Annotated in this window: 210 protein-coding genes, 2 tRNA genes, 7 pseudogenes and 2 riboswitches (2 of these 221 running past the window's edge); of the genes and pseudogenes, 78 read left to right on the forward strand and 141 right to left on the reverse strand. The window is 59.6% G+C overall.

Annotation, left to right across the window (positions count from 1 at the left end):
* The 3 genes from rocF to ISN39_RS17650 form a co-directional block, all read left to right on the forward strand.
* Window positions 1-429, forward strand: the end of a protein-coding gene (rocF, locus tag ISN39_RS17640) for an arginase (protein ID WP_194728356.1). It extends 507 nt beyond the left edge of the window; the window shows 429 of its 936 coding nt (coding positions 508-936); its start codon lies beyond the left edge, outside the window; the stop codon is at window positions 427-429.
* A gap of 12 nt (window positions 430-441) precedes the next feature.
* Window positions 442-1,641, forward strand: a complete 1,200-nt coding sequence (gene rocD, locus ISN39_RS17645) for an ornithine--oxo-acid transaminase (protein ID WP_074069883.1) — start codon at window positions 442-444, stop codon at window positions 1,639-1,641.
* Between the two features lie 228 nt (window positions 1,642-1,869).
* Window positions 1,870-2,346, forward strand: a complete 477-nt coding sequence (locus ISN39_RS17650; RefSeq protein WP_027511677.1) for a chemotaxis protein CheW — start codon at window positions 1,870-1,872, stop codon at window positions 2,344-2,346.
* A 113-nt stretch (window positions 2,347-2,459) separates the two neighbouring features.
* Here the strand turns inward: ISN39_RS17650 and ISN39_RS17655 are convergent, their stop codons facing one another.
* The 9 genes from ISN39_RS17655 to ISN39_RS17695 form a co-directional block, all read right to left on the reverse strand.
* Window positions 2,460-4,118, reverse strand: a complete 1,659-nt coding sequence (locus ISN39_RS17655; RefSeq protein ID WP_194728357.1) for an OFA family MFS transporter — start codon at window positions 4,116-4,118, stop codon at window positions 2,460-2,462.
* Between the two features lie 91 nt (window positions 4,119-4,209).
* The gene (locus ISN39_RS17660; RefSeq protein WP_074069886.1) at window positions 4,210-4,455 is read right to left on the reverse strand and encodes a formate dehydrogenase subunit delta; all 246 of its coding nucleotides are present in this window, start codon (window positions 4,453-4,455) and stop codon (window positions 4,210-4,212) included.
* Window positions 4,445-5,272 carry a formate dehydrogenase accessory sulfurtransferase FdhD gene (fdhD, locus tag ISN39_RS17665; RefSeq protein WP_194728358.1) on the reverse strand — a complete coding sequence of 276 codons (828 nt, stop codon included), beginning with the start codon at window positions 5,270-5,272 and terminating at the stop codon, window positions 4,445-4,447. Before fdhD ends, ISN39_RS17660 begins: the two co-directional genes overlap by 11 nt.
* A complete protein-coding gene (fdhF, locus tag ISN39_RS17670; RefSeq protein ID WP_194728359.1) occupies window positions 5,272-8,151 on the reverse strand; it encodes a formate dehydrogenase subunit alpha in 2,880 nt (959 codons plus the stop codon). The genes fdhD and fdhF overlap by 1 nt, the downstream gene beginning before the upstream one ends.
* 6 nt (window positions 8,152-8,157) lie before the next feature.
* Window positions 8,158-9,714 carry an NADH-quinone oxidoreductase subunit NuoF gene (locus ISN39_RS17675; RefSeq protein ID WP_194728360.1) on the reverse strand — a complete coding sequence of 519 codons (1,557 nt, stop codon included), beginning with the start codon at window positions 9,712-9,714 and terminating at the stop codon, window positions 8,158-8,160.
* The gene (locus tag ISN39_RS17680) at window positions 9,711-10,190 is read right to left on the reverse strand and encodes a formate dehydrogenase subunit gamma (RefSeq protein WP_194728361.1); all 480 of its coding nucleotides are present in this window, start codon (window positions 10,188-10,190) and stop codon (window positions 9,711-9,713) included. The genes ISN39_RS17675 and ISN39_RS17680 overlap by 4 nt, the downstream gene beginning before the upstream one ends.
* Window positions 10,191-10,329: 139 nt before the next feature.
* Window positions 10,330-11,223, reverse strand: a complete 894-nt coding sequence (locus tag ISN39_RS17685; protein WP_039846333.1) for a LysR family transcriptional regulator — start codon at window positions 11,221-11,223, stop codon at window positions 10,330-10,332.
* Between the two features lie 69 nt (window positions 11,224-11,292).
* On the reverse strand, window positions 11,293-11,634 hold the full coding sequence (locus ISN39_RS17690) for a metalloregulator ArsR/SmtB family transcription factor (protein ID WP_074069891.1): 342 nt from the start codon (window positions 11,632-11,634) through the stop codon (window positions 11,293-11,295).
* Window positions 11,635-11,736: 102 nt separating this feature from the next.
* The gene (locus tag ISN39_RS17695) at window positions 11,737-12,507 is read right to left on the reverse strand and encodes an SDR family oxidoreductase (protein WP_194728362.1); all 771 of its coding nucleotides are present in this window, start codon (window positions 12,505-12,507) and stop codon (window positions 11,737-11,739) included.
* Between the two features lie 94 nt (window positions 12,508-12,601).
* On the opposite strand from ISN39_RS17695, the gene ISN39_RS17700 reads away from it, so the two are divergent.
* Both ISN39_RS17700 and ISN39_RS36470 read left to right on the forward strand, forming a co-directional pair.
* On the forward strand, window positions 12,602-13,378 hold the full coding sequence (locus ISN39_RS17700) for a DeoR/GlpR family DNA-binding transcription regulator (protein WP_194728363.1): 777 nt from the start codon (window positions 12,602-12,604) through the stop codon (window positions 13,376-13,378).
* Between the two features lie 133 nt (window positions 13,379-13,511).
* Complete coding sequence (locus ISN39_RS36470; protein ID WP_246763248.1) at window positions 13,512-13,673, forward strand: hypothetical protein; 162 nt, start codon at window positions 13,512-13,514, stop codon at window positions 13,671-13,673.
* 296 nt (window positions 13,674-13,969) lie between these two features.
* Here the strand turns inward: ISN39_RS36470 and ISN39_RS17710 are convergent, their stop codons facing one another.
* On the reverse strand, window positions 13,970-14,566 hold the full coding sequence (locus ISN39_RS17710) for a TetR/AcrR family transcriptional regulator (RefSeq protein WP_194728364.1): 597 nt from the start codon (window positions 14,564-14,566) through the stop codon (window positions 13,970-13,972).
* Between the two features lie 103 nt (window positions 14,567-14,669).
* On the opposite strand from ISN39_RS17710, the gene ISN39_RS17715 reads away from it, so the two are divergent.
* The gene (locus ISN39_RS17715) at window positions 14,670-15,713 is read left to right on the forward strand and encodes a saccharopine dehydrogenase NADP-binding domain-containing protein (protein ID WP_194728365.1); all 1,044 of its coding nucleotides are present in this window, start codon (window positions 14,670-14,672) and stop codon (window positions 15,711-15,713) included.
* 244 nt (window positions 15,714-15,957) lie between these two features.
* Here ISN39_RS17715 and soxR read toward each other — a convergent pair whose 3' ends face one another.
* Window positions 15,958-16,419: a redox-sensitive transcriptional activator SoxR gene (gene soxR / locus ISN39_RS17720; RefSeq protein WP_074069895.1), complete on the reverse strand. Its 462-nt coding sequence runs from the start codon at window positions 16,417-16,419 to the stop codon at window positions 15,958-15,960.
* A gap of 66 nt (window positions 16,420-16,485) precedes the next feature.
* Here soxR and ISN39_RS17725 point away from each other — a divergent pair.
* Together ISN39_RS17725 and ISN39_RS17730 are read left to right on the forward strand one after the other, a co-directional pair.
* A pseudogene (locus tag ISN39_RS17725) lies at window positions 16,486-17,059 on the forward strand (NAD(P)H-dependent oxidoreductase).
* A 221-nt stretch (window positions 17,060-17,280) separates the two neighbouring features.
* The gene (locus tag ISN39_RS17730; protein ID WP_194728366.1) at window positions 17,281-18,465 is read left to right on the forward strand and encodes an acyltransferase; all 1,185 of its coding nucleotides are present in this window, start codon (window positions 17,281-17,283) and stop codon (window positions 18,463-18,465) included.
* A gap of 68 nt (window positions 18,466-18,533) precedes the next feature.
* Here ISN39_RS17730 and ISN39_RS17735 read toward each other — a convergent pair whose 3' ends face one another.
* The 9 genes from ISN39_RS17735 to ISN39_RS17775 all read right to left on the reverse strand — a co-directional run bounded on the left by ISN39_RS17735 (window position 18,534) and on the right by ISN39_RS17775 (window position 28,065).
* Window positions 18,534-18,941, reverse strand: coding sequence for a F0F1 ATP synthase subunit epsilon (locus ISN39_RS17735; protein WP_074069898.1), 408 nt, complete (start codon window positions 18,939-18,941; stop codon window positions 18,534-18,536).
* Window positions 18,941-19,180 (reverse strand): hypothetical protein, encoded by a 240-nt coding sequence (locus tag ISN39_RS17740; protein ID WP_039846341.1) that lies wholly within the window; start codon window positions 19,178-19,180, stop codon window positions 18,941-18,943. The genes ISN39_RS17735 and ISN39_RS17740 overlap by 1 nt, the downstream gene beginning before the upstream one ends.
* The gene (atpD, locus tag ISN39_RS17745; protein WP_194728367.1) at window positions 19,180-20,652 is read right to left on the reverse strand and encodes a F0F1 ATP synthase subunit beta; all 1,473 of its coding nucleotides are present in this window, start codon (window positions 20,650-20,652) and stop codon (window positions 19,180-19,182) included. Before atpD ends, ISN39_RS17740 begins: the two co-directional genes overlap by 1 nt.
* Before the next feature lie 23 nt (window positions 20,653-20,675).
* Window positions 20,676-21,560 carry a F0F1 ATP synthase subunit gamma gene (locus ISN39_RS17750; RefSeq protein ID WP_194728368.1) on the reverse strand — a complete coding sequence of 295 codons (885 nt, stop codon included), beginning with the start codon at window positions 21,558-21,560 and terminating at the stop codon, window positions 20,676-20,678.
* Window positions 21,561-21,586: 26 nt separating this feature from the next.
* Window positions 21,587-23,116, reverse strand: coding sequence for a F0F1 ATP synthase subunit alpha (gene atpA / locus ISN39_RS17755; RefSeq protein ID WP_194728369.1), 1,530 nt, complete (start codon window positions 23,114-23,116; stop codon window positions 21,587-21,589).
* Entirely contained in the window at window positions 23,116-23,682 is a 567-nt protein-coding gene (locus tag ISN39_RS17760; protein WP_074069901.1) for a F0F1 ATP synthase subunit delta, read from the reverse strand. The genes atpA and ISN39_RS17760 overlap by 1 nt, the downstream gene beginning before the upstream one ends.
* Before the next feature lie 254 nt (window positions 23,683-23,936).
* Window positions 23,937-24,326: a DUF4345 domain-containing protein gene (locus ISN39_RS17765; protein ID WP_194728370.1), complete on the reverse strand. Its 390-nt coding sequence runs from the start codon at window positions 24,324-24,326 to the stop codon at window positions 23,937-23,939.
* A gap of 82 nt (window positions 24,327-24,408) precedes the next feature.
* Window positions 24,409-26,625: a primosomal protein N' gene (locus tag ISN39_RS17770; protein ID WP_194728371.1), complete on the reverse strand. Its 2,217-nt coding sequence runs from the start codon at window positions 26,623-26,625 to the stop codon at window positions 24,409-24,411.
* A gap of 492 nt (window positions 26,626-27,117) precedes the next feature.
* Window positions 27,118-28,065, reverse strand: a complete 948-nt coding sequence (locus tag ISN39_RS17775; RefSeq protein WP_194728372.1) for a 1-acyl-sn-glycerol-3-phosphate acyltransferase — start codon at window positions 28,063-28,065, stop codon at window positions 27,118-27,120.
* Between the two features lie 141 nt (window positions 28,066-28,206).
* Here ISN39_RS17775 and ISN39_RS17780 point away from each other — a divergent pair, with 141 nt between their 5' ends.
* Window positions 28,207-29,142 carry a tyrosine recombinase XerC gene (locus ISN39_RS17780; protein WP_194728373.1) on the forward strand — a complete coding sequence of 312 codons (936 nt, stop codon included), beginning with the start codon at window positions 28,207-28,209 and terminating at the stop codon, window positions 29,140-29,142.
* Window positions 29,143-29,228: 86 nt separating this feature from the next.
* Window positions 29,229-30,305: a TraB/GumN family protein gene (locus ISN39_RS17785; protein WP_194728374.1), complete on the forward strand. Its 1,077-nt coding sequence runs from the start codon at window positions 29,229-29,231 to the stop codon at window positions 30,303-30,305.
* A gap of 180 nt (window positions 30,306-30,485) precedes the next feature.
* Here ISN39_RS17785 and lpdA read toward each other — a convergent pair whose 3' ends face one another.
* The 17 genes and pseudogenes from lpdA to sdhC form a co-directional block, all read right to left on the reverse strand.
* Window positions 30,486-31,892: a dihydrolipoyl dehydrogenase gene (gene lpdA, locus ISN39_RS17790; protein ID WP_194728375.1), complete on the reverse strand. Its 1,407-nt coding sequence runs from the start codon at window positions 31,890-31,892 to the stop codon at window positions 30,486-30,488.
* Window positions 31,893-31,918: 26 nt separating this feature from the next.
* A pseudogene (locus ISN39_RS17795) lies at window positions 31,919-32,061 on the reverse strand (LysE family translocator); the annotation flags it as partial.
* Between the two features lie 24 nt (window positions 32,062-32,085).
* Window positions 32,086-32,838 carry an SDR family oxidoreductase gene (locus ISN39_RS17800; protein WP_194728376.1) on the reverse strand — a complete coding sequence of 251 codons (753 nt, stop codon included), beginning with the start codon at window positions 32,836-32,838 and terminating at the stop codon, window positions 32,086-32,088.
* Window positions 32,835-33,293 (reverse strand): hypothetical protein, encoded by a 459-nt coding sequence (locus tag ISN39_RS17805; protein ID WP_246763348.1) that lies wholly within the window; start codon window positions 33,291-33,293, stop codon window positions 32,835-32,837. Before ISN39_RS17805 ends, ISN39_RS17800 begins: the two co-directional genes overlap by 4 nt.
* Window positions 33,294-33,442: 149 nt before the next feature.
* Entirely contained in the window at window positions 33,443-34,705 is a 1,263-nt protein-coding gene (odhB, locus tag ISN39_RS17810) for a 2-oxoglutarate dehydrogenase complex dihydrolipoyllysine-residue succinyltransferase (protein ID WP_194728377.1), read from the reverse strand.
* A 29-nt stretch (window positions 34,706-34,734) separates the two neighbouring features.
* Window positions 34,735-35,052, reverse strand: coding sequence for a YciI family protein (locus ISN39_RS17815; RefSeq protein WP_022717415.1), 318 nt, complete (start codon window positions 35,050-35,052; stop codon window positions 34,735-34,737).
* A gap of 12 nt (window positions 35,053-35,064) precedes the next feature.
* Complete coding sequence (locus ISN39_RS17820) at window positions 35,065-38,049, reverse strand: 2-oxoglutarate dehydrogenase E1 component (RefSeq protein ID WP_074070457.1); 2,985 nt, start codon at window positions 38,047-38,049, stop codon at window positions 35,065-35,067.
* Window positions 38,050-38,217: 168 nt separating this feature from the next.
* Window positions 38,218-39,123, reverse strand: a complete 906-nt coding sequence (gene sucD, locus ISN39_RS17825) for a succinate--CoA ligase subunit alpha (RefSeq protein ID WP_074069912.1) — start codon at window positions 39,121-39,123, stop codon at window positions 38,218-38,220.
* Window positions 39,124-39,126: 3 nt separating this feature from the next.
* On the reverse strand, window positions 39,127-40,323 hold the full coding sequence (gene sucC / locus ISN39_RS17830) for an ADP-forming succinate--CoA ligase subunit beta (RefSeq protein WP_074069913.1): 1,197 nt from the start codon (window positions 40,321-40,323) through the stop codon (window positions 39,127-39,129).
* A 19-nt stretch (window positions 40,324-40,342) separates the two neighbouring features.
* Entirely contained in the window at window positions 40,343-41,305 is a 963-nt protein-coding gene (mdh, locus tag ISN39_RS17835) for a malate dehydrogenase (RefSeq protein ID WP_022717411.1), read from the reverse strand.
* Between the two features lie 178 nt (window positions 41,306-41,483).
* Window positions 41,484-42,647, reverse strand: a complete 1,164-nt coding sequence (zapE, locus tag ISN39_RS17840; protein ID WP_194728378.1) for a cell division protein ZapE — start codon at window positions 42,645-42,647, stop codon at window positions 41,484-41,486.
* Between the two features lie 48 nt (window positions 42,648-42,695).
* On the reverse strand, window positions 42,696-43,202 hold the full coding sequence (locus ISN39_RS17845) for a protease inhibitor Inh/omp19 family protein (RefSeq protein ID WP_074070458.1): 507 nt from the start codon (window positions 43,200-43,202) through the stop codon (window positions 42,696-42,698).
* Between the two features lie 297 nt (window positions 43,203-43,499).
* Entirely contained in the window at window positions 43,500-44,279 is a 780-nt protein-coding gene (locus ISN39_RS17850; protein WP_074069915.1) for a succinate dehydrogenase iron-sulfur subunit, read from the reverse strand.
* A gap of 9 nt (window positions 44,280-44,288) precedes the next feature.
* Window positions 44,289-44,531 carry a hypothetical protein gene (locus tag ISN39_RS17855; RefSeq protein ID WP_194730249.1) on the reverse strand — a complete coding sequence of 81 codons (243 nt, stop codon included), beginning with the start codon at window positions 44,529-44,531 and terminating at the stop codon, window positions 44,289-44,291.
* A 2-nt stretch (window positions 44,532-44,533) separates the two neighbouring features.
* Window positions 44,534-46,375 (reverse strand): succinate dehydrogenase flavoprotein subunit, encoded by a 1,842-nt coding sequence (gene sdhA / locus ISN39_RS17860; protein ID WP_194728379.1) that lies wholly within the window; start codon window positions 46,373-46,375, stop codon window positions 44,534-44,536.
* 7 nt (window positions 46,376-46,382) lie between these two features.
* The gene (sdhD, locus tag ISN39_RS17865; RefSeq protein WP_074069918.1) at window positions 46,383-46,763 is read right to left on the reverse strand and encodes a succinate dehydrogenase, hydrophobic membrane anchor protein; all 381 of its coding nucleotides are present in this window, start codon (window positions 46,761-46,763) and stop codon (window positions 46,383-46,385) included.
* 10 nt (window positions 46,764-46,773) lie between these two features.
* Window positions 46,774-47,169: a succinate dehydrogenase, cytochrome b556 subunit gene (gene sdhC, locus ISN39_RS17870; protein ID WP_074069919.1), complete on the reverse strand. Its 396-nt coding sequence runs from the start codon at window positions 47,167-47,169 to the stop codon at window positions 46,774-46,776.
* A 312-nt stretch (window positions 47,170-47,481) separates the two neighbouring features.
* Here sdhC and ISN39_RS17875 point away from each other — a divergent pair, with 312 nt between their 5' ends.
* A complete protein-coding gene (locus tag ISN39_RS17875) occupies window positions 47,482-47,967 on the forward strand; it encodes a hypothetical protein (protein WP_074069920.1) in 486 nt (161 codons plus the stop codon).
* Here the strand turns inward: ISN39_RS17875 and ISN39_RS17880 are convergent.
* The 5 genes from ISN39_RS17880 to tsaD are packed head-to-tail and all read right to left on the reverse strand — an operon-like array spanning window position 47,957 to window position 51,425.
* On the reverse strand, window positions 47,957-48,604 hold the full coding sequence (locus ISN39_RS17880) for a methyltransferase (RefSeq protein WP_194728380.1): 648 nt from the start codon (window positions 48,602-48,604) through the stop codon (window positions 47,957-47,959). The genes ISN39_RS17875 and ISN39_RS17880 overlap by 11 nt on opposite strands.
* Window positions 48,605-48,609: 5 nt before the next feature.
* Window positions 48,610-49,041, reverse strand: coding sequence for an EVE domain-containing protein (locus tag ISN39_RS17885; RefSeq protein ID WP_039846363.1), 432 nt, complete (start codon window positions 49,039-49,041; stop codon window positions 48,610-48,612).
* Window positions 49,042-49,044: 3 nt separating this feature from the next.
* Window positions 49,045-49,338 carry a YciI-like protein gene (locus ISN39_RS17890; protein ID WP_074069922.1) on the reverse strand — a complete coding sequence of 98 codons (294 nt, stop codon included), beginning with the start codon at window positions 49,336-49,338 and terminating at the stop codon, window positions 49,045-49,047.
* A 9-nt stretch (window positions 49,339-49,347) separates the two neighbouring features.
* Window positions 49,348-50,331 carry an NAD(P)H-dependent glycerol-3-phosphate dehydrogenase gene (locus tag ISN39_RS17895; RefSeq protein WP_194728381.1) on the reverse strand — a complete coding sequence of 328 codons (984 nt, stop codon included), beginning with the start codon at window positions 50,329-50,331 and terminating at the stop codon, window positions 49,348-49,350.
* Window positions 50,328-51,425 (reverse strand): tRNA (adenosine(37)-N6)-threonylcarbamoyltransferase complex transferase subunit TsaD, encoded by a 1,098-nt coding sequence (tsaD, locus tag ISN39_RS17900; protein WP_194728382.1) that lies wholly within the window; start codon window positions 51,423-51,425, stop codon window positions 50,328-50,330. Before tsaD ends, ISN39_RS17895 begins: the two co-directional genes overlap by 4 nt.
* 72 nt (window positions 51,426-51,497) lie before the next feature.
* Here tsaD and hemC point away from each other — a divergent pair, with 72 nt between their 5' ends.
* The 8 genes from hemC to ISN39_RS17940 all read left to right on the forward strand — a co-directional run bounded on the left by hemC (window position 51,498) and on the right by ISN39_RS17940 (window position 58,137).
* Window positions 51,498-52,427, forward strand: coding sequence for a hydroxymethylbilane synthase (gene hemC / locus ISN39_RS17905; RefSeq protein WP_194728383.1), 930 nt, complete (start codon window positions 51,498-51,500; stop codon window positions 52,425-52,427).
* Between the two features lie 6 nt (window positions 52,428-52,433).
* On the forward strand, window positions 52,434-53,138 hold the full coding sequence (locus tag ISN39_RS17910; protein ID WP_194728384.1) for a uroporphyrinogen-III synthase: 705 nt from the start codon (window positions 52,434-52,436) through the stop codon (window positions 53,136-53,138).
* Window positions 53,139-53,206: 68 nt separating this feature from the next.
* Entirely contained in the window at window positions 53,207-54,481 is a 1,275-nt protein-coding gene (locus ISN39_RS17915) for a mitofilin family membrane protein (protein ID WP_194728385.1), read from the forward strand.
* A gap of 3 nt (window positions 54,482-54,484) precedes the next feature.
* Window positions 54,485-56,095, forward strand: coding sequence for a heme biosynthesis protein HemY (locus ISN39_RS17920; RefSeq protein WP_194728386.1), 1,611 nt, complete (start codon window positions 54,485-54,487; stop codon window positions 56,093-56,095).
* Window positions 56,096-56,112: 17 nt separating this feature from the next.
* Window positions 56,113-56,598: a TerB family tellurite resistance protein gene (locus ISN39_RS17925; RefSeq protein WP_074069929.1), complete on the forward strand. Its 486-nt coding sequence runs from the start codon at window positions 56,113-56,115 to the stop codon at window positions 56,596-56,598.
* The gene (locus ISN39_RS17930; RefSeq protein WP_074069930.1) at window positions 56,588-57,346 is read left to right on the forward strand and encodes a glutamine amidotransferase; all 759 of its coding nucleotides are present in this window, start codon (window positions 56,588-56,590) and stop codon (window positions 57,344-57,346) included. The genes ISN39_RS17925 and ISN39_RS17930 overlap by 11 nt, the downstream gene beginning before the upstream one ends.
* Window positions 57,347-57,535: 189 nt before the next feature.
* Window positions 57,536-57,826, forward strand: a complete 291-nt coding sequence (locus tag ISN39_RS17935; RefSeq protein ID WP_028739981.1) for a YggT family protein — start codon at window positions 57,536-57,538, stop codon at window positions 57,824-57,826.
* Window positions 57,823-58,137: a DUF167 domain-containing protein gene (locus tag ISN39_RS17940; protein ID WP_194728387.1), complete on the forward strand. Its 315-nt coding sequence runs from the start codon at window positions 57,823-57,825 to the stop codon at window positions 58,135-58,137. Before ISN39_RS17935 ends, ISN39_RS17940 begins: the two co-directional genes overlap by 4 nt.
* A gap of 4 nt (window positions 58,138-58,141) precedes the next feature.
* Here ISN39_RS17940 and ppa read toward each other — a convergent pair whose 3' ends face one another.
* The 5 genes from ppa to ISN39_RS17965 form a co-directional block, all read right to left on the reverse strand.
* A complete protein-coding gene (gene ppa / locus ISN39_RS17945; RefSeq protein ID WP_194728388.1) occupies window positions 58,142-58,675 on the reverse strand; it encodes an inorganic diphosphatase in 534 nt (177 codons plus the stop codon).
* Between the two features lie 178 nt (window positions 58,676-58,853).
* Window positions 58,854-59,360 carry a GNAT family N-acetyltransferase gene (locus ISN39_RS17950; protein WP_074069934.1) on the reverse strand — a complete coding sequence of 169 codons (507 nt, stop codon included), beginning with the start codon at window positions 59,358-59,360 and terminating at the stop codon, window positions 58,854-58,856.
* A 199-nt stretch (window positions 59,361-59,559) separates the two neighbouring features.
* Window positions 59,560-61,380 (reverse strand): translational GTPase TypA, encoded by a 1,821-nt coding sequence (gene typA / locus ISN39_RS17955; RefSeq protein ID WP_022717387.1) that lies wholly within the window; start codon window positions 61,378-61,380, stop codon window positions 59,560-59,562.
* Between the two features lie 123 nt (window positions 61,381-61,503).
* The gene (locus tag ISN39_RS17960; RefSeq protein WP_194728389.1) at window positions 61,504-63,081 is read right to left on the reverse strand and encodes an alkaline phosphatase D family protein; all 1,578 of its coding nucleotides are present in this window, start codon (window positions 63,079-63,081) and stop codon (window positions 61,504-61,506) included.
* A 136-nt stretch (window positions 63,082-63,217) separates the two neighbouring features.
* Entirely contained in the window at window positions 63,218-65,305 is a 2,088-nt protein-coding gene (locus ISN39_RS17965; RefSeq protein WP_194728390.1) for a M3 family metallopeptidase, read from the reverse strand.
* A gap of 210 nt (window positions 65,306-65,515) precedes the next feature.
* Here ISN39_RS17965 and ISN39_RS17970 point away from each other — a divergent pair, with 210 nt between their 5' ends.
* Window positions 65,516-65,947 (forward strand): hypothetical protein, encoded by a 432-nt coding sequence (locus ISN39_RS17970; RefSeq protein WP_074069937.1) that lies wholly within the window; start codon window positions 65,516-65,518, stop codon window positions 65,945-65,947.
* Window positions 65,948-65,953: 6 nt separating this feature from the next.
* Here ISN39_RS17970 and ISN39_RS17975 read toward each other — a convergent pair whose 3' ends face one another.
* Together ISN39_RS17975 and ISN39_RS17980 are read right to left on the reverse strand one after the other, a co-directional pair.
* Window positions 65,954-66,595: a LysE family translocator gene (locus ISN39_RS17975; RefSeq protein WP_194728391.1), complete on the reverse strand. Its 642-nt coding sequence runs from the start codon at window positions 66,593-66,595 to the stop codon at window positions 65,954-65,956.
* A 122-nt stretch (window positions 66,596-66,717) separates the two neighbouring features.
* Window positions 66,718-67,941, reverse strand: a complete 1,224-nt coding sequence (locus ISN39_RS17980) for an argininosuccinate synthase (RefSeq protein WP_074070460.1) — start codon at window positions 67,939-67,941, stop codon at window positions 66,718-66,720.
* Window positions 67,942-68,119: 178 nt separating this feature from the next.
* On the opposite strand from ISN39_RS17980, the gene ISN39_RS17985 reads away from it, so the two are divergent.
* Together ISN39_RS17985 and ISN39_RS17990 are read left to right on the forward strand one after the other, a co-directional pair.
* The gene (locus ISN39_RS17985) at window positions 68,120-68,974 is read left to right on the forward strand and encodes an SDR family NAD(P)-dependent oxidoreductase (RefSeq protein ID WP_074070461.1); all 855 of its coding nucleotides are present in this window, start codon (window positions 68,120-68,122) and stop codon (window positions 68,972-68,974) included.
* Between the two features lie 79 nt (window positions 68,975-69,053).
* A complete protein-coding gene (locus tag ISN39_RS17990; protein WP_074069939.1) occupies window positions 69,054-69,695 on the forward strand; it encodes a LysE family translocator in 642 nt (213 codons plus the stop codon).
* A gap of 10 nt (window positions 69,696-69,705) precedes the next feature.
* On the opposite strand, the gene ISN39_RS17995 is transcribed toward ISN39_RS17990, so the two are convergent.
* The 7 genes from ISN39_RS17995 to ISN39_RS18025 form a co-directional block, all read right to left on the reverse strand.
* Window positions 69,706-70,500, reverse strand: coding sequence for an ABC transporter ATP-binding protein (locus tag ISN39_RS17995; protein WP_194728392.1), 795 nt, complete (start codon window positions 70,498-70,500; stop codon window positions 69,706-69,708).
* The gene (locus tag ISN39_RS18000; protein ID WP_074070462.1) at window positions 70,497-71,378 is read right to left on the reverse strand and encodes an ABC transporter permease; all 882 of its coding nucleotides are present in this window, start codon (window positions 71,376-71,378) and stop codon (window positions 70,497-70,499) included. Before ISN39_RS18000 ends, ISN39_RS17995 begins: the two co-directional genes overlap by 4 nt.
* A gap of 121 nt (window positions 71,379-71,499) precedes the next feature.
* Window positions 71,500-72,453, reverse strand: coding sequence for an ABC transporter substrate-binding protein (locus ISN39_RS18005; protein WP_194728393.1), 954 nt, complete (start codon window positions 72,451-72,453; stop codon window positions 71,500-71,502).
* A 90-nt stretch (window positions 72,454-72,543) separates the two neighbouring features.
* On the reverse strand, window positions 72,544-73,773 hold the full coding sequence (rlmN, locus tag ISN39_RS18010; RefSeq protein WP_194728394.1) for a 23S rRNA (adenine(2503)-C(2))-methyltransferase RlmN: 1,230 nt from the start codon (window positions 73,771-73,773) through the stop codon (window positions 72,544-72,546).
* Window positions 73,774-74,000: 227 nt separating this feature from the next.
* On the reverse strand, window positions 74,001-74,516 hold the full coding sequence (locus tag ISN39_RS18015) for an invasion associated locus B family protein (protein ID WP_074069943.1): 516 nt from the start codon (window positions 74,514-74,516) through the stop codon (window positions 74,001-74,003).
* 345 nt (window positions 74,517-74,861) lie between these two features.
* Window positions 74,862-75,251 (reverse strand): YkvA family protein, encoded by a 390-nt coding sequence (locus tag ISN39_RS18020; protein ID WP_194728395.1) that lies wholly within the window; start codon window positions 75,249-75,251, stop codon window positions 74,862-74,864.
* A 51-nt stretch (window positions 75,252-75,302) separates the two neighbouring features.
* Complete coding sequence (locus ISN39_RS18025; RefSeq protein WP_194728396.1) at window positions 75,303-75,605, reverse strand: 4a-hydroxytetrahydrobiopterin dehydratase; 303 nt, start codon at window positions 75,603-75,605, stop codon at window positions 75,303-75,305.
* 35 nt (window positions 75,606-75,640) lie between these two features.
* Between ISN39_RS18025 and ISN39_RS18030 the strand changes: the two are divergent.
* Window positions 75,641-76,142: pseudogene (locus ISN39_RS18030) on the forward strand (low molecular weight protein-tyrosine-phosphatase).
* On the opposite strand, the gene thpR reads toward ISN39_RS18030, so the two are convergent.
* Window positions 76,049-76,642, reverse strand: coding sequence for an RNA 2',3'-cyclic phosphodiesterase (gene thpR / locus ISN39_RS18035; RefSeq protein ID WP_074070463.1), 594 nt, complete (start codon window positions 76,640-76,642; stop codon window positions 76,049-76,051). The pseudogene ISN39_RS18030 and the gene thpR overlap by 94 nt on opposite strands.
* 68 nt (window positions 76,643-76,710) lie before the next feature.
* Entirely contained in the window at window positions 76,711-77,355 is a 645-nt protein-coding gene (locus ISN39_RS18040; protein ID WP_194728397.1) for an arylesterase, read from the reverse strand.
* 54 nt (window positions 77,356-77,409) lie between these two features.
* On the opposite strand from ISN39_RS18040, the gene ISN39_RS18045 reads away from it, so the two are divergent.
* The 4 genes from ISN39_RS18045 to ISN39_RS18060 all read left to right on the forward strand — a co-directional run bounded on the left by ISN39_RS18045 (window position 77,410) and on the right by ISN39_RS18060 (window position 82,224).
* Complete coding sequence (locus ISN39_RS18045; protein ID WP_194728398.1) at window positions 77,410-78,117, forward strand: ABC transporter ATP-binding protein; 708 nt, start codon at window positions 77,410-77,412, stop codon at window positions 78,115-78,117.
* Entirely contained in the window at window positions 78,114-80,657 is a 2,544-nt protein-coding gene (locus ISN39_RS18050) for an ABC transporter permease (protein ID WP_194728399.1), read from the forward strand. The genes ISN39_RS18045 and ISN39_RS18050 overlap by 4 nt, the downstream gene beginning before the upstream one ends.
* A gap of 179 nt (window positions 80,658-80,836) precedes the next feature.
* Window positions 80,837-81,565 (forward strand): Bax inhibitor-1/YccA family protein, encoded by a 729-nt coding sequence (locus tag ISN39_RS18055; RefSeq protein WP_022717367.1) that lies wholly within the window; start codon window positions 80,837-80,839, stop codon window positions 81,563-81,565.
* Between the two features lie 101 nt (window positions 81,566-81,666).
* Window positions 81,667-82,224, forward strand: coding sequence for a GNAT family N-acetyltransferase (locus tag ISN39_RS18060; protein ID WP_194728400.1), 558 nt, complete (start codon window positions 81,667-81,669; stop codon window positions 82,222-82,224).
* Window positions 82,225-82,229: 5 nt separating this feature from the next.
* Here ISN39_RS18060 and ISN39_RS18065 read toward each other — a convergent pair whose 3' ends face one another.
* From ISN39_RS18065 to acnA, 3 genes are all read right to left on the reverse strand, one after another.
* Window positions 82,230-82,631 (reverse strand): DUF2794 domain-containing protein, encoded by a 402-nt coding sequence (locus ISN39_RS18065; RefSeq protein ID WP_194728401.1) that lies wholly within the window; start codon window positions 82,629-82,631, stop codon window positions 82,230-82,232.
* Window positions 82,632-82,905: 274 nt separating this feature from the next.
* Window positions 82,906-83,646 (reverse strand): thioredoxin family protein, encoded by a 741-nt coding sequence (locus ISN39_RS18070; RefSeq protein ID WP_074069951.1) that lies wholly within the window; start codon window positions 83,644-83,646, stop codon window positions 82,906-82,908.
* A gap of 221 nt (window positions 83,647-83,867) precedes the next feature.
* Window positions 83,868-86,558, reverse strand: a complete 2,691-nt coding sequence (acnA, locus tag ISN39_RS18075) for an aconitate hydratase AcnA (protein ID WP_074069952.1) — start codon at window positions 86,556-86,558, stop codon at window positions 83,868-83,870.
* Window positions 86,559-86,818: 260 nt separating this feature from the next.
* On the opposite strand from acnA, the gene ccmA reads away from it, so the two are divergent.
* From ccmA to ISN39_RS18100, 5 genes are all read left to right on the forward strand, one after another.
* The gene (ccmA, locus tag ISN39_RS18080; RefSeq protein WP_074069953.1) at window positions 86,819-87,466 is read left to right on the forward strand and encodes a heme ABC exporter ATP-binding protein CcmA; all 648 of its coding nucleotides are present in this window, start codon (window positions 86,819-86,821) and stop codon (window positions 87,464-87,466) included.
* Window positions 87,467-87,611: 145 nt separating this feature from the next.
* The gene (gene ccmB / locus ISN39_RS18085; protein WP_074069954.1) at window positions 87,612-88,271 is read left to right on the forward strand and encodes a heme exporter protein CcmB; all 660 of its coding nucleotides are present in this window, start codon (window positions 87,612-87,614) and stop codon (window positions 88,269-88,271) included.
* A gap of 58 nt (window positions 88,272-88,329) precedes the next feature.
* The gene (locus tag ISN39_RS18090) at window positions 88,330-89,091 is read left to right on the forward strand and encodes a heme ABC transporter permease (RefSeq protein ID WP_194728402.1); all 762 of its coding nucleotides are present in this window, start codon (window positions 88,330-88,332) and stop codon (window positions 89,089-89,091) included.
* Window positions 89,092-89,094: 3 nt separating this feature from the next.
* Window positions 89,095-89,262, forward strand: a complete 168-nt coding sequence (gene ccmD, locus ISN39_RS18095) for a heme exporter protein CcmD (protein WP_074069956.1) — start codon at window positions 89,095-89,097, stop codon at window positions 89,260-89,262.
* Window positions 89,259-89,864, forward strand: a complete 606-nt coding sequence (locus tag ISN39_RS18100) for a DsbE family thiol:disulfide interchange protein (protein ID WP_194728403.1) — start codon at window positions 89,259-89,261, stop codon at window positions 89,862-89,864. The genes ccmD and ISN39_RS18100 overlap by 4 nt, the downstream gene beginning before the upstream one ends.
* Here ISN39_RS18100 and ISN39_RS18105 read toward each other — a convergent pair.
* The 5 genes from ISN39_RS18105 to dapF all read right to left on the reverse strand — a co-directional run bounded on the left by ISN39_RS18105 (window position 89,861) and on the right by dapF (window position 94,909).
* A complete protein-coding gene (locus tag ISN39_RS18105; protein WP_194728404.1) occupies window positions 89,861-90,448 on the reverse strand; it encodes a DUF2585 domain-containing protein in 588 nt (195 codons plus the stop codon). The genes ISN39_RS18100 and ISN39_RS18105 overlap by 4 nt on opposite strands.
* A complete protein-coding gene (locus ISN39_RS18110; protein WP_194728405.1) occupies window positions 90,445-91,089 on the reverse strand; it encodes a septation protein A in 645 nt (214 codons plus the stop codon). The genes ISN39_RS18105 and ISN39_RS18110 overlap by 4 nt, the downstream gene beginning before the upstream one ends.
* Window positions 91,090-91,151: 62 nt before the next feature.
* Window positions 91,152-92,717 carry a signal recognition particle-docking protein FtsY gene (ftsY, locus tag ISN39_RS18115; RefSeq protein ID WP_194728406.1) on the reverse strand — a complete coding sequence of 522 codons (1,566 nt, stop codon included), beginning with the start codon at window positions 92,715-92,717 and terminating at the stop codon, window positions 91,152-91,154.
* A gap of 15 nt (window positions 92,718-92,732) precedes the next feature.
* The gene (gene mtaB / locus ISN39_RS18120; protein ID WP_194728407.1) at window positions 92,733-94,007 is read right to left on the reverse strand and encodes a tRNA (N(6)-L-threonylcarbamoyladenosine(37)-C(2))-methylthiotransferase MtaB; all 1,275 of its coding nucleotides are present in this window, start codon (window positions 94,005-94,007) and stop codon (window positions 92,733-92,735) included.
* Complete coding sequence (dapF, locus tag ISN39_RS18125; protein ID WP_194728408.1) at window positions 94,004-94,909, reverse strand: diaminopimelate epimerase; 906 nt, start codon at window positions 94,907-94,909, stop codon at window positions 94,004-94,006. Before dapF ends, mtaB begins: the two co-directional genes overlap by 4 nt.
* Before the next feature lie 286 nt (window positions 94,910-95,195).
* Here dapF and ISN39_RS18130 point away from each other — a divergent pair, with 286 nt between their 5' ends.
* From ISN39_RS18130 to ISN39_RS18180, 11 genes are all read left to right on the forward strand, one after another.
* Window positions 95,196-97,154, forward strand: a complete 1,959-nt coding sequence (locus ISN39_RS18130) for an elongation factor G (protein WP_194728409.1) — start codon at window positions 95,196-95,198, stop codon at window positions 97,152-97,154.
* Window positions 97,155-97,674: 520 nt separating this feature from the next.
* Window positions 97,675-99,258, forward strand: a complete 1,584-nt coding sequence (gene ffh / locus ISN39_RS18135) for a signal recognition particle protein (RefSeq protein WP_194728410.1) — start codon at window positions 97,675-97,677, stop codon at window positions 99,256-99,258.
* 16 nt (window positions 99,259-99,274) lie between these two features.
* Entirely contained in the window at window positions 99,275-99,595 is a 321-nt protein-coding gene (locus ISN39_RS18140) for a chorismate mutase (RefSeq protein WP_022717348.1), read from the forward strand.
* 50 nt (window positions 99,596-99,645) lie between these two features.
* Entirely contained in the window at window positions 99,646-100,014 is a 369-nt protein-coding gene (gene rpsP, locus ISN39_RS18145) for a 30S ribosomal protein S16 (RefSeq protein ID WP_022717347.1), read from the forward strand.
* A 118-nt stretch (window positions 100,015-100,132) separates the two neighbouring features.
* A complete protein-coding gene (gene rimM / locus ISN39_RS18150; protein WP_028739973.1) occupies window positions 100,133-100,702 on the forward strand; it encodes a ribosome maturation factor RimM in 570 nt (189 codons plus the stop codon).
* A gap of 7 nt (window positions 100,703-100,709) precedes the next feature.
* On the forward strand, window positions 100,710-101,390 hold the full coding sequence (gene trmD, locus ISN39_RS18155) for a tRNA (guanosine(37)-N1)-methyltransferase TrmD (protein WP_194728411.1): 681 nt from the start codon (window positions 100,710-100,712) through the stop codon (window positions 101,388-101,390).
* A 224-nt stretch (window positions 101,391-101,614) separates the two neighbouring features.
* A complete protein-coding gene (rplS, locus tag ISN39_RS18160) occupies window positions 101,615-102,154 on the forward strand; it encodes a 50S ribosomal protein L19 (protein ID WP_074069966.1) in 540 nt (179 codons plus the stop codon).
* A 148-nt stretch (window positions 102,155-102,302) separates the two neighbouring features.
* Entirely contained in the window at window positions 102,303-103,100 is a 798-nt protein-coding gene (locus tag ISN39_RS18165) for a basic amino acid ABC transporter substrate-binding protein (protein WP_194728412.1), read from the forward strand.
* A 16-nt stretch (window positions 103,101-103,116) separates the two neighbouring features.
* Window positions 103,117-103,938, forward strand: coding sequence for an amino acid ABC transporter permease (locus ISN39_RS18170; RefSeq protein WP_074069968.1), 822 nt, complete (start codon window positions 103,117-103,119; stop codon window positions 103,936-103,938).
* 239 nt (window positions 103,939-104,177) lie between these two features.
* Entirely contained in the window at window positions 104,178-105,587 is a 1,410-nt protein-coding gene (leuC, locus tag ISN39_RS18175; protein ID WP_074069969.1) for a 3-isopropylmalate dehydratase large subunit, read from the forward strand.
* Window positions 105,588-105,693: 106 nt separating this feature from the next.
* Window positions 105,694-106,236 (forward strand): histidine phosphatase family protein, encoded by a 543-nt coding sequence (locus tag ISN39_RS18180; RefSeq protein ID WP_194728413.1) that lies wholly within the window; start codon window positions 105,694-105,696, stop codon window positions 106,234-106,236.
* A gap of 54 nt (window positions 106,237-106,290) precedes the next feature.
* Here the strand turns inward: ISN39_RS18180 and ISN39_RS18185 are convergent, their stop codons facing one another.
* On the reverse strand, window positions 106,291-107,121 hold the full coding sequence (locus ISN39_RS18185; RefSeq protein WP_194728414.1) for an aldo/keto reductase: 831 nt from the start codon (window positions 107,119-107,121) through the stop codon (window positions 106,291-106,293).
* Window positions 107,122-107,258: 137 nt separating this feature from the next.
* Window positions 107,259-107,807, reverse strand: a complete 549-nt coding sequence (locus ISN39_RS18190) for a L,D-transpeptidase (protein ID WP_194728415.1) — start codon at window positions 107,805-107,807, stop codon at window positions 107,259-107,261.
* Window positions 107,808-107,951: 144 nt separating this feature from the next.
* Between ISN39_RS18190 and ISN39_RS18195 the strand changes: the two genes are divergently transcribed.
* The gene (locus tag ISN39_RS18195) at window positions 107,952-108,635 is read left to right on the forward strand and encodes a response regulator transcription factor (protein ID WP_039846414.1); all 684 of its coding nucleotides are present in this window, start codon (window positions 107,952-107,954) and stop codon (window positions 108,633-108,635) included.
* Window positions 108,636-108,648: 13 nt separating this feature from the next.
* Window positions 108,649-109,104, forward strand: a complete 456-nt coding sequence (locus ISN39_RS18200; RefSeq protein WP_074069973.1) for a cyclic nucleotide-binding domain-containing protein — start codon at window positions 108,649-108,651, stop codon at window positions 109,102-109,104.
* 3 nt (window positions 109,105-109,107) lie between these two features.
* Here ISN39_RS18200 and ISN39_RS18205 read toward each other — a convergent pair whose 3' ends face one another.
* The 6 genes from ISN39_RS18205 to tesB all read right to left on the reverse strand — a co-directional run bounded on the left by ISN39_RS18205 (window position 109,108) and on the right by tesB (window position 116,648).
* Window positions 109,108-109,911 (reverse strand): exodeoxyribonuclease III, encoded by an 804-nt coding sequence (locus ISN39_RS18205; RefSeq protein WP_194728416.1) that lies wholly within the window; start codon window positions 109,909-109,911, stop codon window positions 109,108-109,110.
* A 117-nt stretch (window positions 109,912-110,028) separates the two neighbouring features.
* Window positions 110,029-110,697, reverse strand: coding sequence for an outer membrane lipoprotein carrier protein LolA (locus ISN39_RS18210; RefSeq protein ID WP_194728417.1), 669 nt, complete (start codon window positions 110,695-110,697; stop codon window positions 110,029-110,031).
* A 137-nt stretch (window positions 110,698-110,834) separates the two neighbouring features.
* Complete coding sequence (locus ISN39_RS18215; protein ID WP_194728418.1) at window positions 110,835-113,501, reverse strand: DNA translocase FtsK; 2,667 nt, start codon at window positions 113,499-113,501, stop codon at window positions 110,835-110,837.
* Window positions 113,502-113,736: 235 nt separating this feature from the next.
* Window positions 113,737-115,173 (reverse strand): ammonium transporter, encoded by a 1,437-nt coding sequence (locus tag ISN39_RS18220; protein WP_074069976.1) that lies wholly within the window; start codon window positions 115,171-115,173, stop codon window positions 113,737-113,739.
* 28 nt (window positions 115,174-115,201) lie between these two features.
* Window positions 115,202-115,540 carry a P-II family nitrogen regulator gene (locus ISN39_RS18225; RefSeq protein WP_027511789.1) on the reverse strand — a complete coding sequence of 113 codons (339 nt, stop codon included), beginning with the start codon at window positions 115,538-115,540 and terminating at the stop codon, window positions 115,202-115,204.
* Window positions 115,541-115,763: 223 nt separating this feature from the next.
* Window positions 115,764-116,648 carry an acyl-CoA thioesterase II gene (gene tesB, locus ISN39_RS18230; RefSeq protein WP_194728419.1) on the reverse strand — a complete coding sequence of 295 codons (885 nt, stop codon included), beginning with the start codon at window positions 116,646-116,648 and terminating at the stop codon, window positions 115,764-115,766.
* Window positions 116,649-116,732: 84 nt separating this feature from the next.
* Here tesB and ISN39_RS18235 point away from each other — a divergent pair, with 84 nt between their 5' ends.
* Window positions 116,733-117,947 carry a ubiquinone biosynthesis hydroxylase gene (locus tag ISN39_RS18235; protein ID WP_194728420.1) on the forward strand — a complete coding sequence of 405 codons (1,215 nt, stop codon included), beginning with the start codon at window positions 116,733-116,735 and terminating at the stop codon, window positions 117,945-117,947.
* Here the strand turns inward: ISN39_RS18235 and ISN39_RS18240 are convergent.
* The 4 genes from ISN39_RS18240 to ISN39_RS18255 form a co-directional block, all read right to left on the reverse strand.
* Window positions 117,944-118,132 (reverse strand): Trm112 family protein, encoded by a 189-nt coding sequence (locus ISN39_RS18240; protein WP_074069979.1) that lies wholly within the window; start codon window positions 118,130-118,132, stop codon window positions 117,944-117,946. The two genes, ISN39_RS18235 and ISN39_RS18240, sit on opposite strands and share 4 nt — an antisense overlap.
* A gap of 10 nt (window positions 118,133-118,142) precedes the next feature.
* Window positions 118,143-118,826: an LON peptidase substrate-binding domain-containing protein gene (locus tag ISN39_RS18245; protein WP_074069980.1), complete on the reverse strand. Its 684-nt coding sequence runs from the start codon at window positions 118,824-118,826 to the stop codon at window positions 118,143-118,145.
* 105 nt (window positions 118,827-118,931) lie between these two features.
* Entirely contained in the window at window positions 118,932-119,903 is a 972-nt protein-coding gene (gene trxA, locus ISN39_RS18250; protein ID WP_074069981.1) for a thioredoxin, read from the reverse strand.
* 54 nt (window positions 119,904-119,957) lie between these two features.
* Window positions 119,958-120,467: a prolyl-tRNA synthetase associated domain-containing protein gene (locus tag ISN39_RS18255; protein WP_074069982.1), complete on the reverse strand. Its 510-nt coding sequence runs from the start codon at window positions 120,465-120,467 to the stop codon at window positions 119,958-119,960.
* A 254-nt stretch (window positions 120,468-120,721) separates the two neighbouring features.
* Here ISN39_RS18255 and ISN39_RS18260 point away from each other — a divergent pair.
* Together ISN39_RS18260 and ISN39_RS18265 are read left to right on the forward strand one after the other, a co-directional pair.
* A tRNA-Gly gene (locus ISN39_RS18260) sits at window positions 120,722-120,796 on the forward strand.
* A 264-nt stretch (window positions 120,797-121,060) separates the two neighbouring features.
* A pseudogene (locus ISN39_RS18265) lies at window positions 121,061-121,341 on the forward strand (transposase domain-containing protein); the annotation flags it as partial.
* Here the strand turns inward: ISN39_RS18265 and ISN39_RS18270 are convergent.
* Entirely contained in the window at window positions 121,338-121,919 is a 582-nt protein-coding gene (locus tag ISN39_RS18270) for an intradiol ring-cleavage dioxygenase (RefSeq protein WP_194728421.1), read from the reverse strand. The pseudogene ISN39_RS18265 and the gene ISN39_RS18270 overlap by 4 nt on opposite strands.
* A 517-nt stretch (window positions 121,920-122,436) precedes the next feature.
* Here ISN39_RS18270 and ISN39_RS18275 point away from each other — a divergent pair.
* Window positions 122,437-123,768: a glucoamylase family protein gene (locus ISN39_RS18275; RefSeq protein ID WP_194728422.1), complete on the forward strand. Its 1,332-nt coding sequence runs from the start codon at window positions 122,437-122,439 to the stop codon at window positions 123,766-123,768.
* Here ISN39_RS18275 and ISN39_RS18280 read toward each other — a convergent pair.
* Together ISN39_RS18280 and ISN39_RS18285 are read right to left on the reverse strand one after the other, a co-directional pair.
* The gene (locus ISN39_RS18280; protein ID WP_194728423.1) at window positions 123,765-124,805 is read right to left on the reverse strand and encodes an ABC transporter ATP-binding protein; all 1,041 of its coding nucleotides are present in this window, start codon (window positions 124,803-124,805) and stop codon (window positions 123,765-123,767) included. The two genes, ISN39_RS18275 and ISN39_RS18280, sit on opposite strands and share 4 nt — an antisense overlap.
* Window positions 124,802-126,316 carry an iron ABC transporter permease gene (locus tag ISN39_RS18285; protein WP_237361743.1) on the reverse strand — a complete coding sequence of 505 codons (1,515 nt, stop codon included), beginning with the start codon at window positions 126,314-126,316 and terminating at the stop codon, window positions 124,802-124,804. Before ISN39_RS18285 ends, ISN39_RS18280 begins: the two co-directional genes overlap by 4 nt.
* On the opposite strand from ISN39_RS18285, the gene ISN39_RS36475 reads away from it, so the two are divergent.
* On the forward strand, window positions 126,315-126,482 hold the full coding sequence (locus ISN39_RS36475) for a hypothetical protein (protein WP_237361744.1): 168 nt from the start codon (window positions 126,315-126,317) through the stop codon (window positions 126,480-126,482). The two genes, ISN39_RS18285 and ISN39_RS36475, sit on opposite strands and share 2 nt — an antisense overlap.
* A gap of 58 nt (window positions 126,483-126,540) precedes the next feature.
* On the opposite strand, the gene ISN39_RS18290 is transcribed toward ISN39_RS36475, so the two are convergent.
* From ISN39_RS18290 to ISN39_RS18305, 4 genes are all read right to left on the reverse strand, one after another.
* Window positions 126,541-127,557: an iron ABC transporter substrate-binding protein gene (locus ISN39_RS18290; RefSeq protein WP_194728424.1), complete on the reverse strand. Its 1,017-nt coding sequence runs from the start codon at window positions 127,555-127,557 to the stop codon at window positions 126,541-126,543.
* A gap of 140 nt (window positions 127,558-127,697) precedes the next feature.
* Window positions 127,698-128,687 (reverse strand): Ldh family oxidoreductase, encoded by a 990-nt coding sequence (locus ISN39_RS18295; RefSeq protein ID WP_194728425.1) that lies wholly within the window; start codon window positions 128,685-128,687, stop codon window positions 127,698-127,700.
* An 81-nt stretch (window positions 128,688-128,768) separates the two neighbouring features.
* Complete coding sequence (locus ISN39_RS18300; RefSeq protein ID WP_194728426.1) at window positions 128,769-130,307, reverse strand: aldehyde dehydrogenase family protein; 1,539 nt, start codon at window positions 130,305-130,307, stop codon at window positions 128,769-128,771.
* A gap of 40 nt (window positions 130,308-130,347) precedes the next feature.
* Window positions 130,348-131,631 (reverse strand): FAD-binding oxidoreductase, encoded by a 1,284-nt coding sequence (locus ISN39_RS18305; RefSeq protein ID WP_194728427.1) that lies wholly within the window; start codon window positions 131,629-131,631, stop codon window positions 130,348-130,350.
* A 292-nt stretch (window positions 131,632-131,923) separates the two neighbouring features.
* On the opposite strand from ISN39_RS18305, the gene ISN39_RS18310 reads away from it, so the two are divergent.
* The 3 genes from ISN39_RS18310 (at window position 131,924) to ISN39_RS18320 (ending at window position 134,413) form a co-directional block, all read left to right on the forward strand.
* Window positions 131,924-132,817 carry a LysR family transcriptional regulator gene (locus tag ISN39_RS18310; protein WP_194728428.1) on the forward strand — a complete coding sequence of 298 codons (894 nt, stop codon included), beginning with the start codon at window positions 131,924-131,926 and terminating at the stop codon, window positions 132,815-132,817.
* 72 nt (window positions 132,818-132,889) lie between these two features.
* Window positions 132,890-133,126, forward strand: coding sequence for an Lrp/AsnC ligand binding domain-containing protein (locus ISN39_RS18315; protein WP_016556708.1), 237 nt, complete (start codon window positions 132,890-132,892; stop codon window positions 133,124-133,126).
* Window positions 133,127-133,246: 120 nt separating this feature from the next.
* The gene (locus ISN39_RS18320; protein WP_194728429.1) at window positions 133,247-134,413 is read left to right on the forward strand and encodes a glycosyltransferase family 4 protein; all 1,167 of its coding nucleotides are present in this window, start codon (window positions 133,247-133,249) and stop codon (window positions 134,411-134,413) included.
* Here ISN39_RS18320 and ISN39_RS18325 read toward each other — a convergent pair.
* Window positions 134,389-135,267: a glycosyltransferase family A protein gene (locus tag ISN39_RS18325; protein WP_194728430.1), complete on the reverse strand. Its 879-nt coding sequence runs from the start codon at window positions 135,265-135,267 to the stop codon at window positions 134,389-134,391. The two genes, ISN39_RS18320 and ISN39_RS18325, sit on opposite strands and share 25 nt — an antisense overlap.
* Before the next feature lie 160 nt (window positions 135,268-135,427).
* Here ISN39_RS18325 and ISN39_RS18330 point away from each other — a divergent pair, with 160 nt between their 5' ends.
* Both ISN39_RS18330 and ISN39_RS18335 read left to right on the forward strand, forming a co-directional pair.
* Window positions 135,428-136,942: a polysaccharide biosynthesis C-terminal domain-containing protein gene (locus tag ISN39_RS18330; RefSeq protein ID WP_194728431.1), complete on the forward strand. Its 1,515-nt coding sequence runs from the start codon at window positions 135,428-135,430 to the stop codon at window positions 136,940-136,942.
* 12 nt (window positions 136,943-136,954) lie between these two features.
* A complete protein-coding gene (locus ISN39_RS18335; protein ID WP_194728432.1) occupies window positions 136,955-138,814 on the forward strand; it encodes an alpha/beta hydrolase in 1,860 nt (619 codons plus the stop codon).
* Here the strand turns inward: ISN39_RS18335 and ISN39_RS18340 are convergent.
* The 7 genes from ISN39_RS18340 to epmA form a co-directional block, all read right to left on the reverse strand.
* Window positions 138,777-141,245: a glycoside hydrolase family 2 protein gene (locus ISN39_RS18340; protein ID WP_194728433.1), complete on the reverse strand. Its 2,469-nt coding sequence runs from the start codon at window positions 141,243-141,245 to the stop codon at window positions 138,777-138,779. The genes ISN39_RS18335 and ISN39_RS18340 overlap by 38 nt on opposite strands.
* A gap of 16 nt (window positions 141,246-141,261) precedes the next feature.
* Entirely contained in the window at window positions 141,262-142,224 is a 963-nt protein-coding gene (locus ISN39_RS18345; RefSeq protein ID WP_194728434.1) for a DUF1839 family protein, read from the reverse strand.
* A gap of 8 nt (window positions 142,225-142,232) precedes the next feature.
* Window positions 142,233-143,141: an amino acid--[acyl-carrier-protein] ligase gene (locus ISN39_RS18350; RefSeq protein WP_194728435.1), complete on the reverse strand. Its 909-nt coding sequence runs from the start codon at window positions 143,139-143,141 to the stop codon at window positions 142,233-142,235.
* A 5-nt stretch (window positions 143,142-143,146) separates the two neighbouring features.
* On the reverse strand, window positions 143,147-144,328 hold the full coding sequence (locus tag ISN39_RS18355; protein WP_194730250.1) for an acyl-CoA dehydrogenase family protein: 1,182 nt from the start codon (window positions 144,326-144,328) through the stop codon (window positions 143,147-143,149).
* Window positions 144,328-144,579 (reverse strand): acyl carrier protein, encoded by a 252-nt coding sequence (locus tag ISN39_RS18360; RefSeq protein ID WP_194728436.1) that lies wholly within the window; start codon window positions 144,577-144,579, stop codon window positions 144,328-144,330. The genes ISN39_RS18355 and ISN39_RS18360 overlap by 1 nt, the downstream gene beginning before the upstream one ends.
* 265 nt (window positions 144,580-144,844) lie before the next feature.
* Entirely contained in the window at window positions 144,845-145,897 is a 1,053-nt protein-coding gene (locus ISN39_RS18365) for a lysine-2,3-aminomutase-like protein (RefSeq protein ID WP_194728437.1), read from the reverse strand.
* Complete coding sequence (gene epmA / locus ISN39_RS18370) at window positions 145,897-146,958, reverse strand: EF-P lysine aminoacylase EpmA (protein ID WP_194728438.1); 1,062 nt, start codon at window positions 146,956-146,958, stop codon at window positions 145,897-145,899. The genes ISN39_RS18365 and epmA overlap by 1 nt, the downstream gene beginning before the upstream one ends.
* Before the next feature lie 151 nt (window positions 146,959-147,109).
* Here epmA and efp point away from each other — a divergent pair, with 151 nt between their 5' ends.
* Entirely contained in the window at window positions 147,110-147,679 is a 570-nt protein-coding gene (gene efp, locus ISN39_RS18375; RefSeq protein ID WP_039846444.1) for an elongation factor P, read from the forward strand.
* Window positions 147,680-147,734: 55 nt separating this feature from the next.
* Here efp and ISN39_RS18380 read toward each other — a convergent pair whose 3' ends face one another.
* From ISN39_RS18380 to metA, 6 genes are all read right to left on the reverse strand, one after another.
* The gene (locus ISN39_RS18380; RefSeq protein WP_194728439.1) at window positions 147,735-148,463 is read right to left on the reverse strand and encodes an SIS domain-containing protein; all 729 of its coding nucleotides are present in this window, start codon (window positions 148,461-148,463) and stop codon (window positions 147,735-147,737) included.
* Window positions 148,464-148,478: 15 nt separating this feature from the next.
* Entirely contained in the window at window positions 148,479-149,630 is a 1,152-nt protein-coding gene (gene nagA, locus ISN39_RS18385) for an N-acetylglucosamine-6-phosphate deacetylase (RefSeq protein ID WP_194730251.1), read from the reverse strand.
* On the reverse strand, window positions 149,630-150,661 hold the full coding sequence (locus ISN39_RS18390; protein WP_074070002.1) for an SIS domain-containing protein: 1,032 nt from the start codon (window positions 150,659-150,661) through the stop codon (window positions 149,630-149,632). Before ISN39_RS18390 ends, nagA begins: the two co-directional genes overlap by 1 nt.
* Window positions 150,658-151,431, reverse strand: coding sequence for a GntR family transcriptional regulator (locus tag ISN39_RS18395; protein WP_074070003.1), 774 nt, complete (start codon window positions 151,429-151,431; stop codon window positions 150,658-150,660). Before ISN39_RS18395 ends, ISN39_RS18390 begins: the two co-directional genes overlap by 4 nt.
* Window positions 151,432-151,543: 112 nt before the next feature.
* Window positions 151,544-152,566 carry an aldose epimerase family protein gene (locus ISN39_RS18400; RefSeq protein ID WP_194728440.1) on the reverse strand — a complete coding sequence of 341 codons (1,023 nt, stop codon included), beginning with the start codon at window positions 152,564-152,566 and terminating at the stop codon, window positions 151,544-151,546.
* A 122-nt stretch (window positions 152,567-152,688) separates the two neighbouring features.
* The gene (metA, locus tag ISN39_RS18405) at window positions 152,689-153,612 is read right to left on the reverse strand and encodes a homoserine O-succinyltransferase (RefSeq protein WP_039846449.1); all 924 of its coding nucleotides are present in this window, start codon (window positions 153,610-153,612) and stop codon (window positions 152,689-152,691) included.
* Window positions 153,613-153,674: 62 nt separating this feature from the next.
* Window positions 153,675-153,752: riboswitch (SAM riboswitch) on the reverse strand.
* A 154-nt stretch (window positions 153,753-153,906) separates the two neighbouring features.
* Here metA and ISN39_RS18410 point away from each other — a divergent pair.
* Window positions 153,907-155,742, forward strand: coding sequence for an ABC transporter ATP-binding protein/permease (locus ISN39_RS18410; RefSeq protein ID WP_194728441.1), 1,836 nt, complete (start codon window positions 153,907-153,909; stop codon window positions 155,740-155,742).
* Between the two features lie 88 nt (window positions 155,743-155,830).
* On the opposite strand, the gene ISN39_RS18415 is transcribed toward ISN39_RS18410, so the two are convergent.
* On the reverse strand, window positions 155,831-157,657 hold the full coding sequence (locus tag ISN39_RS18415; protein WP_194728442.1) for an ABC-F family ATP-binding cassette domain-containing protein: 1,827 nt from the start codon (window positions 157,655-157,657) through the stop codon (window positions 155,831-155,833).
* A 3-nt stretch (window positions 157,658-157,660) separates the two neighbouring features.
* Window positions 157,661-158,311 carry a thiamine diphosphokinase gene (locus tag ISN39_RS18420; protein ID WP_194728443.1) on the reverse strand — a complete coding sequence of 217 codons (651 nt, stop codon included), beginning with the start codon at window positions 158,309-158,311 and terminating at the stop codon, window positions 157,661-157,663.
* Between the two features lie 96 nt (window positions 158,312-158,407).
* Window positions 158,408-158,521: riboswitch (TPP riboswitch) on the forward strand.
* Between the two features lie 48 nt (window positions 158,522-158,569).
* On the opposite strand from ISN39_RS18420, the gene thiB reads away from it, so the two are divergent.
* From thiB to ISN39_RS18440, 4 genes are all read left to right on the forward strand, one after another.
* Window positions 158,570-159,592, forward strand: coding sequence for a thiamine ABC transporter substrate binding subunit (thiB, locus tag ISN39_RS18425; RefSeq protein WP_074070008.1), 1,023 nt, complete (start codon window positions 158,570-158,572; stop codon window positions 159,590-159,592).
* On the forward strand, window positions 159,592-161,229 hold the full coding sequence (thiP, locus tag ISN39_RS18430) for a thiamine/thiamine pyrophosphate ABC transporter permease ThiP (RefSeq protein WP_194728444.1): 1,638 nt from the start codon (window positions 159,592-159,594) through the stop codon (window positions 161,227-161,229). Before thiB ends, thiP begins: the two co-directional genes overlap by 1 nt.
* On the forward strand, window positions 161,216-161,935 hold the full coding sequence (locus tag ISN39_RS18435) for an ATP-binding cassette domain-containing protein (RefSeq protein ID WP_194728445.1): 720 nt from the start codon (window positions 161,216-161,218) through the stop codon (window positions 161,933-161,935). Before thiP ends, ISN39_RS18435 begins: the two co-directional genes overlap by 14 nt.
* 252 nt (window positions 161,936-162,187) lie before the next feature.
* Complete coding sequence (locus ISN39_RS18440; protein WP_092586641.1) at window positions 162,188-163,732, forward strand: M48 family metalloprotease; 1,545 nt, start codon at window positions 162,188-162,190, stop codon at window positions 163,730-163,732.
* A gap of 51 nt (window positions 163,733-163,783) precedes the next feature.
* On the opposite strand, the gene ISN39_RS18445 is transcribed toward ISN39_RS18440, so the two are convergent.
* From ISN39_RS18445 to ISN39_RS18470, 6 genes are all read right to left on the reverse strand, one after another.
* Window positions 163,784-164,647, reverse strand: a complete 864-nt coding sequence (locus ISN39_RS18445; protein WP_022717472.1) for an RNA polymerase factor sigma-32 — start codon at window positions 164,645-164,647, stop codon at window positions 163,784-163,786.
* A gap of 374 nt (window positions 164,648-165,021) precedes the next feature.
* The gene (locus ISN39_RS18450) at window positions 165,022-165,594 is read right to left on the reverse strand and encodes a CarD family transcriptional regulator (protein WP_022717473.1); all 573 of its coding nucleotides are present in this window, start codon (window positions 165,592-165,594) and stop codon (window positions 165,022-165,024) included.
* A 399-nt stretch (window positions 165,595-165,993) separates the two neighbouring features.
* Entirely contained in the window at window positions 165,994-166,332 is a 339-nt protein-coding gene (gene fdxA, locus ISN39_RS18455; protein ID WP_194728446.1) for a ferredoxin FdxA, read from the reverse strand.
* 194 nt (window positions 166,333-166,526) lie between these two features.
* Entirely contained in the window at window positions 166,527-166,931 is a 405-nt protein-coding gene (locus ISN39_RS18460; RefSeq protein WP_194728447.1) for an RNA-binding S4 domain-containing protein, read from the reverse strand.
* 3 nt (window positions 166,932-166,934) lie between these two features.
* A complete protein-coding gene (locus ISN39_RS18465) occupies window positions 166,935-169,997 on the reverse strand; it encodes a DEAD/DEAH box helicase (RefSeq protein WP_194728448.1) in 3,063 nt (1,020 codons plus the stop codon).
* Window positions 169,998-170,222: 225 nt separating this feature from the next.
* Window positions 170,223-170,519, reverse strand: a complete 297-nt coding sequence (locus tag ISN39_RS18470; protein WP_194728449.1) for a hypothetical protein — start codon at window positions 170,517-170,519, stop codon at window positions 170,223-170,225.
* A 263-nt stretch (window positions 170,520-170,782) separates the two neighbouring features.
* Between ISN39_RS18470 and ISN39_RS18475 the strand changes: the two genes are divergently transcribed.
* Window positions 170,783-170,938, forward strand: coding sequence for a DUF3309 family protein (locus tag ISN39_RS18475; RefSeq protein WP_022717477.1), 156 nt, complete (start codon window positions 170,783-170,785; stop codon window positions 170,936-170,938).
* A 26-nt stretch (window positions 170,939-170,964) separates the two neighbouring features.
* On the forward strand, window positions 170,965-171,231 hold the full coding sequence (locus ISN39_RS18480; RefSeq protein WP_194728450.1) for a YMGG-like glycine zipper-containing protein: 267 nt from the start codon (window positions 170,965-170,967) through the stop codon (window positions 171,229-171,231).
* A 314-nt stretch (window positions 171,232-171,545) separates the two neighbouring features.
* On the opposite strand, the gene phbB is transcribed toward ISN39_RS18480, so the two are convergent.
* On the reverse strand, window positions 171,546-172,271 hold the full coding sequence (phbB, locus tag ISN39_RS18485; protein WP_039846460.1) for an acetoacetyl-CoA reductase: 726 nt from the start codon (window positions 172,269-172,271) through the stop codon (window positions 171,546-171,548).
* 65 nt (window positions 172,272-172,336) lie between these two features.
* Window positions 172,337-173,518, reverse strand: a complete 1,182-nt coding sequence (locus ISN39_RS18490; protein WP_194728451.1) for an acetyl-CoA C-acetyltransferase — start codon at window positions 173,516-173,518, stop codon at window positions 172,337-172,339.
* A gap of 236 nt (window positions 173,519-173,754) precedes the next feature.
* Between ISN39_RS18490 and phaR the strand changes: the two genes are divergently transcribed.
* Complete coding sequence (gene phaR, locus ISN39_RS18495; protein ID WP_074070018.1) at window positions 173,755-174,327, forward strand: polyhydroxyalkanoate synthesis repressor PhaR; 573 nt, start codon at window positions 173,755-173,757, stop codon at window positions 174,325-174,327.
* Between the two features lie 3 nt (window positions 174,328-174,330).
* On the opposite strand, the gene ISN39_RS18500 is transcribed toward phaR, so the two are convergent.
* The 4 genes from ISN39_RS18500 to mtgA all read right to left on the reverse strand — a co-directional run bounded on the left by ISN39_RS18500 (window position 174,331) and on the right by mtgA (window position 176,695).
* The gene (locus ISN39_RS18500; RefSeq protein WP_039846462.1) at window positions 174,331-174,738 is read right to left on the reverse strand and encodes a hypothetical protein; all 408 of its coding nucleotides are present in this window, start codon (window positions 174,736-174,738) and stop codon (window positions 174,331-174,333) included.
* A 147-nt stretch (window positions 174,739-174,885) separates the two neighbouring features.
* Window positions 174,886-175,071: a 50S ribosomal protein L32 gene (rpmF, locus tag ISN39_RS18505; RefSeq protein WP_003543812.1), complete on the reverse strand. Its 186-nt coding sequence runs from the start codon at window positions 175,069-175,071 to the stop codon at window positions 174,886-174,888.
* 155 nt (window positions 175,072-175,226) lie between these two features.
* Entirely contained in the window at window positions 175,227-175,874 is a 648-nt protein-coding gene (locus ISN39_RS18510) for a glutathione S-transferase family protein (RefSeq protein WP_194728452.1), read from the reverse strand.
* 74 nt (window positions 175,875-175,948) lie between these two features.
* The gene (gene mtgA, locus ISN39_RS18515) at window positions 175,949-176,695 is read right to left on the reverse strand and encodes a monofunctional biosynthetic peptidoglycan transglycosylase (protein WP_194730252.1); all 747 of its coding nucleotides are present in this window, start codon (window positions 176,693-176,695) and stop codon (window positions 175,949-175,951) included.
* Window positions 176,696-176,831: 136 nt separating this feature from the next.
* On the opposite strand from mtgA, the gene ISN39_RS18520 reads away from it, so the two are divergent.
* Window positions 176,832-177,746: a polyprenyl synthetase family protein gene (locus tag ISN39_RS18520; protein WP_194728453.1), complete on the forward strand. Its 915-nt coding sequence runs from the start codon at window positions 176,832-176,834 to the stop codon at window positions 177,744-177,746.
* 49 nt (window positions 177,747-177,795) lie between these two features.
* Here the strand turns inward: ISN39_RS18520 and ispG are convergent, their stop codons facing one another.
* From ispG to ISN39_RS18535, 3 genes are all read right to left on the reverse strand, one after another.
* Complete coding sequence (gene ispG, locus ISN39_RS18525) at window positions 177,796-179,046, reverse strand: flavodoxin-dependent (E)-4-hydroxy-3-methylbut-2-enyl-diphosphate synthase (protein ID WP_194728454.1); 1,251 nt, start codon at window positions 179,044-179,046, stop codon at window positions 177,796-177,798.
* Between the two features lie 94 nt (window positions 179,047-179,140).
* Window positions 179,141-180,334 (reverse strand): MFS transporter, encoded by a 1,194-nt coding sequence (locus ISN39_RS18530; RefSeq protein ID WP_194728455.1) that lies wholly within the window; start codon window positions 180,332-180,334, stop codon window positions 179,141-179,143.
* Between the two features lie 55 nt (window positions 180,335-180,389).
* A complete protein-coding gene (locus ISN39_RS18535; protein WP_194728456.1) occupies window positions 180,390-181,172 on the reverse strand; it encodes a DeoR/GlpR family DNA-binding transcription regulator in 783 nt (260 codons plus the stop codon).
* A 239-nt stretch (window positions 181,173-181,411) separates the two neighbouring features.
* Here ISN39_RS18535 and ISN39_RS18540 point away from each other — a divergent pair, with 239 nt between their 5' ends.
* The 4 genes from ISN39_RS18540 (at window position 181,412) to ISN39_RS18555 (ending at window position 185,000) form a co-directional block, all read left to right on the forward strand.
* Window positions 181,412-182,185 carry an amino acid ABC transporter substrate-binding protein gene (locus ISN39_RS18540; protein ID WP_194728457.1) on the forward strand — a complete coding sequence of 258 codons (774 nt, stop codon included), beginning with the start codon at window positions 181,412-181,414 and terminating at the stop codon, window positions 182,183-182,185.
* A 104-nt stretch (window positions 182,186-182,289) separates the two neighbouring features.
* A complete protein-coding gene (locus tag ISN39_RS18545; RefSeq protein ID WP_074070024.1) occupies window positions 182,290-182,970 on the forward strand; it encodes an amino acid ABC transporter permease in 681 nt (226 codons plus the stop codon).
* A complete protein-coding gene (locus ISN39_RS18550) occupies window positions 182,967-183,728 on the forward strand; it encodes an amino acid ABC transporter ATP-binding protein (protein WP_183928966.1) in 762 nt (253 codons plus the stop codon). Before ISN39_RS18545 ends, ISN39_RS18550 begins: the two co-directional genes overlap by 4 nt.
* Before the next feature lie 465 nt (window positions 183,729-184,193).
* A complete protein-coding gene (locus ISN39_RS18555) occupies window positions 184,194-185,000 on the forward strand; it encodes a class I SAM-dependent methyltransferase (RefSeq protein WP_194728458.1) in 807 nt (268 codons plus the stop codon).
* A 181-nt stretch (window positions 185,001-185,181) separates the two neighbouring features.
* Here the strand turns inward: ISN39_RS18555 and ISN39_RS18560 are convergent, their stop codons facing one another.
* The 3 genes from ISN39_RS18560 to ISN39_RS18570 all read right to left on the reverse strand — a co-directional run bounded on the left by ISN39_RS18560 (window position 185,182) and on the right by ISN39_RS18570 (window position 190,145).
* Window positions 185,182-185,742, reverse strand: a complete 561-nt coding sequence (locus tag ISN39_RS18560; RefSeq protein ID WP_194728459.1) for an NAD(P)H-dependent oxidoreductase — start codon at window positions 185,740-185,742, stop codon at window positions 185,182-185,184.
* 69 nt (window positions 185,743-185,811) lie between these two features.
* Window positions 185,812-189,276 carry a pyruvate carboxylase gene (pyc, locus tag ISN39_RS18565; RefSeq protein WP_194728460.1) on the reverse strand — a complete coding sequence of 1,155 codons (3,465 nt, stop codon included), beginning with the start codon at window positions 189,274-189,276 and terminating at the stop codon, window positions 185,812-185,814.
* 128 nt (window positions 189,277-189,404) lie between these two features.
* Window positions 189,405-190,145, reverse strand: coding sequence for a LuxR family transcriptional regulator (locus tag ISN39_RS18570; RefSeq protein ID WP_194728461.1), 741 nt, complete (start codon window positions 190,143-190,145; stop codon window positions 189,405-189,407).
* Between the two features lie 304 nt (window positions 190,146-190,449).
* Here ISN39_RS18570 and ISN39_RS18575 point away from each other — a divergent pair, with 304 nt between their 5' ends.
* The gene (locus ISN39_RS18575; RefSeq protein ID WP_194728462.1) at window positions 190,450-192,213 is read left to right on the forward strand and encodes a glucan ABC transporter ATP-binding protein/ permease; all 1,764 of its coding nucleotides are present in this window, start codon (window positions 190,450-190,452) and stop codon (window positions 192,211-192,213) included.
* A 335-nt stretch (window positions 192,214-192,548) separates the two neighbouring features.
* Here the strand turns inward: ISN39_RS18575 and ISN39_RS18580 are convergent, their stop codons facing one another.
* From ISN39_RS18580 to ISN39_RS18640, 13 genes are all read right to left on the reverse strand, one after another.
* The gene (locus ISN39_RS18580) at window positions 192,549-192,821 is read right to left on the reverse strand and encodes a helix-turn-helix domain-containing protein (protein WP_194728463.1); all 273 of its coding nucleotides are present in this window, start codon (window positions 192,819-192,821) and stop codon (window positions 192,549-192,551) included.
* Window positions 192,822-193,099: 278 nt separating this feature from the next.
* A complete protein-coding gene (locus tag ISN39_RS18585) occupies window positions 193,100-193,525 on the reverse strand; it encodes a DUF6074 family protein (protein ID WP_335727759.1) in 426 nt (141 codons plus the stop codon).
* A gap of 50 nt (window positions 193,526-193,575) precedes the next feature.
* Complete coding sequence (locus ISN39_RS18590; RefSeq protein ID WP_194728464.1) at window positions 193,576-194,889, reverse strand: MFS transporter; 1,314 nt, start codon at window positions 194,887-194,889, stop codon at window positions 193,576-193,578.
* A gap of 156 nt (window positions 194,890-195,045) precedes the next feature.
* Window positions 195,046-196,275, reverse strand: a complete 1,230-nt coding sequence (gene opgC, locus ISN39_RS18595; protein WP_074070031.1) for an OpgC domain-containing protein — start codon at window positions 196,273-196,275, stop codon at window positions 195,046-195,048.
* A 98-nt stretch (window positions 196,276-196,373) separates the two neighbouring features.
* Window positions 196,374-204,890, reverse strand: coding sequence for a glucoamylase family protein (locus ISN39_RS18600; RefSeq protein WP_194728465.1), 8,517 nt, complete (start codon window positions 204,888-204,890; stop codon window positions 196,374-196,376).
* A gap of 461 nt (window positions 204,891-205,351) precedes the next feature.
* Complete coding sequence (locus tag ISN39_RS18605; protein WP_183928945.1) at window positions 205,352-205,516, reverse strand: hypothetical protein; 165 nt, start codon at window positions 205,514-205,516, stop codon at window positions 205,352-205,354.
* Between the two features lie 125 nt (window positions 205,517-205,641).
* On the reverse strand, window positions 205,642-205,830 hold the full coding sequence (locus ISN39_RS18610; RefSeq protein ID WP_074070033.1) for a hypothetical protein: 189 nt from the start codon (window positions 205,828-205,830) through the stop codon (window positions 205,642-205,644).
* A gap of 136 nt (window positions 205,831-205,966) precedes the next feature.
* Window positions 205,967-206,740 carry an ABC transporter ATP-binding protein gene (locus ISN39_RS18615; protein WP_194728466.1) on the reverse strand — a complete coding sequence of 258 codons (774 nt, stop codon included), beginning with the start codon at window positions 206,738-206,740 and terminating at the stop codon, window positions 205,967-205,969.
* The gene (locus ISN39_RS18620) at window positions 206,737-207,570 is read right to left on the reverse strand and encodes an ABC transporter ATP-binding protein (protein ID WP_194728467.1); all 834 of its coding nucleotides are present in this window, start codon (window positions 207,568-207,570) and stop codon (window positions 206,737-206,739) included. The genes ISN39_RS18615 and ISN39_RS18620 overlap by 4 nt, the downstream gene beginning before the upstream one ends.
* On the reverse strand, window positions 207,567-208,502 hold the full coding sequence (nikC, locus tag ISN39_RS18625; RefSeq protein WP_074070036.1) for a nickel transporter permease: 936 nt from the start codon (window positions 208,500-208,502) through the stop codon (window positions 207,567-207,569). The genes ISN39_RS18620 and nikC overlap by 4 nt, the downstream gene beginning before the upstream one ends.
* Entirely contained in the window at window positions 208,499-209,566 is a 1,068-nt protein-coding gene (locus ISN39_RS18630) for an ABC transporter permease (RefSeq protein WP_194728468.1), read from the reverse strand. The genes nikC and ISN39_RS18630 overlap by 4 nt, the downstream gene beginning before the upstream one ends.
* 18 nt (window positions 209,567-209,584) lie before the next feature.
* Window positions 209,585-211,228, reverse strand: coding sequence for an ABC transporter substrate-binding protein (locus ISN39_RS18635; protein ID WP_074070038.1), 1,644 nt, complete (start codon window positions 211,226-211,228; stop codon window positions 209,585-209,587).
* Between the two features lie 46 nt (window positions 211,229-211,274).
* Entirely contained in the window at window positions 211,275-212,333 is a 1,059-nt protein-coding gene (locus tag ISN39_RS18640) for a dipeptidase (RefSeq protein WP_194728469.1), read from the reverse strand.
* A 664-nt stretch (window positions 212,334-212,997) separates the two neighbouring features.
* Here ISN39_RS18640 and ISN39_RS18645 point away from each other — a divergent pair.
* Entirely contained in the window at window positions 212,998-213,507 is a 510-nt protein-coding gene (locus ISN39_RS18645) for a DUF1993 domain-containing protein (RefSeq protein ID WP_194728470.1), read from the forward strand.
* A 4-nt stretch (window positions 213,508-213,511) separates the two neighbouring features.
* Here ISN39_RS18645 and ISN39_RS18650 read toward each other — a convergent pair whose 3' ends face one another.
* From ISN39_RS18650 to ISN39_RS18660, 3 genes are all read right to left on the reverse strand, one after another.
* The gene (locus ISN39_RS18650) at window positions 213,512-215,029 is read right to left on the reverse strand and encodes an alkaline phosphatase family protein (RefSeq protein ID WP_246763249.1); all 1,518 of its coding nucleotides are present in this window, start codon (window positions 215,027-215,029) and stop codon (window positions 213,512-213,514) included.
* Window positions 215,030-215,039: 10 nt separating this feature from the next.
* Window positions 215,040-216,020 carry a UDP-glucose 4-epimerase GalE gene (gene galE / locus ISN39_RS18655; RefSeq protein WP_194728472.1) on the reverse strand — a complete coding sequence of 327 codons (981 nt, stop codon included), beginning with the start codon at window positions 216,018-216,020 and terminating at the stop codon, window positions 215,040-215,042.
* A 246-nt stretch (window positions 216,021-216,266) separates the two neighbouring features.
* Window positions 216,267-217,187, reverse strand: coding sequence for a nucleotidyltransferase and HEPN domain-containing protein (locus tag ISN39_RS18660; protein ID WP_194728473.1), 921 nt, complete (start codon window positions 217,185-217,187; stop codon window positions 216,267-216,269).
* 143 nt (window positions 217,188-217,330) lie between these two features.
* Between ISN39_RS18660 and ISN39_RS18665 the strand changes: the two genes are divergently transcribed.
* A complete protein-coding gene (locus ISN39_RS18665) occupies window positions 217,331-218,155 on the forward strand; it encodes an alpha/beta hydrolase (protein ID WP_194728474.1) in 825 nt (274 codons plus the stop codon).
* Window positions 218,156-218,203: 48 nt separating this feature from the next.
* On the opposite strand, the pseudogene ISN39_RS18670 reads toward ISN39_RS18665, so the two are convergent.
* From ISN39_RS18670 to ISN39_RS18685, 4 genes and pseudogenes are all read right to left on the reverse strand, one after another.
* Window positions 218,204-218,579 (reverse strand): annotated as a pseudogene (locus ISN39_RS18670) (NAD(P)-dependent oxidoreductase); the annotation flags it as partial.
* A gap of 89 nt (window positions 218,580-218,668) precedes the next feature.
* The gene (locus tag ISN39_RS18675; RefSeq protein WP_194728475.1) at window positions 218,669-219,613 is read right to left on the reverse strand and encodes a complex I NDUFA9 subunit family protein; all 945 of its coding nucleotides are present in this window, start codon (window positions 219,611-219,613) and stop codon (window positions 218,669-218,671) included.
* Between the two features lie 419 nt (window positions 219,614-220,032).
* Window positions 220,033-220,290, reverse strand: a pseudogene (locus ISN39_RS18680) (dihydrofolate reductase); the annotation flags it as partial.
* A gap of 240 nt (window positions 220,291-220,530) precedes the next feature.
* Entirely contained in the window at window positions 220,531-221,889 is a 1,359-nt protein-coding gene (locus ISN39_RS18685; RefSeq protein WP_194728476.1) for a GGDEF domain-containing protein, read from the reverse strand.
* Between the two features lie 411 nt (window positions 221,890-222,300).
* Here ISN39_RS18685 and ISN39_RS18690 point away from each other — a divergent pair, with 411 nt between their 5' ends.
* The gene (locus tag ISN39_RS18690; protein WP_194728477.1) at window positions 222,301-223,737 is read left to right on the forward strand and encodes a DUF6880 family protein; all 1,437 of its coding nucleotides are present in this window, start codon (window positions 222,301-222,303) and stop codon (window positions 223,735-223,737) included.
* Between the two features lie 243 nt (window positions 223,738-223,980).
* Here ISN39_RS18690 and ISN39_RS18695 read toward each other — a convergent pair whose 3' ends face one another.
* On the reverse strand, window positions 223,981-224,907 hold the full coding sequence (locus tag ISN39_RS18695; RefSeq protein ID WP_194728478.1) for an HD-GYP domain-containing protein: 927 nt from the start codon (window positions 224,905-224,907) through the stop codon (window positions 223,981-223,983).
* Between the two features lie 1,132 nt (window positions 224,908-226,039).
* On the opposite strand from ISN39_RS18695, the pseudogene ISN39_RS18700 reads away from it, so the two are divergent.
* A pseudogene (locus tag ISN39_RS18700) lies at window positions 226,040-227,226 on the forward strand (IS481 family transposase).
* Window positions 227,227-227,269: 43 nt separating this feature from the next.
* On the opposite strand, the gene ISN39_RS18705 reads toward ISN39_RS18700, so the two are convergent.
* Window positions 227,270-227,359 (reverse strand) — tRNA-Ser (locus tag ISN39_RS18705).
* Between the two features lie 303 nt (window positions 227,360-227,662).
* On the opposite strand from ISN39_RS18705, the gene rplU reads away from it, so the two are divergent.
* The 4 genes from rplU to ISN39_RS18725 all read left to right on the forward strand — a co-directional run.
* Entirely contained in the window at window positions 227,663-227,980 is a 318-nt protein-coding gene (rplU, locus tag ISN39_RS18710) for a 50S ribosomal protein L21 (protein ID WP_039846498.1), read from the forward strand.
* Between the two features lie 34 nt (window positions 227,981-228,014).
* On the forward strand, window positions 228,015-228,284 hold the full coding sequence (rpmA, locus tag ISN39_RS18715) for a 50S ribosomal protein L27 (RefSeq protein WP_022717527.1): 270 nt from the start codon (window positions 228,015-228,017) through the stop codon (window positions 228,282-228,284).
* Between the two features lie 124 nt (window positions 228,285-228,408).
* Window positions 228,409-229,041 carry a GNAT family protein gene (locus ISN39_RS18720; RefSeq protein ID WP_028740006.1) on the forward strand — a complete coding sequence of 211 codons (633 nt, stop codon included), beginning with the start codon at window positions 228,409-228,411 and terminating at the stop codon, window positions 229,039-229,041.
* Window positions 229,041-229,302, forward strand: partial view of a GNAT family N-acetyltransferase gene (locus tag ISN39_RS18725; RefSeq protein ID WP_074070049.1) — the 5' end (the start) only. The gene runs 326 nt beyond the window's last position; the window shows 262 of its 588 coding nt (coding positions 1-262); its start codon is at window positions 229,041-229,043; the stop codon falls past the right edge of the window. Before ISN39_RS18720 ends, ISN39_RS18725 begins: the two co-directional genes overlap by 1 nt.

Here is a 229,302-nt window from a genome sequence, read left to right on the forward strand (position 1 = left end):
GACCCGCGCAATGTGTTCCAGGTTGGCATCCGCTCCGTCGATCCGTCCGAACGCGTGGAAATCCAAAAGCACGGCGTCAACGTCTTCGACATGCGCTCGATCGATGAGCAGGGCATCGCAGCCACCATGCGCCATATCGTCAGCACAATCGAAAAAGCGAACGGCCTTCTGCATGTAAGCCTCGACGTCGATTTCCTCGACCCGGATATCGCACCTGGCGTCGGCACCACCGTCCCGGGCGGCGCGACATTTCGCGAAGCGCACCTCGTCATGGAAATGCTCTCCGATAGCGGGCTCGTTTCGTCGCTTGATCTCGTCGAGCTCAATCCGTTTCTGGACGATCGCGGCAAGAGTGCCCGCGTTCTCGTGGAACTGACGGCAAGCCTCTTCGGCCGCCGCATCTTCGATCGTCCGACACGCGCCGCATAAGGGGAAGCAGCCATGAGCACATCCGCAGATCTGATCGCCACCGAACACCAGCTTGGTGCGCATAACTACAAGCCGCTCGACGTCGTCCTGACCCGCGGCGAAGGGGTGTACGTCTGGGATACGGACGGCAAGCGGTATCTAGATTGCCTTTCCGCCTATTCGGCGGTCAATCAGGGACACTGCCATCCGAAGATCCTGGCGGCGATGGTCGAACAGGCCGGAAAGCTCACTCTTACCTCGCGCGCATTCCGCAACGACCAGCTCGCACATCTCTATGAGGAGCTGGCCACGCTCACCGGCTCTCACAAGATCCTGCCGATGAACTCCGGCGCCGAAGCCGTTGAGACGGCCATCAAGGCGGTTCGCAAATGGGGCTATGAAGTAAAGGGCGTTCCGGAAGGAAAGGCGGAGATCATCGTCTGCGCCGATAACTTCCATGGCCGGACGCTCACTATCGTCAGCTTTTCCACCGATCCGGACGCACGTGCCGGCTTCGGCCCCTATACGCCAGGCTTTCGCATGGTTCCCTTCGGCGATGCGGAAGCCTTCGCCGCCACCATCAACGAGAACACCGTTGCCGCCCTCATCGAGCCGATCCAGGGCGAAGCCGGTGTCATCATCCCGCCTGAGGGATATTTCAAGCGTGTCCGTGAGTTGTGCACTGCCAACAACGTCACGCTGATCCTCGACGAGATCCAGACAGGTCTCGGCCGGACGGGCAAATTCCTGGCGGAGGAGCATGAGGGCATTGAAGCCGACGTGACGCTGATCGGCAAGGCGCTTTCCGGTGGTTTCTATCCGGTATCGGCCGTCCTTTCCAACTCGGAAGTTCTCGGCGTGCTGAAACCCGGCCAGCATGGCTCGACGTTTGGAGGCAACCCTCTTGCTTGCGCCGTCGCGCGTGCGGCGCTGAAGGTGCTCACTGAGGAAGGCATGATCGAAAATGCCGAGAAGATGGGTGCATACTTCCTCGACGGCCTGAGGTCGATCCGCTCCAACATCGTCAAGGACGTGCGCGGCCGCGGCCTGATGATGGCGATCGAGCTGGAGCCGGAAGCAGGCGGCGCGCGGCAGTACTGCTATAATCTCAAGGAACGGGGCCTGCTGGCAAAGGATACGCATGAAAATACGATCCGCCTGGCGCCGCCGCTCGTCATCACCAAGGAACAGGTGGAATGGGCGATCTCTGAGATCGAGAAGACGATCGCATAAGGCAAGCACCTTCTCGTTTCTATTGTTGATGCAAGACCGCGAATGAACCCAAAAACCTTGTGGTCTCCTGTGACAATTTAGATTTGTGCAACACTCTTCCGGTAATGTCCCGGATAACCGTAACGAGGCCTCGAAGATCATTGCGAGGGCGTCGCGTGGTGTGAAGGCACGGGGTGTTCGCGCCAATGGTGGCGCAGCCGCTTCTGCCGGGCTTGGGAAGACTTTCTAATGACGACGATCAACTCAAATAACTTCAGCGGCGACACTCTCGAGATCATCGCATTCCGCCTGCATGATCAGGAGTTCTGCGTAAAGACGACCACCATCCGCGAAATCCGCGGCTGGGCGCCCTCGACGCCGATCCCGCATGCGCCCGCTGATGTCATCGGCGTCATGAACCTTCGCGGCTCAGTTATCCCGATCATCGATCTCGCCTATAAGCTCGGCATGAAGAGCACCGTCGCCAATGAGCGAAGCGCCATCGTTGTCGCCGAAGTGCACAGCATGGTCATCGGCATGCTTGTCGACCGCGTCTCCGACATTCTGACGATTGCCTCCAGCCAGGTTCAGCCCGTACCGGAAGTGACGGCATCCTTCGATCGCGCTTACTGCGAAGGCGTCATCGCCTCGGAGAACGGCATGATCTGCTTCCTGAACCTTGCCAAGATGTTCAAGGAAAACGAAACCGACGAACTGGCAGCGTAGCCACCGAAGCATGATTTCCGGAGAAGCCGCCGCAAGGCGGCTTTTTTAATGGTGGCGCACCATTAAAAAAGCACGCGCCGACGCGCGTGCCTTGATTTTCGAGAATGGTCAAATCAACCGAACAGTGCAAAGGTTGCCTTCAGCGTGACCCATACGCCCCAAAGCAGCGGGATGCCGACGACGGCCCAAGCAAGCAGAGCCTTCGCGTCGAAGCCGCCTTCGCCGATACCGAACGAGCCGGTCGGGCCTATGCTTGCGGCTGCGGATTTCGCCTGAAGTGCTGCGACCTCCTCATCGGACATGAACCACTTGCTGGCAAGCGGCCGGACGAGGGCGTTGGCAATCAGACCCAGCGCCAGCATGCCAGCCAGGATATACATGGTCCCTGTGTAGAGAGCCGGTCCCGGCGCAACACCGGCTGCTATCTGCGCTTCGCGAATATAGTTCACGACCACAGGACCAACGATGCCGGCGGTTGCCCACGCTGTCAGTAGGCGGCCGTGGATAGCGCCGACGAATTGCGTGCCGAAAATATCGGCAAGATAGGCCGGAATTGTCGAGAAACCGCCGCCATACATCGAGAGTATGATGGCGAAGGCGAGGACGAAGAGCGCCTTGTTGCCCATGCCCGCAAAGGTTGGCGCAAGTGCATAAAGCGCGATACCGAGGATGAAAAAGCAATAATAGGTGTTCTTGCGGCCGATTCTGTCGGAGAGCGAGGCCCAGAAGAAGCGGCCGCCAATGTTGAAGAGCGACAGAAGTCCGGCGAACCCGGCAGCGATCGTGGCGATGGATGCTTTCTGCGCCGCGTCAAGCTGCGCAAAGCCAACATCCGGCAAACCGATCAGCAAACCAGCAAAGATTTCCTGCAACATCGGCGAGGCCATGCCGATAACGCCGATACCTGCCGACACGTTGAGGCAGAGCACCGCCCAGATCAGCCAGAACTGCTTCGTCCTGTGCGCATCGCGCAGGTGAACGTGCTTGGTGGTGATCATCGCGCTCTTGGCTGCAGGGGCGGTCCAGCCTTCCGGACGCCAGCCGGCGGGTGGAATGCGATAACCGAACGCACCGCCCATCATGAAGCCGAAATAGATGATCGCCATAACGATGAAGGTTTGCCAGACGCCAACCGAGGTGTCGGTCTTGAAATAGTTCATCAGCAGGTTGGCGAGCGGTGCGCCGATCATCGCCCCGCCGCCAAACCCCATGATGGCCATGCCCGTCGCCATGCCGCGGCGGTCCGGAAACCACTTAATGAGCGTCGACACCGGCGAAATGTACCCGAGGCCGAGACCGATGCCGCCGATGACGCCGGCGCCGAGCCACATCAGCCACAGCTGATGCGTCATCACGCCCAAGGCAGCAACGAGAATGCCGCCGCACCAGCAGCAAGCGGATACAAAGCCCGCTTTGCGCGGTCCGGAACGCTCCAGCCAGCCGCCCCAGATGGCGGCGGAGCAACCGAGCAGAACGAAGAAGAGGGTATAGATCCAGCCGAGGTCGGCGACACGCCAATCACATATCGTCGTGAACAGCGCGGACGCGAGCGTCAGATCGGGGCATGCCGTCGATGCCGTGATCCCGAGCGATTTCGAAAGCGGCAGCCAGAAGACGCTGAAGCCGTAAGCCATGCCGATGCAAAGATGTATGGCGAGCGCTGCCGGCGGCACAAGCCAGCGATTGAAACCCGGCTTAGCAATGATCCTCTCCCGATCAAGCAGGCCAAGTTCGGCTAAATCACCTGTGGTATCTGTGTCCGCTGCAGTCATGAATAATTCCTCCTGATTAAAGACTTTTCTTGCAATAATTCATGCTTGAGCAGGCGAAATGCCTGTGCCCCCTCCAGCGTGAAATCGATATTTATTTCCGGATTGATTCGGCCGGTTCGGGCCTGCGGATCAGAGGTGCGGCTTGAATGACGAGCGCGTTCAAGCGGTTGTCGTCCCTTTCGAGAATTTCAAACAATTGCCGCCGCATGCGCGGCTCCCAGAATTTGTTGATATGCGTCGCAACACCTTGAGCTGCCTCGCTCTCAGGCTGGCTCTTGAAAAAGGTCGCAATTTGGTTGGCCATGTAGACGAGCTTTGAATGCGGATCATGCGACATCGGCAATGCTTTCAGGCAAAATACGGTGCGGGTGGGTGAAAATCTCGAAGTCATCGCCGCGCACAAGCGCAACGAGCGTCATGCCGGCTTGCTCGGCAGTTCGGATGGCAAGAGCCGTCGGCGCAGAAATCGCGATGAGGACAGAGCTTCCCAGGATCGCGGCTTTCTGCACCATCTCGACCGACAGCCGACTCGTGACGGCTACAGCCCCCTTTGAGCCGGTCGTTCCGGTGCCAATGACAGCTCCACAGAGCTTGTCGAGTGCATTGTGCCTGCCGACATCCTCGCGAACGGCGAGCAAACCTTTACCAGGAATGTAGAAGCCCGCTCCGTGGACCGCACGTGTTTCCCTGTGAAGCGGCTGGGCGGCATTAAGGAGCGAGACGGCTCGGACGATGTCGCCATGCGTCAGCTTGAGATCCGCAGAGGAAACATCGGGCACCGGACGGACAGCCTGATCGATCGATTCGATGCCGCAAAGCCCGCAACCAACCGGTCCAGCTATGCTGCGTCGGCGCGCACGCAACGCGTCGGCGACATCGTCTGTCAGCGTTACCTGGACATCGATACCCTGCGGCTCATCGACGATTTCGATTGCGGAGATCTGGCCCGCGTCCTGAATTATGCCTTCCGTCAGGCTGAATCCGATCGCAAAGTCTTCTATGTCCTCCGGCGTCGCCATCATTACCGCATGCGCCGTGCCGCCGTAGGAAAAGGCAACCGGTATCTCCTCCGGCACGACGCGCTCACCCGGCATCACGACCCCGCCCTTTCGGGCGATGCGTTTGACGGAAATGCGCGCCGCCCGCCTTTCCATTATTCGGCCGCTTCCAGCTTGCCGGCAATGCGACGGCTTTGACGTGCCTGCTCGTCATATTCGGTCTGCCACTGTGAAGGGCCGTTCGACGGCGAGACCTGTACCGCCGTCACCTTGTATTCCGGGCAGTTCGTCGCCCAGTCGGAAAAATCGGTGGTGATGACGTTTGCCTGCGTGTTCGGATGATGGAAGGTCGTGTAGACGACACCGGGTGCGACGCGATCGGTAATCAGCGCCCGCAGCGACGTATCGCCGGAGCGGCTGGCAAGCTTCACCCAGTCGCCATCGCGAATACCGCGCATTTCGGCATCATGCGCATGGATTTCCAGCCGGTCCTCGGCATGCCAGACGACGTTGTCGGTGCGCCGCGTCTGGGCGCCGACATTATACTGGCTGAGGACACGGCCGGTCGTCAGCAGAAGCGGGAAGCGCGGTCCGGTCCGTTCGTCAGTCGCGACATATTCCGTCCGGATGAACTTGCCCTTGCCGCGAACAAAGCCGTTCACATGCATGATCGGCGAACCTTGCGGGGACTTTTCGTTGCAGGGCCACTGAACCGATCCCATCTTTTCCAGGTAGTCGTATGAAACCAGCGCGAAGCTCGGTGTCGTTGCCGCGATCTCATCCATGATCTCGGACGGATGCTGGTAATTCCAGCTGAGCCCCATGGCTTGTGCCAGCTTCTGCGTCACCTCCCAATCGCCATAACCGTTGCGGGGCGTCATGACCTTGCGCACGCGGTTGATACGACGCTCGGCGTTGGTAAAAGTGCCGTCCTTTTCCAGGAAGGTCGAGCCCGGCAGGAAGACATGCGCGTAGTTTGCCGTCTCGTTCAGGAAGAGATCCTGAACCACGACGCATTCCATTGCAGCAAGACCGGCCGCCACATGCTTCGTATCCGGATCGGATTGGAGAATGTCCTCGCCTTGGACATACAAACCCTTGAACGTGCCATCCACGGCGGCGTCCAGCATGTTCGGGATGCGAAGTCCGGGTTCGTTGTTGAGTTTGACGCCCCACAGCTTTTCGAAGATATCGCGCGTCGCATCGTCCGAGATATGGCGGTAACCCGGCAGCTCGTGCGGGAAGGAACCCATGTCGCAGGAGCCCTGCACATTGTTCTGGCCGCGCAGCGGGTTAACGCCGACGCCCGGACGGCCGATATTGCCGGTCGCCATCGCCAGGTTTGCGATCGCCATAACGGTCGTGGAACCCTGGCTGTGCTCGGTGACGCCGAGGCCGTAGTAGATCGCCCCGTTTCCGCCGCGCGCATAAAGGCGCGCTGCGCCACGAACGGATTGCGCCGGAACGCCGGTGAACTTCTCGGTCTCTTCCGGGCTGTGATAGGGCTCCGAGACGAAAGCCGCCCAATCTTCGAATTCAGACCAATCGCAGCGCTCGCGAATGAAGGCTTCGTCATAGAGCCCTTCGGTCACGATTACATGCGCCAGCGACGTCATGACAGCGACATTTGTGCCGGGCTTCAGGGGCAGGTGATAGGCAGCCTCGACATGCGGTGTTTTGACGAGATCGATGCGCCGCGGGTCGATGACGATCAGCTTGGCGCCCTGACGCAGCCGTTTTTTCAGTCGCGAGGCAAAGACCGGATGGCCGTCCGTCGGATTGGCACCAATGACGATGACGACATCCGAATCCTCGACACTGTCGAAATTCTGGGTACCGGCAGAGGTGCCGAAGGCCTGGCCAAGGCCATAGCCCGTCGGCGAATGGCAGACGCGAGCACAGGTATCGACATTGTTGTTGCCGAAGCCCGCGCGCACGAGTTTCTGAACGAGGAACGTCTCCTCGTTCGTGCAACGCGACGACGTTATGCCGCCGATCGAATCGCGGCCATACTGATACTGGATGCGGCGGAATTCCGACGCCACGTGCGCAAAAGCCTCGTCCCAGGTCACTTCACGCCAAGGGTCGGTGACCTTCTCGCGGATCATCGGATTGAGGATCCGGTCCTTATGCGCCGAGTAGCCATAGGCAAAACGCCCCTTGACGCAGGAATGCCCGCGGTTGGCCTGGCCGTCCTTCCACGGCACCATGCGCACCAGCTCCTCACCGCGCATCTCCGCCTTGAACGAGCAGCCGACGCCGCAATAAGCACAGGTGGTCACCACCGAATGTTCCGGCTGGCCGATTTGGATGACCGATTTTTCGGTCAGCGTCGCCGTCGGGCAGGCCTGCACGCAGGCACCGCATGAAACGCATTCGGAATCGATGAAGTGCTCGTGCATGCCCGGCGAAACACGCGAGCCGAAACCGCGGCCCTCGATCGTCAGCGCAAAGGTTCCCTGCACTTCCTCGCAGGCACGCACGCAGCGGGAGCAGACAATGCACTTTGACGGATCATAGGTGAAATACGGGTTCGACTCGTCCTTCGGCATCCATTTGAGATTGCTGTCGCCGTTGTTGCGTGCCTTGACGTGATTGTCGCCTTCATAACCGTAGCGAACGTCGCGCAAGCCGACGGCGCCTGCCATATCCTGCAACTCGCAATCGCCGTTGGCAGCACAGGTCAGACAGTCGAGCGGGTGATCGGAAATGTAGAGCTCCATCACCCCGCGGCGAATATCCTTGAGGCGTCCGGTCTGCGTATGGACCACCATGCCCGCTGCAACCGGCGTCGTGCAGGATGCGGGCGTCCCATTACGGCCTTCGATCTCCACGAGACAGAGGCGGCAGGAGCCAAAGGCGTCGACCATATCGGTCGAACAAAGCTTCGGCACTTGAATTCCGGCCTCCATCGAGGCGCGCATGACGGACGTACCCTCCGGCACGCTGATCTGACGGCCATCGATGGTCAGCGTCACGCTTGTTTCGGATTTCGAAGCTGGGGTGCCGTAGTCGATTTCGTGAACGAGAGACATGGATCCTTACTCCGCCGCTTCGATGAGGGGTGTTGGCGCGAAATCGTCCGGGAAGTGCGTCATCGCGCTCGTCACCGGATAGGGCGTGAAACCACCAAGTGCGCAAAGCGAACCGAATTTCATGGTGTTGCAGAGATCGGCGAGTAATGCCCGGTTCTTCTCCGGCTCGATTCCTTGCGCGATCTTGTCTGCAGTTTCGACGCCGCGCGTGGAGCCGATGCGACAGGGCGTGCACTTGCCGCAGCTTTCGACCGCACAGAATTCCATGGCGAACCGCGCCTGTTTCAGCATGTCCACGGTGTCGTCGAATATGACGATGCCCGCATGGCCGATGAGGCCGTCCTTGGCAGCAAAGGCTTCGTAGTCAAAAGGCGTATCGAAGAGTGTCCTTGGGAAATAGGCACCAAGCGGACCGCCGACCTGCACCGCCTTCACCGGCCGGCCCGTTGCTGTCCCGCCGCCGATCCTGTCGACGATATCGCCGAGTGATAGCCCGAAGGCCGCCTCATAAAGACCGCCATGCTTGACGTTCCCGGCGATCTGCAGCGGGATTGTGCCGCGCGACCGGCCCATCCCGAAATCGCGGTAAAAAACAGCCCCTTTGTCCAGGATGACCGGAACGGAGGCCAGCGAGATCACGTTATTGATGACCGTGGGACAGGCAAAGAGTCCCTTGTGCGCCGGCAGCGGCGGCTTGGCGCGCACGACGCCGCGCTTGCCTTCCAGGCTGTTCAGCAGCGACGTTTCCTCGCCGCAGACATAAGCGCCCGCACCGGTTCTGACTTCAATATCGAACGCGCGGCCAGAACTGAGTACCGAAGCGCCGAGAATGCCGGCGCCGCCGGCGACCTCGACCGCTTCCGTCATTGTCGCGATCGCATGGGGATATTCCGAGCGGATATAGATGAAGCCCTTCGTCGCACCCGTCGCGAGCCCGGCAATTGCCATGCCTTCGATCAGCACGAAGGGATCACCCTCCATGATCATGCGGTCTGCGAAGGTGCCGCTGTCGCCTTCGTCTGCATTGCAGACGATGTATTTCCGCTCGCCCGCGGCATCGAGTACCGTCTTCCATTTGATGCCGGTTGGAAAACCAGCACCGCCGCGGCCGCGAAGACCGGAATCGGTCACCTCCTTGACCACGTCTGCGGGAGCCATGGCCGCCGCGCGGCGAAGGCCGGCAAGGCCGCCATGTGCCTCATAATCTTTCAAAGAAAGCGGATCGACGACGCCGCAGCGGGCGAAGGTCAGGCGGGTCTGTTCCTTGAGGAATGGGAGGCTTTCGACCTCCCCCAGACAGAGCGCGTGATCGCCACCGCGGACCAACCCCGCATCGAAAAGTGCAGCGACATCCTTCACTTTTACCGGCCCGTAGCCGATGCGCTTGCCGGATACCTCGACCTCCACCAGAGGTTCTAGCCAGAACATTCCGCGCGAGCCGTTGCGCACGATCTTCGCATCGATGCCGCGGGCTGCGATCTCCTGGGTAACCGCTTCAGCCACCTTCTCGGCACCGAGCGCTAGCGCTGCGGCGTCGCGCGGAACAAAAATCGTCACGCTCATCGCCGCACCTGCGCAACGAGGTCGGCAATTATCTCATCATCGACCCGCCCATAGAGCTCGCCGTCGAGCATGGCTGCGGGCGCGCAAGCGCAGAGCCCGAGACAGTAAACTGGCTCCAAGGTCACGCTGCCGTCGAGCGCGGTCTGATGGAAATCGACACCGAGCAGCGTTTTCATACGATCGGCGACAGCATCGCCGCCCATCGACTGACAGGCCTCGGCACGACAGAGCTTCAGGACATGGCGGCCGGCAGGATGATCGCGATAATCGTGATAGAACGTCATCACACCATGCACTTCGGCGCGCGAGAGATTGAGCTCGCTCGCAATAACCGGCAGCGCTTCGTGCGGCACATAGCCGAATTCATCCTGGACTTCGTGAAGGATTGGAAGGAGCGGGCCTTCAAGAGAGCGCAAGGCACCAACAATCGCGCGCGTGCGTTCGGCAATATCGCCATTGGCGACATGAGCATTCATTTCGGCAGGCCTCCCGAGGCTTTGCTGTGTCGCTCACCGCAACGGCCTCCCCATGCCGATCCGGTATCTCGAAGGGAGTCTTTCAGGGAAACATCGAGCGATCAATAAAGCTGTTCCGTCGACTGATAGGAAATTTCTATCAGAGACTTTCGCTCTCTGCGAGTATTCTCGCCTCGTGCAGCAATGCAGACACGAGAGGCGTAAAAGGCTCACGATGTGTGGCGACCAAGCCCACCGAATGATGGGCCGCCGGCTCGACAATCGGAATCATGCGTATTTCGGCCGGAAATCCAAAGGATTCAGCGACATTACGCGGCATGATGCTCGCCCAGCGCCCGGTTCTGACGTGAGAAAACAGCACGATCATCGAACCGGATTCCAAAGTGGGATGCGCGCTCGCGCCCGCTTCCGCGAGGTGCCGGTTGATAATGCGGCGGTTCTGCATGTCAGCCGTCAATAGGCAAAGCCGAAGGTCGCCCACTTCGCGCCAGGTCACGGTCTCGCGATCGGAAAGCGGACTTCCAGCGGCAGTGATCAGGTGATAGCGCTCGGCATAAAGCGGCACGGTCGTTACACGCCCAAGCGGCTCGTTTTCAAGATACGTCACCCCGGCGTCAATCTCGAGATTTTCGAGCATGCTCAACACCTGCAGCGAATTGCGCGAAACGATGGAGAAGGTGACGTCCGGGTGCCGCTCCTGAAAAGGTGTCGTAATACGCGGTAGCATCGCCAGAGCTGTCGGAATGGAAGCAAGGCGCAGATGGCCGGAAAGACCTTTGCGCGCCGCGCGCATCTCTTCGCGCATGGTGCGCGTGTCACCGACGATGCGCCTTGCCCATTCGAGGACACGTTGGCCTTCCGGCGTCAGACCCTGGAATCGTGAGCCCCGCTGCACCAGCATGACGCCCAGTTGATCTTCAAGTTGCCGAATTGCAGCCGACAGCGTGGGCTGCGAGATGCCGCACTCCTCGGCAGCACGGCCGAAGTGCTTTTCGTTGGCAAGGGCAATGAAGAATTCAAGTTTGTCGATCATCCGGCCTCCCGCCCGCTTCGGGGACAAGCCATCTTTGGCGCTAGCCGCCAATAATCGCAAGGGCAGGAATCAGTCGGGATCGGTCGCTTCGAACAAGCCGAAGAGAGAATCCAGGAAAATCGTCAGATTGGCATTGCCGATGCTGTAATAGACCAGCCGGCCTGCCCGGCGAGTGTTGACGAGGCCCTCCATGCGCAGCCGCGCAAGCTGCTGTGAAACCATCGCTTGCTGCATACCGAGCAATTCTTCGATTTGGCTGACCGTCTTTTCCTCGTTGGCGAGGATGCAGAGAATGAGAAGCCGGGTTTGATGCGCCATTGCTTTCAGCAGATCGCTTGCTTCGTGGGCTTTTACAGCAAGCTTCTGCAGTTCCTGGCCGGTTATTCCCGGTTCGGTCGTTGGCAAGGGCATTCTGAATCTCTGCTGGATGCACTTCAGGTAGCCGCAACGATAACATATCCACACGCCGGCATTGTACCCAATTGGCGAAATACCAAAAAAAGTCCAAACAAATCAGCAGATAAGCTGGCCACCGTTGATTTCGAGCACTTGGCCCGTGATGTAGCCGGAGAGCGATGGCGCAGCCAGAAAGAGATAGGCGGGCGCGCAATCCTCGGCAGTCCCGAGACGTTGCAGCGGTATGCCCTTGCGGGTCTGCTCCAGCTTCTCCGGCGAGGAATAACGCCCGTGGAAGTCGGTTTCGATCGTGCCGGGCGACACGCAATTGACCCGGATCGCATCCGGCGCCAACTCGCGTGCGAGCGCTTTAGAATAAGTGGCGACGAAAGCCTTGGCGGCGGAATAGATTGCCGAACCGGGACTGCCGCCGGTCAGCGCCGAGATGGAAACCGTATTGACGATCGCCGCCCCGTGGGCTGCCCGCAACGCCGGCAGCAGCGCACGCGTGAGTTCGACGACAGATGTCTGGTTGAGTCTGACGATCGTGTCGTATTCCCTATCGGTCAACGTGTCTGCCAAAAACCGGCCGACCATGGTGCCGGCATTGTTGACGAGTGCGTGTACGATGCCGAAAGTATCCAGAGCTTTCGCTGCGAAAGCGGCAGTGCCGTTCGGCGCGAGAAAATCGGCTGCAACGAGAACCGCACGCCGCTCCTGCTCTGCCGTCAGCAGGAAATCCGGCAAATCCCTTTCGCTGTTGCGGCCAGTGTGAACCAGGACGTGCGCGCCGCAATCCAGGAACTGCCGCGCGACTTCGAGGCCGATTCCACGTCCTGCTCCGGTCACCACAACATTGCGATTCTCAAAAAGCTTGGGATGAAACACGCTTGAACCCTCCCGGCTCCGGCCGCCAGTCGCCGATTGCGCAATTTTCGCTTTAACATATGATCCGGCCCAACGAAAGAAAGGGAGCGAAACCATGTTTCTGTCCGGACGGCAGGCGGAGATCCTCGATATCGCCAAAGCGGAAGGCCGCGTGCTGGTCGAAGATCTGGCATCGCGCTTCTCCGTGACGCCGCAGACCATCCGCAAGGATCTGAACGATCTTTGCGATGGGCATGTGCTGACGCGCATTCACGGCGGAGCGATTTTTCCTGGCGGGACGGAGAACGTGAAATACGAGGCGCGCCGCTCGATCGCCGCTAGCGAAAAACTCGCGATCGGCCGCGCGACCGCTGATCTCATTCCCGACAAAGCCTCGCTCTTTATCAATATCGGAACGACGACCGAGGCCGTCGGGGAAGCGCTCGTCGACCATCAGGAATTGATGGTGATCACCAATAACATCAACGTTGCCAGCCGCTTGCGCCTTTTTCCCTCGATCGAGGTCGTCATCGCGGGCGGCGTGGTGCGCCATTCGGATGGCGGCATCGTCGGCGAAGCAGCCGTCGATTTCATCCGGCAGTTCAAAGTCGATTACGCCGTCATCGGCGCTTCGGCGATCGATCCGGACGGTGCGCTTCTCGACTTCGATTTCCGCGAGGTGAAGGTCGCGCAGGCAATCATGGCGAATGCGCGCCACGTCGTCCTCGTTGCCGACTCCACCAAGTTCGAGCGCACAGCTCCGGTGCGCATCGGCCATCTGTCACAGGTCCACACCTTCGTCACCGACGACTGCAATGTCGAATCCCTCAGGAAGGTCTGCGCGGAAAGCGGCATCAATCTGATCGAAACCTCGGAAAAAGAATTGTCGTAGAGCGTTCGTTTGACATTCGGTTTTCTTCGTTTTAGGCGCTATATTGTTTCGTTTGATAGCCTGAGACTTGGAGAGCAATCGTGTGCAGCCAGATCTTCGACCTCTTCGTGATTGGCGGCGGGATCAACGAGCTATGGCAAGGAACGGGTTGCTGGTCGAGATCGCCAGCGCCTCGATCGAGGATCCGTCCGGGCGCATCTGCGATGTTATTTTCCCGATCGTCGGCAAGGACAAGCTGGCGGCGATCGTCAAGGAGAGCCACGCGGGGCGCTTGATCGGCGCATATATAAGGTGATGCGGTCATCCTGGGCCAATCATACCGACGCATCTGCCCAGCCTGCTGCTTTCGGTTCTGGAATTCCGGTCGAACAACACTGTGTGGCGTCCGATGCTAGTGGCGCTGGATTGGATCAGGAGCAAGGTGGATGATGGCTGCCGGTTCGTGCCGATGGAGGATGTGCCGATTGACGAGGTTATTGCGGCCAGATGGCGCAATTCCGTCATAGATGACGATGGCCGTGTGAACCGGATCAGCTATGAGCTTTGCGTCCTCACCCGGTAATCTGTGCTTCCAGTGGACGTCCAGTGTAATCAGCTACGGCTGGCGGCGACTAGGGCATGCGCTGCATCACGGAGCAATCCAGTTGCCTCGCCGGGTTCAAACAGCTGCATGCTGACAAAGGCGCCGTTGATCAGAACCGCCAGTTGGCCGGCGAGCCGATCGGGTGCGGCAACCGCCAGCCCCTCGGCGATGGTCTTCAGACGCCGCCGCATCTCGCGCATGTGGGCTTCGGCGACCTTGCGGGCGGGGTGATCCGCTTCGGGGAACTCGGCCGCGGTATTGATCTGCGGGCAGCCCCGGTAATTTTCCCGCCCGACCCGTTCGCCGATCCACTCGAAATGGGCGACAAGCTCGGCCCAGGCATCGTCCGGATGCCGTTCCCTCACTCGATCCCAGGTGCTCCAAAAGTCCAGGTCCTCACGCTTGAGGAAGGCCGCGATGAGGTCGTCCTTCGTGCCGAAATGGCGATAGAGGCTGGTTTTGGCCACACCGGACTTTTCGACCACAAGATCGACGCCGACGGCGCGCACGCCGCGCCGGTAAAAGAGTTCCGACGCTGCCTCGAGAATCCTGTCCCGCACCTCGTTGCCGCCTGAGGCAGGAGAGTTCGTTGTGCTTTTCGTCATTCGTGCACCTCCAATTCCGCGACCATAACAGCAAACGGATTGACACGCTACAGACCTGTATGTTTTGGTAGATACAGACAGGTCTGTAGCGAAGGAGAGAGCAATGACCATCGATAAAACTGACATCACGAAGACAACCCAATCCGTCGCGGTCTTGGGAGCGAACGGCCATACCGGTCGTTTTGTTGTGACCGAGCTGTTGCGGCGCGGTCTGAAACCGATCGCCATCGGACGGAATGCCGAGAGGCTGGCGGCTGCGGGCTTTCCGGAGCGCGGCATCCAATGCCGCGAAGCAGTTGTCGAGGATGATGGGGCTTTGGACAGGGCGCTCGCCGGCGCGGCGGCGGTTATCAACTGCGCAGGCCCGTTCATGGATACGGCCGACGCGGTGGCGCGTGCCGCGTTGCGGGCGGGGATTCATTATCTCGACGTGACGGCAGAGCAGCCGAGCGTACAAGCCACGTTCGAGCGCCACGAGGTCGCAGCCCGGAAAGCAGGCGTGGCCATCATCCCGGCCATGGGTTTCTATGGCGGCCTGGCCGACCTGCTCGTGGCGGCCGTCATGGACGAGTGGGAGCACGCCGACACCATCGAAATCCGAGTTGCGCTCGACAGCTGGCTCCCGACGAGAGGCACACGTGTGACCGGAGAAAAAAACACCGCGCGGCGCCTGGCCGTCAGCGGCGGGCAGCTGGAGCCGGTGCATCAACCGCCTGCCGAAAGGGTGTCGATCCTACCGGCCCCGTTCGGCCGGCAGACGTTTGTCGAACTTCCCTTTTCGGAGGTGCCGCTGATAGCCCGTCACGTCCGGACGAAGGAGCTGCACACCTTTCTCAGCACAATCGCCCTGCGGGATGTTCGTGATCCATCGACGCCTCCGCCGCAGGCGGTCGACGAAACCGGGCGTTCGGCGCAGCGCTTCGCGGTAGAGGTGATCGTCGCGCAGGGTGACATGCGCCGCCGGATCGTCGCGCAGGGGCAGGACATCTACGCCGTCTCGGCGCCGATTATCTGCGAAGCGGTCCAGCGTATCCTGTCGAGGGATATCCGCGATGTCGGCGCAAAGCCGCCGGCAGCCATTTTCAATGCCGCCAGCTTCCTGCAGGCGCTCGGCCCGGATCTGTCGGTCGAGATATCGGAAACTTAGTTCGGAAACCTCAGATTTTCAGAAAGTCCCTCACAATGGCGTGGGGGACTTTAATTCTCCCGCGTATCCGCAGCTTCGGGCCGACGGGGCCTTAAGGTAGCAAATCGCCCCCTCCCGCAAACGACCCCGAATAGGCCGTCATCGCTCAAGACATCCTGTGGCGAAGGACCAAGAACGGGCTATATCTGCAAATGGATGAGGCGGCTGCCCTGGACAGCTACATGCGGGCGATTGCAGCGGCCGCCTAAGCCTCCTCCAGCAGGCGCGCACCGGTTCCCTCTTTCCCAAGCTTGTCGCAGGGATTGCGCAACGGGCAGCTTTCGATCGACAGGCAACCACAGCCGATGCAACCGGTCAAACGATCGCGAAGCAACGTCAGCCGCTTGATCCGCGAATCCAGATCGTCCTTCCACATCTGCGAGAGCTTCTGCCAGTCACCCGCAGTTGGGGTGCGCCCCTGCGGCAGCGTATCGAAGGCCGCCTGAATTTCGGCCAGCGGTATGCCGACCCTCTGCGCCACCTTGATGATGCCGAGACGGCGCAGGACATCGCGCCCGTAACGCCGCTGGTTGCCGCGCGACCGCATGCTCGAAATCAGGCCTTTGGCCTCGTAGAAATGCAGCGCCGAGACGGCCAGTCCGCTACGCTCTGCCACTTCGCCTACAGTGAGAAGCCTGCTGAAATTGGTCGACGAACTTGTTTGCATATTGACCTCAATATTGGTTGAGGTTTTATAAGCCAAGCTCCTTGCAGCGTAAAGAAGGGGCAATATATGCAAACAGCCATCAAAATCGGCGTCATCTACGGAAGCATACGCGGGCCGGATCTGCGACCGGGTGGTGAAATGGCTGACCCGGCAGCTCACGCTCTACCCGCTGATCGACCTCGATATCATCGATCCGCTCGACTTCGATCTGCCTGCCCGGCATGATAGCGATCATCCGGAAATAGAGCGTCTCGCCTCTCGTCTGAATGCGGCAGATGCCTTCATCGTCGTCACGCCGGAATATAACCACAGCTTCACAGCGGCACTCAAATTCGTGCTCGATTCGTTCAACGAACCCTGGCACGGCAAACCTGTAGCCTTCGTATCCTATGGAGGCATCTCGGGCGGTCTGCGTGCTGTCGAACAGCTGCGGCTTGTCTTCGCCGAACTCCATGCCGTCACCATACGTGACACCGTGAGCATTGCGGCACCTTGGAACCGTTTCGATGAAGACGGCAACCTCGAGCGGCCCGAAGACGCGCTCAAGCTTCTCGCCAGGACGATGGCAAGGCTGCAATGGTGGGCGCATGCGTTGTCCGCCGCGCGCGCCGAGCGACCTTATCGAAACATCGCCGCCTGAACCACGCCTGTTTCCGTTCCCGGCAGGTACGGAAACGCCGGCGAGCACCCGGGCTGGCCTATGTCCGAGTGTTCGCCCGGTGCATATGTTAGCATTCCCGCCCGATGGCCGGCGAAGATGGATCGCGCGCTCGTCCACATGCCGGCGGTCCCAAAGCAGCGCCCTTGTCCTACGCGCCATCATGTCCTAGGCCTGAGGAAAAGCAGACAGGCGAGGCACGAATGGAGAGAGATCGGAGGCTGGCAGGTGCCGATGCCATGCGTGCGGCCGCGTGCCTGCTCGTGCTCATTCATCATCTTGTCCTGCGCATCGACATCAATCAGGTGGATCCCGCCGCGCAATCGGCCTTGGTCATTGCCCGCTTCGGCAATTTCGGCGTGGCGATCTTCTTTGTTCTAAGCGGCTATCTGCTTGCGCGGCCTTTCTGGCGAGCTCTCGATGAGCACCGCCCATTGCCGGGTATGAAAACTTACGCCATACATCGTGCGGCACGCATCCTGCCTGGCTACTGGGTGGCGCTGACCGCAGGCTTCGTTTTGAGCATCACGCTGCTCGGAGATCCACCAACGGCCGAGCTCGGCATGCGTTATGCCGCAGGCTTCCTTTTGATGAGCCAGTGGCATTGGCGCACTTTGTTTCCGGTCGAAGGGAACGGGCCGCTTTGGTCGATTCCATTCGAAGCGACCTGTTATGTTTTGCTGCCGGCGTTCATGCTCGCTCTTCATCACTTCAGCCGCCCGCTGCCGCGCTTGTCCACGCGTCTCCTTTGGCTTGGCGCCATAGCGACCGCTCTTGTCTTGCACTGGTTAATCGTCAACGCCTTGCAGCCGGACCACGTGCAGCGCGGCTGGCAGTTCGGCATGGCGGGCGGTGCGAAGGAATGGATGCCGCGTTACAATCCGATCGGCTTCTTTGCGATTTTCGCGCTCGGTATCCTTGCTTCCGGCGTCGAGACAATCCTGCCGAAGCGAAGGGTAGCCCTCTTCGATGTCCTCGCCTGTCTCGCCATAGCCGGTAGCGTCGCTGCCCTCGTCTCGTCCGCAGGCGGGCCTTGGGAGGCCTATGGCTGGCTCGGAATTCCTTATAGCTTTCCGCTCTTTCCGATCGCTATTGCAGTGGCGCTTGTCGCGCTGGCGCGCTCGCTATGGCTTGGGAACTGTCTCGATAGTCGAGCGGTCCGCTTCACCGCGAAAATTTCGTTCGGCATCTATATCTGGCAGGATCCGGTCATTTCAGCCGTGAAGGCGCTTTTTCCTTCCGCCTTCGGCCCGATCAGCGACGATCTTCTCTACGGCTGGCTGCTCTGGTCGCTCCTCGCAGCAGCCCTTGTGTTCGTCATCGGAAGCCTCAGCTATATTTTCGTCGAACGGCCGGTCTTAGTGAAAGTCCATGCCGTTCCACGTTAAGCCGGCCCCTGCCGCAAACAAAAAGCGGCCCGCTAAGGCCGCTTTAGGTCATTTCGTTGCAATCTCGATCAGTCCTGCTGGACGATGCCGTGCAGATGCGTCAGTTCCATGATGAAATGCTCGAGCTTGGACTTGTGCTCGTGATGCAGGGCATCCTCAAGCTCCTTCTTCGCAGCCTCGATACGACGGGTCAACTCGTCCTTGCTCAGGTCCTCGACCGCGACAGCGGATTCTGCAAGCAGCGTGCAACCGGTCGGCAGGATGTCGGCGAAGCCGCCGAAAACAACGTAGTCCTGCTTGGAGCCGCCGCTGGAGCGGACGCTGACGATGCCCGGCTTGATGGTCGTCATCGTCGGGGCGTGGTGCGCCATGACGGTCATCTCGCCCTCGGTTGCCGGAATGACAACTTCCGTCACCATCTCCGACAGGAGCAGGCGCTCCGGAGATACGAGTTCAAAATTGAAATTGTCAGCCATCAGTGACTTACCTTCTCGGCTATGGCCTTTGCATCTTGCAGTTTGGTCCCGCAGAACGGGCAGTGCATTATCGCCTGATCGAGATATCCCAGACCTTCCTCGGTCTGGACCAAACCCACTACCATCATCAGCACGCCGTTATCTGCTCTGTAAACGGTCGGCGCCGCCGGGGCGGGAAGTCCTGCCACGACTTCCTTCAGGGAGTCGCAGCAGAAAATCTCGTCACGAGCTTCGTTCATCAAGCAGCTGCGGAGAGCTTCTTGGCCTTCTCGATGGCTTCGTCCATCGAGCCGACCATGTAGAAGGCAGCTTCCGGCAGGTGGTCGTATTCGCCGTTGACGAGACCCTTGAAGCCCTTGATCGTGTCTTCGAGAGCAACCAGCTTGCCCGGCGAACCGGTGAAGACTTCGGCAACGAAGAACGGCTGCGACAGAAAACGCTCGATCTTGCGGGCACGGGCGACGGCGACCTTGTCCTCTTCGGACAGTTCGTCCATGCCAAGGATGGCGATGATGTCCTGCAGGGCCTTGTAGCGCTGCAGCGTCGACTGAACCTTGCGAGCAACTTCATAGTGCTCTTCGCCGACGACGATCGGGTCGAGCATGCGCGAGGTGGAGTCGAGCGGGTCGACGGCCGGGTAGATACCCTTTTCGGCAATCGAGCGCGATAGAACGGTCGTCGCGTCAAGGTGCGCGAACGAAGTTGCCGGAGCAGGGTCGGTCAAGTCGTCGGCCGGAACATAGATAGCCTGAACCGAGGTGATCGAGCCGGTCGTCGTCGTCGTGATACGTTCCTGCATCTGGCCCATGTCGGTTGCGAGCGTCGGCTGATAACCAACGGCCGAAGGAATACGGCCAAGCAGAGCCGACACTTCCGAACCTGCCTGCGTGAAGCGGAAGATGTTGTCGATGAAAAACAGAACGTCCTGGCCCTGGTCGCGGAAGTTTTCGGCAACCGTCAGACCGGTCAGAGCGACGCGAGCGCGCGCGCCCGGCGGTTCGTTCATCTGGCCGTAAACGAGGGCTGCCTTCGAGCCTTCACCGCCGCCATGCTTGTTGACACCCGATTCGATCATTTCGTGATAGAGGTCGTTACCTTCGCGGGTGCGCTCACCAACGCCTGCAAACACCGAGTAACCACCGTGCGCCTTGGCAACGTTGTTGATCAGTTCCATGATGAGAACCGTCTTGCCGACGCCCGCACCGCCGAAGAGGCCGATCTTGCCGCCCTTGGCGTAAGGAGCCAGAAGATCGACCACCTTGATGCCGGTGACGAGGATCTGTGCTTCCGTCGACTGCTCGACGTAAGACGGTGCGTCCTGGTGGATCGCACGCTTGGAAGCGGTAACCAGCGGACCGGCTTCATCAACCGGCTCGCCGATGACGTTCATGATGCGGCCGAGCGTTTCCGGGCCGACCGGAACCGAAATCGGAGCGCCGGTGTCCATAACTTCCTGGCCGCGGACCAGGCCTTCGGACGAGTCCATGGCGATCGTGCGGACTTCGTTTTCACCGAGATGCTGCGCGACTTCCAGAACCAGGCGGTTGCCCATGTTGGTGGTTTCGAGCGCGTTCAAAATCGCCGGCAGTTCGCCTTCGAAAGCAACGTCGACGACGGCGCCGATAACCTGTGTGACCCTGCCGACAGAGCCTGTGGCGGTCTTCTTAGCAGCGGTCTTCGCTGCCGCCCTCGGGGTAGCTGCCCTAGCCATTTTCATACCCTCTTTCTCTAACCTCAGAGCGCTTCCGCGCCCGAAATGATTTCAATGAGTTCCTTGGTGATCTGAGCCTGACGCTGCCGGTTGTAGCTGAGCGACAGCTTGTTGATCATCTCACCAGCGTTGCGCGTCGCACTGTCCATCGCGCTCATCTTCGCGCCCATTTCGCCGGCGACGTTCTCGAGGAGCGCGCGGAAAATCTGGACCGAAATGTTGCGCGGGATCAGATCGTTCAGGATCGATGCCGGATCCGGCTCGTATTCATAGACGGCACCTGCATGCACAACGTCTTCAGCAACAGCTTCCGGAGCCGAAGCCGGGATGAGTTGCTGAGCCGTCGGCACCTGCGAGATGACCGACTTGAACTCCGAGTAGAACAGCGTGCAAACGTCGAATTCGCCGGCTTCGAACATCTCGATAACGCGCCTGCCGATTTGGTCGGCATTCTCGAAGCCGATGCGCTTCACGTCGCGAAGCTCCTTGCGCTCGACGATGAGCGAAGCAAATTCGCGACGAAGAACGTCATAGCCCTTCTTGCCGACGGTGAAGATCTTGACGGTCTTGCCTTCGGCGATGAGCCTGCGGGTATGGTCGCGGGCAAAGCGCGCGATCTGTGAATTGAAGCCGCCGCAGAGGCCGCGCTCGGCGGTGCAGACAACGAGCAGGTGAACCTGAGCCTTGCCCGTACCCGTCATGAGCACTGGTGCGCTATCGGCATCCGTCATCGCTTTGGAGATGTTCGAAAGAACAGCCGCCATGCGCTCCGAGTAGGGCCGGGCGGCCTCGGCCGCCTCCTGCGCACGCCGAAGCTTCGCCGCGGCGACCATTTTCATCGCCTTGGTGATCTTCTGCGTCGCCTTGACGGAGGCGATCCGGTTTTTCAGATCCTTAAGTGAAGGCATCCGTTTTCCGTCCTAATTAGGTGCGATCAGGCGAAAGATTTCGCGAAGGTATCGAGAGCAGCCACAAGCTTGCCCTTGGTATCGTCGCTGATTGCCTTTTCCGTGCGGATCGTGTCGAGGATGGCCGAGCCTTCCGAGCGCAGGTACGAGAGCAATGCCTGCTCGAACTTGCCGATCTGAGCGACAGCGATCTTGTCCAGGTAGCCGTTGACACCCGCAAAGATGACCGCGACTTGCTCTTCCACCTTCAGCGGCGAGAACTGCGGCTGCTTCAGGAGTTCGGTCAGGCGGGCACCGCGGTTCAGCAGGCGCTGCGTCGCAGCGTCAAGATCCGAACCGAACTGGGCGAAGGCGGCCATTTCGCGATACTGGGCGAGCTCACCCTTGATCGAGCCCGCAACCTGCTTCATCGCCTTGATCTGTGCGGACGAGCCGACGCGCGAAACCGACAGACCGACGTTAACAGCCGGACGGATGCCCTGATAGAACAGGTCGGTTTCGAGGAAGATCTGGCCGTCGGTGATCGAGATCACGTTGGTCGGAATGAAAGCCGAAACGTCGTTGCCCTGCGTTTCGATGACCGGCAAAGCCGTCAGCGAACCGCCGCCCATTTCGTCGCTCATCTTTGCAGCGCGCTCGAGGAGACGCGAATGCAGGTAGAAGACGTCGCCCGGATAGGCTTCGCGGCCCGGCGGGCGGCGCAGCAGCAGCGACATCTGACGGTAGGAAACAGCCTGCTTGGACAGGTCGTCGTAACCGATCAGCGCATGCTGGCCGTTGTCGCGGAAATATTCGCCCATGGCGCAGCCGGCAAACGGAGCCAGGTACTGCATCGGAGCGGGATCGGAAGCCGTCGCGGCGACGATGATCGAATACTTCAGGGCGCCACGTTCTTCGAGAACCTTGACGAACTGCGCAACCGTGGAGCGCTTCTGGCCGATGGCGACGTAGACGCAGAAAAGCTTTTCAGCTTCCGGACCGGAGTCGTGAATGGCCTTCTGGTTCAGGATCGTGTCGAGAAGGATCGCGGTCTTGCCGGTCTGGCGGTCGCCGATGACAAGCTCGCGCTGGCCGCGGCCGACGGGGATGAGAGCGTCGATTGCCTTGAGGCCGGTCGACATCGGCTCATGAACCGACTTGCGCGGGATGATGCCGGGAGCCTTGACGTCGACACGCGCACGGCGCGTCGCGTTGATCGGGCCCTTGCCGTCGATCGGATTGCCGAGAGCGTCGACGACGCGGCCAAGCAGTTCCGGGCCAACCGGAACGTCAACGATGGCGCCGGTCCGCTTGACGGTGTCGCCTTCCTTGATGTCGCGGTCGTTGCCGAAGATAACGACACCGACGTTATCGGACTCAAGGTTCAGCGCCATGCCGCGGATGCCGCCGGGGAACTCGACCATTTCACCCGCCTGAACGTTATCCAGACCGTAAACGCGAGCAATACCGTCACCGACAGAAAGCACCTGACCGACTTCCGAGACTTCCGCCTCTTTGCCGAAATTTTTAATTTGATCTTTGAGAATTGCGGAAATTTCCGCGGCGCGGATATCCATCAGCCAACCTCTTTCAATGCAAGCTTGAGGGTAGAAAGTTTGGTACGAAGCGACGTATCAATCTGACGGGACCCGACCTTCACGATCAGACCACCAAGAATTGACGGATCAACCGTGACGGCAATCGTCACGTCTTTGCCGGTGACGCCCTTCAGCGCCGCCTTCAATTCGGTTTCCTGCGCTGCCGTCAGCGCATGGGCCGAGGCGACCTCGGCAGAAATTTCGCCACGCTGGCGAGCAGCAATGATGCGGAAGGCCTTGATCATGCCCGGAAGGGCAAAGAGGCGGCGGTTACGCGCCACAACCTTCAGGAAATTCGCAAAGAAGCCGCTGATGCCGGCCTTCTCGCTGATTGCAGCGACCGCCTTGAGCTGATCGTCTGCGGAGAATACCGGGCTTGCAACGAAGCGCTTCAGGTCGTCGCTCTCGTCCAGCATCGCCTGGAAACGATTGAGATCTGCAGTGACGCTCTCGACGGCGCCTTCTTCAAGAGCCAGTTCGAACAGCGAGGACGCATATCGTTCTGCAACACCAGAAGCAAGCTGGGACGTGTCTGCCACGGGCACAAATTTCCCTGATTTCAACCCAAGAATCCGGCCTTTGGCGGGCGCCTGACCTATGCTCTTGAATTCGTTTTGATTTCCCCCAGAAATCGCAAGAGAAGCCTCTTGCTTCTTCCGAAATTCGGGGTCCGTCTAACATAGGATGTCGGGACTCGCAACACGCGTAATGCCCGAATATGCCTTTCGAATGCTTTTCTATCGGCAAAATCGTGAAATGGCGCAAACCCCGGCGAGCGAGCGGCTCGCGGCGCTGTAATCTAGGTTGCGAAGAAGCCCAAGGAATAGGCGAGCGGGAGTGCCGCTAGAACGGCCTGCACAACCAGAAGTAAATAGTTGAGAATCGTGCTCCCCTTATCGGAAAGGAGCGAAACGATCCGGGCGAAAGCCGCCATTGCAAATGCCGCCCCAAGCGCCATGTAGATGAAATCCTGCGCCAGCATGATCGCCGCCAGTCCAAATCCGAGATAGAAACCGCCGACGGAGCGTTGCTCGGCGAAACCATCCCGGCGCTCTCCACGCGGCTGAAGGCCGAAAAGCTGCATCGCATATCCGGGCGCGAACATGATGACGAGACCCGCAAGAGCGGTGAACGCCGCCGAGCAGAATGCGAGCTGCTCGCCAAAGGTCTCGGGAAAATAAAATTCCATGGATCAACCCCAAATCACGCTGCGAATGCTTGCCCCTTATGGCATGATTGCACCGGGTGGAAAACGGCGGTCAATCGCCGATCTACAGGAAGCTTTGCGGGTCGATATCGAGCTGCACGTGCACCGAGCCACGCTCTTTCGGCGCCTGCGCAAGCATACTGCGCAGAAATGCCTGCATGTCGGAACTCCGCCGCCCGTGTACGAGGAGCCGGAAACGGTAGCGGCCGCGCACCAGCGCCAGCGGTGCTTCGGCGGGGCCGAGCACGGAAATGCCGGAAACCTGCGGCGCCGCGCTCCGCATGCCGCGGGCATGGTTTTCCGCGTCATGGCGCGTTTCGGCCGAGACGATAATCGACGCGAGGCGTCCGAAAGGCGGCAAACTTGCCCTCTCGCGCTCGGCGATTTCCCGCTCATAAAACGCGCTCGCGTCGCCTGAAACGATCGCCTGCATGACGGGATGCTGCGGCTGGTACGTCTGCAGCAGCCCATGGCTCTTCAGACCCGTTCGCCCCGCCCGGCCCGTCACCTGTGAAAGAAGCTGGAATGTTCTTTCCGCCGCGCGCGGATCGCCGTTGGCGAGACCGAGATCCGCATCGACGATGCCGACCAGTGTCATCAACGGAAAGTTATGCCCCTTGGCGACGAGCTGCGTGCCGATGACGATATCCGCTTCGCCCTTGGCGATCGCCTCGAGTTCCAGCCGCAGGCGTTTGACGCCGCCCATGATGTCCGAGGATAACACGATGGTCCGCGCGTCGGGGAAATGACGCTCAACTTCTTCCGCGATGCGCTCGACCCCCGGCCCACAGGCGACGAGGTGATCGAGCGTTCCGCATTCCGGACAAGCCTCCGGCGTCCGCTCCGTATGGCCGCATTGATGGCACTGCAGCTGGCTGCGGAAACGGTGCTCGACGAGCCAGCTCGAACATTGCGGGCACTGGAAGCGGTGGCCGCAGACACGGCAGAGCGTCAGCGGTGCGTAGCCGCGGCGATTGAGGAAGAGCAGCGCCTGCTCGCCCTTTTCGACCGTCTTGCCGATCGCCCGGATCAAGACCGGCGAGAGAAAACCTTCCCTTTTCGGCGCGTGCCGCCGCATATCGACGAGATGCAGATCGGGCAACGCCGCGTCGCCGTAGCGTGTCGGCAGATGGATGGTGCTGTAGCGTCCGTTCTGACCGTTCACCTGGCTTTCGACGGAAGGCGTCGCCGACACGAGAACAACCGGGAAATTGCCGATGCGACCGCGCACGACTGCCATGTCGCGGGCATTGTAATAGACGCGGTCTTCCTGCTTGTAGGCAGGATCATGCTCCTCATCGATGACGATGAGCCCCAGGTCTTCGAACGGCAGAAACAATGCCGACCGGGCACCGGCAACCACGCGAACCTCGCCGGTCACCGCCTGCCGCCAGACTTTCTCGCGCATGCGCGGCGCGAGATCGGAATGCCATTCGGCCGGCTTTGCGCCGAACCGGTCCTGGAAGCGCTCTAGGAAACTTGCGGTGAGCGCGATTTCCGGCAGGAGGATCAGCACCTGCTTGCCGCGGCGAAGCGTGTCGGCGATCGCCTCGAAATAGACCTCGGTCTTGCCAGATCCCGTCACGCCATCGATCAGCGAAACGGCAAACCCACCTTTTGTGACTTCGCTCAAAATCTCTTCGGCGGCATCCTTCTGCGGCCCCTGCAGCCGCGACGAGGCAAAGTCCGGATCGGGTTTTGCCACGACCGGAGGCGGAGGCAGGAAAACTGTCTCGAAAAGCCCTTGGCTGATGAGGCCATCGACAACGCTCGTGGAAACACCGGCGGCATGTGCAAGTCCGGTCCGTGTCCACGAGATACCGTCCGATGCCGTATCGAGCACTCGGGCACGCGCAGGCGTCATCCGCTCCGGTTCGCCGCCGACGAAGCGCAATCCTTCCACCATCGGCTCCGGTTCGAAGGCATTCGGTGCACGAAGCGCCATGCGGGCAACAAGACCGGGCGGCGACAGCGTGTACGCAGCCACCCAGTCGATGAACTCCCGCATTTCCTTGGAAAGCGGCGGGCAATCGAAAACATGCGTGATCGGTCTAAGCTTCTTCGGATCGACGCCATCTTCACCGCCGTCCCAGACAACGCCGATCACCTGTCTGGGGCCGAGCGGCACCTGCACGACCGAACCAGGCTCGGCCGCCATGCCATCCGGCACGGAATAGGAATAGGGTTTCGGTGCAGGCATGGGCACGAGAACCGGAACCGTGCGGGTTCCGGCTGGTGCCTCGAGTAACGCGCCAAAGAGATCGGAAGAATCTGTGCTCATCGGCCGTGACCATGCCCGCAATAAAGCAAAAAGAAAACCTGCGAGAACATCGCCTGCTCGTCCTCATCGATGACGCCGGTCAACCGCATCCCCTCGATCCATGTGAGCCGTCCTGCCGCACGCCGCATCACTCCTCGGCCGCGGCGGCAAGAAGCTCTCCGGCACAATCGGCCTGGCAGCGCCAAGTGCGGAAGCAATCGCGCGGTCGAGATCGACGGTATCCTCCCCTATGCACCAATGATGCCAAAACAGCCGCCAGATTGCTTCCGTCCTCGTCGAGCATCGGTGCCGTGACCGCCAGACATGGCGTGCGCAGGGCGACGATCGGTCGGAGCGCCAGCCATCGATAGCGCGCCGGAGCGTGCCTTTTCCCGCGCCGTTTTCGCCGACGAAAAGATTGATGCCCGAAAGATCCATGCGGATCGATCGCAGCGACCTTTCCTTCTGGGCAAACATCGAGCGGAGCAGCATGCCTCGCTTTAACCTGTCCGCTCAACGAAATGAATGGGCCGCCACTATCTCCGGCGCGGGCGGCTGCATAAGCGGCAGGAACCGTGCATCGCTGTCCGCACGCAGATCATGTAGCGTGTGTTTTTCAAGCGCCTTGGTCACTTCGTTTATGTCGCCGTCCAGATGCCCCACCGGAACGAGATTGCCGATGATGAAATCAAAACGATCGCCGCGCTTGTTGAGAAGTTCGTGAAACACCGTCATGTCGCGCAGTTCGGTCGACCACTTTGCAAACCAGTAGAAAAGACCGGAGTTGCGCGCGGTCATGTGCACTGGCAAGATCGGCAGATTGTATTTGCGGGCAAGGCCGACCGCAGAGTTTTTCCACGGCCTTTCATTCAGCCGGCCGTTCGCCCAATAGGCGATGCGGCCCGAGGGAAACAATACAGTTGCCTTTCCTTGCTTCACGGCGTGGTTCGTAAGCTGCAGCGTCTCACGGGTCTTGAGTTTGGTCTTGTATTCGTCCCGCCATTCCACAGGGATCACCATTTCCGCAAAGCGCGGATTGACGCGCACCGCGTCCCGGTTGGCAAAGAACATCATGTCCGGGCGGCGGTTCTTCAGGAGGTCGAAAACTGCAACACCATCGGCAATGCCGGTCGGATGATTGCTGACGAGTATGAAGCCGCCGGAAGCAGGGATACGCTCGGCATTTCTAACCGCGATGTCCAGCGTCAGCAGGTTGCTCATATATTCGAAGCACTGAAAGCCCGGCATGTTCGCTACGTCGTTGGCGAACTGAAGCGCCTTGTTATAGCGCAAAAGCGCATAGAGAAAGGGCCGCATCACCGGCCAAAGCGGGTTTCGGACGATGCGCTGGCCGCGCTCGGCGATCAGAGTATCAACGATGTGTCCGGGGTTGCCGTGGGAAACCAGAGCGATCGCTTCCGCGAGCTGTCCGAAAGCCGTCGTGGATTGGCGCCGTGCCATGCAAAGTCCTGTTTCGTTCGGAACAGCTATCGCAACCTATTATGATGGAAGCATGACAAGAGCTTGGCCGATATTAGCAATTCCCTAACGGTCCCTCCTTCAAACTTGGCAAAGGCAAGAACAAAATCAAGGCCCGCGCCAGTGAACGAACTTTTGATTATCGCCGACCCGCGCCTGATGGCGGAACGCAGCGCCTGGCTTGAAAATCTCGAGCGCGAGCGGCGCTTTTCCGAACACACGCTCGACGCCTACGAGCGTGATAGCCGCCAGTTCCTCACCTTCCTGACCGGCCATATCGGCGGCCCGGCGACGTTGAAGGACATTGAATCTCTTCGCCCGGCCGATTTCCGCGGCTTCCTGGCTGCCCGCCGGAAAGAAGGTTCCGGGGCGCGATCGCTTGGCCGCAATCTCGCCGGTCTTCGGTCGCTGCTGCGATATCTGGAAAAAAAAGGTTTGGTGAACGCCGCCGGAGCAGGAGCCGTTCGCTCACCGAAACAGCCGAAATCGCTGCCGAAACCACTCTCCGACAAGCAGGCGATCAATGTCGCCAGCGACGAGGCACAGCTTCACGAGGAACCATGGATCGCTGCGCGCGACGCCGCCGTTTTCACGCTCCTCTATGGCTGCGGTCTGCGCATTGCCGAGGCACTTGACCTGACTGCGGACAGCTTGCATGCAGGCGCCACGACACTGCGCATCACCGGCAAGGGCAACAAGACGCGCCTGGTTCCGCTGCTGCCCGTTGTTCTTGAAGCCGTTGAGAAATACCGCTCTCTCTGCCCGTACCATCTGGAGAAAGGAGAACCGCTCTTCCGCGGCGCTCGCGGCGGCAAGCTCCAGGCTGGGATCATCCAGCGCACGATGCAGCGGATGCGCAGCGCCTTCGGATTGCCGGAAACGGCAACACCGCATGCGCTGCGGCATTCTTTTGCAACCCATCTGCTGGCTGGCGGCGGCGATCTGAGGACGATCCAGGAACTGCTCGGTCACGCAAGCCTGTCCACGACCCAGGTCTATACCGGCGTCGATTCATCGCGTTTGCTGGAAGTTTACGATCGTGCCCATCCGAGGGCGTAATCTTTTGTTAACGCATTCTCTTAAGGCAATATGCGCATGCGAGGCGTAGAGCATGAGTTCTCATACATTGTGACCGGAACATCATCATGACGATCACCGTCGGCCACCGTAGTCTGCGCGTTGCGACACCGGGCAATATGTTGCTCGGGCTGATTGCAGCCTTCCATATGCTGCTTGCCGCCGCGCTTCTCGCCGTGCTCCTTGCGGTGTCTTCGGCGCAGGCTGCCGACGATACCTGCACCGGCAAGAACCTGATGACCGAGCTTCAGCAGAACGATCCTGCCCGCTATGCAGAGGTCGTCAAGGAAGCGGATGCGACGCCGAACGGCAAAGGCATTTTCTGGAAGATCGAAAAGCCCGGCCTGAAGACCTCGTGGCTGCTTGGCAGCATGCATGTTACGGATCCGCGCGTGCTGAACCTGCCGCTCTACGCCCAGGCCGCTCGTGATGGCGCCGATACGATCGTCATCGAATCCGATGAGATCCTGAGCGAAAAAAAGGCGGCCGCCGCTCTCCTCACCCGGCCGGATCTCACCATGTTCACCGATGGGACGACGATCGAAAAACTCCTGTCGCGCGAGGATTACGCCCGACTCGGTGCGGGCCTCCAGCGACGCGGCATTCCGCTCTCCGCCGTTTCGCGCATGCGCCCTTGGATGATTGCGAGCGCCGTCGCGCTCCCCGCCTGCGAGATTTCCCGCAAGGCCAAGGGTATCCCCTTCCTCGATCAGAAGATCGCAGCCGACGCAGCCGCCGAAGGCAAGCAGGTGCGCGGGCTCGAAACGCTTGCCGAACAACTGCAGGCAATGGCCGAACTTCCGGTCGAATTCCATCTGAAGTCACTGATCGAGACCCTGGAGCTCGGCTCCAAGATGAACGACGTCGTGGAAACGATGACCGATCTCTATCTCTCCGGCGACATCGGCATGACAATACCGATGCTGAAAACAGTTTCGCCGGACGGCAAGGACGAGGAGAGCGATTACGCCAGCTTCGAGCAGCGCATCATCCTCGACCGCAACAAAATAATGGCCGAGCGCGCAGCTCCGATTCTCGCCAGTGGTAATGTCTTCATGGCTGTCGGCGCCCTACATCTGCCGGGCGATGGCGGAGTCATCGAACTTCTGCGCAAACAGGGTTTCACCGTCACGCAAGTGAATTGAAGCTACGCGCAAAGCGCGGGTATTCCTTCATTTCAGTTTTATCCGGTTGCCCGTGCTCGCGGGACCGAAGCCATGACTTAATCGCGCTTCAGACCAGTAAGGTGAAGGCATTTGGCTAAAGCCCATTAAAAAAGCCGCGGTCCTTGCGAACCGCGGCGTCTGAGCTTCGGTCTTCGGGATTTACATATGGATCGGCTTGAAGAAGGCAGCGAGTGCCGCTTCCTTCACTGCTTCCGACATTGTCGGATGCGCATGGCAGGTGCGGCCGAGATCCTCGGCAGAACCGCCGAATTCCATGAGAACGGCAATCTCGTGGATCATCTCGCCGGCACCGAAGCCGACGATATGACCGCCGAGAACGCGGTCCGTTGCCTTGTCCGACAGGATCTTTACGAAGCCGTCTGTCGCGAGCATCGCGCGAGCGCGGCCATTTGCCGTAAACGGGAACTTGCCAGCCTTATAGGCGATGCCTGCAGCCTTCAGTTCTTCCTCGGTCTTGCCGACGGAAGCGACTTCCGGCTGTGTGTAGACGACGCTCGGGATGACGTCGTAATTCACATGACCGGCGTGGCCGGCAAGGATTTCGGCAAGCGCCGCGCCTTCGTCTTCCGCCTTGTGCGCCAACATAGGACCCTTCACGACGTCGCCGATTGCATAAATGCCGGCGACATTGGTCTTGAAATGGCCGTCGATCTCGACGCGGCCGCGATTGTCGAGCTTGACACCCGCCTCTTCAAGGCCGAGGCCTGCCGTATAGGGCAAGCGGCCCGTGGCGATGAGAACGACTTCCGCTTCGAGCGTCACCTTGTCGCCGCCCTTGACCGGTTCGAACGTCACCTTGGCACCCGTGCCGCCCTTCTCGACGCCGACGACCTTGGCGCCGAGGTTGAATTCGATGCCCTGCTTGGCGAGCATGCGCTGGAACTGCTTGGCTACATCGCCATCCATGCCGCCGAGGATCGTGTCGAGATATTCGACGACGGTCACCTTCGCACCGAGGCGCGACCAGACAGAGCCCAGTTCGAGACCGATGACGCCGCCACCGACGACGATCATCGTTTCCGGCACTTTCTCCAGCGCAATACCGCCGGTCGAGGAGATGATTACCTTTTCATCGAACTCGACTTGAACGCCTGGGATGCCGGCAACATCGGAGCCTGTGGCTATCACGATGTTCTTGCCTTCGATCTCCTGGATCTTGCCGTCGTCGGCGGTCACCGAAACTTTCCCGGCGGAAACGATCTTGCCGGTGCCTTGGAAGGCATCGATTTTGTTCTTCTTGAAGAGGAAGGCGACGCCGTCGACATTCGACTTCACCGTCGCATCCTTGTGCGCCAGCATCTTTTCGAGATTAAGCTTCGGAGCCGGTATTTCGATGCCGAGCGCATCCATGCCGTGACCGGCATGATGGAACATTTCGGAAGCATGCAGCAACGCCTTGGAGGGAATGCATCCGACATTAAGGCAGGTGCCGCCGAAGGTCGCGCTTTTTTCGACGACCGCAACCTTGAGGCCGAGCTGGGCCGCCTTGATCGCGGCGACATAGCCGCCGGGGCCGGTTCCGATAATGATCACATCATAGGACATTGTTTCGTTTCCTTTGCTTTAATCGTTTAGTCGGCCGCGCGGGTGAGTGCGAGGCGGAAGCCGAAGCCGACCAATGCGGCGCCGGTGATGCGGTTGAACCATTTGCCGCTGGCAATGAAGCGGTCGTGACGGGCTTGACGGTGAAGAAGATCGAGACGCCGGCGAAGAATTTGCATCGTTTACCCTTTGCGACCTACCGCCCACCGCTGACGTTGAGGATTGCACCGGTGACATAGGAGGCCGCAGGAGAAAGAAGATAGAGGACGGCATCGGCCACCTCTTCTGCCGTTCCCGGCCGCTGCATCGGAATGCTCGGCGCCATGTCGCGCGCACGGTCTGGCAGTCCGCCGGAGGCGTGAATATCGGTGTCGATAATTCCCGGGCGGATCGCATTCACCCGGATGCCATCCGCAGCGACTTCGCGGGCGAGCCCGATCGTGAAGGTATCGATCGCCGCCTTCGAAGCGGCGTAATCCACATATTGCGACGGCGATCCGATGATCGCCGCCATCGACGAGACGTTGACGATCGCTCCGCCCTTGCCACCATGCTTGCTCGACATGCGGCGAACGGCCTCCGCCGCGCAGAGAATGGAGCCGGTGACATTGACGCGCATCATCCGCTCGATGCGCTCGACGCTCATTTCGTCGACGCGCTGAGCCGTATCGATGATACCGGCATTGTTCACCAGCCCGTCAAGCCGCCCGAAATGGCGATCAACGGTTTCGAACATCAAGGTGATTTCAGCGGCGTTGCCGACATCGCCTTTGACGGCAATCGCCTCGCCGCCGTCCGCCGCGATCGCTTCAATGACGGCATCCGCGGCTGCCCTATTCGAGACATAATTCACGGCAACCCGCCAGCCTTGCTTGGCAGCAAGCCTTGAGACGGCAGCACCGATGCCGCGGCTTGCGCCGGTCACGAGCAGAACAGGCACATCACTCATTTCGCGCATTCCTTGAATGTCAGGACATCCCAGGGCGCGACCGTCGCCTTGCCTTCGCCCCAAATCGAGGACTCGCGGATCGCCGGACCGAGACCAGGTAGCACGATCCTGTCAGCAGCGCCCTGCGCCTCAGCCTGAAGATTATCCAGTTCGCCCGCGGCACGGACGCTGTAGAACGGCCCTTGCCAGATCGTGCAGGCATCGAGATCCGCACCCGTCACATCACCATCCGGGCACTTGAACATGACGATGCCGATAGCACGATCGGGATCCTCCGACGGCATCACATATCCGTCCAGAACGATCGAGGTCTTCAAGACATTGATCTTGAACTGATTGCTTGCCGCAGCGGCTTCGGAACCGAGCGGCGAAAAGCGGAGTTCATAAGCGCCGTCGCGATCGGCATAGACGGCATCAGATTGCTTGCACTCGGCCGAAAGCGCAGCTCCCGTCATTGCGCACAGGAAAAGTGGCGCCGCCAAGGCAGCCGCCAATTTCAGCCTAACGATTAGGAGCGAACTGCCGTCCGCTGCCGGAACTCCACGCGCCATAAGGCACTCCTTGCCGCGAAAGACAGGGCCGCTCGCGCGGTCCCATCATTCTCTTAGAGATCGAGAACCAGACGCTCCGGATCTTCCAGGCTTTCCTTGACGCGGACGAGGAAGGTCACGGCCTCCTTACCGTCGACGATGCGGTGATCGTAGGAGAGTGCCAGATACATCATCGGACGGATGACGATCTGGCCGCCGACAACGACCGGACGCTCCTGGATCTTGTGCATGCCGAGAATGCCCGACTGCGGCGCATTGAGGATCGGCGAGGACATCAGCGAGCCATAGACGCCGCCATTGGTGATCGTGAAGGTGCCGCCCTGCATGTCGGCCATCGAGAGCGTGCCGTCGCGCGCGGCCTTGGCAAGACGGCCAAGGTCTTTCTCGATCTCGGCGATCGACATCTGGTCGGCATCGCGGATGATCGGAACGACCAGGCCCTTGTCTGTGCCGACAGCCATGCCGATGTGGCAGTAGTTCTTGTAGATGATGTCGGTGCCATCGATCTCGGCGTTGACGGCCGGCAGTTCCTTCAGGGCGTGCGTCACAGCCTTGGTGAAGAAGCCCATGAAGCCGAGCTTCACGCCATGCTTCTTTTCGAAGACGTCTTTGTACTTGGCGCGCAGATCCATGACTGCCTTCATGTCCACCTCGTTGTACGTGGTGAGCATGGCTGCGGTGTTCTGCGCATCCTTGAGGCGCTTGGCAATCGTCTGGCGCAGGCGCGTCATCTTCACGCGCTCCTCGCGGCCGGCGTCCTCGACCGTCGAGGGGCCACGAACTGCAGCGGGAGCGGCAGGCGCAGCAGCCGGGGCGGAAAGACCCTTGGCGACGGCAGCGATCACATCGCCCTTCAGCACCTGGCCGCGCTTGCCACTGCCTTCGACTTGATCGGCCGAGAGATTGTTCTCAGCGAGCATCTTGGCGGCAGCCGGCGCCGCCGGCATGGTGGAAGCCGGGGCCGGGGCGGAAGCAACCGGTGCCGCAGCGGCAGCCGCCGGAGCAGCAGGCGTTGCCTGGGCGGGAGCAGCGACGGCCGGCTCGGCGGCCTTGGCGGGAGCGGCAGCCGGGGCTGCAGCGCCTGCGGCGATCTGGCCGAGCAGAGCGCCGAGGCCCACGGTTTCGCCGGCCTGGGCAACGATTTCGGACAGCGTGCCGGAGCTCGGTGCCGGGACTTCGATGGTCACCTTGTCGGTTTCAAGCTCGAGAATCGGCTCATCGGCCTTGATGGCGTCGCCAACCTTCTTGAACCAGGTGCCGACGGTTGCCTCGCTGACGGATTCACCGAGAGTTGGAACGCGGATTTCTGTGGCCATTGTTCAAATCCTGATTTGCTTGTTTTCGTTTATTCGTTTCCGGCAGCAGACGGCCGGAGAATGATCGAGGGCATTGGTAAAATTTCGAAGTGGAAACCGAAACTGGAGCGGACGATCGGATCGGCATCGGCGAGCGCCTTTGCGGCCTCCCGATCCTCGACTGAAACGACCGCCATACCCCAGGCGCCTTCGCCCTCGAAGACGGGGCCGACAGCAATTGCCGATCCCGCTTCTGCGTTGTGGCGCCAATATTCGGCATGCCGTTCCATCGCAGCCATTTCCTCCCCGGTCGCGTCGTTCGGAAAGCGGGAACGAGGCGGCACAAGTCTCAAGAAGAAATATGCCATCGCCCCAACTCCTCAGCCGCCCAGCGCATCCTCAAGGAATGCAGCGAGCTGCGACAGATGCTTGGACATCAGGCCCGTTGCCGGCGAAGCGGCAGCCGGACGTCCGGTGTAGCGGACGCGCTGATACTTCGCATCGATATGGGCAAGAACCCACTCGAGATACGGATCGATGAACGACCATGCGCCCATGTTCTTCGGCTCTTCCTGGCACCAGACCATTTCGGCATTGCGGAAGCGGGAGAGCTCGTTGATGAGCGCCTTGGCCGGGAACGGGTAGAGCTGTTCGACGCGCAGCAGATAGACATCGTCGATACCGCGCTTTTCGCGCTCCTCCAGAAGATCATAATAAACCTTGCCGGAGCACATGACGACGCGGCGGATCTTGTTGTCTTTCTGCAGCTTGATCGGTCCGTCCTTGATGACCTCTGCATCATCCCACAGAAGGCGGTGGAAAGAGGATTCGCCGGCCATCTCTGCGAGGCTCGAAACCGCCCGCTTGTGGCGCAGCAACGACTTCGGCGTCATCAGGATCAGCGGCTTGCGGAAGTCGCGCTTCAACTGACGGCGCAGGATATGGAAGTTGTTCGCCGGGGTCGTGACGTTGGCAACCTGCATGTTGTCTTCCGCACAAAGCTGCAGGAAGCGTTCCAGGCGCGCCGAAGAGTGTTCCGGACCCTGACCTTCGTAACCATGCGGCAGCAGGCAGACGAGACCCGACATGCGCAGCCACTTGCGTTCGCCCGACGAAATGAACTGGTCGAAGACGACCTGCGCACCGTTTGCGAAATCGCCGAACTGCGCTTCCCAGAGCGTGAGCGCGTTCGGGCGCGCCAGCGAATAGCCGTATTCGAAGCCGAGAACGGCCTCTTCGGAGAGCATCGAGTTGATGACCTCGTAGCGGGCCTGCGTCGGCGACAGGTTGGCGAGCGGGATATAACGCGCTTCGGTCTCCTGATCGTAAAGGACCGAATGGCGCTGCGAGAAAGTGCCGCGTTCGCAATCCTGACCCGAAAGGCGGATCTTATGGCCTTCGAGGCAGAGTGCGCCAAAAGCGAGCGCCTCGCCCATTGCCCAGTCGATGCCTTCGCCCGTCTGGATCATGTTGGCCCGGTTTTCCATGAAGCGCTGGATCGTGCGGTGCGCGTTGAAGCCCGCCGGCACTTCCGAGAGCTTGCGGCCGATCTCCTTCAATTGTTTCATCGGCACGGCCGTCTTGCCACGGCGCTGCTCATCGGCGTTGTCGGCCGTGCGCAGACCAGACCATTCGCCGTCCAGCCAGTCGGCCTTGTTCGGCTTGTAGGACTGCCCGGCCTCGAACTCCTGCTCGAGATGAGCGCGCCAGTCGGCCTTCATCTTCTCGACTTCGCCTTCGGTCAGCAGGCCTTGCGCAACAAGACGCTCGGCGTAAAGCTGGAACACCGTCTTGTGGCCACGGATGACCTTGTACATCTTCGGCTGGGTGAAGGACGGTTCGTCGCCTTCGTTGTGGCCGTAGCGGCGGTAGCAGAACATGTCTATCACGACCGGCTTGTGGAACTTCATGCGGAACTCGGTCGCGATTTTCGCGGCGTAGACCACAGCTTCCGGATCGTCGCCATTGACGTGGAAGATCGGGGCCTCGATCATCTTCGCAACGTCGGACGGATAGGGCGACGAACGGGAGAAGGCCGGGTTCGTCGTAAAGCCGATCTGGTTGTTGATGATGACATGCATCGTGCCGGCGACACGGTGGCCGCGAAGACCCGAAAGGCCGAGAATTTCAGCGATGACGCCCTGGCCCGCGAAAGCCGCATCGCCGTGGATCAGCAACGGCAGAATCTTGGCGCGCTCGGAGAGCGGAATGACATCGCCTTCCCAGACGGTAGCACTCATGTCCTGCTTGGCGCGCGCCTTGCCCATGACGACGGGGTCGACGATTTCAAGGTGCGAAGGGTTTGCCGTCAGCGAAACGTGAACCTTGTTGCCGTCGAATTCGCGGTCGGAAGATGCACCGAGATGGTACTTCACGTCGCCTGAACCTTCGACCTCGTCGGGCGCATAGGAACCACCCTTGAACTCATGGAAGATGGCGCGATGCGGCTTTCCCATGACTTGGCTGAGCACGTTCAAGCGGCCGCGATGCGCCATGCCGAACACGGCTTCCTTCAGGCCGAGGTGGCCGCCACGCTTCAGGATCTGCTCAAGAGCCGGGATCAGTGATTCACCGCCATCGAGGCCGAAGCGCTTGGTGCCCTTGAACTTGACGTCGAGGAACTGCTCATAGCCTTCCGCTTCGACGAGCTTGGCAAGGATCGCCTTCTTGCCTTCCGGCGTGAACGCAACGCCCTTGTCCGGCCCTTCGATGCGTTCCTGAACCCAGGCCTTCTCTTCCGGATTGGACATGTGCATGAACTCGACGCCGAGAGTCGAGCAATAGGTTCGCTCGAGGATCTCGATCATCTGCGGAATGGTCGCGTATTCGAGACCGAGCACGTTGTCGATGAAGATCTTGCGATCGTAGTCGGCCGCGCTGAAGCCGTACGCTTCCGGCGACAGTTCCTTGTAGTCTTCGACCGGTGCTGCGATGCCTAGCGGATCGAGCTTGGCATGCAGATGGCCGCGCATGCGATAGGCACGGATCATCATGATGGCACGCACGGAATCGCGCGTCGCCTGGAGGATGTCAGCGCCGTCGGTCGGCTTGCCGGCAGCTTCGGCCTTTGCCTTCACCTTGGTTTCGATGACCTTCTCGACCGCGCCCCAATCACCGTCGAGCGCAGATACAAGATCGCCGCCGGCCTGAATCGGCCAATTCTTCTTGCGCCAGGAAGCGCCCTTGGCCGCCTTCTTCACATCGTTCGGATCGTCTTCCAGCGCCTTGAAGAAAGTCCGCCACTGATCGTCGACCGATGATGGATCCTCTTCGTAGCGCGCATAGAGCTGCTCGATATAGGCAGCATTGGCGCCATCCAGAAACGAAGTGATCTGAAACTGCTCGTTGGCTTCTTGCCGTGCCATGGTTTTACGCGGACGCTTTCCGCCCGCCTCCTGACTTTTGATGAATTTGCCGGCTCTACCCGGCTGCCGCATTCGAATTTGCCGCCTGTCCGCGGCACACCTGCTGTCGAAAACCTGGGGCCGGGCGGAAGCGCAGGTGCTTTCTTCCGCCCGGATATATAAGTTGGCTTAGCCCTTGAGGACTTCAACCAACGTCTTGCCGAGACGAGCCGGAGACGGCGACACCGTGATGCCGGCCGCTTCCATAGCCGCGATCTTGTCTTCCGCGCCGCCCTTGCCGCCGGAAATCACGGCGCCGGCATGGCCCATGGTGCGGCCCGGAGGTGCCGTTCGCCCGGCGATGAAGCCGACCATCGGCTTCTTGCGTCCACGCTTGGCTTCGTCCTTGAGGAACTGAGCCGCGTCTTCTTCAGCCGATCCGCCGATTTCGCCGATCATGATGATCGACTTAGTTTCGTCGTCGGCAAGGAACATCTCGAGTACGTCGATGAACTCGGTGCCCTTGACCGGGTCGCCGCCGATGCCGACTGCCGTCGTTTGGCCGAGACCTTCATTCGAGGTCTGGAAGACGGCTTCATAGGTCAGCGTGCCGGAGCGCGAGAGAACGCCGACCGAACCCTTTTTGAAGATGGAGCCCGGCATGATGCCGATCTTGCATTCCTCAGGCGTCAAAACACCCGGGCAGTTCGGACCGATTAGGCGCGACTTCGACTTGTCGAGCTTGGACTTGACCTTGACCATGTCCTCGACCGGAATGCCTTCCGTGATGCAGATGATGAGCGAAATTTCCGCCTCGATCGCCTCGATGATCGCCTCGGCGGCGCCGGCCGGCGGCACATAGATCACCGATGCGTCGGCACCGGTCCTTTCCTTGCCCTCGGCAACGGAGGCGAAGATCGGCAGATGTGCTTCGCCTTCGAGCGACCCCCAGGTCTCGCCACCCTTCTTCGGATGGATGCCGCCGACCATCTTGGTGCCGTAATAGGCAAGCGCCTGCTCGGTGTGGAAAGTGCCGGTCTTGCCGGTCAGCCCCTGGACCAGGACCTTGGTGTCTTTATTGACGAGAATGGACATGCCTTAGTTCCCTTTCACAGCAGCGACGATCTTCTTCGCCGCGTCGTCAAGATCGTCGGCAGGGATCACGTTCAGCCCGCTCTCTCGTATGATTTTCTTGCCGAGTTCTACATTGGTGCCTTCGAGACGGACGACGAGCGGCACCTGGAGGCCTACTTCCTTCACCGCCGCGATCACGCCTTCGGCGATGACGTCGCAGCGCATGATGCCGCCGAAGATATTGACCAGGATGCCCTTCACGGCCGGATCGGCGGTGATGATCTTGAAAGCCGCGGTGACCTTTTCCTTCGACGCACCGCCGCCGACATCGAGGAAGTTCGCAGGCTCGGCGCCGTAGAGCTTGATGATGTCCATGGTCGCCATGGCAAGGCCCGCACCATTGACCATGCAGCCGATATTGCCGTCGAGGGCAACGTAGGCAAGGTCATATTTGGAGGCTTCGATTTCCTTCTCGTCTTCTTCCGTTTTGTCGCGCAGAGCGACGATGTCTTCGTGACGGAAGAGCGCATTGCCGTCGAAGGATACCTTGGCGTCGAGGACGCGCAGGCGACCGTTCTTCATGACGATCAGCGGATTGACTTCGAGCAGGCTCATGTCCTTTTCGACGAAAGCCTTGTAGAGGATCGGGAACAGCGTGTCGCCATCCTTGCGAGCTTCGCCTTGGAGATTCAGCGCATCCGCAAGCTTCTTGCTGTCTTCAGCCGTTACGCCCTTTGCGGGGTCGATAGCGACGGTGATAATCTTCTCGGGCGTGTCGTGTGCAACGGTCTCGATGTCCATGCCGCCTTCCGTCGAAACGACGAAGGCAACCTGGCCGACGGAACGGTCGACGAGAATTGAGAGATAGAGTTCGCGCTCGATATCGGCACCGTCTTCGATGTAGAGGCGGTTGACCTGCTTGCCGGCCGGGCCGGTCTGCTTGGTGACCAGCGTATTGCCGAGCATTTCCTTGGCATTGGCGACGACTTCGTCGATCGACTTCGCAAGGCGAACGCCACCTTTGGCTTCCGGCGAGAGTTCCTTGAATTTACCCTTGCCGCGGCCGCCGGCGTGTATCTGGCTTTTCACGACGTAGAGCGGACCCGGCAATTCTTTTGCCGCAGCCTCGGCTTCGTCGGCCTTGAAGATGGCCACACCTTCAGCGACCGGTGCGCCATAGCTCTTCAGCAGAGCCTTGGCCTGATATTCATGAATGTTCATGGGTTTATTCCTGTTTTGATTACTTCAGCGCGGGCGCGATGTTGATGCAGGCTTCGCACAGGCCGGCGACAGCGCCGACCGACTTGTCGAAGGCTTCCTTCTCGGCCTTGTTGAGGTCGATCTCGATGACGCGCTCGACGCCGCCGGCACCGATCACTGTCGGAACGCCGACATACATGTCCTTGACGCCGTACTGGCCGGAGAGATGCGCCGCGCAGGGCAAAACGCGCTTCTTGTCCTTGAGGTAGGCCTCGGCCATCTCGATTGCCGAGGCTGCCGGAGCGTAGTAGGCCGAACCGGTCTTCAGGAGGCCGACGATTTCGGCGCCGCCGTCACGGGTGCGCTGGATGATTTCCTCGAGCCGTTCCTTGGTGACCCAACCCATGGTGATGAGGTCGGTGAGCGGAATGCCGGCAACGGTGGAGTAGCGAGCAAGCGGCACCATCGTGTCGCCGTGGCCGCCGAGAACGAAAGCAGTGACGTCCTGAACGGAAACGTTGAATTCCTTGGCAAGGAAGAGGCGAAAGCGCGAGCTATCGAGAACGCCCGCCATGCCGACCACCTTGTTGGCCGGAAGGCCGGAAAACTTCTGCAGCGCCCAAACCATGGCGTCGAGCGGATTGGTGATGCAGATGACGAAAGCGTTCGGGGCATATTTCTTGATGCCGGCGCCGACCTGCTCCATGACCTTGAGGTTGATGCCGAGAAGGTCGTCGCGGCTCATGCCCGGCTTGCGCGGAACGCCGGCGGTGACGATGCAGACGTCTGCGCCTTCGATCGCAGAATAGTCGCTGGCACCCGTCAGATTGGCATCGAAGCCTTCGACCGGGGACGACTGGGCGATATCGAGGCCCTTGCCCTGTGGAATGCCGTCGGCGATGTCGAAGAGGACGATGTCGCCGAGCTCTTTCAGGCCGGCGAGATGCGCCAGCGTGCCACCAATCATGCCAGAACCGATAAGTGCGATCTTGTTACGCGCCATTTCGCTGTTTCCTTTGCGATCAAAATCAGTCGGGCGCCGCGTCCAGGGCGTCGTCCAATGACGCAATCGCATAGCCCTAAAGCCCAAAAATGGCAACGTGTTATTTTTGGATCAGCAATTTCAATCGTTTAGATACAAAATATCTTACGTAAACGTAAGATATTTTGTTGCGAAACTGTTACTCCGCGGCGTGCTTTTTATGGTGCATCGCAAGATATTCCGCGCTGCGCATCTCAAAAAGGCGCGATGCGGTACGATCGAATTCGAAGCCTTCCGTCCCGCGCCGTTCGATCAGCAAATCTTCCGGCATTGCCGCAGCCGACGCATGAAGGCGAACGCCGTGGTCGTAGAGCGTGTCGACAAGAATAATGAAACGCTTCGCCTGGTTCCGCTTGTCCGGACCGAGCATCGGGATGCGATCGACAAAGATCGTATCGAAACGCTTGGCGATTGCGAGAAAATCAGCAGCACCGAGCGGCTTCTCGCAAAGATCGGCAAAGGAAAAGCGCGCCATGCGATCGACTGCGAGTGGCACATGGATCGACCGACCTTTCATCGGGATATCGAAAGGCTGCGCCTTGCGCCCATCCAGCGCCTGCGCCCAGGACGCGTCCATGGCCATATCCGTCCGCTCATCGATCGGCGTCAGATAGACCGGCTGGCTGTTCAGCTTCTCCATCCGGTAATCCGTCGGGGAGTCGAGCGTCACGACCTCGACATTGTTCCTGAGGAGACCGATGAAAGGCAGGAAGAGACCGCGATTGAGGCCGTCCTTGTAGAGATTGTCGGGCTCGACATTCGAGGTCGCGATGAGCACGCAGCCACGCGCAAAAAGCTCGGAGAACAGCCGCGACAGGATCATCGCATCAGCGATGTCCGTCACCGTAAACTCATCGAAACACAGGAGTTCGGCCTCCTGGTAAAGTGCGGCCGCCACGGGCGGCACGGGATCGGCCTGCTTTATCTCACCGTTCTTCAGCTTGAGCCGGTGCGCGGCGATGCGGTTGTGGACATCGGCCATGAACTCGTGGAAGTGCGCACGGCGTTTCTTCGAACAGGGCGCCATGCGGTAGAAGATATCCATCAGCATCGTCTTGCCGCGCCCGACGCTGCCGTGAATATAGAGTCCCTTGATGCCTTCGCTCGCCTTTTTCTTCGAAGCGAAGAGCCAGCCGAGCGAGCTGGATTTAGCAGCCGGGCGGCGGCGCTTCAGTTCAAAAAGCACCCGATCGAGGCTTTTTGCCACATCCATCTGCGCTGAATCGATCTGGAGAGCGCCGGAGGCCGTCAGCGATTTCAAGTGTTCGCTGACGCTCGAAGTGTAGTCGGGGATAGGCTGCATGAGGAGGAGTCCGCCTACGCGTCGTCGGCGGGGTGGCCGCCGGTTGTTTTACCGGCTGAGGGTGATCGGTTGACCGGTGCTCGTCTGGCCGCTGAAGCTGTTGTCGGCGGTCTTGTAGACGCTGCCGATCTGGTTGCCGCTGCGATCCTTGAGAAGAACCTGCTTGCCGGAGACTTCCCAGGAGCCCATCGCCGTCAGCTCGCCGGCGCAGCCGCGCGTGCCGCCGCGTGAGCCGCTGCCGAGATTGGTCAGCGTCAGGAACATGTCGCACCTGCCGTTGACGCGCCAGCTGCCGACCATGGATTCCTTGGAGACGTCAAGCGCATTGGCCGCCATGGCACCCGGCTGGCCCGGAACCGCAGGCGCGGCCGTCGGAGCGGCGGGAAACTGCGAGGCGCCTGCCGGTGGTGGAAGCTGCCCGCCCTGGACGGAAGGAACAGGCTGCGCGGTTAGCGGTGCCGGCGAGCTGTAACTCGCATTGTCATATGCCGTGCGCTGGCAGCCCGCCAATGACAGAACAACCGCCACACCCGTCATCGCATATCGCAATTGCATCATCATGCTCCCGATTGTCCGCTCTTGCCGCACAGAATTGGTCATCAGACTGATTTTCGAATTAGCGTATTTCACTTTGGTTAATCAAGTCGGCACAGCCATAAATTGCTCGCGACAATGCTTATGCCAGAAATGGAGCAGTTCAACTTGCCTGTCGGAGTACTTCCTGCAGATAGAATTTGTCAGCAAGGTGATGATCTGCACAATCCTTCGCCGGATTCAGACCGATCCCAGCAAAAATTCGCAAGAACCCGGCGCAGCCTCTGTCAGCGCCGGGCATTTGGCGAGCATCGGCTATCAGACCCGGCGCTCAACCATCATCTTCTTGATCTCGGCAATGGCCTTTGCCGGATTGAGACCCTTAGGGCAGGTCTGCGCGCAGTTCATGATCGTGTGGCAGCGGTAAAGCCGGAAAGGATCTTCGAGGTCGTCAAGACGCTCGCCGGTCGCCTCGTCTCTGGAGTCGATCAGCCAGCGATAGGCCTGCAGCAGGACGGCCGGACCGAGATAGCGGTCGCCGTTCCACCAGTAGCTCGGACAGGAGGTCGAGCAGCAGGCGCAGAGAATGCACTCGTAGAGGCCGTCGAGCTTCTGGCGATCCTCGTGGCTCTGTTTCCATTCCTTGGCAGGTGCTGGAGATACGGTCTTCAGCCAGGGTTCGATCGAGCGGTGCTGCGCATAGAAATTCGTCAGGTCCGGAACGAGATCCTTCACCACCGGCAAATGCGGCAGTGGATAGATTTTAACCGTGCCCTTGATGTCATCCATGCCCTTGGTGCAGGCAAGCGTGTTCGTGCCGTCGATATTCATCGCGCAGGAACCGCAGATGCCTTCGCGACAGGAACGGCGCAGCGTCAACGTCGGATCGATCTTGTTCTTGATGTAGAGCAGGCCGTCGAGAACCATCGGGCCACAGTCGTCGACATCGATATAGAAGGTGTCGATCGACGGGTTCTGGTCGTCATCCGGGCTCCAGCGGTAGACGCGAAATTCACGGGTGTTCTTCGCACCCGCCGGCTTCGGCCAGACCTTGCCTTCGCGCATCTGAGAGTTCTTGGGGAGAGCGAGTTCAACCATGATAAAATCCTAGTTTGCCGACAGGGGTTCCGTTTTCACGCAACCCCTACAACCACCGAAAGCAGCGTTGCCGGCTGCGAGCGACGAGCGAGCACCCTGCGCGCCATTCGCTGTCTTCCACACACCGACCTCGTTGTTGACCGCGGCAGCCAAGCCGCCGGGAGCACGCAATTTGTAGCGCTCCGCCGCCATGACGGGCGAGACGGCCCGCACCGCGGCAATGAACGAAGCTAATCCGAGGTACTTTCCCATCGTCAATACACACGAGCCTTCGGCGCGATCTTGTTGGGATCGATGCCTTCAGAGATGAGCTCGGTGTGAACCGGACGGTAGTCGAGCTTGACCTCGCCGGCATTGCTGACCCAGGCCAGCGTGTGCTTGCGCCAGTTGACGTCGTCGCGGCCGGCGTATGCGCCTTCGGTGTAATCCTCGCGGGCATGCGAACCACGGCTTTCCTTGCGCGCCTCAGCGCCGTAGATCGTTGTGATCGCATTCGCCATCAGGTTTTGCAGCTCGAGCGTCTCAACGAGATCGGAATTCCAGATCATCGAACGGTCGGTGACCTTGATGTCCGACATTTCCTGCCAGATCGCGGAAATGCGCCTGCAGCCGGATTCCAGCGACTCCTGGGTGCGGAACACGGCGGCGTCTTCCTGCATGGCGCGCTGCATCTTCTCGCGCAGATGCGCCGTCGGCGTTGTGCCACTGGCGTGGCGAAGATCATCGAAGCGATCCATGATCTTGTCACAGGCAGCTATGTTCAGATGCGGGGTCGGCGCAGCGCGGTCAATGACCTCGCTGGCACGGATTGCCGCAGCACGGCCGAAAACGACGAGGTCGATCAGTGAGTTCGAGCCGAGGCGGTTCGCGCCATGCACCGAAGCACAGCCCGCTTCGCCGACGGCCATCAACCCGGGGATCACGCGTTCCGGATTGGCGCTATCGGCGTTGAGCACCTCACCCCAATAGTTCGTCGGAATGCCGCCCATGTTGTAATGGACGGTCGGTAGAACCGGGATCGGCTCGCGCGTCACATCGACGCCGGCAAAAATCTTCGCGCTCTCGGAAATGCCCGGCAGGCGTTCATGCAAAACAGCCGGGTCGAGATGGTCTAGATGGAGGAAGATATGATCCTTGTTCCTGCCGACGCCGCGGCCTTCGCGGATTTCCAACGTCATGCAGCGCGAAACCACGTCGCGCGAGGCAAGATCCTTGGCCGAGGGCGCGTAGCGTTCCATGAAGCGCTCACCCTCGGAATTGACGAGATAGCCGCCCTCCCCGCGCGCGCCTTCGGTAATCAGACAGCCGGAGCCGTAGATCCCGGTGGGATGGAACTGCACAAACTCCATGTCCTGCAGCGGAAGCCCCGCGCGCGCCACCATGCCGCCGCCGTCGCCGGTGCAGGTATGGGCGGAGGTCGCGGAGAAATAGGCACGGCCGTAGCCGCCGGTCGCCAGCACCACCATTTTCGCCGCGAAGCGATGGATCGAGCCGTCATCGAGGCACCAGGCAACAACGCCGGTACAACGGCTGCCGTCTTCCGACATGATGAGGTCGAGCGCGAAATATTCGACGAAGAACTCGGCGTTGTAGCGCAGCGACTGGCCGTAAAGCGTGTGCAGGATGGCGTGGCCGGTGCGGTCGGCAACCGCGCAGGTGCGCTGCACCGGCGGGCCCTCGCCGTAGTTCTGCATATGGCCGCCGAATGGGCGCTGATAGATCTTGCCTTCCTCATTACGCGAGAAGGGCACGCCGTAGTGCTCGAGCTCATAAACCGCCTTCGGCGCTTCCATGGCGAGATACTGCATGGCATCGACGTCGCCGAGCCAGTCGGACCCCTTGACCGTGTCGTAGAGGTGCCATTGCCAGCTGTCCGGCGTCATGTTCTGCAGCGAGGCGGCGATGCCGCCCTGGGCCGCGACCGTGTGCGAGCGGGTCGGGAATACTTTGGTGATGCAGGCCGTACGGAAACCCTGTTCTGCCATGCCGAGCGTTGCGCGAAGACCGGCGCCGCCGGCGCCGACAACGATCACGTCATAGGAGTGATCGACATATTTGTAGGCTTTCCCATTCTGAGCAGGTGAAGTCGGTGCCATGATACGGTTATCCTACGAAAGCAATTTTCAGAATGGCAAAGAGACAGAGCCCTGCGACCGCGATCGCGAAAAACGTGTTCAGCATCAGCAATACGAGCTTGCCGATTTCGCTGTGCACGTAGTCCTCAATGATGGCCTGCATGCCAAGACGCATGTGAATGATGCCTGAAATCACCATCAGTCCCATGATGACTGCCACGAAGGGGTTCGACAGCGCATGCACGACATCGACATAAGGCGCGCCGGCATAAACGATCATGAAGATGACGAAGAAGACGATGAGCGGGAGGTTGGCGACAGCCGTCAGGCGCTGACGCCAGAAGTGTTCAGTGCCTTCCTTGGCCGAGCCAAGGCCGCGAACTCTACCCAGAGGGGTACGCATATCCATATGAGCGACCTCAGAAGCGAATGATAAAGCCGATCACCCAGACCAGCACGGTAAGACAGAGCGATCCGATGATGTTGGCGATGGCGAGCTTGGTGGAGAATTCCTTCTCGAAACCATGGCCGAGATCCCACAGCAGGTGGCGCAGGCCGCCGAGCATGTGGTGAAGCAGTGCCCAGGTGTAACCAAGCAGGACGGCCTTGCCGATGATGCTGCCGAGCACCCAATTTACCCAGTCGTAATAAGCCTGACCGGTCGCAGCCGCGATCAGCCACCAGGCGATCAGTAGCGTGCCGAAATAAAGAGCAGCCCCTGTGATACGATGGACGATCGACATGACCATGGTCGGAATGAGTTTATAAATTTGCAAATGCGGCGACAGAGGCCGGTTATTTGTCACATTCGCCATCAGAACCTCGCGGCGTCTTGCGCTCCCCGATTTCGGAGCATTTCGAGGCAACCACAGGAATGACAAAATTTGTCTGTGTGCATTGCATCAACGGCGACGTTTAATCACCGAAGCCCCCGACGACAAGCACAATTGCTGTCTGTTTTTAATTTAATCGATTCGCGTTACCGGGAAGTTGCCGGAAATCGAAACTGGCCCTTTCGAATCAAATTTTATGCTGATTTTTCATCGCTCAAGTGGACACATAGGTAGTTTTGACGCAAGCTGGCGTTAACGATTTGTTAACGATCGGATTTCCGGAGGTTGCGTCTGATGTTCCAGCGTCTGTCGAAAGTCTTTGCGCTGGTGTTGTGTGCCCTGATTGCGCTTCCTGCCACGGCGGGCGAGCGTGCTGGGCATCATCGTGGCGTGACCCATTGGGCAAACAACGCCAAGTGGGCAAACAGCGCCAAACCCTGGTTCGGCGGTCATCATCGCCATCATCGCCATCATCGCCACCATGGCCACGGCCATAACCGTTATGTTCGCCTCAAGCATTTCTCGCCGTCATCGCACGGCTACCGCATCCGCAGCGCTATCGCCAGATCGCCACAGCGACTGCGCTATGATTACAATGGCACTTACGCCGGCTCCTATGCTTACGAAACGGAAGGCGGCACCTATTTCGGTGCGGACGGCTATGCACTTTACGCTGCGCCGCAGGCCGAGTCGCTCGCACCCGGGCCCAAAGTGATCGACGTTGCCGTGCAGGCCGATCCTTGCAGCTACGAGGCCAGCGTCTGCGTCATCAGGCCTTGAACCGCCAGACCGTCGTCTTCTTGTTCTCGCTATCTTCGAGCGCCCGCGTTACCGGCACTTCGTAGATGGCGCAAAACTCTAGCCGCTCCTTTGGCAAATAGGCCCGTCCCGGATCGCCGACCAGAACCTCCTTGCCTTCGCTGGCCAGCCGGTCGAACCACGGAACGAGGGCGTCCGCAAAGACGCGGTCATAGAACACGTCGCCCGCCAGGACAATATCGGCATTGACAGGCTTGCCGACGAAATCGGCGCCGCTAAAATCAACCGAGATCCCATTGGCAGCAGCATTGAGCCGCACGGCCGTTTCAGCCCATGGATCGATATCCGCCGCCTTTACCGCCACCGCACCCGCCATCTTCGCCGCGATCGCGACGATCCCCGAACCTGTTGCGAAATCGAAAACGCGCTTAGTTCGCACCGTTTCCGGATGATCGAGAATATAACGCGCAAGTCCCTGGCCACCCGCCCAGGCAAAGGCCCAGAACGGCGGCGGCAGGCCGATCTCCGCCAGCTCCTCCTCCGTCTTAAGCCAAAGCTCATGAGCTTCGTTCGCCAGATGCAACCGGATCTCCGGCACATGCGGCGGCGTGATCAGTTTCGTATTGGCGCGGATGAAGATTTCCGGGTCGGTCTTCAATGCGGTCAGCGTGGCGGATTGTCGAGGCCGCCCATGCGGCAGACTTCGAGCCACTCGTCATCTGTCACCGGCTGGACCGAAAGGCGCATCGAGGTCACCAGCGCCATCTTCGAAAGTTTCTCATTCGCCTTGACATCTTTCAGCGTCACGGGCTTGGGCAAATCGCGCACGGCGCGGATGTCGACGCAATCCCAGCGATCGTCGCCCTTCGCCGTCGAATCCGGATGCGACAATGCGCAGACCTCGACGATGCCGACGATCTCCAGGCCGTCATTCGAGTGGTAGAAGAAGCCTCTATCGCCGATCTGCATGGCGCGCATGTTATTGCGGGCGAGATAATTGCGAACCCCCGTCCACTCCGTACCTTTCTCGCCTGCGGCCTTCTGCTGCTCCCAAGACCAGGAGGAAGGCTCGGATTTATAGAGCCAATGGGCCATCCCTTATGCCTCCGGATTGTTGAAGACCCAGTTGAAGGACTTGATCTCGACACTCTCGAAAAGACCAGCCTTCGCATAGGGATCGGCATCGGCTAGTGCCTTGGCGGCTTCCGCCGTATCGGCCTTTACCATGACCAAGCTGCCGCAGGGCTTGCCTTCACCGTCGAGGAACGGTCCGGCCATGCTGAGCGTGCCTTCGGCATTCAGCTTGTTCAGATATTCCAAATGCGCCGCGCGTGTTTCCATGCGTGTGTTGAGGTGCCCCGGCTTGTCCTTGCAGAGAAGGGCAAATAGCATGTCAGTCTCCTATTCGGTCGTGATCGGACGTGTCATCAATTGTTCGATGGCCTCGGGGATGCTGAGTTTACCTTCGATGATCGCCGAGACGGCGTCGGTGATCGGCATCGCGATGCCGAGCTCTTCCGCCAGCCGCGAGGCGACGGCCGCGGCAAAGGCACCTTCCACCAATTCGCCTTGCAAAGGATCGGCCTTTTCGCCGCGGCCAAGCGCAATGCCGAAGCGCAGGTTGCGCGACTGATGGCTCGTTGCCGTCAGGACAAGATCGCCCAGCCCGGAAAGCCCGCGCACCGTATCCGCCTGCCCGCCCTTGGCAACGACGAGGCGCGACATTTCCGCCAGCCCGCGCGCGATCAGCGCCGCGCGCGCAGAATCGCCGATGCCGCAGCCTTCGACGATACCACAGGCGATCGCCAATACATTCTTCAGCGCACCACCAAGCTGCACGCCGATACGGTCGGACGACGGATAGAGCCGGAACGTCCTGCCCGAAATCGCCTGCGCCAGCCGCTCGGCAACGGCCACGTCCGATGCCGCAATTACCATAGCGGTCGGCAGTCCTTTGGCGATGTCGGATGCAAAACCCGGCCCCGAAAGCACCGCGACGCGATGCTGCGGCAATTCGCGCTCCAGCATGTCTGTCAACAAGTTGCCGGTCGCCCGCTCGATGCCCTTGGCACAGGTTACGACGATCGCGTCCTTGGCGAGATAAGGGCCATACTGCCGGGCCGCATCCGCCTGCGCCTGCGACGGCATGGCGAAAAGCACGATATCGGCATCGTCGATCGAATCGGGTTCTGCCGAGAATTCCAGTGCTTCCGGCAGCTCAATGCCGGGAAGAACCGCATCATGCAGCCGTTCGGCTTTCAGGTCGGCCATCAGCGCAGGGTCGCGGCCGACGAGAGCGACCTGGCTGCGGCCGGTGAGCGCAATGACTGCGGCAAGCGCCGTTCCGAAAGCGCCTGCGCCAACGACGGCAATCCGTTCGCTCATGCCTTTGCTCCCCGCTTTCCGTAGCTGATCAGCGCTTGCGCATTCGAATCCAACGGCCAGCGCGAGCGCGGCTGCACATCGAGATCATCCGGCGCAACACCCGTCGCCATGCGCTCGAGCCCCGCCCAGGCAATCATCACCGCATTGTCGGTGCACAATCTCAGCGGCGGCGCGATGAAGCGGAAGGCGTATTTATCACAGAGCGCCTGTAGCGTGGCGCGTACTTCGAGGTTGGCGGCGACGCCGCCCGCGACCACCAGGGCCGGCTGCTCGTCCAGATGCGCAAACTCCGCCCTGAACCGCTGTAATCCACGGCCGATGCGATCCTTCAGAGTCCTCGAAATCGCCCTCTGAAATGAAGCGCAGACATCGGCGACATCCTGCTCCGTCAGCGGCGCGATATCCGTCGCGGTCTGCCGGACCGCCGTCTTCAAGCCCGAAAAGGAAAAATCGAGCCGCGTTTCACCGACGAGCGGCCGCGGGAAATCGAAGCGGTCCGGGTTACCCGTCTTCGCTGCCTCCTCCACCTGGGGTCCGCCGGGATAAGGCAGCCCGAGCAGCTTCGCCGTCTTGTCGAACGCCTCGCCCAGCGCATCGTCGATCGTCGTTCCCCAGCGTTCGTATTGGCCAATGCCGCGCACGAGGATGAGCTGCGTATGACCACCCGACACAAGCAGCATCAGATAGGGAAAGGAAAGCCCGTCCGTCAGCCGCGCCGTCAGCGCATGGCCCTCGAGATGGTTCACGGCATAAAGCGGCTTGCCGGCGGCCTTGGCGATCGCCTTGCCGGTCATCAGTCCGACGAGCAGCCCGCCGATCAATCCAGGTCCGGAGGTCACAGCGATCGCATCGACTTCGCAGAGCGACACATCGGCGCGCTGCAACGCCTCGTTAATCAGCGTATCGAGTGCCTCGACATGGGCACGCGCGGCTATCTCTGGCACCACGCCACCATAGGCGCTATGCTCGTCCAATTGGCTCAAGACGACGTCGGAAAGCACATTCGAACGCCCGTGCGCATCGCGCTCGACCACAGCCGCGGCCGTCTCGTCGCAGCTTGTTTCGATGCCGAGGATGCGTAGAAAGGGAGCCATGAAGCCTGTCGTTGATTGCGATGGGTATAAAACCCGGTTACGAGAACTTCCGGTAACAACGGATCGAAGCGGATGCAAACAAAACCTTTCCGGATCGGAACGCGGGGCAGCCCGCTGGCCCTTGCTCAGGCTCACGAAGCGCGCGATCGGCTGATGGCGGCGCACGGAATGCCGGAGGAAATGTTCGAGATCGTTGTGCTGACCACGAAAGGTGACCGCATTACCGACCGTGCGCTTGCCGAGATCGGCGGCAAGGGTCTTTTCACCCAGGAACTGGAAGAAAAGCTTGCAAGCGGCGACCTCGATTTGGCCGTCCATTCCGCAAAGGACATGCCAACGGTGTTGCCGGAAGGGCTTCATCTCTCGGCCTATCTGCCGCGCGAAGACATCCGCGATGCGGTAATCGGCCGCACGGCGCCAAAACTGATCGAGCTGCCGCATGGCGCAACGGTCGGGTCGGCATCGCTGCGCCGACAGGCTCTGATCCGCCGCATGCGGCCGGATATCAAAGTGATAACCTTCCGGGGCGCTGTGGAAACCCGCCTGCGCAAGCTGGATGAAGGCCAGGTCGATGCGACGCTGTTGGCGCTCGCAGGCCTGAAGCGTCTTGGCAAGGTCGACGTGATTACCGACATCCTCGATCCCGACACCTTCCCGCCGGCTCCCGCGCAAGGCGCGATCTGCATCGAAAGCCGTATTGGCGATCAGCGCACCGATGATCTGCTGGCCGCCATCAACGACCCGGCGACCCACGACGCCGTCTCGTGTGAGCGCGCTTTCCTTGCGGCGCTCGACGGCTCCTGCCGCACGCCGATCGGCGGATATGCGATTTGCGAAGGCGATCGGATCAAGTTCTTTGGCCTGATCATCACGCCGGATGGTCGCAACCAGCACTCGGTCACCATCGATGGCAATCGGCGCGATGCCGCAGCGCTCGGCACGCGCGCCGGACAAGACATCCGCGCCCGTGCTGGCAGCAGCTTCTTCGACGACTGGAGCTGACGCCCGATGCGTGTGCTCGTCACCCGGCCGCTGCGTTCGGGGGAGCGAACCGCCAAAAGGTTGCGCGACAAGGGGCATGAGCCCGTATTGCTGCCGCTTTCGCAGCCCCTGCATGATGGCAAGACCGCTATGGATGCGCTGGCAAGGACCCACGGTCCTATCGCCATCACAAGCGCGGAAGCTGTCCGTGCGCTCTCGTCGTCAGGAACAGACGTCAAGCCTTATCGCCGCCGGCCGGTGTTCGCTGTTGGCGAAGCGAGCGCAAACGAAGCCAAAGCGGTGGGATTTGCTTCGGTCTTAGCCTCGGCGGGCGATGGCGCGCGACTGGCGGAGTTGATCGCGGAGCAGACGCGGGAATCTGTCACCTATCTCGCCGGTTCGCCGCGCGCCGAGACGTTCGAGCGCACCGCGCACGCGCTGGGACTGAAGGTCGATGTCGTCGAGTGTTATCGGATGCATCCGGCAGAACCTGATCCGGTGGCCCTGCGAGAAGCATTGACCCCGCCGCCGGAGGCCATACTCCTTTATTCCCGCCAGACCGCAGAGCGTTTTTTCCGTCTCGCCGAGGTCCAATCGGAACCCGCCTGGCTCAATCAGGCCATCATCCTTTGCCTCAGCACATCCGTTGCCGCGGCAGTCCCGGCTTCACTCGGCAGAAATCTTCGCATCGCAGCATTGCCGGATGAGGGAAGCCTTCTGTCGCTTCTTTGAAGGCCTTACGCGCCCAAATTTGATCTAACCTCTTTCCATAACTGGCATCACTGACTAGTTTCGTTGCAATGCAGGAAAATGAGGTACGCATGGTATCGGGAAATCCGCCACGTCATTCGAAAAACGCCGACGAGCCGGTCACGATCGATTTGGAAGCGCAGGAAATTGCGGCAGCAGCCGATACCGAGAAGAAATCCGAAGAAAACGCCGCTGACGCCGGCACTCCCGACGCAGACAATGTGACAGCCGGCCCAGAGGCATCCGTCGATCCGGAAAAAGAACCATCGGCTGAGGAGACGGCCGAGCACGCCGCTACCTCCGAGGAGCCCCGTCAGCCGGAAATGGCAACGGACCCCGAGCCGCTCCGGCAAAAGCCACGCGGCGCAACGACGTCGGGTCTGATCGCCGCCGGTATTTTCGGCGGCCTCGTTGCCCTTTTGGGTGCTGGCGTGATCCAATATGCCGGCTACCTTCCGACGTCTTCCGCACCTCAGACCGCGCTGGATGAAACGGCCAGCCTTTCGGCTGAAATCGACGGCCTCAAGCAATCGATCGCGAACCTCGCCGCAGCGCCGAACACCAGCGACGATGTGCTCGACAAGCGTGTCGCTGCTCTAGAGACGGCGGCAAAGACGCCTGCCGCGACGGGGCCAGTAGACACCCCGGAGATCGAGGCGCTGAACCAAAAGGTCGCGGATTTGGCCACTCAGCTGGAACAGTTGCGCACATCTCTCTCTCAAACCTCCGAAGAGCGGGCGTCGAGCGGCGCCGACATTATCAAGCGGCTGGAGGAAGCAGAGAAGAAGCTCAACGAACCACGCCAGGATGTAGCCGTTGCGCAGGCGATCGCCGCTGCGGCCCTCAAGGCAGCGATCGACCGCGGCGGACCTTTCATGGCCGAGCTCGATACTTTCGCCGGCGTTTCGCCGGACGACCCCGCCGTCGCCGACCTCCGTAATTTCGCCGAAACCGGCGTGCCCTCGCGCGCCGAACTGATCCGCCAGGTTCCCGACGTCGCGACCGCCATCATTCAATCCGTCAACCAAGCGGATCCGAACCAGAGCTGGTCGGACCGGCTGATGGCGAGTGCCAAGTCGCTCGTCACCGTGCGCCCTGTCGGCAACATCGAGGGCGAAAGTGTCGAGGCCATTGCGGCGCGTATGGAAGACAAGGTGAAGAACGGCGACCTGCCGGGCGCTGCCAACGAATGGAACGGCTTGCCCTCGAACGCAAAGCAGGCTTCCGCCGCCTTCAAACAATCATTGGAAGCCCGCATCCGCGTCGAGGAACTGGTGGGTGGTGCGCTCTCCAAGGCCATTTCTGGCGCCGGCAAGGAGGGTTGATCGATGATCCGCCTCGTCGTCTTCGTCATCCTCGTCGTCGTTCTCGGCTACGGCTTCTCCTGGCTTGCCGATCGCCCCGGCGATCTCTCGCTGGTGTGGGAAGGCCGGCTTTATCAGGCAAAGCTGATCGTCGCGGCAAGCGGCCTTATCGCACTGATTGCTGTTGTCATGATCGCCTGGTGGCTGGCCCGCACGGTCTGGACGTCGCCCCATTCCGTGACCCGCTATTTTCGCGCCCGCAAGCGTGATCGCGGCTATCAGTCCCTCTCGACCGGCCTTATCGCCGCCGGCGCCGGCAATGCCCTGCTTGCCCGCAAGATGGCAGCCCGGTCCCGCGGCCTCATCCGCGCTGATCAGGAGCCGCTGATCAACCTGCTCGAAGCACAGGCGGCCTTGATCGAGGGCCGGCATGACGAAGCCCGTGCCAAGTTCGAAGCGATGGCCAACGATCCGGAAACGCGTGAACTCGGCCTTCGCGGGCTCTATCTCGAGGCCAAGCGCCTCGGCGCCAACGAGGCCGCACGCCAATATGCCGAAAAGGCAGCCGACAACGCGCCCTATCTGCCCTGGGCAGCACAGGCGACGCTCGAATACCGCAGCCAGGCCGGCCGCTGGGACGACGCCATCCTGCTTCTTGAGCAACAGAAGGCCGCGCGTGTCGTCGAAAAGCAGGATGCGGAACGCTTGCGCGGTGTTCTGCTGACGGCTCGCGCCGGTGACAAGCTCGAAGGCGATCCGGCCGGTGCGCGCGACGACGCGATGCATGCGCTGAAGCTCATTGCCGATTTCGAACCGGCCGCGATCATTGCCGCCAAGGCGCTTTTCCGTGAGGACAAGCTGCGCAAGGCCGCCTCGATCCTCGAGCAGGCCTGGAAGGCAGGGCCACACCCCGAGATCGGCCGCACCTATGTGCTTGCCCGAAGCGGCGATTCCACCGTCGATCGCCTGAAGCGAGCCGAACGGCTGGAAGCCCTGCGCCCCAACAACGTCGAATCCCTGCTCGTGGTCGCACAGGCGGCTCTCGATGCGCAGGATTTCGCCAAGGCCCGGGCCAAGGCCGAAGCGGCAGCGCGCATGCAGCCGCGTGAAGCGGCCTTCCTGCTGCTTGCTGATATCGAGGAAGCCGAGAGTGGCGACCAAGGCCGTGTACGTCACTGGCTGGCGCAGGCGCTGAAGGCGCCGCGCGATCCGGCCTGGGTGGCCGACGGCTTCGTTTCCGACAAATGGCTTCCCGTCTCACCCGTCACCGGCCGTCTCGACGCCTTCGAATGGAAGGCGCCCTTCGGTCAGCTTGAAGGACCGATCGAGGACGGCTCCGCCGTCTCGATCGATACCGCGCTGAAGACCTTGCCGCCCGTTCGCGAGTCACGGCCAGAAAGCCCGGCCAACGATCACCGCATCATTGAACTGGAGCGCGCCGCGACGATTGCAGAGGCTGCTCGGCCGGCTCCTGCTGCCGCACCGAAGCCTGGCTTGCCCGCGACGGCCTCCAAACAGCCAGAGCCGGTTACCGCACAGCCAGAGCCGAAACCCTTTTATGGAATGCCGGACGACCCTGGCGTTCGCAACATGAAGGCGGAACCGGAACCCAAGACACGACTCCGCCTTTTCTGAAATGGAATGAAATCCGCATGTTCGAACGTTTTCAGGCATTCTTCCAAAATCTCACTGCAAACAACCCCAAGAAGGGTTTTAGTCCGGACGATCCCCGCATTGCCGTTGCCGCTCTCTGCATGCAAGTGATGGAAGCAGATGGTAAGATCAAGGACAGCGAAAAGAAGCGGCTCCGCAAGCTGCTCAAGGAGCAATACGGCCTTGACGGAAAGCCGCTGGAGGCAGTGATTGCGGCTGGCCAGGAAGCGGAGAGCAGTGCCGTCGACTATTACCGCTTCACCTCCGACCTGAAACGCCATCTCGATACCGAGCAGCGTCTGGAACTCATCGGCATTCTCTGGGACATCGTCTATGCCGACGGCGAACGCAGCGAGATGGAGGACCACGTCATTTGGCGGATCGCCGATCTCTTGGGTGTTTCCTCCCGCGAGCGCATCCAGAAACGTCAGGAGGCAGCCGCACGCGTGACCGATACGGTGGTGGTGCAAGACGATGCCGATTGACCGTCCCATCAAACGTGACAAGCGCCCCATACTGATCATCCTGCACCAGGAACGCTCCAGCCCCGGCCGCGTCGGCCAGCTCCTGGCCGACAAGGGCTATAACCTCGACATCCGCCGCCCGGTTCTGGGCGATAAGCTGCCCACTACGCTGGAGAACCATGCCGGTTCGGTCGTCTTCGGCGGACCGATGAGTGCAAACGATCCAGACGAATTCATAAAGAGCGAGATCAACTGGCTGGACATTCCACTCAAGGAAAACCGCCCGTTCCTCGGCATCTGCCTTGGAGCGCAGATGCTGGTGCGCCATCTTGGCGGCAAGGTGCAGTCGAATGCCGACGGCTCGACCGAAATCGGCTGGTATCCCCTCCGCCCGACCGAAAAGGGCCGGCTGCTGATGCACTGGCCGAAGATGGTCTACCATTTCCATCGCGAGGGCTTCGATCTGCCGCACGGCGCCCATTTGCTTGCGGAAGGCGATACCTATCCCAACCAGGCCTTTCGCTACAACGGCAACGCCTGGGCACTGCAATTCCACGCAGAGCTCACCCGCGTGATGATGCATCGCTGGGTCGTCCACGGCGCCCACCGCTTCATTCTGCCGAACGCGCAGCAGGGACGGGAACATCTGGAGGGCCGCATGCTCTTCGATGCACCGCTCAAGGCGTGGCTGACCGAATTTCTCGATATCGTCTTTGAAGGCAAGACGGCAAAGGCCGTGCCGGGCTCTATAGCTGCGCTGTCTGCATAGGCGCGCAGCAATCCACTTGAGACCAAGCGCTGCTGCTTCCCCATTGCGCTGCTCGTTATCTGCTGCGAAAAAGCCGGACGCATGAACGGGCGGGTTCGCCAAGCATGATTCGCCGCGGGTTTTCACGCGGCACTTGCCCGTTTAGCCGCCAATGGATACATGTCTGTCAGCAACGAACTGGAGACCAAGATGATTGCCCTCTTTCAAACCATTGATTTGGCTTTGAATCTTTATACTTGGGTGCTGATTGCGAGTGCCATTTTCTCCTGGCTTTACGCCTTCAACGTCATCAATTCCTCGAACCAGTTCGTCAATTCGGTCGGCATGTTCCTCTATAATGTCACCGAGCCGCTGCTGCGGCCGATTCGCCGGCTGCTGCCGAATCTCGGCGGCATCGACATTTCGCCGATCATTCTGCTGCTGATTATCTTCTTCCTGCGCTCCCTGATGTGGAACACCATTTTCCCGCTGGTGGCGTGAACTCCGCCTGGAAGATATTCGATAATCATATACGCCTCGCCGTTCGGTTGACCCCGAATGGCGGGCGCGACGCGATCGATGGTATCGAGGCCGATGCCGAAGGCGAGTGCCACATTAAGATCCGTGTCGCAGCGATTCCTGAGAAGGGAAAAGCCAACCAGGCGCTGATTGCGCTTCTGTCCAAAGCGCTCGGCATTCCGAAATCCTCGATACAATTGATGTCAGGCGATACATCGCGCAAAAAAGTCCTCCGGATCGATGGCGGTCCGGAGGACTTGATGGAAAGGCTCGAAAAGCTTCTGAAGCTATAGCGGCTTACGTCGCCTTCTTGGCGCGCTCAACGGCTTCGAGGATCAGCTGCCCGGCTTCCTTCGAATCGCCCCAGCCGAAAATCTTCACCCACTTGCCGGGCTCCAGGTCCTTGTAGTGCTCGAAGAAGTGTTCGATCTGCTTCAAGGTAATCTCAGGAAGGTCGGTGTAGTCCCTCACCTTCTCGTAGCGCAGCGTAAGTGCCGGCGACGGGACGGCGATGATCTTCTCGTCCTTGCCCGAATTGTCTTCCATCTTCAAAACACCGATCGGGCGGACATTGATGACGCAGCCCGGAACCAGCGGACGCGTGCTGGCGATTAGGACATCGATCGGATCGCCGTCTTCCGAAAGCGTATGCGGCACGAAGCCGTAGTTGCCCGGATAGGTCATCGGCGTGTAGAGGAAGCGGTCGACGACCAGCGTGCCGGCTTCCTTGTCCATTTCATACTTGATGGGGTGACCGCCGACCGGAACTTCAACGATGACGTTGACATCTTCCGGAGGATTCTTGCCGATGGAAATGGCGTCGATGCGCATACGAAAACTCCCACGAGGTGAATTGTTCGCAGCCAAATAGTCCGTTTCATCCCGCAACGCAACATTGCGTGTTCGGGATGTTCAAGATTCATCTGCAATATCGAGGAGCAGGGCGCCCATTTTCAGCAGGCGCTTCAAAGCGGTGCAGCGCTGTTTCAAAAGACGCAGGCTGGGCTTTTCAGTTCCAAATGAAGCCGATTTTCTTCAGCTGCCTGTGGTCGAAGCTTTCCATGCCTTCGCAGAAGTCAACGCCGCCATGGCCACGATAGAACTGGCTGGCATTTTCGTTTTCCTCCAGGCACCAGACCACCAGTCCCTTGCAGCCGAGTGATTTCAGGAGTCGCCGAGCCTCGCCGAACAGCATGCGCCCAAGACCAATGCCCTGGTACTCCGGACGAAGATAGAGCTCGTAGATCTCGCCTTCCTGCGGCAGCGCTCGGGCCCGATTGAGGCCAAGTGTGGCATAACCTGCGACCGTGCCGGCAACATCGAGAACGAGGAGGGTTGCCGGGCCGCGCGTCGCCTTGCGCCACCAGTTCTCTCCCCGGCGTTCGATCATCTGCGTCAGAGCGCGATGCGGAATGATCCCGGCATAAGTGTGCTGCCAGGCGAGGCGATGCACCTCGGAAATGGCTTGGGCATCATGCGGTTCTGCCCGCCGGACATCGATCGACAACGTCTTCATAACGCTTACTCTGGTCTTCCAGCAGGCAATTAACCATACGCGATGATGCGTTTCGGCCGTTTGCCCACAGACTTAACATGTGGACGATAAGCAAAATTTAACGCTTTTTTAACGATTGTCACAAGACGGAATCAGCGCGCCGCACAACAAAAAACCCCGGCACCAGGCCGGGGTTCGAAATGTCAGCAATTAGAATCGCTTAGGCGTAGCGTGCCTTTTCGAAACGCTTACGCTCGTTCGGGTCGAGATACATCTTGCGCAGACGGATCGACTTCGGCGTCACTTCGACCAGCTCGTCATCCTGGATCCAGGACAGCGCGCGGTCGAGCGTCATGCGGATCGGCGGCGTGAGCTTGACGGCTTCGTCCTTGCCGGCGGCGCGGATGTTCGTCAGCTTCTTGCCCTTCAGCACGTTCACTTCGAGGTCGTTGTCTCTGCTGTGAATGCCGATGATCATGCCGGCATAGACCTTTTCGCCGGCGTCGATGATCATCGGACCGCGGTCTTCCAGATTGAAGAGAGCATAGGCCACAGCTTCGCCGGAGTCGTTGGCAAGCAACACGCCGTTGACGCGGCCGCCGATCTCACCCTTGTACGGCTGATAGTCGTGGAAGAGGCGGTTCATCACGGCCGTGCCGCGCGTATCGGTGAGCAATTCTGACTGGTAGCCGATCAGGCCGCGGGTCGGTGCGAAGAAGACAAGACGGACGCGGTTGCCGCCCGACGGACGCAGCTCGACCATTTCGGCCTTGCGCTCCGACATCTTCTGCACCACGACGCCCGAATGCTCTTCATCGACGTCGATGACGACTTCTTCGATCGGCTCGAGCATCTCGCCCGTTGCTTCGTCCTTGTGCATGACGACGCGCGGACGCGAAACGGCCAGCTCGAAGCCTTCGCGGCGCATTGTCTCGATCAGAACCGCAAGCTGCAATTCGCCGCGGCCGGATACGAAGAACGAATCCTTTTCGGAGGATTCTTCGATCTTCAGCGCAACGTTGCCTTCAGCTTCCTTGAACAGACGGTCACGGATGACGCGCGAGGTGACCTTGTCGCCTTCTGTGCCGGCATAGGGGCTATCGTTGACGATGAAGGACATGGTGACCGTCGGCGGATCGATCGGCTGGGCCTGCAGCGGCTCGGTGATCGACGGGTCGCAGAAAGTATCGGCAACCGTGCCCTTAGAGAGGCCGGCGATCGCGATGATATCGCCTGCATGCGCCTCTTCGATCGGCTGACGCTCGATACCGCGGAAAGCGAGGATCTTGGAGATGCGGCCGGTCTCGATCGTCTTGCCGTCGGCATGCAGAACCTTGACCGGCTGGTTCGGCTTGATCGAACCGGAATTGATGCGGCCGGTGATGATACGGCCGAGGAAGGGGTTGGCTTCGAGGATCGTGCCGATCATCGTGAACGGACCTTCGTGAACGGTCGGCTCCGGAACATGCTCGAGCACGAGGTCGAGAAGCGGTGCGAGGCCCTGATCCTTCGGACCTTCCGGGTTGACGTTCATCCAGCCGTCACGGCCAGAACCGTAAAGGATCGGGAAGTCGAGCTGTTCGTCGGTCGCGTCGAGGTTTGCAAACAGGTCGAAGACTTCGTTGATCACTTCCTCGTGGCGGCCATCCGGACGGTCGATCTTGTTGATCGCGACGATGGGACGAAGACCGACCTTCAGCGCCTTGCCGACAACGAACTTCGTCTGCGGCATCGGACCTTCCGAAGCATCGACCAGCACGATCGCGCCGTCCACCATCGAGAGAATGCGCTCAACTTCGCCGCCGAAATCGGCGTGGCCCGGGGTGTCGACGATGTTGATGCGGACACCCTTCCACTCGACCGAGGTCGCCTTGGCGAGAATGGTGATGCCGCGCTCCTTTTCAAGGTCGTTCGAATCCATCACGCGTTCTGCAACGCGCTGGTTCTCACGAAACGAGCCGGACTGTTTCAGGAGCTCGTCCACCAGGGTCGTTTTGCCATGGTCAACGTGAGCGATAATCGCGATGTTGCGAAGTGCCATATGTTTCAAATCTCTGAGGCTGAGGCGCTACGTTCAAGGGAAAGCGCCAATTACGTTTGGCGGGCTCATACAGTGTTTTTCGCGTTTGCGAAAGGGGGGAGGGGCGATAGCGGCCATGTGGGCCTAGGTCACATGTTGGGGGTCGATGACCGTCCGCCAGAGTTCGGTATCGTTTCTGTCCATCAGCCGCACGGTCATCTGCTCGGTCTGCCCGTCGATTTCGACCAGTCCGAAGAACTGAAGGCCAGCAGACGGTGGCAGATTGGAGTCCGCACCGCCAGGCGCGGCCTTGATGAACCGCACGTCTGGGCCGAAGGTCATGTCGAGCTCCTGCGCTCCGTAGGTCCCGGAATGCAACGGCCCGGAGACGAATTCCCAGAACGGCAAGAACTCCCGGAATTTCGCCTTGGCCGGATTGTAATAATGCGCCGCAGTGTAGTGGACGTCAGCCGTCAGCCAGACGATGTTCGAAATCGCCGCGTCGCGGATGAAGCGCAGCAGATCAGCAAATTCTAACTCTCGCCCGAGCGGCGCTCCATTGTCGCCGTTAGAGAAGGACTCGCTGCCTTCCCGCTTTCCATAATCATCCCAGATGACGAGTCCGACCGGCATATCGCAGGCAATCACCTTCCATGTTGCCGTCGAGCGCACCAGTTCGCGCTTCAGCCATGCGACCTGCCCTTCGCCAAGGATGCGGGACTTCGCTGTCAGGACCTGATCCAGGCCATGGTCGTTCGGCCCCCGATAGGATCGCAGATCGACGAAGAAGATATCGAGCAGCGGACCATATGAGACTTTCCGGTAGATGCGCCCTGGGTCGGCGGCAACGTAGCGGATTGGCGTCATCTCATGGAAGGCGCGGCTTGCCCGAGTTGCCAGCGTCAAAACGGACTTTTCCTTGTAGCGATCATTACCGCGAAGGTCGGTCGAAGGCGACCAGTTGTTTAAAACCTCGTGGTCGTCCCATTGATAGAAGACCGGACAGACTGCATTCAGTTCCTTCACATGTTCGTCGAGCAGATTGTATTTCCACTGTCCGCGAAACTGATCGAGCGTTTGCGCGATGTCGCGCTTCTCCTCGGTCACGATCCTGTTCTTCCAGAGTCCGCCGTCACGCAACCGGATCTCGTCCGGCACTGGATTGTCGGCATAGATCGTATCGCCGGAATGGATCATGAAATCGGGGCGGTGATAGGCGATGGTCTGATAGGTACGCATACCCTCGTCGTCGATCCCCCATCCCTGCCCCGCCGTATCGCCTGACCATGCGAAGCGGATCGTCCGCCTGTTGGAAGGCGCGGTGCGGAACTGGCCGTGAATTCGTTCGGAGACGCTGTTGACGTCCTGCAGGTCGGCGGCCACAAACCTGTAGAAGATGTCATGGTCCGGCGGCAGATCCCGCAGCAGCAGCTTACCCGCAAGATCGGTCTCCGGTGTGACGTCGATCGGGGCCAACCTGACGGCATTCGCGAATTTGTCGCTCGTCGAATATTCGACGAAGAGCCGCGATGGCCGGTCGACACGCGTCCATATCATGCCCGACGTTGCGTCTACATCACCGGATTGAACGCCTGACGTGAAGATGGGGCGGCTCGAAGATCCTCGCGCGTAATATGGCATCACGAGGCTGGCTGCCGCAAAGCCGCCGACTGCGCCGATCGAGGAAAGGAAGCGGCGGCGCGTCGTGTCCGTCAGTTTCATGCCATGGCTCATTCGGCTTGCTTCGAGAGCGGGATCGAATCTCTCGCAACAAGCCTAGAGCGGCCGTCATGTCAGTCTCTTGAAGATGACATGACGGTTTTCCGAAACTTCGGCGACAATTTTGTTAAGGACCGCCTTACGCGTCGCTGCCCGAAAGCTCTTCGAATGTTGCAAGGCCCTTCTTGACGAGCATTGCCTCGGGGCTCGGCAACTTGCCGCGGAATCCCTTATAGGCGTCTTCCGGATCGATCGAGCCGCCGCTGGAATAGATGTTGTCCTTGAGCTTTTGCGCCATCTCACTGTTGAAGGCGTCGCCGGTTTCCTCGAAAGCGGCGAAAGCATCTGCATCGAGCACTTCCGACCACATATAGGAATAGTAGCCTGCCGAATAACCGCCGGAGAAGATGTGCTGGAAGTGCGGCGAGGCATGGCGCATCACGAGCGACTTCGGCATCCCGAGTTCGGCGAGCACCTGATTTTGCACCGCCATCGGGTCTTCCACAGCGCCGCGCGTGTGAAACTCCATATCGACAATCGCCGAGGAGGTGAACTCGACCGTGTTGAACCCGGCATTGAAGGTGCGGGCCGCAAGCACCTTGTCGAGCAGTTCCTGCGGCATAGGTCCGCCGGTTTCGAAATGCACGGCATATTGCTTGAGAATTGCGGGAACTGTCAGCCAGTGCTCGTAAAGCTGAGATGGCAGTTCCACGAAGTCGCGCGAAACGGCGGTGCCCGACACAGTGGGATAGGTCACGTTCGAAAGCATGCCATGCAGCGCATGGCCGAATTCGTGGAAGAGTGTGCGCGCATCGTCCAGCGAAAGCAGTGCCGGCCTGCCCTCGGCCGGTTTTGCGAAGTTGCACACGTTGTAGATGATCGGCAGTTCGCCCTGATGCCCATTCTTCATTGGGAGTTTATGCTGGGATTGGAACGCGCTCATCCAGGCGCCGGAGCGCTTGGAACTGCGGGCAAAATAATCCCCCAGGAAAAGCGCAACCAGCTTGTCTTCGCTATCGCGAATTTCAAAGACGCGCACATCCGGGTGATAGGCGGCAATCCCCTTCTTCTCGACGGCACGAATGCCGAAGAGTCGGCCGGCGACATCAAAGCAGGCATCGATGATTTTTTCGAGCTGCAGATAGGGCTTCAGTTCGGCTTCGGAAAAATTGAACCTCTGCGCCCTGATCTTTTCGGCATAGTAGCGCCAATCCCAGGGCATGACCTCATGGTTCTTGCCATCCTCGGCGATCAGCCTTGCGATATCCGCCTCTTCATCAAGCGCCCGTTTGACGGCTCTTGCCCAGACGGCGCGCAGCAGATGGTTTACCGCAGCTGGCGTCTTTGCCATCGTGTTGTCGAGTTTCAGTTCCGCAAAATTGCCATATCCGAGAAGCTTCGCGACTTCTCCGCGAAGGGTCAGCGTCTCGCGGATGATGCCGCGATTATCCGTCTCGCCCCCGTTCTCGCCGCGTGCGACCCATGCCTTGAAGGCCTGCTCGCGCAGATCGCGCCGTTCGGAAAAGGTCAGGAACGGTTCGATGATCGAGCGCGACAGAGTGACCGCAAACTTTCCCTCTTCGCCGCGCTCGCGCGCTGCCGCCGCCATGGCGTCCTTCAGGAAATCCGGAAGGCCTGCGAGCTCGGGTCCTTCGCAGAGGATCAGCGACCAGTTCTTTTCGTCGGCCAGCACGTTCTGTCCGAACTGCGTGCTCAAGCCTGCAAGCTTTTCGTTGATTGCCGCAAGCTTCTCCTGCTCGGCCTTCGCCAGCTTGGCGCCGGATTTTACAAAGCTCTTCCAGTGACGCTCCAGCACACGTGTCTGCTCAAGTGTCAGTCCGAGACTTTCCCTATCCTCCCAGAGCGTATCGATACGTGCAAAAAGCGCAGCGTTCATTCCGATCTTGGAATAGTGGCGCGACATTTTTGGCGATATATCGCGCTCCAGTGCCTGGATTGTATCGTTCGTGTGGGCCCCCGCCCGGTTCCAGAACAGCGCCGAAACACGCGAAAGCTCGTCGCCTGCAATCTCCAGGGCGACGATCGTATTCTCGAATGTGGGCTCTTCCACGTTTCCGGCGATCGCGTCGATCTCCACTTCATGAGATGCGAGAGCGGCATCGAAGGCAGCGGCGAAATCACCGTCGTTCAGCGCCTCGAAGCGAGGCAGGCCATGAAGCCCGTTCCAGTTGACAAGCGCCGGATTGAACTCTTGTGTGGAAGGCATGCTGACGTCCTTTATGCAGAGGCTGGAAACGGCAATATAGGCAAGGCATCACCGCATTGGTATGCCGCTTGCGAGATTCGCTTTTGCTTGCCCTCGCAAGTTTTGACGGGCAAGAATTGATACATAAAAATTAACCAATCGTTAACGATTGACGCGACTCGCGCGCTGACGCTAGTTTCGAGCCACTCTTTCCGTAAGGGGACATGCGCCATGGAAATTTTTTCTGTGCGGTCTTCTCAGAGTTTGCTTTTTAAAAACAGCCAGAACAACGCAAAAAGTTCGAAGACCGAAGATATTGGAATCGACGCCGGAGCGGCAGCTTCAGCGATATTCAAGGTCGAAGACAATCGTGTCGAAGGGCCGGATTTCGCTGCCATGAGCCCGAGCGAGCTGCGTAGCCATGCGCGCCAAAGCTACGACAACGGCGGGATCGACCAGGACACGTTTGCGGCGATTTCCGAGCCGTTGCCGATGCATGCCATCGATGTGCAGGGCAATGTCATCGATCTGACCGGGATCACCGACGGCACGCTATTCAATTTCCGCGACTATTATGAAAACCAGCTGCAGATCGCCATGTCGATCGGCGATTCCGATAGCGTAAAGACGCTGAAATCGATCGTGAATTTCCTGAACGCGTAGGCGCCGTCAGGCCTTGCGCCATCCAAGCAGGCCGGGCGTTGCGTGCCAGAGTGCTTGGGCTGCAAATCCCATGAAGAGCACGCCGGAGCAGCGGACGATCAGCCGCTCATGCGCGCGGTAGAAACGCCGCACGGCGCCTGCGCCTATAATGGCGACAAGAATGAGATCGGCAGTCACGAAGCCTAGGAAGGATACGCTGAGAAGCAGCGGCAAAGCCTCGAAATCGAGCGCACCGGCCGAACCGGCAACCAGTGCCGTGAAGGTCGCCAGCGCCACCGGGTAGCCTTTCGGATTGGTCACGCCGAAAATCAGCCCGCGGCGAAAGGGCCGCTTCACCGTCACCAGGGCCTGCCCGTCGCCTTTCGGCTTGGCCGTTACCGCGCTCCAGCCGATCCAAGCGAGATAGAAACCGCAGAGCAATCCGAGCAGATCGAAGACGAAGGTGCCTATCGTTCTCGCGCCGACAATCGCAACCAGCGCCAGCGCCGACCAGAGAATATCACCGACAAGATGCCCCATCATGAAGAAGGCGCCAGCCTTTCGCCCCTGCCCGGCGCCGATGCCGAGAAGCTGAAGGAACGCAGGGCCTGGAATGAGCACATAAAAGAGAGCCGCCAGAAAGGCGCCGACGAGCAGGGATTGCGTCATGGCAAAAGCTCCGAAGGATCAAAGCCGCAGACTATGCTAACCCGGCAATCCGTCAAGCGTCGCAACACCCCAAAGAAGAGGCCCGCACGGCTTGGCCGTGCGGGCCGCGTATTGTGACACGCTTAGCTCTTGAGGTTGCGCTTGGCGAGTGTGCGCAGGCGCAGTGCGTTCAGCTTGATGAAGCCCGCCGCATCCTTCTGGTCGTAGGCACCCTGGTCGTCCTCGAAGGTGACCAGCTTGTCGGAATAAAGCGACTTCGGGCTCTCGCGACCGATAACCATGACATTGCCCTTGTAGAGCTTCAGCGTCACTTCGCCTTCGACATGCTCCTGGCTCTTGTCGATCAGCGCCTGCAGCATTTCCCGCTCCGGCGAGAACCAGAAGCCATAATAGATCAGCTCTGCGTAACGCGGCATCATCTCATCCTTGAGATGTGCTGCACCGCGGTCGAGCGTGATCGATTCGATCGCGCGATGCGCCGAAAGCAGGATCGTGCCGCCGGGCGTCTCATAGACGCCGCGCGACTTCATGCCGACGAAACGGTTTTCGACGAGGTCCAGACGGCCGATGCCGTTGTCACGGCCATAGCTGTTGAGCGTGGCGAGCAGTGTCGCCGGGCTCATGCGAACGCCGTTGATCGAAACTGCGTCGCCCTTCTCGAAACCGACCTTGATGACGGTTGCCTTGTCGGGCGCGGTTTCCGGAGAGATCGTGCGCATATGCACGTATTCCGGGGCTTCCTGCGCCGGATCCTCAAGAACCTTGCCCTCGGAGGACGAGTGCAGCAGGTTGGCGTCGACGGAGAACGGCGCTTCACCCTTCTTGTCCTTGGCAACCGGGATCTGGTGCTGTTCGGCAAATGCCAGCAGCTCGGTGCGGCTCTTGAACGCCCAGTCGCGCCACGGCGCGATGATCTTGATATCCGGGTTCAGCGCGTAGGCGGAAAGCTCGAAGCGGACCTGGTCGTTGCCCTTGCCGGTCGCGCCATGGGCGATCGCGTCGGCGCCGGTCTTGCGGGCGATATCGATCAGGTGCTTGGAAATCAGCGGTCGGGCGATCGACGTGCCAAGCAGATAGACGCCCTCATAGACAGCATTGGCGCGGAACATCGGGAAGACGAAGTCCTTTACGAACTCTTCGCGCACGTCCTCGACGTAGATTTCCTTGATGCCGAGCATCTCGGCCTTCTTGCGCGCCGGTTCGAGCTCTTCACCCTGCCCAAGGTCGGCCGTGAAAGTCACGACTTCGGCGCCGAGCTCGGTCTGCAGCCACTTCAGGATGATTGAGGTATCGAGACCGCCGGAATAGGCGAGCACGACTTTTTTCACGTCTTTCTTAGATGCCATGATGATGAGGTCCGTTGCATAATGGGCGGCAAAGCCCGGTGTCGCGGGCACTTTTAGCGAGATTGTCGCGTGACGCAAGGGCAAGGATTTTTGGGGCAGAGCACGCTTGACGTTTGACAGCCCGAAACGCGCACCCATATCTGGCTGCGTCCGAATAATGATTGAGGAGGCCGGTCCCGTGACGAATATTCAGGAGATTCTCAAGAAGCCCAATGTTGCGGTGATCACCGGCGGCGCATCCGGCATCGGCCTTGCGGCGGCAAAGCGCTTTGCCAAGGCAGGTATGAGCGTCGTCATCGCCGACCTCGATGGCGACCGGCTGGCGACGGCTCGTGGCGAACTCGAAGCCATTGCCGGCCAGGAGCGTGTGATGGCAGTCGAGACGGACGTTTCCGACAAGTCTTCGCTGGAGGCGTTCGAACAAGCTGTCGTTCAGCGCTTCGGCCGCGTCCATGTGCTGATGAACAACGCCGGCATCGGTCCGGAAACCTCGATCTTCAGCGCTCAGGCAAACTGGGACAGCATCCTCGGCGTCAATCTCCTCGGCGTCATCAATGGCACGCGGGTCTTCGGAGCAAAGATGCTGGCACATGGTGAGCCCGGGCTCATCATCAACACCGGCTCCAAGCAGGGCATCACGACTCCTCCGGGCAATCCTGCCTACAATGTGTCGAAAGCAGGCGTGAAGGTTTTCACCGAAGCCCTCGAGCACGAACTGCGCAATACCGAAGGCTCGAAGATATCTGCCCACCTTCTGATCCCGGGCTTTGTCTTCACCGGCCTTACAAAGGGTGACCGCACCGAAAAGCCCGCGGCCGCCTGGACACCGGAACAGACCGTCGATTTCATGATCGAAAGCCTGGAGCGCGGCGATTTCTATATCCTCTGCCCGGACAACGACGTCGCCCGCCCCCTTGACGAGCGCCGCATGGCCTGGGCGATCGGCGACATCATCGAAAACCGCCCGCCGCTTTCGCGCTGGCACAAGGATTATGCCGACCGGTTCAAGGCCTTCCTTGAAGAAAAGCGATAGGCGGATCATCAGGATTGATTGGTAATTTTCTGAAACTTGGATAAGAAAGACTAACTCTTATCAGCTTTCAGAGAGTGCCATGGATTTCCTGCCGAGCATTGCGACCCTTCTCGCCTTTTCCGCGGCCAGCCTGCTTCTTGCGGCCACGCCCGGACCGGACATGACGCTCTCGATCAGCCGCGCTCTATCTCAGGGCAAGAAGCCGGCACTCTACGTCGTCTTGGGCACCAGCCTCGGCATCGTGGTTCATACGATGCTGGTTGCTTTCGGCATCTCGGCGCTGATCACCGCCTCGCCGACCGCCTTCCTGGTTCTCAAAACCGGAGGTGCTGCCTATCTTCTTTGGCTGGCTCTTCAAGCGATCCGTTTCGGTTCGAAGCTTTCCGTCGAGCAGGTCAGCGAAGCCAAGGGCACGCCGCTTTCCAATATTTCCGTCGGCTTTTGGGTCAATCTTCTGAACCCGAAAGTCATCATCTTCTTCATGACCTTCCTGCCGCAATTCGTAAGCGCGGGCGATCCGGCGGTCACGCACAAGCTGCTCTTCCTCGGCTTTTTCTTCATCCTCATCGGCATGCCGGTGAACGCCCTTGTGGTTCTCGCTTCCGACTGGCTTGCGGGCTGGCTGCAGAAGAACAGGAAGATCCTGCGCGGAATGGACTACACTTTCGCGGGGGTCTTCTCGATCTTCGCCGTAAAGATATTTCTCACGCAGGCACGCTGATCGCGCCCGCTCAGCCGATCAGCAGTGCATCATCGTCGAGCGTCTGTCCGCGCATCTTGCGGAACATCGCGATCAGGTCTTCGACTTGCAGATCCTTGCGACTGTCGCCGCTGACGTCCAGCACGATTTCGCCGCCATGCAGCATGACCGTGCGGTGTCCGTAGTCCAGCGCTTGGCGCATGGAATGGGTCACCATCAGCGTGGTCAGCTTGCGATCTGAGACGATCTTGTCCGTGAGGCTCATGACAAATTCCGCCATGCCTGGATCAAGTGCGGCCGTATGTTCGTCGAGCAGCAAGACCTCCGAGCCTGCCAGCGTCGCCATGACCAGGGAAACCGCCTGCCGCTGGCCGCCGGAAAGCAGATCCATGCGATCAGCCATACGATTTTCGAGACCGAGGTTCAGTTCGCTGATCCGGTCGCGGAAAAGATCGCGGCGTTTGGAGCCGAGGGCCGCCACCAATCCGCGCCGCTCGCCGCGCCGAGCGGCAAGAGCAAGATTCTCCTCAATCGACAGGGAGCCGCAGCTTCCCGTCAGCGGATCCTGAAAGACGCGTGCGACGAGCCCCGCCCGCGCAGCCGTCTGCTTGCGCGTCACGTCGATATCGCCGATCAGCACCTTCCCCTCGCTTGCCAGAACGTCGCCGGCGAGAACGCCGAGCAGCGTCGATTTGCCCGCACCGTTGGAGCCGATGACGGTCACGAAGGAGCCCTGCTCGATGGCCAGGCTGACGCCGTTTAGCGCCCGCTTCTCCAGCGGCGTGCCCTTCCCGAAAACGACCTTGATATCCTTAATGCTGATCATGATGGGGCTCCTCCGCGGCGAAGTCGGGGAAGAATGAGCGCGATGGTCACGAGAACCGCCGTCACGAAATTGAGGTCCGAGGCCTGGAGACCGATCATGTCGGTGGAAAGCGCCAGTTGAATGGCTATGCGGTAAATGATCGAGCCGAAGACACAGCCGATGAGCGCAATCAACAACCCGCGGCGGCCCAGCAGCGTTTCACCGATGATCACGGCGGCAAGGCCGACCACGATGGTACCGACGCCGGACGTCACATCGGCAAAACCGTTCGTCTGCGCAAAGAGCGCGCCGCCGAGCGCGACGAGAGCATTCGACATCGCCATGCCAAGGTAGATCTGTCTGCTGGTGTCGACGCCCTGCGCCCGCGCCATCCGCGCATTTGCACCCGTTGCCCGCATCGCAAGCCCGGCATCGCTTTCGAGGAAGCGCCAGACCACGATCAACGCGATGACGACGAGAACGCCGACAAAGAGCGGCCGGACGTAGAAGTCGCGAAGGCCATGACCGAAGAACGGACTGATCATCGTATCGGCATTGATCAACGCGACATTGGGTTTGCCCATGACGCGCAGATTGACCGAGAAGAGCGCAATCATGGTGAGGATCGAGGCAAGCAGGTTGAGAATCCGAAAGCGCACATTGAGGAGCGCCGTCACGACGCCGGCTGCAGCACCGGCGATCATCGCAACCAGCGCTGCCAGCCAAGGATTGACGCCGGCAATGATCAGAACCGCTGTCACCGCCGCGCCGAGGGGAAAGGAGCCATCCACCGTCAGATCGGGGAAATCGAGGACGCGGAAGGCGAGATAAACGCCAAGAGCAACGAAGGCGTAGACAAGCCCAAGCTCCACGGCACCCCAAAATGCGATCTCACTCAAGGCGGTCGACCCTCTTTTCTTCGTTTTGCCCGTCCATCGTAAGGGCATGAATATCATCAGCCGCTCCCGTTTAGAAACAGGAGCGGCCGAGCGCAATATCGATAATGGCGAAAGCTGGTGGTTATTCGATGACGCGATTGGCGCGTTTGAGAACGCTTTCCGGTAGCTTAACGCCCATCTTCTGAGCCGCGGCGCTGTTGATGATGAGATCGCTGCCGGCGGCAACCTTAACCGGAATATCACCCGGATTTTCGCCCTTCAGGACACGAACCACGACATCGCCGGTCTGCTTGCCAACGTCGTAATAGTTGAAACCGAGCGCTGCGATCGAGCCGCGTGAGACGGAATCCGTATCCGCCGTAAAGAGCGGCAGCTTGCTTTCTTCGGCAACGGCTACGGCACCCTCCAACGCCGAGATGATCGTGTTGTCGGTCGGGACGTAGATCGCATCGGCACGGCCGACCAGCGCGCGCGCAGCACCCTGGACTTCCGCAGACTTCGTCGCTGCGGACTCAACAACGCCCATACCGGCCTTCTCCGCCTCAGCCTTCAGGGCCGCAAGCAACGACACGGAATTGGCTTCCCCGGAATTGTAAAGGTAACCGATCGTCTTGGCGGCAGGCAGGATCTCCTTGATCAGCGCAACATGTTCGGCAACCGGCGACATATCGGAAAGGCCGGTGACGTTGCCGCCGGGCTTGTCCATATCCTTGACGAGCTGGGCGCCGAGCGGATCGGAAACGGCAGTGAAGACCACTGGAATGTCGCGGGTCGCGGAAACCACAGCCTGCGCCGACGGCGTGGAGATCGGCACGATGACGTTCGGATCCTCGCCTGCGAACTGGCGGGCGATCTGCGCTGCGGTGGCAGGATTTCCCTGTGCGGATTCAAAGAGGAACGTGAGATTCTCACCTTCCTTATAGCCTGCCGCGGCAAGTGTATCCTGGACGCCCTTGCGCACGGCATCGAGCGCCGGGTGCTCGACGATGGCCGTCACAGCGACCGTGACGCCGTCAGCCTTGGCAGGCAAGGTAAGGGCAAGAACCGCCGCGACGGCGAGCGAGATCAAACGCATGAGAGTCCTCCATCGGTAATGAGGGGCTTCTAGGAAAACCCCGCGCCGCAATCAATCGCAAAGAACTGCTGCAAGGATCAAACTTGCTGATCAGTCGTCCACGCCGTGATTGGCGATCATCATCGCCTCGAATGCCAGGCGTTCGGTCTTGCGCATGCGCTCGGATTCCGATTTCAGCTGGCCGCAAGCGGCGAGAATGTCGCGGCCGCGCGGCGTACGGATTGGCGAGGCGTAACCTGCCGAATTGATGAAATCGGCAAACTTCTCGATCTGCGCCCAGTCAGAGCACTGGTAGTTCGTGCCCGGCCAGGGATTGAACGGGATCAGGTTGATCTTGGCAGGCACGCCTTTCAGGAGCTGGATCAGCCCCTTGGCATCTTCCAAACTGTCGTTGACGTCCTTCAGCATCACATATTCGAAGGTGATGCGGCGTGCATTCGAAAGCCCTGGATAGGCCCGGCAGGCCTCGATCAGCTCCTTCAGCGGATACTTCTTGTTGATCGGTACGAGAATGTCGCGCAGGTCGTCGCGCACGGCATGCAGCGAGATCGCCAGCATGACGCCGATCTCGTCTCCAGTGCGGAAAATCTCGGGCACGACGCCGGAGGTGGAAAGCGTGACGCGGCGCTTCGACAGCGAAAGCCCGTCGCCATCCGTGGCGATCAGCAGTGCCTGCTTGACCGCATCGAAATTGTAGAGCGGCTCGCCCATTCCCATCATGACGATGTTGCTGACCTTGCGGCCTTCCGACGGTACCATGGCGCCGACCGGAATATCGCGGTCCGGGAAATCGCCAAGCCGGTCGCGGGCCAGCAGGAGCTGCGAGAGGATTTCTTCCGCTGTCAGGTTACGCACCAGCCGCTGCGTACCGGTATGGCAGAAGGAACAGGTCAGGGAACAGCCGACCTGGCTGGAGATGCAGAGCGTGCCACGACCTTCTTCCGGGATATAGACGGTTTCAACTTCGACGGGACGGCCGGCGCCGCGCGGCGGAAAGCGCAGCAGCCACTTGCGGGTGCCGTCATTGGAAACCTGCTCTTCGACAATCTCCGGGCGCGCAATGGTGAAATGCTGCTTCAGCATCTCTCGCATGTCCTTGGCGATATTCACCATCTGGTCGAAATCGGAGGTGCCGCGCACATAAATCCAGTTCCAGAGCTGGCTGACGCGCATCTTCACCTGTTTGTCGGCAACGCCCCTCTCGCGAAGAGCATTACCCATTTCCTCGCGGCTCAAGCCTATCAGCGAGGGCTTCGGCGAAAGCTCTGTGCGCGGCTGCCCGGCAGGCTTGGTGATGGTCACGGCATCCATGACGGACATGGTCTCTTATCCCGAAATCAAACTGCGCTCATCCCGGTAAGCCGGAAGACTTGGCGGGCGGCATCGGCAGTTGGCAGAAAATTGAATGACGGAGCAGCAGCATATGCCGCGATCTTTCCGCAGTTGCGCGCGGCTTTATCATCATTTTCGCCGCGCGTCACTATAGATGGAAACGCCAAAGGCCGGCGCAAGGCCGGCCCTTGAACTTCGAGACAGAGCAAGGTGGCTTACTTGCAGGCTTCGATCTGCTTCAGCGAAGCGGAGATACCGGAGAGCGAGTAGCTGTAGGATGTGGCAGTGCCTCGGCGAGACGTCGCATTGACCGTCATCGACTTGCCGCCCTTCATGGCTGCCACAAGCGCAGGTTCCTGCGCCGCGTTCTCGACCCAGCCGGCTTTATCCTTGGTGAACATGACGAAGGTCTTGTTGTCGATGACGACTTCGATCTTCGAACCGTCCTTGACCGTGTAGCCCATCATCGCTTGCGGCTCATAGGAGATGTTCTGGCCAGGACGCTGCGAGACGATGAAGAAGTTGTCGCCGTGGTCAATGCCAGCCGGCTTCTTTTCGGTCGGCACGGACAGCACATAGCAAACATTGCCGGTGCCCTGCTTATAGGAATAGGCGCCCCAGGCCTGGAATTGCTGGATGCGTGTCGGCGCAGCAGCAGTCTGCTGTGCTCCTGCAGCTCCGGCCGTGATGAGAACGAGTGCGAGAGCGGATACGATACTTTTTACAAACATGGATTTCCTGCCGGTTCTTGCGATTCAGCGCCCTGTCGGAGCGAGCGGCGTCTTCGTCACGATCTGCTTTATTTTGACTTAATTCAGGTTACCAAAGCGTCAACGGAGCCTGCGAATTGTCTCCACGTGTGTCATTCCGGCCTGAGCCTGAGTGTTAACCTATGACGCGATTGCGCTCCGCGACGATATTCTGCCCTGATGGCGTGATGCCATCCCTTCGAGGAGATTTAAGACATAAAGATTCAGGCAAGAGTTTGACCTTCCAAAATTCCGTTGCAGGGTCATTAAGACACTGGAAATCCGTCAAAGAATTGCCTGCGCAAACGTGCTGGAAGCCGAAACGGCCTAGATCGTTTTCATGCCTTCCGGCTGATCGGCAAGCGCGCGATCCGCCGCCTCGTAGTGCTTCGCTTTCATATGGCTGCTGACCATTGCGAAAGCCGCGGAGAGTACCGCAATATCGTCCGAGAAGCCGATCAGCATAAAGAGGTCCGGGACCATGTCGAAAGGCAGGATGAAATAGGCGAGAGCCGCAAGCAGAATGCCGCGCACGCGCGTCGGCGTTTCCGGATCGAGCGCGCAATAGAAGCCTGCGACAAGATCCCGTGAAAACGGAATCTGCCGCACTGCCCGCTTGAAGGTCGGCCAGAACTTTTTCCGCACAGCCTTCTCCCGCCGGCTCTGGGTATCTTCGTCCCCGGGCAGCAGGATTTCACCGAATTTGACCTCGTCCATTCCCGTTTTCCCTTTGGTGCATGCGAAGATATGGTGATGGCTTTAACAGATTCAATCAATCTGCCCGGCGGCCTTGTCCATCGCCTTGGCAAGCTTGAAGTCGAGTTCGGTCAATCCACCTGCATCATGCGTGTTCAGCTTCACCTCGACCCTGGAATAGACATTGAACCATTCCGGATGGTGGTTGAGCTTTTCTGCCGCAAGCGCCGCCTTCGTCATGAAGCCGAAGGCTTCGACGAAGCTTGCGAATTTGAAGGTTTTCGAGATCGATGCCCAACCATCATCCAAAGACCAACCCGCCAATCCGGCAAGCTGGCTGTCGACCGCGCTCCGTTCCAGTTTCTCCTGTTTCATGTCATCGTGCTCCATCTCTTCAATCAGGTCTCTTCATGAAACGCGTCAGCATTCTCTTTGTTTGCATGGGCAATATCTGCCGCTCTCCGCTCGCCGAAGGCGTTTTCGCTCATACTGCAAGGGAGAGCGGTCTTGCCGATCGGTTCAAGATTGACTCAGCAGGTACCGGCGGCTGGCATCAAGGCAAACAGCCCGATAGACGCTCGATCGCAATCGCACGCGCCCACGGCATTGACATTACAGGGCAACGTGCCCGCCGTGTCCGCCTTGAGGATTTCGAAGAGTTCGATCTTGTCCTCGCAATGGACCGCGCCAATATTGCCGAGCTTCGCGCGATGGCGCCGGGCGCAGGCAACATAATGCTTTTCGGCGATACCGCGCTTCAGACTGGCGAAGATATTCCGGACCCCTACTTTGGTGGCCCGGAAGGCTTCGAAATTGATCTATACGAGGCTTTTGACCGGCTGCATCGCATTGGTGGACAAGTTCGGCGCCGACCAAGCCTCGCTCAGCGGGAACACTTCTTCCGTCAGATAGGGCCCGCCGCCGACCGATTCGCGCGAAGAAAGCAGCACGAAGCGTGGAACGGTGAAGGATGACGTCTGGAAGTTGCCTCGGCTGGAAAGGTAGTGGACGACGTCATCGACGCGCGAGGACTTCATCCGCGCCAGCGTCACATGCGGGGTAAATTTTCGGGGATCCGGCGGCAGGCCGATCCGCTGGCAGATGCGCTCGATTTCAGCCTGTAGCGCATACATTTCCGGCGAGGGCGAAACGCCTGCCCAGACGGAATGCGGTTTCTTCGAGCCGAAAGAGCCGATGCCGTCAAGGCGGATCTGAAATTCGGGCCGATCGATCCGGTCCAGGCGCTCAACGATCTCGTCAGCAGTGCGTCCATCGACATCGCCGATGAAGCGCAGCGTGATGTGGTAGTTCTCCACATCGATCCATCTTGCACCGGGAAGACCACCGCGCAGCAATGAAAGGCTCATCGCCGCATTGCGCGGAATTTCGAGGGCGGTAAACAGTCTCGGCATGACGAGCACTCCCCGAATCTTTTGCAGGTGCTCACACGGAATCACGCATTCGACACCCGCGCAAGCCCCTATTTCTTCACAGTAGAAATCGTCCCGATGAATTCCGTGACAGCCGGTTCCATCTTCTGAACCATGACATCAATGCCCTTCGCGTTCGGATGCATTCCATCGTCCAGCTTCAGACTGGTGTCCATCACGACCCCGTCAAGGAAAAAAGGGTAAAGCGGAACCTGATGTTTTTCCGCGAGTTTTTGGTAGATTGGATTGAAACGCGCAGCATAGTCCCCACCCATGTTCGGCGGCGCCATCATGCCCACGAGCAGCACGGCGATGCCGCGATCCTTTAGCCGGGCAATCATCGCGTCCAAGTTCTTTTCGCTCTCTTCCGGGGCAATACCGCGCAACGCGTCGTTGGCGCCAAGCTCCAAGATGACGCCGTTGGTGCCATCGGGGACCGACCAATCGATTCGCGCCAGCCCACCGGTCGTCGTGTCCCCGGAAACGCCGGCATTGGCGATCGAAACATCGACGCCTTGGGCCTTCAAGGCCGCTTGCAGCTTCTCCGGAAAGCCGTCGCCGGGCGGCAATTGGTAGCCTGCCATCAGGCTGTCGCCGAAGCCGACAAGGTTGATCGTCGCAGCATTGGCACTCGTCCCGAAAATCAACGAAGCGGCAATGACAGCGATGTGAAGCGCGGCAACTTTAAATCTCATGCTGCTTTCCCTAGATTGGCAAGGTCTTTGCAATTCATATAGGGCGATTTTCTGTTGGCAAAAACCATCATCGAGCTCAAGCAGGCAGATTTGACGCTGGGCAACGCGGCAGCCTCCGTTCATGTCTTGAAGGGCATCGACCTTTCGGTCGCCGCCGGCGAGTCGGTCGGCATCGTCGGTCCGTCCGGCTCGGGAAAGTCCACGCTGCTGATGGTCCTCGCCGGCCTTGAGAGGCTCGATACCGGCGAGATCAATATAAACGACACGCCGTTGCACGCCCTCAGCGAAGATCAGGTCGCCGATTTCCGTGGCCGCAATATCGGCATCGTCTTCCAGTCGTTCCATCTGATCGCCAATATGACGGCACTTGAAAACGTCGCAGTCCCGCTTGAACTCGCAAACGTGCCGAACCCCTTCGACATCGCCCGTCGTGAGTTGAAATCGGTCGGGCTCGGCGAGCGGCTGAGCCACTACCCGGGCCAGCTTTCGGGCGGCGAACAGCAGCGCGTCGCCATCGCGCGCGCTCTTGCGCCTTCGCCAGCCCTTCTCATCGCCGACGAACCGACCGGTAATCTCGACACCGATACCGGCCGCCAGATCGCCGATCTGCTCTTTTCCAAGCAGGCCGAACGCGGCATGACACTGCTGCTCGTCACGCATGACGTCTCGCTTGCCAATCGCTGCTCGCGGCAGATCAAAGTCCGTTCCGGCAAGATCGAAGGCGATAGCGCGGCGCGCCATTCCGAAGCGGCCATCGCATGAAGCTTGTCGCCCCGCGCACCGCGCTTGCCTTCCGCCTTGCCCTTCGCGAACTCCGCGGCGGTTTCCGGGGCTTTTACATCTTCCTTGCCTGTATCGCACTCGGCACCGGCGCGATCGCCGCCGTCAATTCCATCTCGCAGTCGATCACCGACTCGATCGCCTCCCAGGGCCAGGAACTGCTCGCCGGTGACGTCCGCTTCGAGCTGAACAACCGTGAAGCAACCCAGCCGGAGATGAATTTCCTGCGGGGCCTCGGCCAGGTTTCCATCTCAACCGGTCTTCGTTCCATGGCACGAAAGCCAGACGGGTCGGATCAAGCGCTCGTCGAGGTCAAGTCGGTGGATGATACCTATCCGCTCTATGGCAAATTCACGGCCGAACCGGATTACCCCCTTTCGGCTCTGCTTTCCGATCAGAACGGAACCTATGGCGCCGTTGCGGCACCTCTCCTGCTGGAGCGGCTCGGTCTTGCAGTCGGCGACGAGATACTGCTCGGCAATGCCACCCTCAGCATCACAGGTCAGGTGAAGACCGAGCCGGACGCGCTTTCAGAAGGTTTCGGATTTGCGCCACGGCTGGTGGTCAGCCGCCAGGCCCTGGTTGCTTCCGGACTCATCCAGACCGGCAGCCTTGTCGAGCATGTCTACAAGATTAAGCTCGATGCCCCCTCCGAGCGCGGGAGCGTGCGCGACCGCGCCACCAGGGAGTTCCCATCGGCGGGCTGGTCGATCCGAACCAGCGACCGCGCGGCCCCGTCTCTCACCGAAAATATTACCCGCTTCTCGCAATTCCTGACGCTCGTCGGCCTGACCGCACTCATCGTCGGCGGTGTCGGCGTCGCCAACGCCGTGCGGGCCTTTCTGGATGCGAAGCGCACGACGATCGCGACGTTCAAATGCCTGGGGGCACCTGCTGGCGTCGTCGTCCTCGTTTATCTCTTCCAGATTGCGATCATCGCATTCGCCGGCATCCTGTTCGGCCTCGTCATCGGCGCCTTGTCGCCGATGCTTGCCGCGCAATTCCTGGCACAATTCCTGCCGGTTTCCACCGAACCGACGCTCTATCCGGACGCGCTGCTGCTCGCCGCACTCTTCGGCATCCTGACGACGCTCGCCTTCGCTATCATGCCGCTCGGCCATGCCCGGGAAGTGCCTGCAACTGCGCTCTTCCGCGAACAGGGTTTCGAGGCACGCCGCCTGCCCTCGTTGCCTTACATTTTGCTGGCCGCGCTCTTCATGGCTGGGCTTGCCGGTCTTGCGATCGTTACGGCCTACGACCGATACATCGCCGTCATCTTCGTCGGCGCGATTGTCTTTGCCTTCGTCATCTTGCGCGCCGTTGCAGCACTGATCGCCTGGCTCGCCAAGCGCAGCCCGCGTGTCAATTCACCAGCGCTCAGGCTTGCCATCGGCAACATCCATCGCCCCGGCGCGCTGACGCCGTCCGTCGTCCTCTCGCTCGGCCTCGGCCTCGCGCTATTGGTCACCTTGACGCTCATCGACGGCAACCTGCGCCGGCAATTGACCGGCCGCATGGCAAACGGCGCACCGAATTTCTTCTTCGTCGACATTCAGAGCGCCGAGGTCGAAAACTTCCGAAGCCTGATCAGCCGGCAGGCGCCGGAAGGCAAGCTCGTGGAAGTGCCGATGCTGCGGGGCCGCATTCTGGCGCTGAACGGCAAGGACGTAACCAAGATCCAGGTGCCGCCCGGCGGCCAATGGGTGCTGCGCGGCGACCGCGGCATCACCTATTCCCAGACGATACCGGAAAACGCCTCGCTGACAGAGGGAAGCTGGTGGCCGCAGGACTACAGCGGCGAACCGCTTGTCTCCTTCTCCTCGGAAGAAGCCAGGGAACTCGGCCTCAAAATCGGCGATACCGTCACCGTAAATGTGCTCGGCCGTAACCTGACGGCCAGGATCGCAAACCTGCGGAAAGTCGAGTGGGAATCGCTATCGATCAATTTCGTCATGGTCTTCTCGCCGAATACCTTCCGCGGCGCTCCGCATGCTTGGCTGGCAACGCTTACCGATCCCTCGGCGACACCGGCGATAGAAGCGGCTATCCTGAAATCCGTGACCAATACGTACCCGACGATCACCAGCGTGCGCGTCAAGGACGCAATCGATATTGTCAACACGCTGGTCGCGCAGCTCGCAACCGCGATCCGCGCCGCGGCCTCCGTTGCGCTTATCTCCTCCGTTCTGGTGCTTGCCGGCGCGCTTGCCGCCGGCAACCGGGCCCGAACACACGACGCCGTCGTCCTGAAGACGCTTGGCGCGACGCGGGCAATGCTCATCCGCGCCTTCAGCTACGAATATCTGATCCTGGGGGTTGCAACAGCGGTCTTTGCATTGATCGCCGGCGGCGCTGCGGCCTGGTTCATCGTCAGCCGCATCATGCGGATGCCTTCGACCTTCCTGCCGGATGTCGCCGGCCTCACGCTGGTCACCGCGCTGGTCCTGACAGTCGGCATCGGGCTCGTCGGCACCTGGCGCATTCTTGGCCAGAAGGCAGCACCCGTTTTGCGCGAACTATGAATCTGCGGCTGATAAAATCCCTTCACCTTACGGCGATTTAACCCGATCGCGGGTTGCAAGGGCCTTGTTTGCAAAAGGCGAAAGGCTCATATTACCGGTAGGCATGCTGGAGCTCCGCAGCGGCGCCCGGGTCGTATAGCCCGACACCGTATACCCATCGGAGCTTTTAAGAGGAAACTATGGCTGACCTTCGTAACTACCAAAGCCGCGCACAAACTGGCGAGATGATCGATCAGGGCCTGCGCTCCTATATGCTCAAGGTCTACAACCTGATGGCGCTGGGTCTGGCGATCACGGGTGTAGCGGCATTTCTGTCATTCCAGCTCGCTTTTGCCGATGGTCAATTGACCGCCTTCGGCCAGGCGATCTATGTGAGCCCGCTGAAGTGGGTCGTGATCTTCGCTCCGCTGGCTCTGGTGTTTTTCTTAAGCTTCCGGATCGGCCGCATGAGCGTTTCCGCAGCGCAGACGACCTTCTGGGTCTATGCCGCGCTGGTCGGATTGTCGCTCTCGTCGCTGCTGCTGATCTACACGGGCGAGAGCGTCGTTCAGACGTTCTTCATCACGGCAGCCTCCTTCGGCGCACTGTCGCTCTACGGCTACTCGACAAAGCGTGACCTGTCGGCGATGGGCTCGTTCCTGATCATGGGTCTCTTCGGCCTGATCATCGCTTCGCTCGTCAACATTTTCCTGGCCTCCTCTGCGATGCAGTTCGCGATCTCAGTGATCGGCGTCCTGATCTTCGCAGGCCTTACTGCCTACGATACGCAGCGAATCAAGGAAATGTACTTCGAAGCCGATGACGTTGCCGTCGCCGGCCGGAAGGCGATCATAGGGGCGCTGACGCTCTATCTCGACTTCATCAACCTCTTCATGTTCCTGTTGCAGTTCCTCGGCAACCGCAGGTAAGTGGACAGCATCACTGAAAAGGCGGCTCCGGCCGCCTTTTTTATTGCACGTCGAGCGATGGAGTGTTTTCTAAGGGCATTCATCAATGACCGGCCGATCCAATGCCTTTCTTTCTTCGTGACGCCACTCCTTCCGACCTTCCCGCAATCTCGGAAATCTATCGCGAATCAGTCCTCAACGGCGTCGCGAGCTACGAGATCATCCCGCCTTCGGAATCCGAAATGGCCTCTCGCTTCTCTGCAAATACCAGTCTTGGGTATCCCTATATCGCGGCGGTTGATGAGAATGGAGCCTTGCTCGGCTATGCTTATGCTTCCGCCTTCCGCACCCGGCCTGCCTATCGCTGGACTGTGGAGGATTCAATCTATCTCGCGCCTACAGCGCGCGGCCTTGGCATTGGCCGGGCACTGCTAACAGCGCTGATTTCACGCTGCACGGAACTCGGCTTCCGCCAGATGGTAGCCATCATCGGCGGCGCCCATCCGGCTTCGATCGCGCTTCACTGCGCATTGGGTTTCGAAGAGACCGGCCTGCTGAAGGGTACCGGCTACAAACACGGCCGCTGGCTCGACACGATGATCATGCAGCGGCCGCTCGGCGATGGCAAAGACAGCGATCCTAACCCGTCGGTCTATCCCGGCACGCTGTTTGAGGGCTGACGCCGTTACGTCTCGACGAGTTTGAGAACCTTGTTGAAGACCTTCAACACCTGCTGCAGGTCATGGCCGCGCTTGAGGATCATGCCGTTTGCATTGATCACGCAATAAGCGCCCTGCTTGGCGGCGAGCCTCGGATCTTTCTCGATGCGGAAAAGCGGCATCTCGCCTGAACGTTTAAACACGGCGAAGACCGCCTTATCCTTCAGATGGTCGATCGCGTAATCTTTCCACTCGCCTTCGCCAACCATCCTTCCGTAGATCCACAAAATCGCATCCAACTCGCGACGATGAAAGGTCACCGGCGGCGGGTCCTTGCTTTGCTTGTACTCTTTTAAATCGACGACGACCGAGGAACTACTACTGGCGGAACGGGCGTCGCCATGCCGCAAATCCGGCTGATCTGTCATCAGTCTCCCAAGCCTCCACTTATGACAGGAGAACGACAGTTTGCCCGAGCCACATCAAATTGCAAGTGCAGCTACCATCACATTAAACATATGCTATGCAATCTCCCAAGCGCCGCATTTCAGTCAAAACAGCGCCTCATTTCCGGAGGAAATTCGCTCACTGATTTGGCGCCAGCGCGCCAAAGGGCCCGGCTGAGCGTATCGACCTTAACCCCAGCCCCGAATACGATCAGCCGGGCCGCCTCGTTCCATCCGCCTCGAAGCGGTAAACCGATCAGATATTCTTGCCTGCCATGACGATTGTTGCGCCGACGATCGCAGCCGGATCGCCGTCTGTTGTCGTCGCCTGAAGCAGGATGGCGCAACCCTCCAGTCCTGGCTTCTGCAGGACGCTTGCGGGCAGCGTCAGGCTTGCCGCCTTGCCATCCCACATGCCGACTGTTTCGACATCGCTGACGCTGTTGAGATAGGAAATCTTCTTGCCGCTGTTTTCGCCCTTTTCGACGTCGATCGTCTTTTCCTTGTCGAAATAGACAAGCACGACATTGGCCTTACCTTCGCCGGCGCCGATCTTGATCTCGAGCTCGTCGCCGCGCAGCTGCGCGTCCACGGGCACGGTCAAGCCTTTGCCTTCCGTCGAAAATGTATCGATCTTGCCATAAATGGCGGAAAGGTCCGAGCCAGTCAGGTGATCGCGGCCGTTCACCACGACCTGCGGTGTGTAGACGTTGCTGCGGCCCATCATCCGCGCATAACCATATTGGCGCTCGGTGTTTTCCTTCGAACTGAGCGTGTCCGTCCACCCGAGATAATTCCAGTAGTCCACATGATAGGCGAGTGCGATCACATCGCCCTGGCCAACCAGCTTCCGGAAGGCTGCATCGGCGGGAGGACAGGACGAGCATCCCTGCGACGTGAAAAGTTCAACGACGCCTTTCAGTTTGCCATCTTCGGCATGAAGCGGCGCTGTAAGCACCATACCGGCGACCAGCGAAATCAAAAAACGCGGCGACATTCCAACCCCTTTTCCAGAGACGCGCAGCAGACCGAATACCGCAGGCCCTGACTTACGCCCGTAGAGATAATCCTTCCGGCTGCAAACGGGAAGTCACGAAGGGGTGAGACGCCGCCCGTCGGCATCGCTGCTAGAACACATCGGCGTGAGATGGAAACCCGCAAAGAAAAACCGCCGGAGATTGCTCTCCGGCGGCCATTATGTGCCCTGTTTCTTAACAATCAGGCAGCGAGATCGCGCAGAACCGTCTGCAGGATGCCGCCGTTGTTGAGGTAGATCACTTCGTCGAGCGTATCGACGCGCGACAGGAGGGGAACCTCCTTCACCGTGCCGTCGCTGTAGGTGATCTTGGCGATCTTCTTCTCGCGCGGCTTGATGTTTTCCAGGTCCTCGATGGTAACGGTCTCATCACCCTTGAGGCCAAGGCTCTGCCAGGTCGTGCCGTCTTCGAAGACGAAGGGGATGACACCCATTCCGACCAGGTTCGAGCGGTGGATACGCTCGAAGGACTGCGCGATAACGGCCTTGACGCCGAGCAGGTTGGTGCCTTTCGCCGCCCAGTCGCGCGACGAACCGTTGCCGTATTCGACACCGGCGAAAATGACGAGCGGAACGCCCTCTGCCTTGTACTTCATGGCGGCGTCGTAGATCGATTCCTCTTCCTTCGACGGATAGTGGATCGTGTAGCCGCCTTCCTTGCCGTTCGGGCCGAGCATGTGGTTGCGGATGCGGATGTTGGCGAAGGTGCCGCGCATCATCACTTCATGGTTACCGCGGCGCGTGCCGTACTGGTTGAAGTCCGCGACCCCGACATTGTGCTCGAGCAGATAAGAACCGGCCGGCGACGCAGCCTTGATCGAACCGGCCGGAGAAATGTGGTCGGTGGTGATCTTGTCGCCGAACAGGCCTAGGACGCGGGCACCCTTGATGTCCGAGGTGCCGCTGCCCTTCTTGCCCATGCCAACGAAGTAAGGCGGGTTCTGGACGTAGGTCGAGTCGTCGTCCCAGGCGTAGGTCTGCCCCGGAGGAACCTGGACAGCCTGCCAGTTTTCATCACCCTTGAAGACATCCGCATACTTCGTTTCGTAAAGTTCGCGGGTGACGTACTTGAGGATGAACTCCTGAACTTCCTTCGAGGTCGGCCAGATGTCCTTGAGATAGACCGGCTTGCCGTTCTGGTCTTCGCCGATCGGCTCTTTGGTCAGGTCCTTCTGGACCGTGCCGGCGAGCGCGTAGGCAACGACGAGCGGCGGGGATGCCAGATAGTTCGCCTGGACATCCGGCGAGATACGGCCTTCGAAGTTGCGGTTACCCGAAAGCACGCCCGAAACGATGAGGCCCTTGTCGTTGATCGTCTTCGAGACCGGCGCCGGCAGCGGGCCGGAATTGCCGATGCAGGTCGTGCAGCCGAAGCCGACGAGGTTGAAGCCGAGCTTGTCCAGGTCGGCCTGCAGGCCGGACTTGGCAAGATATTCGCCGACGACCTGCGATCCAGGCGCCAGCGAAGTCTTGACCCAGGGCTTGGTCTTCAGGCCCTTGGCAACGGCGTTGCGGGCGAGCAGGCCGGCAGCAATCAGTACCGACGGGTTGGAGGTATTGGTGCAGGACGTGATGGCGGCAATGGCAACGTCGCCATGGCCGAGATCGAAGTCCGTACCTTCGACCGCATAACGGTTCGAAAGCTGGCCGGGCTTCTTGTAGTCGGCGTCCATCGACGTGGCGAAACCGGACGCGATGTCTTCGAGCGCGATGCGGCCCTCAGGACGCTTCGGACCTGCCATCGACGGCACGACGTCGCCGAGGTCGAGCTCCAGCGTGTCGGTGAAGACGAGGTCGGAACCATCGCCTTCGCGCCACATGCCTTGCGCCTTCGAATAGGCTTCAACGAGCGCGATCCGGTCATGCGTGCGGCCGGACATGGTGAGGTAGTTGACGGTTTCGCCGTCGACGGGGAAGAAGCCACAGGTCGCGCCGTATTCCGGACCCATGTTGCCGATCGTCGCGCGATCGGCGAGCGGCATGTTGTCCATGCCGGGGCCGAAGAACTCGACGAACTTCGAAACGACGCCCTTCTTGCGCAGCATCTGCACGACGGTCAGAACGAGGTCCGTCGCCGTGACGCCTTCCTTGAGCTTGCCGGTGAGCTTGAAGCCGATGACTTCCGGCAGGAGCATCGACACCGGCTGGCCGAGCATGGCGGCTTCTGCTTCGATACCGCCGACGCCCCAGCCCAGAACGCCGAGGCCGTTGATCATCGTCGTGTGCGAGTCGGTACCGACGCAGGTGTCCGGATAGGCGATCGTCTCACCGTCCTCATCCTTCGTCCACACGGTCTGGCCGAGATATTCGAGATTGACCTGGTGACAGATGCCGGTGCCGGGAGGAACGACGCGGAAATTCTTGAATGCCTGCTGGCCCCACTTCAGGAAGCGGTAGCGCTCGCCGTTGCGCTGGTATTCAAGTTCGACGTTCTTGGCGAAGGCCTGCGGCGTACCGAATTCATCGACGATGACGGAATGGTCGATGACGAGGTCGACGGGCACGAGCGGGTTGATCTTTTCAGGATCGCCGCCGAGCGAGACCATTGCGTCGCGCATCGCAGCAAGGTCGACCACCGCCGGAACGCCAGTAAAGTCCTGCATCAGCACGCGCGCCGGGCGATAGGCGATTTCGTTTTCGACGGAGCCCTTGTTGTTCAGCCATTCGGCGACCGCGAGGATGTGCTCCTTGGTGACCGACTGGCCGTCTTCGAAGCGCAGCAGGTTCTCGAGTAGAACCTTCATCGAATAGGGAAGCTTCGACACGCCCTTAAGACCATTCGCTTCAGCCTTCGGTAGGCTGTAATAGACGTAGTCCTTTCCGTTCACGGAAAGCGTGGAGCGACAATTGAAGCTGTCAAGAGATTTAGACACGAGAGACCCCGTTTCTGATAGCCAACACAGTCGTGCGGACGCCTATGCACTAATGCACATCAGGATGCGGGTACGGCCATTTCCGCTGTCCGCACGTGGAGAGGTTTCTCCAAGTTCGGCGCAAGGATGAAATTCACGCCGGCCGCTGGCGTGGTTGCGGGTCTTATAGATAATTTCTAAGAAAGGTGCCAGAGAGGGCTCGGCCCATTTGGGACATTTTTTGCGTCGCGGTGACTAAAAACTTATTGAACGGAAAACCTATGCATCTCGACGCCTCCAATCTCGCTGCCAGGCGGGGCGAAGACCTGATTTTCGCAGACGTATCCTTTCGCCTCGACGCAGGCGAAGCGCTGGTTTTGACTGGGAAAAACGGATCGGGAAAGTCGACTTTGCTGCGCGTCGTGGCCGGTCTTTTAAGGCCTGAAAGGGGCACAGTTCAATTCACTGATTCGCGTGGTGAAACGGACCGGATTCCGCGCGAGGTCAGCCACTATCTCGGCCACCGCAACGCGATGAAAAGCGAGCTAACCGTTTCCGAAAATCTCGCCTTCTGGCAAAACTTTCTCGGCGACGTCCTCGGCGCCTCGGAACTGTCGATCGAAGACGCCGCCGAGGCCGTCGGCCTTTCGGACATTACGCATCTTCCCTTCGGTTATCTCTCCGCCGGCCAGCAACGCCGCTTTGCCTTCGCCAAGCTGCTCGTTGCCTACCGCCCGGTCTGGATTCTCGACGAACCGACCGCAGCACTCGATGCCAGCGCCGACCGCTTGTTTGCCGGTCTCATCGACGCCCACCGGAGAAAGGGCGGCATCGTTGTCGCCGCGACCCATCAGCCGCTCGGGCTTGAGAGTGCCCGGGCATTGAAGATGACGGGGTTTGCGGGCGTGGATCGAGGAGTTTGGGGTTGATGACGCTTGTGGCACACCAGGACAACGCTACAGCTTGCGGAACGGATATTTGTAGGCAGCAAACGGCGCCGCACGTTAGCCCCTTCCTCTTGTGGGGAGGGGTTGGGGAGGGGTCCTTGGTCATCCGCGAAGAGGGACACCTCAAATGACCGCCCTCTTCTTCCGCGATCTGAAGCTCTCCATCCGCGCCGGCGGCGGCGCTCTCATCGGCGTGTTGTTTTTCCTCACCGTCGTCGCTGTCATCCCGTTCGGCGTCGGGCCGGACCTGAACCTGCTTTCCAGAATCGGCCCCGCCATCGTCTGGATTGGCGCGCTGCTTGCGGCTTTGCTGGGTCTTGACCGACTTTTCCAAGCCGAACGTGACGACGGTTCGCTGGACTTGATGCTGATGCAGGAAACGCCTCTCGTGCTGACGGTTCTTGTCAAATGCTTCGCGCATTGGACGGCGACGAGCCTGCCATTGGTGATTGCCTCCCCGTTCCTTGGTCTCTTCATGAACATGGACGAGGTCGCGATCGGTGCGACGATGCTGACGCTCTTGGCCGGCTCGCCCGCCATCACCTTCATCGGCGCCGTCGGCGCGGCTGTCGCCGTCGCCCTTCCGCGCGGCGGGCTGCTGGTCTCGATCCTTGTTCTGCCATTGACCATTCCGGTGCTGATCTTCGGCGTCAGCGCCACCTATGCGGCAGTGGAAGATCCGGCACCTTTCATGCCGCCCTTCCTCATTCTGATCGCATTGACGATGTTCTTTGCCGTCATCGGTCCGGCAGCCGCAGCACTTGCGCTGCGAAACACATCGGATTGATTGGCTCTTTGAGAGCGATCAATTGCGGGATCACCGCGTTCAAGGTAAAGAACCGTACATGAGCGAAACAAGCCTTGCCATCAGCAAAATCAGCGATCTCGCCAATCCGACGCGGTTTCTGGCGCTGGCGCGGCGCACCATCCCGTGGATGGCGGCGGCAACGGCGCTCTGTCTCATCATCGGATTGTACCTCAGCTTCTCGACGAAAGGCGACTACCAGCAGGGCGAAACCGTCCGCATCATGTATCTCCATGTGCCTTCGGCCTGGCTTTCGATGATGTGCTACATCGTGATGAGCATTTCGGCGATCGGCACGCTCGTCTGGCGCCATCCGCTGGCCGATGTCTCCGCCAAGGCCGCCGCACCGCTCGGCGCCGCCTTCACGCTGCTTGCATTGGTCACCGGTTCTCTCTGGGGCAAGCCCATGTGGGGCACCTGGTGGGTCTGGGACGCGCGGCTGACGTCCGTCTTCATCCTCTTCCTGATGTATCTCGGCCTGATTGCGCTGAACCGCGCCATCGATGATCCGTCAAGGGCCGCGCGTGTCACCGCGGTTCTGATCCTCGTCGGATTCGTCAATATCCCGATCATCAAGTTCTCGGTCGACTGGTGGAATACGCTGCATCAGCCTGCGAGCGTCGTGCGCCTCGCCGGCCCGGCGATCGACCCGGAGTTCCTGCGCCCGCTTTTCGTGATGGCAATCGGCTTCACGCTGCTCTTCTTCACGCTGCACATCATGGCGATGCGCAACGAAATCTGGCGGCGCCGCGTTGCCGCCCAGCGCCGTCTTGCCGCGCGCATGGCAAGCCGTGAGGATTGACCGATGACGCACGCCTTTTATGTTTACTGTTCCTATGGGTTCGCCGCTTTCGTCACCATTGCCGTGACGCTGTGGATCTGGGTGGACGGGCGCGCGCGGCAGAAGGAACTGGCGGCCCTCGAAGCTTCCGGTATCCGCCGCCGTTCGGCGCGTCCGAAGGATAACGAATGAGCACGCCGCAAGCAGATCGGCCAGAACCACGCGGCTTTGCCCGTTATGCGCTGGCATTGATCCCGCTTGTCGTTTTCGGCGGCATTGCCGCGACGGCAGCAAAGATGCTTTACGATCAGGATTTCCACGGCAAGAACATTTCCGAGATCCCTTCAGCGCTGATCGGCACCAAAGCTCCGGAATTAAACCTGGCACCCCTCGAAGGGTCCAATCTGCCGCCGCTGACGGATAGCGCGATCAAGGGCAAGCTGACGCTGGTCAATGTCTTTGCCTCCTGGTGCCTTCCTTGCCGGGAAGAGCATCCAATCCTGACGGAACTGGCAAAGGACAACCGGCTCAACATCGTCGCAATCAACTACAAGGACAAGAACGAAAGCGCGCTGCGTTTCCTTGGCGAGCTCGGAAACCCCTATGCCGCAATCGGCGTCGATCCGAATGGCAAGGCGGCGATCGACTGGGGCGTCTATGGCATTCCGGAGAGTTACCTGGTCGCCACCGACGGCACGATCCTCTATAAACGCGTCGGCCCCTTCGACGATGTCAGCCTCAAGGAAGGCCTCTATCCGGCAATGGAAAAGGCGCTCGGGAAACCGGTTTCCTAAACCGCACTCTGCCAGGCCTTGACCGCCTCGACCGGCCAGATCAGCATCAGCACGTTGAGCGTCAGGTTGTCACGGATCATGTAGCCCGTGAAAATCTCGAAGAAGATCGCGATGGCGACTGTGAGCGCGATCGGAGCGCGGGCTGCGAAGAAGAAGCCGGCGACCATGAAGACGGTGTCCATGGCCGAGTTCAGGATACTATCGCCGTAATAATCGAGCGAGATCGTCGCCGCACGGTAGCGGTCGATGATGATCGGCGAGTTTTCGAGCAGTTCCCAGCCGGATTCGACCACGAGCGCCAGAAGCAGGCGGACGGCAATCGGTCTGTTACGCATTACGAGATGCGCCAGCCCATAGAACAGGAAGCCGTGAATGATGTGGGACGGCGTGTACCAGTCCGAAAGATGCTGGGAATTGCCGCTCGAGTTGACGACGCCTTCCCACAGCTTGACATAGCCGCAGGCGCAGATCGGCGTGCGGCCCATTAGGTACTCGGCAGCGATCTGGACGATCAAAACCGCCAGGCAGGCCGCGAACCAGAAATTCTGATGTCTCGCTCTTTCCGCTGCACTGAATGCCGTCACTTCTCGGTCTCTCCTGCAGGATTTATCGAATGCTTCAAGATGAGCGGCATCTGCGCCATGGTGAAGATGATGGTGATCGGCATCGTCCCCCAGACCTTGAAGGTCACCCAGAAGTCATCGGAAAAATTGCGCCAGACGACTTCGTTCAAAACGGCAAGGAACAGGAAGAAAACGCCCCAGCGGACCGTCAGCTTGCGCCAGCCTGCAGCGTCGAGCTGAAAGGCCGCGTTGAAGACGTAGCCGAGCAGCGACCTGCCAAAGGCAAGCCCGCCCAGCAGCGCGACACCGAACAGCGTATTGACAATCGTCGGCTTCATTTTGATGAAGGTTTCGTTCTGCAGGTAGATCGACAGCGAACCGAAGATCAAAACGACGATGCCAGACACGAAGGGCATGATCGGCAGATGGCCAAGGACGAGCTTGGAAACGACGAGCGAGACGATCGTCGCCGCCATGAAAAGCCCCGTCGCCACGAAGAGCGGCCCGCCGAGTTCGGACAATGCAGGGAATCTTTCGACCAGCCAGGCGCCGCGCAGATTGGCAAAGAAGAAGATCAGCAGCGGCCCGAGTTCCAGCGCCAGCTTCAGCATCGGATGGTGCCGGTCGGCGGCGCTGGGAGTAATATCGCTTTCAGTGGTCATGTATTCGTCAAACCTGTTCGTCGTTCGCGCGCCTTGCGCGCTGTTCCGGCTTATCTGTGGCATCATTGCCCAAGGCCGGCAATGGCTTGAGCGAAATCCTCGGCCTCGAACGGCTCCAGATCGTCTACGCCTTCGCCGACGCCGATGAAATAGACCGGTAGCTTGTGCTTGGCGGAGATCGCAACGAGGATGCCGCCCCTTGCCGTACCATCGAGCTTGGTCATGATCAGGCCGTTGACGCCCGCAACATTGCGGAAAATTTCGACCTGATTGAGAGCGTTCTGGCCGGTGGTCGCATCCAGCGTCTGCAGCACCGTATGCGGGGCGTCGGGATCGAGCTTGCCGAGCACGCGGACGATCTTTTCAAGCTCCGCCATCAGCTCCGCCTTGTTTTGCAAACGGCCGGCGGTATCGATGATCAGCACGTCGCATTTTTTCGCCTTCGCCTGCTCGAAGGCGTCGTAGGCGAGACCTGCGGCATCCGCACCAAGCTTGGTGCCGATGAATTCCGACTTCGTGCGATCGGCCCAGATCTTCAACTGCTCGATCGCCGCGGCGCGGAAAGTATCGCCCGCCGCCACCATGACCTTCAACCCGGCACCCGAAAGCTTCGACGCCAGCTTGCCGATCGTCGTCGTCTTGCCGGTGCCGTTGACGCCGACGACGAGAATGACATGCGGCTTGTGGGTGAGATCGAGCTGCAAGGGCTTTGCGACCGGCTTCAACACTTTGGCAATTTCCGACGCCATGATGCGGCTGACATCCTCGCCGGTCACATCCTTGCCGTAGCGCTCGGAAGCAAGCGTATCGGTGACACGCATGGCGGTCTCGACGCCGAGATCGGCTTGTATCAGCAGGTCTTCGAGATCCTGAAGGGTGTCGTCGTCCAGCTTGCGCTTGGTGAAGAGCGCGGAAATCTGGCCCGTGAGTTGCGACGAAGTACGCGCGAGACCGGCGCGCAGACGCTGGAACCAGCTGAGTTTCGGCGCAGGAGCAATCGGCTCCGGTTCGGTGATTTTCGGAGTGGTTGCAAAGCCCTTGGGAAGGACAGGTTCCGTCTTTGAAGCATGCTCGCCCTCCGTTTCAGGACGAGGAGCATCCCCCTCCACCCTGCCGGGCATCTCCCCTTCAAGGAGGGAGATTGGCTGAGCAGGAGCTCCCTCAGCCGTCCCGGAAATCTCCGGACGAATATCCGTGACTTCATCATGAGAAAGATCGGAAAGTGGCGCCTCGTCGGCCAACTGATCTTTCCCCTCGTGGGGGAGATGTCCCGAAGGGACTGAGGGGGGTGTCTCCGCCAAGGGCGCGTCTTGGGCTGACGTCTCTGGCTCGGCTTCAGCCTCGGCCTCCAGCAACGAGAGTGGTATCACTCCAAGATCGCCAATCTGGTAGGCGCCCGGAAGGATCGCCGACTCCTCGGCCTCTTCGGAAGGCTCGAGAGCGTCCGCAGCCGGACCGCCCGCGGCATCCATCTCCTCCGATAAAACGGGATCACTTGCGAGCGGCAAGTGTTCCTCGCGCGAATGTTCGGCTTCGAGAACTTTTGTCTCTGAAGCCTCTGGCGCCTGCTCTTCCGCCGGCTTTTCCTTGCCGAAGGTGAAGACCTTTTTGATGAAACTGAGCGCCATGGGAATTCCGTGAAATCAGGCCGCGTCGGCGGCTGTCAATTGCATGTCAAGATGTTTGCCATTATGGCCGGTGATGGTTGCCTCGACGAACGAACGCGGGCGAAGACCGGGGGCTGCGACAAGCGTGAAGTTCTCGGTATGTGCGAGCCCGTTGTTTTCCACCAGCAGCCATTGCCGCGTTCCGACCATCTGAGCCAGATGGGACTGATGAAGCCGATGTCCAGTAGCACGAAGCCGTACCGCACGATCCTTGACGATCGACCGGTCGAGCTGCGGCATGCGGGCTGCCGGCGTGCCTGGACGAGGGCTGTAAGGGAAGACGTGCAGGTGAGCGATCTTCGCTTCTTGCGCCAGGCTGGCGGCATTTTCGAACATCTCTTCGGTCTCGGTCGGGAAACCGGCGATCATGTCCGCGCCGAAGCACATCTCTGGACGCAGACGGCGGACCTGATCGACGAAGGCCAGCGCATCGGCGCGTGAATGCCGCCGTTTCATGCGCTTCAGGATCATGTCGTCGCCATGTTGCAGCGAAAGATGCAGGTGCGGCATGAAACGCGGCTCATCGGCGACCAGATCGAACAAATGCTTGTCCGCCTCGATGCTGTCGATCGATGACAGCCGCAGTCGGCGGATGTCAGGTATCTGCTTCAGAAGCGTCTTGGCAAGCAGCCCGAGCGTCGGTTCGCCGGGCAGGTCGGCGCCGTAACTGGTGGCATCGACGCCTGTCAACACGATCTCTCGGTAGCCGTTTTCAATGAGGTTGCGCGCCTGATCGACCACGGCGCCCATGGGCACGGAGCGGGAATTGCCGCGGCCATAGGGGATGATGCAGAAGGTACAGCGATGGTCGCAGCCGTTCTGCACCTGGATAAAGGCCCGCACATGCCCGTCGATGTGCTTCACCATCTGCGGCGCCGTCTGGCGCACACTCATGATGTCGTTGACGCGCAGCTTCTCTTCCGCGGCCACTCCGAAATCGGGCAGGGCGCGATATGAAGCGGTGATCAGCTTCTCCTCGTTGCCGAGAACGGCGTCGACCTCGGCCATTTCTGCGAAGGTCTGCTTTTCGGTCTGGGCTGCGCAGCCCGTCACGATGATACGCGCATGCGGATTCTCGCGTCGTGCGCGGCGGATGGCTTGCCGCGCCTGACGCACGGCCTCGCTTGTGACCGCGCAAGTATTCACCAAAATGGCGTTGTTGAGCCCGGCCTTTTCCGCCTCCGCCCGCATCACTTCGGATTCGTAGGTGTTGAGACGGCAGCCGAAGGTAATGACCTCAACGCCGCTCACCGCGCCTCGGCCCCCTGCGCCTGATCGCGCGCCCACGAACCGGTGGAGGGATCTAACGTACCGGACCATTCCCATTCGGCAGGGCCGGTCATGATCACGTGGTCGTCGCGGTCGCGCCATTCGATCGACAATATGCCGGGCGGCTTGGCGCTGGCGACATGAATTGCGACCTTGCGGCCCGTGCGGCCCGTGCGGGCAGCGCAAACCGCTGTTGCGCAGGCAGCCGAACCGCAGGCAAGCGTCAAACCCGCACTGCGCTCCCATGTCCGTGTCGTGATCGATGCCGGCGAGGTAATTTGCGCCAGCGTGATATTGGCGCGCTCGGGAAACATCGGATGGTTCTCAAGCAATGGTCCAAAGCGCGCCAGATCAAAGGACATCACGTCCCTGTCGACCCAGAAGACGGCATGCGGGTTGCCCATCGACACGGTGGAGGGCGAATGCAGGACCGGGCTGTCGATCGGACCGATTTGGAGTTCAATGCGGCTGGTATCGTGAAACTCTTCCGCAAGCGGGATCTTGTCCCAGTCGAAAACAGGCTTGCCCATGTCGACCGAGATCGTACCGTCGTCATGCTCGACGGCATTGAGGATGCCTGCCACCGTCTGGAAAGTGAAAACCTTGTTGCCGGTTTCCGCGGCAAGAGCCTGCACCACGCAACGCGTGCCATTGCCGCAGGCTTGCGCCTTTGATCCATCGGAATTCAGGATATCGATCCAGGCATCGGTGCCTTGAGCCCTCGGGTCGTGGATCGCCATGATCTGGTCGAAGGCCGTATCTGGATGGGCATTGAGCGCGATCGCCGCAGCAGGCGTCACCTTGTCGGCGCGGCCGCGCATGTCGACGACCAGGATCTTGTTGCCAAGCCCGTTCATCTTCGCGAATTCGACCGTTGCGCTCATAGGATCATCCCGTGTCCATTTCGGCTGTATATGGCGGAAACGCGCGGGAATTACCAGTGGGTGCGGGCAATGACTAGCCAGCGACGCTTCGCTGCTCCGCCCTTTTCGCCGATAGTCTCGTGGGGAGCCCGGCAAGGCAGACGCTATGCTGCCCAGGCAAAAATGTCTCATGAGGGGACAGCCGCCGCCTCATGCTTGAGAAAAGTCGCAATGGCCTAGCACTTTTCAACGGTTGAAGGCATTCTTGACAATCGGATGCGTGTTCTTGGCAAAGGGAGGATAGCCGATGCGCTGCTTCACGGTACTTGGACCCTCGCAGACGGGAAAGTCGACGCTCGTCGCAAAACTGGCTTCGCTCGAAGGGACACCGAGAAAGTCCGTCTCTCCATACGGATCGAGCCTGACGGAATTCGAATTCGGAAGCGAGGCATGGTGTGCGCTGGATACACCCGGCGCGAACGAGGCGCTGGCGCTTGCCCAGGATTCACTTTTGGCAAGCGATGCTTGCATCCTCTGCGTATCGCCGGCGCCGGACGAGGCGGTGCTGGCAGCACCCTATCTTCGCGCCATCGAAGCTTCGGGGACACCCTGCATTCTTTTTGTGAACCGCATGGACGAGCCGCAGGGGCGCCTGCGCGATGTCATCGCCGCCCTGCAGGCCTATTCCAGCCATCCTCTCGTCCTGCGGCAGATACCCATCCGCGACGGAGATGTTGTGGTCGGCAGCTGCGACCTGATTTCGGAGCGCGCCTGGCGCTATCGGGAGGGTCAGCCTTCGGCCCTCGTCGAACTTCCCGACAGTGCTGCTGCGCGCGAGCACGAGGCACGTTCCGAATTGCTGGAACAGCTTTCCGAGTACGATGACTGGCTTCTCGAGGAACTGATAGAAGACCGCGAACTACCAAGCGACGCACTCTTTGCCATCGCCTCGCGGATCCTGAAGGAAAACAAGGTCATTCCCGTGCTCTTCGGCGCAGCATCCCATAGCAATGGCATCAAGCGGCTGATGAAGGCGCTGCGCCACGAAGCGCCGCCTGTTGAAGCCCTGAAGAGCCGGCTGGCTGCCACCGGCAGCTTGGATGAAACGGCATTGGCTGCCGTGAGCTTCCACGCCTACCACCGGCCGAGCGTTGGAAAGACCATTCTCGTCCGTGCGCTTGCCGACGGACTGAAACAGGGCGCTGCGCTGGGCGGCGCTAATCTCGGGTCGGTTCAGGAGGGAGGAAACGGCCGCCCCCTTGCCGGCAACTCGGCACGCGGCAGGATTTTCGCCGCAGTCAAGTCAGATCACTTGCCCGCAACCGCCTTGCTGACAGCGGCCAACGCGTTGGCACCGCCCGCTTGGGCGGCCCCGCCGACGCCCATGCTCGAACGCATCCTTGTTCCGGGCACTGAGCGCGACGAAACGAAGCTCTCGGCGACGCTTGCAAAGCTGGCCGAGACCGATCGCGGCCTGAAGGTGATGCAGGAGGAGGGAACAGGCGCACAGCTGATCTGCGCTCAAGGACCGATGCACCTGCGCGATCTGCGCAAGACCCTGTCGGAGGTATTCCGCGTCGAAGTCACGGACCGATCGCCGAACCCGATCTATCGGGAAACGATCTCAAAGCCCTCGAACGTCCACTATCGTCACCGCAAGCAGACGGGTGGCGCAGGGCAGTTCGCAGACGTGCAGCTGAGTGTGCGTCCCAATGAACGGGGGCAGGGCTTCACCTTCGGCGAGACGGTCAAAGGCGGCACCGTTCCCCGGAACTACATTCCGGCGGTGGAGGCCGGCGCCCGTGAAGCCATGGAAAAAGGCCCGCTCGGCTTTCAGGTGATCGATGTCGACGTGACGCTCACGGACGGCCAGTACCACTCCGTCGACAGCTCCGACTTCGCCTTCCGGGCAGCGGCACGGATGGGGGTGCGGCAGGCATTGTCAGAGGCAGCGGCTGTGCTGATGCAGCCGGTGGTCCGGGTCGAAATCCACATACCATCCATCTTCTCTGGCAGCATGGTGGCGATCGTCTCGGCACTCAAGGGCCAGGTGCTTGGCTTCGATCGCGATGAGAGCGCCAAAGGATGGGATGTCTTTCGGGCACTCGTTCCCGGTGCGGCGCTCGACGAACTTGCCCGGACCTTGCGCTCCGCTACGCAAGGAATCGGATACTTCTCCAAAGCGTTCGATCACTTCGAGGAGATCTACGGCAAAGAGGCCGACGCAATCATCAACGCACACGGTTCGGGATCGCACCCGAACTAAAACTCGGCTGGGCGTCAGCCGGACTTCAAACCGCGCCGTATCCGCCTCCCGTCGGCGTTGTGACCCAAGAGCAGCCTATGGGCGGTCAAGGAGCCGTCCGGGCCACCCCGTGAAGGTGCTGCCGCAATCGATCCAGAAATCCCAACAGCCGCTCATGGCCGCCAGCTTTTTCACACAATGACATTCATGCGGAATTCATGGAGGCGGCACTTTTGATCTGTCACTTGGGATTACGCAAGCGGCACGCTGAAGGCTTCGCAAGCCGGCAATGCGGTCATTTGTCCGCATTCTCTTGACTTTGTCCGCACTTTCCTGTTTACCGCGGCTCATTCTGTGACGAGCTTCAAGACTCGAGCCGCCGACCGGGACCCGATAAGGTATAAAGAGATCCCGGAGGTCCACACCCGACAGCGCGATGCGCCCTCGGGTGCTTTTTGGCTTTGCGTCTTGTTTTCGTCAAGGAAAAGCACGACGTTTCCGGGCATACCAATCCTGCCCGAAACGTATCAAGGAAGAGCCGATGTTTGAAAACCTCCAGGACCGTCTTGGATCCATTCTGAATGGACTGACAGGCCGTGGCGCGCTTTCGGAAGCTGATGTTTCCGCAGCGCTGCGCGAGGTTCGCCGTGCATTGCTGGAAGCCGACGTTGCACTCGATGTCGTACGCTCCTTCACCGACCGTGTGCGCGAAAAGGCCGTCGGCGCAGAGATATTGAAGGCGATCAAGCCCGGCCAGATGGTCGTAAAGATCGTTCATGACGAGCTGATCGAGATGCTGGGCGGCGAAGGCGCCGGCGTCGATCTTCACGCTGCCGCCCCCGTCGTGATCATGATGGTCGGCCTGCAGGGCTCCGGCAAGACGACGACGACGGCGAAGATCGCCCTCCGCCTGACGACGCGCGAGAAGAAGAGGGTGCTGATGGCATCGCTCGACACACGCCGTCCGGCAGCGCAGGAGCAGCTTCGCCAGCTCGGCGCCCAGACCAATATCGACACGCTTCCGGTCATCGCCGGCCAGTCACCGACGGATATCGCCGCGCGCGCCGTGCAGGCAGCCAAGCTCGGCGGCCATGACGTCGTCATCCTCGATACCGCCGGCCGTACGCATATCGATGAGCCCTTGATGGTCGAAATGGCCGACATCAAGAAGAATTCGAACCCGCATGAAATCCTGCTGGTCGCGGACTCATTGACCGGTCAGGACGCCGTCAATCTGGCCCGCAATTTCGACGAGCGCGTCGGCATCACCGGCCTCGTGCTCACCCGTATGGACGGCGACGGCCGCGGCGGTGCGGCTCTCTCTATGCGCGCCGTCACCGGCAAGCCGATCAAGCTGATCGGCGTCGGCGAAAAGATGAGCGAGCTGGAAGAATTCCATCCCCGCCGCATCGCAGACCGTATTCTTGGCATGGGCGACATCATCTCGCTCGTCGAGCGCGCGGCGGAAAATATCGACGCCGAAAAGGCGGCCGCCATGGCCGCCAAGATGGCCAAGGGAAAATTCGACCTCAACGACCTTGCCGACCAGCTGCGCCAGATGCAGAAGATGGGTGGCATGGGCGGCATCATGAGCATGATGCCCGGCATGGCCGGTATGAAGGACAAGATGGCATCCGCCGGCCTGAATGACAGCCTCTTCGGCCGCCAGCTTGCGATCATCTCTTCGATGACGAAGGCTGAGCGCGCCAACCCGGACATCCTCAAGCATTCCCGCAAGAAGCGGATCGCCGCCGGCTCCGGCACCGACGCTGCCGACATCAACAAGTTGCTCAAGATGCACCGCCAGATGGCGGACATGATGAAGATGATGGGCGGCAAGGGCAAAGGCGGCATGATGAAGCAGCTGATGGGAGGTCTTGCCGGCAAGATGGGCCTTGGCGGCATGGGTGGGATGGGCTCCATGCCTGATCTTTCGAATATCGACCCCAAGCAGCTGGAAGCACTTCAAAAGCAGGCCGAAGCGGCGGGTCTTGGGAAGCCGGGTGGGGGCATGCCCGGTTTAGGTGGCGGTTTGCCGGGCGGCTTGCCAGGTCTTGGCGGGACAAAGCTGCCGGGTCTCGGCGGTGGTTTCCCGGGTCTGCCCGGATTGCCGAAGAAGAAGTGAAAGGATCGCCTGCCCCATGATTGATCCAGACGTCAAAGCCCAGCTTTCGAGCTACCGGCAGTCGATCGACAATATCGACGCTGCGCTCGTCCACATCCTGGCCGAACGCTTTCGCTGCACCAAAGAGGTCGGCGTTTTGAAGGCCAAGTACAAGTTGCCGCCGGCCGATCCGGCGCGCGAGGAATACCAGATCGCCCGACTTCGGCAGCTTGCCGAAGATGCGCATCTGGATCCGGATTTCGCCGAGAAGTTCTTGAACTTCGTCATCACGGAAGTCATCCGGCATCACGAGCAGATCGCTGCGGATCACGCTGAACAAGGCGCCGCAGCAAAATGAACCAATACCGCCTCACGAAGCGGTCAAGAAAAGCCTAAGGAGTAAATGACATGGCACTGAAAATTCGTCTCGCCCGCGGTGGTTCCAAGAAGCGCCCGTATTATCACGTTGTTGTTGCCGACGCCCGTTCGCCGCGCGATGGCCGCTTCCTCGAAAAGCTCGGTTCCTGGAATCCGATGCTGGCCAAGGACGACGCAAAGCGCGTTGAACTGAACGCCGAGCGCGTCAAGCACTGGCTCGACAACGGCGCGCAGCCGACCGACCGCGTTCTGCGCTTCCTCGACGAAGCCGGCGTTGCAAAGCGCGAGGCCAAGAACAACCCGGAAAAGGCAAAGCCGGGCAAGAAGGCCCAGGAACGCACTGCCGAGAGGGCTCAGAAAGCTGCCGACGCAGCTGAAGCCGCCGCTTCCGCAGAATAATCCCGGGATCATATCCCGATCGGACGGGCGGCATGGCGACATGCCGCCCGTTTTCATTTTCATTCCGGCAGACTTCGTTTATGAGAAGCCAGATTTCCGGCTTCACATGAAGGGCCCCATGACAAAGCTTGAAAACCCCGTACTGATGGCAACGATCGGCGGTGCGCAGGGCATCCGCGGCGAAGTGCGCGCCAAGGCTTATACGGCCGATCCGACCGCACTCGGCGACTATGGTCATTTGCACAGCATGGACGGGCGGACATTCGAGATCCTCGAAATCCGCGAGATGAAGAATGTCGTCGTCGTTCGCTTCCGTGGCATCAATGACCGCAATGCGGCCGAGGCGCTCAACGGCCTGGAGCTCTACATCGAACGCGGCAACCTGCCGGACGACGAACTGGAGGAAGACGAATTCTTCTATGCCGATCTGGAAGGGCTGGAGGCAGTGGACGACAAGGGCGTCAGCTACGGCACCATTACCGGCGTTTTCGACTTCGGCGCGGGCGACCTGCTGGAGCTTAAGGGGCCGGGCAAGCGCCCGGTGCTCATCCCCTTCTCCGAAGCGTCGGTTCTCGAAATTGATCTCGAAGACGGCACAATCCTGATCGATCCGCTGGCGGCGGGACTTGTCGATGATCCGCAAGAAATCTCCAAGCTCGCCTCCGGCAAGCCGAAGAAAAAGAAGTGAGATTGCGATGGGTTTCCGGGCGACCGTCCTGACACTCTACCCGGAAATGTTTCCGGGGCATCTGAGCTATTCGCTCGCCGGCAAGGCGATGGAGCGAGGGCAATGGTCGCTGGATAGCGTGCAGATCCGGGATTTTGCGACCGATAAACACCGCACCGTCGACGACACGCCGGCAGGCGGTGGCGCCGGCATGGTGCTGAAGCCTGACGTGTTGGCGCGTGCGATCGACAGCACTTGCGAAAATGATGCTCGTCCGCGGCTTTTGATGAGCCCGCGCGGCAAGCCGCTGACGCAGAAACGGGTGCGCGAGCTTGCGGCGGGCCAGGGCGTGATCATCGTCTGCGGCCGTTTCGAAGGTGTCGATCAGCGGGTGATCGATGCGCGGGAGCTTGAAGAAATTTCGATCGGCGATTACGTGCTTTCGGGCGGCGAGCCCGCCGCCTTAGTCGTTCTCGACACGATCGTGCGCATCCTGCCAGGCGTCATGGGCAATGATCTTTCCGGGCTGCATGAGAGTTTCGAAGGCGGGTTGCTGGAGCATCCCCACTACACCCGGCCGCAGGAATGGGAAGGCCGCGAAATTCCAGCGATCCTGACCTCCGGCAATCACGGCGCCATCGAAAAATGGCGACATGAGCAGGCGGTTGCCTTGACAAAGGAAAGGCGACCGGACCTTCTGAAGGACTGAAAGCCGGAAAATCCGTGCCTCCGCCTTACAAAAATGTCGTCCAAGGGATGACAAGGCCCAGGCTTTCGTGTAGTAGCGCACGCGGAAATGGGGCTAGCCCCGTCTGCCAGCAAACAAAGAATGGCGAATCCGCTCCCGCCCGCGAAGGGCAAAATCCCGAGGCAATCCCAAAGGATCATGTGTCGAGCGCTCTGGCTGTTTCAGAAGAACCAAAGGTTAAGACGATGAACATCATTCAGCAGCTCGAGGCCGAACAGGCCGCCAAGATCGAAGCCAAGCGCACGCTTCCGGAATTCTCCCCGGGCGACACGCTCCGCGTCAACGTCAAGGTTACGGAAGGCAACCGTACCCGCGTTCAGGCCTATGAAGGCGTCTGCATCGCCCGCTCCGGCGGCGGCCTGCAGGAAAACTTTACGGTCCGCAAGATTTCCTACGGCGAAGGCGTCGAGCGCGTATTCCCGATCTATTCTCCGATGATCGAAAGTGTCGAAGTCGTTCGCCGCGGTAAGGTCCGCCGTGCGAAGCTCTACTACCTGCGCGACCGTCGCGGCAAGTCCGCCCGTATCGTTGAGAACACCGGCACCCGCGCCCGCAAGCTCAACGACGCCGAGCGCGCTGCTGTTGCCGAGGAAAAGGCACGAATCGAAGCCGAAAAGGTTGCAGCAGCTCAGGCTCTCGCAGCCGAAAAGGCAGCAGCCGAAGCCGCAGAAGCAAAGGCAGCAGCTGAAGCTGCAGCAGCCGCTGCAGAGCCCACAGCAGAATAAGCTCTGGGAACGCAAAATTCTTTACACGAAAAGGCGGTCTTTGGGCCGCCTTTTCTGTTTTGGGCCTGCGGCATCGGGGCCGATGCTCTTGCCATCGGCTTCGCAACTATGACAATTTCCCCAAGCCACATTTCATTGGAGATTTCTGATGCCGTTCCGCCGCACCATTCTTGCAGGCCTCGCCGCTCTCGTTCTTTCGCCATTGGCGGCCCTTGGTGCCGATCTGCCGGATCTTGGCGGCAAGACGGTGGTCGTCGTTACCGAGAATGCCTATCCGCCGCTGCAGTTCGTCGACCCCAAGTCCGGCAAGCAGATCGGCTGGGAATATGACGCGATGAACGAGATCGCCAAGCGGCTGAACTTCAAGGTCGAATATCAGAACACGAGCTGGGACGCGATGATCCAGGCCGTCTCCGACGATCAGTACAACATCGGCATGACCGGCATCACCATTAAGGACGACCGCAAGCAGAAAGTGGATTTCTCCGATCCTTATATGCGCTCGCAGCAATTCATGCTGGTCCGGGGCGATGAGAGCCGCTTCACGGACGCGAAGACCTTCGGTGAGTTCAAGGACGGCCTGGTAGGCGCGCAGCCGGGCACCTCGCCTTTCTACACGGCCGTCTATGAAATCCTTGACGGCAACGAGCAGAATCCGCGTATCAAGCTCTTCGAAACCTTCGGCGCGACGGTCCAGGCGCTCAAAGCCGGAGATGTCGATGTGGTGCTGACCGACAGCGTTGCCGCGAAGGGGTATGTCGATGCCTCGAACGGCACGCTCAAGGTGATCGGCGGCCCGCTCGGCACCGAGGATTTCGGCTTCATCTTCCCCAAGGGCTCCGATCTCGTTGCCCCCGTCAACGCCGCGATCGCCGCATTGAAAGCCGACGGCACGCTCGACGCACTGAACAAGAAGTGGTTCCTCGACTACAAGATGGGCGAATGATGCAGGTCAGCCGCTGATGGCCCTGCAGCCTTCTCCTGCCGGAAATCTCAAGGGCGACTATCCGTGGTGGCTGGTCGCCCTTGCTGCGATCGGCGTCATCCTTGCTATCGTCATCGTCGCCAACGGCATCTATGCGCAGGTCTTCCGCACCGTCGTCAACGGCGTATGGGTTACCGTCTTCGTGACGTTGGTCGCCTTTGCGCTGGCGACATTGCTTGGCCTCGGCATCGCTCTTCTCGGGCTTTCCGATAGCGTCGCGCTGCGCCAAGCATCCCGCTTCTATATCGAGATCATCCGCGGCATCCCGATGCTCGTGCTGCTCTTTTACGTGGCCTTTGTCGGCGCTCCGGGCATTGTCGCCGCCTATAATTTCCTGATCACGCCATTTGTGAAAGCCGGATTGGCCGAACCGATTCTCGTGCGTGACCTATCACTGATGTGGCGTGCGATCATCGCCCTGATGATCGGGTATTCCTCTTTTATTGCCGAGATTTTCCGCGCCGGCATCCAATCGGTCGACCATGGACAGATCGAAGCGGCAAAGGCGCTGGGCCTGTCGCGCTACCACCGCTTCCGGCTGGTTGTCTTTCCGCAGGCGATCCGCGTCATCTTTCCGCCGCTGTCGAACGACTTCGTCTCGATGGTGAAGGACAGCTCCCTCGTTTCCGTGCTCGGCGTTTCCGACATCACGCAGATGGGCAAGGTCTATGCCTCCGGCTCCTTCCGCTTCTTCGAGACCTATTCGATCGTCACCTATATCTATCTGATCCTGACGATCGGTTTGTCGCTCGCGCTGCGGCAGATCGAGCAGCGGATGCGCAAAGCTCACAGCCGGTAGCGCTGACATGATTCGAATTGCCGTTTGCGAGAAAAATCGCTATATGCACGCCCATGGAAAGCAAGTTCAGGTGCATTGGCGCGCATATTTTTGTGCTGCAGGATCATTATCGCCTGCCGGCACGCTTCTTTGCGACCGTTTCCGGTGCGCTCAACAGCCGACTTCGCTGATCGAATGATGGCCGGCGGGCCTTCCGCCTATTCCTTTTCCCATTGCATCCAAAAACGGACTGAAATGCCATGAGCGCACCGCGTACCCTTTACGACAAGATCTGGGACGACCACCTGGTCGACGAACAGGCAGACGGCACCTGTCTTCTCTACATCGACCGCCATCTGGTCCACGAAGTGACCTCTCCGCAGGCGTTCGAAGGCCTGCGCATGACCGGCCGCAAGGTTCGTGCTCCCGAAAAGACGCTTGCCGTCGTCGATCATAACGTTCCGACCTCGCCTGATCGCCATCTCGGCATCAAGAACGAGGAGAGCCGCATCCAGGTCGAGCAGCTTGCCAAGAACGCTGCCGAGTTCAAAGTCGAATATTACTCCGAGAACGACAAGCGTCAGGGCATCGTGCACATCATCGGGCCGGAACAGGGCTTCACCCTTCCGGGCATGACGATCGTCTGCGGCGACAGCCATACGTCGACGCACGGCGCCTTCGGCTCGCTCGCCCACGGCATCGGCACGTCCGAGGTCGAGCACGTCCTGGCGACACAGACGTTGATCCAGAAGAAGGCGAAGAACATGCTGGTGCAGGTCGACGGAAAGCTTCCGGCCGGCGTCACCGCCAAGGACATCGTTCTCGCCATCATCGGCGAAATCGGCACGGCCGGCGGTACCGGCTACGTCATCGAATATGCCGGCGAAGCGATCCGTGCGCTGTCGATGGAAGGCCGCATGACGATCTGCAACATGTCGATCGAAGGCGGCGCCCGCGCCGGCCTGATTGCGCCCGACGATACGACCTTCGAATACATAAAGGGCAAGCCGCGCGCGCCGAAGGGCGAGGCCCTGGAACAGGCGATTGCCTACTGGAGGACGCTGAAGTCCGACGAAGGCGCACATTTCGACCGCATCGTGAAGCTCAACGCCGCCGAACTGCCGCCCATCGTCTCCTGGGGCTCTTCGCCGGAGGACGTCGTCTCGGTTCAAGGCGTCGTTCCGAACCCGGACGAGATCCAGGACGAAACCAAGCGAGGCTCCAAGTGGCGCGCACTTGACTACATGGGCTTGAGGCCAGGCACGCCGATCACCGAGATCAACATCGATCGCGTCTTCATCGGCTCCTGCACCAACGGCCGTATCGAAGACCTTCGAGCAGTTGCCAAGGTCGTCGAAGGCAGGACAGTTGCTTCGACCGTCAACGCGATGATCGTTCCCGGCTCCGGCCTCGTGAAGGAACAGGCCGAAGCCGAAGGCCTCGACAAGATCTTCAAGGCAGCCGGTTTCGACTGGCGTGAGCCGGGCTGCTCCATGTGTCTCGCCATGAACGACGACCGCCTGAAGCCGGGCGAGCGCTGCGCCTCGACGTCCAACCGCAACTTCGAAGGCCGTCAGGGCTTCAAGGGCCGCACGCACCTCGTTTCGCCGGCCATGGCTGCCGCTGCTGCAATCGCTGGCCATTTCGTCGATATCCGCGAGTGGAACTGAAGGATTCTGCCTCCCTCTCGGTCCGAGAGGGAGGCATGCCATCTTAAGAAGACAAGATGGGCATTCGGTGAGACAATAGTCTCCTGGCCTTTTTCAGGTGAGCGGCATGAATGCGTCAAAAAAGTCTTCGCCGAAGTCCCTTCGCCTTTTTCTTCTGCGCCACGCAAAATCCGCTTGGCCGGACGATGTCGCAGACCACGACCGCCCGCTTGCGAAGCGCGGGCGAAAGGCCGCGCCCTTGATCGGCGCCTATATGACGCGCGAAAAGCTCTTCCCGGATCTCGCCTTGGTGTCGACGGCGCGGCGCGCACAGGAAACATGGAAGCGTGTAGCGAAAAAACTTTCCGCCTCGACTGTGGAACGCGATGTGCCGGATTTATACGAAGCCTCGGCAACGCGCATTGTCGGCCTCCTCCACAAGATTGAGCCGTCGGTCCGAACGGTCATGCTTGTCGGACACAATCCCGGTTTTCAGGACCTCGCGAACAATCTCATCGGCAAGGGCGATCCGGAGGCTTGCGCCCGCTTGAAGGAGAAATTCGCCACTGCCGGCATGGCGATCATCGCGTTCGAGGAAAATAGCTGGGCGGATATATCGCCCGGAAGCGGACGTCTCGAGCGCTTCGTGACACCGCGTGAACTCACGTGAGCAAACGTCTCCTCCTCCCCGCAATGGAGGAGGAGGAGATGGAAGGTCTCTTGATCAGAACGTTGCCGTATAGGGCTCCGGTCCCATGCGGGCATTCCTGTCGTCAAGCTTGGCAATCGCTGCCATGTCCCCGGCATCGAGCTTGAAATCGAACACCTTGAAGTTTTCCTCGATGCGCGACGGTGTCACCGACTTGGGGATCACGACAAGACCGCTATCGATATGCCAGCGGATGATGACCTGCGCCGGTGTCTTGCTGTGCTTCTTGGCGATTTCACCGATAACCGGGTTGGCGATGAATTTTCCCTGACCGAGCGGACTCCAGGATTCGGTAACGATATTCAGTTTCCGGTGCGCGTCCTGCGCCGCCTTCTGCTGAAAATCCGGGTGGAGTTCGATCTGGTTGATGACCGGAACCACGCCGGTATCGCCAATGATGTGATCCAGATGATCCGGATAGAAGTTGGAGACGCCGATCGAACGAGCACGGCCTTCTTCCCTGATCTTGACGAAGGCCTTCCAGGTTTCGCGATAGAGTCCGCGGTGCGGCGACGGCCAGTGGATCAGGTAGAGATCGACATATTCGGTGCCAAGCTTCTTCAGGCTGCCCTCGAGGGCGCGCAGAGCGCTGTCGTAACCCTGGTCGGTGTTACGAAGCTTTGTCGTGATGAAAACATCCTTGCGGTCGAGACCGGAGGAACGCACGCCCTCGCCGACACCCTCTTCGTTGTCGTAGCCCGAAGCCGTGTCGATATGGCGGTAGCCGGCTTCGAGGGCCTTGCGGACTGTCGGAGCCGCGACCTCCTGTGGCGTCTGCCATACGCCGAGGCCGACCTGGGGAATGGAATGTCCGTCATGGAAAGTGATGATGGGTTGATTGGCCACAATATATCTCCGGAAGTTTGAAGGATTGGAGGGGCATGAAATTGAATCCGCGAACGGATTTCCCGGCATGCCATTCAGCCTGAGCGCCGGTCAAAACGGATATAGGAGACGGTGCGCAGATTATCACCCCTGATGCCTCAGAGAACGCGTACGACGGTCCCCTTGCGCATGTGCGGCAATAGCCGGCGCATGTCGCGCGGATGGACGGCGAGGCAACCTGCTGTCGGCTCATAGCCCGGCCTGATGAGATGGAAAAAGATAGCCGATCCCCGATTGCGGGCGCGGGATGTGATATTCCAATCCATGACGAGACATATGTCGTAGAGTCCGTCCTTGCGCTTCAACTCTTCATGGCTTGGACGGAAGGGCGCTCTGACGAGGCGATTGTAGTTCGGATCGCCGGGCTGGTCGCACCAGAGCATGTCCTGACGGATGCGGCGGAGCAAGAGCGGTGTTTCGAGGCGGCTCGGACGTTCGCCGCGGCAAAATCCGTAAAGCAGCTTCATTGAAGCAATCGGCGTTGCACCGTCGCCCTCGCGCTTCAAGATGGTGCGGCCGGAACGGCCGATTGCGGCGGGAAGGACGAAAGAACCGCATTGAACCAGTGCGCGGCTTTGCCTGCCGGGCGCGGGACGCACAATAATGGTGGATGATACCGTTCTTGCGCTTCGCCTTGTTTTCTCCATTTTTCTCACATGTTTTTGTTTTGCTTGGGACTTCGATTGAAATCACATCGGCCCTGGCCCGGCAACAGCACGTCTCCCGGTCTTTGCCAGCGATCGAAATATGGCGTAGGACTTGATGAGACGGAATCTGAGGAACAGAACCGCATGACCGCACGCACCATTCTACTGGTGGACGACGACAACGACCTTCGCGAAACCCTGACGGAGCAGCTTGCGCTCTATGATGAGTTCACGGTGCTGCAGGAGGCGACGGCCGGCAAGGGCATACAAGCTGCGCGCAACACGCCCGTCGATCTGCTGATCATGGATGTCGGGCTGCCGGATACGGACGGACGCGAAGCCGTGAAGCTGCTGCGCAAGGGCGGCTTCAAGGCGCCGATCATCATGCTGACCGGACACGATACGGATTCAGATACGATCCTCGGCTTGGAGGCCGGCGCCAACGACTATGTCACCAAGCCGTTCCGCTTCTCGGTGCTTCTGGCGCGCATCCGCGTCCAGCTTCGGCAGCACGAACAGAGCGAGGACGCGACCTTCACAGTCGGACCCTATCTCTTCAAGCCGAGCCAGAAGCTGTTGACCACCGAAAACGGCCAGAAGATTCGCCTCACGGAGAAGGAAGCGGCGATCATCCGCTATCTCTATCGCGCGGAACAGAAAGTAGTCACCCGGGACGTCCTTCTCGAAGAGGTGTGGGGCTACAATTCCGGCGTGACCACCCATACGCTTGAAACGCACGTCTACCGCCTGCGCCAGAAGATCGAGCGCGATCCCTCGAACGCCGAAATCCTGGTAACGGAAAACGGCGGCTACAAGATCGTACCGTAGGGCAAAGAGCCGCATGGCGCTGACAGACGATATCAACATGCTTTCGCAGCAGCCGCTCTTCAAAGGCATGTCCGCCGACCAGTTGCGGCTGGTCGCCTTCGGCGCCGACCGGCGTTTGATTTCCACCGGTCAGATGCTTTTCCGCGAAGGATCACCGGCGGAAAGCGCTTATGTCGTCGTCAGCGGCGCGCTGGAGCTCAGCACGACAGGCCCAGATGGCCATCCCAAGGTCGAGCGCATCGCGGGCCAGGGCACGTTACTGTCCGAACTCGCTCTGGTAACGCTGGTGGAGCGCAAATTCACCGCCGTGGCGCGGGAGGATTCCAGCGTCATCCGCATCACGCGAGCGCTCTTTTACAGGCTGATCGAGGAGTATCCAGATGCGGCCCGCCTCATAGAAAGCCGCATTCGCGACAACATCGCGGAATTGGCGGCACGGGCGAGCGCACAGCTTCACCGCTTTTCGTAGATCTCAGAGTTTGAAATGCGCGGTCACGGGCACGTGATCGGACGGACGGTCCCATCCGCGAGCCTCCTTCAGGATGTCGATGCGCTGGAGCAGCGGGCCGAGGTCCGATGACGACCAGATATGATCGAGGCGGCGGCCGCGATCGGCAGCCTCCCAGTCCTTGGCGCGGTAACTCCACCAGGTATAGAGCTTCTCGTGCGACGGCACGTGCTGGCGCATGAGATCAAGCCAGGCTCCGCGCTTGATCGCCTCCAGCAGACCCCCGGTTTCGACCGGCGTATGGCTGACGATCTTCAGCATCTGCTTGTGCGACCAGACGTCGTGCTCGAGCGGCGCAATGTTGAGATCACCGACGAGGATCGCCGAGGTATTGGCTTCGCCGTTGGCCTTGAGCAGTTTCATTTCCTCGACGAAATCCAGCTTATGGGCGAACTTCGGATTGATGGCCGGGTCCGGCTCGTCGCCGCCGGCGGGCACATAGAAATTATGCAGCCGGACGCGGCGCCCTCCACGCTCGAAGACCGCCGAGATATGGCGCGCGTGGCCGACATTTCCGTAATCCAGGCGATCATCCTCCTGGAGCGGGATGCGCGAGGCGATAGCGACGCCATGATAGCCCTTCTGGCCATGCACGATGATGTGCTCATAACCCATGGCGCGCAGAGGGGCCGCCGGAAAGAGCTCGTTTGGAACCTTGGTTTCCTGCAGGCAGAGGATATCCGGCCTATGCTTGAGGACGAACTTTTCGACGATCGGCATGCGCAGCCGCACCGAATTGATGTTCCAGGTGGTAATCGAGAAGCTCATGCCATTGCCTTTCAACGAGACTGGAAAGGCCTTAGAGCAAAGGGGCTGTGGATGGAACGTCCACAAGCAAAAACGCCCGGCTTTCACCGGGCGTTTTTCACAGAAAGTCATATGGCATCAGTCACGGGAAGCGGCAGTACCTGGAATGCTTTCGTACGGCACTCTGAAGACCTTCTGATCAAACTGAACGCCGGTCCTGACATTGAACACCATCACGGACGTGTCCTTGCCCTGATTATCGGTGATCGTCCACTGACGCAGATCGTAGGTCTTCGGATCGAACATCATCGTAATCGTCGAATTGCCGAAGATCGTCTTATTGCCAAGCGCGATCGTCGTCAGGTCCGATTCTTCCTTTACGCTCTTTACCGAACCGTCCGACAGGTTGATCCTCCGTGCAAGCAGCAGGCTGAGCGGCGTCTTGGAAAGCGGATAAAGGCTCCAGGTCTTCAGCTTCAGGTTACCGACCGCAACATTCCTACCGTCCGAGATCACCCGGATCGGCGACGGATCGTTATAGTTGAAGCGCAGCTTGCCGGGACGCTCGATGAAGAATTTGCCGCCCGTCTGCTCGCCGCGTGGTCCGAACTGCACGAATTCGCCTTGCATGGTGGCTACGTTGGAGAAATGGTTGGCAATCGCCTGTGCCGTCGAAGAACCGCCGGCCGCTGCCTGCGCGAAGGCGTCGAAAGGCGCTGCAGCCGAAACAGCCGCGAGAGCCATGGCGCCGAGAAGGTGACGGCGGTTCAGCAGCAAGCCACTGGAATGGAAATCGGAGTTGGTCATCTAGGTCTCCTATGATGCGACCTGCATGCTGCCGAAAGGCGGCGTCTTCATGGCGCAGAAGCATCGCTGCAGAAGGTAACGTTTCCGAGGCGATCAGGTTTCCGTGAAGTCATTGCCCCGGCAGATTTTTTCAGCCTCTAGCGATCGAGGATATCGCCTTCGGTCGGAACCAGGATTTCGCGCTTGCCTGCGTGGTTTGCAGGTCCGATGACGCCTTCCTGCTCCATGCGCTCGATCAATGATGCGGCGCGGTTGTAACCGATGCCGAGACGACGCTGGATGTAGGACGTCGAGGCCTTGCCGTCGCGAAGCACGATGGCGACCGCCTGGTCGTAGGGATCGTCGGAATCCGCCAGATTGGACGTCCCCGCCGGACCGCCGTAATCATCGTCCTCGTCGTCATCAGCGGTGATCGCATCGAGATATTGCGGTGCGCCCTGGGTCTTCAGATAGGAAACGATCTCCTCGACTTCCATATCAGCCACGAAGGGACCATGGACGCGCTGAATGCGCCCGCCGCCAGCCATATAGAGCATATCGCCCATGCCGAGCAGTTGCTCGGCGCCCTGTTCGCCAAGGATCGTGCGGCTGTCGATCTTCGACGTGACCTGGAAGGAGATGCGGGTCGGGAAATTAGCCTTGATCGTGCCGGTAATGACGTCGACGGACGGACGCTGGGTCGCCATGATGACGTGAATACCGGCGGCGCGCGCCATCTGCGCCAGACGCTGGACGGCGCCTTCAATATCCTTGCCGGCGACCATCATGAGGTCAGCCATTTCGTCGATGATGACGACGATGTAGGGCATCGGCTGCAGGTCGAATTCCTCGGTTTCGTACATCGCTTCGCCGGTGTGGCGGTCAAAGCCTGTCTGCACGGTTCGGGAGATGGCTTCACCCTTGGCCAGCGCCTGCTCAACGCGCGCATTGAAGCCATCGATGTTGCGGACGCCGATCTTCGACATCTTCTTGTAGCGCTCTTCCATCTCGCGGACGGTCCATTTGAGCGCGACGACAGCCTTCTTCGGATCGGTGACCACCGGCGACAGCAGATGCGGAATGCCATCATAGACCGAGAGTTCGAGCATCTTCGGGTCGATCATGATCAAGCGGCACTGTTCCGGCGTCAGACGGTAGAGCAGCGAGAGGATCATGGTGTTGATGGCAACCGACTTACCGGAGCCTGTCGTACCGGCAACCAGCAGGTGAGGCATCTTCGCGAGATCGGCGATGACGGCCTCGCCGCCGATCGTCTTGCCGAGTGCCATGGCGAGCTTCGCCTTCGAACCTTCGAAATCACGCGATGCGATCAGTTCGCGCAGGTAAACAGTCTCACGCGTTGAGTTTGGCAATTCGATGCCGATCGCGTTGCGGCCAGGGACCACAGCGACACGGGCGGCGATCGCGCTCATGGAGCGGGCAATGTCGTCGGCAAGGCCGATAACGCGTGAGGACTTGATGCCCGGGGCCGGCTCGAGCTCGTAAAGTGTGACGACTGGGCCAGGGCGGACATGGATGATTTCACCCTTGACGCCGAAGTCTTCCAGGACGCCTTCGAGCATGCGGGCATTCTGCTCCAGCGCATCGGCGGAAAGCGATGAGTCACGGATGACATTCTTTGGTTCGGCGAGCAGATGAATCGAGGGAAGCTGGAAGCCTTCCGGACGAATGAAGGAACCCTGCGATTCGCGTTCGATGCGGGCACCGGGCTTCGGACGCGAGATCTGCGGCACGACGCGCGGCTCGGGCTTGCCGCCGGCGGCCTTTGCCGGCGCACGTATCATCCAATCATCTTCGTCGTCATCCGGCAGAATATCGGCCGGACGCGGAGGCATGTCGCTATCGAATGGCACTTCGCCATCGTCGTCGTCGAGCGAAATCGAGGGCGCAGAGACGACCCGGCGCGGCGAACTGACGCGCGGTTCCATCGACGGCTCCAGGCGCTCGCTGCGGCCTGCCGGCGCCTTGGCGCGGACGGGCTCGTTCAGGGTACCGAATTCATCATCGTTGAAGTCATAGGGCGATTCGAAATCGCTCTGGCGGCGCTTGCGTGGCGCCATGCCGAGGATGCGGCGCATCCGCGCTTGGCTCATATACCAGGCATGCGTTAGCGCTCCGAACGCAAGCCAGCCGCCGCCTTCGTCGTCCTCGTCCTCGTCGGCATCACCAACCGAGCGGGCCTTGGAAGGTATAGCCATGAGTGCATCGCCCTCATCCTCTTCAGCTTCCGTGCGGCCGACGATGCCGGCAGCAAAGAGCATCATCCAGGCGGTGGGCAGCGCGAACACGCAGCCGACAGCCGTCGCGAACGCGCCACTCGGGTAGGCGCCGACGAAGAGAGCCGGAAAACGAAGGATCATATCGCCGATGACGCCGCCGATGCCGTTCGGGATCGGCCATGTCAGCGGCGGCGGGAAGCAGCCGATCACGGCAGACGAAAGGATCGAGCCGAGAGCCCAGGCGCCGGCCCGTTGAGGAATGCGGCTAAGGCGGCGGCCTGAAATCAATGCCAAGGCCCAGGCGACGACCGGCAACAGCGCCACGACGCTTGCAAGGCCGAAGAACTGCATCGCGATGTCAGCAAAGGCGGCACCGCCATATCCCAGGACATTTGCCGGCGGATTGCCGGTCGCGTAGGAATAGCTCGGATCTGTGACGTTCCATGTCGCGAGTGCCGCGACCGCGAGCGCCAATAGCAGGAAGATTGCAAAGCCCAGGAGAGCCTGCGCCTGCCGGAACACGAACCCTGAGAGGGAGAAACGGTCCGGCCGGCTATCCATCACCGGCGACGTGCTTCTTGCCATATACCCAACCCGTCCAATGCTGAGCGCGCGAATCGCCGAGGGCGTCGCCACGCAATATGCGTCCGCCCCACCTAATCAAAGGAGGGTTAAAGCGATGTTAACCATGAGAGACTGGACAAGCCGGACCGGCAAATAAAAAGGCCCGAACCTAAGGTCCGGGCCAAGATGCAGCCTATAGATAGGCCGCGACGGGCTGTTCAGCGGCGCCCTTTGCCGGGCGCCGCTGTCCCTGCGATCAAGAAGAGTGGTAGGCGGCTTCGCCATGGGTCGACAGGTCGAGACCTTCGCGTTCTGCCTCCGGGGTTACGCGCAGGCCGACGATGAGGTCGACGATCTTGTAGAGGATCGCAGAGCCGACGCCCGACCAGACGAGGGTCGTCAGGACGCCCTTTAGCTGAGCCCAGACCTGAGTTGCCGTACCGGCGTAGGATGCAGCAAAGTCCGGCGTCGAGTAGTCGACGATACCTGCGCCGCCGAGCGCCGGGTTGACGAGAATGCCGGTGCCGATGGCGCCGATGATGCCGCCAATGCAATGCACGCCGAAGACGTCAAGGCTGTCGTCGTAGTTGAACTTGTTCTTCACGACGTCGACGAAGAAATAGCAGGCCGGCGAAACGATCAGGCCGAGAACGATCGAGCCCATCGGACCTGCAAAGCCTGCTGCCGGCGTAACGGCTACGAGACCGGCGACAGCACCCGAAGCGGCACCCAGCATGGAAGCCTTACCGCGGGCGAAGGTTTCGACGATGCACCAGGAAACAGCGGCAGCAGCCGCTGCGACGAAGGTGTTGATCATCGCGAGCGAAGCATAGGAGTTGGCCTCGAGGTTGGAACCGGCGTTGAAGCCGAACCAGCCGACCCACAGAAGCGATGCGCCGACCATGGTGAGCGTCATCGAGTGCGGAGCCATGATTTCCTTCTTATAACCCGTGCGCTTGCCAAGCATGATGGCGCCGACAAGGCCGGCAATACCGGCATTGATGTGAACGACCGTGCCGCCGGCGAAGTCGATTGCACCATAGGAGAAGATCAGGCCGGACGGCGAGCTGTAGGAGCTCGGACCACCCCAGAACCAGACCATGTGCGCCATCGGGAAGTAGATGAAGGTGACCCACAGGACAACGAACAGCATGACGGCGGAGAACTTGATGCGCTCGGCAAACGCACCGACGATGAGGCCGGGCGTAATGCAGGCAAACGTCATCTGGAACACGATGAAGGTGTATTCCGGAATTGCGACGCCCTTCGAGAAGGTCTCGGCGAGCGACGACGTGTTGACGCCGGCAAGGAAGGCCTTGGAGAAACCGCCGATGAAGCTGTTCAGCGAACCGCCGTCGGTGAAGGCCAGCGAGTAGCCGTAGGTGACCCAGATCAGCGACACAACGGCGGTGATCATGAAGACCTGCATCAGCACGGAGAGCATGTTCTTGGCGCGTACGAGGCCGCCATAGAAGAGAGCCAGGCCGGGAATGGTCATCAACAGCACGAGCGCCGAGGAGACGAGCATCCAGGTATTGTCACCCTTGTCCATGGTGAAGGCCGGAGCCGCTGCAGCCGCGGCATCGGCAGCAGCCGGCGCGGTCTCCTGCGCAAAGGCGACGACCGGCGCCAAGAGCGCGGCAGACGCAGCCCCGAGCCGCGCAAATGTGGAAGAAAACTTCGAAATTGACATTGGAATAAAGCTCCTTGCTCAGCCGTTCTTACAGCGCTTCGGTATCGGTTTCGCCCGTGCGGATACGGACGGCATGGTCGATCGAGTAGACGAAAATCTTGCCGTCGCCGATCTGGCCGGTCTTGGCCGACGACGCGATGGCTTCGACGGCCTTGTCGACGATTTCTGATGCGACTGCGATTTCGATCTTGAGCTTCGGCAGGAAGCTGACCGCATATTCCGTACCGCGATAGATTTCGGTATGTCCCTTCTGGCGTCCGTAGCCCTTCACTTCGGTCACGGTCAGGCCCTGGATGCCGATCGCCGTGAGGGCTTCGCGGACCTCATCGAGCTTGAACGGCTTGATAATGGCCATCACAATTTTCATCTGGTTTTCCCATCCTTCGTTATCCTCGGCGCGGAGCCGACTCTCCTTGCCGCTGACGTTCACGAACAGCGACTGGGGATCTACATTCAAAGGGCGTGCCAGTTTCGAGGCAGATTATAAGTTATTGAAAAGTAAAGAGTATAATGAACGATGCTATTTAAGAGGCAAATGTCAGGGCAACAACCGCCCAAATAATGCCCAAATTTGCAAATTTGCACATTTTTTATTCATTTGCCTTTTTCCGAATCAAACCTTCCTGCGCGACTGACGCAATCAGAACACCCGACCGGGTAAAGAGGCTACCGCGCGTGAGACCGCGGGCACCAAAAGCCGATGGGCTATCTTGTGTGTAAAGCAGCCAATCCTCAAGTTTATCAGGCCGATGAAACCACATGGAATGGTCAAGGCTCGCAACCTGCAGGCTCTGGTCGAAGATCGACGTCCCATGAGCGTAGAGCGAGGTATCGAGCAGCGTCATGTCGGAGAGATAGGCAAGCACAGCAGCTTGATAGAGCCGGTTATCCGGGACCGGCCCTGTCGCGCGCACCCAGACATCCTGTCGGGGATCGAGCTTCTTGTCGGAAAAATAGTGTGTCAGCGAAACCGGCCGGATTTCGATCGGCCGTTCGCGCTCCCAGTATTTGCGCACAGCCGCCGGCGCATGCGCGAGATACTGCTCCTTGATCTGCTGTTCGCCGAGCAATCTTTCCGGCCTGGGGACATCGGGCATCACGATCTGATGATCGAAGCCCGGTTCCTCGACCTGGAAGGAGCACGAGAGTGCAAAAATCGCCTTGCCGTGCTGGATTGCCACCACCCGGCGCGTGTTGAAGCTCGATCCGTCACGGATGCGCTCCACCTGATAGACGATCGGTACGGAAGGATCGCCCGGCCGCATGAAATAAGCATGCAGCGAGTGAACGAAGCGCTCTGTCTCAATCGTCCGCTGGGCAGCCATCAATGCCTGACCGATCACCTGTCCGCCAAAGACGCGCTGCCAGCCGACCTGCGGACTGCGGCCGCGAAAGATATCGACTTCGATCGGCTCGAGATCGAGCGTCGCGAGCAGCGTTTCCATGGCAGTGGGTTTGGCCGCGTCTTCCATCATTTGTTCAGCTCCCAACGGTAGGAAGTGGGGATGCGATGATCTATATAGATCATCATTGTAATCACAAGGCGCGGAGAGCGGGCGATGCAGGACATGCTGGTTGTTGGCGGAGGTTACGTCGGCCTTTCCGCGGCGGTCGCCGTCAAGCAGGCTGCCCCCCACCTCGATATTGCGGTCGTTGAAGCAGCGCCTGAGAATGCCTGGCAGAAGGATATGCGCGCCTCGGCAATCATCGCCGCGGCAACGAAGATGCTGGAAGTCTTCGGCATCTGGGAGGAAATCAAGCCTGAAGCCCAGCCGATCACCAAGATGATCGTGACCGATTCGAGGACAGCCGACCCGGTCCGCCCGGTTTTCCTGACCTTCGATGGTGAAGTGGAAGATGGCCGCCCTTTTGCGCACATGATCCCGAACGCCGTCCTGGTCGGCGCGTTGCGCGGCGTCTGTGACCGGCTCGGCATCGAAATCCGGCATGGACTGAGCGCCACCGGCCTGAAGACGGAAGAAAACCGGATCTCCGTGACGTTGTCCGATGGCAGCGCACTGGAATCACGCTTGCTCGTCGCCTGCGATGGGGTGCGCTCGAAGCTCCGCGATCTTGCAGGCATAAAGACGGTCAGCTGGGATTACGGCCAGTCAGGCATCGTGGTAACCGTCGAGCACGAGCGGCCGCACAATGGCTGCGCCGAGGAGCATTTCCTGCCCTCCGGTCCCTTTGCGATCCTGCCGCTCACCAACAACCGGTCTTCCCTTGTCTGGACCGAGCAGGCCCACGATGCCGACCGGCTTGTTGCCGGCGACGACCTGATTTTCGAAGAGGAACTGGAGCGCCGTTTCGGCCACAAGCTCGGCGCGCTCAAGGTGATTGGCGAAAGGCGCGCCTTCCCGCTCGGCCTGACGCTCGCCCGGGCCTTCGTGGCGCCGCGCTTTGCACTTGCAGGCGATGCAGCCCACGGCATTCACCCGATTTCCGGCCAGGGCCTCAATCTCGGCTTCAAGGACGTGGCAGCATTGGCAGAAACCATCGTCGAGGCCGACCGGCTCGGGCTCGATATCGGCTCGATCAATATTCTCGAGCGCTACCAGACTTGGCGCCGCTTCGATACTTTCCGCATGGGGGTGACGACCGACGTGCTGAACCGGCTGTTCTCCAATGACGTGATGCCGGTGCGCATTGCCCGCGACGTCGGCCTGGGCATCGTCGACAGGATCCCGAGCCTCAAGTCCTTCTTCATCGGGCAGGCGGCCGGGACCGCGGCCAGGAACAATCCGCGGCTTTTGGCAGGCGAGACGATCTAATCGTCCAGCCCCCGCGCCTCTGACACCAGCATGATCGGGATGCCGTCACGAATCGGATAGGCAAGGCGCGCCTTTTCCGAGACGAGTTCGTTGTGCTCGCGGTCATAGCGGAGCGTGCCCTTGGTGAGCGGACAAACAAGGAGCTCAAGCAGTTTCGGATCAACACGGCTGAGTTTTTCGTCCATACCCGATGATTTACTGCAAAACCGTATCGGAGTCACCGAAGACCCGCGCGAGCACGATTTCTGTGATTGCGATCAGGGTTTCCGCCCTGGTTTTGAGATCGGGAGCCTCCAGCAGCGCCTGTTTCTCTGCAGGGCCAAAGGGCGACATCATCGCAAGCGAATTCACGAGCGTCAGATTGCTGGCGCGCTCGACGCTTTCCCAGTCGGCCTCCAGCTTGTTCGCATCGAGGTAGGCCCTGAAAGCGGAAAGCAAAGCGCCACGATCGACGGCATCTTCTTCATCGCGTGCGGAAAGATCGGAAATGAAGGGAGCGATGCGGAAGCTTCTGAACGGCTCATGCGTCATTTTCTCGCCAAGCAGGCGGAAACGGCAAACGCCCGTTAGCGAAACGATATAGCGCCCGTCGCCCGTCTCGGCGAAAGAGGTGATCCGCCCGATGCAGCCGACGGGAGCAAGATGAGGTTCGCCGCTTTTGTCGCCCGCCGTCGAATCATTGTCGCCAAGCGCCGGCTGGACCATGCCGATCAGCCGGTTGCCAGCCAGCGCTGCGTCAAACATCGCGAGATAACGCGGCTCGAAAATATTCAGCGGAAGCTGTCCCGTAGGCAGGAGAAGAGCGCCGGTCAGAGGAAAGACGGCGATCGAATCTGGCAGATCGCCGGGCTTTAAATATCTTGCATTCCCGACTTGCATCAAAACTTGTCCCACAACCAAGCGGCAGGAGCGAAACGATGCTCCCTGTCCTGCCTGTGAAATGTGGTGCCCTTGCCCAAAAACGCAAGGGCAAGGCTTTGAAAGTTACGAGAAGAGCATCGCCGAAAGCTTGCGCCGCGCGGACACCGTTGCCGGATCCTTGAAGCCCCAAACTTCGAAGAACTGCAGGAGTTGGCGGCGTGCGCCGTCGTCATCGAAGGTCCGGTCCTTGCGCATGATATGGAGCAGATGCTCGGCCGCCTCGTCGCGCTTTCCCTCGACGTTCAGGATCTTGGCAAGCTTCATGCGCGCATCGTGGTTATCCGGATCGACCGCAAGGTCCTGTTCCAGGGCGATTGGATCACCGAGCTTGCGGGCTTCTTCGATCTGATCGAGCTTCGTGATGACGGCCTGAATCCCGGCGTCCTTGGCAAGCTCTTCCGGCAGATCGGTCAGCGCTTCGCGAGCGCGCTGATGCTGGTTGGCGGCAATCATGCATTCGGCCATCCCGGCAAGCGCCTTGGCATTTTCCGGATCGGCTTGCATGATCGCGCCGTAGAGTTGCGCGGCACCATTAACGTCGCCCGCGGCCAGGAGCCCCGCAGCCTCCTCGAGCACCGCTTCGATCTCCGCAGCCTGATCTGCACCAGCAGGACCGGCGATGCGGTCGATGAACTGGCGAACCTGGCTTTCCGGCACGGCACCCATGAAGCCATCGGCCGGGCGGCCGCCGACGAAAGCGATCACGGCCGGGATCGACTGGATGCCAAGCTGGCCTGCGATCGACGGATGGTCGTCGATATTCATCTTCACGAGCTTCACGCGGCCTTGCGCTTCATTGACCACTTTCTCGAGCACTGGCGTCAATTGTTTGCACGGGCCGCACCAAGGCGCCCAGAAATCAACGAGCACGGGCTGGTTGCGCGATTCCTCGATGACGTCCTTCGTGAAAGTGGCGGTTGTCGTATCCTTGATATGTCCGCCGCCTGCCGCCGGCTGTGGCGCCGAACCGAAATTCGCCGTTGCCGACATCTGACTGCCGAAGGAATTGCTGTAGGAATTGTCGCTGCCGCTCATTGGTATCTCCCGCCATGCCGGTTGCCCGGCTTTTTCTAGCGCTAAAATCGTATGTCAGGCCGTCACTTTCAAGACAAGCGGCTTATGGCCGGTCGCTTCCATGAAGCGAATGAGATCTGCGCTTGCAATCGACGTCGTCGCATCGTTGGACAACGGATGGCAATTGACGACCTCCTCCTTCATCAAGTCCGCATCGAGCACGAAGGTCACATTGTTGCCCATGTCGTTGATGGCGCCAAAGGCGGTGACCGCGCCGGGGATCACGCCAAGATATTCCATCAGCTTTTCCGCCTTGCCGAACGAAACCTTGCTGGCGGCGCCGATCAGCCCATGCACGGTCTTGAGATCGACAACGGCATGTTCCTCGACCGTCAGCAGGAAGAACTGATCCTTCTTATCTTTCACGAAAAGGTTTTTTGTATGCCCGCCGGGAATAGCATCGCGCAGCGACACCGATTCGGCCACGGTGAAGACTGGAGCATGCTCATGCGTGCTGTGCGCGATGCCGAGCCCGTCGAGGAAGGCGAAAAGTTCGTTCTTGTTTTTCGGCTTGGCTTCAGTCATCGCGGCATCCGTGCGGAAAGAAGGAGATAAGGTGCCCCTGATTAAGTCGGAGGGACGTGTTTTGCAATGTTCGGGATCGACGCTTATCCCTGAATTTGCGGCAGTTTGCGAAAGCGCCTCTGAAATCGTGGAATTTTTCTTGGCCTTTGCGTGATTTCCCTGTTGCATTTAAAAATCGATTGGGCCATATAGCGCCCGTCGCCGCAAGGTGGCAGCCCACGGTCCACCAACTACCCCGGACCGATGCGGATTGAGCGGGTGTAGCTCAGGGGTAGAGCACAACCTTGCCAAGGTTGGGGTCGAGGGTTCAAATCCCTTCGCCCGCTCCAGTCTCCAAATTGTCCATACCGGAGACATAGGTAACAAAACGTACCTAACACATGGGTGACAACCTCGTGCCGAACGGGTTGTCGATGGTTTGCAAGGTCCTCTGCTCCAGGTCGATATATCCCAGATCATAATGCATGAAGCTGACGAGCCAAATGCCGTCGTCGACTTCCTTGAGCCCCAGTTTCTGGCCGGCCAGCACGGTCGGGATGTTGATCTTCTTGCGATAGATGCAGATGCGGCTCGCAATTGGTCACCAGCGCATCTCTGTCGTGGACAGGGGTAGTCGCCCAACCAGGCCACAAGCCATCGTCGGAAGAATTCTCTTTTTGCCGGCAGTGCCGGGGGCGGTCGCACCTGGGCCACCATCGCAACGCTCATTCAGATCCGCCAAGATGAACGACGTCGATCCGCTGGCATGGCTGACGCAGGCCCTCGAGCGCATCGCAGCGGGTGGCCAGCCAGCGAAATCGAAACTTTCATGCCGTGGAATTTTGCAACGTATCGGCCTTGGTTCATCGCTTGCTATGCAAGGCGACCGGTTTAGGCCACTATGAAATCGTAGCGGCCGAATTTTCCGTCGCTCGTCGCCCCGACATCGAGCAACAAGGCTGCGTTGAATATCCGGTCACGTTCATTGTCCGGCTCACCGGGAAAATAGAGCTGCGTCGTCAGCACTTTTCCGCCGGGCCGTTGGACTTTCAGGTGGTAATGCCGGGTGCGGCCAGGATAGACCCCTGGCACGATCGTCTCAAACCACCATTTGCCTTCAGCATCGGTGAATTGATGTCCGCGGAGTTTGTATCCGCTGTTGTCATAGCTGCCAATCTCATTGGCATGCCATAACTCGATCAACGCTTTTGCCACGGGCTGGCAGTTCTCGGTCAGCACGTAACCGGCAAGCGTCATCCTTTCACCGCCCGGTGCATCGCTCGCGAAGTCCTGTTTTTCAGGGCTCTCCCGGGTGAAATACGGGCCTTCGGTCTGCGCTGGCGTCAGATCGTCGTCATCATCGCAAGTTGGTGTAAGCGACAGCTGCGCAGGAGCGCCGGCTGCATGGCCGAGTCTCGGGAGCACAATCGGCGTGGCAACGAAGCCCATAAGGAAATGTCGCCGGGTCGGCATGGCGTTGTATCTCCCCTAACATGGAAACCAAGATCCTTGCGGCTCCATTGGGCAGAAGTGGGGCGGGTCGCTAGGAATTTGGGTACTCAATAGTTGTAGCGGCGCGCATGGCCCGAATGCCTTGCTGTTGCCTCCGGTAACAGTCACCGGATTTCGGCCAAGTGCAATCTATTTCCACGTATGCACTTCGCGTCACACTCATCGAGTGCTCCGCGCAAAAACCGCTCCTTCTAGAACTGGAGTGAATTTTGCAGTACGGGCACGATCCTACGACGTCGCAATTTTATGCTTGCCGGTTGGGGTCGAGGGTTCAAATTCCTTCGAGCTCTCGTTTTCATAGAAATATCAAATATTTATAATAATCATCGGTAAGACGATGTAGTGTTCTAAAGCCATGTCGCCACGTCAGCGCCAAAACGGCCGATCGCAGCCATTTGCCGCACTATCTGAAAAGAATTTGATTTGCGCGCAACGCATCGCCATGTTGAGCGAGGGCGGGCAACGGTTGGTTTGATGTATGCTGCAACGAATTGACGACACGGATGCCGCCCTGATCGACAGGCTGCAGGAATCCGCATTCGACTATTTTCTGAAATATTCCAATCCCGAAAACGGCCTGGTCGCGGATACGTCAGTGCCCGGGGTTCCTTGCAGCATCGCTGCCGTCGGCTTTGCGCTCTCCAGCTATGCGGTCGCCGCCGAACGCGGATGGATGACGCGCAAAGAAGCGGCAGGCAGGTCAGTCACGACGCTGCGTTTCTTTGCCAGGAGCCATCAGGGACGCGAACGCCACGCGACCGGCTATCGCGGCTTCTATTACCACTTCCTGCATATGGATAGCGGCCACCGGGCCTGGAACAGCGAGCTCTCGACAATCGACACGACCTTGCTCGTCGCCGGCATGCTGACGGCTGCGGCCTATTTCGATCGGACCGATGCGGTGGAGACGGAAATCCGCGAGCTTGCGAAATTCATCTATGAGCGCATCGACTGGCATTGGGCGTTGAACAAGGGGCAGACCGTCAGCATGGGCTGGAAGCCGGGCAGTGGCTTTCTGCGCTGGCGCTGGCAGGGATATGACGAAGCGATCCTGCTCTATATGCTGGCACTTGCTTCGCCGACCCATCCGATCGTGCCATCGAGCTACGATGCCTTCGTCTCAAGCTATTCCTGGATGTTCTTCGGCAAGCAGCCCTATCTCTATGCTGGACCGTTCTTCATTCACCTTTTCCCGCATGCCTGGATCGACTTCCGCGGGATTAAGGACAAAGAGATGGCCGCCCGCGACTGGGACTATTTCCGCAACACACAGGTTTCGATCGCCGTGCAGCGCGATTATGCCGAGCGCAACCCCGGACACTTCGTTGGCTACAATAGGGATGTCTGGGGACTTTCCGCCTCCGACGGCCCGCCGCCAACGCGCAACATGCGTGGCGGCCGGCGCCCGAAGGTGCTTGGTTACGCCGCCCGCGGTGCACCGCTTGGCCCGGATGACGGGACAATTGCACCCTGGGCGGCGGTTGCGGCATTGCCCTTTGACCGGCAGGCGTCGCTTGATGGCCTAAAGGCGCTGCTCGCCGCCTATCCTGATCTGCTCTGCGAAGGCCGCTTTCCAGGCGGCTTCAACCCGACGGTGAAGACTGCCCGGCCTGAAGGTTGGGTGGACGATCGATGCGTCGCGATCGACCAAGGGCTGCTGGTGATGACGATCGAAAACGACCGGTCGGAGTTCATATGGAACCTGATGCGGCAGTCGCCGGTCATCCGTCTCGGCCTTGAACGCGCCGGCTTTACGGGCGGCTGGCTGGAGCAGGCGGAAACGGAAAGGGTTTCGCGAAAGTCGGCTTAACGGCGGCCGAAGACATGCGCCTTGCCGGCGATGTCAAGGCGAACACGATCGCCGCGTGCGGGCAAGGCCACGCTGGATGTCTTGATGAAGATCGGCGGTAGCGCCACGCCTTCCAGCGACACTGCCACGGTGCAGGTTGCGCCGCCGAACTCGACCTCGACGACACGACCACCATAGGCGGGCTCGCCTTCATCGGCAACGACGCGAATCTGCTCCGGCCGCAGCATGATCTCGGCCTTGCCTTGATGGCTGCCTTCCACTGCAACGCGGCCGAGCGCGCAATCGGCAAAGCCATTGCGGATAATCGCCGGAAGCATCACCGCATCACCCAGGAAGAGTGCGGTCTCGCGGTCCTTCGGCTGCAGGTAGAGCGATTGCGGTGAACCCGCTTGGATCAGCTTGCCTTCCCTGAGCACCGCGACCTGGTCGGCAAAGGAGAGAGCCTCTGCCTGATCATGGGTTACGAGAATAGTCGTGATATCCGCCGTCTGCAGCACGCGTGCGACAGCCTTGCGCATGTGTTCGCGAAGGCCGGTATCGAGCGCCGAGAAGGGCTCGTCGAGCAGCATGAGGCGCGGCTTGCGGCCGAGGGCTCTCGCCAGTGCCACGCGCTGCTGCTGGCCGCCGGAAAGCTGGTGGGGACGGCGCGTCAGCATGTTGCGGTCGAGCTCGACCATATCCAGTAGTTCGACGATCCGCTTTTCGCGATCGGGACCGCCCCGCTCGAAACCGAAGCCGATATTGTCGGCAACGCTCAGATGCGGGAAGAGCGCACCGTCCTGCGAGACGATGCCGATGCCGCGCTTGTGCGCGGGAACGGCTGCCGAGCCATCCGCGAGCACTTCGCCGTTCAGGACGACCTGCCCTTCATCGGGCCGCTCGAAGCCGGCGACGATGCGCAGCAAAGTCGTTTTGCCGGAACCTGAGGGGCCGACGACGGCGGTGCGGCTGCCGGCGGCAACGTCCAGCGTCACCTTGTCCAGCGCTGTCACTGGGCCATAGCGCTTGCTGACAGACTGGATCGTAAGCAAGGTCATTGGCCGGCGGTCCGTTTCGATTGGGCATAGAGAAGAAGGGTCAGCGGCAGCGACAGCACTATCATCATCACCGCATAGGGAGCGGCCGACGCATAGTCGATTTCGCTGGTCAGCGACCAGAATTTCGTTGCCAGCGTTTCAACACCGTTCGGCGACAACATCAGCGTTGCCGTCAGCTCGTTGGTGATGCCAAGCGCCGACAGCGCGATGCTTGCAGCAAAGCCCGGGGCAGCAAGGCGCATGGTAATCTGGCGCACGGCCTGCGATGGCGTGCGTCCCAGGCACATGGCAGCCCGTTCCAGCTCCACAGGTGCTTGTGCGATGCTGGCACGAAGGCCGACCATCGCACGCGGCAGGAAGAGCAGGACATAGGCAACGATGAGGGTCGCAAAAGTCTGGTAGAGCGGCAGCGCCAGCCGCACGGTGATCGTCACCAATGCCAGCGCCACGACGACGCCCGGAAGCGAGCCGACATAATAATGGCAGGCTTCGAGCAAGCGCTGGAATCGCCCCGGGGCGCGGACCGACAGCCAGGCCATGGGCGCGGCCGCGATCGTCGTCAGCACGCCGCCTGCAACCGCAAGGACGATCGTTTGAACGAACGCATTTCCGACCGCATCCAGCCGCCAGATCTCGCCGCCGCCGAGATAGAGCCAGCGGCCGAGCGTCATGAGCGGTACGCCGAGCGTCAGCACCGCAAGCGTGCCCGGCAGCAGAATGGCAGGTACGACAAACCAGCCGAGACGGCGGCGATCGGCGGGACGTGCGGAACCGGATCCGACGCGGGCGTAGCGCTCGTTGCCGCGCAAAAGGATTTCGAGGCCAAGCAGGAAAAGGCAGCAGGCGACGAGCACACCGCCGAGCATATTGGCTGCGGGGCTGTTATAGGCCGACTGGAACTGATCGACGATCGCGGTCGAAAAGGTGTCGAAGCGGATCATCACGTAAAGCCCGTATTCCGACAGGAGATGCAGCCCGATCAAGAGCGAGCCTCCACAGATCGCAAGCCGCAACTGCGGCAGGACCGTACGGAAGAAGACACGCCAGGGATCGAGGCCAAGCGACGCCGCCGCATCCTCGATCGCCGGATCGAGGCGGCGAAGAGCAGCAGCGACCGGCAGGTAGAGAAAAGGATAATAGGCGAGCACGGAAACGAAGACACCGCTCTGCAGGCCGCGCATGCCGGGAACGAGGCTCACCCAGGCATAGCTGTGGACGAAGGCCGGAACGGCAAGCGGCGCAACGGCAAGCCAGGACCACAACCGCGGAAACGGAACATTGGTCCGCTCCGTCAGCCAGGCGAGCGTCACGGCAAGAACAATCGACAGGGGAATGGTGAGCGCCTCGAGGAGGATCGTGTTGACGAGCAGCTCGCCGACACGTGGCCGGAAGACCAGCTCCTTGACCGTCTGCCAGCCGACATTGATGGTAATCCAACCGATGAAGCCGAGCGGCACGAGGCTTATAAGTGCGACGAGCGTTGCAAAGACGACGACGGAGGCGTGCGGCATGCGCCCGCGCAGCAAACCTGTTCCGCTGACTGGCGCTCCATTGCCGGGCGCGAGCTCGGAAACAAGCGATCTGTTGTCTTGCAGCAAGGCCGACGCCTTTGATACGCTGAAAAAGGAAGGCAACCGCCTCTTTCTGAAGCGGTTGCCGGATTGGGTCATGCCCTAAGGTTTTCTTGAGCCAAAAGCAATAGTTTTTGACTCGATCCGGCCTGCGGCAGAGAGGCTTAGATCAGGCCCGCGGCCGTCATCAGCTCGACGACTTTCTTGCTGTCAAGCTCGGAAGCCTCAACCTTCGGCGCATTGAGATCGGCAAGCGGGACGAGCTTTTCGTTCGCATCGCCGCTGACCGCGTATTCATAGGACGTGCCGTTTTTCAGGATGTCCTGGCCGGCTTTGCCGGCGACGAACTTCAAGAACGCCTGGGCTTCCTTCATATGCTGCGTCGACTTCAAGATGCCGCCGCCCGATACGCTGACGAACGCGCCCGGATCCTGGTTCTTGAAGTAATGCAGGCCGACATTCTTGCTGTTTTCGCCAGTCTTCGCCTGATCGCCGAACCAATAGTAATGATAGATGACCGCGCCTTCAACTTCGCCGGCATTGACGGCCTTCATGGCAACACTGTTGCCCTTGTAAGGCGTTGCGTTTTCCTTCATCGCCTTCAACCATTGAGCCGTTGCTGCTTCGCCCTTCAGCTGCAGCAGTGCACCGACGATCGCTTGGAAATCGGCACCGGCAGGCGACGCGCCCCAACGGCCCTTCCAGGCCGGATCGGCGAGATCGAGCATCGACTTCGGCAGCTTGTCTTCGGTGAGCTTCGTCTTATCATACACAAACACCGTCGAGCGGGCGGCGATGCCGGTCCACATGCCATCGGCCGGACGGTACTGCGCCGGGACCAGATCAAGAGTTTCTTTGTCGACCGGGGCAAACAGGCCCGCGCCATCGACGAGCGCCATCGCCGGAGAGTTCTCGGTCAAGAACACGTCGGCCGGGGAAGCGTCGCCTTCCTGGATGATCTGGTTGGCGAACTGCATGTCGCTGCCTTGGCGCATAGTGACCTTGATGCCGGTCTCCTTGGTGAAGGCATCGATCCATTCGCGGCCGAGGCTTTCGTGCTGAGCGTTATAGACAACGATACCTTCGGATTCCTGCGCATTTGCGCTGGATGCCAGAGACGTCGCAGCAAGAAGCGAGGTGGCCAAAGCAAGCGCGGAAAAGCGCGTAAGAGAAATTTTCATGATGCCCTCCATGGCGGGTGTCACCCAAACTCCCCGGGTGATGCGCGCCCCGTATATTTTTCTTGATTTAGTTTTTCAAGTTTCGCCTTGCCGCCGGTCTTCACAAATACTTGAACCCACCCATCAACTTTAGAATAATTCTATATAGCCAGGATGGCGTCGATCACGTCATCCTCGATTTCGATGCCATGCTCCAGCGCGTATTTTCGCGCATTCTGACCGCGGCGACCGGGCAGGCGGACACCGGGATCGGAAGAAATTTCAGCGGCAAGTTCGCCTAGACGCGATGCCGCGAAGCTTCCACCGCTGGCTTCGGGATTGATAACGATCAGCATCTGCCCAAGGCCGGGCGCTGCTCCTTGGTCATCGAACAAGGAAGTGGATTCGAAGGAAAAATTGGCACCCGCGAGCGGTGCTGCGAGAATCTCGACCATCATGGCAAGCGCAGCACCCTTGGCCTCGCCGGATGGCACCATGGTGCCCTCCAGGGCGGCAACCGCATCGGTTGTCGGCTGGCCGTCACGATCAAAGGCCCAATCGGCCGGGATCGACGCGCCCTTTTGCCGGGCGGCCATGATCTTGCCACGCGCAACGCGCGACAACGCAAGGTCGATGACGATCGGATCATCTGCGGGAACGGGCGCTGCAAAAGCAATGGGATTGGTGCCGAAGACGGGCTTGCGTCCGCCCCAGGCAGCCATGGAAGCTGTGGCATTCGCAACCATCAGCGCCACGAGACCGGCTTCGGCAAAACGTTCGACGGTCAGCGCGAGCACACCCGCATGATGCGAACGGCGGATAGCGGCAAGCGCAATGCCCTGTTTGCGCGCCATCTCCGACAGCAACGGCACGGCGAGATCGAAAGCCGGATAAGCATAGCCGTGGCAGGCGTCGATCTGGATGATGGATGGAAAAGGCTGGAAGACGATCGGCTTGGCTATTCCGTCGACCTTTCCGGACTTTGCCTGGGCCGCATAGGCAACGACGCGGCGCAGCCCGTGGCCACCCTGTCCTGCGGCTTCTGCGGCGACCAGCGCACGCGCGACGGAGCGCGCATTTCCCTCCTCCACTCCGCTGCGCTTCAACGCGTCGATAACCAGCGCTTGGGCTGCGGCAAGTGTCAGATGCATGTAGAAAAACCTTGGGCAAAAACGAAGGGACGATGACGGTGTTACGTCATCGTCCCTTCGGATTCAATGCGGCTCTCTCGATCACTCGACGTCGAACTTGACACCCTGAGCGAGCGGCAGCGTCTTGCCGTAATTGATCGTGTTCGTCGTGCGGCGCATGTAGGCCTTCCAGGCATCCGAGCCGGATTCGCGGCCGCCCCCGGTTTCCTTTTCGCCACCGAAAGCACCGCCGATTTCGGCACCCGACGGGCCGAGATTGACGTTGGCGATGCCGCAATCGGAGCCACGGGCGGAAACAAAGGTTTCGGCTTCACGCATGTCATTGGTGAAGATCGAGGAAGATAGGCCCTGCGGCACGGCATTGTGCAGTTTCAGCACCTCGTCGAAATCCGTGTACTTCATGACATAGAGGATCGGTGCGAAGGTCTCGTGTTCGACAGGACCAGTCTGAGACGGCATCTCGACAAGCGCCGGGCGCACATAGAAGGCTTCGGCAGCGCCGTTTTCGACGCGCTCGCCACCCGTGACCTTGCCGCCAGCCGACTTTGCCTCGGATAGAGCCGACTGCATCTTCTCGAAGGACGATTTGTCGATCAGCGGACCGACAAGCGTCCCGTTTTCCAACGGATTGCCGATCTTGACCGATCCATAGGCTTTCTGCAGGCGAGGCACGAGTTTGTCGTAGATGCTCTCGTGCACGAAGAGACGGCGAAGCGTCGTGCAGCGCTGGCCGGCAGTTCCCATCGACGAAAAGGCAACGCCGCGCAGAGTGAGATCGAGATCGGCTGTCGGGCAGATGATGGCGGCATTGTTGCCGCCGAGTTCAAGGATCGCACGGGCAAAGCGCTGCGACAGCCGCGGGCCGACGGCGCGGCCCATAGCCGTGGAGCCGGTGGCGGAAACCAGCGGCACCTTCGGGTGATCGACGAGGACTTCACCGACATCGCGGCCGCCAATCAGCAGCGTCGAAAGGTTCGCCGGAGCCTGCCCGCCTTCGGCGACGAAGCGCTTCAGCGCCTTTTCGAACAGCGCCTGTACGGCAAGTGCCGTCAGCGGCGTCTTTTCCGACGGCTTCCAGACTGTGGAATTGCCGCAGACGAGCGCCAGCGCCGCATTCCACGACCAGACCGCGACCGGGAAGTTGAAGGCCGAAATGATGCCGACCACGCCGAGCGGATGCCAGCTTTCCATCATGCGGTGCTCGGAGCGCTCGGTTGCAATCGTTAGGCCGTAGAGCTGGCGCGAAAGGCCGACTGCGAAATCGCAGATGTCGATCATTTCCTGGACTTCGCCGAGACCTTCAGACGTGATCTTGCCGACTTCGATCGAAACGAGGCGGCCGAGCGCCGGCTTCGCCGCGCGAAGCTCTTCGCCAAGCAAACGGACGAGTTCGCCGCGCTTCGGCGCAGGGACTGCGCGCCATTCGGCAAATGCCTTGTGCGCTTCGTCGATCGCCTTTTTGGCATCCACGACGGAATGTTCCTTGAGTAGGCCGATTTCCTTGCCGGTGATCGGCGAGGCGACACGCAGCGAGCCGCCGGTATAGCGGGCCGCATCGACGCCGAGTTCGGAAAGCAGTTTCTTCGTCTCGGCTGCGAGATCGAGCGTAGCGATGGTCATCGTGTTTCCAACCTTCTTGTTCTTGATTGCGAGCTTTTACTCAAAAGCGCGCGTCGGCGAAGTGAGCGACCTGGGCGCCGGCTTCGTACCACATTTCCTTGAGCGCGCGGAAACCGGGCTCCCGCAGGTCCGTAACCGGCAAGGGCAGGTCCGCCTCCGCGATCTGGCCCAATATATGGTGTGCCAGCGTACGGCCGAATACCGTGCCAGGCGCAATGCCCCGGCCATTATAGCCGGAGAAGCCAACGGCATTCGGCGCGAACTTGTGAAAGCGTGGTAGCGCATTGTCGGTCATGCCGATCTTGCCGTACCATTCGTATTCGAATTCTACGTCGCCGATCTGCGGAAAGAGCCTCTTCAGCGAGCGTTTCGCCCAGCTTTTGTGAACTGCAGCGCCGGTGTTGCGCAACGCTCCGACACTGCCGAAAACGAGGCGCCCGGCACGATCCATCCGGAATGAGGAGAGGATCTCCTTCGTATCCCAACAGCCTTCGCGACCGGGCAGAATCGATTTGCGCAGATTATCGCTGAGCGGCGTGGTCGCGAAATTGAAATAGGGAAGATGCACCTGCTCGCAGCGGACCTGTTTCCATGGCCCGGTGCTATAGGCATCCGTCGCGACGATAATCCAGTCAGCGGTCACCCGGCCGCTCTCAGTCTTCACCGTCCATCGGCTGCCGTCTCGTTCGGTTGCGATAACAGAGCTCGATGTATGGATCGAAACGCCCGCCTTGATAGCCGCATGCGCCAAACCCCGAGCATAGGCGAGCGGCTGCAGTGTTCCCGCACGCATATCGAGCAGCGATCCGGCATAGGCGCTGGTGCCAACGCGACGTGCGGTCTCGGCGGCATCAAGCAGCGTCACTGGCGACCCGCGCGCGGACCACTGCGCAGCACGCGTCTCGATTTCCTTCAACCCATCCGCGCCGACGGCGCAATGCAGCGTACCGTTCTTTTCAAGCTCGCAGGCGATGTCGTGCTTTTCGATCAACTCCATGACAAGGCGAGGCGCCTCGCCGAGCATACCGAGCAGGCGATCGCCGTAGGTCTGCCCGAGAGCGCCAGGCAGATCGTCCGGCATCACCCACATGCCGGCATTGATCAGTCCGACATTGCGGCCAGCCCCACCGAAACCGATCTCCTTGGCCTCCAACAGCACGACCTTCGAACCGGCTTCGGCAAGATGAAGACCGGACGAAAGTCCGGTGTAGCCGCCGCCGACAATCACCACATCGGCCGACAGGGCGCCCTGAAGCGCCGATGTCGCCGGCGGCAGCGGCGCGGTCTTTTCCCAGAGTCCGTGGGAGCGGGGATCATTCAGCATCAGTCAGTCCATTCCAAGCAAACGCAGCAGCACTCTAGCGCCGTCCACAGCGTTGCGGAAGCAGCCTCAGTCAACGGTTTTCAACTCCAGGCCGACGATCCCCAGCGTCTTCACCACGGCGTCGGGAGAAGCCGACTGGCGCTCGGCAAAGAGTTTCAGCTCGTCCTCGACGGTGCTCGGCATCAAAGAACTCCGGGTCATTCCGATTTTGGAGGATAGACGTCTTTACAAAGGCTCCAGCGCCATGAATATCGACGTTTTGGAAACACATCATTCACAATTGGAATGAACCATGCTGCCTTCGCGACGTTTTCTGCCGTCGATTTCATTGCTCGCCGCCTTCGAGGCCGTCGCCCGAACCGGCAGCGTGACAGCGGCAGCACGCGAACTCGACCTCACCCAGAGCGCCGTCAGCCGCCAGATCAAGGCGCTGGAAGTACAGCTTGGCGCTGAACTTTTTCTTCGCGAACGCCAGACGGTGCGCCTCACGCTTGCGGGCGACAGCTACGCCCGCGAGATCCGCGAAGCACTTCGCCGAATTTCCAGCGCATCGCTGAACCTGCGCGCTAATCCGCATGGCGGAACGCTGAACCTCGCCATCCTGCCGACCTTCGGCACCCGCTGGCTGGCACCACGCCTCGGCCGGTTCCTGGACCAGAATCCGGGCGTTACGATCAATCTCGTCACCCGGCTCTCCTCCTTCGATTTCCGGCTCGATTCGATCGACGCCGCTATTCACTTCGGCCATCCGCATTGGCCGGGACCGGAATTGACCTTTCTGATGTCCGAAAAGACGGTTGCTGCCTGCAGCCCCGCCTTCCTGAGGCAGCACGGCATCACCAAAGCTGAAGACCTGCTGGATATTCCCCTATTGCATCTGACGACCCGCCCTGACGCCTGGGAGCGGTGGTTTGCCGATAACGGCGTCGCCTTCCAAAACGTACACGGCATGCTGTTCGACCAGTTTGCGACGGCGGCACAGGCAGCGATCACCGGCCTCGGCGTCGCGCTGCTGCCGACATTTCTCATTCAGGACGAGCTGAAGCGCGGTGATCTTGTCGCGGCGATCGGCCGGGAAGTGGAAAGCAGCGAAAGCTATTATCTCGCCTGTCCTCCCGAGCGGGCCGACTATGCGCCGCTTTCAGCCTTTCGCGGCTGGATCACCGCAGAAGCCAAAGCGGGATGACGGAACGGCTTGCATCGCAAGAGCGCTTTCGAGCATTATGCGCCCAATCAGAATATTTCGCAGGAAACTCCCATGAAACCCATTTTCGTCCAGCTCCAATGCGCGCCCGGCAAGACCTACGAGGTTGCCGACGCGATCTACCAGACCGAACGCGTTTCGGAGCTTTATTCGACGAGCGGCGATTACGACCTGCTTCTCAAGGTCTATATCGAGGAGGGTCAGGACATCGGCAAGTTCATCAACGACAACATCGCCAATATCCCCGGCATTGTTCGCTCGCTGACGACGCTGACCTTCAAGGCCTTCTGACAGATACGATTAACCTTCTTCCGCGACAATCGATCCGCCGGTCTCCCCGTAAACCCCGCTTTAACTCCATCCATTATCTGGTCAAAGCCGAGTTGCGGCCATGTGGCCGGTAGGTGAACGATGTCAGCAGTGGAAACAGAGACAGTCCCATCGGTGCCGCAGTCAGCTGCTGCACCACTGATCGTGCATGTCGTACGCCAATTTCTGCCCAATCGCGGCGGACTCGAAGATGTTGTCGCCAACCTTGCCTACCAGACGATCAAACACGGCTACCGCGTCCGCGTCATAACGCTCGATTCGCTCTTCACGTCGCGGGACAACAAACTGGCCGCCCATGAGACGATCGACGGTATCGAGGTCGTCCGCATCCCCTGGTCGGGCAGCCAGCGCTATCCGATTGCACCGCAAGTCTTTCGCCACCTGGGGGACGCCGCCGTCATTCACGTGCACGCGATCGACTTCTTCTTCGATGCATTGGCCCTGGGACGCTTCCTGCACGGAAAGCCGATGATCGTGACCACCCATGGCGGCTTCTTCCACACTCGAAAATACGCCACGATCAAGAAGCTTTGGTTCCAGACCCTGACACGCATGTCGGCAAGGGCGTACAAACGCATCGTCGGCTGCAGCGTCTCCGATCTGGAACAGTTTCGCAAAATCTCGCCAAGAACGAGCATCCTGATCGAGAACGGCGTGGACATCGGCAAATTCGCCGACAGCGCATCGCAAAAGCCACGACGCCGCATCATCACCATCGGCCGCTTTTCCCTCAACAAGCGGCTGGATCACCTGCTGGATGTCATGGCAATCCTGAAAGCACGCAATCTTGAATGGCACCTCGACATCGTCGGCTCTGAATCCGACCTCAAGGAAGCAGACGTGCGGCGAGAAATCCAGGCACGCGCGCTCGACACGACCGTGACGCTGACTGTTTCACCGGACAACGATTCGATCGCCCGCCTCATTCGCAGCGCGTCGCTTTTCGCTTCCGCCTCTGAATATGAAGGCTTCGGCCTCGTCGCCCTCGAAGCCATGAGTGCTGGCCTTGTGCCGGTACTCAACGGAAATGCGGCCTATTGCGGTCTGGCCGCAAAACACCCGTTGCTACGCCTTGCCGACTTTTCCGATCCGCAAGCCGCGGCTGATACCTTGGAGTCGGCTCACCTTGCGCTTCCAATTGATCCGGCAGGCATTCGCCTAACACTGATGCAGGAAGCCGGCCGGTATTCGTGGCAAACGGTGGCGGGACGCTATTTCAGCGTCTACGACTCGGTCCTAAGCGACTGATCAACGCCGTTCCATTTCGGCCAAGCCTTGTACCCTTCGACGATCCCTTTGAGCCATGCTCGCTTGAATGCCGCTTCATCCGCATTAAAGCGGAAGCGCGCAACAAGCCAGCCGATCGCCGGGCGTGCAATTCTGTAGGTCACGTACGGCAAGGAAAAATCGTGCTTGCGCAGCAGCGCACCGAAACCGCGGCCATATTTTCGAGCGCGTTCGATCTGCTGAGTACCGATCACGCTCACAACCTGATCGTGATGGACGATGAGTTCCGGGAAGTACATGAGTTTTTGGCCGGCACCAACGAAGCGCAGCAGGAGATCGGCCTCCTCTCCGCTTTGAAACGGCGACGCCGATCCAACGCCCAGATTCTCGTCGAAGCCGCCGATTGCACAAAGCGTTTCACGACGAACGAAGATGCCGTTCGAATTGCCGCAGCGAAGATAAGTCCGGCGGGATATCTCTACGCTGCGATCACCCGTCGGGCTAACGGAAGGCTTGCCATCCGCATCAAGCGTTCGTCCCGTTACGATCGAAAGCGCGGGATTTTCTCGAAAGAGCCGCGCGGCGATTTCCAAGGTAGCGGGCTCGTACCAGCAGTCGTCGTCCGGAAAGCACACATAGGTTCCCGATGCTTTCGCAATTCCGTTATTGCGCGCATGCGAAAGCCCGCGCCCCGAGCGTAGATGGTGAACGGGAAAGGAGGAAGCGAAGCGTTCCACCAGATCGAATAGCCGGTCATCTTCATTCTGATCAACCAGAATGATTTCAAAGGTCCTCAGCGTCTGCCTTGCCAAGGATCCAAAGAGACGCTCGAGTTGATCGAAACGATCAACGGTACAGACGATGAGGCTGAACAATCGATACCCCTGAAGGCAGAACCCGGCAAATTGCGGTGATTTTCATACCGACCACCGGTGCGACGTTTAACTGGACTTTAAGCGGCAAATATTAAGGTATCTGAAATAGACACTTCACAATGCGCTGTGGTCTCCGGGAAAAGGAAAAGCGGTAGTATTCATGGCGAAGAGCATAATGGCAAACTCGGCGCTCAATGCGGCAGCAGGCCTGACCCTGCTTGCGACGGGTTTTGCATGTTCGATCATTGCCGCGCGGCTGCTCGGCCCGGAAGCAAACGGGATTATCGCATTTTCCCTGTGGCTGGTAACGACCGGAGCGCTTGTCGCCGAACTCGGCACTGGCGTCATGCTTCTGCGCATCCTGCCGCAACTGCGGGCTAAGGGCAGATCCTACGAAGAACGCCGTAGCTTTGCCGCCTATCTCGTACGGCCAACGATCGTTGCGTCGCTGATAGTGCTCGCCGTTTATTCCCTGGTCTATTTCGAAGCCGAGCAGCTTCATTGGGCCGTCGGCGCCCCGGCCGTGATTGTCATCACCGGCGTCCTCTTCCTTTTCCAGTCGATCGGCGCTTACACGAAGAACTATCTCATCGGGGAACAGAATCTCGCGCCTTATTTTCTGCTGACGATCGCAAGCTCCGTCGTACAGGTCGTCATCGTGCTTGCAGGTGCGCTGCTGTACGGCGTTAGCGGTGCCTTGGCCGGTTATGCAGCCGGTCAGTTCCTGATGTTCCTCTTTACGCTCAGGATTGCCTCGGTGCGCGCAAGCTCGTGTGGTATCGGCGTGGGTTATCTTGCGAGCTCTTCGTTCATTCTGTCCTTGGAATACGCGAATACATCGATCTTCCTAAATCGCATCGAGCTTTTCTTCCTGCAGAAGGATTGGGGCGTGGAGGCTGTCGGCTATTATGCCGTCGGCTTGTCGCTGGCCAATCTCGCGCTGCAGCTTCCCGTCCAACTGAGCGGTAGCCTTATTCCCTATTATTCGGAAAAAATTCATTCCAGTCCCAACGGCAAACTCCCTGCAAGCATTTTTGAAGGCGTCGTTCGAAGCATTGCATACATCACGCTGCCAATGAGCTTCGGCCTTGCCGCTATCGCCAAGCCGCTCGTCGTTGCAATCTTCGGCCAGCCTTTCGCGCCGGCGGGCGGTACAGTCGCCATCTTGGCGCTGACGGCCATACCTTACGTCTTCACGCAGATTTGCACGCAATATCTGTATTCCGTCGATCGAATTCGCGAACGCCTGATGATCGGAGGCATAGCCAGCCTCGTACTCGCTGTGGGCTGTTTTGCCGCCGTGCCCTGGTACGGCGGAGAAGGTGCCGCGGCAATCCGTTTTCTGGCATTTACGGTCATGTGCATGTTGATGGTCGCGCGGATCGACCTCGACGGCTCGATCTACCAAATGTCGATCCCGATTCTCCGCATCGCCGCTGCCGCGGCCCTTTGCGGGGCGACAGCGTATGGAGCGATCCATTTTGTTCCAGGAATTGGCGGGCTTGTTGTTGCGGTTATCACAGCAGCAGGCGCCTATGGGATCGCCCTACGCCTGCTGAACGCCGTTCCGGCTGCTGATATTGCGGTGATGGAACAGATCGTCAATCGCCTGCCGAAGCTGGCGCATCCATTAGCATTTCATGCGCTGGCGCTGCTCACTCCGCGCAGAATATGACGAGGAATGAAAATGAGCACGGGGCTGGATACCAACAAAAGCAAGACAACGCAAAAAGCTGCCGCAGCAGCCGAGCCGGTGACATTTGCCGGCACAATCGGCCTTTACGCACCTGCCAGTCAAGCCGCGCGCAAATCCACGGCCGTTCTCTTTGTCAGCCCCTGGGGATTTGAGGAAATGTGCACCCGCAAGTTCTTCCGTATCCTGGCGGAAGAACTTGCCGAAGCGGGTGTGGCAAGCCTGCGCTTCGACTACGCAGGAACCGGCGACGCGCTGGAGGTAACGGACCATAGCCGCGGCCTAGCCGTCTGGCTCGAAACGGCGGAGCAGGCTGCAGCGCAGCTGAAATCGCTTTCCGGCTGTGACAACATCATACTTGTGAGCCAGAGTCTCGGCAGCACGATCGCTGTCGATCTGGCGCAAAGGCTCGGTGGTGTCGAGGGCATTGCATTGATGGCGCCCGCAATCTCCGGCCGGCTCTATCTGCGTGAACTCTCCGTTTGGTCGAAGATGATCGACGACGGAATGGGCGTTGCCGAAAGCCAGCGCGAAACACAGGGCGTATGGATCGCCGGCCTTCGTATGTCGGACGAAATCGCCGCGGAAGTTCGCAAAATCAACCTCATGAAGCTTTCGAAGCTCGACGCAAAAAACTGCTTGGTGCTGACGCGCCCGAACCGTTCGGCCGACGAAGATTTTGCCGCCCATGTCAAAGACCTGCATCCGGCCACGCGGGAAGCTGTCTATCGCGGCTATGACGAACTCGTCTTCAACCCGACGATCGCAACGATGCCGGTAGAGACCGGCAATCACATCGTCGAATGGGTGAAATCGATTTCCGGTTCTCAGAGAGGGACATCAACGCGAAGGCAACGCCCGACCGTGGCACCGCTTTCAACCGCCGAGTTCACCGAGACGCCGCTGCGGTTTGGAAAAGCTGGCGAACTCTACGGCATTCTTTGCGAGCCCACGGCTCCGCGTCGTGGTGCGACCGCGATCATCTTGACGACGGCTTACGACCGGAATGCGGGCTGGGGCCGCACATCCGTAAAAATGGCACGCGCGCTTGCCCGCGACGGTATTCCCTCGCTGCGCTTCGACAATGCGAATGTCGCAGATAGCCCGCCCACCCCGGGCGCGCCAGAGCAGGTGCTCTATTTCAAAGGACAGAACGATGAGATCACAGCGGCCCTCGATCTTCTGGAATCATCCAAGCTGCTGCCTGCCGTGCTTGTCGGCCGCTGCAGCGGCGGTTACCTCGCTTTCCAGGGCAGCCTCTGGGACGAACGCTCCAGCGGCTTGATTGCCGCCAATCCCTATGTCTTCCACTGGTCAGGTAGGCTCACGGTCGACGCATCGCTTCGCCATGTGCCGCGCTCGCTCGAAACATACCGCCTGAAGCTGCTGCAGTTCGAAACCCTAAAGCGGTTGTTGCGCGGTGAAATCGATGTCCCGCGGGCAATCAGAAATTTCATGACCTCTCTGGTGCGACGAGCGATCAGGCTAAGCCGTCCGATGCTGGATTTTCTGCCGGTCCGATCCGAGGAGCGGACCGCAATTCTTGATCTTTTCCAGTCCCTGAAAGCCCGCAAGGTTGACGTGTCGCTGATCTATACCGCCCATGATACCGGTCTTGAGCAGTTCAATGATCATTTTGGCAAGAATGGCTCATATCTGAAACGCTACGGCAACGTTAGGCTCAACATCATACCGGAAGCCGATCATAACCTTACACAGGCACATGCTCAGTCCTTCTACCTCCAGGAGGTCCGCTCCATATCGCTGAAGATCGGGACGCGCCAGGCAACACCGCATGAGGACCGCAGCCACGCCATCAGATCGCCAAAATACGCGAACCTCCCAACGTCCTGATTTCACCAGAGGGCGCCTCGCCCTTCGTCGCGCCCGCAAGGCCATGCAGTGGGACGCGTTTGACCGAACCTGGCGCCAGATGAAACCAATCGTCGGCTGCACGGTAATTCGGGACATCAACGTGTACGGACTGCGCAAAGCGATCGGCCTGCAGCTCAAGGGTCCAGTTCCCGCCATCTTCTACCGCCTTCACATCGATCGCGGCATCGTGAAACGCCTTCGACCGTCCGAGCGGGAAATGGAATGCTTCGGCAAGCAGGCCGCCATCGACCGAGCGCAGCCGCGCGACGGTTACGTCATGGGAAGGTGGACCGAAACGGAAAGCATAGGTCGTGTCGAAAAATGCGCCGAAGAGCTCGGTCGCGGCGAGCTTTTCGGTGGATCTTGGCGCAAGTATCAGTGCCTGGCTGCCGCTGACGGCTCTCTGCTTGCCGTCTCGCAGGCAGACGACTTCAAGCTCAACCGGCAAGCTTTCCCCGGTTTCGTTGATGACATGCACGTCAAGGCCGTTCGTGCCCTCGTCCGTCAGCAGCACTTGAACCGGGCGGAAGGCGCGGCGCATGGCAAACCAGACCGGTTTCGGCTCACCGGTGGAATCGACAACGCCCCAACCGGGACCAGGCAGAATATCCTGAAGCGTCCAGACAAGAGCACCGTTGCAGTTTGAACCCCTGCGCCGCCATTCGGCGAAGGTTTCCGTCAGAACCTCGCCCGTCACGGCGCGAGACAAATCGAGATAGCGCTCCGGATTTTCCCGGCGCAGCGCCGCTGGGTCGACGTTATAAAGTTCCTTCAGGTAGAAGTCGCGAACATCCTCGAAATCCCAGGAGGCGCCGCGATCCCGCGGAACGCGAGCTTTCCACAGCGGACTATGGACTGCCGGGACATCCAGATGCCGCTGCAATGTCTTTTGTTGCGGTGCATGGGCGAAGGCGAGGGTTTCTGCAGCAAACCGGACGTCGGCGCGGCGAGCATCCTCCAGCGGGCGCATATAGGCACCAATGCCGTAATAGTGCGTGACGCCGGTATTTGGCGAGAAAGGCATGGCCCCACCGTGAGGGGAGTTCGGCACGTAGGGCACGTCGGGGCGCATACGCTCTGCAATCGCCGGGATGACGTCCTCCGTCAGCGGTCCGCGCCAGAATTCCTGCGGCAACCCAAGCATCGCCGCCTGTTGATAAATCTCGCTTCCGCCGCAAAGAACCGCGAGCGACGGAGAAGCCTGCACTCCATGGATAAAACCCTCGACTTCGGCATGAACGTGGCCCGTGAAGGCCTTGTCGCTTCGCGGATAGTCGAAATTGGCGAACATGAAGTCCTGCCAGACAAGAATGCCGAGCTCGTTGCAAAGCTCGAAGAACTCTGGCGTTTCATATGCCATCGTGCCGCCGATGCGGATCATGTTCATACCGGCGCCGGCAGCAAGGCGCAGAAAGGGCTCGTAGTCCGCGCGAAAACCCGGCAGGCGAACGATATCGGCCGTCGTCCAGACAGCACCGCGGCAGAAGACGGGCTCGTTATTTACCCGAAGGCCGAACCCGTCGCCTTCGACGCCACGATCGATTTCAATCCGCCGGAAGCCGGTCTTTCCGAGCGAATATTCGGTGCCGTCCGAAACGAGCGTCAGTTCGTAAAGATGCGGGGTCCCGTGCGTATGCGGCCACCACGGCGTGACCTCCGGCAGCTTGAGGATCGCCGAATAATGATTTCCGCCGATCTTCTCAAAGCCTTGCTCCACCTCTCCGCAGCGAAGCAGCATCTCGGGATTTTCGGCATCCGCGTGCAACGAAACGCTGAGGCGGCCGACGCCATTTTCCAGCACAGCCCGGATCGAAACATTATCGATCGACATCACGCTGCGGCGAACAAGCGTAATCGGCCGCCACGGCCCGACAGCATGAATTTCCGGGCACCAGCCAGGCATGTGACCAAGCAGCGTCGTACGAAAGTTCTTGAGCCCCTGCGGCGCGATCATCTGAGGACGCCAGCGGGCGCGGGCTCCGGGCTCGCTCAGACGGGGACCGAGCGCACGGAAACAAAGGACCAGGTCATCGCCGCCCATAAGCGTGACCGGGATTTCATGCGCCGTGAACATGCTCTCGGAAGAGAGGATTTCCTGCCCGTTCAGAAAGACATGGCAGAGCGTCGCAAGCCCGCCGAAACGAAGGATAACATCGCCAGGCTGGGCGTCGAAGAGCCGGCAGACGTACCAGGCGTCTTTCGTATTCAGCGGCTCCGGATTTTCGCGATCGAAGAGACCGGCGCGCTCCAGAGCGTCAGCCACAGTGCCGGGAACAGGTGCTGCAATGAACCTCGAAGACGGCGGGATGTCATGCGGCGTCAAGCAAGCTCCCGGTTCCGTCAGAACCAGGTTCCAGCCTTCGGAAAGCAGGGTCTCTTCCGCACCGACGCTCGCCAACCGCCCCCCCATGCACAAGCTCCCGGTATCAAAGCCGATCGGAAATCGAAGTCATCATGGCATCCCATGCATCTGCCGCCGGATCAAGCGCCGCCTGCAATGGCTCGAACTTCCTGCGCGTGACGGCGCGGGCAAGCTGAAACTGCACCGACTTCGCCACTTCGGAGATCCGCCGGGCATACTCTTCAGCCTGCGCGAACCTGCCCGGAGAAAGCCACGCGAGGTGATCTGCGGCCAACTCGAAATTGGCGCCGAACTGGCGCAAGGTGTTGAAGGCATATTTGTGGAAGAAGCCGAAAGGGCGCTCGGCGACAACTTCCACCTGCTGCGGAAATTGCTTGGAAAAGGCGCGGATCGGGTTTTCGGCAGGCCGGCGCGAGAAATGGACCTTGAAAAGACGGTGCGCCACATCGCCGATATAGTTTTCGCCTGCAAACGCCTCCGGAAGTTTTGCAAATTCCGTATAGGGCAGGAAGGGCGAATCCTCGTCCGTCAGATGCATCTGGAAGAGACCGTCGAAGTCCTCGCCCTCAAGCTGGAAATAGCCGGCATTGTGAAAATACTCAACGCGCTTGGCAGCAACATCCAGCCGGTTGATGGCGACGGTCGTCTTGCCGTGTTCGGAACGATAGGCCGTACCGAGGGTATCCGGCATATAGAAGGAGTCCATTTCGATCAAGCAAAGTCGGCCGCGCCTGATCTGCGTTTCGACGTGATGCTCGACGCGGTCGAAGATCGCGAGTTCGGTGACACGGATGCCGTAAAGCGCCTCGAGGTCTTCGAGCGGCACCTTGAAGAAGGTGAATTGATCGCCCTCGAAATCCTGCGTCAGCGTAAAGCCGAGCATCGCTTCAGGCGGCAGCCCCAGCGTGTTCAGCACTTCGATCCAGAGGTCGATATAGCAGTTGGTTTCCGGCCACATGCGCTCGTTGGAATGCAGCGCATGCTGGCGGTAGCCATCTGGACGGATGGCCGGGAAAACGCAGGACATCGAACCGCTCAGCCCCACAGGGTCTTGCGCACATTCGCCGGCCATTCCGTCACGTCGAGCCCGTGATGATGGAACAGCGCAAGCGCGATGCGCTCGAGACCGAAGCCGACGCATGCAGTGTGCGCGACGCTGCCGTCCTCAAGGTTCAGGTCCCACTTCTGGCCGAAGGAGTCCTGATGATAGTTAAAGCTCATGCAGGCTGTCGGCTTGGCAGCCGACGTGATCGCGATCAGCAGCTCGAACTTCAGGTTCTGATCACGCTGGTTGTTGACCATCATCTTGCCGCCTCGGCCGAAAAATGGATCGTTGGCGACGTCGATGACGACTTCGAGGCCGAGCTGCTTCATCATCTCGACGCCGCGATCCATCCAGCGCTGACGGAAGTCGGTCACATGGCTTTCGGTGCCCATGCAGACATATTCGCGCATGCGGAAAAGCTGCTGGCGGGCGGGATCCTTCGACGGTTCATGACGAAAGCAATAGGACTGCAGGTCGAAGAGGCCGCCCTTCGCAGGCAGATTGCCCCGCTTGGCGATTGTCGGATAAAGCGGATAGCAGGCGGCCGGCGTCAGCACGATATCCGTTGCTTCCTGGCCCTTCGTCCAGTCGTCGCCGACTTCCATGCACTGCAGCAGGTTCATGTGATCGAGTTCACTGCCGCAGAAACTGTGGACGGTGCCCGCAAGCTGCGGGAAGCTTTTCATGTAGCCGCTCTTTTCGAAAAGCGCGCGGTTCATGCCCGGCGGGAAGCGCATGGCTTCTGCGCCATCCGCACCGCCGAACTTGTCGATCAGGCGCTCGAAGGCGGTGATCACGTCTTCGAACTGTCCGCTACGGCCATAAAGACCGTCGACGCCGGTATCGATCAGCAGACCGGATTCGAAGAGCCGGTCTAGAAACGAGGTCTGCATATCCATGACTGTCACCCCAGTAGGCTAGTGTCCTGCTTGTGGACGAGAAGCATGCTCGACGTGTTGCCGAGGATGCGGTCATTCGAGATCATGAGCTGTGCGGAATGAGCGTCGCGCAAATGCCGGCCAAGGCTGAAGGGCGTACCGTTCTTGTAGCCCACGATGCCGCAGATCAGCATGGCGTGGTTGACGATCTCCAGGATCGTTTCCGACGAAGCGATCTTCACGTTGTTCATGGCCACCGCAAAGCCCATCGAGGAAAGCTTGTCCGGATCGGACTTGGCATCTTCGTAAGCCTTGAGACCCGCCACGACGTTCGACTTCACCATCTGCAGCAGAGTGGAGACTTCGGCGAGCCGCAGCGCACCGGGGGGCGGAACACCAGGAGATTTACGGGCGGCGGCACGCACGAAGGCCTGAGCGCGGGAGACGGCGTCGACCGCAATGCCATACCAGACGCCGCTCCACAGCAGATGCGACGAAGCGAGCATCGACTGTGCGGCGATTTCGGCGAAAGGCTTCGGCAGGATCTGAACGGCAGGCGCTTGCCCCTTGAAGAGGAAGCCGTCGGAGCAGGTGCCGCGCATGCCCAGCGTGTTCCAGATATGCGTGCGCTCAAGTGTGTACTGGTCCTTGAGAAACGCCGTCAGGACCTGATCCGAGGGTGCTGCGTCCGGATGGCTGCGAGAGGTTATGAGGATCGCATCGGCATGCGAGCCGTAGGAGATCACGGTCGCGTCCTTTTCGAGACGGCAGCTGTCGCCGCTGACCTCGATGGCGCAGATGCTGTTGCGCAGATTGCCGCCGATCCCGCCTTCGGTCGTCGCCGATGCGATCAAAAGCTGCTCGGCGGCGATGCGCCGCATGAAGCCCGCATGCCATTCACTTTCGGTGCCGTGCTCGACCAAGCTTGAAAGCTTGATGTGGTGCATGGCGAAGACCATCGCACTTGCGGCGCAAGCCTGGCCAAGAAGGGAGCAGAGTTCGGCGACTTCGGTCGTCGAAGCCCCCTCGCCACCCAGGTGGCGCGGCACTTGAATGCTGAGCAGGCGCTCGGCTTTCATCGCATCGACGGCCTCGCATGGAAAGCGGCCTTCGGCGTCGACGGCGTCGGCATATTTCGCGGCGATCTCGGCAACGCGCGCCGTTCTGACGGTAAAACTCTGTTCCGTGATCTTGACCGGAAAGTTCATCACGCGACCTTCCGGTTGTCCTTGATGATATCGACGGTCTTTTCGATCGCGGAGATGCTGGCAAAGGACTTGCGATTGAGGAGATTGTCCGGGAATTCGATATCGAAGGCTTCTTCGATGCCAAGCATGAGCTGCACGGAAGCAAAGGATGTCAGGCCGGCCGCATAGAGATCGGCATCGTCGGCTAGCTGATCGATCGGAACAGGAAGCTTGCCAAATTTGGCGAGCAGTTCGCGGATAGTCTTGTTCATCCTTAGCAACCTCCAAGATTGTCATGATCCCGAGTGGCGATTTATCGCCTTCATCATGAGCGTTCTTTTAGGCCGGAAAACAAAACATTCCGCTAACTTGTCTGGTTAAATATGAGGAAGACTCGCAGTTAAAATTTTAGGGAGTACCTTGCCTCGATGGCCTTTATCTTTTTCTTGACAGACACTTAGGCGTTACTCCTGTCTCAGGCGCCAAGATTGGTGTCCAGGCTGAAAGTGCAGAAATGATACGCCACGTGTCTTCACGTCACTCGGAAGGCGGGTAGGAATGCTCTACGCCATGGTAATCCAATACGGAAAAACAACCATCCGCCGTCTTCCGGACAGAATTTTCGCCAATCACTGCCTTTCCGTGGCCACCTGGGATATCAAGGATATAGGCCGGCTGACAAAGGCCTGAGATGCGGCCGCGCAGCGAAGAAACGATCTTCTTGCCTTCTTCGATCGTCAGCCGGAAATGGCTGGTGCCGGGCGCCAGATCGGGATGATGCAAGTAGTAAGGCTTGATGCGCGTCTCGACGAAGGTCTTCATCAGGTCCGCCAGAACGCCGGCATCGTCGTTGACGCCCTTCAAGAGCACGGACTGACTGATCATGACGATCCCGGCATCGATGAGCCGGCCACAGGCTGCACGGGCTTCGATCGTCATTTCGCGCGGATGGTTGGCATGCAGCGCTATATAAGTCGTCTTGCCGCTCGCTTTCAACGCAGCGATCAACGTCGCATCGATCCTCTGCGGATCGACAACAGGCACGCGTGTATGGAACCGGACGATCTTCACGTGATCGATGGCCGCAAGCTCCCGCATGATCTCTTCCAGCCGTCGCGGCGAAAGGACGAGCGGATCGCCGCCTGTAAGGATCACCTCCCAAATCTCCGGATGGCTGCGGATATAGTCGAAAGCAGCCATCATCGCCGCCGGATCGAGCGTACCGAGACCTTGAGGACCGACCATCTCCCGCCTGAAGCAGAAGCGGCAATAGACCGGACAGACATGCACGGCCTTCAGCAGCACGCGATCCGGATAGCGATGCACAATGCCTTCAACCGGGCTGTGCGTATGATCACCGATCGGGTCGGCGCGCTCCTCAGGTGTTACGACAAGCTCGGCCGCATCCGGCACGAACTGACGCGCGATCGGATCGTCGACATCGGCTCGATCGATCAGCTTAGCGACGGTCGGCGTCAGGGCGATCGCATATCGTGCAGCGACCTCTTCCAGTGCCAGCCGGTCGCGATCGGCCAACAACCTGGCTTTCGACAGGTCAACGACACTTTTGATCGGCCGGACGATATTCATCAGCGATACTCCGCAACCGGCGCCCACAGCACCTGGTCGATGCGCGAGGCTCCTGTCGCCAACATGACCAGCCGGTCGAAGCCGAGCGCGATGCCGCTTGCCTCGGGCATGATCGAAAGCGCATCGAGGAAATCCTCGTCGATCGGGTAGCGTTCGCCATAGACGCGCGCTTTTTCTGCCATCTCGAGCTCAAAGCGGCGGCGTTGTTCTGTCGCATTGGTGAGTTCGCCGAAGCCGTTCGCCAGTTCAACGCCGCAGGCATAGAGCTCGAAACGCTCCGCAACCCGCGGATCGCGTGCCGAGGGACGGGCGAGTGCCGCTTCGGAAACCGGGTACTCATCCAGAATGGTCACGCGGCCGAAACCGAGGTGGGGTTCTATCTTTTCAACCAGGACGCGGCTGAAGAGGTCCGCCCAGCCGTCGTCGGCCGAGACGCGCATGCCGTTCCGGCGTAGTTCGGAAGCCAGATATTCCCGATCCGTCGAACCATCGGCGGCGACCGACGCCAACAGGTCGATGCCCGCATAGCGCTCGAACGCCTCTGCGACGCTGATGCGTTCAGGTCCGGCGAAGGGGTCGGTTTCAGCGCCCCGATAGGTCAGCTTTGGCGTCTTCACGGTTTCGGCGGCTAGCGCCAGAATCCGCACGCAGTCCATCATCAGCGTTTCATAGCTTTCGCCGGCGCGATACCATTCCAGCATCGTGAATTCGGGATGATGGAATGGGCCGCGTTCGCGGTTGCGATAGACATGCGCGAAGCAGGCGATGCGCTGCTCGCCGGCGGCGAGCAGCTTCTTGCAGGCAAATTCCGGTGAGGTGTGCAGGTAGAAGGATGTCGCCTGCCCGTCCGTCGTCAGCGCCTCGGTTGCAAAAGCGTGCAGATGTGCCTCGTTGCCGGGCGAAACCTGCAGCGTCGCAGTATCTACCTCGATGAAATCCTCGCGCGCGAAGTAGCCGCGCAGCGCCGCCTGGATCGCGTTCCGCCCAATCAGGAAGGGGCGGCGGTCCGCGTGGACGCTGGGGCTCCACCAAGGAGACGCTTTGGCGCTGGTAAGGTTCATTCTCAGCTTTCATCACCAGGCTCGCCAACGCGAGGGCTGGCGTTTTGCCGGATTTTAGGTTAGTTGCGCCCCAACGAAAAACAATTGGCGTCATCGGGACCATCCAGACAATCCCTCTACGACGCCAAAAGCCGAGTTACAAGGAAGTCTTATGGTCAAGGTCATCGCCTCTTCGGTCCGCAAGGGCAACGTTCTCGACGTAGACGGCAAACTTTACGTCGTTCTCACCGCGCAGAACTTTCACCCCGGCAAGGGTACGCCGGTCACCCAGGTCGACATGCGCCGCATCGTCGACGGCGTAAAGGTTTCCGAGCGCTGGCGCACGACCGAGCAGGTCGAGCGCGCCTTCGTTGAGGATGTGAACTTCCAGTATCTCTATGAAGACGGCGAAGGTTTCCACTTCATGAACCCGGCGACCTACGATCAGGTTGTCGTCGACAACGAAACAATGGGCGACCAGAAGGCCTACCTCCAGGAAGGCATGACCTGCATTCTGTCGATGCATGAAGGCATCCCGCTGGCACTCGAGCTGCCGCGTCACGTCACGCTCGAGATCACCGAGACGGAACCGGTCGTCAAGGGCCAGACGGCGTCGTCCTCCTATAAGCCAGCGATGCTTTCGAACGGCGTGCGCACCCTGGTGCCGCCGCATATCAACGCGGGCACGCGCGTCGTTATCGCAACGGAAGACAACTCCTACGTCGAACGCGCCAAGGATTGATCCTTCGGACATATCAGACAGAAAGGCCGGCCAAATGCCGGCCTTTCTGTTTTGATTACAGATGCGGGTTGCGCGGCCGGTATTTTCTCACCAGCCGCTGATTGACCTCCGCAGCTCCGGGCATGTTGGCGCTGAGATAGACTGGTGCGTCGCCGGACTTCGAAAGCACTGACGCAACTTCAGCGAAGATTGCGTTCAGCACTGTCGCTCCGACAGCCGTCGACACCGGGCCCACCTTGAGACTGCTTCCAGCCAGATCGAGCACGGCATCGCCGGGCGGCAAGCCGTTATCCAGCACGACATCGGCGATATCCACGAGCCGGCGGCGGCCATTGGCAATCGCGCTCGAATAGGCAACCGAGGTAACAGCGATCACCTTGGCGCCGATCTCGCGGCCATAGTCCGCGGCCTCGATTGGTGCGGCATTCACACCCGAGTTCGAAGCAATGATGATGACGTCGCCTGGCTGCATCCCGTAGCGCTCCAGCACCGGCCGAACGAGGCCTTGCGTGCGTTCATAGACCGAGCTGATGACCGCCCCCTCATGCAGCATCGCGGAGCCGATGAGAACTGGCACGGTGAACGCAAGACCGCCGGCGCGATAATGCACCTCCTCGGCCAGCATATGCGAATGGCCCGTGCCGAAGACGTAAACGCGCTTGTCATGACGCGCCGCATCGAGAATGACTGCTGCGGCCTTCGCCATGGGTTCGGCAAGGCTTTTCTTCAAAGCCTCGAGACGGCCGATCAGATTGGAGAAATAGGCATCCGTAACCGCCGTCATGGCATTTCCTTTGCTTCAGGCCGCCTCGCCGTCGATCCACGTGGCGGTGACTTCGATCGCATCCGTCAGATGCACGAGGTCGGCGCGCGCTCCCGGCGAAAGATGGCCATAACCATCGAGCCGGAGAAACCGGGCCGGATAGAGCGTTGCCATGCGCAGCGCCTCGGCAAGCGTCAGATCAAGATAGGTGACGCCATAGCGGATGGTCGACGCCATATCGACATCCGACCCGGCAAGTGTGCCGTCCGAAAGCACCAGCTTCGAGCAGAAGCCCCCCTTCTCACGCCGCACGGTGCGACCGTTCAGCATGAAGCTATCCTTTTCGGAGCCAACCAGCGACATGGCATCCGTCACGAAGAAGAGCTTGCCCTCCCCGCGCTTGGCGCGAAGTGCAGTGCGCAGCGCTTTTGGATCGACATGATGGCCGTCGGCGATGATGCCGCACCACGTCGACGGATGGTCGATTGCCGCGCCAACCAGACCGGGTGCGCGGTGACCCATCTGGCTCATGGCGTTGAAAAGATGGGTGACGCCGCGTACACCAGCATCGAAACGCTCTTCTGCAGCTTCGCTCGAACAATCCGAATGGCCGATGCTGACGATGATGCCAGCCTCGCTCAGTTCGCGAACTTGAGCGACCGTCACCTGTTCGACCGCCATCGTCACGAGCAGCGTACCGATCGCCTCACGGGCGCGGATGAAAGCCTTGACATCCTTGTCTTCGACTGGGCGCATCAGTTCGGCCAGGTGCGCGCCTTTGCGGGCGGGCGCCAGATGCGGACCTTCCAGATGAAGACCGGCCACGCCGCAATGGGTGTTAACCGCATCCTTCGCGGCCTCGATCGCAGCCGCCGTCGCATCTGCCGTATCGGTGATCAGCGTTGGAAGCAGCGCCGTCGTACCGTAGCGCCGGTGACCGTCAGCAATGATACACATCGAAGCTGCCGACGGCTCATCGTTCAGCATGCGCCCGCCACCGCCATTCACCTGCGCATCGACGAAACCTGCCGAAAGCACACCGCCGTCAAGCAAGATCGTCTCGCCTTCGGGCAACTCGTTGCACGAGGCAATGGCCTCGACCCGGCCATTGGCAACGATCAGCGCCTTTTCGTCGTGGAACCTCTCGCCGTCGAAGATCCGGGCACCGGTGAAGATCTTGCGGGGTATCATATCGTCTCCGTGACTTTGAGCAGGTTCGCCGGCTTGTCTGGATCGAAACCCTTGCGGCGCGTAACTGACTCGATCAGGCGATAGTAGACGAGAAGCGACACGAGCGGATCGAGTAAGCCGTTGCCCGTCGTCGGCACGAGCAGATTGACGCCGGAAAGCGGCTGCGCCGAGAACGGTACCGTCGTTGCGCCGAGCTTCTGTAATCGCTCGAGTGCCTGAACGTTGTTGGCATAGGCCGCATCGTCGGGCATGAAGGCGACGATCGGGAAACCCGGCTGAACGAGGCGCATCGGGCCATGCATCAGCTCTGCCAGCGAGAAGGCTTCCGCGTGAAGGCCGGACGTTTCCTTGGCTTTCAGCGCGGCCTCGAGCGCGATCGCCAAAGCTGGCCCGCGGCCTGCCGTATAAAGCGAGGTTGCATTGAAGAGCACGTCTTCTGCGGCAGCCGTATCGATACCAGCTGTCGCCGACAGAGCCTCTGGCAACCTCTCCAATGAGGCTTGCAGATCGGCCGTACCGCCAATCGCAGCCGTCACACCGGCGAGCGCGGCAACCGAGGCGATAAAGGACTTGGTCGCGGCAACACTCTTTTCCGCACCTGCATTGAGGTCCAGAACGATATCTGCCTGCTTTGCAAGCGGGCTGTCGGTGACGTTCACAACGGCGATCGTCGTCGCGCCGCCACGCTTGGCAGCATCCTGAAGGGCAACGATATCCGGGCTGGCGCCGGATTGCGAAACCGTGAAGTGAACACCATCCTTCAACTGTAGAGCCGCACCATAGACGGAAGCGATCGATGGGCCGACGGAAGCGACGGGAATACCGGCAGTGATCTCGAAGAGATATTTGAAGAAGGTTGCGGCATGGTCCGAAGAGCCACGCGCTGCCGTCGTCACCACGCTCGGGCGAACCGAGGAAAACAGCTTGGCGATTTCGGCGAAAACCGGCTTCTCCTTTTGAAGGAGCGTCGCGACCACGTCCGGCGACTGGCCCGCCTCCTGCAGCATCAGCGACTGGATCTCACTCATAGGTCATCTCCAATTTTCAGTTCGGCCACGAAATCATAGGCATCGCCGCGGTAGTGCGAACGGGTGTATTCAACGACGCGCTGGTCTTCCAGGCGCGAAATCCGTTCGATCAAGAGTGCTGGCGCACCGGTCTTTACATTCAGCATCGAGGCTGATGAAGGATCGAGCGTCACGGCGGTCAGCCGCTGCAGAGCACGCACCGGCTTGTGGCCGTTTGCGGCCAGCGCATCATAAAGCGATCCCTCGCCACCGGCATTGCCGCCGAGGAACTTGACCGGCACAACCGCCCGCTCGATCGCCAGCGGCAAACCATCCGCAAGGCGCAGACGATCCAGGCGCAGAACGGCCTCATCCTGCCCAAGTCCGAGAAGGAAGGATTCTTCCGGCGATGGCGAATTGATCGTGCGGGACAATATCCTTGCCGCCGGCGAACGGCCGCGTGAGCGCATATCGGCCGAGAAAGACGAAAGACGCCAGAGCGGCTGCTCCATGCGCTCCACCTTACTGGAAACGAAGGTACCGCTGCCGTGACGCGATTCCAATGCGCCGGATGCCATCAGATCACGATAGGCGGTTCGCACCGTCACGCGGCCGAGCTTCAGAGCTTCGGCGAGATCGCGCTCTCCGGGAAGGGCTGCACCCGGCTTGAGAAGGCCTTCCTGAATGAGGCCGGTCAACGCCAGTGCCAGCCGCTTGTAGAGCGGTCCCGTCATCGTTTCGTCGCGCAGACCGCGGGCATTGAGCTCCGCTACCAGACTGGTTCTATCCATGGATTAACCATAGAACCTATTTAGAACCACTTTTCAAGCTGAATCTCTGCCGCAAAGATAAAAACCCTCGTGGCGGCACGAAGGTTTATGAGTGATCGAATGTCCGCGAAGATCAGCTTTTCGTGAAGATGTAATCCGTTTCCTGCCGCAGCACCTCGCCTGGGCGCAGCACCGCATTCGGAAAGCCCTCGTGATTGATCGCATCCGGCCAAACCTGCGTTTCGAGGCAGAAGCCGGCGAAGGGCCCGTATTTCCGCCCCCCGATACCCGCGACCGCAACGTCGAGCTTGAAACCGGCATAGAACTGTATGCCCGGTTCGGTGGTTCTAACCTCCAGCGAGACACCGGAGTTGACGCTGCGTGCCAGTACGACGGAGCGTTTGGCCGTGCGTTCCGTCGAAAGGCAGAAATTGTGGTCGTAAAACGCCTGCTCGCCGTCATCGAACCGCTTCATCGGGGCCATTTCGCGGAAGTCGAAGACCGTGCCTTCGACCTGGCGGATCTCGCCGGTCGGGATTTGTTTCTCGTCAGTCGGTAGATAATGATCGGCAGCGATCATGATATCGTGGCCGAGCGCATCTTCGCGGCCGTCGAGATTGAAATAGGCGTGCTGGCAAAGATTGGCGAGCGTCGGCTGGTCGGTGGTCGTCTCGTAGACGACCGAGAATTCGCCATGGGCATGCACACGGTAAGTCGCTTGGACCGTGCAGTTGCCTGGATAGCCTGCGCGACCGTCCGGGTCGACGATCTTCAAGACGACACGGTCGGCATCGTGCTCGACAATCGTCCAGTTGCGCTTGGCGATATTGTCGCTGCCGCCGTGCAGATGCGAAACGCCCTTTTCATTGAGCTCGAGCTGATAGGCCTTGCCGTCGAGGGTAAACTTGCCACCGCCGATGCGGTTGGCACAGCGGCCGGGCGTTGCACCAAAATAGGAGGAATGGGAGGGATAGCTGGCAAAGTCGTCGAAGCCGAGCAGGAGAGGCGCATCATGGCCGTCGAGCCGCAGATCCTGGATGACTGCCCCCCAAGTCATGATCTTGGCTGTAAGGCCGCCGCCCTTGATCTCGACGCGATAGACGGTTTCGCCGTCTTTCGTCGTCCCGAAAACTTCCCGTTCGAGCTTTTCCGACATAGTTCGCCATCCCAAATCTGTGTTCGTTTCAGGCCCGCGAACCTGCCTCCATTTGTTGAGGACCGCAACCGTCAAACACAAAAAAGAAACGCCGCCGCAACGAGGTCAGCGGCGGCTGCAGTTCAGATTTTTGTACCGATTTCGTCGAGATTATAGGGTGTCGTCTGGTAGATTTCGTTGATCCAATTGCCAAAGAGCAGATGCGCATGGCTGCGCCAGCGGTTCTGCGGTGCGAGCGACGGATCGTTATGCGGGAAATAGTTATGCGGCATCTTGATCGGCACGCCGGCATTCACGTCGCGGAAATATTCGTCGGAAAGCGATGTGGAATCGTATTCCACATGATTGAACATGTAGAGCCGCTTGCCTTTTTTCTCGTGCACGAGACACACGCCCATCTCGTCGGATTCCATGAGGATTTCGAGGCTTGAGGACTTGTCGATATCGGCGCGCCGGACCTCGGTCCAGCGCGAAACCGGCACTTCGAAGTTATCGGAAAAGCCATTGAGGTAGACGGATGAAGGCTTGAGGTTCTTATGGCGATAGACGCCGAACGCCTTTTCCTTCAGCTCGTATTTCGGAACCTTGTGGAAATGGTAGATCGCCGCCATTGCGCCCCAGCAGACATTCATGCTCGAATGAACGTTCGTCTCGGTCCAATCCAAGATCTTCTTCATCTCCGTCCAATAGGTCACGTCCTCGTAAGGCAGAGTTTCGATCGGTGCGCCAGTAATGATGAAGCCGTCGAATTTGCGATGCCTTACCTCCTCCCAGGTCTGGTAGAAAGCAAGCAGGTGGTCTTCGGACGTGTTCTTGGCCCTATGGTTGCCAATGCGGATCAGCGAGAGCTCCACCTGAAGCGGCGAGGCGCCCACAAGGCGCGCCATCTGCAACTCCGTCTTGACCTTGTTCGGCATGAGATTGAGAAGCCCGATCTGCAAAGGGCGGATATCCTGACGGATCGCCGCCGTTTCGGTCATCACCCGCACGCCCTCATGAACGAGGGTCTCGAAAGCGGGCAGCGTATCGGGGATCTTGATGGGCATTGCGGTCACTCAACAAAACAAAAGGTACCGGCAAATAAAAAACCGGCGGCGAAAGAATCGCTACCGGTCCGCACGCGGCCCTTTAGCGACTTATTTAACGTGGCTGCAAGCCGGCCGGCCAAATCACCACGGAGAACACTAAATAGCGCCGGAGCCCACGCGAATCAATCGCAATTCTGAAGGGGCGCGTTGAACCAAGGTAACTCACGCGTTAATGACTGGTAGAATCTGTTGATGGACAGGGCGCGTCACCATGTTAATCAAGCATCATCATGGTCCGCATGGAAGGACATAATGGCAGACGACGTCGAAGGCAGGCCGAGCATTCAAGGGCAGGATAGAGTAGGTTACGATCTGAGCCTCGGATACCGCCTGAAACTGATGTTTGCGGCATTCTGGGATTCCAAGGTCCGCGGAAAGATTCTGCTTCTCGCCTCGATCTTGCTCGCGGTGATCCTGGCGACGGCCTATGGCCAGGTCATTCTGAACCGCTGGAACGCGCCGTTCTACGATTCCCTGCAGCGCCGCGACGTCGGCGAATTCTTCCATCAGCTCCAGGTCTTCGCGTTGATTGCCGGTTCGCTATTGCTCATGAACGTCGGCCAGGCGTGGCTCAACCAGATGACCGCGCTTTATATGCGCGAAGGGCTGACCCGCGACCTCGTGGATCACTGGCTGAAGCGCAAGCGTGCGCTGCGTCTCGCCTCAACCGGCCTGATCGGGGTCAACCCGGATCAGCGGCTGCATGAAGACGCCCGCAACCTTGCAGAAAGCACGACCGGCCTCACGCTCGGCCTCATCCAGTCGACAATCCTGCTCGTCAGTTTCATCGGCGTTCTCTGGGAGCTTTCGAGCGGCTTCGTCTTCCATTTTCGCACCTACGCCTTTGCCATTCCGGGCTATATGGTCTGGGCCGCGATCTTCTATGCGGCATCCGCGTCGATCCTCAGCCAGATCGTCGGCCGCAAGCTGGTGATCTTGAATGCCGACCGCTTCTCCAAGGAAGCGGAGCTTCGCTTTTCGCTGATGCATGCCAACGAGAACATGCCGGCGATTACCGTGGCCCGCGGCGAGGAAAACGAACGCCGGCGGATCAATGAGGATATCACTTCGGTACTTGCCATCCTGAAGCGGCTGACCATGGCTAGCACCAACCTCACCTGGGTTTCGGCCGGTTACGGCTGGCTGGTCATCGTCGTCCCGATCATCGTCGCGGCTCCCGCCTATTTTTCAGGCAGCCTGACCTTCGGCGAACTGATGATGTCCGTCGGCGCCTTCAACCAGGTGAATACCGCCCTGCGCTGGTATGTTGCCAATTTCGCCGCGATCGCCGAGTGGCGCGCCACGCTGATGCGCGTGACCGATTTCCGCCATGCCTTGCACGGCATGGACGAACCCATCAATCCGAAGAATGCGATCACCTACGAGGATAACGCAGATACGCTGACCCTCAAGAACCTCATGATCGCCGCCAAGCTCGGCGAAGAGATCGATCTGTGCGGCGGCTTTGCCGTCCGCGAGACGGATGTCACGATCAGAGCCGGCGAGAAGGTCATGATCAACGGCGATCATAATGTGAACCGCAAGCTGCTGTTCCAGGCGCTTGCAGGGCTCTGGCCCTGCGGCAGCGGCAAGATAGGCCTGCCGCCCGCCGACGGCATGGTTTTCGTTCCAGAAGTGGCCTATGTGCCCGGTGGCACGTTGCGCGAAGCGCTCTCCTTCCCGGAACCGGTGGACACCTACAACAGCGAGGACGTCGAAGCAGCGCTCCAGAAAGCCGGCCTTAGCCACCTTATTGCGCGTCTCGATACGCGGGCCCGCTGGGATAAGATGCTCGACTCCGACGAGCAGAAGGGGATCGGCTTTGCCCGCTTGCTGCTGGCCCGGCCGCGCTGGATCATCTTCGACGAAGTGCTGGAGGGCCTTGAGCCGGAATGGCAATCAACCCTGATGGCGCTGCTGGCGACGCTATCCGATTCCACCATGGTTTATATCGGACGGTCCGAGGCCTACCTCGAAACCTTCAATCCGCGCGAGTTGCATTTGCATCCACTGGCAGCGAAGATCGAGCAGTCGGCCTTTCCGGCAGCAGGAACTGGCACGGCACACGCACCTGCACCGGTCATTTGAGTAGTCGCAGTACTATGCGTCCGAACCAAGGACAGAAAAGACCTGCGCGATCTGACAGAAGGCGGAAGCCTTTCCGTCCGGACGGAACCTAGCCCTCCAGCTCTTCGCGCAGCATTTCGAGCTCCAACCATTCTTCTTCCATCTTCGTCAGGCTGTCGCGCAGCTTTTCCATCTCCGCCGCAAGCCGGTTGAAGGTGGCAGTATCTTTGCTGAAGAGATCGGGATCGGCCATCTTTTCTTCGCGCCTGGCGATTTCAGCTTCTGCCTTGGCCATTTCCTTGGGCAGGGTTTCGAGCGCGAATTTCTGCTTGTAAGAGAGCTTGCCTTTGCCCTTCGAGGCATCTGCCACAGATGCAGCCGCCTCAGCTTTCGGCTTCTCCGCGGCCTTTTCGATCTTCTTCCGCTCCTCCATTGCGCCCTTGCGCTGGGCAAGCATATCGGAATAGCCGCCGGCATATTCGATCCAGCGCCCATCAGGCGCGTCGGGGACGGCGGGCGCGATTGTCGAGGTCACCGTGCGGTCGAGGAAGTCGCGGTCGTGGCTCACGAGGATAACCGTGCCCGGGAAGCCGGCGACGATTTCCTGCAGCAGGTCCAGCGTCTCGAGATCGAGGTCGTTGGTTGGTTCATCGAGGATCAGAAGGTTGGTCGGGCGCGCGAGGATGCGCGCCAGCATCAGCCGCGCGCGCTCACCGCCTGACAGGTTCCTGATCGGCGTGCGCGCCTGCTCCGGCTGAAAGAGGAACTCCTTCATATAGCCGGTGACGTGCCGTTGCTCCCCGTTCACCAGCAGATTCTCGCCGCGCCCGTCGGTCAGGTAGTGCGCGAGCGTATCCTCCAGATTGAGATCTTCGCGCTTCTGGTCGAGCGTTGCAATCTCGAGATTGGTCCCGAGCTTCACCGTGCCACTGTCCGGCGAAAGCTGTCCCGTCAGCATCTTCAGAATCGTCGTCTTGCCCGCGCCGTTTGGTCCGACCAGACCGATGCAATCGCCGCGATGGACGCGGATTGAGAACGGCGCAACAATTTGACGGTCATCGAAAGTCTTGGTGATCTTTTCCGCTTCGATCACCAGCTTGCCGGATTCCTGCGCATCGGACACCGCAGCCTGCACGGTCCCCTGCGGCCCCTTGTGGCCACGATGCTGCGAGCGCATGGTCTGCAACTCGCCGAGGCGTCGCATGTTGCGCTTGCGCCGAGCGGTTACGCCATAGCGCAGCCAGTGCTCCTCGCGTTCGATCGCCTTGCCGAGCTTGTGCTGCTCCAGTTCTTCCGCCTCGAGCACCTGATCGCGCCAGGCTTCGAAATGGGCAAAGCCACGGTCGAGGCGCCGCGACATACCCCGGTCGAGCCAGACGGTCGCCGTAGAGACCTTTTCGAGGAAACGGCGGTCGTGGGAAATCAGGACCAGCGCGCTGCGGCTTTTCTGAAGTTCGCCTTCCAGCCATTCAATGGTCGGAAGGTCGAGATGGTTCGTCGGCTCATCAAGCAGGAGAATATCCGGTTCAGGCGCCAGCACGCGGGCAAGCGCTGCGCGTCGCGCTTCGCCGCCGGAGAGGTTCTTCGGGTCCTCTTCGCCAGTAAGGCCGAGATGCGAGAGGAGGTAGGTCACGCGATAAGGATCATCGCCCGGCCCAAGACCGGCTTCCGCATAAGCCTGCACCGTCTTGAAACCGGCGAAATCCGGAGCCTGCTCCAAATAGCGCACCGTCGAGGATGGATGGCGGAAAACCTCGCCCGATTGCGCTTCAACGATGCCGGCCGCAATCTTCAGAAGGGTCGATTTGCCCGAGCCGTTACGGCCGACCAGACAGATCTTATCGCCCGGCTCGACCTGCAGGGCCGCGCCGGCCAAGAGAGGCGTTCCGCCGAAGCTTAGGAAGATATCGTCGAGTTTCAGGATGGGAGGGGCCAAAAATCAGACTCCGGAAAAATCATAAGGGCGGGCAAGGACAATCGCCCGGCCGCTGCCGAGCCTAAAACGAACCTTGCCTTCCGCGACGTTGGAAATGGTACGCGAGGAGCCGAAGGGCAAATGAAAATCGATGAGCGGATACCGGGCATTCTCGATGTAAAGACCATGAAGTTCGCTGAAGCCGGACACCGAAAACAGGCTGTTCCTCGGCAAATCGAGCTCAATTTTACCAGCGAGAAGCGGCACGGCCTCCTCCGTTCCGGAGGTCAACAGAATGTCGAAACCCTGTTCGGCAAGGCTGACGGCGTAAAGCAGGAGCTGCAGCGCGTGGTCCGAGCGCTCGCCACTGAGCGCACCGGCAAGGACAATTCGCCGTGCGCCGCGCGCAATCGCCTCCGACACCGCGATGTCACCATCCGTTGCGGCCTTGGCGGCCGGGTAGGGCTGTTTCGGGACATGCGGAAATACGCCCTCCAGATCCGGCGGCGTCGAGTCGAAATCCCCGACCCAAAGCTCCGGCACCACGCCAAGCGCTGCTGCATGCCGCATACCGCCGTCGGCGGCGATGAAGCGGCTGCCTGAAACGGCAGAACGCAGGCGCTCGGTCAGGGAGAGTTCGCCGCCGAGCAGGATCGTGAAAGTGGATTGGCTCATGGCATTGCCCATAGCGCAAAGCAGGGGCCAAGGGAAAGGGGCTACGGTCAGCGCGCTTCGCCCTTGTCATAAAGCCTTCATGGCGATACATCTGCCGACGCTCTAACGGGGTGCCTGGATGTCCGCAAGGATACCGGCTGAGAGGCATCGAGCCAACCCGCGGAACCTGATCCGGTTAACACCGGCGGAGGGATTAGACGCGTGACATTTGGCAACGCCCTTTTCCCCTTCAAAAGAAACTCAAGGAGGAGGCGCGCCATGTCCGGCCGCACATCGATCATCTCTTCGCTGACCGCAGCATTTTTCGCCGCGACGCTCGGCTTGTCTGCCGCGCACGGCGCGGAAAAGACGCTCACCATATACACTTACGAAAGTTTCACGTCCGAATGGGGACCCGGGCCGAAGGTCAAGGACGCTTTCGAGAAGACATGCGGCTGCACGGTCAATTTCGTCAGCGTCGCCGATGGCGTCGCCCTGCTTTCGCGCTTGAAGCTCGAGGGAGCTTCCACCAAGGCCGACGTCGTCCTCGGTATCGACACGAACCTCGTCACCGAAGCCAAGGAGACCGGCCTGTTCGACGCAAGTGGCGTCGATGTCGGCGCGCTGAAGGTGCCGGGCGGCTTCGTGGACGATGTCTTCGTTCCCTACGACTACGGTCACTTCGCGATCATCTACGATACGCAAACGATCAAGGACCCGCCTCAGAGCATGAAGGATCTGGTCGAAGGTGATCCTTCGCAGAAGATCGTCATCGAAGATCCGCGAACCTCGACGCCGGGCCTCGGCCTGCTGCTCTGGGTCAAATCCATTTACGGCGACAAGGCGCCGGAAGCCTGGGGCAAACTCAAGAACCGCATCCTGACGGTCACGCCCGGCTGGTCCGAGGCCTATGGCCTGTTCACCAAGGGCGAGGCGCCGATGGTGCTGTCTTATACCACATCCCCTGCCTATCACATGGTGACTGAGAATACCGATCGCTACCAGGCCGCAGCCTTCTCGGAAGGCCACTATATCCAGATCGAAGTCGCGGGCCTTTTGAAGAATGCGCAGGACAAGGATCTTGCCCGCGACTTCCTGAAATTCATGATAACGCCCGGCTTCCAGGATACCATCCCGACGAACAACTGGATGATGCCCGTTTCCGCAACCTCCAAGCCGCTGCCGGATGCCTTTAGCAAGCTCGTCAATCCGGCCAAGACCTTCCTGATGAGCTCCGACGAGGTCGCCAGAAGCCGCAAGGCCTGGATCGACGAGTGGCTTGCGGCGATGAGCATGAACTGATGCTGCAGACCGCAGCCGAACGGCAGCGTGCATTGACCGGCGGGGCGATCAGCCTCGCCGCCGTCACGTTGTTTGTCGGACTTGCAGCGTTCTCGTTGCTTTTTGCCGGAGGCGGCGCTGCCATCGTCGGCATTCTTTTCGATCCTTATATTCTGCGTGTGCTGCGCTTCACGCTGCTGCAGGCGCTGCTTTCGACCGCACTTTCCATCGTCTTCGCGATTCCGGTCGCACGCGCGCTCGCTCGCCAGCCGCATTTTCTAGGGCGCATCTGGATCATCCGCCTGATGGCGGTTCCTATGGGGCTGCCGGTTCTGATCGGCGCACTCGGCTTGATCGGGATATGGGGCAGGCAGGGGTTGTTGAACTCGCTTATGATGAAGATCGGGCTTGACGAACCGGTGAGCATCTATGGGCTAACCGGCATTCTTCTCGCCCATGTCTTCTTCAACCTGCCGCTTGCCTGCCGCCTGATGCTTGCCGGTCTCGAACGCGTGCCCGCCGAATACTGGCTGATGGCAAGCGGCCTCGGCATGCGGCCCCGCTCGGTCTTCCGCTTCATTGAATGGCCGGCGATCCGCCCGCTCATTCCTGGGATAGCCGGATTGATCTTCATGCTCTGCGCCACCAGCTTCACGTTGGTGCTAACCCTCGGTGGCGGCCCGGCAGCAACCACGATCGAGGTCGCGATCTACCAGTCGCTCCGTTTCGATTTCGACCCCGGCCGCGCAATCGCGTTGTCGCTCCTGCAGATCGCGCTGACGGCGATGATCCTCGGCGCGATGGCACTTTTTCCGCCTGCCGGAGACGAGGGCCTGACCGAAGGCAGAGACATCAAGCGGCTTGATGGCAAAAGGCAATGTGCCAGATTGGCCGACAGTCTGCTCTTGCTGATCGCCGTGCTCTTCCTCGGCCTCCCGCTTGTGTCGATCATCGCCGCCGGGTTGCACGCCGATCTCATAAAGCTGCTGCAGGAGCCGATCTTCTGGCAGTCAGCCGGGATGAGCTTGGCGATCTCGCTTTCGGCCGCTCTGCTCTCGATCGTCCTTTCGATGGCCATGATTCGTGCCCGGCATGCAATCTTATCGAAGCGGCGGCGCGGGGTTACCGACAGGTCCTTTTTCACAGCCATGGGCGGTGCTTCATCGATGGTCCTGCTCGTGCCTCCAATCGTACTCGCAACCGGGTGGTTCATGGCACTGCGGCCTTTCGGCGATGCGACGCGCTTTGCAGCCGTACTCGTCGTTCTCATCAATATGCTCATGGCACTTCCCTTTGTCATGCGCGTACTGGAGCCGGCCTATATTGTGCATCAGCGCCGGACGCAGAAACTGGCCGCAAGCCTGGGTATTGCGCGCGCGGCTCGATTGAGATTGATCGATTGGCCGGGCTTGAAGAAGCCGCTGCTCACCGCCTTGTCGTTCGCCATGGCGCTCTCGCTCGGCGATCTCGGGGCCGTTGCTCTCTTCGGCTCTGAAGGTTTTGTCACATTGCCCTGGCTCGTCTACAGCCGCATGGGCAGCTACCGGACGAATGATGCCGACGGCCTTGCGCTGATCCTCGGCATCATTTGCCTGCTGCTGACAATCGCCGGAACAGCGGGCCAGCCGACACGGGAGAATGGCGATGGCGATCGCTGATCAAGACGAGATCGAAATGCAGGACGTGCGCCTGATGCTCGGCACGCACGCTTTCCATTTCGATTGCCGCCTGCCGGCTGGCCGGGTCGTCGCGGTGAGCGGCCCTTCCGGCGCCGGGAAGTCAACCTTTCTCAATCTGCTTGCCGGTTTTGAAAGACCCGACAGCGGCCGCATTCTGATGCACGGCGCCGATGTGACGGCCGCCTATCCGGCGGAACGTCCGATCTCTGTCGTCTTCCAGGACAACAATCTCTTTGCCCATCTTGATATCTTCACCAATGTCGGCCTGGGGATCGATCCGGCGTTGAAGCTTGCCGCCGAAGACCGGAGAAAAATTTCCCAAGCGCTTGAGAAGGTCGGCCTCGCCAATTTCGAAAGGCGCATGCCCGCAACGCTTTCCGGTGGAGAGCGGCAGCGAGCCGCATTTGCGCGGGCGCTGGTGCGAAAGCGCGCCGTTCTGCTTTTGGATGAACCTTTTGCAGCACTTGACCCGGGCTTGCGCGCAGGCATGGCCGAACTGCTGCTTGGTTTGCACATGGAAACCGAAAACACGGTGATCATGGTTTCGCACGATCCCGACGAGGTGCGCCGGATCGCCGATTACGGTGTCTTTATCGATAAAGGCGCGATCGTTCTTGCCGCGCCACTCACCGAGTATCTCGCGCGGGAAGATATGCCCGCGCTAAGGCGATTTCTGCACGGTTGACGAATCTCATACTTGCGATGGCACTTTCGCCACAATTTCATCCGAGCGAAAGATCGCCCTAACGACGCCACGCTTGCTAAAATACAACGGCGCTACAATTAAACAGAGTCTCGCTATGCAACCGATGCGGAAATCAGTTACAGCAATGGCTTGTGTCTTCCCGCTGTGCAGTGCGAGAACCGGGATGGACGACTGTTGAACCCCGTTGGAAGCGGCCGGATCGGACATGCGGTAAACCGGCCGAAAAGCAAGATGACTCGGAGAGCCAGACTGGACAGCATGACGACGTGGAAACGCCCCGCGCCCTCCAGTAACGTGCTTTCTGCGCCATACCGGTGGAGCCGCCATGCGCTGCTGGTGTCTGCGGCCGCAGTCGCGCTCAATGGCTGCCAGTCGATTCTCGAGCAATCCTATCAGCCGACGGTCTCGCCCTCTGCCAGCCCGCAGATCGTCGATGAAGTCCAGAAGAACGATCCGCGTGCCGCCATGGGCGCGCGCGAACATCCGCGTATCGTTGCAAGCTACGGCGGCGAATACAAGGACGCCAAGACTGAACGCCTCGTTGCGCGCATTGCCGGTGCGCTAACGGCGGTTTCGGAGAATCCGAGCCAGTCCTACCGAATCACGATTTTGAATTCGCCGGCAATCAACGCTTTCGCGCTGCCGGGCGGCTATCTCTATGTGACCCGTGGTCTGCTGGCGCTTGCCAACGACGCTTCCGAAGTCGCGGCTGTTCTTTCGCATGAAATGGGTCACGTTACGGCCAATCACGGCATCGAACGCCAGAAGCGCGAAGAGGCGGAGGTCATCGCAAGCCGCGTCGTCGCCGAAGTTTTGTCGAGCGACATCGCCGGCAAGCAGGCGCTTGCCCGCGGCAAGCTGCGTCTCGCCGCCTTCTCGCGCCAGCAGGAACTGCAGGCCGATGTGATCGGCGTGCGCATGCTCGGTGAAGCGGGCTACGATCCTTACGCCGCCACTCGCTTCCTCGATTCCATGGCGGCCTATAGCCGCTTCATGTCCGCCGATCCTGAGGCCGACCAAAGCCTGGACTTCCTTTCGAGCCACCCGAACTCGGTGCAGCGTATCGAGCTTGCGCGCGATCACGCCCGCGCCTTCGGCCAGGAGGGGACGGTCGGAGACAAGGGCCGGGGCTATTATCTCGATGGCATCGACGGTCTTCTCTATGGCGACAGTCCGGAGGAAGGCTATGTTCGTGGCCAGACCTTCCTGCACGGTGGTCTCGGCATTCGCTTCGACGTGCCGCCGGATTTCAGCATCGACAATAAAGTCGAAGCCGTCATGGCAACCGGTCCGGGAGACGTGGCGATCCGCTTCGACGGGGTTGCCGACAACGACAACCAAAGCTTGACGAACTACATATCGAGCGGCTGGGTCACCGGCCTCGATCCTTCGACGATCCGGCCGATCACCGTCAACGGCATGGAAGCGGCAACGGCCCGTGCAACCGCGGATCGCTGGGATTTCGACGTGACCGTGGTGCGCAACAATTCGCAGATCTTCCGCTTCCTGACCGCCGTTCCAAAGGGCAGTGCCGTCCTGCAGCAGACAGCAGACGTGCTGCGCGCCAGCTTCCGCCGCATGACACCGCAGGAAGCGGCAACGCTGAAGCCTCTGAGAATCCGCGTCATCAGCGTCCGTCCCGGCGAAAACGTCGCAACGCTGGCGGCCCGAATGCTGGGCACGGATCGTAAGCTCGACCTCTTCAAACTGATCAATGCCCTGCCAACTGGCGGCACGGTCTCGCCCGGCGACCGCGTGAAAATCATTTCCGAATAAAAAGAACCCGGCTTTCGCCGGGCCAGTTTGTGCTGCTGGAAGTAAGAGCTTTTAGGCGTGAGCCGCCATATGGGGATCTGCGCTCACCAGCGCGCTGCGCAACTTTTCCATGGCGCGGCTTTCGATCTGGCGAACGCGTTCCTTCGAAATTCCGAGATCGGCGCCGAGTTCCTCGAGCGTCGCACCTTCTTCGGCAAGGCGGCGTGCCGCAATGATCTTCATCTCGCGCTCATTGAGATGTTTCAGCGCCGATGTCAGCCAGATACGGCGACGTTCGCCATCAATCATGTTGGAAACCTGCTCATCCGGCAACGGATCGTCGCTGACAAGGAAATCCATCTTCTCGGCGCTGTCGGCATCGCCGGAAACCGAAGGCGCCTGCAGCGAGGCGTCATTGCCGGAAAGGCGCGCATCCATCGTCTGGACGTCGGCGAGGCTGACACCGAGGGCAGCCGCGATCTCCTGATGGATGGATTGAAGGGTGAGATGCGAGTCGCCTCTGGCAAGTTTGGCGCGCAGGCGACGCAGATTGAAGAAGAGAGCCTTCTGGGCGGAGCTCGTACCGCCGCGGACAATCGACCAGTTGCGCAGGATGTAATCCTGGATCGACGCGCGAATCCACCAGCTTGCGTAGGTAGAGAAGCGCACCTCGCGCTCCGGCTCAAAGCGGGCGGCCGCTTCCAGCAGGCCAACATAACCTTCCTGGACAAGATCGCTCATCGGCAGACCGAAATTGCGAAACTTGCCCGCCATCGAAATGACGAGACGCATGTGAGCCATCGCGATCTGGTTGCGGGCACCGCGATCCTCATTGTCCTTCCAGCGAATAGCGAGATCATGTTCTTCTTCGCGAGCAAGATAGGGAGCCGCCATGGCGATTTTGATCATGCGCCGGTCTGCAGACATGTTCTTCATAATCGGTCTCCTAAAAATCAGGCCTCGTGCCCTTGAAAGAAAACAATCAGGTTACTCCCGGACCAAAGCTGCCCGGATCAATCCAGCGTGTGAATGCATAAAGGCCCCGCTCCTGGATTTTTCAGGAGGAGGCCCTATCTCTTTGTCATATGCAGGTAAGGTTGGACCCGTTTCTTCAAGTTGCCGGCCTGGCAAATTGTGGAAGGCATGATCCGCTCCTCATCGAACGTTGACAGGAATGCGAACGTTCGATCAGGCAGATATTTCCCGATGCAATCCGCACGTACAGTGTCTAAACGCGGCTGGCCGGAAAAAGTTCCACAAAAAAACCCGGCTCGCAGGCCGGGCTTTTTGTTAAGGAAAACAATGCAGTATTAAGCGGCTTCGTCCTGCGAATCGTCTTCTTCGATTGCCTTGCCGCGCTTCGGACCCTTGTTGAGATTCATCTCGACGAGACGGACGGCTTCGGTTTCCGACATCTTGTTCACTGCGGCGATTTCGCGCGCCATGCGATCGAGCGCCGCTTCATAGAGCTGACGCTCGGAATAGGATTGCTCGGGCTGATTTTCCGCGCGATAGAGGTCGCGAACGACCTCTGCGATGGAAATCAGGTCACCGGAGTTGATCTTGGCATCATACTCCTGCGCACGGCGGGACCACATGGTACGCTTGACACGTGCCTTACCCTGCACGACCTTCAGGGCGCGCTCGACGAAATCGGTTTCCGAGAGCTTGCGCATGCCGATGCTCATTGCCTTGGCAACCGGAACTTTCAAGCGCATCTTGTCCTTCTCGAAATCGATAACGAAAAGCTCGAGCTTCATGCCGGCGACTTCTTGCTCTTCGATAGCAGTGATGTTACCGACGCCGTGAGCGGGGTATACGATCGATTCACCGGTCTTGAAGCCATGGCGTGCTGCTGAAGGTTTTTTCTGCTGGGTCGTCATACTAATCAAAAACTCCCTGTTACGCGTCCGGCAGCGGCCGGAGCCGGGTCAGTCAGGCCCGGATGAGACGGATCAGCTCCGTCGGGTGACTTCACTCTGGTCCCACCAGACAGAAGCAAAAGATCTCCTTGCGCGCGATCAATGATCGAACAGCTCAAGGCGTTGATATCTCACGGGGAACCGCGTACGGATTTCTTTTGCTTTCGTGATGGTTTTGGGCACGCTTCGTGCCTCAAATGGATCAGTGTGGCAAACCTATCATAAAAATATGAGGAAATCAATAATTTGCTTAACGTGAGTCATGTGGGCAACACATGGCACCCATATGAGCAGAGCATCTTATAAACGTTTACGCCCGCCTTCGGCTCCGATTTCGAGGCTACGCCGGCAAAATGATCATCAATCGCCGGCACCGGGTTTTTCGCTGAAGTACTTCTCGAACTTGCCGGCCTCTCCGTCCATTTCCTTGGCTTCCGCCATCGGTTCTTTCTTGACGGTGATGTTGGGCCAGCTGCTGGCGTATTCAGCATTGATCTTGAGCCACTTGTCGAGCCCAGGCTCGGTATCCGGCTTGATGGCCTCGGCGGGACATTCCGGTTCGCAGACACCGCAGTCGATGCACTCATCCGGGTGGATGACGAGGAAATTTTCGCCCTCATAGAAGCAGTCGACAGGGCAGACTTCCACGCAGTCGGTATATTTGCAGCGAATGCAATTGTCGGTCACGACATAGGTCATGAAGAACTCCAGGATTTTCACGCAAGCGGGGCCGGGCAACCTGGAACGTCGCGCCTTTCCCCTGGCCGGAGGACAGCGTGGACAGGCTTGGGAGGCAAGCACACTGTCCGGCAAGTTGACTGTCACGTATCGGCTTTGCGGTCGAATTTCAAGAATAAACGATCTGTCGATCAGGGCCTGATGGACAGAGTTTTCTAATCCTCGTCCGACATCAGCCTGTCGACTGCGCGCCGCTCCTTTTTCGTCGGCCGGCCGGCGCCCGTCGAACGGATGGCCTGCTCGTAGGGCGTGAGACGTTTTGTCTCACCCTGGGGCGGCGTCAGATCATCGTAAAGCAGTTTTGCCTCTTCGAAGGGCCTACGCCTCTCGCCTGATGCCTTCACGATCAGAACCACATCCCGGCGATCCAGCTTAAGCTCGACACGGTCACCCGCCTTCACGGTCTGGCTGGGTTGTTGGACGCGCTCGCCATTGATGCGAACGTGGCCTGACTGGATGTGGCCTTGCGCCAGAGAGCGAGATTTCACCATGCGCGTGAAAAACAGCCACTTGTCGATGCGCTGACGCGAACCGCTTCCTGGCTGTGTCTCCCCGCTCATCGGCTACTTCTTCATTTGCTCCTTCAAGGCAGCGAGCTTTGCGAAAGGAGAATCCGGATCGATCGGCTTTTCCTTGCGCGGCGCCTTTGCCTCGAAGCGCAACGGCTGCGAGCCGTTGCGATTGTTGTTGCGGTCGTTGCGATCCTTGCGGTCGCCGCGATCCTGACGATCGCCCCGCTGCTCGTTGCGATCGCCCCGAGCCTGGTGCGGCTTGCCGCCGTCGCGGCGTTTGCCGTCCCGGCCTTCGCCACGATTGCCCTCTGCGCCTTCACCCCCGCCGTGGCGGCGGTTGCCCTGCTGCTGACGGTCACCACCGCGGCGTTCCCCCGGACCGCGTGCTTGGCGATGATTGTCGTTGCGTCCGCCAAGACGCCACAAAAGGACAGGTTTCGGTTCGACAGGTTCAGCGGCTTCCGCAGATTCAGTCGCGGATGCTTCGCTCGCCGCGGGCTCGACAGCAGGTTTTTCTTCTGCAGCCGGCGCCACGGAAGCAGCTTCTTCCGATGTGCTGTCGGCATCGTCATGATCGGCTTTCTCGGCGGCCTCTTCCCCAGAGGTTTCGGCTGCCGGGGCAGCGGAAGCATCGTGGCCAGCAAGATGAGCTGCCGCATCCTCGGCCGTCACGGCATCGGCGCGATAGCCGAGGCCCTTGAGGATCTCTTCCATGTCCTCCAGCGTCGCGCCGAGGATCGAAAGCATCGCAGTGGTGGTCGTGAAGCGGCGGCCATCATAAGCGCCTTCCGGCCGGTTCGCCTGACCCGGCTTCCACTGCAGCAACGGGCGGATGATATCTGCAAGCCGCTCGAGAATATCGATGCGAACGGCACGCTTGCCGAGAAAACGGAAGCCGGCGAGCTTATAGAACGTGCGCTCGAAGCCCGGATCGGTCACGACGGACGTGCGGCCGGCAGCCAGCACCGGAATGAGGTCGCCATAGCCCGGTTTTTCGAGGCCGTCATTTTTCAAGGCCCAGAGCAGCGTGATGAGTTCAGCCGGAGCCGGCTTCAAAAGCGCAGGGACGAAAATGTGGTAGGCGCCGAAGCGAACACCATAACGGCGCATGGAGGCGCGCGCGTCCTGATCCAGCGACTTCACCTCTTCCGTCACATCGCGGCGGAAGAGCACGCCGAGATTTTCGACGAGCTGGAAGGCGAGGCCCTTGGCAAGGCCCTGTAGGTCTTCAGCACGCGAAAGATCATCGAGCGGCTTCAAAACCGTGCTGATATGGTGATTGACGAAGCGTTCGACGCGGGCTGCAACGTGCTCGCGCGCGTTGCCCGTCAGCTGTTCGTCGGCAAGCAGGATGACGCGAGGACGCATGACGTGCTCGCTGCCCGCAAGGCGCGCAACCGGATCGCCGATCCACCGGATGAGGCCGTCGGCGCTGATCGCCAGATCGCTGTTGCCCGCAGCATGGAGGCGCGCGGCGCGTGCCTCGAATTCCAGGGCAAGCGCCTTTTGCGATGCCGTTTGGATCGCCTTGGCGTCCGATCCGTCCGCACCCGAAATTGGGGTAAACCGGAACCCGGACAACTGCCCCACATGATGTCCTTCAACAAAGACATCGCCATTCACACTGATTTCAGCTTCCAGCATCGCATTCTCTCTCAGGCGCTTCATGAGCACAGATGTCCTGCGATCAACAAAGCGTTTCGTCAACCTTTCATGTAACGCATCGGACAATCGATCCTCGATTTCCCGCGTCTTTTCCTGCCAGTGTGTCGGATCGGCAAGCCATCCGGGCCGATTCGACACATAAGTCCATGTTCTTATCTGCGCGATTCGCGCCGAAAGCGTGTCAATTTCGCCATCCGTGCGATCGGCTCTCTGCACCTGCTCCGCGAGAAACTGCTCGTTCACCGTGCCATAGCGTACAAGATCGGAAAAGAGCGTCGAGATCAGGTCAGCGTGCTGTGCAGGGGTGATACGCCGATAATCAGGCAGTGCGCAAGTTTCCCAAAGCTTCTCCACGCGCTGCGGATTTGTAGCCAGATCTATGATTTCGGGATAGCGCGTCAGATGCTCAAGCGCTTGCTGGTCGACGGCGGGCAAAGCCCGCGTCAAACCTTCAGCGCTCGGCGGACGTTCAAGACTCGCCCGCAATGATTGTATCGACGAGAAATCAAGCTCTTTCGTGCGCCACTGCAAGACCCTGACATTGTCGAACTCGTGCGCTTCTATCCGCTGCGCCAATTCCTCATCGAACGGCTGCACTTGGCCTGTTACCCCGAATGTACCGTCACGCACGTGGCGGCCGGCACGTCCGGCAACCTGGCCGAGTTCGGCAGGATTGAGATTGCGGAACTGATAGCCGTCGAACTTGCGGTCCTGCGCGAACGCCACGTGATCGACATCGAGATTGAGGCCCATGCCGATCGCATCGGTCGCGACGAGATATTCAACATCGCCGGCCTGATAAAGCGCAACTTGAGAATTTCGGGTGCGGGGACTGAGGGCACCGAGAACAACCGCAGCACCCCCTCGCTGGCGGCGGATCAATTCGGCAATAGCGTAGACCTCATCTGCCGAAAAGGCGACGATCACCGAGCGCTGAGGAAGACGGGTGATCTTCTTTTGACCCGCGTAGAAGAGGTGCGAAAGCCGCGGCCTCTCAACGACCGTGATGCCCGGCAGGAGCTGCTGCAGGATCGGCCGCATCGTGTCGGCGCCTAGAAGCAGCGTTTCGTCGCGGCCCCGCAAATGGAAAATACGGTCGGTGAAGATGTGGCCGCGCTCAAGGTCGCCTGCAAGCTGGACCTCATCGATCGCGACAAAGGCGGCCTTGGTTTCGCGCGGCATGGCTTCGACCGTGCAAACCGAAAAGCGCGCAGTCGGCGGCGAGATCTTCTCCTCGCCGGTCACGAGGGCGACATTCTGCACGCCCACCTTTTCGACGACACGCGTATAGACTTCACGTGCCAGCAAACGCAGCGGCAGGCCGATCACGCCGGTGCCGTGGGCTACCATGCGCTCGATGGCGTAATGGGTCTTGCCCGTATTGGTGGGGCCGAGCACCGCGGTCACGCCGCGCCCGCTCAGTATCATGGGCTGCGATGTCAGTGTCATTGTCCATGCAAGTGAGGCGGGGGAGCCTCGGGGTCAAGTGCGCTCCGTTCCCGAAGCAGACAACACATGGACAGCCGGCCGGCTAAACGCAAGAGCCGTCCTCTAAAATCAGCTGCAAACTTGATTCAGGAAATGCCGCTAAGTGACTGTTTTAAGATTCGGAACAGCGCGAGAACGAATCAGCGACGAATCGGTGACTCGCGGTGATTCAGCTTTTGTTCACGGCTAAGTATTGGTTTTGAATCGGTTTTTCCTACTAGATGCTGAATCGGCATCAGGCGCTGGATAGCTCGAAATGCTGCTCGCGTTAACGTTCTTGCCGAGAGCGAACATGGACGAGAAACAGCTGGGAAAACTGCCCGGAATTGATGCTGCGGCCCGAAGCCGGAACGATCGGCGGCGAACCGCAAAGGCAACGTTGCCTCCGGTTTCGGAAGCCGGATTCATATCGACTAACGCTTCACGCGATCGCATTAACATTTCGATCAAATCCGGAACGAATCGCTGACGAATCAGCGACATCGCGATTTTCCCGGTTCGTTCACCGCAACATATTGTATTAAAATGGAATTTTAACCATAAAACCACTCCGAAGCGTTGGTCGCTCGGCACTGCCATCGGCGGTCCTTTTAACGATCGTCGCTTCTCTTGATCACCGTTCTTGATCCTCGTCCTAAGCAGAAAACCGCCGCCGCTTGCATATTGCGGAGCTTAGCCGGGAACAAAAATCGCGGATGCGTGTTTATTGTCCATTCGGACTCACGATGAGTTGAAGGAATCGCAACATGCTCGGAACGATACTTCTCATTATCCTTATTCTGCTTTTGATTGGTGCTCTCCCGAATTGGGGATACAGCCGTGGTTGGGGCTATGGACCTTCCGGGGGTTTGGGGCTAGTCCTCATCATCATAATTATCCTTGTCTTAATGGGCCGGATTTAACGGCTAGGTAAATGGGAGTGAAAGTCATGATGAAAAAAATTGCGATTGTAGCCGCCCTTGTGGGCGCCCTTGCATCCTGCACGCCGACGGAAAGAGGGACGGCCATTGGCGCTGGTACCGGCGCAATCATTGGCGGTGCTGTCACCGACAGCTGGGGTGGCGCTGCAGTCGGTGCAGTTGCTGGCGGCCTTACTGGTGCTCTTATCGGCCAGTCCGTGGAACGCCGCGGCTACTGCGTCTATCGCGACCGCTACGGCCGCCGCTACGAAGCACGCTGCCCGCGCCGTTATTAAGTATTGCCGTTGAAATGAATGCAAACGGGCGCCTCGGCGCCCGTTTTTTGTTGCGTGTCAACAGCATGTTGACGATCGGTCGCGAAAGTCAAATCTACTCTACCACAGGGATGACGCGCATATTCCTTCCATAACACGGCAACGATTGCCGCTTAGGCAAGGAATGCTTTCATGGTTCAGATCATTTTGAATGCCGCTGTCCCCGTTCTTGTTGCGGCAGCGTTTCTCACGACAGCCTCTGCTGCGCTTTGCGGCGGTGACAGCCGTACGCAAAGAGTAGCAGTCAGGGCAAATATCAGGCGTCCGCGCGGCAACTAAACGAAGAACTGCCCGCCGTTCGCCGAAAGCGTCGAGCCGGTGATAAAGCCGGCATCGTCGGAGATGAGAAAGGCAACGCAGCGCGCGACTTCCTCCGGCTCGCCAAGGCGCCCGACCGGAATCTGGGGAATGATCCGCTCGTTGAGCACTTTCTCCGGAACGGCGAGGACCATTTCCGTGCCGATATAGCCAGGGCAGACGGCGTTCACCGTAATGTTCTTCGCTGCCCCCTCCTGGGCAAGTGCTTTCGTAAAGCCGAGATCACCCGCCTTGGCAGCCGAATAGTTCACCTGCCCCATCTGGCCCTTTTGGCCATTGATGGAAGAGATGTTGACGATGCGTCCGAAGCTACGGTCGCGCATCCCGCCCCAGACGTGGTGCGTCATGTTGAAGAGGCCGGTAAGGTTTGTATTGATGACCTCATGCCATTGCTGCGGCGTCATCTTGTGAAACATTGCGTCGCGCGTAATGCCGGCATTGTTGACCAGCACCTCGATGCCGCCGAGTTCTGCCTCCACCTTTGCGACCCCTTCGCCGCAAGCGACGTAATCGGAAACATCCCACTTGAAGACCGGGATGCCGGTCACGTCATGGAAGGCCCTCGCCTTCTCGTCGTTGCCGGCATAACTGGCGGCGACCTTATAGCCCGCATTCCTAAGTGCCATCGAAATGGCGGCACCGATGCCGCGCGTGCCACCGGTGACCAAAACCACTCTGCTCATGCTTCGCTCCCCTCTCGGTCATTCGCCTTTGATCAGGCGTTCTCGAATCATCAATCGCATACTATTCAAAGTGCCTCGAAGCACATGGCGACACCCATGCCGCCACCGATGCAAAGTGTCGCAAGACCCTTCTTGGCACTGCGCCGCTTCATTTCGAACAGCAGCGTGTTGAGAACCCGCGCTCCCGACGCACCGATCGGATGACCGATCGCGATTGCGCCGCCATTGACGTTGACGATCGCCGGATCCCAGCCAAGATCCTTGTTCACAGCGCAAGCTTGAGCGGCAAAGGCCTCGTTCGCCTCGACCAGGTCGAGATCGCCGACGGACCAGCCAGCCTTCTCGAGCGCCTTGCGCGACGCAGGGATCGGGCCAGTACCCATGACTTGAGGATCCACACCAGCCGTCGCCCAGGAAACGATGCGCGCCAGCGGCTGGATGCCGCGCCTGGCGGCCTCCGCTTCCGTCATCAGGATCGCGGCTGCCGCGCCGTCATTGAGGCCCGACGCATTGCCAGCCGTCACCGTGCCCTCTTTGTCGAAAGCCGGACGAAGCTTGCCCATCGCATCGAGTGTTGCACCGTGACGGATGTACTCGTCCGCCTCCACCGTCACATCGCCCTTGCGTGTCTGGATGACGAAGGGAACGATCTCATCCTTGAAGCGGCCTTCCTTCTGGGCCGCTTCCGCCTTGTTCTGAGATGAAACCGCAAACTGGTCCTGGTCGTCGCGGGAAAGTTGCCACTGGCGGGCGACGTTCTCGGCGGTGGTGCCCATGTGGTAGCCGTAAAAAGCGTCTGTCAGGCCGTCCTTGATCATGGTGTCGACCATCTTCATGTCGCCCATCTTCGTACCGCCACGCAGATGCGCGGCATGCGGAGCCATCGACATGGATTCCTGGCCGCCGGCGACGATGATCTTCGCATCCCCCAGCGCGATCTGCTGCATTCCGAGGGCGACTGCCCGAAGGCCCGAACCGCAAAGCTGGTTGACGCTCCAGGCGGTAGCCTCGTTCGGAACGCCCGCTTTTATGGCCGCCTGGCGCGCTGGATTTTGGCCCTCGCCTGCTTGAAGCACCTGGCCAAGGATAACCTCGTCGACCTCGGCTGCGTCGACGCCTGCGCGTTCGAGCACAGCTTTGAGGGCGGCAGCCCCAAGCTCATGCGCCGGAACCGTGGCGAATGCACCATTGAAAGAGCCGACCGCTGTACGGGCCGCGCTGGCGATGACGATGGATGAACTGCTCATAAAGGCCTCCTCGTTTTCCTTCAGCATACATAGGTCGAAACTGGCAAAGCTTCAGCCCTAAGTCAAACGAGAAGGCGATTGCGGCATTTTCGCTGCGGCTTGCGAACATGCCAATTATCCCTTTTCTCAAAGGGGTTGCCGCATCGCACAAAGAGATTGTCACCAGGCTTCTTTTGCGTCTACAGTCTGTTACGGAGGAATATCCATGACAATCAGACGGGGTTCAGGAGACTGATATGGCGAAGAACGAGGGTCAAATAGTCATCAAGAAATACGCCAACCGCCGCCTCTACAATACAGGCACCAGCACCTATGTGACGCTGGAAGATCTGGCGGAGATGGTGAAGAAGGGAGAGGATTTTACGGTACAGGACGCAAAGAGCGGTGATGACATCACACATTCCGTTTTGACCCAGATCATTTTCGAGCAGGAATCAAAAACCGGAAATACGCTGCTGCCGATTTCCTTCCTGCGCCAGCTCATCAGCTATTACGGCGATCAGATGCAGATGGTCGTTCCGAGCTTCCTCGAACATTCCATGCGCGCCTTCACCGAACAGCAGGCGCAGATGCGCGAACAGGTGAACCGCGCCTTCGGCGAATCACCGCTCGGCAAGAACCTGCAGCTGCCGATGCAGATGGTCGAGGACCAGGTCCGCCGCAACACCGAGATGTTTCAGAAGGCCATGCAGATGTTCTCTCCCTTCATGACCCCTCCCGCCAAGGAATCGAAGAAGGCGGAGGCGAAGGATATCGACGAGTTGAAGGAACAGCTGCGCGCCCTGCAGAACAAGCTCGACAATCTCTAAGGTTCAAAGCCCGATCGAAACATCGCGGCCGGCACTGCGGATCGAGACTGCAAACCCGCCGATCACGTCGATCAGCGCAATCGTCATCAAGATGAAGAAGACCTGTGTTGCCGCATCCTGGACGAGAAGGAACTCGACCAGGAAAGCGATGAAGACCAGCATCGACAGCATGTGATTGACAAGGCTGCCGGATCCGTTGCGGGTGGCCTTCAATATCTCGAAGAACAGGATGACCAGCGCCACGACGATGAAGAGATCGCCGAGCGCCATGCTCCAGATCGCACCGGAGATCATCGAAAGCACCATGATGTCATGCTGGAGCGCGGGAATGCCTCCGCCACCCATCAAACCGGCCATCGTCATGTTGTAAAGAATAAACGGGATTACCATCAGCGGCATTACAGCGATCATTGAGCCATGTCCCCTATTTCGACGGGAATACTGCAGCAGATCACAGCACCACTTCAAGGCATCGGAAATACAATAATGCTCAAAAGCAAAAAGGCCGGCGTTTGAAGCCGGCCTTTTCGAATCCTGGCTGTGCCAGAATTTGGAAGCTTATGCGCTTTCCTTCGGCGTCAGAACCTGGCGGCCACGATACATACCGGTCTTCAGATCGATATGGTGCGGGCGGCGCAGTTCGCCGGAATTCTTGTCTTCCACGTAGGTCGGAGCCTTCAGGGCGTCTGCAGAACGGCGCATACCGCGCTTGGACGGGCTCGTTTTTCTCTTCGGTACAGCCATTTTACGTACTCCAATTCACAGGCAACACATTCCCGGCCAAGCTGGCGGCCGAAACGGACGTATCGCGATTTCGGAAATTTTGCGCGCTTATACATGCCCTGAAGGTGGTTGACCAGTCCCCAAACAGATTTTTTGCGATTCTCGTGAATTCAACCTCAGACCTCGTCTTTCGGCACGCTCCAGGGTTCGGCCCGGGCCGCAGCTTCCCACTTCAGCCAGGCAGGATGCGCCTTTAGCGCCGACATATAACTCAACGTATCGCTGGCAGTTACAAGGTCATAGGTATCGAAGCGGCTGACGACCGGCGCAAACATCGCGTCGGCTGCCGAAAATCCGCCAAACAGAAACGGTCCGCCCGAGCGGCCGCGCAACTCGCGAAAAATGGTTTCGATGCGCACGACATCGGCCATCACGCCATCCGCAAGTGCGATCTTGCCTCGCTCGCGCCGGATATTCATCGGACAGGCGCCTCTGAGCGCTCCGAAACCCGAAAGCATCTCCATCGAGACCGAACGCGCCACCGCGCGCTGTGCGCGATCCTTGGGCCAAAGCCCCGCCTCGGGATAAAGGTCGGAGACGTAGTCGATGATCGAGAGCGATTCCCATACCCGCAGGCTGCCATGGAGTAGAACCGGCACCCTGCCCGTGGGAGAGATTTCCCTGATGCGCGGATTGCCTGCGGGAAAATCAAAGGGGATCAGAATTTCTTCGAACGGAATGCCCGTTGCTTCCATCGCAATCCATGGCCGGAACGACCACGAGGAGTAATTCTTGTTTCCGATATAGAGGGTAAGGCGATCCATGAAGCATCCGCAAATTGATTTCGAAGCCGAATTTAGCGGCGCCCGGCTAAAGCGACCAATGAATAATTCATGCCTCAATCATAAAGACATCTGATGTAATCGCCGGAACCTTGAGCCCGGCGCTCGATGACCGAGGCAAGCGTGCGAAGGCCGCGGCGGGGCTTTGCGGCGTTCCGGTCGATCGGGTTCGGAAGAGAAACGGCCAAAAGCGCTGCCTGGCGTCGCGAGAGCTTGGAAGCCGGTACCTTGAAATGATAGCGCGCCGCCGCCTCGATGCCGTAGATACCCGGTCCCCACTCGGCGATGTTGAGATAGATCTCCATCAGCCGGCGTTTGGTCCAGACGAGGTCAGAGGCGACCGCCAGCGGCAGTTCAAGTGCCTTGCGCACAAAGGAGCGGCCATTCCACAGAAACAGGTTCTTGGCCGTCTGCATGGGGATTGTGCTGCCGCCGCGGGTCGCTTCGCCGTCGAGGGTCTCTGCGACCAGCTCCTGCATTTCACCCCAGTCGACCCCGCCGTGGAAACAGTATTGACCATCCTCGGACATCATCACGGACTGAACGAGACCCGGCGAGATGTCGTCCAAAGAGACCCATTGCCGGTCGTAGCCGCGCAGGAGCACGATGTCGCGCAGCATCAGCGTCGAGACGGGATGAATAAAAGGGATCAGATAAACAAAGATCAGAACATAGGGCAGGATCAGAAATCCGGCGGTCGCAAGGACGATGCGCGTCATGATCGACCGGCTGCGCAGCCAAGCGAACAAACGGCGATGAGCCGGCATCGCAATGCTGTCCTCTCTTTCCGGCGATATGTCCAATATGTGTAAGCCCAACACCTGTTCCCTTCGCTCTCATAGCGTTTGCTGGTCGTGAAGGCCAGATGCAAAGGAAATCTTGCTGTGATCATTGACAATTCCGTTGCAACGGCGCCACTGCTCATGCCAAAGAGCGCGCATGGTCGCGAGCTCCGAAGCCTTCGATATCCGTTTGAAGACCAACGCCCAAGAGATCGAGGCGTTGCTGGACGCGCTGCTTTCCGATGACATGCGAGAAGATGAGATAGCCCGCCCTGATAGCCTGAGGGCGGCGATGCACTATGCGGTGCTGAACGGTGGCAAGCGGCTTCGCCCGTTTCTCGTCGTGGAGAGCGCGCTGCTCCTCGGCGGAGACAAAGAGGCGGCCTTGAGAGTGGGTGCAGCACTTGAATGCATTCACTGCTATTCGCTCGTTCATGACGATCTTCCAGCGATGGACGATGACAAGCTACGACGCGGCAAACCGACAGTGCACATAGCTTTCGACGAGGCGACCGCGATCCTTGCAGGCGACAGCCTTCTGACCTACGCCTTCGACATTATCGCCGCCGACGAGACGAGACTTCCGGAACAAAGCAAGGTGGGGCTGATCCTTGCGCTTGCGCGCAGCGCTGGCCTGGGCGGAATGGCTGGCGGACAGGCACTCGATCTCGCTGCGGAAAAAAACCCACCGGATGAAAGCGGCATCGTTACATTGCAGGCTATGAAGACTGGAGCGTTAATCCGCTTTGCTTGCGAAGCAGGCGCAATGATCGCCGGCGCTTCGAGCGATGATCGCAAGCGCCTGCGCGCTTTCGGCGAAAAGATCGGCCTTGCCTTCCAGCTCGCCGACGATCTTCTTGATGTCACATCAGACGCCGCCACCATGGGCAAGGCGACTGGCAAGGACTTGGGCCGCGGCAAAGGTACCCTCGTCTCTCTGCGTGGTATCGGATGGGCCGAAACCGAGCTCCGGCGCCACGTCGAGGATGCGACACGGCTGTTGGCGCCTTACGGCGATGCCGCTGCGACGCTCGCCGCCACCGCGCATTTTGTTGCCGCTCGAAAAAGCTGACGCAGCAGCGGCAGGCGAGATACCTCTTGGCATCTAGCGGCTGATGAGCTTATTCAGCAGCGGTCTTTTGACCGAAGCGCCTTTCGATATAGTCGATGACAAGCGCCTCGAAATCCGCAGCAATGTTCGGCCCGCGCAACGTCAGCGCCTTCTTGCCATCGATGAAAACGGGAGCGGCCGGCGTCTCACCGGTGCCAGGCAGCGAAATGCCGATATCGGCATGCTTGCTTTCGCCCGGCCCGTTGACGATGCAGCCCATCACGGCGACGTTCAGGGCTTCCACGCCCGGATATTTCTCCCGCCAGACCGGCATGTTCTTGCGGATATCGTTCTGGATATTCTGCGCCAGTTCCTGGAAAACCGTCGATGTCGTGCGGCCGCAGCCGGGACAGGCGGCGACCACCGGCACGAACTGTCGGAAACCCATAACCTGCAGCAGTTCCTGTGCCACCTGCACTTCGCGTGTACGATCGCCATTCGGCTCCGGCGTCAGCGAAACGCGGATCGTATCGCCGATGCCGTACTGCAGAACGTAGCCCATGGCAGCCGACGAGGCGACGATGCCCTTGGTGCCCATTCCTGCTTCGGTGAGTCCGAGATGCAGCGCATGGTCCGAGCGCTCGGAAAGCATGGAATAGACAGCGATCAGATCCTGGACCTGGCTGACCTTGGCCGACAGGATGATGCGGTTTCGCGGCAGGCCGATTTCTTCGGCAAGGGTGGCCGAGATCAACGCCGATTGCACGATCGCCTCGCGCGTCACCTGACGTGCCGAAAGCGGCGAACCCGCCTCGGCATTCTTGTCCATCAGCGCCGTCAGCAGGTCCTGGTCGAGCGAACCCCAGTTGACGCCGATACGCACCGGCTTGTCATAGCGGACCGCTGTCTCGATGATTTCGGCGAACTGCTTGTCCTTCTTGTCCTTGAAACCGACATTGCCTGGATTGATGCGGTATTTCGCCAATGCTTCGGCGCAGGCCGGATGATCGGCAAGCAGCTTGTGGCCGATATAGTGGAAATCGCCGACGAGCGGCACATCCATGCCGAGGCGCAGGAGCCGCTCGCGAATCTTCGGAACGGCAGCAGCGCTTTCGTCACGATCGACGGTGATGCGCACGAGCTCCGACCCCGCCTTGAAGAGGGCGGCAACCTGCGCAACAGTGGAATCGATATCCGCCGTATCCGTATTTGTCATCGACTGCACGACAACCGGCGCACCGCCGCCGACGACGACGCCGCCCACGTCGACCGCGACGGAAGCGCGGCGCGGTTTCGGATCAAAATCGGTAGGTGAAGACATAGACAGAGCTCTTGAACCCTTGAATTCGTGCCTTTCAGGTGGATCATACCCGCTTTCTTGTCAACGCCCAAAGCATCACTTTTACTTGGCTGAGCTAGTGGCCGCCGCCGGAGATGCCGTCCGCGTAGCGGGCAAGCTTCGAAAAGATCAGCACCACGACCAGCAGGACGGGCAGCGCCATGAAGACGGCGCTAAAGCCGACATGCTCGGCTGCAAAGCCGATTGCAGAGGGTGCAACCAGCATGCCGGAATAGCCCATGGTGGTCACGACCGAAAGGCCGATCCCGGCCTTCAGACCAGGGACATTGCCTGCCGCGGAAAAGGCGATCGGCACCATGTTCGAAATGCCGATGCCGCAGAACGCAAAGCCGACAATGGCAAGCTCGGCATTCGGCGCAAGCGCTGCGATCAGCATGCCGGCGATGGCAAAGAGGGTGCAGACGCGCAGCGTCTTGACGCCGCCAAGCTTGTCGCGCACCAGATCGCCGGCGAAACGCATGATTGCCATCGTCAGCGAGAAGGCCGCAAACCCGAAACCGGAAAGAGCCACGGATGCATTCATTTCCTGGCGGAGATAGAGCGCACCCCAGTCGAGCACGGCACCTTCCGGAACCATCGAAAAGAGCGCCATGAGCCCAAGCAACCATGGCAGAGGCGTCATCGGCAGGCGTGTTTTTTCTTTCTTCTCATCGGGATGCGGCGGATCGGCAAGGATCATCGGCCAGGCGATCACGAGGAAAATCAACGTGAGCACGGTGGCGAGCTGCGCATGGCCAAGAACGCCGAGCTTGGCGATGACGAGGCCGCCAAGGCCCGAACCGATCAGGCCGCCAAGGCTCCAGAAGGCATGGCAGGACGACATGATCGCCCGGCGCATCGACTTCTCGACGGCAACCGCGTTGGCGTTCATCGCGACGTCCATTGCGCCGATGAACCCACCAAACAGGAAGAGCGCGATTGCGCCGGTAACAATATTCGGCGCCAGCGTCAGCGCCAGAAGAATTGGCAGTACGCAGGCCGCAGTTGCCCGCGACACCACGTGCGAGCCATGCTTGGCGATCTGCGCCCCGGCAATCGGCATCAATGTCAACGACCCAAGGCCGAACACCAGGATCATCAGCCCGAGCTGGAATTTCGTCAGCTCCAGACGCTCCGCGAAATCCGGAATCTTCGGAGCCCAGCAACCGACGACAAAGCCGTTCATCAAGAAGAGCAGCGACACCGCAACCCTACTCTTCGGCAGGAAGCCACGCCGGACCCCCTGGGCCACATTCATCGGATTATCCATTGTATTCCCGTCTCCTCCTGCAGTCGGCCCCTTAAGGATCCGACTCAAAGATTATTCATCGCGCCTTGCGCGCCTTGACAGTGCGGCAGCCCCGCTCGCGATAGGCCGCAAGCAGCGCCTCGTCGGCGTCGTGCTCCACGACGAGGCATTCGCAATGCGCGACCGGCAGGACGCCGTGCGGCGCCGCTGTACCGAATTTATCCGAGGTCACCGCAACCAGCACCTTCCGGCTTCGCGACGTCGCGAACCGCTTGAACTCCGCGTCCTCGAAACCGAATGTCGTGACGCCCGCTTCCAGATCGATGCCGCAGGCGCCGAGAATGCAAAGGTCTGGCGAGATCTGTTCCATGTCCCGCATCGCCTTGGCGCCGAGCGCGCCGCCCACCTGCCGGTCGACCATTCCGCCGATCAGGATGACATCGATGCCGCCGTTGTCTATCAGCGCTGCGGCAATTGCCGGCGCATTCGTCGCAGCCGTCAGCGTCATGTCTGATGGAAGGGCTTTGGCAATCGCCAGATTGGTGCTTCCGGCATCAAAAAACACCGTCGACCCGGGCGCAATCTGCGGCACGGCGGCTTGGGCCAGCAGTTGTTTGCGATCGAGGGCAATGCCCATCCGCTGCTTGAGGCTCCCGCCGGCAGGCGAAACCGGCAGCGCACCGCCATAGACCCGCTCACAGAGGCCGGCAGCTGCCATCTCGCGCAGATCGCGACGGATCGTATCTTCGGAAACCCCGAATTCCAGCGCGAGTTCAGCTGCAAGCACGCGGCCGTTCGCCTGAAGCTTGCCGGATATGATGTTCTGCCGCTCCTTCAACAGCATCTCGGACGTATTCATGCCTGTTTAGCTCACAATTGACGCAAGTTCCTGGAAACGTGCATAAACGTATATGAACGTGCACACAATAGGCATTGCCACACATTTCCTGACGCCTTGAAACCAGCCGCGTCAAAAGCCAGATAAATGAGAAAAATATTCGCAGTTGCCCAATTTCTTTGCAGTTTTCTACGCTTCGCCACGCTCTATTTTCTGCGATCTATCTGTCATCGAATTCCTCCCACATGGACCCGCAAAACATGAAACTCCTCAAGACCATCGCTGCCGCAGCCTTTATCTCGGCTGCTGCCTCCGTCTCCGCCCAGGCCGGCGAAAATCTCAACGCCATCAAGTCCGCAGGCGTTTTCAAGATCGGTACGGAAGGCACCTATGCGCCGTTCACCTACCATGACGAAAGCGGCAAGCTCGTGGGCTTCGACGTCGAGATCGGCGAAGCGGTTGCCGCCAAGCTCGGCGTCAAGGCCGAGTTCGTTGAAGGCAAGTGGGACGGCCTGATTGCCGGCCTCGACGCCAAGCGCTACGACACCGTCATCAACCAGGTCGGCATCACCGAAGCCCGCAAGCAGAAATACGACTTCTCCGAGCCCTATATCGCCTCCAAGGCGGTGCTCATCGCCCGTGCAGACGACGACAGCATCAAGAGCTTCGCCGACCTGAAGGGCAAGAAATCTGCCCAGTCGTTGACGAGCAACTTCGGCAAGCTCGCCGAGCAGTCCGGCGCAGAGCTCGTCGGTACCGAAGGCTTCGACCAATCGATCCAGCTCGTGCTGACCGGCCGCGCCGACGCAACGATCAATGACAGCCTCTCTTTCCTGGACTTCAAGAAGCACAAGCCGGACGCAAATGTGAAGATTGCGGCCGAGCAGGAAAACGCCGACTACTCCGGGATTATCATCCGCAAGAAAGAGCCGGAACTGCTCGAGGCGATCAACAAGGCACTGGCAGACATCAAGGCAGACGGCACCTACAAGAAGATCGCCGATAAATATTTCGGCCAGGACGTATCGAAGTAAGCGCTTCGAATGGTCGGTTTCCTGCCGCTGGCACATCCTCTATATCTGCTGAAGAGCGTCCAGCGAAAACCCGCTGGACGCCCTTTCATTAAGGAAACACACCCGTGCCGCACTGGCTTCAACTGATGGCGGAATCGCTCCCCACGCTTTTGTGGGCCGGACTGATCTTCACCATACCGCTGACCCTGCTCTCCTTCGTCTTCGGCCTGGCGCTCGGGCTGGTGACTGCCGTGGCACGCCTCTTCGGCCCGGCTCCCATCGCCTCAATCGCGCGGTTCTACGTCTGGGTCATCCGCGGCACGCCGCTGCTCGTGCAGCTCTTCGTCATCTTCTATGGCCTGCCGAGCCTCGGCATTCTGCTCGATGCTTTTCCGGCGGCTCTGATCGGCTTCACGCTGAACATCGGCGCTTACAGCTCCGAAATCATCCGGGCGGTCATCTCCTCCGTTTCGAAGGGACAATGGGAAGCTGCCTATTCGATCGGCATGAACTGGCGGCAGGCGATGAGCCGCACGATCTTGCCGCAGGCCGGTCGTGTCGCCGTGCCGCCGCTTTCAAATACCTTCATTTCATTGGTCAAGGATACGTCGCTGGCGGCAGCAATCACCGTGCCGGAGCTCTTCCAGGCTGCACAGCGCATCGTTGCGACAACTTATGAGCCGCTGATCCTTTATATCGAGGCAGCGCTGATCTACCTCGTTTTGAGCTCCGTTCTCTCAGCGCTGCAGGTACGGCTCGAGCGCCGCTTCGCGCGCTACGGTGGCATGCTGGAGGCCAATGCATGATCGAGCTTTCCAACATCGAAAAGCGCTTCGGCGATGCCATCATCCTAAAGGATATCAGCATCCGCATCCCGGAAGGCACCGTCACTGCTCTCGTGGGTCCCTCCGGCGGCGGCAAGAGCACGCTGCTTCGCTGCATCAACCTGCTTGAGATTCCAACAGCTGGCTCGATCAGGATTGGCGAAGAGACGCTGGATTTTGTGCCGGGAAGGCGGGTTGGTTGGCAAGCGATCCAGAAGATCCGCCGCCAGACTGGCATGGTCTTCCAGAATTTCCAGCTCTTCCCGCATCAAACCGCGATCGAAAACGTCATGGAAGGCCTGGTGACGGTCCTGAAATGGCCGAAAGAAAGGGCGCACGCCCGCGCTATGGAACTGCTGACCAAGGTCGATATGGCGCATAAGGCGGATGCCTGGCCCTCGACACTTTCCGGCGGCCAGCAGCAGCGCGTCGCGATCGCCCGTGCATTGGCTCCGTCACCGCGCGTCCTTCTCTGTGACGAGCCGACTTCGGCACTCGATCCCGAACTTTCGGCGGAAGTCGTCGATGTTCTCGGCCGGCTGGCCAGCGAAGGCACGACCATGGTCATGGCGACGCATGATCTGCGGCTCGCCTCGAAGATCGCCCACAACGTCGTGTTCCTGGAAGCAGGAAACGTCGTCGAAACCGGCACGGCGAAGTCCATCTTCACGGCGCCGGAACGCGAGCGCACCAAACGCTTCATCTCGACGATCAACGCCGCACATACCTACGATATCTAGACTACGCCCTAAGGCCGGGTGACCCGTTTCACAATATGCAGGTATCGAGGATTGCGTGATCTATCCTCGCACAGAGCCCCTTGAATTCATCGATCTCCGCAATGGAGTATAGGATTTCTTGGGTGATCCGTATCGTGGAGGTATCGAGCGTGTTCATCCATTCATCCATCCATTTCCACCCAATAAGTCAGGTGGTCCGCGAGCCACTCATCACGTCCATGAATCGATGGCACCTGACCGATCATACGTCGTTGGACGCGTACTATGGCGACCGGCGCTATTGAGGAACGAAAATCTAGGTAGCGAGGCATGGATGGCGCATCTTTTCCTGTCCCGCTCGGTTCAAACCCTCGAAACCGTGATTATTTTCGGCTCTGTCCACCAATAGCGGCCCTCATGCTACTTGAATAATATGCACATCACGGGCGAAAAAGGTCTGAGTGGTCTGTGCCCTTGGAGGACGCGATGACAGTTCCAACACTGGATCGTGTGTTTGGCCGTGTGGCTTTCGGGGCCGATCCGTCCAATTATCATGCTGCCCGACCGCGCTATCCTGAAGAAACATGGCAGCTGTTGCGCGAGCGTTCTGACCTTGGACCCGGCATTGATATTCTGGAGATCGGCGCTGGTACTGGGCTTGCAACGGCAGAATTGCTGGCGCACAAGCCGCGGCTGCTTGCAGCGGTTGAACCTGACATGAGGCTGGCAGACTTCCTGCGAACCTTGATCGCGGTTGACTGCTTGCGGGTGCTCGCGCTGCCATTTGAAGACGCAAATCTGGAGCCTGCCTCGTTCGACCTGGTTGCAAGTGCGACGGCTTTTCACTGGCTGGACGCTGCGCCTGCTCTGAAACGAATTCATGGATTGCTGCGACCGGGCGGCGCCGTCGCCCTTTGGTGGAACGTCTTTGGCGATGAAAGTCGGCCCGATCCCTTTCATGATGCCACCACGCATTTGTTCGTTGGCCATTGTGCCAGCCTGTCAGCGGGTGGGCCCGACAGTTCTCCTTATGCGCTTGATGCGGATGCACGAATTCGGGAGATGACGGATGCTGGGTTCATACCCGATCCTCCTGAATTTATCCGCTGGACATTGAGGCTTGATGCGTCCGGCGTGCGCAGCCTTTATGCCACCTACTCTAATGTTTCCGCCCTTGCGCCTTCGGAGCAGGCCCATCTGCTCGATGCTTTGGCCGAGATTGTTACAGGGCAGTTTGCGGGCCGCGTAGATCGCAACATGACAACTGCAATCTATACCGCCCGGCGCGCGTAGCTCCAGACAAGCGCTGCCGGTTTGGGGCGCATTTCCGGGATGAAAAGATAGGATTTCGTGCGCGATCCAGCTCCGACAGCTCAAACGCTTGTCCGCTGGAGGGCCGCTCCGAAAAATGATCTTTCGGCTACGGTTTCAAGCGTCAGATTTTCACCACTCGGTCCCGCGCCGCAGCGCTCGTTTACTTCGAGCGCGCCGCTTTCAGCGCATTGCCCCACCAGGCCAGCTGATCGAGCTGCTTGCCGGCGGCATCGATAAGGTGCTGGTAGTCGTTGAGGCTTTTACCTTCCCTGGCAACGCCGATATATTCGGGCAGAGAAATATGGACGCCCGTCTTCACCGAAGCCGCGCCCATTTCTACGAAGATCACGCGAAGCTGTTCGACGGCACGCGCAGCACCGACACCGCCATACCCAACGAAGGCAACCGGTTTGTGGATGAATTCGCCGAGGTCGATGGCATTCTTGAGCACGGCCGTCGGGCCGTGATTGTATTCGGCAACGGTGAAGATAAAGGCGTCAAACTCGCGCAGCTTCTTCTTCCAGCGCTCCGCCGTCTTGCTCTCAGCTTCCAGCGCACGTGCTTCACCGAAGAAAGCCATGGGGTAGTCGAGGAGATCGACCACCTCGACCTCAAACTCCGGCCGCTGCGCGGCAATCTCGGCAATCCACTTCGCCGGATGATCGGCAAAGCGGCCGATGCGCGTGCTTCCAACGACAACTGCAATCTTGAGGTTGTTCATTTTCGGCCCTTCCTGTCCATTACACGCAAGGGCGGCCCGGGTAGGCCACCCTAGCCCTTCGGCTTCCGGTTAGCCGGCATAGCTTACCAGCAGGTCCTTGGCGTCGATCTGGTCACCGGCCTTGACGAGCACTTCGGCAATCGTGCCGTCTTTCTCCGCGTGGATCGCCGTCTCCATCTTCATGGCCTCGATCGAGACAAGCACGTCGCCGGCGCTGACTGCCTGGCCCGGCGAAACAAAGACGCGAGAAATAACGCCCGGCATCGGCGCGCCGACATGGGCGGCATTTCCAGGCTCGGCCTTCCGGCGGGCAGCGGCGCCGGAAGCGCCATGCGCACGATCCGGCACCTTGATGCGGCGCGGCTGGCCGTTGAGCTCGAAGAACACCGTCACCATACCCTGGCTGTCCGTGCCGCTCATCGCCTGATTGACGATGACCAGCGTCTTGCCCTTTTCGATATCGGCAAAGAGTTCCTCGCCGTCCGCCAGACCGTAGAAATAGGCGGGCGTCGGCAGGACCGAGACCGGGCCATAGGTGTCGGAAGCCAGTGCAAAGTCGGTGAAGACCTTGGGATACATGAGATAGGAGGCAAATTCGAAATCATTCACCGTGCGTTCGAGTTTGGTCTCGATCTCCCGGCGCTCGGCATCGAGATCCGCTTCCTCGAGCAGAGAGCCCGGACGCACGGTATAGGGCTTCTCGCCTTTCAGCGCCTTCTTCTGCAGCGCTTCCGGCCAGCCGGACGGGGGCTGGCCGAGATCGCCCTTCAGCATCGAGACGACCGAATCCGGGAACGACACCTCCTTCTCCGGACTGACGACATCGGCAACCGTGAGGTCCTGGGAAACCATCATCAGCGCCATATCGCCGACGACCTTGGAAGACGGCGTCACCTTGACGATATCGCCGAACATCTGGTTGGCGTCGGCATAGGCCTGCGCCACCTTGTGCCACTTCGTCTCCAGCCCAAGCGAGCGGGCCTGCTCCTTGAGATTGGTGAACTGGCCACCCGGCATTTCATGCAGATAGACTTCCGATGCCGGCCCCTTGAGGTCGCTTTCGAAGGCTGCGTACTGGTTGCGCACCGCTTCCCAGTAGAAGGAGATGCGTCGGATCCATTCCGGATCGAGCCCCGGATCGCGCTCGGAACCGCGCAGCGCTTCGACGATCGAACCGAGACAGGGCTGCGAGGTGTTGCCGGAAAGCGCATCCATGGCAGCATCGACCGCGTCGACGCCTGCATCGACGGCTGCAAGCACGGTCGCAGCGGCAATGCCGGACGTATCGTGCGTATGGAAATGGATCGGCAGGCTTGTCGCGTCACGCAGGGCCTTGAAGAGCACCTTTGCAGCAGCAGGCTTCAGCAGACCAGCCATATCCTTCAGTGCAATGATGTGAGCTCCGGCCTTTTCGAGCTGAACGGCAAGGTCGGTGTAGTATTTCAGATCATATTTCGGGCGCGCCGAGTTCAGGATATCGCCGGTATAGCAGATCGCCGCTTCGCAGAGCTTGTTCTCTTCAGCGACCGCATCCATCGACACGCGCATGTTTTCGACCCAGTTCAGGCAGTCGAAGACGCGGAAGAGGTCGATGCCGCCCTTTGCGGCCTGCCGGACGAAGTATTTGACGACATTGTCCGGATAGTTCTTGTATCCGACGCCGTTGGCGCCGCGCAGCAGCATCTGCAAGAGCAGGTTCGGTGCGCCTTCACGGATCAGCGCCAGACGCTCCCATGGATCTTCCGTCAGGAAGCGCATGGAAACGTCGAAAGTCGCACCCCCCCAGCATTCGAGCGACAGCAGATTCGGTAGCGCATGGGCATAGGTCCCGGCGACGCGGGCGATGTCGTAGGTGCGCATGCGCGTCGCGAGCAGCGACTGATGGCCATCGCGCATCGTCGTATCGGTGATCAGCACGCGCTTTTCGCCTCGCATCCACTCGCCGAACTTCTTCGGGCCGAGCTTGTCGAGACGTTGTTTGGTGCCGTCCTGGACCTTGCTGCCGTTGGCATAGGGAACGACCGGCTCTGCAGCGTTTTCCAGCGGCCGCGGCCTGTCCTTGGCTTCGGGATGGCCGTTGACGGTCACGTCGGCAAGATAGGTCAAAAGCTTCGTCGCGCGGTCCTGACGCTTAACCTGCTGGAAAAGCTCCGGCGTCGAGTCGATAAACCGGGTTGTATAGCTGTTGTCCTTGAACTTCGGGTGTCCGATGATCGCTTCAAGGAAGGTGAGGTTGGTTGCCACGCCGCGAATGCGGAATTCACGCAACGCCCGGTCCATGCGAGAGATCGCCTCGAGCGGATTCGGGGCCCAGGCCGTCACCTTGACGAGCAGCGGATCGTAATAGCGGGTAATGATCGCTCCCGAATAGGACGTGCCGCCATCAAGACGAATGCCGAAACCCGAGGCCGAGCGATAGGCAGTGATGCGGCCGTAGTCCGGGATGAAGTTATGTTCCGGATCTTCCGTCGTGATGCGGCACTGCAGCGCGTGGCCGTTGAGCTTGATATCCTGCTGCTTGGGAACGCCCGATTCCGGTGTACCGATCGCGTAGCCATCAAGGATATGGATCTGTGCCTTGACGATATCGATGCCGGTCACGACTTCGGTGACCGTGTGCTCGACCTGGATGCGCGGATTGACTTCGATGAAGTAGAATTTTCCGGTATCGGAATCCATCAGATATTCGACGGTGCCGGCGCCGATATAGTTCGTCGCCTTGGCGATCTTCAGCGAATAGGCGGCGAGCTCCTGGCGCTGCGCTTCCGAAAGATAGGGTGCCGGCGCACGCTCGACGACCTTCTGGTTGCGGCGCTGGATCGAGCAGTCGCGCTCGAAGAGGTGCACGACATTGCCGTGCGTATCGCCAAGCACCTGGCTTTCGACGTGGCGGGCGCGCTCGACGAGCTTTTCGAGATAGACTTCATCCTTGCCGAAGGCGGCCATCGCCTCGCGCTTGGCTTCAGTCACCTCACGGGCAAGATCCTTCGGGTCGCGAATGGCGCGCATGCCGCGCCCGCCGCCGCCCCAGGAAGCTTTCAGCATGACCGGATAGCCAATCTCCTCGGCCATGCGGGCGACTTCCTTCATGTCGTCCGGAAGCGGATCGGTTGCCGGAACCACTGGCACGCCGACCGAGATCGCCAGATTGCGCGCGGCCACCTTGTTGCCGAGCTGGCGCATCGTATCGGCCTTCGGGCCGATAAAGGTGATGCCGGCCTTATTGCAGGCATCCACGAATTCAGGGCTCTCCGACAGCAGGCCATAACCTGGATGGATGGCATCGGCGCCGGATAGTTTGGCAACGCGGATCACTTCATCGATCGAAAGGTAGCTTTCGATCGGCCCGAGATCGCGGTCGAGATGCGGCCCGCGGCCCACCTGATAGCTTTCGTCCGCCTTGAAGCGGTGCAGCGCCAGTTTGTCCTCTTCCGCCCATATCGCGACCGTTTTTATTCCCAGCTCATTGGCCGCGCGGAACACGCGGATGGCAATTTCGGAACGATTGGCAACGAGTATCTTGGATATGGGCAATGCGCTCTCCTCACGGCATCGAAGCGGGCAATGCTGCACCCGCGAAGGAAATTCTTAACGCGCCGTTACAGAAAGTTCAATTTCCCTTGCGAAATAGAATTTCCCAAATGCGAGGGTCGCGCGCCAAATTAGGTAACGAGCCCGTGCCGGAAAGCCAGCGCCACCGCCTGCTGGCGGTTCTTGGCCTTCAGCTTGTCCTGCAGCCCATTCATATACCAATCGACCGTGTGGTTCGATATGCTGAGCAACTTGCTGATCTCCATCGAGGTCAGGCCGTCGGCCAAATAGTGCAGGATTTCGAGCTCGCGGCGCGTCGGCGGCAAATTGAGCAATGAAGCGCTTTCGAGTGCCTTCGCTTCGCCCTTGAGATCAAGCAGCCGCCAGAACGCTTTGCGGGCAACCGTTTCGAACAACGACATCTCGACCGGCGACAATTCGACAGGCCCACCGCCGACGCTTAAGTTTCCGAGCACGCCGCTCTTGCCGTGAATGGGGAAGATGTAACCGTCGCGGAGGCCGTGGGCATGGGCATCCGCCATCATCTGTTCCATTCGCCGCTGGTGCGGATCGCGGCGGTAGGCGGCAAGGCTTTCCTTCCATCGAAATGGCCTTTGCGCCTGCGCCAGATACCGGACTGTTGGATCTATGAGGACATATTTTTTTGCAACATATGTTTGCGGCCACTTCTCGGGCCAATGCCCGGCAAGTACGAGACCCCAGGGATCTTGGCTCTGCTTCAGGTGACGCAGCAATCCATAATACTCGAAGCCATAGGAATGAACGGCCCGCCGGAGTTCCTCAACGACGGTTTCGGGCTTCGTGCATTCCTCTATGACGACGAGCAATTGAACCAAAGAATGAATATTCACAAAAAGCCCCTTGCCCGGCAATGGGCGATCGGTGAAGTCCGTCGGTCGGACCACCTGAACGTGGCAACGACGGTCTTCGATTAACAAGCTGGCTTCATATAAGGTTTATGGATTGCTAAAGCTTGGTTTAAATACAAGTGGAAATTGTTGCACTCCCAATCGGTTGAGCAGCTTTGCGCTGCGGTTATCCTGTCGCATCCTGCAGAAACACCTCACCTGAATGCGCCGTTAATCGTCGGTTCAGGTGTTTTTTCATAGCATCGCGCCATTCCGTTTTTTGCAGATGCACACAAGAGGTACCGCCGTGTCGTTATTCAAGGTCTATGCAAGAGCTTTGCGCTACCTTGGCGCTTACAAGCTCCGCGTATCCCTGGTGGTCGTTGCGAACATTGTTCTGGCTGCGATCACGATCGCGGAGCCTGTTCTGTTTGGTCGCATCATCGACGCCATTTCAGGCAATGGCGAGGTCAAGCCCATTCTGTTCATGTGGGCCGGATTTGCCGTCTTCAATACGATCGCCTTCGTTCTTGTCGCCCGCGAGGCGGACAGGCTGGCCCATGGCCGGCGCGCGACTTTGCTGACGGAAGCATTTGGCCGCATCATCTCGATGCCGCTCTCCTGGCATCACCAGCGCGGCACGTCGAACGCGTTGCATACCCTGCTGCGCGCTTGCGAAACGCTCTTCGGCCTCTGGCTCGAATTCATGCGTAATCACCTCTCGACCGCCGTCGCCATTGCGCTTCTGGTCCCGACCGCCATGGCCATGGACCTGAGATTGTCCGGCGTGCTGGTCGTGCTTGGTCTTGCCTACTGGCTGATCGGCCGTCTGGTCATGAGCCGCACGAAGGACGGACAGGCTTCGGTCGAGGACCACTATCACACCGTTTTCTCGCATGTGAGCGACTCGATCAGCAACGTTTCGGTGCTGCACAGCTACAACCGCATTGAAGCTGAAACCAAGGCGCTCAAGGGCTTTGCCGACCGTCTGCTGCAGGCTCAGTACCCGGTCCTCGACTGGTGGGCCCTTGCCGGTGCTCTGAACCGAATGGCATCGACCATCGCCATGATGATCATCCTTGTGATCGGCACGCTTCTGGTGCAGGCCGGCGAACTGCGGATCGGTGACGTCATAGCCTTCATTGGCTTTGCAAACCTTTTGATCTCGCGCCTCGACCAGATGCGCCAGTTCGCCACGCAGATTTTCGAAGCCCGCGCGAAGCTTGAAGACTTCTATACGCTCGAAGACTCCGTTCGCGAGCGCGAAGAACCGGCGGGCAATGCCGACATCAAGGACGTCAAGGGCGAAGTCGAATTCCGCGACGTATCCTTCGGCTTCGGCAACTCGTCGCAGGGCCTGCACAATGTCTCCTTCTCGGTGAAGGCTGGCCAGACAGTCGCGATCGTAGGCCCGACAGGTGCGGGCAAGACGACGCTCGTCAATCTGCTGCAGCGCGTCTACGATCCGGACAGCGGCCAGATCCTGGTGGATAGCCACGACATCACCAAGGTCACCCGCAGGTCGCTGCGCCGTTATATCGCCACCGTGTTCCAGGATGCGGGTCTGCTGAACCGTTCGATCAGCGACAATATCCGCCTTGGCCGCGAAGGTGCCAGCGAAGAAGAGATGCGCCGTGCTGCCGAAGCGGCAGCCGCGGCGGACTTCATTGAGACGCGCGAGGAACAGTATGACACGCATGTCGGCGAGCGTGGCAACAGGCTCTCGGGCGGGGAGCGCCAGCGCGTGGCCATCGCCCGCGCCATCCTCAAGGATGCGCCGATCCTGGTTCTCGACGAGGCGACCAGTGCGCTCGACGTGGAGACCGAGAACCGCGTGAAGGCTGCAATCGACAACCTTCGCCAGAACCGGACCACCTTTATCATCGCGCACCGCCTCTCGACGGTTCGTGAAGCAGACAAGGTGCTCTTCCTCGACAATGGCCGGATCGTCGAACAGGGTAGTTTCGATGAACTCAGCCACAGCAACGGCCGCTTTGCAGCGCTGCTTCGCGCCAGCGGTATCCTGACGGACGAGGAAGTCCGCAAGGCTCATACGACCGAAGCTGCTTAACCAGGTTCGAAAACCAAATTGCAAGGCCGGAGGGAAAACCTTCCGGCCTTTTTTATCGGGGTTAGAAACTCGGGACGCGCTGCAAGTGAGGTCGTTGCCGACTCCCGCCGCCGCGAAGTGGAATTCGATGCTAAAATAACGCTATGGCTTTCGGGGTACTGAGCTCCTGTCCGCTACTGCCCCAGGCCTTTTGGTAACAATCGCGGACCGCCTTGAGCCAATGAACGAAATGGGGAAGGCCGAGCGGCGCGCTTCCCAGGATGGATCGTAATCGAGCCGCCATTCGCCTTCGAAAGTCATCTGTGCGACGGGGAAGGTTTCGTAGAAGATCTTTGTCATCGACCATCACCGAAGTTCGGCAGGAAGCCGAGATCATCTTCGGATGCTGCTGGGGACGCTTGGGCTGTGGTCAGGTCGCCGAGCTCAATGCCCACCGTGCGCGCGACGATCAGCGCCTTTTCGAGTTGGCAGCTCGGCTTGCCGGATTCGAGTTCGACAATGAAACGCTCGCCCGTTCCGGAACGGGTGGCAAGCTCGGTCTGGGTCCAGCCGAGGCCTTTGCGTTTTTCTCTGACGGCAGTGCCGAAATCACGTGCAGACTTGAACATCCAGCATCTCCTGTGGCGGCTTACCGTTCAGGAAGGTTCTTTAATTTTCAATGCGCTTCTTACCGATCGGGAAGTCATTCGGCAGGGAGGCGATAAAAACGTACCGATCGGAAGTTTTTACCGTGCGAAGCTGTGAGGCTGAGGCCTTCGGCCTTTGATTTGTTTGGACTTTGTTCAGTGACGGCTGACGAATTATAAATCGATATGGGCTGAGTAACCTCAGACGGGTCTCAAGGCCTTGATGCCGTGACAGCTGCGGCAGCGGACAGTTTATCGCGTCAGAGGCGACGGCGCCTTCTGCCTTGCCGCGCGCGGCTTTCGGATAAAGCGCGCAGCTGATGTCTCTCTACCAGAGCGGCTTGAACCGCAGCCTGGAAGGACAAGACGCGCTCCCGGATCTTCTCCTCGCGCAAGCCACATCGCGCAAGCTCGTCCGCCAGCAAACGGCACTCGGCTTTCCAAAACGCGACCGCCGGTTCTCCGTGCAGATCATCAAGCGTCGCGGCGCAGCGCTCGATATCGCCGGGCTGGGGGATGCTTGGAAATATCACGATTTCGCTTGCGGTCAGCGCGGCGAGAGGGGTGTCGAAAGAAGATGCCATCGAATCAATCCATGTTTCCATCAGACTGTTAGGCTTGTGTTGGTTAACGATTACCTTCTCTCGCGGAATAATGCCGTTGCTGACCGACTGAATGGACCTCAAGCCAAGGTCCCAGCAGCCGATTGTTCTGCTGGGACTTTGGCTTGGCATTGTTAGGATTGCGCGCGCTGTTGCACAGTTCCGCTCTCTTCGGCAGGAATCTGTGTACGCGACATCACGCGTCCGACCACGAGCACCAGCAGCGCGGCGGCAGCCAGGCACGCGGCAAGAAAGAACATTGGCGCAATCGTGCTTCCCGTACTGTCCTTGATCCAGGGCACGACGTTCTGGGCGACAAAGCCGCCGAGATTGCCGACGGAGTTGATTGCGGCGAGCCCGGCCGCCGCACCAGCGCCTCTCAGAAAACGTGACGGCAGGCTCCAGAAAACCGGCTGGCCGGCGAAGATGCCCGCTGCAGCGATGCACAGAAATGCGAACTGGACGCCATGGTCCGGAATAACAGCAGAAAGGACAAGGCATATGGCGCCCAGCAGTGCCGGTATGACGATGTAAGGCGTCTTCGAAGCTGCCCTGTCTGCCATCGACGGGACGATGTAAAGCGCCACCGCCACGAGGACCCAGGGTATGATGTTCAGAAAGCCGTTGGCCGTGTTGCTGACGCCGAATTCCTTGACGATGGTCGGGAGCCAATAGCTGAGGCCGTAGGCTGCAAGAGGAAAGCCGACGTAGCACAATGCCATAAGAAGTACCTTCGGATTGATGAGCGCCTTGAAGCCATTCTCCGCGTTCTTGTCCATGTCTGCATTTTCCGCCTCAATCCTGCGTTTTAGCCAGCTCTTCTCCGCATCGCTCAGGAAGTTCGCACTCTCTGGGCGATCCGAGAGGTAAAGCAGCGTGACCACGCCTGCTATGACGGCGGGAATACCCGTCGCGATGAACACCCATTGCCAGCCGGCGATACCATAAAGCCCGTCGAGATCGAGCAGCATGCCGCCCAGCGGCGCGCCGACGGCATTGGCAAGAGCGCTGAAGATCATGAACAGTCCGACCATCGTGCCGCGATAGGCGGACGGATACCAAAGTGTCAGCAGATAAAGGACGCCTGGAAAGAACCCGGCTTCGCAGGCGCCAAGAAGAAATCGGAGAATGTAGAACATCGTCGCATTCTGCGTGTAGGCCAGGGCGATCGTAACTGCGCCCCACGAGAGCAAAATACGCGCAAACCATTTGCTGGCGCCATACCGCTCGAGCAGCAGATTGCTCGGGACTTCAAACAGGAAATAACCGATGAAGAAGAGCGAGGCGCCGAGGCCGTAGGCATATTCGCTCATGCCAAGCGCGCCGACCATTTCCAGCTTGGCGAAGCTGACATTTTGGCGATCGATATAGGCGATGAGATAAAGAATGCCTAGGAACGGCATGAGCCGCCACGTGATTTTGGCAATCAGTTGCTTTTCGTCGACCATGAATTTCTCCTCGGGGCAATTGCATCTGGGCGGGGAATAGATACGGCAAGCTTGCCATCATCAATTGTCGGCCGGTGGCCGAACTGCAGGCCAAGGCCGATTGACAAAACCGGCTGGCGGTTTCGCCAGCCGGTTTTGATATCGCAAAAGAGAGAGCTATTTGTCGCTATAGAGCTTTCGGCCATCCGCGACGCGGACGGCGACGGGAACGGAAGCACCACGCCCCATCGACCTGGCCTTCACGGTACCGTCGATGCGTTTGCGCTCGAGGTGGTAGGCATAAGCGAACTGACCGGAGATGCCTGCGACGACAAAGAGCGCACCGATCATCTGGTCATGATTGGTAATGTAGAGCAGCACCTGGCCCGCCATCGCAAGGATTGTCCCTGCCACGAAGATATTCAGCGAGTGACGGCCAATGATGGTCAGCGCATGATCCGACGGACGGCGCAGGATACGAGACAGCACGGGAATATTGATAACGAGGTAGCTGAGCGCCAACACATGCAGCAGCCGCGGCAGTGACAGGAAAGTCTTGTCGAAACCGGTAAGCACAGGCGGCAAGCCAAGCGCTGCCAGTACATTGCCGAGGTCCCAGAGGTGACCGACAACCCAAGCAAAGGACAGCGCTACGTAGCCGGAAGCCAGCACGAACAAAATCGGGTGTTCCGGCAGCTTGCCACCACGCTTGACATGCATGATGCCGACGGCGCCGATCGTGAACAAGAACTGCCACGAGAGTGGATTGAGGAACCAGTAGTCGGCGATGAGCATGTTGTGCGGCGCGATCTGATAGATGCCCGCAAGCAGCCACACAGCACCCGAAACGCCAAGCGCCAGAAGCGGATGGGCCGAGTAAAGAAGCAAGATGACCGGTACCATGAGCATCAGCGCGCCGTACATCGGCAATATGTTGTTGTAGCCGATCTGGTGGCCAAGCAGAAGCAGGGCGGGTATTCCCTCCGTCAAGTTCATCAAGACGGCGAGGATATTGATTTCGACCAGCAATCCCGGCCGGTGGAACAGCCAGGCGCCGCAAATGAACAGCGCGAGCGTTATGAAGGTCGTGATCATATGGGCGAGATAGAGCGTGAAGGCGCGCTTGATCGCCTTCTTCGCCATGTCTAGTCGCCTGCCGACCTTGAAGCCGGAGCCATAGGCCAGTCCGACCGCAATGCCCGAGATCAGCACGAAGGCTTCCGCGGCGTCGGAGAAGCCAAAATTCTTCGTCGTCACATACTCGAATATCTGGCCGGGAACGTGATTGATGAAAATCGTGATGAGGGCAAGGCCACGCAGAACATCAAGCCTCGTATCGCGCGCCGGTCGCACTGCTGATTGAGGCAAGCGCTCAGCGCCGATGGCGTTTTCCGGCGTAGCCGCCATGATGGTTCTCCTGTTCCGATCTGCAAACGCGGTTGCAGCCAAAAAGTTTCACCTTTTGGCTGCAACGAATCGCCGGAGTGTGAGCGTCGAAAATGCTGCTATCCGACCGAATATCCCTCATGGGGATTGGCGACTTCGCTGCCGTTGATGACCAGAGTGTAGCCGTCCGGATGGGACGATTTTGAGACCGAAATGCGATATTTCACACCTGAATGTTCGATCTCCGCCGAAAAGCCGTCCCAACCGCTCGGCAGTGCTGGACGAACAAAAATCCGTCCGTTTTTCAAACGGATACCCAGAATCCCTTCGACTGCGGCACGATAGAGCCAGCCCGCGGACCCCGTATACCACGTCCAGCCGCCGCGGCCCTTGAGCGCACCTTCGCCGTAGACGTCGGCAGCCACCGTATAGGGCTCGACTCGATAGTGCTCGGCAGAAGCTTTGTCGCGCGCATGGGTGATCGGGTTCAGGAGTTCGAAGCAGGCCAATGCATCATCGCCCCGGTTGAGCTCAGCAAGCGCCATAACCACCCAGGTAGCCGCATGCGTGTACTGGCCGCCATTCTCGCGAACACCGGGTGGATAGGCCTTGATATAACCCGGATCCCTGACCGACGTGGCAAAAGGCGGGGTAAATAGGCGGATGATTCGCGCTTCTTTGTCCACAAGGCGGTTCAAAACAGCGTCCATGGCCTTGACCGCGTGATCCGGATTGCCTTCGCCGGAAAGCACGCTCCAGGATTGCGCGATCGAATCGATCTGGCATTCCAGGCTTTCCTTCGAACCGAGCAGGCTGCCGTCGTCGAATGTGCCTCGGCGATAATAGCCGCCATCCCAACCTTGACTTTCGAGCGCGGCCTTCAGTTCACCGAGATGTTTCGTCCAGCGCTCGAGGCGAGCAGCGTCGCCCCGCTCTTGCGAATAGGGAATGAAGGACCGCAGCGCGCCTGCCAGGAACCAGCCAAGCCAGACGCTGGTGCCCTGGCCTTGGATGCCGACACGGTTCATGCCGTCGTTCCAGTCGCCGCCCATGATCAGCGGCAGGCCGTTTGAGCCCTTGCGCTTGATCGCGAGATCAAGTGCCAAGGCGGCATGCTCGTAGATGCTGGCCTTGTCGTCCGAGACTTCCGGACGATAAAAGGAGTCGTGCTGGCCTTCGAGCAACGCCGGGCCCTCGAGGAACGGCAATTCCTCGTCAAGCACGCTCTTGTCGCCCGTTGCGCTGCAATAGTGATGGATCGCATAGGCGAGCCAGACCACGTCGTCCGAAATCAACGTACGGACACCCGCGCCGGTTCCCGGCAGCCACCAATGCTGGACATCGCCCTCGCGGAACTGCCTCGAGGCAGCGTTGACGATCTGGTTGCGCGCGAGCGATGGCTCCTGAAGCACGAAAGCCAGCGTATCCTGCAACTGATCGCGGAAGCCAAAGGCGCCGCTTGCCTGATAGAAGGCCGACCGTGCCATGATGCGGCAGCCAAGGCTCTGATAGGGCAGCCAGGCATTGACGAGATTGTTCATGGCCTGGTTCGGCGTCGAAATCTGAACTTTGCCCGTAAAGCTCTGCCAGAAATCGCGGTTTGCCTGAACAGTGTCCTCGACAGCGGTCTTGCGGATCTCGGCGATCAAGGTTTGGGCCTCTTGCCTCGACGCCGTGTCGCCCAGGAAGAACGTGACGTCACGCTCTTCTCCAGCACCGATTTCGATATCGATTGCGAGAGCCGCTGCCGGGTCGCCGTCAAGTTCCGTGGCGCCGGAAAGCGCAAAGGGTGGCTTGAGTGCCTGCGGAGCCCGGATCGTGCCGGCCTTGCCGATGAACTCGCGCCTGCTTGTAGTGAAGCTCGACGGCTTCACGCTGGCGGCAAAGAAGGATACCCGGTTCGAGAAGTCGATGCTGTACTGGTTGGCGGCAAGGAGTGCGCCGGTTTCCTCGTCAAGGGATGAGAGGATGAAGGGCACCGAGCGCTGGGCGTTGTTGCCGAGAACCCACTCGACATAGCCATAGAGCCGCAGTTTGCGCGCCGTGGTACCCATGTTGCGCAACCGGACGCGCTGCAGCTTGACCGGCCTCAGGCGATCGACCGTCTGTATCACTTCGAGCGCGATATCGTTCTGCTCGCTGGAGAAGACTGAGTAGCCGAGACCATGGCGTGCCTCAAAACGGACATCGCTCCGCTGCGAAAGCCCAGCAAAGGGCGTCATCAGCGCGCCACTTTCCAGGTCGGTGACGTAAATCGCCTCGCCTGAGCGATTGACGACGGCATCGTTCGACCAGGAGGTCAGCTGATAGTCGCGCGAGTTGACGCTCCAGGTGAAACCCGCGCCTTCCGCAGACACATGGAAGCCGAACTTCTCGTTCGAGATCACGTTGATCCAGGGCTGCGGTGTTGCCGTGCCGCCAGCAAGACGAACGACATATTCGCGGCCGTCGCGGGCAAAACCACCGAAGCCGTTCCAGAAGTCGAGATCGCCTTCCTCCTCGATCACGAGCGCCGGCGGCCTGGGCTGCACGACACGCGCCACGCGCTTGACCGGGGTCTTACGCTGCTCGCGTTCCATTTCCGGCAGGTCGTCCTTGGACGGCGCAGAAAGGGCGATGGCGCGGTTGATCTGATCGACAACCTTGCCGTTCTTCGCATGGAAGGTGACGCGCGAAGCGGCGATCAGGGCATGATAGGTCGCCTCCTCCATCAAATCCCTCCGGACGGCAAAGATATGTTGCCGAAGGCCATCGACCTGGCCAATGCGGCGCACGTTTTCGCACATCTGGTCCACGGCGTGCTGCATGTCCTGCGCATAGGAGGATGCACGCTCGTTCATGATGACAAGATCGGCCGTCACGCCACGCGAGCGCAGATATTCCTCCGCCAGCAATGCCTCGCGAACGATATCGAGATCCATGTCGTCATCGATGCGCAGCATGAAGATCGGGAAGTCGCCGGAGATCGCAAGCGGCCACAGCGACGATTGTGACTTCATGCCGGCTCGTACTGCCGCAGCATCGGCGCGCAAGTCCATGTCCGGATAGACCAAATGCCGGCCGAGATACTGGAAGGCGGCAGCCTGCTGCGACGTCACGCCGACATGGCGCATCTGCACCTGCGTGCGTGTCCAGGCCTGAACAAGCTCATGGTTGAAGGCATCGGCGTGCCGATAGCGCTCGACAGCCTTGTCCACCTCGTCGCGGCTAGGGGCGGCGATCGTCCAGAAGATCACGCTGACTTTCTTGCCGGCCGGCACACGAACCGTGCGGCGCAGCGAAAGGATCGGATCGAGCGTGAAGCCGTCGGTGCCCGAAAGCGTCGCACCAGGATCGAAGGCTGCGGCATCCGCAAGACTACGGCCGCGGCCGAGGAATTTGCGGCGATCGGTCTCGAATTCCGTTTGCCGGGAAGGACCGGCACTGTCGACGATCAGATGGGCGATGCTCATGTTCGGTTCGCCCGGATCGCGTCTGTTGCGTTCGGCACGGATGACGTCGCCGCGCCTGCCAAATTCCGTCTTCACGAACATGCGGGCGAAAGCCGGATGCGCATTGTCCGTGTCATCCAATGTGATCACCGGCTCCAAATAGGAGGTGACTTCGATGAAGCGGTCTTCCGATCCCATGTTGAGAAGCGTCAGCCTGCGGCCTTCCGCATCATGCTCAGTCGCAACGATGCATTCCAATTCACTGCTGAGGTCGCCAACAACCTTGGTGAATTCCGCCTTTTCGTCGGCGAAGAGCACATTGACCTTTTCGCCCTCGACACTTTTTGGTTCGGCGGTGGCCGACCACCATTCGTTGGTCGCCGTGTCGCGCAGGAAGATGAAGCTTCCCCAGCGATCTTCCGTCGGGTCGGCTTTCCAGCGGGTAACGGCCTGGCCGTTCCAGTGTGCGTAGCCGGCACCGGTCGCCGTCAACATCATCGAATAGTGACCGTTGGACAGGAACATGAGTTCGCGATCGCGCGAAAGCGGATCGGCGATCTTGCGAAGCTCCGGCCGCAGCAGATCTTCCTGAATGCTGGCGGGCGTATCCGATTCGTGCTTGCCGCTCATGACGGGGATGTCGCGCGGCGCCTTTTCCTGCAGCAGCAGTTCGGCTGCTTCGATCACCGGATCGGAGTGGAAGAGCTCACGCAGATGCCCATTGAAAGCAACATTGGCAACCGCCGCAATCGACATGCCGTGATGGTGCGCATAGTAGTTATAGACAACAGCGCATTTCTTGCCTTCCGGCACGCGGGTCGGCGTGAAGTCGACGGCATCGTGGAATCCGAATTTGCCGAGCGCACCGAGCTTGCGCAGGCGTTGCAGATTTTCGAGTGCCCCTTGCGGGTCGTATTGGCTGGCGAGGATAGAGGCATAAGGCGCGATGACGGCATTGTGGCCGAGGCCGCGCTTCAGGCCAAGCGTAGGCACGCCGAAGTTCGTGTACTGATAGTTGAGGTTATGGTCGCGAGCATTGAAGGCAGCTTCCGAAATGCCCCACGGAATACCGAGCTTGCGTCCGTAGTTCATCTGCTCGACCACGACCAGGTTGTTGGTCTGATTGAGAATACCCCCGCCGCGCTCCTGCATGACGAGCGGCGGCATCAGATATTCGAACATCGAGCCGGACCAAGAGACCAGAGCGCCGCGCGAACCGACCGGCACGACTTGCCGGCCGAGGCGATACCAATGCTCCGTCGGCAAGTCGCCCTTTGCGATGCCGAAGAGACTGGTCAGCCGGCATTCCGACGCCAAAAGGTCGTAGCAGGCCTGGTCGAGCTCGCCGCTTTCGACGCGATAGCCGATCGAAAGAAGGCGGCGTTCCGGACGGAACAGGAAGCTGAAATCCATCGAGAAGGCGAGATCGCGGGCCTTGTCGCGAAGGGCAATCAGCCGCGGCCGCAAAGCATCGATATTCGAAAGGTCGAATGTGCTGTCGGAAATATGCGCTTCGCAAATCTTGACGAGTGCTTCGGCCCAACGGGTCAGTTCGCCGCTGAGTGCCGACTTCACTTCGTGATCCAGATTTGCCGCAAGCTTCTGGATGTCACGCGCAAGAACCGCAAGGTTGATGACGCGGATCGAGGCAAACTCGTGCTCGCGCTTAACGGCGGCGAGCGCGTTCTGGAAGCCGACGATTCGTTCTTCCAGGCGACGGCGGAGCGGACGGACCGTCTTGCGATCGTCCGGAAGGTCGGCCAGTACTTCGCCGAGGATGCCGGCAGTGTCGCCGACGCCGTCGAGATTGCCCTGCATATGCGCCGACGGGGCCTCGGCCCAATTGCGGCAAGCCGATGAAACGGCAATCAGGTGACCGGCGAGATTGCCGCTGTCGACAGCCGAAACGTATCGCGGCCCAAGGGTCTGAAGCGTATCGGTGTGGTACCAGTTAAAGAGGTGGCCGCGATACTTCTCCATCTTGTCGATGGTGCCGATCGTCTGCTCCAGCCGCTCGATCGTTTCCTCGAAGGAAAACCAGCCGAACTGGCGGCCGGAAACGACCGAGAGCAGATACACGCCGATATTGGTCGGCGAGGTGCGGCTCGCGACGATGACGTGCGGCGTCTCCTGAATGTTATCCGGCGGCAGGTAATTCTGTTCCGCCGTGGTGAACGTATCGAAATAACGCCAGGTGCGGCGCGCGATCTTCCTGAGCTCGCTTGAGACCGAATCGGCGACTTCCAGGCGGTCTTCGGTCTCTGCCGACTGGCTGACATACCAGGCAACGAGCGGCGACAGGGTCCACAGCAGGGCAAACGGGATGCCGACGAGGAATGCGTTGTCGCCGGGAAGTGCTGCAAAGCCGAGTGCGAGCAGCGCGAGCACCGGGGCGTGCCACATCGCGCCGTAGTAGGAGAGGATCGTTCCCTGCCCGCCCGCTTGGACGCTGGCAGCAGTGCGCCATTGCAGCATCAATTTGTGGCTGACGAGAAGACGGTAGAGCGAGCGGCCGATCGCATCGACCATCATGCAAGCCGTATCGGCAATGAAAACGATACGAAGCGCCACCTGGGCGTTCGCAGCGCGGATATCCGACCACACGGTATAAAGATGTGCCCGTGCAACGATATCGCTGGTGCGTGGAATGATGCCGTGGATGAGCGACAGCGTCGGCGCAACGAAAAGGCAGAAGATCAGGAGGATCTGCCATACGAGTGCGCCAAGCGGGCCCATAAAATACCAGCCTAGCACGGAAGCGAAGAACCAGGCGATCGGCGTCAGCGAGCGGCGCAGGTTATCGAACATCTTCCAGCGCCCGAGAGCGGTGACGCCGTATTTTGGATTGAACATATATGGCAGGAGTTGCCAATCGCCACGCGCCCAGCGATGCTGGCGCGAGGCCTCGACTTCGTAGCGGATCGGGAAGTCTTCGACGAGCTCGAGATCGGTGACGAGTGCGCAGCGCGCCATCGAACCTTCGAGGAGATCGTGGCTCAGCACCGAATTCTCATCGATGCGATCCCTCAGCGAAGCTTCGAAGGCATCGACATGATAAAGGCCCTTGCCGGTAAACGTGCCTTCGCCGGCGAGGTCCTGGTAGACATCGGAAACCGTGAAGACGTAAGGGTCGAGGCCGCGGTTGATCGAGAAGACGCGCTGGAAGACCGAAGCGTCCTTGCCGGTTGTCAGCGACGGGGTCACGCGCGGCTGCAGCACGCCATAGCCGCTTTCGACGCGGCCGGTCTTCGGGTTTATCACCGGACGGTTGATCGGATGATAGAGTTTGCCGACGAGCTTGGTCACGGCATCGCGCATCAGGCGCGTGTCGGAATCGAGCGTCATGATATACTGAACGCCAGCCGGCACAATATTGGCGCCCGGCAGATAGGTCGTGTCGCTGTCGCCGCGCAAAAGCATGTTCAGCTCGTGCAGCTTGCCGCGCTTGCGCTCCCAGCCCATCCAGACGCCCTCTGACGGGTTGTAGAGGCGGCGGCGATGCAGGAGATAGAAGCGCGTTTTGCCGTCATAGGCGTAACGTGCCGAAAGATTGGCGATTTCACGCCGGGCGTAGTCCAGCACTTCCAGGTCGTTCGGCGTCTCCTCGACGTCGCTGTCGGGCCAGTCGCTCAGCAGCGCGAAATAGATTTCGCCGCGCGGATTGGCGAGATAGTGAACCTCGAGATTGCGAACCAGGTCGTCGACGCTGTCGCGGTTCGAAATCAGGCATGGCACGACAAGCAGCGTGCGTGCATCTTCCGGAATGCCTTCCTTGAACTCATAGCCGACAAGCCGCGACGGCGTCACGAAGAAGGACAGCAAGGTGTTGAAAAGACCGGTCGCGCCCTCCGATGCCGGAAGAGAGAACATGATCAGCAATACGGCGATTTCCAACGTGCCCATGCCGGCATTGGCCATGAAGCGTCCGACGATCGCCATCGCAATGACGGTAAGCAGCATGACGGGGAAGGCAATCGACAGCCAGTTGAACTTGCGGACTGTTCGAACAAAATGCTGGACGAAGGTCGGACGATAATTGGCACGTTCTTCAAGCTTCGGCCGGTGCATGCCGGCAAGAAAGCCGCCGACATTCGGCTCATGCGGTTGCGGCTCCTCGGAGGCTCTGGCTTCGCTGGTCATGTCGAGCGCCAACTGGGCGACTTCCATTTCCGTCAGCGGCGAGCGCTTGGCGAGCTTTTCGATCTGCTTGCGGTATTTGTTGCGTGATCCCGAATCGAGGATGCCGTAATCGGAATTCTCCCAGAGCAGCTTGTCGACATGGCTGACCTGCTCGACCCAGACCGACCATTCCGCATCATCGATCTCGCGAAGGCTCCGGATGATGTTGCCCATCGTGACATTACCGGAGGAGAGGCGGCTATGCTCCGCCATCGTCGCTTCTTCGGTATCACGGCCGAGCATTTCCAGACGCTCGTCGAGCCAGGCGATCGCAAGGCTAGACGCCTGCGAACCGTCGCGCATGCGATAGAGGAACTGCGTCGAGAAGGTATTGTCCTCGGCAAGCGGTTCGAGCGTCCTCAGATACTCCGCAGCCTTCGCCGGATCGTCCAAACGCACGAGTTCATCGGCCGCCTCGTTCGCACGGCGGCGTATGCGCCGGCTGCGTTCAACGCGGCTGGAAATGCGACGGAGGTTTTCGACGAGAACATAACGCACGAGTGAGGGGACCGCCCAAAGCTCACCGATGCGCAACGTCTCACCCAGCTGGAAGCCATCGACAAGCGCCGTTAGACTTTCCTGTGAAACGGTGCTGTGGGTGTGAGCGACATAGAGCCAGGCGAGCACCAGCGTGCGCGGTACCTGCACACCATCGACATCGATGGTCGGCAGCTCGCGATAGAAGCGCCGCGGGAAGTCGCGGCGGACCTCCTGAATTGCCTCTTCGACGATATAGTGGTTATCGAGAAGCCATTCGGCGGCAGGCGTGATCGTCTCGCCCGCTTCCACGTCGGCCGCGGTCGTGCGGTAAACGCGCAGGATTTCCTTCTCGTTCTCCTTATGCCGTGCAAAAAAATCGAAGGCAGTAAAAGCCGGCAGCGAATCGACGCCTTTGCGGGCGATCGACTCACCCATCGCCTTGATGTCTTCAATCGACAGGTAGGTCGAGCGCACCGAGTCGTTGTGATCGATGTGCTTGACTTCGGATTCGCGTGACGGGTTTGGAGACGGAATGGAAATGGTCATGGGTTCGGTTCTGGGTCCAAACTAAGGTTATGGTAATTTTGCCTAGCCTTTTGCACCGGCAATTATGACTGCGACATGAACGGCCAAGGGGCTTTCCAGGAAGATGCGAAAGCCACAGATTTCCGATACGAAACGGTTTAGGCCTGATTTATGGCACGAATCTGCCGGTCAGAGCTGCATTTTGCCTTCACCCCCGAAGAACCATCCGGGAAAGTTGGACACCCTCCCGATAATTCAAGTCAAGAGGCACGGAATTGCCCAGCTTTGCTTACCTCAATTTTGGCAGTTCGTCGCTATTCAAAAGAAAAATCCGGCACCCATCGGGCACCGGATTTTCAAACGTGATTGGACCGCTGTTGTTGTTGGCCGAAAATTCCCGGTTCACGCAGAAGAATGTCCCAGCCAGCGATTTGAGAAGTAAATTCGTAATGTGCCGGCAACATGCCGGCACGACAGCTCGATCAGCCGATAACGCCGCAGACTAGGGCTGCAACGAAAGCGAACGCCGCGGTAAACAGCGTGGCATTGAGCGCAAAATGAAGCTTCTGGCGCATTGAAGCCGGCTTCTTGGCCGGTACGGAACCATAATAGTTCGCTTGAGTATGCGAAATACCCAGGTCTGCCATGTGTTGCCTCCGTCTCTTTTTTATTGGCGCGGCGGTCTGCCGGCACTGATATTCCTATATTCTCTATAAGCTAGGTAGAGATAAATTTCCTTCCAGGGCGCGAGGGATAGAAAATCTGACCCGGCTCAGCAAAGAGTGCGCCATGCCCAGATCAACGAACGCTCGATTGCGTTTTCTTCTCTTTGGGCACCCGAGGAAGCCTCGATCAATCGGCGATCTTTTTCAGCGGGAATGGCAACGCGTGTCTGCTCGCTCCGTTCGACCTTGGCCGGAGGATCGAGATATCCCATGGTCATTCCGCCGAGAAAGAACATGCCTCACCTCCACGATCACGAAAGCTAACACTCGTTAACAGGATCATGACAGATGAAAATCGGCTGTCAATAGTCTAGTCGAATAGTCGTCTTTTAACGGCTGCTTAACCTTGAATGGCCAGCGCCCGAAAGGATTTCAAATATCTGAAAAATCTGCAGTTCTCGTTTTGACGAAGCCTTTGCTCGCAATCATCAAATTTCTCGTGTAATCCTCATGAACGTCCCCGCTGGCCAGTTGGCCGGAGGTCAGCCGTTCGACGACGGCGCCGTTGCGCATCACGGCAAGCCTTTCACACATATGGGTAACGACACCAAGGTCGTGGCTCACCATGACAAAGGTCAGTTTGCGGTCACGCCTGATCTGTTCCAGCAGATTGAGCACCTCCGCCTGCACGGAAGCGTCGAGCGCCGACGTCGGTTCATCGAGCAGCAGGATCGACGGCTCGACGATCAGGGCGCGCGCAATCGCCACACGCTGCCGCTGGCCGCCGGAAAGCTGGTGCGGATAGCGGAAGCGGAAGCCGTTTCCAAGGCCGACCTCGCCCAGTGCCCGCGCGATGCGCTTCTCGCTGTCGGCAATCCCGTGAATTGCCAATGGCTCGAGCAGCAGCCGGTCGATCGTCTGCCGTGGGTGCAGCGAGCCATAAGGGTCCTGGAACACCATCTGGACATTTCGATAGAAAGCCTTGCTGCGTTTTGCACCCTGAAGCAGCTGATCATGAACGCGAATTGTGCCACCCTTGACCGGCGCCAGGCCCGCTACCGCACGAAGCAGCGTCGACTTGCCGGAACCGGATTCCCCAACCAGCCCGAAGGAGCCGCCGGATGCGACCGCGATGCTGACATCTTGAAGCGCATGAAAGTCGTCATAGACGACGCTGAGATTTTCGACCGAAAGCGCCGCACTCATGCAGCCCACTCCGGCTTGCGGTCGAGCACCGGCAGCGGATGGCGATCTTCTCCGATTTGCGGCATGCAGTTCAAAAGTCCCTGCGTATAGGGATGCTGTGCATTTTTGAGGTCAGAAGCCCTAAGCTCTTCAACGATCTTACCGGCATACATCACGATGACGCGGTCGCAGAACGAGGAAACAAGACGCAGATCATGCGACACGAAGATAAGCCCCATGCCGCGCTCGGAAACCAGCTTGTCCAGGATCTTCAACACGTCGAGCTGCACGGTGACGTCGAGCGCCGAGGTGGGCTCGTCAGCGATCAGCAGTTCCGGCCCGGCAATCAGCATCATGGCGATCATTGCACGTTGGCCCATGCCGCCTGAGACCTCATGCGGGTAGAGATCGAAGACACGCTTCGGATCGCGAATCTGCACCGCCTCCAGCATGGCAAGCGCCCGTTCGGTCGCCTCGGCCTTGCTGACCTTCTCATGCGTTCTCAGCGTCTCGCAGATCTGCCGGCCGATCGACATCACCGGATCAAGCGAATATTTCGGATCCTGCAACACCATGGCGATGCGCTTGCCGCGCAGGAGCCGCCGTTCTTTCGCTGGAGCCTGGAGCAGATCGATGCCGTTGAAGTCGAGCTTGTCGGCCGTGACAATGCCGTGCTTCGGCGTGAGCCCCATGATCGCTCGGCCGGTCTGCGACTTGCCGGATCCGGACTCCCCGACAATTCCGAGGCGTTCCCTGTCCAGTGTGAAGGAAACGCCGCGAACAGCTTCGATCACGCCGGTGCGCGTCGGGTAGCTGACCTTGAGATTGTCGACCGTCAGCAAAGCCGTCATTGGCCGCTCTCCTTGGGATCGAGCGCGTCGCGCAGGCCGTCGCCAAGCAGGTTGAAACCGAGGCTGACGATAAGGATCGCAATACCCGGCATGGCTGCGACCCACCATTGATCGAGAATGAAACGGCGACCCGAGGCGATCATCGCACCCCATTCCGGCAGTGGCGGCTGCGCGCCGAGACCGAGAAAGCCGAGACCGGCAGCCGTCAGGATGATACCCGCCATGTCGAGCGTTACGCGAACGATCAGCGACGAGAGGCAGAGCGGCATGACATGGCGGATGATGATGCGGACCGGCGATGCACCCATCAGCTTGACCGCCGAGATGTAATCCGAGCGCCGCACCGTCAGCGTTTCCGCCCGCGCAATGCGGGCGTAAGGAGGCCAGGACGTGATTGCAATCGCGATGATCGCGTTTTCGATGCCCGGCCCGAGCGCCGCGACAAAGGCAAGCGCCAGCACCAGCTTCGGGAACGCCAGGAAGATATCGGTGATACGCATCAGCACTGCATCCACCCATCCGCCGGCATAGCCGGAGACCGTGCCGACAATCAGTCCAATCGGCGCCGAGATGATCGCCACCAGCACGACGACGAAGAGCGTCAGCCGCGACCCGTAGATCAGGCGCGAAAGGATATCGCGACCCTGGTCGTCCGTGCCGAGCAGATACTCGCCGGTACCTGGCGGCAGAAGTCGCGCATTCTTTAGATCGCCGACCACCGGCGAATGCGTGGCCAAGAGATTAGCGAAGGCGGCAACGAAAAGCAGCGCGACAATGATAATGAGACCAAGGACGGCAAGCTTGTTCGCACTGAACTGCCGCCAGGTCACATAGGCGCGCCCGAGACGTGCCTGTACACGCGATTGCGGGCGATCGGAAAGCAACCACTCGCGGCGGCTCATCGGCGCTGGCTGGCTGGCTGGAACCGTCATCGGCTTCGCGTCCTTGGATCGAGCGTCCGATAGAGAAGATCGGACAGGAGGTTGATGCCGATGAACACCGTGCCGATGACGATCGTGCCGCCGAGGACAGCGTTCATATCGGCATTCTGCAAGGAGTTGGTGATGTAGAGGCCAATGCCCGGCCAGGAGAACACCGTCTCCGTCAGCACCGAGCCTTCGAGAAGCCCGGCGTAGGAGAGCGCAATCACCGTGACAAGCGGCACCGCGGCATTGCGCAATGCGTGGCCCCAAATTACCCGGGTTTCCGAAAGCCCCTTGGCGCGCGCAGCCACGATATATTCCTGACTGAGCTCGTTCAGCATGAAGCTGCGCGTCATCCGGCTGATATAGGCGAGCGAGAAATAGCCGAGCAGCGATGCCGGCAAGATAATGTGCCGGAAGACGTCGTAGAAGACGTCCCACTGCCCCTGCCAGAGGCTGTCGATCAGATAAAAGCCGGTAATCGGCGTGAACGTATATTCAAAGACGATATCGATGCGCCCCGGGAAGGCCACCCAGCGCAGTTGCGCATAGAATACGACAAGCGAGATCAAGGCCAGCCAGAAGATCGGCACGGAATAGCCGACAAGCCCGACGACACGCACAATCTGGTCGGCAAGGCTGCCGCGCCGCACAGCCGCAAGCACGCCGAGCGGGATCCCAATCAGGGCGCCAAAAATGGTGCCGAGGGTCGCAAGCTCGATTGTTGCTGGAAAGACGCGACGGATATCGGTCATCACCGGATTGGTGGTCAGCACCGAATTGCCGAAATCACCGGAAAGGATACCTTTGATATAGATGAAGAATTGCTGATAGAGCGGCAGATTGAAGCCGAGCTCTTCACGCACGCGCTCCACGACATGCGTCGGAGCGCGGTCGCCAAGGATCGCAAGAACCGGATCGATCGGCACGACACGGCCGATGAAGAAGGTGACGGCCAGAAGTCCAAGATAGGTCGTCACGGCAGCGATCAGGAAACGCCCGATTGCTTTGGCGAGAGGAACGGCACGACCCTTGGCCGGCCGCGCCTCCATTTTTGTTTCGATAATGCTCAACGAACGAATCCTGCCGGATTATTCCTTGGCGATTGGGCCAACGAAGTTCGTATCGAAGCTCGGTCCGAGTTTAAAGTCCTTCAGGTTCTTGCGATAGCCGGCGACTTCGATCTGCTGGAAGATGAAGATGAAGGGGCTGTTCTCCAGGTACTTCTTCTGGATATCCTGGTACATCGCGGCGCGCTTGGCACCGTCGCGCTCAAGCAGTGCTGCCTTGGTCTGCTTGTCGAGTTCCGGCGTTTCGAAGGTATTGCGCCATGCGAGCGTCTTGTTCGTGCCCGCATCCGAATTGTCCGGGTTCGCCGTGAAGGTATCGGCATTCGAGTTCGGGTCGAAATAGTCGGATCCCCAATTGCCGATATACATGTCGTGCGTGCGGGCGCGGTATTTCGTCAGCGTCTGCTTGCCGTCGCCTGGAATGATTTCGAGTTTCACTCCGGCCTGTGCCAGCGTCTGCTGCATGGATTCGGCAATGCCGGTGACCGGCTGAGTGTTCCGCACGTCCATCGTCACCGAGAAGCCATCCGCAAGACCGGCCTTTGCCAGCAATTCCTTCGCCTTGGCGACGTCGAGCTTGAAGGGAATTTCGTCAAGCGCGCCGAGCTGGCCCTTTGGCAGGAATGTCTGGTGGATTTCGCCGATGCCCTTGATGAGCGTCGAGCTGATCGCATCGTAATCGACGAGATACTTGAAGGCCTGCTGCACCTCCGGCTTCTTCAGGTTCTCGTTCTTGAGGTTTAGGCTCACATAATAGATCGTGCTTTTCGGTGCGCTTGCCACCGCGAGGTCGGCGTTCTTCGAAACAGCGTCGAGATCGCCCGGCTCGAGATTGCGCGCGATATCGATGTCGCCTGCCTCCAGCGCCAGGCGTTGTGCGGCACTTTCCTTCATGTAGCGGTAGATGACGCGGTTCAGCTTCGGTTTGTCGCCGTAGTAATTGTCGTTGCGCTCCAGCACGACGACTTCGTTGGCGCGCCATTCGCGAAGCTTGTAGGCGCCGGAGCCGGCATAGCCCGTCTTCAGCCATTCATTGCCGAAGTCGTTGTCATACTTGTATTCCGCGCTTGGCGTCATCGGCTTGATGTGATCCATCACCAGCTTCTTGTCGACCACGGAGGCAACCGTCGCCGTCAGGCAGTTCAGTACGAAGCTCGGCGCATAGGCCTTGTCGACCGTGAAGACGAATGTGTTTTCGTCCGCAGCCTTGGCCTTTTCAGTCACGTTGTCTCCGGTCAGGCCAAACTGTGTCAGGATGAATGCCGGGCTCTTGTCGAGTTTGACGGCGCGCTCGAAGGACCAGGCGACATCCTCAGCGGTGACCGGGTTGCCTGAGGCGAACTTCAGACCGGGCTTCAGCTTGAACGTATAGGTGAGGCCGTCATCGGAGACGCTCCAGCTCTCGGCAAGATCACCCTTGACCTTCGTCGTGTCGTTGAGGTCGAGGCGGACCAGCAGGCTATAGGTGTTGGTTGTCATCTCCGCCGTTGAAAACTCGAAGGCCTCGCCTGGATCCATCGAAATGATGTCATCGATGGCGAAACCTTCGACGAGCGTATCCTTCGGCGTCTCGGCAAAAGCGGCAGGCGCCGTCAGCATGAGCAGCGAAAGCGCGGCACCCGCAGAAAGGGCACGAAAGTTGCGGCTGAGTTTAGTAATCATCATCGATTTGTTCCCTTGTTCTTGATTGATTACAAAGCAGCATTTTGGCTCAGGCGTTCTTCTCCCCCCACGCCGAAGCCAGGATGCGAAGCCAGTTCTCGCTGGCGAGTTTCCGTCGATCCTCCTCACCATATCCAACGTCCCGGAGAGCGGCAATCAGCTTCTGGTTGCCAGCCGCGTCGCCTATTTCGTCCGGAATGGTCGCGCCGTCGAAATCGGATCCGAGTGCAACGCAATCGATCCCGACGCGGTCGACGAGATAGTTGATATGGCGGATCATGTCCCTGATCGGTGTGTCGCCCTCGGAGCGGCCATCCGCCCTCAACATCGCAGTCGCGTAATTGAGACCGATAAGCCCCTTGCTCTCCCTGATCGCATCAAGCTGCTTATCCGTCAGATTGCGCGCCACCGGTGTCAGCGCATGCACGTTCGAATGCGTAGCGACCAGCGGTTGATCTGTTGTCTTCGCGACGTCCCAGAAGCCCTTTTCCGTTATGTGGGACAGATCGATCATGATGCCCAGGCGATTGCATTCATGCACCAGCTCAAAGCCGGCACCGGTCAGCCCCGGCGCAGTATCTGGCGACATCGGGAAGGCGAAGGGCACGCCGTGTCCGAAGACGTTATGCCTGCTCCAGACAGGCCCCAGAGAGCGCAAGCCCGCCGCATGAAAGACCTCGAGCGCGGAAAGGTCGGGCCCGATCGCCTCGCAGCCTTCCATATGCATGACCGCGGCAAAAACACCGCTTGCCATGGCGTTGCGGATGTCCTTCACCGTCCGGCAGAGGCGCCAGGCGCCCGCCTTGTCGAGACGCAGTGCAATCGCCGCCATCTCGGTCGCGACGCCAAGTGACGGCAGCCGGTCGAGAGGTGCGGCCATCGGCGTTTCGTAATGTCCGTTTTGATCGGGATCGGCGAAGACGAGATCGCCCGAGGGCACGTAGATGGCGCAAAGGCCGCCGGCGAGACCACCCTGCCGAGCGCGTGGTCCATCGATGTGGCCTGATGTCGTCCCGTTCAGAAATTCGGCAACCGGGTCGTTGCCATCCCTTTCATGTGTCCAAAGCCTGAGGAGAACGTCATTATGGCCATCAAATACAAGCTGCATCTGTTTTCCTGCTCTGCCCTGCCGAGCAATGACAAGCGTGCAGAATAGAAAAGCTGGCAGAATTGGCCAGCCCCCTTCTCAGAAATTTATAGCGGATGAGTAAACACGACTTGGCTTGAAATGAAAACGGCGTATCGACATTCACCGGCTCGCGGTTCACGTAGACGAGCGGAATTCCGGCATCGCTCGCCGCATGATCGAAATGGGCGGAATTTTGGCGTACTCACTAACCGCGGTGGGCGGAACTTTGCCGTACGTTCCTGTTGGCGAATTGACTCTGAAAGGCTTTCACCAGCCGATGCCAGCTTTCGAAATCGTCCGGTGGATTGGCTGACTGGATGTAATCCACTCTAGGCTACGGCCTGATGCGACATAGCTTTGCGAATCTGCCCTGATCCTGACCTCGTTTGATTCCGCGCCCTCTCGGGCCTGAGGACCGCTTCTCCCTCGATTTGGGACCGGATTTCCACTCCCCATAGACTATTAGAAGTTTTACCTGTGGCAACGGGATAAGCCACTAAGGAAATAAAGACCGAAAGCCGCGCTGGAAATATGATGCTATGGGCGGGCGGGCGGGCCGATGAAATCGCCACAGCACGCGCCTAAATGTGCGGACGTAACGATCAAAACCGCTGCGCCCACGAAAAATCCCCAAGGAGAAGCCATGTCCATTTCCATGTACCGCCTGACCGTTCCGATGTTTCAGCGCGGACTTACGACGCTAAAAAACTACCTCGAAAAGGCCGAGGCTTACGCAAAGGAGAAGGGGATCGATCCGGATGAACTGGTTGCTGCCAGGCTTGCGCCCGATATGCTGCCGTTATCGGGCCAATATCAACGTGCGAGCGACAGCGCCAAGCTGGCAGTCGCCCGCCTGACCTCCACCGAAGCACCGAAATTCGAGGACAGCGAAACGACGATCGCCGAGCTTCGCGAGCGCATCGCCAAGACCGAAGCCTATCTCGCGACGATTGCGCCGCAAGCGCTCGAAGGCACAGAAACGAATGAAGTGACGATCGCGCCCGGCGGCAACAAGATGAACTTCCGCGGCGACGAATATGTCGCGACCTTCGCACTGCCGAACTTCTATTTCCACGTCGCGACGGCGCACGCGATCCTGCGCAATCAGGGCGTGCCGGTCGGCAAGATTGATTATCTTGGCCGCTTCTCGTGAGTAATCAGGGCCGGCGCGTGACCGGCCCTTCTTTCGTCAGCTCCGTATAGGCAAGCGTCTGGTCGAGATGCCGCGCCCGGTGCGATAACAGCCTCTCGGCGAACTCCAGGCGCGTCGCTGCGTAGGCTGGATCGGGAGCGAGATTGTTGAGCTCCATCGGATCGGCTTTGAGATCGAAGAGCAGCGGCGGCAGGGCGGCAAAATGCACGTATTTGAACCGTTCGTCCCGGATCACCGCGAGATTGCACTGGTTCGATTTCAGGCCGAAGTGGCGCTCCGCTTCGCCATTGGCGATGTCGCGGAAATCAAATTCAAAGAATGCCGCCTCCCGCCAGTCGATCGCATCTCCATGATCGATGAACGAGCGCAATGAGCGGCCGTCGACATGGTTGGCTGTCTCGACGCCCAAGCTGTCGCAAAGCGTTGGAAAGATATCCGCCGCACTCGTGAAGCGCTCGACCACGTGACCTCTCACCGCCGCTTTTGGGTCGCGTATGACCAGGGGAATGTGATAGCTGCCGTCAAAAAAACCGCCTTTGCCAAGCGTCCAGTGATCACCCATCATTTCGGCATGGTCGGAGGTAAAGAGGATGATCGTGTCGTCCCACACGCCGGCATCCTTCAGCGCCTGCCAGATCCGGCCAAGCTGCGCATCCACCTCGGCAATCATCCCGTAATAGATCGCCCGGATCGCCGCGAAATCCTGGGCTCCCCAGTCGCTGACCGGACCCACGGCGCCATATATGAAGCTGCCCTTGTCGTTCTTCGGCATCGAATAGCTAAGATAAGGATGCACCGCCTCTTCGATCTCACGGCTTTTCGCCCGTGAAAATTCCGGTCCGTCGTCCGGTTTGAACATCCTGCCAAAGGGCTCAGGCACCGAAAATGGCGGATGCGGCCGCAGGAAGGAAACGTGGGCAAACCACGGCGCATCCTGTTCGCCGAGCCAGCGAATGAATTCGCCGGCAAGAAACGCAGTCTGCGTTTCTTGCCTGGAGTAAGCGGTCGGTTCCGCCGAAATTTCGCCGCGGGCGGCACCAGGCGGAACATGGATGTCCCGGCTGACTGCATCGCGGTGCCCGCGTGAACGCAACCACGAAAGCCACTGCTTCTCGTGCTCGGGCAGGAGCTGGCGCGCGGTAAACCCTGGCAGCAGACCTTCGTAGGTCTCAAGGTGCGGGTCGTTCCTATCAAGTTCGCGCGGGTCAGGCGCGGTATCCGTATAGCCGAACAACGTCGGGTCATAGCCCGCACGCCTTGCCGCCACCGCCAGGTTGTCGAAGCGGCGGTCGAGCGGCGAGCCGTTCCGGCAAACCCGGTGGTTCATCTGGTAAAGGCCGGTGTAAAGCGTCGCCCGCGCCGGCGAACAGGGTGCCGCACCGGCGAAGTGATTGCGAAAAAGAACGCCCTCCCTTGCCAGCGCATCGACATTCGGCGTCCTGACACAGGCGTGGCCGGTGGCCGAAAGACAATCACCGCGCCATTGATCCGCGGTGATGAGAAGGACGTTCGGCCGCTTCATGAAAGCCGCCTCAGTGATTGGATCTGGAATGCCAGTTCCACGCCGACTGGATGATCTGCGAAAGATCATATTGCGGTGCCCAGCCAAGCACATCGCGGGCCTTGTCGTTATTGGCAACCAGCGTGTGCGAATCGCCTTCCCGGCGCCCGATATATTCGACCGGGAACGGCCGCTTCGACACGTCTTCGATCGCCCCGAGCAACTCCTTGACCGTCGTGCCCGTCCCCGTCCCGAGGTTTAGCGCAACGGAATCGCCGCCCTTCAACAGATATTCGACAGCGCGCACGTGCGCATCCGCCAGATCGAGCACGTGGATATAGTCGCGCACGCAGGTGCCATCGCGTGTCTCGTAGTCGCTGCCGAAGACCTTGAAACCCTGCCGGCGGCCGAGTGCCGCATCGATTGCAAGCGGAATGGCATGGGTTTCGGGCTGATGCCACTCGCCGATCCGTCCTTCGAAATCTGCGCCCGCTGCATTGAAATACCGCAGGATCACGGATCGGAGACCCTTGTACTGGTCGTAATCGGCGAGCGCCTGCTCGACGATGTACTTCGTCCGTCCGTAGGGATTGATCGGCACCTGCCGGTGCGCCTCGTCGAGCGGCACGCTCTGCGGCAGCCCGTATGTCGCGCAGGTGGATGAGAAGACGAAAGCCTTGATGCCGGCCGCCTGAGCGGCCGAAAGCAGGGTCAGCGTCCCGATAACATTGTTCTCGTAGAAGGAAACAGGATCCTTCACCGATTCGCCGACTTCGATCAGCGCTGCAAAATGCAAAATCGCCGAAGGCTTGTGCTTGGCCAGAACCTCCTCGAGCCGGGCGCGATCACGAATGTCGCCCTCCTCGGAGGGACCCCACCTGACGAATTCGCGATGACCATTCGAGAAATTGTCGAAGACGACGGGTTTGTAACCCTTGTTCGCCAGATCAAGGCACGTATGAGAGCCGATATAGCCGGCTCCGCCGACCACGAGAACAGTTTCACCTGCCATTTATCACCTTTGTTGCCACATCGGATATGAGAGACTTAGAGGAGATCGACGGCAAGAAAAAGAAGGAATCCGCAAAACGTGCTGCAGTGCACCATGCCGATGGCCGTAGAACCATTGCGATACCTGCTAAACAGCGCCAAAAAATTTTTTGAATGGAAGCTTGGGCCAAGCGCAATTGAGCTCGCGTCCAATGCGTGGCATCCCATTCCTCGGGTCGTTGCTTGGCGCAACCCAGCACCAGAATATCTACGGCTCGTTAGCGACCCCGTTTGGCCCCTCCAGTTCCGCCAGGCGCTCCTTGCAGATGGCTGCGACGAGGCGGTGAAGGTGCTCCGTCCGTTCAAGCAGCCAACCGAGGGCTTCTTCGGTGATCTCGAAGTGCTTTGAATAACGCGCCTTCACATACGCTTCGTTGAGGATGTTGTACCAGGCGATATAGCGGTGCTGGTCGCGGGGCCAGGCGTCGATAAGCCGGCGGTCTTGGTCTTCAGCCAGACCTCGCAGGAATTTCAGATTGTGCGATGGTGGGCTGTAGTTCGTTAGCGTCAGAAGCAATGCGGAATAAGCCGACTCGACTGACTGGTGCAGAAGGAATGCCGCCTCCTTCTCGCGTGCTTTACTTAATGCATAGTGGGACGTATCGAGTAACCCCGTCGACGCGAAAAACCGATTTTCAAAATGCTCCTTCGCTACTCTCAGCGCATCGGCAGCCGAGAGCTTTTTCGGTTCGGCGAGCTGCCGCTCGTCGAGCTCGTAGAGCACGATGCCCTCGCGCAGGATGTCGACGAAGAAATACTGGCCATCGGCCAGGAAGTTGTTCACCTCCCGGGCGCCATGGACGATCAGCCCGACCGGGGTTTTGACCTGCTTGTCCCACAGCAGCCGGTCGGTCGCCTTGTCCCAGTATTGCGGCTCCGCCAGCTGCTTGGAATTGACGATCACCAGGATGTCGTAGTCGGAGCGGTAACCCTTCATCGTGTGCGGCTCGTCGACCCAGGTGCCGCGGCAATACGAGCCAAACAGGATGATCTTTAAGATCCGGCCGCGCTTCTTGAAGGCGGCCGACGTGCCTGATAGCGCATCGGCGAACTCCTCATGGATGATCGCAACGACGCGGGCAAGCTCGCGCTGCTTTTCTTCCGGCAGATGTTCCAAGGACGATCGCATGGGTCCATCGATAGGCCAAAGACGATTCGCCGTCCACTACTGGAAGCGATAGGATTCGCGCGGTTCCGCTTCATTCGGGAACGGAATGGCTTCGCCGGAAGAGGTTCTGGACATTCGACGGACCTACGTTTGGACATGTTGTCGTGAGCGTCACCAAACTCGTGCTGATCTTGCCGCTGATGGCGGCCTTCGCCTATGTGTCGCTTGTCGGCCTGATGTATCTTTCACAGCGCGCCCTCCTCTATCCGGGCGCCAGCCCTACACTTGCTCCAGAGCACGCGCGCTGGGGCGAGAGCATCTTTATCAGGACGCCCGACGGAGAGACGCTTCATGGACTCTACCGCCGGGGCGAGTCCGGCAAGCCCTCTGTGCTCTTCTTCCTCGGAAATGCTGATCGGGCCAGCAACTACGGCTTCCTCGCGGAGGCGTTGGCGGCGCGGGGCATTGGCCTGCTGGCGATTTCCTATCGCGGCTATCCGGGATCGACCGGCTCGCCGAGCGAGGACGGGCTTCTGACCGACGGCATCGCCGCGTTCGATTGGCTTTTTATACGCACTGAAGGCAAGATCGTTGTGCTGGGCCAGTCTCTGGGCAGCGGCGTCGCCGTCAACACGGCGGCACAAAGGCCGGCTGCGGCCGTCATCCTGGTGTCCGCCTACCTGTCGGTCCTGTCGCTCGCACAGACGTACTACCCGTTCGTTCCGGTTGCGCTTCTTGTCAAGGATCCCTTCCGCTCGGACCTCAGAATAGCGAAGCTGAGGCAACCGAAGCTGTTCATCCACGGCCGGCGTGACGACATCATCCCGCTTTCTTCGGGCGAAGCGCTATATCGCATCGCTCCCGAGCCAAAGCAGATGCGGATATATGACGGTTCTGGTCACAATGATATTTGGTACGACGACACGATTGGCGAGGTCATCCGCTTCGTGGAGGCGCTGAAAAGAGACATCACCACGGCCGCCCCATGACGGCTTTAGCTGCCATTTCGCCGTTGTGTCTAGGTCAGCCCGCCGAGATCATTTGTTCTTGAAGCGGGCCGCTTCTTCGGACCCGCCCGTCACATCACCGGCACTATAGGAATGTGCGCCGGCGCCGGCGAGCCGTCCTCGTCGACGATCAGGTATTCCTCGAGAATGGGCCGTCCTTCGAACCAGCATTCGAGAATCTCCCGCGTTCCGGCCGCACCGCGCCTGCGCGGACAACGAGGTTCCGGAAATGTGCGGCGTCATACCGTGATGGGGCATGGTCCGGCACGGATGTTCTTGCGGCGACGGTTGCGGAAACCAGACATCCCCCGCATAGCCGGCCAGCTGACCGCTTTCCAATGCTCTGGCAACAGCGTTGCGATCGCAGATCTTGCCGCGCGGTGTTCACCAGATAGGCGCCGCGTTTTCACTGGTCGCATCTGGCCATTGCTGTAATCCTCCTGTTGAGTCATGCCAACCTCGCGAGCAGCAACAGGTTGCTCGCGAGGTTCCGGCTCAAGCCTCGTGCTCAATCATATGGACGAGTTCCTCGATGCCGCGGGATTGGATGCCCAGTTCTTCCAGGCCCGGAAGATCGTTTGCCGCGACATTGTCACGCCGCATGAGATCGACTTGGTTGCGCGTAAGGGACACGGCGGGAAGAAACTCCGCAGCAGTCGCCACTATGCTCCATACCGCGAATGGCACGGGCACAAGCCTGCTTCGCGCGTTGAGTTGAGTGGCGATTTCCTGGACGAGTTCCCGATACGAATAAATGCGCGGACCGGCGCACTCGAAGATCGAAGCATCCGTGTAATACTGTCCTGAGGCCAAGCGGCTCACGGCTTCCGCCACGTCCTCGACATAAACCGGCTGCAACCGAGTGCCGCCTTCTCCAAACAGCGGATAGATCGGGAGGATACGCACCAGCCTCGCGATCGTTGTGATGAACGTGTCGTCGGGTCCCGCCATTACAGAGGGACGGACGATCACTGCGCCTGGAAACGCCGCCTTCACCACCTCCTCGCCGCGGCCCCGGGCCCGGATGTAATTCGAACGGGATTTCGGATCCGATCCAATGCCCGAAATCTGGACGAACATCTCGACGCCCGCATCCCGCGAAGCGGTCGCCAGATCGGCCGCGGCTTCTACATGGACACGCTCGAAGGTCTGCTCACCGCGCTCGACATAAAGGCTGACCGCATTCACAACCGCGCGAGATCCAGCCACGGCAGCGGCGATCGAGGATGAATCGAGTATGTCCGCCTCGATCTCCTGAGATGGCCTCTTACCGAACACGTTGTCCAACTTATATTTGTGCGGATGGCGCGAGATGGCACGTACATCAACAGCCTTGTCCAGAAGCCTGGTTACGATCCGCCGCCCGAGGAAGCCCGTTCCGCCGAACACTGTCACAATGTTTTCGCCGGCTAGATCATTTCGACCAGGTTGGTTAGTCATCTTGCTCCCTAAGACCATCACCTAGCAACGCATCGTCGCGTTCTCCGCGTTTACCAGAATACACCTCAGCTCTTGATCCCGCTCGGCGGGATGAGAGTCTCTGGTTCCGCGAGTCCTCGCTGGCTGCCGAACCATACGGTAGCATCCCATTCTACGGCCGATAGCAGGCAGGAATTCGAGGTAGAGGCGAGGAAACGTTCCCAATTGGCATCCGTTCCGCGAACGTCCCCAATCGCAATTAAAGGGATCGATGGAGGTCGGCTCAGGGTCATGGCGTCACGTGGATGACCGTGCGACAAACGGACCCTTCGGGTCGAGAGGTGACCTTCGCGGCATCCCCAGCAAGGTCCGGATGTGGGCGCGAAGCTGCCGCTCCGCTTCGAACCTGAAAGCTCCGGAACAGGTAGTTTTCTGACGGATTTCTCGGCCTTCAGCTCTCGGATCGCGCCCTCGAGATCATCCTCAACAAGCGTGGCGTTGGGGCCGACCGATTTCAACGAGCGCGAGACGACCCATTTCGGCTGGCTCCGCCACGCCGCCGCGAAGGCGTGTTGCTCTGCATCCCACTCAGGATGATCGTCGTCCCAATAATGCATGACCTCATACATTTGGCGACCGTACACACTGCCTGCCTGCCCCTGGGCAAAGGCATGGTGAGGGGCGTCAAAAAGCTCCAGAGTTTTTCGCCGGCGAAGATCATCAGCTTAAATTGACATTTGGAGCAAGTTACAAACCCAAGCACCGTGCACTTGCCACCGCCTCTTAGCTTACCGATGGTCGCCATGTGATCTCCAACGGGTTGTTGGGATTGCGCAGGACGCCCTAGGAAGTAGCTGTGGGCTATATCGACCACTGTGGGCCACGCTACATCCGTCGCGCTGGCAATCGAAGACGTGGAGATTTCGATCTTTTGTGCGTTAGACGCTCGCGGCTGTGGGTCTGCTAGACGGCCGCGCGGTCTTGCTTTTCATCGCACCGGCTGATCCCAAGTGTTTTTCCTGAATAGACGATGCCAAGGCCACCTGGTTGCGCCCGGCAAGTTTCGCGAGATAGAGGGCTCGATCAGCTCGATCGATTGCGGCATCCACTGAGAAGTCGGAAAGATCCAACTCTGCGACACCAAAGCTTGCTGTGACTTTGCAATCGAAACCTAAGTCGACCCAGCGTCGGGTCGCAATCTTTTCTCTCAACGTCTCTGCAATCTGAGCAACTTCTATTTCGGATGCGTCCAAAACAAAAATTACAAACTCTTCTCCGCCAAAGCGCGCGATATGCGTCTTTTGATTTTGGATTTTTAACAGCTCTTTCGAAACTTCAACAATGACGTGATCGCCGGTTGCATGCCCGAAGCTATCGTTGATTTTCTTGAAATGATCGATGTCGCAAACAATGATCGCGCCGGTGAGCAGCGTTCCCCCGCTCGATCTTTGAGTGGCCTGCTCAAAACCTCGACGGTTCAAGAGACTGGTCAGCGGATCCTGCTCCGCGGCATTACGGTGTCTGTTGACGGCAGCAGCGGTCATTGCTGCGATTGCCGAGAACGGAAAGAGCATGCAGACGGTTATCGTCGAAACGTGGACGGAAAGATTGTAGGCAGAGTGCAGGAAGTCAGCCATCTCGTCGCTGGTCTGGATGAGAAAGGTGAAAACCACGCCTCTCACGAGACAATCGATCACCACAAGTGAGCTCGCGATAATGAACGCAACGTCTGCTGCGAACTTTGCCCTACTTGCGGCAAGCCAGATGGTCGATCCGAGTAGGCAGGCAAACACGATCTCAATCAGAAACAGGTCCCAGCGCAGACTAGGGATGATCAAGACGAGATAGGTATGCGGTGCCAAAAAGCCTATTGCCAGTGCGCGCCGCGTCCATTGCCACAAAGGTTGTTCAAAATGAATAAGGATCGCGCTGCCATAAGAGTAAGCCGCGCCAATGTATAAAATGCCTGAGGTAAATTGGTCGAATGTCGGTTCAATCGGAAACGACGAGAGAGCAAAGCCGCTCGCGGTCTGCGCGAAGCCCGCTCCCCACTGCCATGACGAAGAAAGTCCAATACGCCATAGAAGAAGAAAGACGAAAGCCATGATAAGGAAAAGGCTCGACGGGAGGTAAAAGATAATGTTTTGCATTTCCATGGCGTATAATGTTCCGTCCGGCACACCTGCAACGCGGCCAGGAGCGCTCAAAATCAATAGACAAGGCGGATCATCCACTAGAAAGGCGGTGATATTAATCTGAACGCAACTCGTTAACAGAGGGTTGTTCGTTTTGGGCAAGACGCTCCCCGACAGATTAGGCTAACCGCCGGAGACCTAGTTTGCGAGTCCGCGAGATCAACCTCGTTTACGAGGACTATCGGTTTGCGATGTTTGAGTTCAGAAGGGCTCGCCAGCGATTGCGACCTGGAAACGGCAAAGAGGGCCAGCGCAATGGCTAAGCGCGTCGAGTGCTTCAATTCATCATTATGCGTGAGCTTGCCAGCGCCTCTGAACTTTCGATCGTCTTCACGCGATCTCCAATGAATATTGAAGGATCAAGCGGGGGATGCCCTTGGAGGGGAACCAAGGATTACCCGGCACTCATCGATCTCAACCAAGGGAGAGGCGCCGTCGAGAGGTGGAACCCTCTGTTGGCCCGGATGCCAGCGACCTGTATGGTTCTTCGCTCTTGATACCTTGGAAAAATGGATGGCACCGAAAACGACCCTGAACGCCAAAAACCTGGAAGTGCTGGGCGCCGAGAGGCTGGCCGAGTTGCTGATCGAGATCAGCACGGGCAGCGCCGCGACCAAACGCCGGCTGCGGATCGAGCTCGCCGGAACGCAGAGCAGCGCTGAAGTTGCAAGGGAAGTAACAAAGCGGCTTTCATCGATCGAGCGCTCCCGCTCCATGATCAACTGGCGCCGGGTGAAGGCCTTGAAGAGCGATCTGGAGACGCAGCGGCACGTGATCGTTGATACGATCGCCAGCGGCGATCCGGACGAGGCGCTGGAGGTGATGTGGCGCTTCATGGGCCTGGCGCGTTCAATTTTCGAGCGATGCGACGATGGCAACGGCACGATCATGGATGTCTTTCATCAGGCCGGCGTTGATCTGGGCACGATAGCGAGCGCGGCAAGACCGCACCCGCGCCTGCTCGGCGAACAGACTTTCCGCGCGCTGCAGGACAATGACCACGGACAGTATGATCGCCTGATCGAGAATCTGTCGCCGGCGCTGGGTGCGGAAGGCCTCGACCGGCTGAAGTCGTTGTTCGACGATTTGGCAAGCACGCCGGTCGATACTTCAACTGCGGCAGGCCTTGTCGTGATCGGTTGGCCAATCAGTGGCCCGGTTTACGAAGACGAAATCAATCTCCGCCATCGCGACAGAACCATCAGGTCAGCATTGGAGCAGATCGCCGATGCCCAGGGCGACGTTGATGCCTTCATCGCGCAGCAGAGCGAGCAGGCGAGATCCGTGCCGATGATTGCGGCAGAAATCGCCCAGCGACTGCTGAAGGCGGGCCGGGCCGGAGAGGCATGGGATGCCATAAATCGCATTGAGATGAAGGGCCGACAATCCCCGTTCGAGTGGGAAAAAGCCCGCCTCGATGTGCTTGAAGCTCTGGGGCGGAGGGACGAAGCGCAGGCCTTTCGCTGGCAGTGCTTCGAACAATCGCTGAACGAGCGGCACCTGCGAGCTTTTCTGAAGCGCCTACCGGATTTCGATGATCTCGAAGCAGAGGAAAACGCCTTCGATTGTGTGAGCCACTTCTCGGATGTCCACCAGGCGCTCGCCTTCCTGCTGTCATGGCCGGCGCTCGACAGGGCTGCTACGCTCATTCGCGCGCGTGCAGCCGAACTTGATGGCGATCACTACGAACTTTTGACACCGGCGTCCGAGCATCTGCAGGAGAAGTATCCGTTGGCAGCGACCATCGTCCTGCGGGCTATGATTGACTTTACGCTCGATCGAGCGAAATCCAGTCGCTATCGCTTTGCCGCGCGACATCTCGTTCAATGTGAGCGACTGTCGACGAAGATTTGCGACTTCGACACTTTTACGTCACATCCCGGCTATGTTGCAGATCTGAGGGGCAAGCACGCGAAGAAGGCCGGATTCTGGACGGCCGCAGGACAGTGACGAAGGATCATCTGCAACGGCACCAGCCAGACGCCCTCTTAGTCTTCTGATTGTCGCCATGTGGTCTCCAGCGGATGTTGAAGATCGCGCGTAGGACGCCCCCCGGGAGGTGAGCCAAGGATTATCCCGGCATCCTCACCTATTAAATCTCGCATGTCTTTATTCACTGCTCGGCGAGCCGGATCGACTTTTGAACTCCTGGAACGGGTTTTCTCCTCGGCAAACCATCAGACCAAACTGCACTTAGTTAATCAGGCTTCCGAGCCGCAGGACCAGTCTCCTGTCGAAGAGATGTCCCCTATCGAACATCCACTTCAGCGCTTCTGTGCTGGTCCATGCGCGCTTGTAGGGGCGGACGCTCGTAAGGGCGTCAAACACATCGCACACGGTGCATATGCGAACAGGTAAACTCAGTCGATCAGCTCGAAGGCCAAGCGGGTAGCCGCTTCCGTCAAGGGCTTCGTGGTGAAATCGGCAGATTTCGAGAATCAGGTCAGATACCTCCGGATGCTGCTTAAGGCGGAGGTAGCCACGCTCAGGATGGGTGCGCATTACATGCCGCTCGGCGTCTGTCAGCTGTCCGCTCTTGTTGAGGATAGCGTTGGGTATCAGCAACTTGCCAAGATCATGCAACAGCCCGGCTATGGTTAATTCCCTTGTCGTTTCCTCTCCCAGGTCCGACAGGTGGCCGAGCCCCGTCATGAGCCCGCTGACCGCGAGCGAGTGGATATAAGTTCCCTCATCCTTGGTCTTTAGCCGCGTGACCTCGACCAAGACATGGGGCGAGGCGATTAAGGAAGCGGTGATGTTCATGGCGGCGGGGGCGAATCGATCGATATCGAACTTGCCTGATTTGATCTCGTCAAAACCGTCCCGCAAAGTCGCGGTTACTTGAGATACCGCATGCTGGATCCGTGTGCGCTGGTCTGATTCACGCAGAGACGTGGGCTGGACGTGTTCGTCCGGCTGGCGGCAAACAGGCAAGCCGCAATCGACATTGCTTTTTGCACGGTTGATCAGAACGTATTCCGCCGAAGAGGCGAGTATGGAATGCAGGGCGGAATCCGTTTCAAGCAGGAAGCGTCGTCCGGAGAACTCCAAGTCAGCGCATTCTACCGCTTCAATATACATTCCTTTTCGAAGCAAGGATTTTCGGATACGCAGAACCACGATTAGCGACTCCTCACGTCTGCTAATACTTCTCCTTGTAAGCGTATATCTAATATCTAATAAAAGCGTTACGTGCTTCGAACTGCTACTGCGTTCTTGGATGACAAGTGCCTCCCGCTGTGTCCCAGATCAGCGCCCGAGGCAAATCGCGGTTGATTGAGAACGGGAGGATTTCTGGTTCAACGTAGCCTGCAGCGAGGCTTCATACTGCGCCGGCGCACTTGTGCTTGCCATCGGCCTCTGCGCTATGGAGGCGGCAGAAATCCCGAACGCAAGTTAGAAAATCCAAATCTCCAGATTCCAATGCGTATGGAATAAGGAAGCGTGCGCTACTCATTATCGAGCCGCTAGCCTTTGTAGAATTCGAGATGGCTGCTTCGCATAATGAGTGATGGTATCCAGAGCCGCCAAAGAGAAGGATCCCCTTTTCTCGGCAAAATCCCAGGTAACGAAACACGCTAGAATAAAAGCAGCGATGACGTATCTCATCGCATTCTTATATACGGAGATGCTTAAAGCAACGTAAAGCACGGCCTGCTCGCCCCGCTCGTCGGGCATGAGTCGTCGCTGAACGCCACATATGCAAAAAAAGAGAGAATAGAAATGCGAATGATGCTCAACGTTTCGCTTCCCGTTGACAAGGGAAACGCAGCAATCAAAGGCGGCGCCTCGTCACCAAGATTCAATCCATCCTTGCTGACCTCAAATCCGAAGCGGCCTACTTCACTGAATTCGACGGGAAAAGAACGGGCCTGATTTTCTTCGACATGACGCACACCTCGGAGATGCCGGCCGTTGCTGAGCGATGGTTCCTTGCGTTTGATGCCAGTGTTGAGATCAAGGCGGTCATGAACCGCGATGACCTGGCAAAGTCCCGGCCCGGGATTGAGAGGGTAGTCGAGACCTTCGTCTGAATCACATCGCAGCGGCTTGCATAGCGCCCAACCATAACGGACGCGCCGTCAGCGTGGCCCTGCGATGATTTGTGATCGTAGCCACTCAACGGCAAAAGCTCTCGGCAGATGCCGAGGCTTCACAACCACTTGATTTAAAAGTGCCCGGCCTGAGAGATAGGTGACGTTTCGTACCGGAGACATGGGTAACACTTTTCGCTTTTTGGCGGGAGGTGTTGATGCCGTGGAAAGAGACTTCGGTGATGGAGGAACGTCTACGATTTGTCGCCCGGCTACTGGAAGGCGAAGGCATGAGCGATGTGTGCCGTGCATTCGGCATCTCGCGCAAGACCGGCTACAAAATCTTCAATCGCTATAAGGACGACGGCCTGGAGGCGCTGACGGATCGGTCTCGACGGCCGGTGCGTTATGCCAACCAGCTGCCTGAGCCGGTCGAGGCGATGATCGTCTCGTGCAAGAAGACAAGCCGCATTGGGGTGCCAGGAAGATCAGGGAGCTTTTGGTGAAGCGCCTGGCCGGCGATGTGCGCGTGCCGTCGAAGAGTACGGTGCATGCCGTTCTCGATCGACATGGTCTGGTCGCCCATGCCCGCAAGCGGCAACGACATCGAGCCGAAGGGACAGCCTTGTCACAGGCATTACTGCCGAACGATCTTTGGTGTGCCGACTTCAAGGGCGAGTTCAAACTTGGCAATGGTCAATACTGTTACCCATTGACGATCACCGACCAGGCGTCACGTTATCTTCTCGCCTGCGAAGCCTTTGAGTCGACGCGAGAACGGGCTGTCTTCGACGCGTTCGGCCGGCTCTTTGCAGAATACGGCTTGCCCATCGCGATCCGCAGCGACAACGGCTTGCCTTTCGCCAGTCCAAACGGGCTCTACAATCTGTCTAAACTGTCGGTGTGGTGGCTGAGGCTCGGGATCACGCTGGAGCGCATCAGGCCGGGCCGTCCCCAACAAAACGGCCGGCATGAGCGCATGCACCTGACGCTGAAGAAAGAGGCGACCAGACCACCCGGCAAAAACATCCTCCAGCAGCAGGCCCGCTTCGATGCTTTCGTCAGCGAATTCAATCAGGAGCGGCCGCACGAGGCGCTCAACATGAAGGTGCCGGCAGATCTCTACGCCGCTTCGTCACGCCTCTATCAGGGCCTGCCGGAGATCGACTACCCCTTCCATGATCGGGATGCGCTGGTGACCAATTGCGGCCGCATCTGCATCTATCGCAAGAAGATCAACATCCCGACCGTGCTGGCCGGCCAGAAACTGGGGCTCAAGGAAGTCGACGACGGCATTTGGCTCGTCAGCTTCATGCATTATGATCTGGGATATATCGACCTGGAGCAGAGGACCTTGCAAACCATCGACAACCCGTTCGGCACGAGGTTGTCACCCATGTGTTAGGTACGTTTTGTTACCTATGTCTCCGGTATGGACAAAGAAAATCTGGCGGAGAGGGGGGGATTCGAACCCCCGATGCCCTTGCAGGCATGCCGCATTTCGAGTGCGGTGCATTCAACCACTCTGCCACCTCTCCGCGGGGCTGGCCGGCGCTTGTTTCGCGCGGGCTGTCTCATAGCGATCAAAAGGCGAGCTGGCAAGACGAAATTGTAAAGCTTTTCATCCTTTTGCCTTGACAGCTTTTTGACACTCGCGTATCTCGCTCACGCAATAGGCATGGAGAAGTCCGTGCCTTGCCAGCCTCGCGCCCGCGCGGGGTTTCACCGGCAGACAGAGTTCCGGGCGAACGCCCTGAAATCCCTGCTTAACTTCGACTGATAAGAAGACAGCCACCTGCGGTTTGCGGGGAGAGCTGGATCGAACATGAAAGGATCAAAAAATGTTCGCAGTCATCAAGACCGGCGGTAAGCAGTACCGTGTGGCAGCCAACGACGTGCTGACCATCGAGAAGCTTGAAGCAACCGCTGGCGACTCCATCGAATTCACTGAAGTCCTCGTAATCGGCGAAGGCGCCGACGCTGCGATTGGTGCTCCCTTCGTCAAGGGCGCTTCCGTCAAGGCCGAAGTGGTCGAGCACAACCGCGGCAAGAAGGTCATCGCCTTCAAGAAGCGCCGTCGTCAGAACTCGAAGCGTTCGCGCGGCCATCGCCAGCATCATACGGTCGTCCGCATCACGGACATCGTGGCTGCCAAGTAAGATCACGGGACTAAAGGTTTAAAGGAGAACTCCAATGGCACACAAAAAAGCTGGCGGTTCGTCGCGTAACGGTCGTGATTCCGAATCCAAGCGCCTTGGCGTGAAGAAGTTCGGCGGCGAAGCCGTCATCGCAGGCAACATTATCGTGCGTCAGCGCGGTACGCAGTGGCATCCGGGCGCCAATGTCGGCCTCGGGAAGGACCACACCATTTTTGCGCTTACGGCAGGCAATGTGGACTACCGAACGAAGGCCAATGGTCGCGTGTACGTGTCTGTAATGCCGAAAGCGGAAGCAGCGGAATAAGCCGGTAGCGCTCAAAAACAGCCGGCGTCTCATCGACCCGGCTGGCCGTACCAGGTTCAGTCCAGAAAACAGGGGAGATGGGGCGCCATCTCCCCTTTTTCTTTGTCCATAAGGAGGACTGAACATGCAAGGCGAACTGATAAGGGTTGACCAATCACGGTCACCCCAAGAACGGCTGAGGCCGGAGCGGTTAAGGACCGACTGCCCTGTCTTGTTATCGGAAAGGCTCGTCATGCGCGCGCCCCACGAGGAAGACATTGACGCCCTTTCCCATCTCGCCAACAACGCCAAAGTCGCCACAATGGTATCGCGTATGCCGCACCCATATACCGCCAATGATGCAGCCGACTTCGTGCGTCGGACGAAGAATGGCGAGATTGGTAAGTGCGTCTATGCCATCACCAAAGCTGAAAACGGCGCCTTCATGGGGTGCTGCGGAGTTGAGCCGCATGCTGACGGGCGTACCGTCGAAATCGGCTATTGGCTCGGTGAACCCTATTGGAACCAGGGCTATACGACCGAAGCATGCCACGCTCTGGTCGATATGGTCTTTCGCACGCGCGAAAACGTCGATCAGATCGATGCCCGTTGCCGGGTGATGAACATCGCATCGCGGCGGGTTATCCAGAAGTGCGGCTTCCAGTTCCAGGGCTCAGGCCTTGCCGCGTCTCTGGCACTCGGCAGCAACGTGCCCGTGGAATGGTACCGGCTCGACCGGAAGACCTGGATGTCGCTGAGAAGTTGGGGGAGCCTGTGATGAGCGCCGCCATCTTGCAGCGACCCAAGAGCGAGCAAGTGACGCCCGGCCCCGTGCCGGTCGTCACCACGCCCCGGCTGACGCTCCGCCCGCACAGGTTGGCCGATGCGAATGCAATTGCGGAATCGCTGTCCGACTTCGCAATCACTCGCATGCTTGCCCGCGTGCCCGCGCCCTATGACAGGCAGGACGCGCTTGATTGGCTGGTTCCCGTGACGTCCGGCAGTCTGCCGGATTGGCACTTGGCGGTCACCGATGGCG

This window comes from Rhizobium sp. 007 (genome assembly GCF_015353075.1).
In the GTDB taxonomy this organism is placed as follows: Bacteria; Pseudomonadota; Alphaproteobacteria; order Rhizobiales; family Rhizobiaceae; genus Rhizobium.

Coding starts and splice junctions, on each gene's coding strand:
- ISN39_RS18470 (WP_194728449.1), bottom strand. CDS start 170,519: ATGTCGCTGATTCGTCAGCGATTCGTTCCGGATTTGATCGAAATGTTA.
- ISN39_RS18605 (WP_183928945.1), bottom strand. CDS start 205,516: ATGGCAGACCTGGGTATTTCGCATACTCAAGCGAACTATTATGGTTCC.
- ISN39_RS18395 (WP_074070003.1), bottom strand. CDS start 151,431: ATGGATAGAACCAGTCTGGTAGCGGAGCTCAATGCCCGCGGTCTGCGC.
- ISN39_RS17680 (WP_194728361.1), bottom strand. CDS start 10,190: ATGAATGCTCATGTCGCCAATGGCGATATTGCCGAACGCACGCGCGCG.
- ISN39_RS17975 (WP_194728391.1), bottom strand. CDS start 66,595: ATGACGCAATCCCTGCTCGTCGGCGCCTTTCTGGCGGCTCTCTTTTAT.
- rpmF (WP_003543812.1), bottom strand. CDS start 175,071: ATGGCTGTACCGAAGAGAAAAACGAGCCCGTCCAAGCGCGGTATGCGC.
- ISN39_RS17875 (WP_074069920.1), top strand. CDS start 47,482: ATGTTCCAGCGTCTGTCGAAAGTCTTTGCGCTGGTGTTGTGTGCCCTG.
- ISN39_RS18225 (WP_027511789.1), bottom strand. CDS start 115,540: ATGAAAATTGTGATGGCCATTATCAAGCCGTTCAAGCTCGATGAGGTC.
- ISN39_RS18460 (WP_194728447.1), bottom strand. CDS start 166,931: ATGAGCGGGGAGACACAGCCAGGAAGCGGTTCGCGTCAGCGCATCGAC.
- ISN39_RS18040 (WP_194728397.1), bottom strand. CDS start 77,355: ATGAGATTTAAAGTTGCCGCGCTTCACATCGCTGTCATTGCCGCTTCG.
- ISN39_RS18550 (WP_183928966.1), top strand. CDS start 182,967: ATGATCGAGCTTTCCAACATCGAAAAGCGCTTCGGCGATGCCATCATC.
- fdhD (WP_194728358.1), bottom strand. CDS start 5,272: ATGGAAAGGCGGGCGGCGCGCATTTCCGTCAAACGCATCGCCCGAAAG.
- ISN39_RS18255 (WP_074069982.1), bottom strand. CDS start 120,467: ATGACTGAAGCCAAGCCGAAAAACAAGAACGAACTTTTCGCCTTCCTC.
- ISN39_RS18365 (WP_194728437.1), bottom strand. CDS start 145,897: ATGAATATCGTCCGGCCGATCAAAAGTGTCGTTGACCTGTCGAAAGCC.
- ISN39_RS17700 (WP_194728363.1), top strand. CDS start 12,602: ATGTTTCTGTCCGGACGGCAGGCGGAGATCCTCGATATCGCCAAAGCG.
- ISN39_RS18100 (WP_194728403.1), top strand. CDS start 89,259: ATGAGCACGCCGCAAGCAGATCGGCCAGAACCACGCGGCTTTGCCCGT.
- rocD (WP_074069883.1), top strand. CDS start 442: ATGAGCACATCCGCAGATCTGATCGCCACCGAACACCAGCTTGGTGCG.
- ISN39_RS18650 (WP_246763249.1), bottom strand. CDS start 215,029: ATGAAGCGGCCGAACGTCCTTCTCATCACCGCGGATCAATGGCGCGGT.
- trxA (WP_074069981.1), bottom strand. CDS start 119,903: ATGAGCGGCAGCGACAATTCCTACAGCAATTCCTTCGGCAGTCAGATG.
- ISN39_RS17820 (WP_074070457.1), bottom strand. CDS start 38,049: ATGGCACGGCAAGAAGCCAACGAGCAGTTTCAGATCACTTCGTTTCTG.
- fdhF (WP_194728359.1), bottom strand. CDS start 8,151: ATGTCTCTCGTTCACGAAATCGACTACGGCACCCCAGCTTCGAAATCC.
- rplS (WP_074069966.1), top strand. CDS start 101,615: ATGAACATCATTCAGCAGCTCGAGGCCGAACAGGCCGCCAAGATCGAA.
- ISN39_RS17815 (WP_022717415.1), bottom strand. CDS start 35,052: ATGGCATATTTCTTCTTGAGACTTGTGCCGCCTCGTTCCCGCTTTCCG.
- ISN39_RS17910 (WP_194728384.1), top strand. CDS start 52,434: ATGCGTGTGCTCGTCACCCGGCCGCTGCGTTCGGGGGAGCGAACCGCC.
- ISN39_RS18025 (WP_194728396.1), bottom strand. CDS start 75,605: ATGAAACAGGAGAAACTGGAACGGAGCGCGGTCGACAGCCAGCTTGCC.
- mdh (WP_022717411.1), bottom strand. CDS start 41,305: ATGGCGCGTAACAAGATCGCACTTATCGGTTCTGGCATGATTGGTGGC.
- ISN39_RS17935 (WP_028739981.1), top strand. CDS start 57,536: ATGATTGCCCTCTTTCAAACCATTGATTTGGCTTTGAATCTTTATACT.
- galE (WP_194728472.1), bottom strand. CDS start 216,020: ATGGCAGGTGAAACTGTTCTCGTGGTCGGCGGAGCCGGCTATATCGGC.
- ISN39_RS36470 (WP_246763248.1), top strand. CDS start 13,512: ATGGCAAGGAACGGGTTGCTGGTCGAGATCGCCAGCGCCTCGATCGAG.
- ISN39_RS18295 (WP_194728425.1), bottom strand. CDS start 128,687: ATGCATCTGACACTTGCCGCAGCCCAAGCGCTGGTTATCGACGCGTTG.
- ISN39_RS18445 (WP_022717472.1), bottom strand. CDS start 164,647: ATGAAGAACATGTCTGCAGACCGGCGCATGATCAAAATCGCCATGGCG.
- ISN39_RS17915 (WP_194728385.1), top strand. CDS start 53,207: ATGCAGGAAAATGAGGTACGCATGGTATCGGGAAATCCGCCACGTCAT.
- ISN39_RS17990 (WP_074069939.1), top strand. CDS start 69,054: ATGGATTTCCTGCCGAGCATTGCGACCCTTCTCGCCTTTTCCGCGGCC.
- phbB (WP_039846460.1), bottom strand. CDS start 172,271: ATGAGCAGAGTGGTTTTGGTCACCGGTGGCACGCGCGGCATCGGTGCC.
- metA (WP_039846449.1), bottom strand. CDS start 153,612: ATGCCCATCAAGATCCCCGATACGCTGCCCGCTTTCGAGACCCTCGTT.
- ISN39_RS18140 (WP_022717348.1), top strand. CDS start 99,275: ATGATTGATCCAGACGTCAAAGCCCAGCTTTCGAGCTACCGGCAGTCG.
- ISN39_RS17920 (WP_194728386.1), top strand. CDS start 54,485: ATGATCCGCCTCGTCGTCTTCGTCATCCTCGTCGTCGTTCTCGGCTAC.
- ISN39_RS18210 (WP_194728417.1), bottom strand. CDS start 110,697: ATGACCAACTCCGATTTCCATTCCAGTGGCTTGCTGCTGAACCGCCGT.
- opgC (WP_074070031.1), bottom strand. CDS start 196,275: ATGGCGGCTACGCCGGAAAACGCCATCGGCGCTGAGCGCTTGCCTCAA.
- tsaD (WP_194728382.1), bottom strand. CDS start 51,425: ATGGCTCCCTTTCTACGCATCCTCGGCATCGAAACAAGCTGCGACGAG.
- leuC (WP_074069969.1), top strand. CDS start 104,178: ATGAGCGCACCGCGTACCCTTTACGACAAGATCTGGGACGACCACCTG.
- phaR (WP_074070018.1), top strand. CDS start 173,755: ATGGCGAAGAACGAGGGTCAAATAGTCATCAAGAAATACGCCAACCGC.
- ISN39_RS17960 (WP_194728389.1), bottom strand. CDS start 63,081: ATGAAACTGACGGACACGACGCGCCGCCGCTTCCTTTCCTCGATCGGC.
- ISN39_RS18070 (WP_074069951.1), bottom strand. CDS start 83,646: ATGTCGCCGCGTTTTTTGATTTCGCTGGTCGCCGGTATGGTGCTTACA.
- ISN39_RS17925 (WP_074069929.1), top strand. CDS start 56,113: ATGTTCGAACGTTTTCAGGCATTCTTCCAAAATCTCACTGCAAACAAC.
- ISN39_RS18480 (WP_194728450.1), top strand. CDS start 170,965: ATGATGAAAAAAATTGCGATTGTAGCCGCCCTTGTGGGCGCCCTTGCA.
- sdhA (WP_194728379.1), bottom strand. CDS start 46,375: ATGGCACCGACTTCACCTGCTCAGAATGGGAAAGCCTACAAATATGTC.
- ISN39_RS18490 (WP_194728451.1), bottom strand. CDS start 173,518: ATGAGCAGTTCATCCATCGTCATCGCCAGCGCGGCCCGTACAGCGGTC.
- ISN39_RS17750 (WP_194728368.1), bottom strand. CDS start 21,560: ATGCCTTCACTTAAGGATCTGAAAAACCGGATCGCCTCCGTCAAGGCG.
- ISN39_RS36475 (WP_237361744.1), top strand. CDS start 126,315: ATGCGCCCGCGCAGCAAACCTGTTCCGCTGACTGGCGCTCCATTGCCG.
- ISN39_RS17685 (WP_039846333.1), bottom strand. CDS start 11,223: ATGATCGACAAACTTGAATTCTTCATTGCCCTTGCCAACGAAAAGCAC.
- ccmB (WP_074069954.1), top strand. CDS start 87,612: ATGACCGCCCTCTTCTTCCGCGATCTGAAGCTCTCCATCCGCGCCGGC.
- ISN39_RS17655 (WP_194728357.1), bottom strand. CDS start 4,118: ATGACTGCAGCGGACACAGATACCACAGGTGATTTAGCCGAACTTGGC.
- ISN39_RS18520 (WP_194728453.1), top strand. CDS start 176,832: ATGGTCGCGAGCTCCGAAGCCTTCGATATCCGTTTGAAGACCAACGCC.
- epmA (WP_194728438.1), bottom strand. CDS start 146,958: ATGAACCTTACCAGCGCCAAAGCGTCTCCTTGGTGGAGCCCCAGCGTC.
- ISN39_RS18280 (WP_194728423.1), bottom strand. CDS start 124,805: ATGACCTTGCTTACGATCCAGTCTGTCAGCAAGCGCTATGGCCCAGTG.
- ISN39_RS18065 (WP_194728401.1), bottom strand. CDS start 82,631: ATGACAGATCAGCCGGATTTGCGGCATGGCGACGCCCGTTCCGCCAGT.
- ISN39_RS18245 (WP_074069980.1), bottom strand. CDS start 118,826: ATGCAAGTCGGGAATGCAAGATATTTAAAGCCCGGCGATCTGCCAGAT.
- atpA (WP_194728369.1), bottom strand. CDS start 23,116: ATGGATATCCGCGCCGCGGAAATTTCCGCAATTCTCAAAGATCAAATT.
- ISN39_RS18500 (WP_039846462.1), bottom strand. CDS start 174,738: ATGATCGCTGTAATGCCGCTGATGGTAATCCCGTTTATTCTTTACAAC.
- ISN39_RS18335 (WP_194728432.1), top strand. CDS start 136,955: ATGAGCACGGGGCTGGATACCAACAAAAGCAAGACAACGCAAAAAGCT.
- ISN39_RS18635 (WP_074070038.1), bottom strand. CDS start 211,228: ATGATGATTACTAAACTCAGCCGCAACTTTCGTGCCCTTTCTGCGGGT.
- ISN39_RS17765 (WP_194728370.1), bottom strand. CDS start 24,326: ATGGAATTTTATTTTCCCGAGACCTTTGGCGAGCAGCTCGCATTCTGC.
- ISN39_RS17675 (WP_194728360.1), bottom strand. CDS start 9,714: ATGAGCGTGACGATTTTTGTTCCGCGCGACGCCGCAGCGCTAGCGCTC.
- ISN39_RS18400 (WP_194728440.1), bottom strand. CDS start 152,566: ATGTCGGAAAAGCTCGAACGGGAAGTTTTCGGGACGACGAAAGACGGC.
- ISN39_RS18675 (WP_194728475.1), bottom strand. CDS start 219,613: ATGACTAACCAACCTGGTCGAAATGATCTAGCCGGCGAAAACATTGTG.
- ISN39_RS18620 (WP_194728467.1), bottom strand. CDS start 207,570: ATGACGGCTTTGCTGACGGTCGACAATCTCAAGGTCAGCTACCCGACG.
- ISN39_RS18090 (WP_194728402.1), top strand. CDS start 88,330: ATGAGCGAAACAAGCCTTGCCATCAGCAAAATCAGCGATCTCGCCAAT.
- ppa (WP_194728388.1), bottom strand. CDS start 58,675: ATGCGCATCGACGCCATTTCCATCGGCAAGAATCCTCCGGAAGATGTC.
- ISN39_RS18220 (WP_074069976.1), bottom strand. CDS start 115,173: ATGTCAATTTCGAAGTTTTCTTCCACATTTGCGCGGCTCGGGGCTGCG.
- efp (WP_039846444.1), top strand. CDS start 147,110: ATGGTCAAGGTCATCGCCTCTTCGGTCCGCAAGGGCAACGTTCTCGAC.
- ISN39_RS18170 (WP_074069968.1), top strand. CDS start 103,117: ATGGCCCTGCAGCCTTCTCCTGCCGGAAATCTCAAGGGCGACTATCCG.
- odhB (WP_194728377.1), bottom strand. CDS start 34,705: ATGGCCACAGAAATCCGCGTTCCAACTCTCGGTGAATCCGTCAGCGAG.
- ISN39_RS18420 (WP_194728443.1), bottom strand. CDS start 158,311: ATGAGCCAATCCACTTTCACGATCCTGCTCGGCGGCGAACTCTCCCTG.
- ISN39_RS18540 (WP_194728457.1), top strand. CDS start 181,412: ATGAAACTCCTCAAGACCATCGCTGCCGCAGCCTTTATCTCGGCTGCT.
- ISN39_RS18640 (WP_194728469.1), bottom strand. CDS start 212,333: ATGCAGCTTGTATTTGATGGCCATAATGACGTTCTCCTCAGGCTTTGG.
- ISN39_RS17805 (WP_246763348.1), bottom strand. CDS start 33,293: ATGACGGGAGCTGCGCTTTCGGCCGAGTGCAAGCAATCTGATGCCGTC.
- ISN39_RS18535 (WP_194728456.1), bottom strand. CDS start 181,172: ATGAATACGTCCGAGATGCTGTTGAAGGAGCGGCAGAACATCATATCC.
- ISN39_RS17775 (WP_194728372.1), bottom strand. CDS start 28,065: ATGGCACGGCGCCAATCCACGACGGCTTTCGGACAGCTCGCGGAAGCG.
- fdxA (WP_194728446.1), bottom strand. CDS start 166,332: ATGACCTATGTCGTGACCGACAATTGCATTCGCTGCAAATATACCGAC.
- ffh (WP_194728410.1), top strand. CDS start 97,675: ATGTTTGAAAACCTCCAGGACCGTCTTGGATCCATTCTGAATGGACTG.
- ISN39_RS18330 (WP_194728431.1), top strand. CDS start 135,428: ATGGCGAAGAGCATAATGGCAAACTCGGCGCTCAATGCGGCAGCAGGC.
- ISN39_RS17785 (WP_194728374.1), top strand. CDS start 29,229: ATGACGATCACCGTCGGCCACCGTAGTCTGCGCGTTGCGACACCGGGC.
- ISN39_RS17730 (WP_194728366.1), top strand. CDS start 17,281: ATGGAGAGAGATCGGAGGCTGGCAGGTGCCGATGCCATGCGTGCGGCC.
- ISN39_RS17885 (WP_039846363.1), bottom strand. CDS start 49,041: ATGGCCCATTGGCTCTATAAATCCGAGCCTTCCTCCTGGTCTTGGGAG.
- ISN39_RS17650 (WP_027511677.1), top strand. CDS start 1,870: ATGACGACGATCAACTCAAATAACTTCAGCGGCGACACTCTCGAGATC.
- ISN39_RS18610 (WP_074070033.1), bottom strand. CDS start 205,830: ATGTTCTTTCTCGGCGGAATGACCATGGGATATCTCGATCCTCCGGCC.
- atpD (WP_194728367.1), bottom strand. CDS start 20,652: ATGGCTAGGGCAGCTACCCCGAGGGCGGCAGCGAAGACCGCTGCTAAG.
- rimM (WP_028739973.1), top strand. CDS start 100,133: ATGACAAAGCTTGAAAACCCCGTACTGATGGCAACGATCGGCGGTGCG.
- sucC (WP_074069913.1), bottom strand. CDS start 40,323: ATGAACATTCATGAATATCAGGCCAAGGCTCTGCTGAAGAGCTATGGC.
- soxR (WP_074069895.1), bottom strand. CDS start 16,419: ATGCAAACAAGTTCGTCGACCAATTTCAGCAGGCTTCTCACTGTAGGC.
- ISN39_RS18555 (WP_194728458.1), top strand. CDS start 184,194: ATGACAGTTCCAACACTGGATCGTGTGTTTGGCCGTGTGGCTTTCGGG.
- ftsY (WP_194728406.1), bottom strand. CDS start 92,717: ATGGCGCTCAGTTTCATCAAAAAGGTCTTCACCTTCGGCAAGGAAAAG.
- ISN39_RS18435 (WP_194728445.1), top strand. CDS start 161,216: ATGGCGATCGCTGATCAAGACGAGATCGAAATGCAGGACGTGCGCCTG.
- ISN39_RS18465 (WP_194728448.1), bottom strand. CDS start 169,997: ATGACACTGACATCGCAGCCCATGATACTGAGCGGGCGCGGCGTGACC.
- ISN39_RS18240 (WP_074069979.1), bottom strand. CDS start 118,132: ATGGACGAAAAACTCAGCCGTGTTGATCCGAAACTGCTTGAGCTCCTT.
- thiP (WP_194728444.1), top strand. CDS start 159,592: ATGCTGCAGACCGCAGCCGAACGGCAGCGTGCATTGACCGGCGGGGCG.
- ISN39_RS18475 (WP_022717477.1), top strand. CDS start 170,783: ATGCTCGGAACGATACTTCTCATTATCCTTATTCTGCTTTTGATTGGT.
- ISN39_RS17740 (WP_039846341.1), bottom strand. CDS start 19,180: ATGAACGAAGCTCGTGACGAGATTTTCTGCTGCGACTCCCTGAAGGAA.
- ISN39_RS18720 (WP_028740006.1), top strand. CDS start 228,409: ATGCAAGGCGAACTGATAAGGGTTGACCAATCACGGTCACCCCAAGAA.
- ISN39_RS17970 (WP_074069937.1), top strand. CDS start 65,516: ATGGAAATTTTTTCTGTGCGGTCTTCTCAGAGTTTGCTTTTTAAAAAC.
- tesB (WP_194728419.1), bottom strand. CDS start 116,648: ATGATGGAAGACGCGGCCAAACCCACTGCCATGGAAACGCTGCTCGCG.
- ISN39_RS18215 (WP_194728418.1), bottom strand. CDS start 113,501: ATGGCAAGAAGCACGTCGCCGGTGATGGATAGCCGGCCGGACCGTTTC.
- ispG (WP_194728454.1), bottom strand. CDS start 179,046: ATGTCTTCACCTACCGATTTTGATCCGAAACCGCGCCGCGCTTCCGTC.
- rplU (WP_039846498.1), top strand. CDS start 227,663: ATGTTCGCAGTCATCAAGACCGGCGGTAAGCAGTACCGTGTGGCAGCC.
- ISN39_RS18060 (WP_194728400.1), top strand. CDS start 81,667: ATGCCTTTCTTTCTTCGTGACGCCACTCCTTCCGACCTTCCCGCAATC.
- ISN39_RS18305 (WP_194728427.1), bottom strand. CDS start 131,631: ATGCTGAATGATCCCCGCTCCCACGGACTCTGGGAAAAGACCGCGCCG.
- ISN39_RS18440 (WP_092586641.1), top strand. CDS start 162,188: ATGACTCGGAGAGCCAGACTGGACAGCATGACGACGTGGAAACGCCCC.
- ISN39_RS17845 (WP_074070458.1), bottom strand. CDS start 43,202: ATGCAATTGCGATATGCGATGACGGGTGTGGCGGTTGTTCTGTCATTG.
- ISN39_RS17965 (WP_194728390.1), bottom strand. CDS start 65,305: ATGCCTTCCACACAAGAGTTCAATCCGGCGCTTGTCAACTGGAACGGG.
- ccmA (WP_074069953.1), top strand. CDS start 86,819: ATGCATCTCGACGCCTCCAATCTCGCTGCCAGGCGGGGCGAAGACCTG.
- ccmD (WP_074069956.1), top strand. CDS start 89,095: ATGACGCACGCCTTTTATGTTTACTGTTCCTATGGGTTCGCCGCTTTC.
- ISN39_RS17735 (WP_074069898.1), bottom strand. CDS start 18,941: ATGGCTGACAATTTCAATTTTGAACTCGTATCTCCGGAGCGCCTGCTC.
- thpR (WP_074070463.1), bottom strand. CDS start 76,642: ATGCCGAGACTGTTTACCGCCCTCGAAATTCCGCGCAATGCGGCGATG.
- sucD (WP_074069912.1), bottom strand. CDS start 39,123: ATGTCCATTCTCGTCAATAAAGACACCAAGGTCCTGGTCCAGGGGCTG.
- dapF (WP_194728408.1), bottom strand. CDS start 94,909: ATGAGCGCAACGGTCGAATTCGCGAAGATGAACGGGCTTGGCAACAAG.
- ISN39_RS18380 (WP_194728439.1), bottom strand. CDS start 148,463: ATGACGGCGGTTACGGATGCCTATTTCTCCAATCTGATCGGCCGTCTC.
- ISN39_RS18015 (WP_074069943.1), bottom strand. CDS start 74,516: ATGTTTGTAAAAAGTATCGTATCCGCTCTCGCACTCGTTCTCATCACG.
- rpmA (WP_022717527.1), top strand. CDS start 228,015: ATGGCACACAAAAAAGCTGGCGGTTCGTCGCGTAACGGTCGTGATTCC.
- ISN39_RS18195 (WP_039846414.1), top strand. CDS start 107,952: ATGACCGCACGCACCATTCTACTGGTGGACGACGACAACGACCTTCGC.
- ISN39_RS18660 (WP_194728473.1), bottom strand. CDS start 217,187: ATGCGATCGTCCTTGGAACATCTGCCGGAAGAAAAGCAGCGCGAGCTT.
- ISN39_RS18235 (WP_194728420.1), top strand. CDS start 116,733: ATGCAGGACATGCTGGTTGTTGGCGGAGGTTACGTCGGCCTTTCCGCG.
- ISN39_RS17950 (WP_074069934.1), bottom strand. CDS start 59,360: ATGAAGACGTTGTCGATCGATGTCCGGCGGGCAGAACCGCATGATGCC.
- ISN39_RS18510 (WP_194728452.1), bottom strand. CDS start 175,874: ATGGATCGCCTTACCCTCTATATCGGAAACAAGAATTACTCCTCGTGG.
- ISN39_RS17995 (WP_194728392.1), bottom strand. CDS start 70,500: ATGATCAGCATTAAGGATATCAAGGTCGTTTTCGGGAAGGGCACGCCG.
- ISN39_RS18200 (WP_074069973.1), top strand. CDS start 108,649: ATGGCGCTGACAGACGATATCAACATGCTTTCGCAGCAGCCGCTCTTC.
- ISN39_RS18310 (WP_194728428.1), top strand. CDS start 131,924: ATGCTGCCTTCGCGACGTTTTCTGCCGTCGATTTCATTGCTCGCCGCC.
- ISN39_RS17930 (WP_074069930.1), top strand. CDS start 56,588: ATGCCGATTGACCGTCCCATCAAACGTGACAAGCGCCCCATACTGATC.
- ISN39_RS18180 (WP_194728413.1), top strand. CDS start 105,694: ATGAATGCGTCAAAAAAGTCTTCGCCGAAGTCCCTTCGCCTTTTTCTT.
- typA (WP_022717387.1), bottom strand. CDS start 61,380: ATGGCACTTCGCAACATCGCGATTATCGCTCACGTTGACCATGGCAAA.
- ISN39_RS18580 (WP_194728463.1), bottom strand. CDS start 192,821: ATGTTCAAGTCTGCACGTGATTTCGGCACTGCCGTCAGAGAAAAACGC.
- ISN39_RS17855 (WP_194730249.1), bottom strand. CDS start 44,531: ATGGGAAAGTACCTCGGATTAGCTTCGTTCATTGCCGCGGTGCGGGCC.
- ISN39_RS17770 (WP_194728371.1), bottom strand. CDS start 26,625: ATGAGCACAGATTCTTCCGATCTCTTTGGCGCGTTACTCGAGGCACCA.
- ISN39_RS18340 (WP_194728433.1), bottom strand. CDS start 141,245: ATGGGGGGGCGGTTGGCGAGCGTCGGTGCGGAAGAGACCCTGCTTTCC.
- ISN39_RS18355 (WP_194730250.1), bottom strand. CDS start 144,328: ATGAACTTTCCGGTCAAGATCACGGAACAGAGTTTTACCGTCAGAACG.
- ISN39_RS18560 (WP_194728459.1), bottom strand. CDS start 185,742: ATGAACAACCTCAAGATTGCAGTTGTCGTTGGAAGCACGCGCATCGGC.
- ISN39_RS18390 (WP_074070002.1), bottom strand. CDS start 150,661: ATGAGTGAGATCCAGTCGCTGATGCTGCAGGAGGCGGGCCAGTCGCCG.
- ISN39_RS18590 (WP_194728464.1), bottom strand. CDS start 194,889: ATGGTCGACGAAAAGCAACTGATTGCCAAAATCACGTGGCGGCTCATG.
- lpdA (WP_194728375.1), bottom strand. CDS start 31,892: ATGTCCTATGATGTGATCATTATCGGAACCGGCCCCGGCGGCTATGTC.
- ISN39_RS18110 (WP_194728405.1), bottom strand. CDS start 91,089: ATGACCACTGAAAGCGATATTACTCCCAGCGCCGCCGACCGGCACCAT.
- ISN39_RS18600 (WP_194728465.1), bottom strand. CDS start 204,890: ATGACCATTTCCATTCCGTCTCCAAACCCGTCACGCGAATCCGAAGTC.
- ISN39_RS18005 (WP_194728393.1), bottom strand. CDS start 72,453: ATGCGTTTGATCTCGCTCGCCGTCGCGGCGGTTCTTGCCCTTACCTTG.
- ISN39_RS18275 (WP_194728422.1), top strand. CDS start 122,437: ATGCTGCAACGAATTGACGACACGGATGCCGCCCTGATCGACAGGCTG.
- ISN39_RS17715 (WP_194728365.1), top strand. CDS start 14,670: ATGACCATCGATAAAACTGACATCACGAAGACAACCCAATCCGTCGCG.
- ISN39_RS18050 (WP_194728399.1), top strand. CDS start 78,114: ATGAAGCTTGTCGCCCCGCGCACCGCGCTTGCCTTCCGCCTTGCCCTT.
- ISN39_RS18290 (WP_194728424.1), bottom strand. CDS start 127,557: ATGAAAATTTCTCTTACGCGCTTTTCCGCGCTTGCTTTGGCCACCTCG.
- ISN39_RS18530 (WP_194728455.1), bottom strand. CDS start 180,334: ATGGATAATCCGATGAATGTGGCCCAGGGGGTCCGGCGTGGCTTCCTG.
- ISN39_RS17890 (WP_074069922.1), bottom strand. CDS start 49,338: ATGCTATTTGCCCTTCTCTGCAAGGACAAGCCGGGGCACCTCAACACA.
- trmD (WP_194728411.1), top strand. CDS start 100,710: ATGGGTTTCCGGGCGACCGTCCTGACACTCTACCCGGAAATGTTTCCG.
- ISN39_RS18190 (WP_194728415.1), bottom strand. CDS start 107,807: ATGGAGAAAACAAGGCGAAGCGCAAGAACGGTATCATCCACCATTATT.
- ISN39_RS18055 (WP_022717367.1), top strand. CDS start 80,837: ATGGCTGACCTTCGTAACTACCAAAGCCGCGCACAAACTGGCGAGATG.
- rpsP (WP_022717347.1), top strand. CDS start 99,646: ATGGCACTGAAAATTCGTCTCGCCCGCGGTGGTTCCAAGAAGCGCCCG.
- ISN39_RS17690 (WP_074069891.1), bottom strand. CDS start 11,634: ATGCCCTTGCCAACGACCGAACCGGGAATAACCGGCCAGGAACTGCAG.
- ISN39_RS18130 (WP_194728409.1), top strand. CDS start 95,196: ATGCGCTGCTTCACGGTACTTGGACCCTCGCAGACGGGAAAGTCGACG.
- ISN39_RS18360 (WP_194728436.1), bottom strand. CDS start 144,579: ATGAACAAGACTATCCGCGAACTGCTCGCCAAATTTGGCAAGCTTCCT.
- ISN39_RS18320 (WP_194728429.1), top strand. CDS start 133,247: ATGTCAGCAGTGGAAACAGAGACAGTCCCATCGGTGCCGCAGTCAGCT.
- ISN39_RS18450 (WP_022717473.1), bottom strand. CDS start 165,594: ATGACGACCCAGCAGAAAAAACCTTCAGCAGCACGCCATGGCTTCAAG.
- ISN39_RS18345 (WP_194728434.1), bottom strand. CDS start 142,224: ATGTCCTGCGTTTTCCCGGCCATCCGTCCAGATGGCTACCGCCAGCAT.
- ISN39_RS18205 (WP_194728416.1), bottom strand. CDS start 109,911: ATGAGCTTCTCGATTACCACCTGGAACATCAATTCGGTGCGGCTGCGC.
- zapE (WP_194728378.1), bottom strand. CDS start 42,647: ATGCAGCCTATCCCCGACTACACTTCGAGCGTCAGCGAACACTTGAAA.
- ISN39_RS17660 (WP_074069886.1), bottom strand. CDS start 4,455: ATGTCGCATGATCCGCATTCAAAGCTCGTCTACATGGCCAACCAAATT.
- sdhD (WP_074069918.1), bottom strand. CDS start 46,763: ATGGATATGCGTACCCCTCTGGGTAGAGTTCGCGGCCTTGGCTCGGCC.
- ISN39_RS18285 (WP_237361743.1), bottom strand. CDS start 126,316: ATGCCGCACGCCTCCGTCGTCGTCTTTGCAACGCTCGTCGCACTTATA.
- ISN39_RS18165 (WP_194728412.1), top strand. CDS start 102,303: ATGCCGTTCCGCCGCACCATTCTTGCAGGCCTCGCCGCTCTCGTTCTT.
- ISN39_RS18410 (WP_194728441.1), top strand. CDS start 153,907: ATGGCAGACGACGTCGAAGGCAGGCCGAGCATTCAAGGGCAGGATAGA.
- ISN39_RS18350 (WP_194728435.1), bottom strand. CDS start 143,141: ATGGATATGCAGACCTCGTTTCTAGACCGGCTCTTCGAATCCGGTCTG.
- ISN39_RS18270 (WP_194728421.1), bottom strand. CDS start 121,919: ATGCCGACCCGGCGACATTTCCTTATGGGCTTCGTTGCCACGCCGATT.
- ISN39_RS18300 (WP_194728426.1), bottom strand. CDS start 130,307: ATGACCATCGCTACGCTCGATCTCGCAGCCGAGACGAAGAAACTGCTT.
- ISN39_RS17800 (WP_194728376.1), bottom strand. CDS start 32,838: ATGAGTGATGTGCCTGTTCTGCTCGTGACCGGCGCAAGCCGCGGCATC.
- sdhC (WP_074069919.1), bottom strand. CDS start 47,169: ATGGCGAATGTGACAAATAACCGGCCTCTGTCGCCGCATTTGCAAATT.
- ISN39_RS18315 (WP_016556708.1), top strand. CDS start 132,890: ATGAAACCCATTTTCGTCCAGCTCCAATGCGCGCCCGGCAAGACCTAC.
- hemC (WP_194728383.1), top strand. CDS start 51,498: ATGCAAACAAAACCTTTCCGGATCGGAACGCGGGGCAGCCCGCTGGCC.
- ISN39_RS17895 (WP_194728381.1), bottom strand. CDS start 50,331: ATGAGCGAACGGATTGCCGTCGTTGGCGCAGGCGCTTTCGGAACGGCG.
- ISN39_RS17710 (WP_194728364.1), bottom strand. CDS start 14,566: ATGACGAAAAGCACAACGAACTCTCCTGCCTCAGGCGGCAACGAGGTG.
- thiB (WP_074070008.1), top strand. CDS start 158,570: ATGTCCGGCCGCACATCGATCATCTCTTCGCTGACCGCAGCATTTTTC.
- ISN39_RS17980 (WP_074070460.1), bottom strand. CDS start 67,941: ATGGCATCTAAGAAAGACGTGAAAAAAGTCGTGCTCGCCTATTCCGGC.
- ISN39_RS18645 (WP_194728470.1), top strand. CDS start 212,998: ATGTCCATTTCCATGTACCGCCTGACCGTTCCGATGTTTCAGCGCGGA.
- ISN39_RS18615 (WP_194728466.1), bottom strand. CDS start 206,740: ATGAGTGCGGCGCTTTCGGTCGAAAATCTCAGCGTCGTCTATGACGAC.
- ISN39_RS18690 (WP_194728477.1), top strand. CDS start 222,301: ATGGCACCGAAAACGACCCTGAACGCCAAAAACCTGGAAGTGCTGGGC.
- nikC (WP_074070036.1), bottom strand. CDS start 208,502: ATGACGGTTCCAGCCAGCCAGCCAGCGCCGATGAGCCGCCGCGAGTGG.
- rlmN (WP_194728394.1), bottom strand. CDS start 73,773: ATGTCCGTCATGGATGCCGTGACCATCACCAAGCCTGCCGGGCAGCCG.
- ISN39_RS17850 (WP_074069915.1), bottom strand. CDS start 44,279: ATGGTTGAACTCGCTCTCCCCAAGAACTCTCAGATGCGCGAAGGCAAG.
- ISN39_RS18020 (WP_194728395.1), bottom strand. CDS start 75,251: ATGGACGAGGTCAAATTCGGTGAAATCCTGCTGCCCGGGGACGAAGAT.